Source organism: Lunatimonas sp. (assembly GCF_020832325.1).
GTDB lineage: Bacteria > Bacteroidota > Bacteroidia > Cytophagales > Cyclobacteriaceae > Lunatimonas.
Genome location: NZ_JAFIEU010000050.1, coordinates 1 through 227,941, shown reverse-complemented (window position 1 = coordinate 227,941; position 227,941 = coordinate 1). Strand labels below are relative to the sequence as shown.

General features: G+C 46.4%; 177 protein-coding genes. 86 read left to right on the top strand and 91 right to left on the bottom strand.

Going from position 1 to position 227,941, the window contains the following annotated elements; all coding sequences use genetic code 11:
- The first annotated feature begins 142 nt into the window (after positions 1-142).
- Together JJU34_RS20115 and mnmE are read left to right on the top strand one after the other, a co-directional pair.
- Positions 143-589 carry a thioredoxin fold domain-containing protein gene (locus JJU34_RS20115; protein ID WP_228694218.1) on the top strand — a complete coding sequence of 149 codons (447 nt, stop codon included), beginning with the start codon at positions 143-145 and terminating at the stop codon, positions 587-589.
- Positions 589-1,971, top strand: coding sequence for a tRNA uridine-5-carboxymethylaminomethyl(34) synthesis GTPase MnmE (gene mnmE / locus JJU34_RS20110; RefSeq protein WP_228694217.1), 1,383 nt, complete (start codon positions 589-591; stop codon positions 1,969-1,971). Before JJU34_RS20115 ends, mnmE begins: the two co-directional genes overlap by 1 nt.
- Positions 1,972-2,450: 479 nt before the next feature.
- Here the strand turns inward: mnmE and JJU34_RS20105 are convergent, their stop codons facing one another.
- Positions 2,451-3,485 carry a hypothetical protein gene (locus JJU34_RS20105; protein WP_228694216.1) on the bottom strand — a complete coding sequence of 345 codons (1,035 nt, stop codon included), beginning with the start codon at positions 3,483-3,485 and terminating at the stop codon, positions 2,451-2,453.
- Between the two features lie 268 nt (positions 3,486-3,753).
- On the opposite strand from JJU34_RS20105, the gene JJU34_RS20100 reads away from it, so the two are divergent.
- Together JJU34_RS20100 and JJU34_RS20095 are read left to right on the top strand one after the other, a co-directional pair.
- Entirely contained in the window at positions 3,754-7,809 is a 4,056-nt protein-coding gene (locus JJU34_RS20100) for a TaqI-like C-terminal specificity domain-containing protein (RefSeq protein ID WP_228694215.1), read from the top strand.
- Positions 7,810-7,986: 177 nt separating this feature from the next.
- Positions 7,987-8,706: a hypothetical protein gene (locus JJU34_RS20095; RefSeq protein ID WP_228694214.1), complete on the top strand. Its 720-nt coding sequence runs from the start codon at positions 7,987-7,989 to the stop codon at positions 8,704-8,706.
- Between the two features lie 343 nt (positions 8,707-9,049).
- Here the strand turns inward: JJU34_RS20095 and JJU34_RS20090 are convergent, their stop codons facing one another.
- Positions 9,050-9,568: a hypothetical protein gene (locus tag JJU34_RS20090; RefSeq protein WP_228694213.1), complete on the bottom strand. Its 519-nt coding sequence runs from the start codon at positions 9,566-9,568 to the stop codon at positions 9,050-9,052.
- Between the two features lie 381 nt (positions 9,569-9,949).
- Between JJU34_RS20090 and JJU34_RS20085 the strand changes: the two genes are divergently transcribed.
- Together JJU34_RS20085 and JJU34_RS20080 are read left to right on the top strand one after the other, a co-directional pair.
- Positions 9,950-11,122 carry an MFS transporter gene (locus JJU34_RS20085; protein ID WP_228694212.1) on the top strand — a complete coding sequence of 391 codons (1,173 nt, stop codon included), beginning with the start codon at positions 9,950-9,952 and terminating at the stop codon, positions 11,120-11,122.
- An 83-nt stretch (positions 11,123-11,205) separates the two neighbouring features.
- Positions 11,206-11,838 carry a nucleotidyltransferase family protein gene (locus JJU34_RS20080; RefSeq protein WP_228694211.1) on the top strand — a complete coding sequence of 211 codons (633 nt, stop codon included), beginning with the start codon at positions 11,206-11,208 and terminating at the stop codon, positions 11,836-11,838.
- Positions 11,839-11,991: 153 nt separating this feature from the next.
- On the opposite strand, the gene JJU34_RS20075 is transcribed toward JJU34_RS20080, so the two are convergent.
- Positions 11,992-13,281: a DUF445 domain-containing protein gene (locus JJU34_RS20075; RefSeq protein WP_228694210.1), complete on the bottom strand. Its 1,290-nt coding sequence runs from the start codon at positions 13,279-13,281 to the stop codon at positions 11,992-11,994.
- 308 nt (positions 13,282-13,589) lie between these two features.
- Between JJU34_RS20075 and JJU34_RS20070 the strand changes: the two genes are divergently transcribed.
- From JJU34_RS20070 to JJU34_RS20055, 4 genes are all read left to right on the top strand, one after another.
- On the top strand, positions 13,590-17,717 hold the full coding sequence (locus JJU34_RS20070; protein WP_228694209.1) for a SprB repeat-containing protein: 4,128 nt from the start codon (positions 13,590-13,592) through the stop codon (positions 17,715-17,717).
- A gap of 60 nt (positions 17,718-17,777) precedes the next feature.
- Positions 17,778-19,319 (top strand): PKD domain-containing protein, encoded by a 1,542-nt coding sequence (locus JJU34_RS20065; RefSeq protein WP_228694208.1) that lies wholly within the window; start codon positions 17,778-17,780, stop codon positions 19,317-19,319.
- Complete coding sequence (locus JJU34_RS20060) at positions 19,316-20,332, top strand: PorP/SprF family type IX secretion system membrane protein (protein ID WP_228694207.1); 1,017 nt, start codon at positions 19,316-19,318, stop codon at positions 20,330-20,332. The genes JJU34_RS20065 and JJU34_RS20060 overlap by 4 nt, the downstream gene beginning before the upstream one ends.
- Before the next feature lie 132 nt (positions 20,333-20,464).
- Positions 20,465-21,340, top strand: coding sequence for an HAEPLYID family protein (locus JJU34_RS20055; RefSeq protein ID WP_228694206.1), 876 nt, complete (start codon positions 20,465-20,467; stop codon positions 21,338-21,340).
- A gap of 85 nt (positions 21,341-21,425) precedes the next feature.
- On the opposite strand, the gene JJU34_RS20050 is transcribed toward JJU34_RS20055, so the two are convergent.
- Positions 21,426-22,790 (bottom strand): glutamine synthetase, encoded by a 1,365-nt coding sequence (locus JJU34_RS20050; protein WP_228694205.1) that lies wholly within the window; start codon positions 22,788-22,790, stop codon positions 21,426-21,428.
- Positions 22,783-24,129, bottom strand: a complete 1,347-nt coding sequence (eat, locus tag JJU34_RS20045) for an ethanolamine permease (protein WP_228694204.1) — start codon at positions 24,127-24,129, stop codon at positions 22,783-22,785. The genes JJU34_RS20050 and eat overlap by 8 nt, the downstream gene beginning before the upstream one ends.
- A gap of 413 nt (positions 24,130-24,542) precedes the next feature.
- On the opposite strand from eat, the gene JJU34_RS20040 reads away from it, so the two are divergent.
- Positions 24,543-25,433, top strand: a complete 891-nt coding sequence (locus tag JJU34_RS20040; RefSeq protein WP_228694203.1) for a 3-hydroxybutyryl-CoA dehydrogenase — start codon at positions 24,543-24,545, stop codon at positions 25,431-25,433.
- Between the two features lie 6 nt (positions 25,434-25,439).
- Positions 25,440-26,057 (top strand): deoxynucleoside kinase, encoded by a 618-nt coding sequence (locus JJU34_RS20035; protein WP_228694202.1) that lies wholly within the window; start codon positions 25,440-25,442, stop codon positions 26,055-26,057.
- A 21-nt stretch (positions 26,058-26,078) separates the two neighbouring features.
- Here JJU34_RS20035 and JJU34_RS20030 read toward each other — a convergent pair whose 3' ends face one another.
- Positions 26,079-26,723, bottom strand: a complete 645-nt coding sequence (locus tag JJU34_RS20030) for a hypothetical protein (RefSeq protein WP_228694201.1) — start codon at positions 26,721-26,723, stop codon at positions 26,079-26,081.
- Between the two features lie 457 nt (positions 26,724-27,180).
- On the opposite strand from JJU34_RS20030, the gene JJU34_RS20025 reads away from it, so the two are divergent.
- The 3 genes from JJU34_RS20025 (at position 27,181) to JJU34_RS20015 (ending at position 31,302) form a co-directional block, all read left to right on the top strand.
- Positions 27,181-27,519: a hypothetical protein gene (locus JJU34_RS20025; RefSeq protein WP_228694200.1), complete on the top strand. Its 339-nt coding sequence runs from the start codon at positions 27,181-27,183 to the stop codon at positions 27,517-27,519.
- Positions 27,520-27,705: 186 nt separating this feature from the next.
- Positions 27,706-29,406, top strand: a complete 1,701-nt coding sequence (gene ggt / locus JJU34_RS20020) for a gamma-glutamyltransferase (RefSeq protein WP_228694199.1) — start codon at positions 27,706-27,708, stop codon at positions 29,404-29,406.
- A gap of 147 nt (positions 29,407-29,553) precedes the next feature.
- Complete coding sequence (locus JJU34_RS20015) at positions 29,554-31,302, top strand: ABC transporter ATP-binding protein (RefSeq protein WP_228694198.1); 1,749 nt, start codon at positions 29,554-29,556, stop codon at positions 31,300-31,302.
- Positions 31,303-31,606: 304 nt separating this feature from the next.
- Here the strand turns inward: JJU34_RS20015 and JJU34_RS20010 are convergent, their stop codons facing one another.
- The 4 genes from JJU34_RS20010 to JJU34_RS19995 all read right to left on the bottom strand — a co-directional run bounded on the left by JJU34_RS20010 (position 31,607) and on the right by JJU34_RS19995 (position 34,420).
- Complete coding sequence (locus tag JJU34_RS20010) at positions 31,607-32,551, bottom strand: DUF4097 family beta strand repeat-containing protein (protein ID WP_228694197.1); 945 nt, start codon at positions 32,549-32,551, stop codon at positions 31,607-31,609.
- Entirely contained in the window at positions 32,544-32,927 is a 384-nt protein-coding gene (locus tag JJU34_RS20005; RefSeq protein ID WP_228694196.1) for a TM2 domain-containing protein, read from the bottom strand. Before JJU34_RS20005 ends, JJU34_RS20010 begins: the two co-directional genes overlap by 8 nt.
- Complete coding sequence (locus JJU34_RS20000; RefSeq protein ID WP_228694195.1) at positions 32,920-33,201, bottom strand: DUF2752 domain-containing protein; 282 nt, start codon at positions 33,199-33,201, stop codon at positions 32,920-32,922. Before JJU34_RS20000 ends, JJU34_RS20005 begins: the two co-directional genes overlap by 8 nt.
- Before the next feature lie 133 nt (positions 33,202-33,334).
- Positions 33,335-34,420 carry an oxygenase MpaB family protein gene (locus tag JJU34_RS19995; RefSeq protein WP_228694194.1) on the bottom strand — a complete coding sequence of 362 codons (1,086 nt, stop codon included), beginning with the start codon at positions 34,418-34,420 and terminating at the stop codon, positions 33,335-33,337.
- Between the two features lie 53 nt (positions 34,421-34,473).
- On the opposite strand from JJU34_RS19995, the gene JJU34_RS19990 reads away from it, so the two are divergent.
- Both JJU34_RS19990 and JJU34_RS19985 read left to right on the top strand, forming a co-directional pair.
- Positions 34,474-35,445: a hypothetical protein gene (locus JJU34_RS19990; protein ID WP_228694193.1), complete on the top strand. Its 972-nt coding sequence runs from the start codon at positions 34,474-34,476 to the stop codon at positions 35,443-35,445.
- A gap of 98 nt (positions 35,446-35,543) precedes the next feature.
- Positions 35,544-36,512, top strand: a complete 969-nt coding sequence (locus JJU34_RS19985; protein ID WP_228694192.1) for a nucleoside hydrolase — start codon at positions 35,544-35,546, stop codon at positions 36,510-36,512.
- On the opposite strand, the gene JJU34_RS19980 is transcribed toward JJU34_RS19985, so the two are convergent.
- The 4 genes from JJU34_RS19980 to JJU34_RS19965 all read right to left on the bottom strand — a co-directional run bounded on the left by JJU34_RS19980 (position 36,509) and on the right by JJU34_RS19965 (position 39,497).
- Entirely contained in the window at positions 36,509-36,901 is a 393-nt protein-coding gene (locus tag JJU34_RS19980; protein WP_228694191.1) for a VOC family protein, read from the bottom strand. The genes JJU34_RS19985 and JJU34_RS19980 overlap by 4 nt on opposite strands.
- A gap of 101 nt (positions 36,902-37,002) precedes the next feature.
- A complete protein-coding gene (locus tag JJU34_RS19975; RefSeq protein WP_228694190.1) occupies positions 37,003-37,992 on the bottom strand; it encodes an MlaD family protein in 990 nt (329 codons plus the stop codon).
- A gap of 2 nt (positions 37,993-37,994) precedes the next feature.
- Positions 37,995-38,732, bottom strand: coding sequence for an ATP-binding cassette domain-containing protein (locus tag JJU34_RS19970; RefSeq protein ID WP_228694189.1), 738 nt, complete (start codon positions 38,730-38,732; stop codon positions 37,995-37,997).
- A gap of 6 nt (positions 38,733-38,738) precedes the next feature.
- On the bottom strand, positions 38,739-39,497 hold the full coding sequence (locus JJU34_RS19965) for an ABC transporter permease (protein WP_228694188.1): 759 nt from the start codon (positions 39,495-39,497) through the stop codon (positions 38,739-38,741).
- 449 nt (positions 39,498-39,946) lie between these two features.
- Here JJU34_RS19965 and JJU34_RS19960 point away from each other — a divergent pair, with 449 nt between their 5' ends.
- Complete coding sequence (locus JJU34_RS19960; RefSeq protein WP_228694187.1) at positions 39,947-40,591, top strand: SatD family protein; 645 nt, start codon at positions 39,947-39,949, stop codon at positions 40,589-40,591.
- On the top strand, positions 40,588-41,310 hold the full coding sequence (locus tag JJU34_RS19955) for a DUF3307 domain-containing protein (RefSeq protein ID WP_228694186.1): 723 nt from the start codon (positions 40,588-40,590) through the stop codon (positions 41,308-41,310). Before JJU34_RS19960 ends, JJU34_RS19955 begins: the two co-directional genes overlap by 4 nt.
- A gap of 14 nt (positions 41,311-41,324) precedes the next feature.
- On the opposite strand, the gene JJU34_RS19950 is transcribed toward JJU34_RS19955, so the two are convergent.
- The 12 genes from JJU34_RS19950 to JJU34_RS19895 all read right to left on the bottom strand — a co-directional run bounded on the left by JJU34_RS19950 (position 41,325) and on the right by JJU34_RS19895 (position 61,771).
- Positions 41,325-43,598 carry a DPP IV N-terminal domain-containing protein gene (locus JJU34_RS19950; RefSeq protein WP_228694185.1) on the bottom strand — a complete coding sequence of 758 codons (2,274 nt, stop codon included), beginning with the start codon at positions 43,596-43,598 and terminating at the stop codon, positions 41,325-41,327.
- Positions 43,599-43,719: 121 nt separating this feature from the next.
- On the bottom strand, positions 43,720-44,556 hold the full coding sequence (locus JJU34_RS19945) for a fumarylacetoacetate hydrolase family protein (protein WP_228694184.1): 837 nt from the start codon (positions 44,554-44,556) through the stop codon (positions 43,720-43,722).
- 20 nt (positions 44,557-44,576) lie between these two features.
- On the bottom strand, positions 44,577-45,938 hold the full coding sequence (locus JJU34_RS19940; RefSeq protein ID WP_228694183.1) for a gluconate:H+ symporter: 1,362 nt from the start codon (positions 45,936-45,938) through the stop codon (positions 44,577-44,579).
- Positions 45,939-45,975: 37 nt separating this feature from the next.
- Positions 45,976-46,620 carry a bifunctional 4-hydroxy-2-oxoglutarate aldolase/2-dehydro-3-deoxy-phosphogluconate aldolase gene (locus tag JJU34_RS19935; protein WP_228694182.1) on the bottom strand — a complete coding sequence of 215 codons (645 nt, stop codon included), beginning with the start codon at positions 46,618-46,620 and terminating at the stop codon, positions 45,976-45,978.
- Positions 46,589-47,593 (bottom strand): 2-dehydro-3-deoxygalactonokinase, encoded by a 1,005-nt coding sequence (locus JJU34_RS19930; protein ID WP_228694181.1) that lies wholly within the window; start codon positions 47,591-47,593, stop codon positions 46,589-46,591. Before JJU34_RS19930 ends, JJU34_RS19935 begins: the two co-directional genes overlap by 32 nt.
- Positions 47,594-47,860: 267 nt before the next feature.
- Entirely contained in the window at positions 47,861-50,410 is a 2,550-nt protein-coding gene (locus tag JJU34_RS19925; RefSeq protein WP_228694180.1) for a phosphocholine-specific phospholipase C, read from the bottom strand.
- Positions 50,411-50,548: 138 nt separating this feature from the next.
- Positions 50,549-52,099, bottom strand: coding sequence for a SusD/RagB family nutrient-binding outer membrane lipoprotein (locus JJU34_RS19920; protein WP_228694179.1), 1,551 nt, complete (start codon positions 52,097-52,099; stop codon positions 50,549-50,551).
- A 19-nt stretch (positions 52,100-52,118) separates the two neighbouring features.
- On the bottom strand, positions 52,119-55,376 hold the full coding sequence (locus tag JJU34_RS19915; protein WP_228694178.1) for a SusC/RagA family TonB-linked outer membrane protein: 3,258 nt from the start codon (positions 55,374-55,376) through the stop codon (positions 52,119-52,121).
- Positions 55,377-55,783: 407 nt separating this feature from the next.
- Positions 55,784-57,148, bottom strand: coding sequence for an aldehyde dehydrogenase family protein (locus tag JJU34_RS19910; RefSeq protein WP_228694177.1), 1,365 nt, complete (start codon positions 57,146-57,148; stop codon positions 55,784-55,786).
- Positions 57,135-57,902, bottom strand: a complete 768-nt coding sequence (locus tag JJU34_RS19905; RefSeq protein ID WP_228694176.1) for a gamma-glutamyl-gamma-aminobutyrate hydrolase family protein — start codon at positions 57,900-57,902, stop codon at positions 57,135-57,137. The genes JJU34_RS19910 and JJU34_RS19905 overlap by 14 nt, the downstream gene beginning before the upstream one ends.
- Positions 57,899-59,047: an iron-containing alcohol dehydrogenase gene (locus JJU34_RS19900; protein ID WP_228694175.1), complete on the bottom strand. Its 1,149-nt coding sequence runs from the start codon at positions 59,045-59,047 to the stop codon at positions 57,899-57,901. The genes JJU34_RS19905 and JJU34_RS19900 overlap by 4 nt, the downstream gene beginning before the upstream one ends.
- Before the next feature lie 174 nt (positions 59,048-59,221).
- Entirely contained in the window at positions 59,222-61,771 is a 2,550-nt protein-coding gene (locus tag JJU34_RS19895; protein ID WP_228694174.1) for a phosphoenolpyruvate carboxylase, read from the bottom strand.
- A gap of 242 nt (positions 61,772-62,013) precedes the next feature.
- Between JJU34_RS19895 and JJU34_RS19890 the strand changes: the two genes are divergently transcribed.
- The 10 genes from JJU34_RS19890 to JJU34_RS19845 all read left to right on the top strand — a co-directional run bounded on the left by JJU34_RS19890 (position 62,014) and on the right by JJU34_RS19845 (position 70,346).
- Positions 62,014-64,317, top strand: a complete 2,304-nt coding sequence (locus JJU34_RS19890; protein ID WP_228694173.1) for a putative monovalent cation/H+ antiporter subunit A — start codon at positions 62,014-62,016, stop codon at positions 64,315-64,317.
- A gap of 5 nt (positions 64,318-64,322) precedes the next feature.
- Positions 64,323-64,733, top strand: a complete 411-nt coding sequence (locus JJU34_RS19885) for a Na+/H+ antiporter subunit B (RefSeq protein WP_228694172.1) — start codon at positions 64,323-64,325, stop codon at positions 64,731-64,733.
- 3 nt (positions 64,734-64,736) lie between these two features.
- The gene (locus JJU34_RS19880) at positions 64,737-65,090 is read left to right on the top strand and encodes a Na+/H+ antiporter subunit C (protein WP_228694171.1); all 354 of its coding nucleotides are present in this window, start codon (positions 64,737-64,739) and stop codon (positions 65,088-65,090) included.
- A complete protein-coding gene (locus tag JJU34_RS19875) occupies positions 65,087-66,601 on the top strand; it encodes a proton-conducting transporter membrane subunit (protein WP_228694170.1) in 1,515 nt (504 codons plus the stop codon). Before JJU34_RS19880 ends, JJU34_RS19875 begins: the two co-directional genes overlap by 4 nt.
- 10 nt (positions 66,602-66,611) lie before the next feature.
- The gene (locus JJU34_RS19870; RefSeq protein ID WP_228694169.1) at positions 66,612-67,091 is read left to right on the top strand and encodes a Na+/H+ antiporter subunit E; all 480 of its coding nucleotides are present in this window, start codon (positions 66,612-66,614) and stop codon (positions 67,089-67,091) included.
- Positions 67,088-67,363 (top strand): cation:proton antiporter, encoded by a 276-nt coding sequence (locus tag JJU34_RS19865; RefSeq protein ID WP_228694168.1) that lies wholly within the window; start codon positions 67,088-67,090, stop codon positions 67,361-67,363. Before JJU34_RS19870 ends, JJU34_RS19865 begins: the two co-directional genes overlap by 4 nt.
- Positions 67,356-67,736, top strand: a complete 381-nt coding sequence (mnhG, locus tag JJU34_RS19860; protein WP_228694167.1) for a monovalent cation/H(+) antiporter subunit G — start codon at positions 67,356-67,358, stop codon at positions 67,734-67,736. The genes JJU34_RS19865 and mnhG overlap by 8 nt, the downstream gene beginning before the upstream one ends.
- Entirely contained in the window at positions 67,733-68,875 is a 1,143-nt protein-coding gene (locus JJU34_RS19855) for a lactonase family protein (protein WP_228694166.1), read from the top strand. The genes mnhG and JJU34_RS19855 overlap by 4 nt, the downstream gene beginning before the upstream one ends.
- Positions 68,876-68,977: 102 nt before the next feature.
- Positions 68,978-70,012, top strand: a complete 1,035-nt coding sequence (gene asnA / locus JJU34_RS19850; RefSeq protein WP_228694165.1) for an aspartate--ammonia ligase — start codon at positions 68,978-68,980, stop codon at positions 70,010-70,012.
- Positions 70,013-70,151: 139 nt separating this feature from the next.
- On the top strand, positions 70,152-70,346 hold the full coding sequence (locus tag JJU34_RS19845) for a cold-shock protein (RefSeq protein WP_010852279.1): 195 nt from the start codon (positions 70,152-70,154) through the stop codon (positions 70,344-70,346).
- Between the two features lie 60 nt (positions 70,347-70,406).
- On the opposite strand, the gene JJU34_RS19840 is transcribed toward JJU34_RS19845, so the two are convergent.
- Positions 70,407-71,597, bottom strand: a complete 1,191-nt coding sequence (locus tag JJU34_RS19840; RefSeq protein WP_228694164.1) for a glycoside hydrolase family 18 protein — start codon at positions 71,595-71,597, stop codon at positions 70,407-70,409.
- 531 nt (positions 71,598-72,128) lie between these two features.
- Here JJU34_RS19840 and JJU34_RS19835 point away from each other — a divergent pair.
- The 4 genes from JJU34_RS19835 to JJU34_RS19820 all read left to right on the top strand — a co-directional run bounded on the left by JJU34_RS19835 (position 72,129) and on the right by JJU34_RS19820 (position 76,025).
- Positions 72,129-73,154, top strand: coding sequence for a sugar kinase (locus tag JJU34_RS19835; protein WP_228694163.1), 1,026 nt, complete (start codon positions 72,129-72,131; stop codon positions 73,152-73,154).
- A 47-nt stretch (positions 73,155-73,201) separates the two neighbouring features.
- Complete coding sequence (locus tag JJU34_RS19830; RefSeq protein WP_228694162.1) at positions 73,202-73,657, top strand: YhcH/YjgK/YiaL family protein; 456 nt, start codon at positions 73,202-73,204, stop codon at positions 73,655-73,657.
- A gap of 75 nt (positions 73,658-73,732) precedes the next feature.
- Complete coding sequence (eda, locus tag JJU34_RS19825; RefSeq protein WP_228694161.1) at positions 73,733-74,395, top strand: bifunctional 4-hydroxy-2-oxoglutarate aldolase/2-dehydro-3-deoxy-phosphogluconate aldolase; 663 nt, start codon at positions 73,733-73,735, stop codon at positions 74,393-74,395.
- 256 nt (positions 74,396-74,651) lie between these two features.
- The gene (locus JJU34_RS19820; RefSeq protein ID WP_228694160.1) at positions 74,652-76,025 is read left to right on the top strand and encodes a Gfo/Idh/MocA family oxidoreductase; all 1,374 of its coding nucleotides are present in this window, start codon (positions 74,652-74,654) and stop codon (positions 76,023-76,025) included.
- A 95-nt stretch (positions 76,026-76,120) separates the two neighbouring features.
- Here the strand turns inward: JJU34_RS19820 and JJU34_RS19815 are convergent, their stop codons facing one another.
- The 7 genes from JJU34_RS19815 to JJU34_RS19785 all read right to left on the bottom strand — a co-directional run bounded on the left by JJU34_RS19815 (position 76,121) and on the right by JJU34_RS19785 (position 84,198).
- A complete protein-coding gene (locus JJU34_RS19815) occupies positions 76,121-77,473 on the bottom strand; it encodes a D-arabinono-1,4-lactone oxidase (RefSeq protein ID WP_228694159.1) in 1,353 nt (450 codons plus the stop codon).
- A 12-nt stretch (positions 77,474-77,485) separates the two neighbouring features.
- Positions 77,486-78,907, bottom strand: a complete 1,422-nt coding sequence (locus JJU34_RS19810) for a Glu/Leu/Phe/Val dehydrogenase (protein WP_228694158.1) — start codon at positions 78,905-78,907, stop codon at positions 77,486-77,488.
- Between the two features lie 95 nt (positions 78,908-79,002).
- Positions 79,003-79,959: an aldo/keto reductase gene (locus tag JJU34_RS19805; RefSeq protein ID WP_228694157.1), complete on the bottom strand. Its 957-nt coding sequence runs from the start codon at positions 79,957-79,959 to the stop codon at positions 79,003-79,005.
- A 295-nt stretch (positions 79,960-80,254) separates the two neighbouring features.
- Complete coding sequence (locus JJU34_RS19800) at positions 80,255-81,550, bottom strand: TRAP transporter large permease subunit (protein ID WP_228694156.1); 1,296 nt, start codon at positions 81,548-81,550, stop codon at positions 80,255-80,257.
- 5 nt (positions 81,551-81,555) lie between these two features.
- The gene (locus JJU34_RS19795; protein WP_228694155.1) at positions 81,556-82,044 is read right to left on the bottom strand and encodes a TRAP transporter small permease; all 489 of its coding nucleotides are present in this window, start codon (positions 82,042-82,044) and stop codon (positions 81,556-81,558) included.
- Positions 82,045-82,049: 5 nt separating this feature from the next.
- Positions 82,050-83,060 carry a TRAP transporter substrate-binding protein gene (locus tag JJU34_RS19790; protein WP_228694154.1) on the bottom strand — a complete coding sequence of 337 codons (1,011 nt, stop codon included), beginning with the start codon at positions 83,058-83,060 and terminating at the stop codon, positions 82,050-82,052.
- Between the two features lie 142 nt (positions 83,061-83,202).
- Positions 83,203-84,198, bottom strand: coding sequence for a sugar kinase (locus JJU34_RS19785; RefSeq protein ID WP_228694153.1), 996 nt, complete (start codon positions 84,196-84,198; stop codon positions 83,203-83,205).
- Positions 84,199-84,325: 127 nt separating this feature from the next.
- On the opposite strand from JJU34_RS19785, the gene JJU34_RS19780 reads away from it, so the two are divergent.
- The 8 genes from JJU34_RS19780 to JJU34_RS19745 all read left to right on the top strand — a co-directional run bounded on the left by JJU34_RS19780 (position 84,326) and on the right by JJU34_RS19745 (position 94,720).
- Positions 84,326-85,972 carry an altronate dehydratase family protein gene (locus JJU34_RS19780; protein ID WP_228694152.1) on the top strand — a complete coding sequence of 549 codons (1,647 nt, stop codon included), beginning with the start codon at positions 84,326-84,328 and terminating at the stop codon, positions 85,970-85,972.
- 42 nt (positions 85,973-86,014) lie between these two features.
- Positions 86,015-86,830, top strand: a complete 816-nt coding sequence (locus tag JJU34_RS19775; protein WP_228694151.1) for an SDR family oxidoreductase — start codon at positions 86,015-86,017, stop codon at positions 86,828-86,830.
- Positions 86,827-88,020, top strand: a complete 1,194-nt coding sequence (gene uxuA, locus JJU34_RS19770; protein WP_228694150.1) for a mannonate dehydratase — start codon at positions 86,827-86,829, stop codon at positions 88,018-88,020. Before JJU34_RS19775 ends, uxuA begins: the two co-directional genes overlap by 4 nt.
- Before the next feature lie 25 nt (positions 88,021-88,045).
- On the top strand, positions 88,046-89,407 hold the full coding sequence (locus JJU34_RS19765; protein WP_228694149.1) for a Gfo/Idh/MocA family oxidoreductase: 1,362 nt from the start codon (positions 88,046-88,048) through the stop codon (positions 89,405-89,407).
- 180 nt (positions 89,408-89,587) lie between these two features.
- Positions 89,588-90,661, top strand: a complete 1,074-nt coding sequence (locus JJU34_RS19760) for a PmoA family protein (protein ID WP_366512731.1) — start codon at positions 89,588-89,590, stop codon at positions 90,659-90,661.
- A gap of 92 nt (positions 90,662-90,753) precedes the next feature.
- Positions 90,754-91,797 (top strand): Gfo/Idh/MocA family oxidoreductase, encoded by a 1,044-nt coding sequence (locus JJU34_RS19755; protein WP_228694148.1) that lies wholly within the window; start codon positions 90,754-90,756, stop codon positions 91,795-91,797.
- A 23-nt stretch (positions 91,798-91,820) separates the two neighbouring features.
- Complete coding sequence (locus tag JJU34_RS19750; protein WP_228694147.1) at positions 91,821-93,164, top strand: Gfo/Idh/MocA family oxidoreductase; 1,344 nt, start codon at positions 91,821-91,823, stop codon at positions 93,162-93,164.
- Positions 93,165-93,250: 86 nt separating this feature from the next.
- The gene (locus JJU34_RS19745) at positions 93,251-94,720 is read left to right on the top strand and encodes a sodium:solute symporter family protein (protein WP_228694146.1); all 1,470 of its coding nucleotides are present in this window, start codon (positions 93,251-93,253) and stop codon (positions 94,718-94,720) included.
- A 1-nt stretch (position 94,721) separates the two neighbouring features.
- On the opposite strand, the gene JJU34_RS19740 is transcribed toward JJU34_RS19745, so the two are convergent.
- From JJU34_RS19740 to JJU34_RS19725, 4 genes are all read right to left on the bottom strand, one after another.
- Positions 94,722-95,582: a biotin-dependent carboxyltransferase family protein gene (locus tag JJU34_RS19740; RefSeq protein ID WP_228694145.1), complete on the bottom strand. Its 861-nt coding sequence runs from the start codon at positions 95,580-95,582 to the stop codon at positions 94,722-94,724.
- A complete protein-coding gene (locus JJU34_RS19735; protein ID WP_228694224.1) occupies positions 95,572-96,270 on the bottom strand; it encodes an allophanate hydrolase subunit 1 in 699 nt (232 codons plus the stop codon). The genes JJU34_RS19740 and JJU34_RS19735 overlap by 11 nt, the downstream gene beginning before the upstream one ends.
- Complete coding sequence (locus JJU34_RS19730; RefSeq protein WP_228694144.1) at positions 96,270-97,007, bottom strand: LamB/YcsF family protein; 738 nt, start codon at positions 97,005-97,007, stop codon at positions 96,270-96,272. The genes JJU34_RS19735 and JJU34_RS19730 overlap by 1 nt, the downstream gene beginning before the upstream one ends.
- A 64-nt stretch (positions 97,008-97,071) precedes the next feature.
- Positions 97,072-97,779, bottom strand: coding sequence for a DUF2490 domain-containing protein (locus JJU34_RS19725; protein ID WP_228694143.1), 708 nt, complete (start codon positions 97,777-97,779; stop codon positions 97,072-97,074).
- A gap of 228 nt (positions 97,780-98,007) precedes the next feature.
- Between JJU34_RS19725 and JJU34_RS19720 the strand changes: the two genes are divergently transcribed.
- Complete coding sequence (locus tag JJU34_RS19720) at positions 98,008-98,580, top strand: DUF4136 domain-containing protein (RefSeq protein ID WP_228694142.1); 573 nt, start codon at positions 98,008-98,010, stop codon at positions 98,578-98,580.
- 46 nt (positions 98,581-98,626) lie between these two features.
- Here the strand turns inward: JJU34_RS19720 and JJU34_RS19715 are convergent, their stop codons facing one another.
- Positions 98,627-100,837, bottom strand: a complete 2,211-nt coding sequence (locus JJU34_RS19715; RefSeq protein ID WP_228694141.1) for a DUF5916 domain-containing protein — start codon at positions 100,835-100,837, stop codon at positions 98,627-98,629.
- Positions 100,838-101,278: 441 nt separating this feature from the next.
- On the opposite strand from JJU34_RS19715, the gene JJU34_RS19710 reads away from it, so the two are divergent.
- Complete coding sequence (locus JJU34_RS19710; protein ID WP_228694140.1) at positions 101,279-102,955, top strand: ribulokinase; 1,677 nt, start codon at positions 101,279-101,281, stop codon at positions 102,953-102,955.
- A gap of 334 nt (positions 102,956-103,289) precedes the next feature.
- A complete protein-coding gene (locus JJU34_RS19705; RefSeq protein WP_228694139.1) occupies positions 103,290-103,871 on the top strand; it encodes a DUF4136 domain-containing protein in 582 nt (193 codons plus the stop codon).
- A 114-nt stretch (positions 103,872-103,985) separates the two neighbouring features.
- On the opposite strand, the gene JJU34_RS19700 is transcribed toward JJU34_RS19705, so the two are convergent.
- On the bottom strand, positions 103,986-104,720 hold the full coding sequence (locus JJU34_RS19700) for an NYN domain-containing protein (protein WP_228694223.1): 735 nt from the start codon (positions 104,718-104,720) through the stop codon (positions 103,986-103,988).
- Positions 104,721-105,026: 306 nt separating this feature from the next.
- Here JJU34_RS19700 and JJU34_RS19695 point away from each other — a divergent pair, with 306 nt between their 5' ends.
- On the top strand, positions 105,027-107,543 hold the full coding sequence (locus JJU34_RS19695) for an ATP-binding protein (protein ID WP_228694138.1): 2,517 nt from the start codon (positions 105,027-105,029) through the stop codon (positions 107,541-107,543).
- Here JJU34_RS19695 and JJU34_RS19690 read toward each other — a convergent pair.
- The 5 genes from JJU34_RS19690 to JJU34_RS19670 form a co-directional block, all read right to left on the bottom strand.
- Positions 107,534-107,737 carry a hypothetical protein gene (locus JJU34_RS19690; protein ID WP_228694137.1) on the bottom strand — a complete coding sequence of 68 codons (204 nt, stop codon included), beginning with the start codon at positions 107,735-107,737 and terminating at the stop codon, positions 107,534-107,536. The genes JJU34_RS19695 and JJU34_RS19690 overlap by 10 nt on opposite strands.
- A 374-nt stretch (positions 107,738-108,111) precedes the next feature.
- A complete protein-coding gene (locus JJU34_RS19685) occupies positions 108,112-108,474 on the bottom strand; it encodes a response regulator (RefSeq protein WP_228694136.1) in 363 nt (120 codons plus the stop codon).
- Between the two features lies 1 nt (position 108,475).
- Positions 108,476-109,864 carry a hypothetical protein gene (locus JJU34_RS19680; protein WP_228694135.1) on the bottom strand — a complete coding sequence of 463 codons (1,389 nt, stop codon included), beginning with the start codon at positions 109,862-109,864 and terminating at the stop codon, positions 108,476-108,478.
- A 17-nt stretch (positions 109,865-109,881) separates the two neighbouring features.
- Complete coding sequence (locus JJU34_RS19675) at positions 109,882-110,634, bottom strand: sulfite exporter TauE/SafE family protein (RefSeq protein WP_228694134.1); 753 nt, start codon at positions 110,632-110,634, stop codon at positions 109,882-109,884.
- A gap of 451 nt (positions 110,635-111,085) precedes the next feature.
- Positions 111,086-112,738: a hypothetical protein gene (locus JJU34_RS19670; RefSeq protein WP_228694133.1), complete on the bottom strand. Its 1,653-nt coding sequence runs from the start codon at positions 112,736-112,738 to the stop codon at positions 111,086-111,088.
- Positions 112,739-112,867: 129 nt separating this feature from the next.
- On the opposite strand from JJU34_RS19670, the gene JJU34_RS19665 reads away from it, so the two are divergent.
- Complete coding sequence (locus JJU34_RS19665; protein WP_228694132.1) at positions 112,868-113,896, top strand: prolyl oligopeptidase family serine peptidase; 1,029 nt, start codon at positions 112,868-112,870, stop codon at positions 113,894-113,896.
- 103 nt (positions 113,897-113,999) lie between these two features.
- Positions 114,000-114,173: a DoxX family protein gene (locus JJU34_RS19660; protein ID WP_366512730.1), complete on the top strand. Its 174-nt coding sequence runs from the start codon at positions 114,000-114,002 to the stop codon at positions 114,171-114,173.
- Positions 114,174-114,271: 98 nt separating this feature from the next.
- On the opposite strand, the gene nhaA is transcribed toward JJU34_RS19660, so the two are convergent.
- The 6 genes from nhaA to lpxK form a co-directional block, all read right to left on the bottom strand.
- Positions 114,272-115,609 (bottom strand): Na+/H+ antiporter NhaA, encoded by a 1,338-nt coding sequence (gene nhaA, locus JJU34_RS19655; RefSeq protein WP_228694131.1) that lies wholly within the window; start codon positions 115,607-115,609, stop codon positions 114,272-114,274.
- A gap of 268 nt (positions 115,610-115,877) precedes the next feature.
- Complete coding sequence (locus JJU34_RS19650; RefSeq protein ID WP_228694130.1) at positions 115,878-117,566, bottom strand: GMC family oxidoreductase; 1,689 nt, start codon at positions 117,564-117,566, stop codon at positions 115,878-115,880.
- Positions 117,567-117,576: 10 nt separating this feature from the next.
- Positions 117,577-118,821, bottom strand: a complete 1,245-nt coding sequence (locus JJU34_RS19645; RefSeq protein ID WP_228694129.1) for an ABC transporter permease — start codon at positions 118,819-118,821, stop codon at positions 117,577-117,579.
- A gap of 75 nt (positions 118,822-118,896) precedes the next feature.
- The gene (locus JJU34_RS19640) at positions 118,897-119,508 is read right to left on the bottom strand and encodes a tRNA-(ms[2]io[6]A)-hydroxylase (RefSeq protein WP_228694128.1); all 612 of its coding nucleotides are present in this window, start codon (positions 119,506-119,508) and stop codon (positions 118,897-118,899) included.
- Positions 119,509-119,512: 4 nt separating this feature from the next.
- Positions 119,513-121,462, bottom strand: a complete 1,950-nt coding sequence (locus tag JJU34_RS19635) for a putative porin (RefSeq protein ID WP_366512728.1) — start codon at positions 121,460-121,462, stop codon at positions 119,513-119,515.
- Positions 121,455-122,519, bottom strand: coding sequence for a tetraacyldisaccharide 4'-kinase (gene lpxK, locus JJU34_RS19630; protein WP_228694127.1), 1,065 nt, complete (start codon positions 122,517-122,519; stop codon positions 121,455-121,457). Before lpxK ends, JJU34_RS19635 begins: the two co-directional genes overlap by 8 nt.
- A gap of 44 nt (positions 122,520-122,563) precedes the next feature.
- Between lpxK and JJU34_RS19625 the strand changes: the two genes are divergently transcribed.
- The 3 genes from JJU34_RS19625 (at position 122,564) to JJU34_RS19615 (ending at position 124,957) form a co-directional block, all read left to right on the top strand.
- Entirely contained in the window at positions 122,564-123,664 is a 1,101-nt protein-coding gene (locus JJU34_RS19625; protein WP_228694126.1) for a Nif3-like dinuclear metal center hexameric protein, read from the top strand.
- Between the two features lie 3 nt (positions 123,665-123,667).
- Positions 123,668-124,435: a C4-type zinc ribbon domain-containing protein gene (locus JJU34_RS19620; protein WP_228694125.1), complete on the top strand. Its 768-nt coding sequence runs from the start codon at positions 123,668-123,670 to the stop codon at positions 124,433-124,435.
- Between the two features lie 105 nt (positions 124,436-124,540).
- Positions 124,541-124,957, top strand: coding sequence for a hypothetical protein (locus tag JJU34_RS19615; RefSeq protein WP_228694124.1), 417 nt, complete (start codon positions 124,541-124,543; stop codon positions 124,955-124,957).
- Here the strand turns inward: JJU34_RS19615 and JJU34_RS19610 are convergent.
- On the bottom strand, positions 124,954-125,562 hold the full coding sequence (locus JJU34_RS19610; protein ID WP_228694123.1) for a histidine phosphatase family protein: 609 nt from the start codon (positions 125,560-125,562) through the stop codon (positions 124,954-124,956). The two genes, JJU34_RS19615 and JJU34_RS19610, sit on opposite strands and share 4 nt — an antisense overlap.
- A gap of 54 nt (positions 125,563-125,616) precedes the next feature.
- On the opposite strand from JJU34_RS19610, the gene JJU34_RS19605 reads away from it, so the two are divergent.
- The 9 genes from JJU34_RS19605 to JJU34_RS19565 all read left to right on the top strand — a co-directional run bounded on the left by JJU34_RS19605 (position 125,617) and on the right by JJU34_RS19565 (position 138,186).
- On the top strand, positions 125,617-126,039 hold the full coding sequence (locus JJU34_RS19605) for a hotdog fold thioesterase (protein ID WP_228694122.1): 423 nt from the start codon (positions 125,617-125,619) through the stop codon (positions 126,037-126,039).
- Between the two features lies 1 nt (position 126,040).
- Positions 126,041-127,258, top strand: a complete 1,218-nt coding sequence (locus JJU34_RS19600) for a chorismate-binding protein (protein WP_228694121.1) — start codon at positions 126,041-126,043, stop codon at positions 127,256-127,258.
- The gene (menD, locus tag JJU34_RS19595) at positions 127,255-128,931 is read left to right on the top strand and encodes a 2-succinyl-5-enolpyruvyl-6-hydroxy-3-cyclohexene-1-carboxylic-acid synthase (protein ID WP_228694120.1); all 1,677 of its coding nucleotides are present in this window, start codon (positions 127,255-127,257) and stop codon (positions 128,929-128,931) included. The genes JJU34_RS19600 and menD overlap by 4 nt, the downstream gene beginning before the upstream one ends.
- 142 nt (positions 128,932-129,073) lie before the next feature.
- Positions 129,074-129,955, top strand: coding sequence for an inositol oxygenase (locus JJU34_RS19590; protein WP_228694119.1), 882 nt, complete (start codon positions 129,074-129,076; stop codon positions 129,953-129,955).
- A 118-nt stretch (positions 129,956-130,073) separates the two neighbouring features.
- Entirely contained in the window at positions 130,074-131,648 is a 1,575-nt protein-coding gene (locus JJU34_RS19585; RefSeq protein ID WP_228694118.1) for a solute:sodium symporter family transporter, read from the top strand.
- Between the two features lie 100 nt (positions 131,649-131,748).
- Positions 131,749-132,108 carry a hypothetical protein gene (locus JJU34_RS19580; protein WP_228694117.1) on the top strand — a complete coding sequence of 120 codons (360 nt, stop codon included), beginning with the start codon at positions 131,749-131,751 and terminating at the stop codon, positions 132,106-132,108.
- A gap of 217 nt (positions 132,109-132,325) precedes the next feature.
- A complete protein-coding gene (locus JJU34_RS19575) occupies positions 132,326-133,507 on the top strand; it encodes an efflux RND transporter periplasmic adaptor subunit (protein ID WP_228694221.1) in 1,182 nt (393 codons plus the stop codon).
- A 22-nt stretch (positions 133,508-133,529) separates the two neighbouring features.
- On the top strand, positions 133,530-136,691 hold the full coding sequence (locus JJU34_RS19570; protein WP_228694116.1) for an efflux RND transporter permease subunit: 3,162 nt from the start codon (positions 133,530-133,532) through the stop codon (positions 136,689-136,691).
- A gap of 52 nt (positions 136,692-136,743) precedes the next feature.
- Positions 136,744-138,186, top strand: coding sequence for an efflux transporter outer membrane subunit (locus tag JJU34_RS19565; protein ID WP_228694115.1), 1,443 nt, complete (start codon positions 136,744-136,746; stop codon positions 138,184-138,186).
- Positions 138,187-138,493: 307 nt separating this feature from the next.
- On the opposite strand, the gene JJU34_RS19560 is transcribed toward JJU34_RS19565, so the two are convergent.
- Positions 138,494-138,805 (bottom strand): Dabb family protein, encoded by a 312-nt coding sequence (locus JJU34_RS19560; RefSeq protein ID WP_228694220.1) that lies wholly within the window; start codon positions 138,803-138,805, stop codon positions 138,494-138,496.
- 412 nt (positions 138,806-139,217) lie between these two features.
- On the opposite strand from JJU34_RS19560, the gene JJU34_RS19555 reads away from it, so the two are divergent.
- Positions 139,218-139,616: a response regulator gene (locus JJU34_RS19555; RefSeq protein WP_228694114.1), complete on the top strand. Its 399-nt coding sequence runs from the start codon at positions 139,218-139,220 to the stop codon at positions 139,614-139,616.
- Here the strand turns inward: JJU34_RS19555 and JJU34_RS19550 are convergent.
- Positions 139,613-142,639, bottom strand: coding sequence for a glycoside hydrolase family 3 N-terminal domain-containing protein (locus JJU34_RS19550; protein WP_228694113.1), 3,027 nt, complete (start codon positions 142,637-142,639; stop codon positions 139,613-139,615). The genes JJU34_RS19555 and JJU34_RS19550 overlap by 4 nt on opposite strands.
- A 173-nt stretch (positions 142,640-142,812) precedes the next feature.
- Here JJU34_RS19550 and JJU34_RS19545 point away from each other — a divergent pair, with 173 nt between their 5' ends.
- Complete coding sequence (locus JJU34_RS19545) at positions 142,813-144,249, top strand: sodium:solute symporter (RefSeq protein ID WP_228694112.1); 1,437 nt, start codon at positions 142,813-142,815, stop codon at positions 144,247-144,249.
- A 5-nt stretch (positions 144,250-144,254) separates the two neighbouring features.
- Here JJU34_RS19545 and JJU34_RS19540 read toward each other — a convergent pair whose 3' ends face one another.
- From JJU34_RS19540 to JJU34_RS19490, 11 genes are all read right to left on the bottom strand, one after another.
- Complete coding sequence (locus tag JJU34_RS19540) at positions 144,255-144,449, bottom strand: hypothetical protein (RefSeq protein ID WP_228694111.1); 195 nt, start codon at positions 144,447-144,449, stop codon at positions 144,255-144,257.
- 162 nt (positions 144,450-144,611) lie between these two features.
- Positions 144,612-147,263 (bottom strand): HEAT repeat domain-containing protein, encoded by a 2,652-nt coding sequence (locus JJU34_RS19535; RefSeq protein ID WP_228694110.1) that lies wholly within the window; start codon positions 147,261-147,263, stop codon positions 144,612-144,614.
- A gap of 268 nt (positions 147,264-147,531) precedes the next feature.
- Positions 147,532-148,974, bottom strand: a complete 1,443-nt coding sequence (locus tag JJU34_RS19530) for a SusD/RagB family nutrient-binding outer membrane lipoprotein (protein ID WP_228694109.1) — start codon at positions 148,972-148,974, stop codon at positions 147,532-147,534.
- 104 nt (positions 148,975-149,078) lie between these two features.
- Positions 149,079-152,276 (bottom strand): SusC/RagA family TonB-linked outer membrane protein, encoded by a 3,198-nt coding sequence (locus JJU34_RS19525; RefSeq protein ID WP_228694108.1) that lies wholly within the window; start codon positions 152,274-152,276, stop codon positions 149,079-149,081.
- A gap of 538 nt (positions 152,277-152,814) precedes the next feature.
- Positions 152,815-153,507 (bottom strand): phosphoadenylyl-sulfate reductase, encoded by a 693-nt coding sequence (locus tag JJU34_RS19520; protein WP_228694107.1) that lies wholly within the window; start codon positions 153,505-153,507, stop codon positions 152,815-152,817.
- 277 nt (positions 153,508-153,784) lie between these two features.
- Positions 153,785-155,122, bottom strand: a complete 1,338-nt coding sequence (locus tag JJU34_RS19515; RefSeq protein ID WP_228694106.1) for a sulfatase — start codon at positions 155,120-155,122, stop codon at positions 153,785-153,787.
- A 28-nt stretch (positions 155,123-155,150) separates the two neighbouring features.
- Complete coding sequence (locus tag JJU34_RS19510) at positions 155,151-156,629, bottom strand: RagB/SusD family nutrient uptake outer membrane protein (protein WP_228694105.1); 1,479 nt, start codon at positions 156,627-156,629, stop codon at positions 155,151-155,153.
- 33 nt (positions 156,630-156,662) lie between these two features.
- Positions 156,663-160,115 carry a TonB-dependent receptor gene (locus JJU34_RS19505; protein WP_228694104.1) on the bottom strand — a complete coding sequence of 1,151 codons (3,453 nt, stop codon included), beginning with the start codon at positions 160,113-160,115 and terminating at the stop codon, positions 156,663-156,665.
- A gap of 166 nt (positions 160,116-160,281) precedes the next feature.
- A complete protein-coding gene (locus JJU34_RS19500; protein ID WP_228694103.1) occupies positions 160,282-161,250 on the bottom strand; it encodes a FecR family protein in 969 nt (322 codons plus the stop codon).
- Positions 161,251-161,539: 289 nt separating this feature from the next.
- Entirely contained in the window at positions 161,540-162,097 is a 558-nt protein-coding gene (locus JJU34_RS19495) for an RNA polymerase sigma-70 factor (protein WP_228694102.1), read from the bottom strand.
- A gap of 86 nt (positions 162,098-162,183) precedes the next feature.
- On the bottom strand, positions 162,184-162,990 hold the full coding sequence (locus JJU34_RS19490; RefSeq protein ID WP_228694101.1) for a glycerophosphodiester phosphodiesterase family protein: 807 nt from the start codon (positions 162,988-162,990) through the stop codon (positions 162,184-162,186).
- 189 nt (positions 162,991-163,179) lie between these two features.
- Between JJU34_RS19490 and JJU34_RS19485 the strand changes: the two genes are divergently transcribed.
- The 6 genes from JJU34_RS19485 to JJU34_RS19460 all read left to right on the top strand — a co-directional run bounded on the left by JJU34_RS19485 (position 163,180) and on the right by JJU34_RS19460 (position 172,618).
- On the top strand, positions 163,180-165,024 hold the full coding sequence (locus JJU34_RS19485; protein ID WP_228694100.1) for a sugar-binding domain-containing protein: 1,845 nt from the start codon (positions 163,180-163,182) through the stop codon (positions 165,022-165,024).
- Complete coding sequence (locus JJU34_RS19480) at positions 165,021-166,190, top strand: aldose epimerase family protein (protein ID WP_228694099.1); 1,170 nt, start codon at positions 165,021-165,023, stop codon at positions 166,188-166,190. Before JJU34_RS19485 ends, JJU34_RS19480 begins: the two co-directional genes overlap by 4 nt.
- Positions 166,191-166,201: 11 nt before the next feature.
- The gene (locus tag JJU34_RS19475) at positions 166,202-167,242 is read left to right on the top strand and encodes an SMP-30/gluconolactonase/LRE family protein (RefSeq protein ID WP_228694098.1); all 1,041 of its coding nucleotides are present in this window, start codon (positions 166,202-166,204) and stop codon (positions 167,240-167,242) included.
- Between the two features lie 318 nt (positions 167,243-167,560).
- Positions 167,561-167,902, top strand: a complete 342-nt coding sequence (gene gldC / locus JJU34_RS19470; RefSeq protein ID WP_228694097.1) for a gliding motility protein GldC — start codon at positions 167,561-167,563, stop codon at positions 167,900-167,902.
- Positions 167,903-168,255: 353 nt separating this feature from the next.
- Entirely contained in the window at positions 168,256-171,138 is a 2,883-nt protein-coding gene (locus JJU34_RS19465) for a carboxypeptidase-like regulatory domain-containing protein (RefSeq protein ID WP_228694096.1), read from the top strand.
- A 13-nt stretch (positions 171,139-171,151) separates the two neighbouring features.
- Positions 171,152-172,618 (top strand): hypothetical protein, encoded by a 1,467-nt coding sequence (locus tag JJU34_RS19460; protein WP_228694095.1) that lies wholly within the window; start codon positions 171,152-171,154, stop codon positions 172,616-172,618.
- A gap of 151 nt (positions 172,619-172,769) precedes the next feature.
- Here JJU34_RS19460 and JJU34_RS19455 read toward each other — a convergent pair whose 3' ends face one another.
- Entirely contained in the window at positions 172,770-173,129 is a 360-nt protein-coding gene (locus tag JJU34_RS19455; protein WP_228694094.1) for a hypothetical protein, read from the bottom strand.
- Positions 173,130-173,280: 151 nt separating this feature from the next.
- Here JJU34_RS19455 and JJU34_RS19450 point away from each other — a divergent pair, with 151 nt between their 5' ends.
- A complete protein-coding gene (locus JJU34_RS19450) occupies positions 173,281-173,469 on the top strand; it encodes a PspC domain-containing protein (RefSeq protein WP_228694093.1) in 189 nt (62 codons plus the stop codon).
- A gap of 52 nt (positions 173,470-173,521) precedes the next feature.
- Positions 173,522-174,616 (top strand): peptide-methionine (R)-S-oxide reductase MsrB, encoded by a 1,095-nt coding sequence (gene msrB / locus JJU34_RS19445; RefSeq protein WP_228694092.1) that lies wholly within the window; start codon positions 173,522-173,524, stop codon positions 174,614-174,616.
- Positions 174,617-174,665: 49 nt separating this feature from the next.
- Here msrB (JJU34_RS19445) and JJU34_RS19440 read toward each other — a convergent pair whose 3' ends face one another.
- The 6 genes from JJU34_RS19440 to JJU34_RS19415 form a co-directional block, all read right to left on the bottom strand.
- On the bottom strand, positions 174,666-175,535 hold the full coding sequence (locus tag JJU34_RS19440) for an arylamine N-acetyltransferase (RefSeq protein WP_228694091.1): 870 nt from the start codon (positions 175,533-175,535) through the stop codon (positions 174,666-174,668).
- The gene (locus tag JJU34_RS19435) at positions 175,522-175,887 is read right to left on the bottom strand and encodes a HepT-like ribonuclease domain-containing protein (protein ID WP_228694090.1); all 366 of its coding nucleotides are present in this window, start codon (positions 175,885-175,887) and stop codon (positions 175,522-175,524) included. Before JJU34_RS19435 ends, JJU34_RS19440 begins: the two co-directional genes overlap by 14 nt.
- Positions 175,874-176,503: a helix-turn-helix domain-containing protein gene (locus JJU34_RS19430; RefSeq protein WP_228694089.1), complete on the bottom strand. Its 630-nt coding sequence runs from the start codon at positions 176,501-176,503 to the stop codon at positions 175,874-175,876. Before JJU34_RS19430 ends, JJU34_RS19435 begins: the two co-directional genes overlap by 14 nt.
- A 287-nt stretch (positions 176,504-176,790) precedes the next feature.
- Positions 176,791-178,134, bottom strand: coding sequence for a Gfo/Idh/MocA family oxidoreductase (locus JJU34_RS19425; protein ID WP_228694088.1), 1,344 nt, complete (start codon positions 178,132-178,134; stop codon positions 176,791-176,793).
- A 36-nt stretch (positions 178,135-178,170) separates the two neighbouring features.
- On the bottom strand, positions 178,171-178,935 hold the full coding sequence (locus JJU34_RS19420) for a DUF1080 domain-containing protein (protein ID WP_228694087.1): 765 nt from the start codon (positions 178,933-178,935) through the stop codon (positions 178,171-178,173).
- A gap of 214 nt (positions 178,936-179,149) precedes the next feature.
- Positions 179,150-180,418 (bottom strand): fasciclin domain-containing protein, encoded by a 1,269-nt coding sequence (locus JJU34_RS19415; RefSeq protein WP_228694086.1) that lies wholly within the window; start codon positions 180,416-180,418, stop codon positions 179,150-179,152.
- A 169-nt stretch (positions 180,419-180,587) separates the two neighbouring features.
- Here JJU34_RS19415 and JJU34_RS19410 point away from each other — a divergent pair, with 169 nt between their 5' ends.
- The 5 genes from JJU34_RS19410 (at position 180,588) to JJU34_RS19390 (ending at position 184,405) form a co-directional block, all read left to right on the top strand.
- The gene (locus JJU34_RS19410) at positions 180,588-181,490 is read left to right on the top strand and encodes a class I SAM-dependent methyltransferase (protein WP_228694085.1); all 903 of its coding nucleotides are present in this window, start codon (positions 180,588-180,590) and stop codon (positions 181,488-181,490) included.
- Positions 181,491-181,529: 39 nt separating this feature from the next.
- A complete protein-coding gene (locus tag JJU34_RS19405) occupies positions 181,530-182,714 on the top strand; it encodes an aspartate aminotransferase family protein (protein ID WP_228694084.1) in 1,185 nt (394 codons plus the stop codon).
- 28 nt (positions 182,715-182,742) lie between these two features.
- Positions 182,743-183,162 carry a peptide-methionine (R)-S-oxide reductase MsrB gene (gene msrB / locus JJU34_RS19400; RefSeq protein ID WP_228694083.1) on the top strand — a complete coding sequence of 140 codons (420 nt, stop codon included), beginning with the start codon at positions 182,743-182,745 and terminating at the stop codon, positions 183,160-183,162.
- A 114-nt stretch (positions 183,163-183,276) separates the two neighbouring features.
- Entirely contained in the window at positions 183,277-183,873 is a 597-nt protein-coding gene (locus JJU34_RS19395) for a hypothetical protein (protein WP_228694082.1), read from the top strand.
- 1 nt (position 183,874) lies between these two features.
- The gene (locus tag JJU34_RS19390) at positions 183,875-184,405 is read left to right on the top strand and encodes a 5'(3')-deoxyribonucleotidase (RefSeq protein WP_228694081.1); all 531 of its coding nucleotides are present in this window, start codon (positions 183,875-183,877) and stop codon (positions 184,403-184,405) included.
- A 64-nt stretch (positions 184,406-184,469) separates the two neighbouring features.
- Here JJU34_RS19390 and JJU34_RS19385 read toward each other — a convergent pair whose 3' ends face one another.
- From JJU34_RS19385 to JJU34_RS19355, 7 genes are all read right to left on the bottom strand, one after another.
- The gene (locus tag JJU34_RS19385; protein ID WP_228694080.1) at positions 184,470-185,723 is read right to left on the bottom strand and encodes an MFS transporter; all 1,254 of its coding nucleotides are present in this window, start codon (positions 185,721-185,723) and stop codon (positions 184,470-184,472) included.
- 168 nt (positions 185,724-185,891) lie between these two features.
- Positions 185,892-186,662 carry a 3-ketoacyl-ACP reductase gene (locus JJU34_RS19380; RefSeq protein ID WP_228694079.1) on the bottom strand — a complete coding sequence of 257 codons (771 nt, stop codon included), beginning with the start codon at positions 186,660-186,662 and terminating at the stop codon, positions 185,892-185,894.
- Positions 186,663-186,691: 29 nt separating this feature from the next.
- The gene (locus tag JJU34_RS19375) at positions 186,692-187,837 is read right to left on the bottom strand and encodes a Gfo/Idh/MocA family oxidoreductase (RefSeq protein WP_228694078.1); all 1,146 of its coding nucleotides are present in this window, start codon (positions 187,835-187,837) and stop codon (positions 186,692-186,694) included.
- 45 nt (positions 187,838-187,882) lie between these two features.
- A complete protein-coding gene (locus tag JJU34_RS19370; RefSeq protein ID WP_228694077.1) occupies positions 187,883-188,713 on the bottom strand; it encodes a sugar phosphate isomerase/epimerase family protein in 831 nt (276 codons plus the stop codon).
- On the bottom strand, positions 188,710-190,092 hold the full coding sequence (locus JJU34_RS19365) for a glycosyl hydrolase (protein ID WP_228694076.1): 1,383 nt from the start codon (positions 190,090-190,092) through the stop codon (positions 188,710-188,712). Before JJU34_RS19365 ends, JJU34_RS19370 begins: the two co-directional genes overlap by 4 nt.
- Positions 190,093-190,245: 153 nt before the next feature.
- Positions 190,246-191,142, bottom strand: coding sequence for an AraC family transcriptional regulator (locus JJU34_RS19360; RefSeq protein ID WP_228694075.1), 897 nt, complete (start codon positions 191,140-191,142; stop codon positions 190,246-190,248).
- A gap of 86 nt (positions 191,143-191,228) precedes the next feature.
- A complete protein-coding gene (locus JJU34_RS19355) occupies positions 191,229-194,915 on the bottom strand; it encodes a two-component regulator propeller domain-containing protein (RefSeq protein WP_228694074.1) in 3,687 nt (1,228 codons plus the stop codon).
- Positions 194,916-195,290: 375 nt separating this feature from the next.
- Between JJU34_RS19355 and JJU34_RS19350 the strand changes: the two genes are divergently transcribed.
- Together JJU34_RS19350 and JJU34_RS19345 are read left to right on the top strand one after the other, a co-directional pair.
- Positions 195,291-195,569 (top strand): YtxH domain-containing protein, encoded by a 279-nt coding sequence (locus JJU34_RS19350; protein ID WP_228694073.1) that lies wholly within the window; start codon positions 195,291-195,293, stop codon positions 195,567-195,569.
- A gap of 81 nt (positions 195,570-195,650) precedes the next feature.
- Positions 195,651-196,370, top strand: a complete 720-nt coding sequence (locus JJU34_RS19345; protein WP_228694072.1) for an SDR family oxidoreductase — start codon at positions 195,651-195,653, stop codon at positions 196,368-196,370.
- A gap of 81 nt (positions 196,371-196,451) precedes the next feature.
- On the opposite strand, the gene JJU34_RS19340 is transcribed toward JJU34_RS19345, so the two are convergent.
- The gene (locus JJU34_RS19340; RefSeq protein WP_228694071.1) at positions 196,452-197,630 is read right to left on the bottom strand and encodes a sialidase family protein; all 1,179 of its coding nucleotides are present in this window, start codon (positions 197,628-197,630) and stop codon (positions 196,452-196,454) included.
- The gene (locus tag JJU34_RS19335) at positions 197,623-200,460 is read right to left on the bottom strand and encodes an insulinase family protein (RefSeq protein WP_228694070.1); all 2,838 of its coding nucleotides are present in this window, start codon (positions 200,458-200,460) and stop codon (positions 197,623-197,625) included. The genes JJU34_RS19340 and JJU34_RS19335 overlap by 8 nt, the downstream gene beginning before the upstream one ends.
- 167 nt (positions 200,461-200,627) lie before the next feature.
- Here JJU34_RS19335 and JJU34_RS19330 point away from each other — a divergent pair, with 167 nt between their 5' ends.
- Positions 200,628-201,824 (top strand): PmoA family protein, encoded by a 1,197-nt coding sequence (locus tag JJU34_RS19330; RefSeq protein WP_228694069.1) that lies wholly within the window; start codon positions 200,628-200,630, stop codon positions 201,822-201,824.
- On the opposite strand, the gene JJU34_RS19325 is transcribed toward JJU34_RS19330, so the two are convergent.
- On the bottom strand, positions 201,821-202,699 hold the full coding sequence (locus JJU34_RS19325) for a LamG domain-containing protein (RefSeq protein ID WP_228694068.1): 879 nt from the start codon (positions 202,697-202,699) through the stop codon (positions 201,821-201,823). The genes JJU34_RS19330 and JJU34_RS19325 overlap by 4 nt on opposite strands.
- A 201-nt stretch (positions 202,700-202,900) precedes the next feature.
- On the opposite strand from JJU34_RS19325, the gene JJU34_RS19320 reads away from it, so the two are divergent.
- The 5 genes from JJU34_RS19320 (at position 202,901) to JJU34_RS19300 (ending at position 208,588) form a co-directional block, all read left to right on the top strand.
- Positions 202,901-203,689, top strand: a complete 789-nt coding sequence (locus JJU34_RS19320) for a glycerophosphodiester phosphodiesterase family protein (protein ID WP_228694067.1) — start codon at positions 202,901-202,903, stop codon at positions 203,687-203,689.
- 10 nt (positions 203,690-203,699) lie between these two features.
- Positions 203,700-205,292, top strand: coding sequence for an alkaline phosphatase family protein (locus JJU34_RS19315; RefSeq protein WP_228694066.1), 1,593 nt, complete (start codon positions 203,700-203,702; stop codon positions 205,290-205,292).
- Between the two features lie 23 nt (positions 205,293-205,315).
- The gene (locus tag JJU34_RS19310; RefSeq protein ID WP_228694065.1) at positions 205,316-205,606 is read left to right on the top strand and encodes a DUF1330 domain-containing protein; all 291 of its coding nucleotides are present in this window, start codon (positions 205,316-205,318) and stop codon (positions 205,604-205,606) included.
- Positions 205,607-205,708: 102 nt separating this feature from the next.
- Positions 205,709-206,854, top strand: a complete 1,146-nt coding sequence (locus JJU34_RS19305; RefSeq protein ID WP_228694064.1) for a M14 family zinc carboxypeptidase — start codon at positions 205,709-205,711, stop codon at positions 206,852-206,854.
- A gap of 267 nt (positions 206,855-207,121) precedes the next feature.
- Positions 207,122-208,588 (top strand): Gfo/Idh/MocA family oxidoreductase, encoded by a 1,467-nt coding sequence (locus tag JJU34_RS19300; protein WP_228694063.1) that lies wholly within the window; start codon positions 207,122-207,124, stop codon positions 208,586-208,588.
- 308 nt (positions 208,589-208,896) lie between these two features.
- On the opposite strand, the gene JJU34_RS19295 is transcribed toward JJU34_RS19300, so the two are convergent.
- The 4 genes from JJU34_RS19295 to JJU34_RS19280 form a co-directional block, all read right to left on the bottom strand.
- Positions 208,897-209,421, bottom strand: coding sequence for a DUF4221 family protein (locus JJU34_RS19295; protein ID WP_228694219.1), 525 nt, complete (start codon positions 209,419-209,421; stop codon positions 208,897-208,899).
- Positions 209,310-210,035: a hypothetical protein gene (locus JJU34_RS19290; protein ID WP_228694062.1), complete on the bottom strand. Its 726-nt coding sequence runs from the start codon at positions 210,033-210,035 to the stop codon at positions 209,310-209,312. Before JJU34_RS19290 ends, JJU34_RS19295 begins: the two co-directional genes overlap by 112 nt.
- Before the next feature lie 207 nt (positions 210,036-210,242).
- Positions 210,243-211,391 carry a DUF4221 family protein gene (locus tag JJU34_RS19285; RefSeq protein WP_228694061.1) on the bottom strand — a complete coding sequence of 383 codons (1,149 nt, stop codon included), beginning with the start codon at positions 211,389-211,391 and terminating at the stop codon, positions 210,243-210,245.
- A gap of 78 nt (positions 211,392-211,469) precedes the next feature.
- Entirely contained in the window at positions 211,470-211,859 is a 390-nt protein-coding gene (locus tag JJU34_RS19280) for a hypothetical protein (protein WP_228694060.1), read from the bottom strand.
- Between the two features lie 211 nt (positions 211,860-212,070).
- On the opposite strand from JJU34_RS19280, the gene JJU34_RS19275 reads away from it, so the two are divergent.
- Positions 212,071-212,616, top strand: a complete 546-nt coding sequence (locus JJU34_RS19275) for a transposase (protein ID WP_228694059.1) — start codon at positions 212,071-212,073, stop codon at positions 212,614-212,616.
- A gap of 507 nt (positions 212,617-213,123) precedes the next feature.
- Here the strand turns inward: JJU34_RS19275 and JJU34_RS19270 are convergent.
- Positions 213,124-214,455, bottom strand: a complete 1,332-nt coding sequence (locus JJU34_RS19270; protein ID WP_228694058.1) for a glucose/galactose MFS transporter — start codon at positions 214,453-214,455, stop codon at positions 213,124-213,126.
- Positions 214,456-214,481: 26 nt separating this feature from the next.
- Positions 214,482-215,216: a glucosamine-6-phosphate deaminase gene (locus tag JJU34_RS19265; RefSeq protein WP_228694057.1), complete on the bottom strand. Its 735-nt coding sequence runs from the start codon at positions 215,214-215,216 to the stop codon at positions 214,482-214,484.
- A 596-nt stretch (positions 215,217-215,812) separates the two neighbouring features.
- On the opposite strand from JJU34_RS19265, the gene JJU34_RS19260 reads away from it, so the two are divergent.
- Complete coding sequence (locus tag JJU34_RS19260) at positions 215,813-216,982, top strand: DUF5009 domain-containing protein (protein WP_228694056.1); 1,170 nt, start codon at positions 215,813-215,815, stop codon at positions 216,980-216,982.
- Between the two features lie 48 nt (positions 216,983-217,030).
- Here JJU34_RS19260 and JJU34_RS19255 read toward each other — a convergent pair whose 3' ends face one another.
- A complete protein-coding gene (locus tag JJU34_RS19255; protein ID WP_228694055.1) occupies positions 217,031-218,422 on the bottom strand; it encodes an FAD-binding oxidoreductase in 1,392 nt (463 codons plus the stop codon).
- Between the two features lie 123 nt (positions 218,423-218,545).
- Between JJU34_RS19255 and JJU34_RS19250 the strand changes: the two genes are divergently transcribed.
- Positions 218,546-219,412: a pirin family protein gene (locus tag JJU34_RS19250; protein ID WP_228694054.1), complete on the top strand. Its 867-nt coding sequence runs from the start codon at positions 218,546-218,548 to the stop codon at positions 219,410-219,412.
- A 147-nt stretch (positions 219,413-219,559) separates the two neighbouring features.
- On the opposite strand, the gene JJU34_RS19245 is transcribed toward JJU34_RS19250, so the two are convergent.
- Both JJU34_RS19245 and JJU34_RS19240 read right to left on the bottom strand, forming a co-directional pair.
- Positions 219,560-223,153 (bottom strand): BspA family leucine-rich repeat surface protein, encoded by a 3,594-nt coding sequence (locus tag JJU34_RS19245; protein WP_228694053.1) that lies wholly within the window; start codon positions 223,151-223,153, stop codon positions 219,560-219,562.
- 178 nt (positions 223,154-223,331) lie between these two features.
- Positions 223,332-227,441: a hybrid sensor histidine kinase/response regulator transcription factor gene (locus tag JJU34_RS19240; RefSeq protein ID WP_228694052.1), complete on the bottom strand. Its 4,110-nt coding sequence runs from the start codon at positions 227,439-227,441 to the stop codon at positions 223,332-223,334.
- A 141-nt stretch (positions 227,442-227,582) separates the two neighbouring features.
- Here JJU34_RS19240 and JJU34_RS19235 point away from each other — a divergent pair, with 141 nt between their 5' ends.
- Positions 227,583-227,717 (top strand): DUF4372 domain-containing protein, encoded by a 135-nt coding sequence (locus tag JJU34_RS19235; protein WP_228694051.1) that lies wholly within the window; start codon positions 227,583-227,585, stop codon positions 227,715-227,717.
- The last annotated feature ends 224 nt before the right edge of the window (positions 227,718-227,941 follow it).

Here is a 227,941-nt window from a genome sequence, read left to right as displayed (position 1 = left end):
GCCAAAGAGCGAAGAAAGGCCTTTAAGATAGGCTCACCGATGCAACTGAGTAAAAAGAACCTTTCCAAAACCAATATCGTTACATGGGAAGCAATAAATACCATTATATTTGTAACTGATCGTTCCCAAAAAATACCCCGAAATGAAACAATTACTGATCATGGGATTCCTGTTGTTTACTGTGCAACAGACCATGGCACAAGATAAGATCAAGTGGTATTCCTTCGAAGAAGTAATCCAACTATCTCAGGAAACTCCAAAAATGATCCTGGTTGATGTGTACACAGACTGGTGTGGATGGTGTAAGAAAATGGACAAAGAGACTTTTACAGACAAAGCAGTTATCGCCTATGTCAACGAAAACTTCTATGCTGTCAAACTAAATGCAGAGGACAAAAAGACCAAGTTTACGTTCCGAGGCAAAGAATACAGTGAGGAGAATATGGCAAGGGCGATGCAGGTCCGTTCCTACCCTAATTTTGTGATTATGGATGCAGCGATGGAAAATATCACCCAACTGCCGGGCTACCGGGAGGCAAGTCCCTTTGTATCGGCGCTTACATCGCTGTTGGAAAACTTTAACCATTGATGGATAGCTCCTTTGGTGCCACATCCGATACAATTGTCGCACTAGCGACGCCGCAGGGTGTGGGTGCAATAGCTGTGGTGCGTCTTTCCGGACCGCTTGCCATCTCCTTGGCCAATGCTGTTTTTCACGGCAAAGATTTAGAAAAGCAGAAATCACATACCATACACTTCGGTACTATCCGTGATGGAGATCAGGTAATCGACGAGGTGTTGGTATCCCTTTTTCTTGCTCCGACCTCCTTTACCAAAGAAAATGTTGTGGAGATTTCCACCCATGGCTCCTCCTACATCGTCAATCGACTGATCAAGCTAATGATCCGACAGGGTGCCCGCCCAGCAAAACCCGGTGAGTTTACGCTGCGGGCGTTTCTCAATGGTCAATTTGACCTCGCTCAGGCTGAGGCCGTTGCAGACCTGATTCACTCCGACTCGGAAGCCTCCCACCAAGCGGCTCTCCATCAAATGCGCGGGGGATTCAGTGGGGAGATCAAGCTGCTCAGAGAGCAACTGATTCACTTTGCATCCATGATCGAACTCGAACTGGACTTTACAGAGGAGGACGTGGAATTTGCGAGTAGGCAGGATCTCCGTCTACTAGTGGAAAAGCTCCTTCGGGTAGTGGAACAACTGATTTCCAGTTTCGACCTCGGCAACGTGATCAAAAATGGGGTACCCACCGTCATCGCTGGAAAGCCAAACGCGGGCAAATCTACCCTGCTAAACGCCTTGCTCAATGAAGAGAAAGCGATCGTATCCGATATTGCAGGTACCACCCGAGATTTTATCGAGGACGAAATCAACATAGGCGGGGTCATTTTCCGCTTTATCGACACGGCGGGCCTTCGGGAGACCACCGACACCATCGAGGCCATTGGTGTAAGCCGTACCCAGGAAAAAATGAAGTCCGCTTCCCTCATCCTTTACCTCTTTGATCTGGGTGATACGGACATGTTGGAAATCAACCGCGACATCAACAAGCTGGAAAATCAAGGTGTGCCCTTCCTTAAAGTGGCAAATAAGGTCGATAAGGCTAATCCACAATTTATCAGCGAATTAAAGAACTCACATCCCGATACCATTTTTATATCTGCCGGGAAGAAACAGCACCTGGACGAATTGCGAAACCGAATACTGGAGCTCGTCAACCTGGATAAATTCCGGACTGGCAATACAGTGGTTACCAATATCCGGCACTACGATTCCTTGGTAAGAACACGTCAGTCCTTATTGGATGTCTTGGAAGGCTTGGATAACGAAGTCACCAATGATTTCCTGGCCATGGACATTCGCCGATCGCTCCACTACCTCGGAGAAATCACCGGAGAGATCACCACGGATGATCTGTTGGCGAATATTTTTAGCAAGTTTTGTATTGGGAAGTAGAAGGCTTAAACAAATGCCCGCCAAACGGACTATTTGAATGTGAAGGAAACTAGCGTTTTCATGCAAATCAGTTGGAATACCCTATGGCGTTTAATCATGAATAACTCATAAGGAATAGAGAGTATCGGAAGAAAGAAAGATTTCCAAAAAATCGGATCTTTAGACATTTTTGAGCCAATAGCCTACCGAACCATGAAACCGATAAAAGTAACCCTGCGAAAGCCTCCGTAAGAGAAAAACAGCATCAATTTCTGCGCATCGACTTGGGCTTTCAATACCTCTTGAGAAAAATATACTAGCCAAACCCTTCCGTTCATCATCATTTAATGCCAGGAGAATAGGCGCTCCTGGTCAAGTGGCTCATTATAAACCTTTTAAAGGTCCACCATCATTCGGGAAACACCTGTTTCTTTGGGACCAGGCCTTCTTCCACCAGTCTGTAGTCCCAGCTGACCGCGGATGGATCCACTGGTTCCGCATTAATTCGGTTGTCCAGCAACCAACCGAAAGGTATACAGGGTATGAAAATCCTCCTCTACTCCTGCCCTTTCCTGGTCTTTTAACGCCAGAATTTGCCCTTTGCTGTCCACCAGTGCTGAATAGGGATTCATGCTTTTGGGAATAGGCTGATCAACGGTCAGTTTATTAAAATCTGAGTCAAAAACGGCCATTTCCATAGGAAAGGAGTAAACCAGCTCCATTCGCTGGGCCGGGTCTGATACGTCATAAGCCGCCTTTGTTTCCGGAGAAACACCCTTACTATAAAAGACCAAAAAGTGATCTTCTAGCGGCAAAAACCGGTGTATTTGCGGTATACGGTAGACCAATCCGTTTTTCTCGAAAAAGGTATCCATCTGCTCCAGCGGGACAGGTTGGTCCGGGAACGCATTTTTAGCCGAAATTTTCACCGTTTTCTCAAAGATCAGCTGTTGCTGCTTTTCATCATACACGTGAAACTCCAGCGCATTCGTGACCGAAAGGAACCAGAGGGAACCCCCATTTTGGATAAGGGGCGTGGGGTACCCGTAAAAAAGCCCTAGCTCAAAAGCATCTGTCTCCGGAAAATGCATAGTACCAAAATAGTCCCCACTCAACGTATCCAAGACCTCCATCATAGCCCCACCATCCAGCATGCGCTGATAGGCTGCCTGCCGGTCTTGCCCTTCTACCGCCGATTCAGGTTTATAATAGAGCAGTTTGTCCCCAAAGGAAAAGGCGGCAATACGTCCTCCTCCTACGATCCAGAAATAGGGATAGGGAATATCTGTGCGGTTCAAGACATTTCCCGATCGGCTCAGCGTATAGATTTTATCGCCAAAGATACAGATACCATTTTCGGAAAACGTGGGGTTTAGTCCAAAGCCATGGATTGCCTCAGGCCCTTCACTCGGCAGGGTAAATAACTCCTGGATATTCCCTGAGGAGTCAAAAATCAGGATTTCTCTTTTTTGGTGGTTATATGCCAGATACTGATTGGTTGCCGGGTCGTAATCCTTTAAGTCCAGATTGCCCATATAGGCTATTTGTACCGAGTCTATTAACTCAAAGGAATAACTAGAGGCGGTTACCGTTTCCTTTTCGGATCGAGCGCATGACAGTAAGCACACTACACAAAGGAATATTAGTGCTAGACGAAGATTCGACATCACTAAATGTAAAACTAACGACTTAAAATTCCAAGAAACGTCGCACTTCATGAAATCATCAGCCCTTTTTTGTTGCAAATCCCAGCAAAAACAAGCAAATTGGTTCACGGAATTTTTCGAGATCTAATCCAGTGTAATGTATCAAAAGATTTTCAAACCTAGGCAGGCATTAAACAAGGCATTTTTGAAGGTAAAGCCTGTAAGAGCCCAGATCGAGGTCTTTAAGCATCACCTCATTCGTCTGCTTAATCAAATCAATGAGAGTGAATCCGAGGAGTATCATAAGAATCTCGTATCGGATTTCCTAAAGAAAACCTATTACGAGCCTGACTTCTCCATCAACACAAAGGGACGAAACGACTTGGTCATCCACAATGGAAAGGACGGTAAAAGCCCCGTGGGCGTGATCTTGGAAACCAAGAAGCCCGCCAATAAAAGTGAGATGATTGGGTTTAACACCCTCATGCCCCGGCCTCCTCTCCCCACCGGAGCGGAGGAGGCTTCCCTCCCTCCGTCGGCGATAAGTGATGTAGGGACGAGAGTAAATCTCAACGTCAAATCCTTTCAGGAACTGATTCTGTACTTCCTGAGGGAGCGGATCACCTATGGCAACCTATCGGTTAAACACCTGATTATTAGCAATATATACGAGTGGTTTGTGTTTGATTCAGCCGTTTTTGAAAAAGCATTTGCGCAAAACAGGGCGTTGGTAAAAGATTTTAAAGCATTTGAAGAAGGAAGGCTTTCCGGTACGACAACTGATTTTTTCTATAAGGAGATCGCGGCCAAGGCGATTGACAAAATGGAGGGCGAGATAGCATTTACCTATTTTGACCTACGAAATTATGAAAAGCCTCTCCGCAATGCTGATAAAAAGGACGATGTACAGCTTATCGCGCTGTTCAAGCTTTTATCGCCGGAGCATTTACTTAAACTCCCGTTTTCCAATGACAGCAACAGCCTTGACAAGCGCTTCTACAGTGAACTCTTACATATCATTGGACTGAGCGAAACCAAGGCAGCCGGAAAAAAGCTGATAGGTAGAAACCAAGTGGGTGAAAGGAATGCAGGTTCCATCTTAGAGAGTGCCATCACCGAACTGGACAGCTTGGATAAAGTCAGCCGACTGGAAAAACCGAGTCAATTTGGCGACACACCCGAGGAGCGACTTTTCAATGTGGGGCTGGAACTCAGCATTACGTGGATCAATCGGATTCTGTTTCTAAAACTTTTGGAAGCCCAGCTGATCCAATATCACAAGGGAGACCGCTCCTATTCCTTCCTGAATCTGGAAAAGATCAGAAATTACGACGACCTGAACAGCCTTTTTTTCAAGGTACTGGCCAGAAAACACCAAGATAGGTCTGCCGAAATCATCCAAGCATTTGGTAATGTCCCCTACCTGAACAGCTCGCTGTTTGAACCGACGGATATGGAACACGATACCTTATTCATATCCAACCTTCGCGATGAAAAGAAAATCCCCCTCATTTCTTCCACTGTCTTAAAAGACGATCAGGGTAAAAGGCGGACTGGAAGCCTTTCCACATTGGAATACCTCTTTGAATTTCTCAATGCCTACGATTTCAGTTCGGAGGGATCAGAGGATATTCAGGAGGAAAATAAGACCTTGATCAATGCTTCCGTCCTGGGTCTTATCTTCGAGAAAATCAATGGGTACAAAGATGGGTCTGTTTTTACACCCGGCTTCATTACCATGTACATGTGTAAGAAGACGATTCGGAAAGCCATCGTGCAAAAATTCAATCAAGCAAAAGGTTGGAATTGCCGGACATTTGAAGAACTAAAGGAAGATTTACAGGAAGAGATCCGATCAGGCAATAGAAAAGAGGTTAGAAAACTTGCCAATGAAATCATAAACAGCCTGAAAATCGTGGATCCGGCCGTTGGGTCAGGGCACTTTTTGGTTTCTGCATTGAATGAACTGATCGCCATCAAGAGCGAATTAAAAATCTTGGTAGACTTAAATTTTGATCCAATCAGTAGTCATACCGTAGAAGTGGTAAATGATGAGTTGGTGATCGTTGACCTGGATGGCAGTTTATTTGAATACAATTATCTACAAACAGATAGCCAACGAATTCAGGAAACCCTTTTCCACGAGAAACAGACTCTAATCGAAAATTGTCTTTTCGGAGTGGATATCAATCCCAATTCGGTCAAAATATGCCGGTTGCGACTGTGGATAGAATTGCTAAAAAGTGCCTATTACAAAGATGTGGAGATCCCAAAAGGCAACAGTTCTCCCGTTTGCTATGCAGAGAGTGAGGAATTGAGGGACGAATACAAAGACCTGCGAGGTTCTGAAAACCTCAAAGGTCAGCGCGAACTGGAAACCCTTCCCAACATCGATATCAACATCAAATGTGGCAATTCACTGGTAAGCCGCTTTCACATCGATTCGGACCTAAGCGAAGCGTTGAAAAAAAGTAAGTACTCCATAGACGGCTATCGTCTTGCGGTGGCCACCTACCGCAATGCGCAAAATAAGGACGAAAAGCGGGAAATGAAGCGATTGATCGCTGAGATCAAGTCAGATTTCCGATCGGAAATTGCCAAAAATGATCCCAAGATCAAACGCAAAGCCAAGCTCGGCGGAGACCTGTATAACCTGACCATGCAAACCGGACTTTTTACAGAATCGGCCAAGGAGAAGAAAGATCGAAGTAAGAAGATAGAAAAGATTGAAAATGAGCTCAATAAACTGAATTCGGAGATCGAAGAAATCAAAAACAACAAGATCTATGAAAATGCCTTTGAATGGAGATTTGAGTTTCCCGAGGTGCTGAATGAATCAGGAAACTTTGTGGGCTTTGATGTGGTGATAGGCAATCCGCCCTACATCCGGCAGGAGGAGTTTTCCCATCTAAAGCCCTACTTGAAAGACAGGTTCCAAACCTTTGCGGGTACGGCAGACCTCTATGTCTATTTTGTGGAACTAGGCATGAAACTACTGAAAGACGCCGGCGATTTTATCTTTATCATCCCCAATAAATGGATGCGGGCCGGATATGGCAAAGCCATGCGGAGTTATGTCAAAAGCTTCGCCATCCTTGAACTCCTCGATTTTGGGGACTTGCCCGTCTTTGAGGAGGCGACCACCTATCCCTTGATCATCGCCTTGTCCAAAACCGCCGGTGGGGAAAATTTCCATGCGGCAAACCTCCAAACGCTGGATTTTCCGGCAGGTATGGAATACTACCTAAGGAGGAACCGCATGGAAGTCTCGCCTGAGGGCCTGGGCGAGGAAGGCTGGACCCTGACCGACAGTCGGTCTCAGGCACTGCTGATCAAACTAAAATCCCAGGGCGTTCCCTTATCGGAGTATGTAGAAGGAAAAATATTTTACGGTATCAAAACCGGCTTAAACGAGGCCTTTGTCATTGATTTGGAGACCAAAGAGCGGTTGATTGCCGAAGACCCCCGAAGTGCGGAAGTGATCAAACCCTTTTTGGCAGGCAGGGATATCAAGCGGTACCAACAGCCAAAGAGTGATAAGTTTTTGATTCTGTTTCCCAAAGGATTCACGATCAAACGAAATCTTCCCGATGGAAACCCCAACAAGATTTTCGAGGTACATGAGCCGCCGAGGTATGGATATATGGATTACGATCCGGCTTGGGAATGGCTAAAAAATAAGTACCCCGCCATAGCAAGGCATCTGAAACCATATGAGGCTGCTGCGAAAAAACGCACGGATAAAGGCGATTTTTGGTGGGAACTGAGGGCTTGCGATTATTATGGGGAATTTGAGAAGGAGAAGATTTTGTATCAGGAAATTGCTACCTATCAGTCCTTTACATTGGATACGGAAGGATATTACTCAAACAATAAGTTATTTCTGATATCGGGAGCAACTAAAGAGCTGCTTGGATTTTTAAATTCAAAATTGGTTTGGTTCTACCTTAATAATACCACATCCAAACTCAGAGGAGATGCCCTTGCAATGCAATCCCCTTATATCCTATCAATTCCCACTTTAGGTAGCGTAGTAAACAATTTAGCCTTGGAGCAAAAAGTGGATTTGATTTTAAATCTAACCGATTTAACTCACATAAAGAGACTGGAATCGGAAATTAATCAATTGGTTTATGAGCTGTATGGATTGAGTGAGGAGGAGATTGGGATTGTTGAGGATAGTTTAGCTACCGATCAAATAAAAGATACCTGATCCTTGAAAACAAAGAATAGTGGACAACCTATCATTTGAACCCTAACTATCTACCAGAAGTCCATCCTGAAGGTGATGAAGCTCGAAGGTTGGCAGTTTAAGAGAAACATCAACCAGAAAGCCTCTCTAACCTCCGGTTTATTTTCTAGACTGTAAAGACTAAACCCCATGAATCGCATGCTACCCATATCTCTTATCGTACTTGGCGGAATCTTGCTGGTTTCCGGCATACTCCTTCTGATCAAATTGAAGCCGGAAAGGAACGAATCCCTGACTCAGGTTATCGCCGCCGTAAAAGCAGATGGAATCCTCACACCCAAAGAGGAAAAACTGGTCCGGGAAGTGGCACAGACCGAAGGAAAAGACGGGGATTTGATCGTTGCCCTTATCAGAGAAGAACTCGAAGCGTCGGAGGAAGACAGCGAAACCGAACTCATCGATGTGAACGCAAAAGCAGGATACGACTTTGAGAAGTTTGTGGTGCGGAAATTCGATAAAAAGTACTTCGATATCCGAAACTGGGCCGGGGATAAATTTGTGGAAGGACGATTCGCCGACACCACCACCCAGCCGGATATCCAACTATCCCTAACCCTTCGCGGCGACTCCTACCCTTTTGCCGTAGAATGCAAGTGGAGATCCGAACCCTCCGGTGACTTTGTTCGCTTTGCCAACGATGGCCAACTGGAGCGGTATAAAGCCTTCGCCAAGCAGGAAAATTACCCCGTCTTCATTGTGTTGGGCATTGGCGGAAAGCCTGCCGACCCGGCGGAGCTCTACATTTTACCTGTTCACGAACTGAATAAGCCAGTCCTCCACAAAGCAGGCCTGGCAAAGTACAGAAAGAAAGTGGATTCGGATTTCTTTTATGACCAGAAGTCCCAAGAGTTGAGCTGAAAAGTGATCAAGCAATGAAGCATTTTCCTGAATTATCGAAAAAAATACCCAGTTTTGAGTATGCCATACCTATCAGCTGAAGAACTAACTCGATACCTTTCCTCCAAGAGTCCCATCTTTCAAACATCAAACGGCCTCTTTATTTACGTAAACGAAAACGCTATTTACCCAAGGTGATTTAGAAAAACTGAGCTACAATAACCTCCCACCCTATCTGAAGCTATAAAGCTGCGTATGCGTGAACGTGGCTTAATCAAAAAGCCCTTTCTCAATATTTAGGGGTAAGCAGCTCAAGAATCGGTGAACATCGAAACGGAAAAAGCGAACCCACTCTCAAATTGGTCTAAAATAGGATTTTTACCGAAACCCTGGCCCCACGTAGAGCAGGTAGCTCAATCCCTTTGTTTGAATTTATTTCCAAATTTGCAGGCGCCCCATCAATCAAAACCTCCCCCACTGTATAATCCTTCGCCTCTATCGGCAACGGATGCAAAACATCTCCCTCACGGGCTTCCGTTATCCGAAAGTATAACTTTACGGGCTCCTTTGCCACCCAAGCACTGAGGTACAAGTAATTCAACAACCCATGCTCTACATCCCCTAATGAAATGAGGCAGAGATCCATCATCAGCCCATAGGCCTGTATCCACCAATACGAAAAATCGCTGTACAGCTCCGGTCGGGACCGGGAAATACCCGCATACCATATACCAGATTCAGCATTAAATCCACACCTGTGGATACTGTCTGACAAGGCCAGAGCGGATGTTTTATAGGCATTATTTCCGTTCAGCAAATAGGCCCTCACCAGCATCCAGGCCAGCTCGCCAACGTTCGTCCAAGGTGGTGTAAAAAGAACCATTCACTGAATCGATTATGCTTTCTGTCCAATAGGGCAACACATCCTCTAAAACCTGCTTTTTCCAGAATTCCGGAGAAACAAACTCGTGATTACCCACCTCCTTTTGCGGCGGATTTTGGCAGGAAATGGTGAAAAAAAACAGCAGGAAGGCTAATGCGTAGCAGAAGGTCGAAATTCGTGGGCTTTTCATGATGCAGGAAGGCAGCTTTTAACTGCCAAATATACGGGTAAAAACAAATCACTCCGATTTACACCCTCTCCATGTAAGGGATTTTGGCTGCCTTCACCTATTTTTGCCAGCGACCAATAATAACCCGATTGGAGAGCGTCCTCCAAGCCTGGGCTTTTTGGATATACATTTTAGCTGCAAACGCCTGCCTATTGAAAAAGCGATTTCTCCTGCTCGTCATCTATTTGGCCTTTATCAGCCTTGGACTTCCAGATTCCCTTTTGGGGGCTGCGTGGCCGGCCATGTTTGAGGATCTGAATGTACCGGTGGATTACGCCGGGTTTATCTCGATGATCGTAGCCGCGGGTACGGTCGTTTCCAGTCTCCTCAGCGGCAAGGTAATTCGCCGTTTCGGTGTTCCAATGGTAACTACCTTCAGCGTGGCGATGACTGCGTTGGCCCTGATGGGGTTTTCCCTTTCCGGGGATTTCATGTATCTATGTCTTCTGGCCATTCCGCTGGGCCTAGGTGCAGGAAGCGTAGATGCCGCCCTTAACAATTACGTGGCCCTGCATTACCGAGCCCGGCACATGAATTGGCTGCATAGCTTTTGGGGAGTGGGTGCGGCGCTTGGTCCCATGATTATGGCAGGACATCTGGCAAGGGGCGATTCTTGGTCCAGTGGCTACGACACCGTAGCCTGGATTCAATTGGGGCTCGTATGCCTGTTGGTACTTTCATTGCCTCTTTGGGTCAAGCAACGACAAACCGAAGATATTGCAGCCGATCACGAGCACCGGGCCCAAGGCACCGGGTTGCTGGCCCTGCCTGGCCTGAAACAGGCGTTGGTGGTGTTCTTTTGCTATTGCACGATAGAAGCGAACTTTGGACTCTGGGGGGCAAGCTATCTGGTCTTTGAAAGAGGATACGAAGTGGATCAGGCAGCGCGACTTACGTCCCTGTATTTTGTAGGCATTACCGTAGGCAGGCTTTTGTCCGGCTTTCTAACGGCATATTTAACCAATCGTCAGTTGGTATATTTCGGACAGGGAGTCATCGGGGTCGGTTTGGGATTGCTTTTTCTGCCCTTTTCTTATGCCGTGGTTCCCGGTTTCCTATTGGTGGGGTTAGGTTGCGCGCCGATTTTCCCCAGCCTGCTCCACGAAACCCCCGTCAACTTTGGCGAAAAGAACTCCCAGATCATCATGGGATACCAAATGGCGAGTGCCTACGTAGGTATCACGCTGATGCCGTTTGCTTTCGGTAAGATCGCCGCGTTTACCGGTTACTACTTTTTGTTGGGATTTTTGGCCATTTTTCTGGTTCTGATTTACTGGATGACTAGGTGGATGAACCAAACGCTAAGTGACCGGACCACCGAGTAAAACTCATCCAGGCAAGCTGGCTTTTATAGGGGATTTCCACTTCTATACATGAACGAATAGCAGAAAAATTGCTAGTTTTGATAATGGGCGTAGGCATCACCAATCCAACAACGGGGTTAATTATTTTGGCTGCGGGCAACTCCTCCAGGTTGGGAAGGCCCAAGCAGCTTATCACAGCGGGACGCACACACTTGATGGGCCACGTACTGGAGGAAGCAGAAAAAGTAACCTTCCACAAAAAGGTGCTGGTACTCGGTGCTTATAGCGACGATTTAATAAATGAGATTTATTCAACCAGTTTTGAAGTAGTTATAAATGAAAAATGGCAACAAGGTATGTCTTCGAGTATTCATGCCGGTTTGGCCCATTTGTTGGCTGATTCATCCATTGATCAGGTTATGATATTGCTTTGTGATCAACCTTTTTTGGACAGCGATGTGCTGTTACGGTTATTAGACCGCAGCGAGGAAAGCGAGAAAGGGATTATAGCCAGCTCCTATGGCGAATCTTTGGGTGTTCCGGTCATCTTCAAAAAGCCTTATTTTCCCTATTTGCTGGAAATGAAAGGTCAGGGCGGAGCGAAGCAGTTAGTTCGACAGTTTAAGGATGATGTGGATACTGTGCCATTTCCCAACGGCCATATTGACATTGACACCGAAGAAGATTACGATGCTTTCTTAAAAAATGATTTTGCCTACTTTTCGAATAAGAAGTAATTTCGCTCCGAATAGGCAAGGGAACGACGTTCGGATTTATTGACTTTGATATCTTTTCCAAGTAAAGATTGACTAACATGTGAACGTATCAGATCATGAGTTAATTTGCTATTAAACCAAATGCGCCATTTTTAACTCCAAAAAATCCGATTTTCAGGCCATCCATGCCCAGCGTACCAGCGCAATGATCAAACCGACCAATCCACCGACCACTGCGCCGTTCAGCCGGATATACTGTAGGTCATTGCCTACTTTATCCCGAATTTGTTCCATCAGGCCTTGGTTGTCCAGTTTTTCTAGACTCTCCCGTACAATGTTTCCGATTTCCGGGTGATAGGTATTCAGCAGATTGGATAGGGTGCCCTTCAGCCAGCCATCCAAGGCCTCCATACTCTGACGGTCTTCCAAAAGCGACTGGATATACTGCTGTATCTTTTCGAACAGGAAACGCATCAAGGCAGTTTCTGTGCTGGAAAGATGTAATTGTATGCCATCCTGCACACCTTTTAATGCTTGCCGGATAACCGATTGCATCCCTTTATGTAGAATCAAATTGCGTTTGAGATTTTGGATAAACTCACGACTAGGGGCTTCGTTTTTTTGCAGGCTGTCGGCAAATTCCAAAACGGCGTCATCCAATTTCCCGCGCAGAGGATGGTTGCGGTCTTTCTGCATTTCCTCGGCGAGTACCAACGCAATATCGACTAACCTATCTGCCAAAAGGTCTACATCTATTCCTCCCGTTCGCTTTCCGATCCAGACGGTGGTACCCTTCACCCAATCCTGTCGGCTGTATTCGTCCAGGGCTTTTCTTAGTTTCTTATAAACCACCTCCCGAGTCTCCGGTTTACGGATTGATTTGGCGACCTCCTCCAACATAATAGCTACCAACTGATGGTGTTTTCCACTTTTGATGACATCCGCTAGCCATTGGCCCAGAGGCTGCTCAATATCCAGCTTGTCCGCCTGATTTTTAAGGACCCGCTGCAACCAAAGCGCCAGCTTGGGGCTGTCCAACTGATCGGTCAGGCTGAGAATAATTCTTCTCAGTACATCCAAAAGGCGTAGCAGCGTTTCTTCGCTATTCAGTTCCTCCACCAAGCTTTTACCCAGATTGACCCCCTCTAGTTTTTCGCGAATGCTATCTGGGGATAGCCATTTGTTGGTAACCATATCCACGATCCCTTCTGTTAGTTTCTGGCGGTTTTTCACGATGATATTCGTGTGCCGACGGACGATTGGAATAGGTATCTCATAAAAAAGCGCGCTCACGGCAAACCAATCGGCAATGGCCCCGATGGTAGCCGCCTCAAATCCGGAAGCTAGGATACGCCAAAGCGGCCCACTTAGCACTCCAGCATACATAAAAATCTCCAACAAGAGGAAGCCAAGGATGGCAACAATCAGAGAAATTTTTCCAACACTACTTTTTGGCAAATGCATAGAACAAGGGTTGAAATTGAGAAAATCTGTTGATAAAGCATCAAAAATCATTCTAAATTTTGATGTATGATACCAACTTCGCTGTCTCAGGCGCACGGTGACAAATCTTCGCGATGTTTCTCGAAAAACCATCCTGCCACAACCCGCTGACCGAATAAATCATTCGAAAAAATATATGTAGACGCCCATGCAATTTTCTGGGAAAATATAAATATAATTGTATCCGTGTTTTCATTTTTCGGCGTACCTGAAAGATGATCTATCAAGCTTCGCCAACCCTTATTCGATAAAGTGCAAATATTTTTAGAATGGATTTTCGGTTTTTAACACATGATCCCTTTTTTAAACGGCTGTCTACTTGGCTTTCAGGTTTGGCTATTTGCATTATTGCCTTGTTCCATACGGTAGGAAATGTAGAGTTTAACTTTGAAAGTATTGAGATCACCGGACAAGCTCCTGGCCTTCAAATGCTATACCGGGAAACATTAACGGTAAATGTGGATTTTTTGGAATACATCTATGCAGGTAACGATAATAATCTCAGCGTAAAAATCCTGCCAGGAGAGGGCTACAATGTGATTGCTGATAATCAGTTTGTTCCGACGATTACCTATATCCCCAGTTGGCCCTCCCAGGGTGTTCGTATCAATGTAAACGTACAATTATCGGACGGAACGGATCAGAGTAATATCTTTCCGATGAGTGTTTTGGTATTACCGCCTATTTTGGCTGTTAATTACAACGAAAGTAGTTGCCAGGGTACGATAAGCATTACGGCCTCTGCATACAAACCTACTAGTACCAGCGTGCTTTCTTTTCCGTTTTTATTTCAGCTTTTCGACAGTGATGGCAATTTGTTTGACGAGCGGGAAGTACTTAACGCCTCCCCTTTCGACCAAAACGCAACAGCAACCTTTGGAACTGCTGCAAACCCTATTGACCGTGAAGAAGATTACAGGTTGGTGGTAACCGATAGACTTGGCAGGGTATATGAACGTGCATCAGGCCCCTTAGGGCAAGCGTATTCACTGGACATTGCCATGAACTTTTCTGGACTGATCTGCCCGGAAGATAATACGGGAGTTGCAGAATTTGTTATCAACAATGCATCACTACCCCTGTTGGAGTTTTTTGTTTATGACGAAAATGGAAATGTGGTTACTTCTGAGTTTTCGATTCAATCTGAGGAAGGCGGATTAATTGTTGTTCAGGTTGGAAACCTGTTTCCCGGGAGGTATTTTGTGGAGATTCGTGACCGGTTTACTTGCGAGGGAACAACTGCCTTTGAACTGGTGATTCCCAATCCCATAACCTATCAGTCTGAAATTACGCCCATCACCTGCCCTGAAAATTTTGATGGGTCTATCCGGCTGGATATTACCGGAGGCTGGTCTCAGCCTTTCCCAGGCAACCTACGGGAAAATTGGGCCATGTATGGCGTTCTTTGGTATAATCAAGCCGGGCAGATTGTGGGAGATTCGGAAAGCGAATTCATTTTGGGAGGCGGTGGAACAATCACGGGTGTCCGAAACCAAATCAATGGCCTGACATCCGGAAGCTACTATGCGGAAATCTATGATAGGGGAAGAATATTTGAATTTACGGATTCCGAGCCCCTCGTTTGCATCGTGCGTACCCCACTTTTTGTGATCGAAGGACCACCACCATTGCAGCTAAATAGTGTGGAGGAAGATATTTCCTGTTTTGGACAAGTCGATGGCAGGATTGAGATCGCACCAACGGGCGGCATAGAACCGTACCAAATCACTTGGTACCGTGGCAATTTCTCAGACCTCTCCGCACCAGATCTTGCGGAGGTAACCGCATTTCCTCCTCCAGCCGGATCGGTGCCGCAGTTACGTCCAAACCTTGTAGCTGGCACTTATTCCGTATTGCTGCGAGACGCCAACGGGTGTTTCATAGCTGAAAACTTTGATATCGAAGAGCCAGACGAGCTGGCCATCAGTGAGGATCCCAATGAACGAGTGAACATTCGTTGTTTTGGCGAAACATCGGGGTCATTTACCCTGTCTATTGATCAAGGTTCTACCGCCCCATTTTTGGTACAAGTTCATCAGACCGGGGAGGAACCCGGTTCAGTACAAGCCTTTTCCAGAAGCGAAGAAGGACCGATTGTGGTATCCAACCTTGCAGCAGGGAATTACTCAGTGATCGTAACGGATGCCCGTGGGTGTGCCGAAGAAGTAACGGGTATTCAACTGACCCAACCGGCCGAAGGGCTAACCATCGAAGGTTTGACAATATCGGATTTCAATGGTTTTCAAATAAGTTGTGCCGGTACAAATGATGGGGCTATCTCCTTGCAGGTGATCGGGGGCGTGGGAGACCTCACCTTCTCCTGGACCGGTCCCAATGGATTCACCGCTGACACAGAAGAAATCTCCGGACTGGCAGCTGGAACCTACGAGTTTATAGTCACCGATGAAAATGACTGCTCCGCTACCACCGGGCAATTAACGCTAGAGGAACCGGCCCCACTTACGGTAGCTTCGGAGGTATCTGAGTTCAACGGCTTCCAAATAAGCTGCCATGGTGCAAACGACGGCTTTATCCGGAATGTTATTCAAGGAGGCACAGGCACCTATAACGTGCAGTGGACGGGCCCTGACGACTTTATGTCCAATGAAGCGGATATCGCTGGACTGGCGCCTGGGACTTACGAACTCACGATTTCGGATGAAAATGGTTGTGCCCTACCGCCAGAGATTTTCGAGATACGTGAGCCAGATCCGTTGGAAATCGCCGAAGATGAGGGCTTACGGGAAAATGTGGGTTGTTTCGGGCAGTCTACAGGTCTTATCCACATTGACTTCATTTCCAATTCTATAGGTCCTTACCAAATCGAATTAGTCGAAAGCGAATCACCGGATCCCGTTCGGTCGATACCGGGTTTTACAGGGGACAGCTATACCTTTGAAAACCTACCCGCAGGCGTATACTCGATACGGGTAACCGACGCAAATGGCTGCTTAGAATCCATCGAAAATATTGCGATCACCCAACCGGCAGAAGGCCTTGAACTTACCAACCTCGAGATATCTGATTTTAACGGATTCAATATTTCCTGCCACGGTGCCGAGGATGGCAGTATATTTTTTGAATTGACAGGAAGTCAGGGAAATGTAACGTATACTTGGCAAGGCCCTGGGAGCTTTTCGTTCGACGGTCCCACCCCTACCAATTTGGGTCCTGGCACCTATAATCTGTTGGTGGAGGACGAGAGTGGTTGTACCTTAGAAGAGTCGTTTGAACTGACGGAACCGGAGCCGTTTGTGCTTTCCGACGAGGTATCCGACTACAATGGCTTCCAAATACAATGCAACGGCGCTTCAGACGGTTATATCCTATTGTTTCCAACTGGAGGGACCCCGAATTACCAATACATATGGACGGACGAAAACGGCTTTGTAAGCGATGAAAGCCGCTTGGAAAACATCCCTGCGGGGACCTATACCGTCACTATAACGGACCTAAACGGATGCGAAATCACCGAAACCTACGTAATCAGAGAGCCAGAAAGTCTAGAAATAACCGAATATGCCGATCGGCGCGAGGATGTAAGATGTTTTGGGGAAAGCACCGGGGAGATCCACGTGGAAATCACCAGACCTTCTGCGGGTCCTTACAATTTTTATATACAACCTATAGGTGATGTGTTGGGCAGTGCCGGATCAGCGGAAAATATAGCGGGAACCACCTGGGTATTTGAAAATCTTCCTGCCGGTATCTATGAAGTGACCGTTGTAGACGTGAACGGCTGTATCCAATCAATTGATGGGCTGGAAATTACCCAGCCAGAAGCTGGAATATCCATATCTGACATCCAAGTGGATGACTTCAACGGTTTTCAGATTTCCTGTTTTGGCGCATCAGACGGCAGAATCCAAGTGCTGCTTGAAGGGGGCACGGGCGATTATACCTATAGCTGGAGCGGACCTAACGGGTTCAGTGCCTCTACTCCCGAGATTTCAACCCTAGCGCCCGGCACCTACGAGCTGACGATTACCGACGACAACGGCTGCGCGGTAGTAACAGGCCCCATCGACATCGTAGAGCCTACGCCTCTCGAATTAAATGACACGGTGTCTGATTATAACGGATTTTCGATTAGTTGCTTCGGGGGAAATGATGGGTTTATTGCCTTGAATCTGGTAGGCGGCACGAATAACTACCGTATCGTTTGGACTGGTCCCAATGAGTTTACATCCGAAGAGCAGCGGATAGAAAATCTACCTGCAGGAGACTACACCGTGTTGGTTACCGATGAAAATGGGTGTATGATTGAGGAGTTTTATACATTGACTGAGCCGCCTTTGTTGGAGGCCTCGGTTACAGGTACGGTAGACGTGCTTTGCCATGGAGAAAACACAGGTGCCATTACGCTAGCGGTTTCTGGAGGCGTTTCTTCAAACTAAACCTTTGCATGGTTTAGAAATGGAGATCTTACCAATGTAATCGGTCAAAACCCGACCAATTTGTTTGCTGGAAACTACACGGTAATGGTATCGGATGAAAACGGCTGCCAGGTTACCTTGGAAAACATCCTGATCCTTGAACCACCTACCCCACTGACTATTGCGCTTTCGGCAACCGAAGTTAGCTGCTACAATTCAAACGATGGAAGTATTTCCTCTGAAATTGCCGGAGGCGTGGCCCCCTACCAAATCAGTTGGAATTTTGGCTCGATCCAGCCAAATCTGAGCGGATTAGGTCCGGGTTTTTACGAGCTAACCGTGACCGACGCAAACGGCTGTACAACGGTAGAAGCTGTAACCATTCCGGAGGTACCCGTATTTGATGTGAACCCCGAGGTGGGCCACGTTACCTGCTTTGGCGAAAACGACGGTTATATCAACCTAAACCTGGTAGGCGGGCAGCGACCAGTTCGTGCCATTTGGGATCATGGTCCGGAGGGTGCAGCTCTCTTCAATTTACCGCCTGGTGACTATGGGGTCAGCATTACTGAAAACGACGGCTGTGTGATCCGAAGAGAATTTTCTATTACAGAGCCTGATATCCTGATCGTTACGGGAATCGTTGAAGATGCCCTTGTATGCGACAACGGGCAAAGCGGCAGCATCAACCTAGTTGTATCCGGTGGGCGCCCTCCATTTCAATTTAGGTGGAGCAATGGTGCAGAAACGCAAAATATTCAAAACCTTTCCTCAGGGCAATATTCCGTAGAAGTATTGGACAGTGCTGGATGTTTTGCTACGCAGCGGTTTCAGGTACGTAGACCCCGGCCTATTGCAGTATCTACCATTACTTACCAAGAAGCCCAATGCGAGCCGAGGGAAATTAACACGGTGTTTGAGCTAAATATCGATGGCGGGGTGGCCCCCTATTCGATTCAATGGAGCAGCGGGCTGGTTTCAAACAATGGCTACCGGATGGAAACGGATGAACCGGGACTGTATACCCTAAACGTCACCGATGCCGAAGGATGTCAATTCGTAGAGTCCTATGATGTGGCTAATAGCCGTGTAATACTAGCAGGTGAATACCGATCCCAGTCGTTTTTACAGTATCAAGCACACTTGGTAAATTTCGATATAGAGTTTATCAACCAAAGTAGCGGTGATATATTGACCTTCTATTGGGACTTTGGGGATGGCAATGGGAGCTTGGAGGCAAATCCTGTCCACCGGTACCATACAGAAGGCACATACGAGATCTCTCTGCAGGCGGTCGATATCTTTGGCTGCGAACACCTGCATACCATGGAGATCACCGTACTCGACCACTTTATGGTGGTACCGAATATCTTCAGTCCCAATGCAGATGGTATAAACGATTATTTCTTTCCCAAATTTCTACAAGTCGCAAGTATCGACTTTAGAATTATGAATAAATGGGGAGAGATTGTTTTTCACACCGATGAACTGCAGTCTGTCGGTTGGGATGGGCGACTGAACGGCGAAGACGCAGTACCGGGAAATTATGTGTATCAGGTAAAATATAGCACGATGGATGGTAGGCCTTTTACCAAAACCGGAGTATTTTTATTGGTAAGATGATGAAGAAGATCACCCTGATATCGCTCCTTTTCATAGCCTTAGGTACTCAGCTTCGGGGGCAAGACTTTCAGTTTTCCCAGTTTTACGCTGCTCCCTTGTATTTGAGCCCTGCTTTCGCCGGATCCACGGAGCTTTCTAGAGTAGGTGTAAACTACCGGAAGCAATGGCCTGGCCTTGGCTATGATTTCAACTCTTATTCCGCCTACATCGATCATTATATTTTTGATTACAATAGCGGCGTTGGATTCGCCATCAATAGCTTTGAAGAGACACACATGAAATTGAAATTTACCGATGTGAGCCTTCATTATGCTTACAATCTACAGCTCGACGATTTCAGTTCTTTGAGGTTTGGTGGGCAGTTATCTTACGTCATGCGGAATGCGGCACTGGACCATCTGGTATTTGGGGATCAAATCAATTTGTTTGACCGGACGGTGAACCCCACCAGCTTAGATGCACTGGCCCTTCAGGAACCCGTGAATTACCTGGATTATTCCTTCGGAGCCCTATTTATGAACCATCGGTTTTGGCTGGGAACCAGTGCCCATCACGTTTCCAGACCGAGCTACACTTTTTTTATCGATGATAACGACCATCGACTCCCAGTAAAATGGAGCGTTCATAGTGGCTATATGATCGATGTAAACGCGCGTGATCTTCGAAACGGCATTCCTGATAACTATATCATCCTCTCCGCCAATTACAAAGAACAGGGGCCATTTAAACAACTAGATTTGAACATACAACAGCAATACGGCATGTTCGTGGGTGGATTGGGATATCGGGGATTGGTCAGTTCCGAAGACCTACCTTATCAAGCCACATTGGTTGGTCTACTTGGTGTAACATTAGAAACAGGTGTATCTATCGGGTACAGTTACGACTATATGTTGTCCGCGTTTGGACGCAGCACTGCTGGCGCACACGAAATCTCTGTGCGCTATGCCTGGCTAGCCGGAGACCCAAGAAGGCGTAACCAGCGAAGAACCATTCTATCTTGCCCTTTTTGATAAACCTCGAGGATTTTTTAGATCCTTCAGATATTTACCAAACTACCAAGTGGTCTCATGTTTATGCCTTAAATTTTCTACCTTTGCAGCCGAATTTGAATTAATCGCAGCGTGAATATAGCCGTAACGGAAATGAAAAAGTACCTGGTATTAGTTGGCATATTGATTTCCTTTTTTGCCCAGGCCCAAACCACCGACCGAGACAGTATCCGGTTAGAAAACATCTACCTCGACAGCGTATTCATTTTTGAAATCGAAAATGTACCCGGTGAAAAACCAAAAGTACTCCACGCAGAGCCTCTTTACATCGATCTTATCCGAGACTTGGGAGCTCGTAAAGGAGAAAAAGAATGGAACTATGGGTTTGGGATGAAAGCAGACCGAAACTACGATGAATACGAGGCACTCGTTGAATACGAATGGGCACCCATCGACCGTCTGGGATTGGAGATAGAAGTCCCACTAACCTTCTATGGTACTTCCGCAGGGAACACAGCACCATCCAACCGCATTGAAAGCCTGAAATTGGCCGCACAATGGTCGTTTATGGTATCCGAAAAGTACAATACCACCTTAGCGCTGGGATATATCCATGAATTTGAGTTTACGGACCTCAATAAAATTTCAGAGGAAGGTCTCTATAAGGGAAATAGTTTCAACCCCTTCTTTGTGGCCGCCAAACGTTGGGGACTAAACTACCACACCTTGATCTATACAGGTCCTCGATTGATCCGGGAATTTGCCCATAGCCATACCGAACACATTTACGAGATCAATACCAACTTTCACTACATGATCTCCGGCACCCGGAATTTTATCGGGGTAGAAGTCAACAAAGAATTGATCAATGGGAACCTTATCACCACCGTTCGTCCCCAAATGCGTGTGGGACTCTCTGAAAACCTGATGATAGGTATTGTAAGCGGTATCCCATTAAATAGGGAGAACCGAGGCCTCAGTTCTTTTGCCCGCCTCATCTACGAGCCCGGTTTCAAGTCTATGCATTGAGGCATCCATTTGGCAAAAAATAGCGGCTCACTGTTTTATTTCAACCAATGGGCCACTTTGCCGGCAACGGGTTCACGCATGCCATTTAGATAATCTCAAAGTAACGCTTGCGCTCCCAATCGGTGACTGTAGAAGCAAATTCCCTGCACTCCCATTCTCTTGTGGCGCAAAAATGGTCCACAAATGCTTCCCCAAAGAGCTCTCTTGCCACTGTAGAGGTCTTCATCGCCGCTGTGGCCTCGCCCAGCGATGCAGGAATGGTACCGTTACTAAAGTCGCGGTAACCGTTTCCCAAAGTCGCAGGCTGTTCTAAGGGAATTTTGTGTCTAATACCGTATAATCCCGCCGCCAAACAGGCAGACATGGCCAAATAAGGGTTGACATCGGAACCTACTACTCGGGTTTCTAAGCGAGTGGAAGATTTGCTTCTGGAAAGCACACGCAGCGCGGTAGTACGATTGTCAAAGGCCCAGGTGAGCGTTGTAGGAGCCCAAGCCCCCTCTACCAGGCGCTTGTAGCTATTGATGGTCGGCGCGACCAAGGGCAACATATGAGGAAGGCAGTGTAGCTGTCCGGCCACATAGTGCTTCATGGTCTCACTCATGTGGTAGCGGTCAGAGGGATTGTAAAAAAGATTCGTCTTTTTTTCCAAATCCCATAGGCTTTGGTGTACATGTCCCCCATTTCCCGGCAACTTTTCAGACCACTTTGCCATGAACGTCGCCATCAAACCGTGTCGATAGGCCACTTCCTTTACGGTAGTTTTGAACAGCGTGGCGCGGTCGGCGGCTTCCAGCACATCACCGTATTGAATGGCTGCTTCGTAGACCCCCGGTCCAGTTTCCGTGTGTAGCCCTTCCAGCGGAATACCAAATCCGGTACAGGAGTCAAATAGATCGTGGAAGAAAGCGGATTTTTGGGACGACTTCAATATAGAATATCCAAACATACCCGGTGTCAACGGCTTTGCTTTACCGGGTTCGGTAGCGTGAAATGTATCGGGCGTTGTTTCAAAGTTAAACCACTCGAACTCCTCTGAGAATAAAGGAGTGAACCCTTCGGCCAAAGCTTGTTTTCGGATACGCTTTAAGAGGGTTCGTGGACATACATCCAGCCCTACACCCGAAGAATCGCTGAAATCAGCCAGAAAGAAAGGAATATTGCCCTCGGAGACGATATGACGCATGGTATCCACATCAACCATAGCGTCAAAATCCGGATAGCCGTTATGCCAGCCGGTCACCTTCACATTGTCATAAGATTTGTCGTCCATGTCCCATCCAAACACTACGGCACAAAAACCCATCCCTCCATCAAGGATGGATTGAAATTTATCCGCAGAGACGATTTTGCCACGAAGGATACCGTCTATGTCCACGATCGCAAGTTTTACCTTGGTAAATTCATTATCTTGCAGATAGGCCTTAATTTCCTCTATCGTCTTATGCATGTCCGTTTTCTTTTTCCAAGTGTTTGTAAATAAATAATCGGAAGAAAATGTAGGCACCGATCAGCATCGCAAAAAATATCAGGGCCAGTAGAAAATTATAGATGATCATGGCTACCAATGAAATAATTGCAATCACCAATGCGGTGGCTGGAAACAGCGGATAAAGCGGTACCTTAAAGGGACGCACCATATCCGGTTCCTTTCTACGTAATGCAAAAAAAGATACCATGGAAAGTATATACAGCACCAACGCACCGAAGACAGCAATGGTAATGATCTCTCCGGTTTTACCTGTAAGCAAGGCAATGATTCCGATAGCCATGTTGAAAAGGAGCGCATTGGCCGGAGTCTTGAACCTTGAATTTACCCTACCAAACGAACGCGGTGCATAGCCTACCCTGCCAAACTCAAAGGTTGATCGGCCAGCCGCCAGAATGATCCCATTGAAGGAAGCCACCAGGCCAAACAGGGCGATAAAGGTGAGCAACTGATACAAAATATGGTCGCTCCCCACAATCAATGCCATCGCCATGGGCAACGGGCTGTCTGAAGGTTCCGTACTGCCCTCTGGGAATACAACCGCCTCCCAGCCCGCCACACCGGCCGCTGAGGTAAAGGTTAGCACACATAAAACAATCAGGGTAAGCAATGCGGTACCAAATCCGATAAGGATATTCTTTTGCGGATTGATGGTTTCTTCGGCTACGTTGGCGACACCCTCAATGGCCAAAAAAAACCAAATGGCAAATGGAATCGCTGCGACCACCCCCATATACCCGTTGGGCAAGGCGTTTTGGTGCAGGTTTTTGAGTTCTACCTCCGGAAGTGCCACTGTGGCAAACAAAATCAAGCCGCCCACTGCCACGATGGTGATAAATAACTCAAAGGAGGCCGCCACCTGAAGGCCGGATATGTTGAGGGCTGTGAATATAAAATAGGCAAATATCCCAATCCAAATCACGTCCAGTTGCGGGAAAAAGATGGAAAAGTAAGCACCAATACCTGCGGCTATTGCGGGAGGAGCAAAAATAAACTCGATGTTTTGAGCCATTCCAGTAAGAAACCCCAAATGCCGTCCCAAGCCTCTTTCTGCATAGGCAAAAGCTCCTCCAGCCTTGGGAATAGCGCAGGCCATCTCGGTATAGCTGAAAGTAAACGTGATATACATGACAATTATAAAGGCTACGGCGATCGCCAAACCCCAGGTGCCTCCTTCGGCTAAACCTAGGTTCCATCCGAAATAATTCCCAGAAATAACGTACCCCACGCCCAGACCCCATAGCATAAAGGGACCTAGCGTTTTTTTAAGTTGCTCATTGCTTGTAGTTTGTTGACTCATAGATTGGCTGTGGTGATTGGTGGTTGCGAATTGGTGTAAGCGTAGCGATGGAATTGACTTTCATGCAAATGCATTAGATCAAAAGTTTCTTTGTTGAATTTTTAAATATATCAAAGAAAAGCGTATTTGTACACGCAATTAAGGAAGAAAATCAGAAAATTCACCCTTCAGATGGCTACCCCGGAGTAAGCAGTTTGGACTATCGTTCGTCCGTTTTATTTACAGATTTGAATAAACGGATCGGAGCACCGTTCCTCTCAAAGGGAACCTCGAAAGTAAAAACCCTCCTCCCCGCATTGCAACTGCTTCTTAACCGCTTACCTGGTGCTTGATTGAATAGACCATAAGAAACTGGTTTATTCGGGCTAAGGCCCCTACCTTTGCATTGCATTCAACCAATAGTTCCTATACGGATGAAACATATAAGCGTCATAGGTGCCGGCACCATGGGCAACGGAATTGCCCATGTATTTGCCCAATACGGCTTTCAGGTTTCCCTAGTGGATCTATCCGAGGACCGGCTTGAACGGGCCCTTAGGTCCATTTCTTCCAATTTGGATAGAAAGGTAAAGAAGGATCAGATCGAGGAAACTGAAAAGCAGGCCACGATGGCCAGAATCCACACTTTTTTGGATATGCAACCTGGCGTAGCCCAAGCAGATCTAGTGGTCGAAGCTGCTACGGAGGAGGCTGCGCTAAAAAAAGAGCTCTTTAAAAAACTTGACGAACTGAGTCCATCCACAGCCATTTTGGCCTCTAATACCTCATCCATTTCCATCACCGCTCTAGGAGCTAGCACCAGAAGGCCTGATAGAGTCATTGGTATGCATTTTATGAATCCAGTGCCGATCATGAAGTTGGTGGAAGTGATACGGGGATTCGGCACCTCTGACGAAGTTTGTGGCACCATCATGGAGTTAAGTCGGCAGATTCAAAAAGATCCCGTAGAAGTGCAGGATTACCCGGGCTTTGTCGCAAACCGAATCTTGATGCCCATGATAAACGAAGCCATCTATACGCTGCATGAAGGCGTATCCGGAGTAGAGCAAATTGATACCGTGATGCGAACTGGAATGGCACACCCCATGGGTCCGCTTCAATTGGCCGATTTCATCGGATTGGACGTATGTCTGTCCATCTTAAGGGTACTATATCAGGGCTTCGGTAATCCCAAATATGCCCCCTGCCCTTTGTTGGTAAATATGGTAGAGGCAGGATATACCGGAGTCAAGTCCGGAGAAGGCTTTTATGCCTACAAGAATGGGTACAAAGATTTTGACGTTTCACCCCGATTTAAATCCTAAGAAGCCATGCATATCGCAATTGCTGGAAATATCGGGTGCGGAAAAACCACCCTAACCAACCGCCTTGCCAAACACTACGGGTGGAAAGCTGAGTTTGAACCGGTCGAAAACAACCCCTACCTGGCCGATTTTTACGAGGACATGCCCAAATGGGCCTTTCACCTGCAAGTGTTTTTTCTGCATAGCCGGTTTCAGCAGATGAGTCGCATCATGCAGGATTCCGTTAGCACCGTACAGGACCGAACCATCTACGAAGATGCGCATATCTTTGCGGCAAACCTCTATGAAAACAATATCTTATCCCCCAGAGACTACGAAAACTACCGGGGTTTGTATGATTCGATGATCAAATTCATTTCGCCGCCAGATTTGCTTATATACCTCAGATCAGACATAGGGACTCTGGTTGCCCAGATCGAAAAACGGGGCAGGGATTTTGAGAAAAGTATCCGTATAGACTACCTGAAGAGCCTCAATCAACAATATGAACGGTGGATCTCTAGCTACCAATACAGCAAGTTGTTGATCGTGGACGTTTCTAAGCTGGATTTTGTGGGCCGACAGGAAGATTTCGCAGGGATCGTTGAAAACATAGACCGAGAACTCTACGGGTTATTTCGCTGATCTAACCTACTTTAGTGGAAATTATTCCGTTTTTCTTAAAAGCCAATTCGCTAATAACCCAAGCGTCTTTTCATCAGGCCGCAACAAAAGTTGGTCTACTTTCTTCAGACTACCCCCTACCATCAGGTTTTCATACCCGGATAGCCGTATCAACTTGTAGCCGTGAAGCCGGGAGATTAAATCGTATTGAAGGTCGTTGTAAGCATTTAGCTTCCATCCTGCTGACCCATTACCGGCAAGATCTCCAGGCTCCTCCGATTCACCAAAGCACTTGGCTGCTAAGGGTGGACCATACCAAATACGCTGCTGCATGCCGGACTGCATACACTGTTTCTCCTGCTGACGACAAAGCCGCAAATAGGCTCCATGCCACGGAAAATAAAACGCCGAGTAGAGCTCACTCCGTAGCGTTTCCAACCGATAGCGATTGAAATGAACCTCGTCATCAAACACAAATAGGCAGCGATCCAACTGAAAGTCAAATGTAAGATTTTTCAGCCTAGGAGCTGCGCCTACCCCATCCAATGCCTGGTATCCTTGCATCAGGAATCCATTCGCTTTGTCGTCCAACAAGGAATCCTTCGCTTCTAACAGGCGCTCTGGGAGTACTGCTTGTCCGGCAAGGTCCAAGGCTTGGATAAGGTAAGATACTTTTAGATGATGCAATGGAAGGGGGATTTGTTGATGAATGCTAAAGACAAAATAAAACCTGGAACGAATGTAAAACCATCGGTTCAAGTTGGTACTATCGTACAGGTTCGTCGGAAGAGGGTACCATACGCTCCTTCAAATTGCCTTTAGAGCCCGGAAACGTAGTTCTAGTAGCAATATCCCAACTTATATACATCATGATAAGCAAAAATACGATCCCTAGTATTAGAAAAACCAATTTGTTCTTGTTCATGGGTTCATCACTGTTTTAATAGGTCAAATGGAAAAACCATCCTTTCGTTCAAAACATACCCATGCATAAAAAGTTCACGGGTCGGTTTGGCTTCGACTACCGGCATTTGCTATTTTTTTAACCCAATGGTTATTTTCCGTGCAAACTTACGTAATTTTACCCTAGCTTTTCCGGTCTCCAACACATTGGATGCACCCTGAAAAACCACAACTTAGCGCCATGTTCAACTACCTAGATAAGGAAAAAATATTTCACTTTTTCGAAGACGAGGAAATGGTTTCGGAGATGTTGGGACTTATCCTTGCTACCAATATCAAGGAACTCAAAAATCTGGCTTCCATTTTCGAATCCGGGGATTACGATAAACTGCGCAAGACCTGCCACAAATCGAAACCTACCATGCTGTATTTGGGGTCCTCCTTTATGCGGGACGAACTGGAACAACTGGAAAAAAATATTCCGGATCAATTTGAAACGTTGTACCCTCCCTTCTTGGAAAAAATCCTGGAGCTGGAAAATGAGATCGGCAATTTTCTTCGAGAAATGTCCAGCGAATAACTTGATTGGACTACCTACTATTTCAGCTCATCTGATGGTAACAGCGTACTGAAATCAAAGGTATTCGAAAGTTTTTTTTCTAAATTCAAAAATACTGGTTAAAATTACGTTGCCTTTTGATTGTTTTGGTGGCAACACCCGCTTAAACCACACGAAAGGCTTCATAACCACTAACCCCCAACGTATATGAATGCACGATTTTTCCTCCGAAAATTTCCCTTATTACTTCTTGTAGCAATTTGGTCTGCCTGTTCTTCACCTCAAGAAGAGGTAATCACTGGCTTGATTACAGACAAAGCCATGGTGGTGTCGGCCCATCCATTGGCCTCCGAGGTGGGTAAATCCATCTTGGAAAAAGGCGGCAATGCGGTGGATGCTGCGATCGCTGTTCACTTCGCCCTAGCCGTCGTATATCCCGAAGCGGGAAATATTGGCGGCGGTGGCTTCTTTGTAATCCGGCAGCAGGAAGGCAGTTACCATAGCCTCGATTTTAGAGAGCGCGGACCGCTACGTGCCCATCCCGACATGTACTTGGATGAAAACGGCGAAGTCATAGACCGCCTTAGTCTCAAAGGACACCTGGCTTCCGGAGTACCCGGAGCTGTGGACGGTATGGTCAAGGCGTACGAAAAATTCGGCAGTTTGCCTTGGGCAGATTTGGTACAGCCCGCGGTAGATCTAGCCGGAAACGGATTTGTACTAACTGAAGATGAGGCCAACAAATTCAACCGCGCCAAGGAAAACTTTCAGCAATACTCTACCGTTGATCCGGTTCAGTTTACAGGCAAGGATTGGGTTAAAGACGACTTGTTGACTCAGCCCCAGCTGGCTGAAACCCTTACACGAATCCGAGATCTCGGACGTGAAGGATTCTACGCCGGTCCGGTTGCCGATTATATCGTGGCCGAGATGGAACGTGGCGGTGGTATCATCAGCTTGGAAGATCTGGAAACGTACGAGAGCACTTGGAGAGAACCACTTATAGGCAACTACAAAGACTACAAAGTAATCACAATGGGACCACCTAGCAGTGGTGGATTGATCATTTTACAGATGCTGGGTACCATGAAGGACTACGAGGTTTCTAATAAGGGGGATCGTTATGCAGAATACCTGCACCTCAAAACGGAGATGGAACGACGTGTTTACGCCGACAGGGCGGCTTACATGGCCGATTCGGATTACTACCCTGTGCCCATCGAATCACTTTTGGACGAGGGTTACTTAAGGAGCCGGTTCCTAAGTTTTAATCCGGAAAAAGCAACCCCCTCTGCCGAAATCCAAGAGGGCCAATTGCTTAGCATGAGTGAAGAAACCACGCATTTTTCGGTAGTAGATCCTATGGGTAACGCGGTATCCTGTACCACTACCCTAAATGGTGGCATGGGTTCCTCCGTGGTCGTAGATGGTGCGGGTTTTATACTCAACAACGAAATGGACGATTTTTCCATCAAACCCGGCCATCCAAATATGTTTGGCGTATTAGGAGGCGAAGCCAACAAAGTAGAGCCCGGCAAGCGCATGCTTAGTTCTATGACGCCAACCATCCTGGAAAAAAACGGTGAGCTTTTTATGGTGGTCGGTACGCCCGGAGGATCCACAATTCCTACCTCTGTATTTCAGACCATTGTCAACGTGATTCAGTTTGGCATGGGCATGCAGGAGGCTGTAAACGAAAAACGATTTCACAGCCAATGGCAACCTGAGGTGGTCTTCTATGAAAAGGGAGCATTGGTGGGAAATTTACAGGAGGTATTGGAAGCAAAGGGACATGTTTTGTCAGAAAGAAGTGGCATTGGCAGAGTGGATGCTATTCTCCGCTTACCAGACGGCAGATTAGAGGGCGGAGCCGATCCTCGAGGCATGGATGCAGCAGCAGGCTTCTAGCCTAAAACCCTCTCCGCCTGCCTTGGTTTCAATGGTAATCGTATGGTTCCCTCCTGGGGCCATTGTACGTCAATAAAAACAAGCCAAATGAACCAAAGTAGGCGGATTTGCATTTAGTAAAGGTCGTAAAAGCGATCCTACACCAACATGGCCAAGAAAAAGCTCCCTAACCGCGTGACCATTTCCAAAGTGTTTAAAACCATCATATGGCCACGGAGGAAACAAGTATTTATTGGTCTGTCCCTTATCGTCGTCAGCAGGTTGTCCGGTTTGGTGCTGCCTTGGGCATCCAAATACCTAATGGATGACGTCATACCTTCTGCCAATTTTGATTTTTTGAAATGGCTCATCGCAGCAGTTGCGGGGGCGGTTATCATACAGTCCGTTAGTTCCTATGCACTTACCCAGATCCTGAGTGTCGAAGCACAGCATTTAATTTCCAAACTTCGGGCACAGGTTCAGGCCCATATCATTCGCTTGCCAATCAGGTTTTTTGATACCGCAAAGACCGGCGAATTGGTTTCCCGTGTGATGACCGACGTAGAAGGGGTCCGTAATCTGGTAGGAACAGGCTTGGCTCAGATGGTTGGAGGCGTACTAACGTCCATTATATGCCTGGTGTTGTTGATTGTAATCAGCCCCACGCTCACCCTGTTTGTGTTGATTCCCGTAGGAGTATTCGGTCTTATCTCGATGAAGGCTTTTGGTAAAATCAGGCCCATTTTTCGGGAACGAGGAAAGATAAACGCAGAAGTGACCGGGAGGCTCACAGAAACGCTGGGTGGAATACGGGTCATCAAAGGCTTCAACGCGGAAAACCAGGAAATCAACACGTTTGAAGGAGGAGTAAATCGCCTATTCCTGAACGTTAAGAGCAGTCTAACCACCACCAGCTTTGTAACGAGTGCGGCAACCCTCCTGTTGGGCTTGGCATCTGCGGGGATCATGGGCATAGGTGGGTACATGATCATGACCGAAACCCTCACTTTTGGCGACTTTCTAGCATTTACCCTATTACTAGGGTTTATGATAGCTCCCATTTTGCAAATGAGCAATATCGGCAGCCAACTTACGGAAGCCTTTGCCGGTTTAGATCGAACGGAAGAGTTAATGAATCAGCCTTTGGAGACCGCCGATGGTATGCGCACCCTCGCGGTACCAGAACTAAAAGGAGATGTTCGGTTCGAAAACGTTTTTTTCGCTTACGAGGAAGGCAAACCGGTGGTCAAAGACATCAGCTTCCATGCGCCCGCAGGGTCGGTGACCGCACTGGTAGGTAGTTCTGGTTCTGGAAAGACTACCCTATCCGGCTTGGTAGCTTCTTTTTTAAACCCAACTTCCGGAACGATCACCGTAGACGGCTATAACCTGAGACAACTACAACTGGACAGCTACCGAAACCAACTCGGGGTGGTTTTACAGGATGATTTTTTATTCGAGGGAACCATACGCCAAAACATCCTTTTTCCCCGTCCAAATGCTGGGGAAGATCGCCTGATACAAGCTGTAAACGCAGCCTACGTGAACGAATTTACGGACCGCTTTGAAGATGGATTGGACACCCTTATCGGTGAAAGGGGGGTTAAACTATCCGGTGGCCAGCGGCAACGAATCGCCATTGCAAGGGCTATATTGGCAGACCCAAAGATCCTGATTTTGGATGAGGCAACCAGCAATTTAGATGCGGAAAGCGAGCAATATATCCAAGCCAGCCTAAAGGATCTGATGAAAGGCAGAACGACCTTCGTTATTGCCCACCGCTTGAGTACCATCCGGCAGGCAGATCAAATTCTCGTAATCGAAAAAGGGCAAATCGTAGAACGAGGACGGCACGAGGAGCTATTGGCAATGACAGGTCGGTATTTTCAATTATATACTTACCAAGCAAAAATTTAAGCGTATTCCTCCTTTTTTCGGACAAAATACAGGTAGCGAAGTTAGGGCATTTTAGATACTTTAGGGTATGAGGAAGTTCCATATCTTAGTCCTATTCGTAGTATCTGTAGCGACTATAACCCCGTCTAAACCTGCCTATAGCCAAAGTTCTGGATTGATGCCCCGATCCAAAACAGAGAGAAATAAGCAACTACGACCCAGCGATAGGGATTTCTCCCCGACTAAAGTCAAAAATAACCCTACCAGCAAGTTAAAAAGCGCTTCATCCTTTGCTCAATCGATCAAACAGAATCCACCAAACGGTTTAAGGTGCATCCAGTTCCAACTTTCCCGATTGTACATTACCTTTTATAGTATAGCTTGATCCGTTGTCAATACGTACATCTTTAGAACCGCTCTGTTCACCAATCGACAAATACCCGCTTCCAACCGTAAAATCATAATTGTAGTTGGAAAGCGAATGGTTGATACTCACTTTCATCATTCCCGAAGCAACGGAAAGGTGGGTTTCCGAACCCAAACTAACATCCGCCAACCGCATATATCCGGAAGAAACACTGAGATTTCCGATTTCCTGTACCTTATCCACCGTGGCTTTGCCAGAGCTCATCACACCACTTACCCTTCCGGAGACTTCCTTGATGCTTACACTCCCGCTAGATCCCTTAAAGTACACATCTCCCTCTACGTTTTTTAGCACGGCCAATCCAGAGGACAAACGGAGATCCACGTTGCCATTAATTTTAGAAGCTTCCAATTTTCCCGACGAACAGGCTATCTTCAAGGTTTCACAGGTCACATCTGTCAGCTCCATTCTACCCGAACTGATACTGAAATCGAAGGAATCGCCGCGAATATGGGCTACGTCCAATACCCCCGAGGATCCTTTCAGGTCCAGCTTGATATCTTTGGGTCCGGTCAAGTGTACGTATCCTTTGGTCCTGCCTGTCCAAAACGAAAACGGACTATCGGTAACCGGCAAAAATACCTCAAGCCTATCTCCTTTTCGTTTGAAGACAATTCCGTCCGAGACCGGATCGTTGGATTCCAGATACGCACTTAAAGTAACCTGAGTAGTACTTTCAGCGCCCACATAGCTCACTTCCAAGGTTCCACCCTGTACGGATATTTCAGAGATTCCGTCGAATGTCTCTTCTTCATCTGTGATAACTTCTACCGGCCCAAAGTTGCAGGCAACTAGTAATAGCCCACAAAACGGAACTGCAAGGACAGATGCAACTCTATTCATCGCCAACACCTTTAATTTTTACATCGAAACCATTGGCCATCAAAGAGAGGGTTTCATGGGCGATCTTAATATTGTATTCATAGGCCAGGCTTTTGTAATTGACCAAATCTACGATCGTTCCAATAAAGCACAAGCCAACCGTCAACAGGTATAGGATACCCAATCCAATCTGTCCCAAAATAAAGCGGTGCAAGCCGGCAAAACCAAAGAATCCCAGCAGAGTAAGAATTAAGATCATTTGACTGTCCTTTCGTCTGGCACGATACACCTGAGCAAAAAGGTTTGCCTGCTCGTCATCCATGTTTTTAAGGACACCCTGAATATACCCCAATTCCATACCCTCCAACTCCGGAAGGTGCTTTAATACATTAGCCATAATTTTTTATAGTTTTGATATGCTTGATAATTTCAACCAGCCGAATTCCTATTACCAGGAAAGCGAACCCGCCCAACGGATGCATCTCCCAGCTACGCTGCCAATCTCCTACCATTAGATATTTCATGGACCTACCCAATCCACACCCCGGACACCAAGAAAATCCTAGGTTGTGTATAGGGCAAATACTCAGGTGTGCCTCCACGTCTAGTGGAATCAGGGCAATACCAATTAGTGCCGCCAGCCAGATGAATAAGTCGAAAGGGATACGCATATGTTCGGTTCGAACATTCCTACACTAATAGAATGCCAAGTCGAAAATACGCGAAAAAACACCAGAAAAGCCCTATGGACCAAAATAAGGGAAGAAATAACGAACACTTTTTGTCCGATATCGAACATTCACGCTATGAACGCTTATTTGGAACCGGTATGTGTAAAAGCAGAGGTTCTCCATACTTGGTTGTGAGCTGCTGTTCAAAAAAACGACGAATCCTGGGGTAACTATCCAAGCTGCCTGTTGGGGTAAAGAAGCCGGTATTCACTAAAAATCGATAAGCCGTATCAGGGACGAGCTTGCTTTTGGAGAGTGAGAGCACATCCGCCATCCCTGCACCCAGAAAATGTCCGATCAACCCCTCCAGCAGCTGAATAGGGACACTCGTAGGCAATGTCTCCTGATAAAACTGCAGCAACTTGCCAATAAGCAATGTGCCTGCATCACTTTTACGCACATGCCGCTCCCTGATACGCTTTTCAAGCCAATAGGCTTCCTTTGCAGTGTCCGGCCAATACCGCACATCTACCCCATTCGCATACCCAATCCATTTCCAATAATGCAACATGGCTTCTATATCCACTTGGCTACAGGATATGCCCGCTTTACCAAACCCTCTCATCACGATAAGGCTAAAGGATAAGTTGGTTCCCAGTAGGTCTTCCTGATTGATGGGCTGACCCCAGGCAGGATCCCAATCTCTGACATATGCTTGGATAAAATGTCTGGAATATGCATGAATCAAACGGACTTTCGCCAAGGTAAGCAGGCTCTGTTCATTTCCCAAAAATGTACCTGGTCGGAAAGCCTCCAGAACAAAATAAAGCGTTTCATCCAACCTCCTACCCGTATTTTCTAAAATCCGCTTGGATCGAACCAAAACCTGAGCGCCATCTGCAAAGGCATAGGTATAAGGAAGTGAATAAAATCCCAACAGGCTAAGGTATACCGTGGCATGCTTTTCGAAAAAATTCTGGGCACGGGAAATTTTTTCAGCGTCCGGATTCCATGTAGCACCTCGGTAAAAAGCCAAAAAACCCGCCAAGTCCCTAGGCATTCCGGGATCCGGACGCTCGGGTAAATTTTCCCATTCGTTGATCCGAATAGCCCATTCTGGCGCTGCAAGCAGTGCCTGAACGGCGTTATCCGCCAGTGGATCTTGCTTACTCCTGAGCCGCTGAAGACCTTGTACCGTATATAAATCTAGTTTCTCCACCAGATTTCAACCAGTATTTTGTACTTTAGTTCGAAAATTCTAACCCGAAACACATGTTTCTGCGTCTAAATCATTCACGCCCAACCAATCCCAACGAATGCTGGATATCACGATCCCTCATCCACAAACTAGCTGCTTGCCAGTTGCTTTTTTTTACCATTACTTGTCTGCGGCCTGTGTTGGCACAGGAGGCTTTTGACCTTATTCTGCTAGATACCAAATCCAGTGCGGTAGGCTTGCAGGTGGTCCCGGGAAGCGCCCAGCAGATTACTAACCGGGACGGGTACGACAACCAACCCTACTTTATCAACAATCAGCAGCTGGTGTTCACCTCTAGAGCAAAAAATGGAAGCAGCGATATCATTCTTTACAACTTTGAAACAAAAAAATTCACCAACATGACGCGTACTGACAAAGTGAGTGAATACTCTCCTGCACTTACTGCCTGTGGGACCTACATTTCGGCGGTGCGCGTGGAAGAAGACGGCAGGCAACGTCTGTGGCTTTATCCGATAAATTTCGGAGAGCCGGAGCTACTTTACGATGACATCAGTCCCGTGGGGTACTATGGCTGGGCCGGTGAGGTAGCCGCCCTTTCTGTCGTAGGTGATGAAGTCAACAAGTTGGTTTTTCCCTACAGCAAAGCAGATATACAGCCGATTGCGTTTGACGTAGGCCGCTGCGTGCAGCCAAGACCCAACCAAAGAAGCATTGGTTTCATAGACCACAGCCAGTCCACGTCCACTGCCGAAGGAATTACCTATACGCTGAAGGCGTATGACCCGAAAACCCGTACCATTGAAAATCTAGGTCCTACCCTCCCGGGATCCGAAGACTTTTTGTGGCTTGACAAAAACCGCGTGATCATGGCGAGGGGAAAGGATCTCTATTTCCGTCATGTGAAAAAAAAAGAGGGATGGGTGCGGTTTGCAATTGTTTCGGTGCCGGGGTATGGTGGTATCAGTCGGATGGCGCTTAGTCCTCGTAAGGATAAACTCATTTTGGTCATGGACCGACTTAAGTAATACGCTTTCCAAAATAATCTCCATGGCATTTGGTTGTCTTTCGCCACTGAGCTGATCAGCAAACCCTGTGAAATATCCAACCAAAAATAGTTAGAAAAATGAAATTCCTTTTACCTGTATTTCTTGGATGGATACTGTTAACTCCATCCCTTTCAGCCCAAGAGCTGCGTATCCTATTTGATACCGACATGGACTCGGACGTGGATGACGTAGGCGCTTTGGCTATGCTGCACACCTTGGCCGACCACGAAAGGTTGACCTTACTCGGTATCATTGTGACGAGCGACGATCCGTACGCCCCTGCTTGCACGGATGCACTAAATCACTACTTCGGTAGGCCAGAAATACCTATCGGTGTGGAAAAGGGAATCCCTTTAAATCCAATTTCTAAGTATACCCGAGCAATCAGCGAAGAATTTCCCAGTCGAATCAAAGACTACGAAGACGGAGAAGACGCCGTTTGGCTGTACCGAAAACTTTTGACAGAGTCACCGGATACCAGCGTAGTCATTATTACTGTCGGACATTTGACTAATTTCGCTTCATTTTTGCGTTCAGAACCAGATAGTTTAAGTCCCCTAAGCGGCAAGGAATTGGCCCTACAGAAGGTAAAGGTTTGGTCCTGCATGGGTGGTATGTATCCTAGCGGAAAAGAGGCAAACTTCTACCGTCCCGACCCCGCTTCTACGGTATATTCGGTAGAAAATTGGCCCGGAAAGGTGGTATTTTCGGGTTGGGAACTGGGAAACGATATCATCACCGGTGGACGTTTTCTTGAAAGCTACTTGGACAGATCCAGCCCTGTTTGGCGTGCTTACCAATTGTACAACGGGTTTGCAGGTCGCCAAAGCTGGGATCAAACCTCCATTTTATACGCAGTATCCGCCGATAAAGCGTACTGGGATCTCGTTACAGGAGGGCGCTGCGTGGTGGCAGCAGACGGCAGTAACCATTGGGATACGCAAGGCACCTCTTCCCATGCCTACTTGGTTCCTAAAACCGCTCCCGGAGAAGTAGCGAAAATCATCGACGCATTGATGGTAGGCATTTACCGAGACGAATTTTAGGGATTCGGCAGCAAGTCCTTAGCGCGTTTGACCAACTGGAGGGCCAACCCCCAAGGATCTCGAAGCATCACCAGGCGGGTACCATCCGGGAGGGTGTCGTCGCTTACCTCGGTAGCCCCAGCTCGCTTTAAGCGCTGGGCGTCTACGCCCGGATCTGTCGATACAAAAGCCAGGTGAAGCTTGAGTGGATCAAGCGATCGAAAATCCAACACACTCGCTTTGGGATTTTGATAAATTTCGATCATTATTTTACCGCTGTCATCCGCCAAAAAAATCATAAAAGGCGATTCATGCATTTTCTTTACCGCAACGAGGCCGAGGTGTTCTTCATACCATGCTGCCATTGCCAAGGGATCGGCCACATTGAGTGCTAAATGTTCTATTTTCATTGTTCTATCATTTGTGTCACCGAATATACACTCTCTGTACCAAAAGTCCAATGGGACATGGGACTACCACCAACGAGCTATGTGTTCTAGAACATAGATTACTAAAGACCCTCCTTTTCTTCAGACTTTCGCTCCTGCCTTGCTTGACGTCGAAAATACCTTCGAAATAAAAAATTCTCCTTTAATGCTTCCATATTCAGGTTGAAATTCTCTGTGCTCTTTTCGATATTCCAAAGTGTATTGGCAAGACTTTCCCTTGCCGTGCTATCTGTTAGCAGCATCCCCGCGGCTCCTTCGCCAGCATCCAATCTTTGTAGGACCTGATTGATTTCCTCCATGAGGCCTACCGCCTGTTGACTGCCTTCCTGCAAATTCTCCAGCGTGATCTCCACGTTGTCAACCATCACGGTATCGGTAAAAAAACGCTTGACCAAGCCATCTCCCGCTTCCAGATTTTGGACAAGAGATCTTCCTGCCCGGGCCATTTCGCGGGACTGACGTCCAACCTCCCGGATAGAGGCTACGGCCTCCCTGATGTCTACGGTGATAGCGGTATCAGCCAACAACTCCCACAACCCGTTGCTTTCTGCCAAGCGATCGCTGATTGCGGCTAGATTTAAAAGCGTATGGTTCAGGTAATCGCTACTTTGATCCAACTTTTCAATCATCCTATCCATATCGGTCCCGGGTTTTCCATAGAGGGTATCGCCTTCTTCAATAAATGTAGATTCTCCTTCCATGGGAATAATCATCAAGAGCTTATTTCCCATCAATCCATCGGTAGAAATGCTCGTATAGGATTTTTTTTGGACAAAAGGCTTCATCCTCCGCTGTATGTAAGCCGTCACATGAATGTTGCCGTCGTCGGCCATTTCTACGGATTTTACGGTACCCACATTCATTCCTTTGTATCGGACATTGTTTCCCGGCATCAGCCCGGAAACGTCCTTTACTACCGAAACAACCTGGATGGAAGCACCAAAAATATTTTGGTTTTTGCCAATCATGTAGAGGGTCAATACCAGAAACAACAGCCCAGCTATCACCAATGCTCCAAGTTTTGCGTTTGATATTTTATAGTTTGTGCTCATGGCTATTCAAAGAATGTTCGGATTTTTGGGTCAGTAGACCGCGTTAAGTTTTCGTACGTGTCCTCCGCATAACACTTTCCTTCCAGCAGCATAACCACCCGGTTGGCGGTAAGACGTATACAGCTCAAATCGTGAGAAATGATGACTGATGCCGCCTGGTACTTGTGTTGCACTTTCACAATCAACTCACTGATCTCGCGTGAAGTGATGGGATCCAGTCCGGTAGTCGGCTCGTCGTAGAGAATTACCTTGGGACGCAGTATCAGTGTTCGGGCCAGTGCGATCCGCTTTTTCATCCCCCCGGACAGTTCCGAGGGCATCATATGCAAGGTGTGGGCCAAGCCCACATCTTCCAATGCATCCAGCACCGCCTGCTCTGCATGTTCATCACGCTGTTTGCGGGTCCAATGCCGCCGTAGTGGAAACAGCAAATTTTGGCGGACCGTCATGGAGTCATACAGTGCGTTGCTTTGAAAGAGAAAACCCACATCCGCACGGAGCCGATCCAGCTCATCCTGATCCAGTAAGCTGATATCCTGCCCCAACACGACTATTTGCCCCGTATCGGGCCGTATTAAGTTTATAATGCACTTAATCAGTACAGACTTACCAGAGCCTGACTTTCCCAGTACTACCAGATTTTCACCCTCGTACACCTGTAGGTTAAAGTTCTTTAGCACATGGTTATCTCCAAAGGATTTGTACAGATTGGAAACCGCTATGACTGCCTTTCTTTCCATCACACCTTACGTTAATCCCAGTAAATCGGTGATCTGCACCGCTATCAAATCTACGATAAAGACCAATAAAGAAGCTACTATTACCGCTGTAGTGGCCGATCGTCCCACGCCTTCTGTTCCCCGCTGAGAATAATACCCTTTGTAGCAACCCACAATACCAATGACAAAACCAAAGAAGAAGGTCTTCACCAAAGAAGGCAGCACATCACCAAAGCTTAGCGCATTAAATACCTGCGTCCAATACAGGTCCCAACTCACCTGCCCACGGATATTGACCCCTAAATAGCCCCCGTATAGTGAGATTGCATTTGCCACACTGGAAAGCACTGGAACCATCAAGGTAGCCGCCATCACCCGCGTAACCACCAGGTACTTGAAGGGGTTGGTACCGGACACTTCCATGGCGTCAATCTGTTCGGTTACACGCATCGAACCCAGCTCGGCTCCTATTCCTGATCCGATTTTGCCTGCACAGATCAGGGCCGTAATCACTGGCGCAATTTCCCGTATCAACGAAACAGACACCATTGCTGGCAGCATGGCCTCAGCGCCAAACTCAACCAAGGTCGGGCGGGACTGAATCGTCAATACCAACCCCATGATAAACGCCGTGATGCCTACCAACGTAAGCGACTTGTAACCGATCCAAAAACACTGATTGATAAACTCAATGTATTCCTGCTTTGGCTTGAAGAGCTCACGAAAAAACCGACCGGTAAACCGGGCAATTTCGCCTACTTCGTTTAAAAAGCTGGACTGCTTCATCTCTTGTTTCTGGTTTTAAAGGTCTTACGCTATATGGTGCTAAAGTCAAAACGGACTGGTTATGACAGATTGATGATCATAACTGACTAGAATACCTACCTTCTATTCGTCTTCCTCCCAGCAGATATTCTTGCCCGCTTGCTGAATGGACGAATATCGCTATTTATACATTGGGGAACCTTGCCGAATATCCTTACAAAACATGATAAAAGTCAGTTATTTTCAAAATATCAGTGGTTTGAGACGGTTTGACGAAGAAAGCAGGATTCATTCTATTGAAACTGATACGGTTTACGCCAAATATTCGAAATTTGGGATGTACGAGACGGTATTCAACTGCTACCTAATTGGGGCGTTTATTTATTTATCGTTAATATAAGCGATATTTCAAATAATCGTATATTTCAACGATATTTGGTATAATCGTAAAATTCAACGATATTAGCACTATGATCGCAGTCATAAAAGGAGACATTGTCGCTTCAAGAGATTTGATAGACCAAGAGAAATGGCTATCCCCACTCAAGCAACTATTGACTAGCTGGGGAAAAACGCCCGGTACGTGGGAGGTAGTTTGGGGCGATTTTTTTCAATTGGAAATCCCCAATCCAGAAGAGGCACTCCTCAGCGCCTTAAAGATCAAGGCATTGATCAAACGAATAGAGCCCATTGATCAGCGAAGGAAAATCAGCACCATAGATGTGCGCATGGCCATCGGGATAGGGGAAAAAACCTACACTGGATCGAAAATTTCTGAAAGCAATGGTCCGGCTTTTGTCTTTGCGGGGAATCAGTTTGACTCACTTAAAAAAAACCATATAAACCTCGCCATTCAAAGCCCTTGGCACGCCTTTGATGAGGAAATAAACCTGTATCTGAAGCTTGCAGGAAATTTGATGGACAAATGGTCGGTTTCGTCCGCAGAATTAGTCGAAATTGTACTTAATTCCCCGGATATTACCCAAATGGAGATCGGAAAACAATTGGGAATAAAGCAGAATTCGGTCAGTGGTCGATGGAGTAGGTCCTATGCGCAAGATCTGCTGGCCGTAGAACAAATGTTCCGAAAAAAACTAATGCTACTAACACGATGATCCTCCTCATCAAACTAATATTAGCTCATTTAATCGGTGATTTTTTACTTCAACCTAAATCTTGGGTGGAGGAAAAGGAACGGAAAAAGGCCCTTTCCATAAAGCTATACCTACACCTCCTCATCCACGGCAGTCTGGTGTGGATACTGCTCTGGGATTACAAGTATTGGCTTATGGCTGCTTTGGTGTTGACGTCCCATGGTATCATCGATGTAATCAAATTGTATGGACAAAAGGAACATAACAAACCAACCTGGTTTTTATTAGACCAAGCTCTCCACCTAGTGACCCTATTGATTTTATGGATCACCATGTCAGAAGAGCCCATCAATCTAACCGAATGGGCTGAATGGGTTAACCAACCTTCGTTTTGGATTTATACAACTGCACTCCTATTTCTAACCAGCGTGAGTGGCATAGCGATCCAAATAACGCTTTCAAATTGGTCGAAATCATTGGATGACACAAACGAAGCATCCTTGAAAGAGGCCGGAAAATACATTGGCATATTGGAACGACTATTCGTCTTCACCTTTGTAGTAACCGGAAACTGGCAGGCAATTGGTTTTCTGTTAGCTGCAAAGTCCGTCTTCCGCTTCGGTGATTTACGGGAATCCAAGGACCGTAAATTAACCGAATACATTTTGATCGGTACACTTTTAAGCTTTGGAGTTGCCGTGGCAGCTGGGTTGACGGTGTTGACACTGTTGGAGCCATAACGCCAATCTGGGGTTCACTTTTCCAATTTATAGTGCAGGAGGGGCTTCTCCCCCATCAGGTGCTCGATGAAGTAGTCCCACCGCTTTTTGGTGAAATAATCGCCATCGGTTCGGCCAAAGCTGTGGTTTCGGCTCGGCCAAATAAATAAATCGAAGTCTTTACCCGCAGAGATCAATGCCTCGATAAATTTGTAGGTTCCCGAAGGATTTACGTTTTCGTCCATGCCTCCATGCGCTAGAAGTAGTTTTCCTTTTAGGTTAGCTGCATGAGTGATATTGGATTGTTCCTCGTAAAAGTCCCCTACGGGATAACCCATGTACATTTCCGGCCACCAGGCTTTTTCCATTCGTTGATCGTGGTTACCTGCCGACGACACCCCCACCTTATAAAAATCAGGATGTAGCAACATGGCCCTAGCTGCATCGTACCCACCGGCAGAATGTCCAAATATACCTACCCGATCCAAATCAATGAAAGCATGTTGGGAGGCAAGTTGTCGGATAGCCAGCACGTGGTCCGTGGTACCATCTCCCAAATTCCGGTAGGAAACATCCTGAAAAGCTTTCGAGCGACCGGAAGTCCCCAACCCATCTACTGTGACCACCAAAAAACCAAGCTCTGCTAATGGCTGTTGTAAACCCAGTACGGCTGCTTTGTAGGTCTTTGGTGTCACAGCCGTATGGGGTCCGGTGTAGGTATAATCAATTACTGGATAATGCCGGTTTGGATCAAAATCAGAAGGCACGTAATAAATTCCATAAATTTCGGTTTTCCCATCCTTGGCAATGGCAGAAAACATCCGGGGAGACTGATATCCCCGCTGTTTTAGGTTGGTATCATCCGCCTCGGAAATATTCATCACCAACTTGCCATCGGCTAGCGAACGAAGCACCGATTGGGTCGGCTGAATAACCGTGGAAAAATTATCGACGAAATACTGCTTATCCGAAGATAGGCTGACTTGATGGTAGGCATCTTCGGGTGTCAGCAACATCAACCCCGTGCCGTCCCAATTTACTCGATACAAATGCGGGTAATAAACGTTCCTACCAGGTTCCTTTCCAGAACCCATAAAATAAATCTGCTCACGATCTTCATCCACATGCACCAAGTCGGTGATCACATATTCTCCCTTTGTTACCGCGCCCAGCGATTTTCCACTTTGCCAGTCATGAAGGTAAAGATGCCTCCATCCACTTCGCTCCGAAGCCAGCAAAAACTTATCGTCCCCTAGTCTTCGAAAGAAATTATCGTAGTCGATATGCGTTTCAGAAGTATCCCGGTATATTTTGCGGATATCACCAGAGTCTGCATCTACCTCTATCACCTCCAATGTCTTGAAGCCACGGGGATAATATACACCATATAGATGTTTCCCATCTTCTGTCCACCGCAAAGCCTTCGGCATAAAATGGGCTGTTTTTAGGTCATTTAAAAGGAGTCGCTTGCCTTCTTCCACATCAAAGACCACCGGAATTTCATATACCACAGTAGTATCCCCCGGCGAACCGCGGTAATAGCCATACAATTCCGGACGAAAACGCTCCGGCTTGCTGTAATCTAGCAAATACATTTTCTCTGCTAGGCGAAGATCTTGAATTCCAGTCAATAGTTTTTTTGAATCCGGAGACCAAACCACATGAAAATTCGAGGGGCGCTCTCCTCCTTCTCCTTGCATCAAGTCACTCCAACCATATCGGTTCGCATATTCAAATCCCTTGCGTCCATCGGTACTTAGTTGGCGCTCTCGCCCAGTCCGAAGATTTTTTATATATAGGTTGTTTCCCTTACGAAAAGCCTCCCACTGCCCATCCGGCGACGTACTACGTTCCCGGTCATTGCCAGAGTCGGCAATACCCTTGGATTCCAGCAAATTTTGCGCCGGTCGAAAGGTCCACGATTGTCCATTCCAATTAAACCCAATCGCACCGTCTCTCTCCATGCGAATCCGCGAGAAGGGCAAAGTCTTCGAATCCACCCCTTCGCCGCTTTCCTTTTCCAAGGCTACTGCGAGCGCATCGTGGTCAAAGGCTAAACGGGTATCCCTCGAGGGGATGTGGGTCACAAAGAAACGCTTGCCCTCACGGGTATTGGTGACATGCCAAAAACCAGAGGAATCAGCAAGCCAGTTGGGAATCACCTCCAAATGATACACTTCCTCTTGGATATTGCCACTTAGAAAATAGGTTGCTTTTTGATACGTTGCCTCCGTCACCTGTGCAAAAACGGGGGCAGTATGCAGCAATAAGGAGACCAGCGCAGCGGCCAAGAATCGGGAGTAAATCATTATGCAATAAATAGATAGATTCGAATTCAGTAGTCAGTAGAAGCCCTTTGCCAAAGGCAGGAAAACAGTACGCATCGAGGGCTTCTACTAAACCTACCGGCCTGTAGAGGTTCTAAGTGTTTTATGCCACTTCATTGGTCAGGGTTCCAATACCTTCGATCGCAATGCTGATTTCATCACCACTTGCGAGGGTAAAGCTACTGTCCGGTACGATGCCCGTACCTGTCATCAGCAAAGCACCATGTGGAAAGGTATATTCCAAAAAGAGGTACCTAACCAGGTCCTCAAATTTGCGCTTAATCTGTGAAATGGCAATGGTATCTTCAAAGGCAATCTGGCCTCCCCGCCGGATGGTGAGACTAATTTGAGTGTTAGGCGATAATGGATTTTCGGTAACGAGAATACAGGGGCCCACCGCAGCAGATCCGTCGTAAATTTTGGCCTGTGGCAAATAAAGTGGGTTTTCGCCCTCAATACTACGAGAGCTCATGTCATTTCCCACGGTATAACCCACGATTTTCCCAGAAGAAGTTATCACGAGTGTAAGCTCAGGTTCGGGCACATCCCAGGTAGAATCTTTACGGATACGAACCTTGTCGCCATGACCAACAGCGCGATGGCCAGAAGCTTTCATAAACAATTCCGGTCGGTCTGCGTGGTACACCAACTCATAAAAGGTAGCTCCACCACTGTCTTTACTTTCTTCCTGCCGACCCAATTTGCTACGGAAATAGGTGACTCCACTGGCCCAGATTTCCTGGCTTTGAACAGGGGGGAGTATCGCATTGTGTATGGATGCCTCGGCATCGGCAGAGGGTTCCCTATCTCCCAGCAGTTTATTTAGCTTGTCAAAGAGTGCGTCATCATTGATAAAAGTGTCCCAGTTTTCCTCGTAAAGGGGGTAAAATTTTGCAGCCTTTTCAGCAACGATTCCGTTTTCTGTTCTGTAGAGTTTCATAGGTTTGGGTTTTTATAAATTTACGAAATAAAGAAAGATAGCAACAACACGATAAGAAAACCACTGAGAGAGATGATGGTTTCCATCACGGTCCAGGTCTGCAGCGTTTGCTTTTCGGAAATATCTAGGTATTTTTTGACCAACCAAAACCCACTGTCATTCACATGGGAAAGGATGCATGAACCTGCAGCGATCGCTATCCCGATCAGCGCTTTCATAGGTTCTGAATACTCCAAGCCCATGATGACTGGAGCAATCATCCCTGCAGCTGTAACCATCGCCACCGTGGCGGATCCCTGAATGACCCGAATCACCACTGCTATCACATAGGCCATCACGATGGGAGCGACATTGTATTCGATAAAAACCTGCGCAAGTGCCTCTCCCGCCCCACTTTCTACCAAGATCTGCTTGAACATGCCACCAGCTCCGGTGATCACGATGATCAAACCCGCAGGAGCCAAAGCTTTATCGGAAAACTCCAGCAACTGCTTTGCTTTAAAGCCCTTTTTAAATCCCAGAAAATAGGATGCGATCAATGTAGCTACGGTAAGCGCCATAAACGGATGTCCAATAAACTGGGCTAGCCCCACCAAGAAATGTTCTCCATCCAAGTACCCGAGACCCACCAACATTCCACTCGTAGTAGCCAGCAAGATAAGCAGTAGTGGCAATGTTATGACAAATGCGATCATGTAAAAATCACTTTTCAGCGGCGTTTCCGCATCTGCTTTAAATTCAATGTGAGATGGAACCGGCACAAAGATTTTCTTGGATATGTACCTGCCGAAAATGGGTCCAGCTATAATGGAACAGGGCAATCCTACCACCACGCCAAAGATGATCATCCAGCCCAGGTTGGCGTTGATGATTTCTGCAACCGCAACTGGGCCGGGTGTTGGAGGAATAAACGCATGGGTAACAGCCATCCCTGCAAGCAGAGGAATTGCATAGTGCAACATGGAAAGTCCCGACTTTTTCGTGAGTGCATAAATCAGCGGAATCAGAATGATAAACCCAACATCCAAAAACACCGGTATGGACACAATGAAGCCTGTTAACATAAGTGCCCAAGTCGTCCGTTTTTCGCCAAAACCTTTGATGATAAAATGGGCCAAAGTCTGTGCTCCGCCCGACACCTCTAGCAACTTGCCCAAAATCGCACCCAAACCCACCACAATGGTGATGAAACCCAAAATATCCCCCATCCCTTTCTGAAGATTGGTGATGAGGTCCATAAAGGGCATTCCAGAGGCCAAACCCACAAAGGTACTTGCCAAAAGGAGCGAAATAAAAGCGTGTACTTTCAACTTCATCACCAAAACCAGTAACAATAGAATGGAGAGGGAGGTGATGATAAAAAGATAAATCGTTTGATCCATGGGTATTTTGGGTTTTTCGGATTACCGACTGAGCTGCTTAGAGGGTGCTTTTGTTATACATTCGAACAAAGTTAGACATCAATTTCTCTAAACCCTTCCAGTCCTTTGCCTTGACCAGATCCTTGGGAACCAAGCCCCCTCCTAGGCCTACACCGGATGCTCCTGCTTTGAAAAAGTCTCCTAGATTCTCCAGCGTAACTCCACCGGTAGGCATCAGCTTTATTTCATTTAAAGGAGCCAATACATCTTTGATATAGCCTGGTCCCAAATCGTTGGCAGGAAACACTTTAACCATCGTCGCCCCCATCTGCCACGATCTATAAATCTCCGTTGGGGTAAACGCGCCTGGAAAAACCGGTATTTTGTGGATGACGCAAAAATTGATCACGTCCTCATCTGAGATGGGCATCACGATAAACTGTGCACCCGCATCCAACGCTTGATGCATCTCGGTCAGCGTACAAATGGTTCCGGCACCGATATTCAACTTATCACCGAATTTATCGACCATCTCCCGGATGGACTGTAAGGCACCTGGGGTGTTGAAGGTGATTTCCATGGTGGATATCCCCGCCTTGATCATACATTTGGCTATTTCCTCCAGGGTTTCGGGAGGCATATTTCGCAAAATGCCCACCAAGGGCATCTTATTAAAAGCTTCCCAAGAAAATGCTTCGTTCATGGTTTAAGTTTTGATTGAAAATTTTATACTGGCCGGAAACCACGGACTTTTCTACCATTTCTTTGGAAATGGTCACTGCAAGAAGTTCTAACGTTTCAAAAGCAAGTTGATAGGGATAAAACACACCTGAGGTGCCGCAGAGGTACGTTGGAAACCCAGAGTCCTTTGCGAGGTTTTTCAATTCACTCCCTATCAATATTCCACTCAGGTAGTGGTAATTTTGCTCAGGTGTATAGGTGTTGAACAACTCCTGCGTGCGAACTTTAAATAGCGTGGATAACAAAGGCTCGCTATATCCCTCACGTACCCCCTTGCGAAAAGCCGCCAAATGATCCGCTACCGAAAGATCCGAATTGGCTGAAATGCTGTTTCTTAAAATGCTGTGCTGTCCCACCACCTCAAACATTTCACCGGTCATGTAGGTGGTAAAATCCACCACGTGTCCATCGATAACCGTAATGTGTTTGGAGTGGGTCCCTGGGAAAATGAACACTCCATCTCCTCCAAATGATTTATAATCCTGGATAATACCGATTAGTTGGGTTTCCTCACCCCTCATTACATCGCAATCGCTCTTTAGACCTGAGAGAAGGATCAGTGAATTGGGGAAGGCATCTGTAACTCCTATGAAATCCATGTTTAAGTCTCTCCCAGACACATTGAAAGGAATCGGCGTGAAAGCCAACTCGCGCAACCCTATACTGGAGGATGCCATGCCTGAACAAATGATCATGAGTCCCGACAAGTCCTCACCCGACGCCTGTTGAAGTTCATTTAGGCCTTTTGCCAGTGTTTCTTTGAAAAAATCCTCCCGTGAAGGGCCTTTACCAACCAAGGAATCTAAAAACATCCGATTTACCTTAGCCACTCCCATTTCATTGGAAATCTCCGACAGCACCTTGAGGTCGGCAGTGTCCACCAACTTCAACCGAAAGGATGTCGTTCCCCAATCACAACTGATAAACCTCACCATATGAACCTTTTAGCACCCACCACTACTACTTGTTACTGATACGCTTTAATTTTGTGATTCACTCAAACGCTGTCATCACGACCACGCGGCATATTTTGCAGGCAAAAAACCAAACAAAAATTAAATATAGAAATAATAGGTCGGTTAAAGGAACCGCTTGGGCCAAAAATATAAAAAAATCCGTCGTCTCAATTCCTTGAGATGACGGATTTTTGATTTGTGGATCTAGTGGTAGCGGAATGACGCCTTGCCTGAGACTAGGTCCAATCAACCTAATGGCAGCGAAGTCTCTCCACCCATGTAGGGGTCAGTTCGGGAAGGGCCACCAAATTCCGCTCTACCCGCATACTGACGCTTGTACATTGTATACCCTTCGCAAGTAATGGAAAAATCGTACCATCCATAGCTTTTGGAGGCATCGAAAGACACTACCTCGGTTTTTCCAGCGGAAAGATTCAGCCTCTTTCCTCCTTCTTGGTAGACGTTGTCCTTAATCAGAAGCGAGATCCTGGAGTCACCTTGATTGGTTAGATGAATTTTCACCCGACCCTCGGTACTAAAACGGTTGGCTTTCTCGTATGCAGCCCGGACACTGAGTCTCGGGTCATTGGCTTCACCAGTCATGTGGCGGTAGAATCCATTAGGCCCCAGTACTTCAATCTCATAGGCGCCCTGTCTAAATTCCTCCAACGCCCATGAGTAGGCAAAGCTATCTCCAGCCTTCACAGCAAAAGACCAAACCGATAGAGGCTCAAATCCTCTGTCTATACCATAGTTCCGTACATAAGCTTGGAATGGAGCTCCGAGCGCACGTTTACCGAACAGGTTGTCTAAAGCCGCAAAACGTACGATTACTTCCTTCGCTCGGCTATCCAGTCCACCGTCCACTTCCAACTCGTAGGCCAGCGCATTCGATGGCTTTGTCCCTGTCTCCTGCTTAGGCAACCAGGGTGACATTCGGGGGTTAAGGTTCGCTTGATTGATTTCAGCGGCACTTAACGACTTAAAGTTGTCCGGTATATCTTTAAAGCTTGCATTATAGATCGCCTTAACGTGTTCCTCCCTATTGACTAGATCCGGTATGTCGAACGTTTCGCCATCGTATGGTCTGAAAACCGAGGTTAGGTCTCCGCATACCGCTCTGCGCCATTCACTTATATTGGTTTCCTTGATCACATGTCCTGTTTTTTTCGACAGAATTACTTCCATCAACTGGATTACAGAAGTGATGTCACACACTTCGGAGTTGACCCAACCGCCACGGGACCATGGGGAGGCCACTACCAGCGGCACCCGATATCCCAATCCCACAGGGCTTTCCCGGGCATTCTCGGGCTTCATCCCGGGGGTCTCCAATTCCTGCTGAAGGGTTACGTATTCACCCGTCGCATCCAATCCATCGGACATCTTTCCAGTTTTGGGATCTCCGGGTTTAGGTGGTACAAAAGGTGGAATATGGTCAAAGTACCCGTCATTTTCATCGTAGTTAAGGATAAAAATGGTTTTCTTCCAAACCTCCGGATCCTGAGTAAGTATATCCAATGCCTCAGACACATACCACGCCCCATACCAAGGTGCACTGGGATGATCTGAAAACTTTTGAGGAGCTACCAGCCAAGAAACCGTAGGCAATGTACCGGCGGCCACATCTTTGCGGAACTCATGGAAAATATCTCCCTTAGGAATCTTCACCTCTCTGGTTTCGCCATTATCTTTGTATGAAAGTGTTTCTGTAGAGTGGTAGTCCGGATCGTCTGTATTAACAGAAAACGCCCGCTGATGCAACGACTTATCCCGCTCAGAAAGCTTTTCAAAGTTCTCTGGATTCCATATTCTTAGAGATTCCAAAACCTCATCCAACAGCTGCTTCTTCTTTGCAAGCTCCTTTTCCAGTTCTACTCTGCTGCTTCCCTGTGCTTCCTGGAGCTTGCGCTCGGTGGATTGAATGTCAGCGGGCAGCTCCTGTTCCATTCTCTTTAGGAATGCATAGTGCCCTGGCGTAAAACGCACCTTAAACTGGGAAAACCATTCCAGGTTATTATCGGTAAAATTGGCCAGTAACGACTCATCTTCTCCCGATAAATCAGTGGTTAGGCTCACCTCGTTTTGATACACTTTCCAAGAAATCCCATGGTCCTCCAATCGCTCCGGAAAGGTATTCCAGTTCACTTCCTTGGAATACCCGATGTCTGAATTCCGAACCTTGGGTTTGTCACCTGGGGCTCCGTGCGTTTTACCTGTCCAATGATAATTCCGGTTGGTAGTGGTACCTGTAAGTGAAGAACAGAAATGTTGATCGCAAACGGTAAATGCATCGGCAAAGGCATAGTAAAAGGGAATGTCCTCGCGCTCGTAAAAGCCCATAGTCATTGGAACATGCGCAAACTCCTTTCTTCCAGACCGCTTGGCTTCTATCCATCCGTCGTATTTGCCTTCGTTTCGAGCGTCTACCTGGTTTTCCCATGAGTGCGGAATATCCTTCATCCACGTGGCCTTGGTGTCCTTCATGTTAAAGCGAAATGGAGCAAAGGTATTCCCCTGCTTATCACTCTGAAGCCATACTAGATTCTGGTTGGGCAGGCGAATTGCGCGGGGATCGTTGAAACCCCTCACCCCCTTCAATTTTCCAAAACAATGATCAAAGGACCTGTTTTCCTGCATGAGAACCACGATGTGCTCTGCATCCATAAACGTGGAACCTTTTTCAGGATTGATGGCCATTGCCTTCTGTATCGAGGCGGGGAAGGACGACCACAAACTGGCTCCACCTGTAAATACTGCCGCCTTTTTGAGAAAATCTCTTCTTGAGTCTTTCATAAGTTTATCAACTGTTAACCAAGTTAACTATCTAAATATAACGCAGTGAAGCAAGTACTTCAAAACCGTTTATGTAAGAGAGGTCACGGGCAAATGGCCCATGACCTCTCTTACAAGATAATCTTCAACGCTTACGCTCTATTGCGCATCCCACCATACCCGCGTGGTGATTACGTCAGCACCCTGACGGGCAACAGCTTCTTGGTAGTTGTCGCGGTTAAGTGCTTGTACACCTGTCGGATACATAAACCTTCTGGGAACAGAATCGAAGAACGCTGCCGGACCCGGACTGATTGCCGGAATCCCAGTTCGACGCCAATCGTACCAACCTTCCATTCCATTGAAAAAGAGAGCTAGCCACTTTTGGGTTCCTATCTTCACCAGTTTCTCTTGCTGCGATCCGGAATAGGCGACCGCTGCTTGTTGGTAATACGATGACTCAGGTTGGGTCACGTTGGCTATGGGAGTAAGGTTAGCTGCCCGCAGTCTGGCTTCGTAGTAGTCAAATGAAGCACGAATCCCGTTGAGGTAATAGGTCTCCGCATCGCCCGTAGTGATATAGCCTTTTTCCCTGGCTTCGGCCAAAATAAACTGCACCTCTGAATAACTCATCAACATGGTTTGAAATCCGGTCGGCGAGGCAAAGGGAGAGCATTGCAGGCAGGAGAAAAGCATTCCAATGTTAGAAATGTAGTTTGATCCGCCCTTATTGGGATCTCCCGTCGGAGAGTATCCGTACGCATCTTCATCTGCAAGACCATTCGGTACACCGGCATAATCTTCCGGATCCCCTACCAAACCTGCGCCCGACTCCGTTGTTGGCTGTGCATATACAAACAGCCTAGGGTCGTTATAGTCTTTCAATACACGTTCCATCGTGGTACTCAGCCGGTATTCGTCAAACGACCCGGAACGGGTAGTGAACAGGTAGTGTTGATTAGGCACGTCCGGTAGGTGCTGTAAAGCGGCATTGTCTTCATTTCCTTGAATGATCGGGCTTCCGGTCGGATCTCCCACGATGGCCTGCATGGCTGAAGAGGGATCTACCCGCTTGGACAGCCTCATCAACGCCCTTAGGCGGAGCGAGTTCGCCAGCTTTTTCCATTTGGTTACATTTCCCCCAAAAAGGATGTCGCCTTCCATGGTTCCACCAGAAGCTCCCAGCAGTTGGTTGGCACGTGCCAAGTCATTCAAAATACCCTGATAGATGACCTCCTGCCGGTCAAATTTCGGGTAATTGATGTCTTCTTTGGCTTTAGTCGCCTCCGTAAAAGGTAAATCTCCGTAAGCATCCGTCATAAATGCGTACATCAGGGATTTCATCACCAAGGCAGCTCCCACGTAGTTGGTCTGCCCAGAAGCCTCCCCTAAGATAATTACATTGTTCACATCCCTCATGGCATTGTAAAACACGCTATAAGGGTTTCCTTGAGGTCCCCAATTATACCGATCCTCGTTGGTAAATTGAATCTTGGCGGAATACTGCACTACCACATTTCCCAAACCCCAAGATTTTCCTACAATCTCATTGCTGGCAACCCGGATAATATGGGGAAGCAGCAAAGCAGGAGAAACTACCTCCGGGTTGTTTGGATTACGGTTTACTTCTTCGAAATCCTGATCACAGCCTGTGGAAACCAACAGAACCATCGCGGTCAGGATACAGCTTATTTTTGTTAGTATCTTCATGATTTTCAATGTTCAGAGGTTAAAACTTAAGGTTAAGGTTAAACCCTATGCTTCTGGTAGATGGAAATGCCATGTCCTCTACGCCTGGAATAAGGGTGCCTCCAGACATGGACATGGTTTCCGGATCGAAGTGAGGGTTTTCAGTCCATAAAAACAGGTTTCTGCCGACCAAAGAAAGCCTAGCCTCCTGAAAAGGCAGCCTGCCCATTGCAGCCGCAGGAATATTCACTCCCAAGGTTACTTCCCTTAACTTAACAAAGGAGGCATCGTATAGGGCTGCCTCTACGTTACTTCGTTCATAATACCGGTTATGCCAGTCCCTTGAACTGATTTTTCGATCGTTGGGAATAAAGGACCCATCAGCGGTACGAATCACGCCCGGGCTGATGATGCCATTTCCTTCTTGGGTGAGATCGTAACCGTTTTCTCTACCCAAAAGGGTCTCCGCCAACTGGCCGGAAGTAGACCCGATGGTTTTGGTCCGGGATACCACGATACCACCGTACCGGATATCAAACAAAAATCCTAGGTAAAAACGCTTGTAATTCAACGTATTTTGAATGCCTAGCATCCAGTCAGGGTTGTAGTTACCCCATTTCTTTACGGCAGCACCGGTTAGTGGCGTCCCGCTGGTGTTGTGGATGATCTGACCAAAGTAGGGGCTATTGGGATCCTCGACCCGCTCAAACCCTCTTCCATAGATATTTCCCATTCGTTCGCCTACACGGGCCTGAATGTTTGCACCGTTTCGACCCACCATAGAGTAGATATCCAAGCCCTCAGTGAGTTCCAAAACCCTGCTGCGATTTCTGGTAAAGTTGGCAGATACGTTCCAGCTTATACCATTCGCTTTTTGTATGGGCGTTCCGTTTACCATGACTTCCAAGCCGTGGTTTTGGATCTCCCCAGCATTGATAATCCTGCTGGCATAACCGGTAGAGATATCCAGCTCAATGGGTATGATCTGGTTTCGGGTGCGGTTGTCGTAATAGGTCACATCCAATCCTAACCTACCTTTCAGAAAACGGATATCCGTACCAAACTCATAGGATGCAGTCCGTTCCGGCTTCAGGTTCGCATTGGTAAGGCGGTTAGATTCTGATTTAATCTGTACAGACCCCCAGGCAATCTCAGGATTAAACACATTGGTGAGACTATAGGGGTCTGTGTCGTTACCGACCTCGGCAAATGCTCCCCTTAGTTTGAAAAAGGAAAACGCCGCCGGCATTTCAATCATGTCGGAAATTACGGCACTCATTGTAACCGACGGGTAAAAATAGCTGTTACTATTTACTGGAAGCGTACTAGACCAGTCATTCCTTCCCGTTACATCTAAAAACAGTACATTCTTATACCCAATCTGGCCAAACCCATACAGGGAGTTGATGCGTTTTTCAGAACGAAATTGATTGACCTGCAGGTTAACAGCGGTATTTGTGAAATTGTAAATGTTTGGAATAAGCAACTGTGGAGCTACGGTTTGTTGAAACCGATTTTCCTGAACCATCTGGTTGCCACCCAATGAAACGGTATAGGTCCAATTGGATTTACCGGTTTCGGAGTAGGTCAGTAAGAAGTCTGAATTCCGCTCGCTAAAGTAGACCATGTCCTCGCGATAAGCCCCCCTTGGAAACCGCTGGGTACTAAACGCCCGCTTTCTATCCCTCAAGTCATTAAATAAATCCAAACCTGTTCGCACCATCAGGCTCAGCTTATCGGTAAATTGGTAATTCGCCATGACGTTGCCGAATACACGGTCCTTGCTTTGCCCATTGGTATTTTCGTATACCGTAAAATAGGGGTTATCGTGGTAGTTATAGTTGTAATTAAACTGTTGAACACCCTCCATACCCGGCATCCAGTAGTCTCGTAGACTTCGGGTGTTCACTTGACGACCATACCAAATCCAGAGGTACATCAAACTCTCCGTACCGTAACTGATACTGGGCCGATTGCCGCTGATTGAGTTTTGGTAATTGATGGCAGTATTTAGCGTCAGCTTATCGGTGATTTGAGTCATCCCGTTCATTGCGATGGTATTTCGCTTTAAATCGGTATTGGGTACGATTCCGGTTTGATCTAGGTTTGTCCATGAAAACCGGAAGTTGGATTTGTCGCTGCCCGCCGCAATGGCCACGTTGTTGGACAGCGTAACACCCGTTTGGAAAAAATCATTGATATTGTTCGGCTGTGCTACCCAGGGGGTTGGATTAATGGTACTGCCAGCCGGCGCATTTAGGTCCCCACCGCGGAAGCCTGCCACGTTTCTTGGAGAGTCAAATTGCGGAATCATTAGCCCGGCATCCATAGCGGGACCCCAGCTTTCGTCCACGCCGTCTGCAAGTCCTCCCCCACGTCCATTGACAAAGGAGAATAACCCATTGTTTCCCTGACCGTATTTATCCTGCCATTGCGGCATGGTCAGCGGGGATTCGAAGGTAGTATTGGAATTGATCGTCACCCCCAGGCCTTTCTTGTTTTTTCCAGACTTTGTGGTGATCAAAATAGCTCCGTTAGCGGCTCTTGATCCATACAAGGCCGCAGCAGCAGGGCCTTTCAGCACCGATACAGAGGCGATGTCATCCGGGTTGATTTCACCAGCGGCGTTACCATAGTCCACCTCCAAGGTCCCTGAACCCGAAGCTCCTACTATACTGTTGCTAATAGGCACACCATCTACCACAAAAAGGGGCTGATTGGCATTGATATTTAAGGAGGATTCTCCCCGAATGGTTACCCTAGCAGATCCACCGATACCGCTGGAGGAATTGGTAACCTGCACGCCGGCGACCCTTCCACTAAGCGAATTGACTACGTTAGTCTCCCTGGCTTCCGTAAAACGATCACCATCCACTGCTTGCACGGAATATCCCAGTGCTTTCGTTTCCCGTTCTACACCCAATGCTGTCACAACGACTTCACTCAAATCCTCTGAGGAATACTGAAGCGAAACATTGATAAGGTTTTGATTTCCCACGGTGATTTCCTGAGTGGAGAATCCGATATACGAAATAACCAGTACAGCATCCGTACCCGGAACCTCTAACTCGTAATTCCCATCCATATTGGATACTGTTCCTCGGGTGGTGCCTTTGATCAGAACCGAAGCGCCTAGTACCGGATCGCCGGAGCCGCTTTCAGTAATTTTACCACCCACCATTCGGCTTTGGGCGTGAAGGCCAGCATGGGCCATGAGTGTAAACAGCAAGCCTAGCAGGAAAATCCTGCACAGGCTACAAATGGGCTTTTTACCCTCTTTGTGTAATACATGTTTCATAGTAAATGGGTAGATGTATAATGATAAATGGTGTAAAATAGGGATAAATAGGCTGGGATTGAGATTTGTGGTATGTCCGGAAATCTCCTTTAACCCTTGCTCGTTAATGGGTGGTTTTCCTAAAAAATCAGCCGGCAATATCTAGCAGCTGAATCAGAAACCTCCCGGAAGAAACGTACCATACTCACGGTATAAATTTAAGAATTTTTCCGGTTTACCAAACGATTGATATAGTCAAATGCGAATTTTTTAGAATAATATTATTTAGTGTTTTCGTCACACGACAAAGTTCAAAACAAAAAAGTGATTCACCTACTGGGCTAAGTTATGAAAAAGTGAAGCTTTAAAACACGGATATAACGTTTTGGTAAAAGGGTGGATAAGTATATAGTATCCACCCTCTCACGTTAATCTCTGAGATGATAGGCTTTAGGCTGGACAAACGCCCTAATGCCCTGATAGGAAAGTGTTGAGCCCAATCCGGAATTCTTTCTACCAGACCATGGAACATTCGGACTAACCCGGTCGCAGCAGTTCCAATACACTGTACCAACCGGAAGCTGCTTCAGTAGTTGCATAGCCCTGCCTTTGTCGGTCGCAAAAACGGCCGCCGTCAAGCCATACGAGGTATCCTTCATCAGTTTGAGGGCTTCTTCGTCATTTGCTACTTTTTGAATACCGATTATCGGGCCAAAAGATTCCTCTTTCATCAGGTCCATCCCGTGGTTTACCGAAGTCAATACAGTAGGTGTAAAGTAGTAACCCTCTCCTTCTGGAGAAAAACCACCATGTTTCAGTTCAGCGCCTTTCAACAGGGCATCTTGAACTTGATCCAATAGAACCTGAACCTGTGGCTCTCGGGTGAGAGGCCCAATAAAGGTGGATTTATCCATCGGGTCTCCCATCTTATAGGATTTAACCTCCTCAATGAAATGTTCCACGAATTGGTCGTAAATGCCTTCCTGCACATAAATGCGCTCCACCGCGCAACAGCTTTGGCCATTATTGTAGAACGCGCCTTCTGCGGCATTGATGGCGGCTTGCCGTACGTCGATTACATCATCCATGACATAAAGGGGATCTTTCCCCCCTAACTCCAACTGCATCGGTACCAGTTTCGGAGCTACTTGAGTTGCGATATACCTCCCTGTGGCGTAGGATCCTGTGAAAAAATACCCGTCTAAATCCGCTTCAAGTAGCATTTGACCAACCTCTCCCGTTCCAATCACGCACTCAAAGGCATACTCCGGCACCCCCGCTTTCCAAAGCAATTCGCGAAACTTCAATCCCGTCATGGATGCAAATTCGGAGGGCTTGTAGACTACCGAATTCCCCGCAACCAAGGCATACAGGAACACATTATACCCTACATTATAAGGAAAATTCCAAGCTGAGATATTCGCCACAACGCCCAAAGGTTCGTAGGAAATCTGTTCTTTGGTTGCTCCTTCAGAGACCATCACTTCTTCGGCCAGCCATTTTGTTGCATTTGCTTCCAAATGAACCAATCGGTTATTGGCCCCCTTGATCTCATTGATCGATTGCTGTAGCGGCTTACCGGTTTCCTGGGTTAATACGAACGCTAACTCTTCCACCGAATCGGCTACAAGCTCTCCAAAACGAAGCAAAATAGCCAATCGCTCCTCCACCGGTACGTCGGCCCATAGTGGCTGCCCCTTTCGTAGTTTTTCAATTTTTGACAATACATGCTCCTTTGTATCAGAGGGTATTTCGTTGATTAGGGCACCAGTGGCCGGATTAATGACTTGCATGAATTTCTTCTTTGACGTGAGATAAAAACAGTTCGATGATTTTGGAGGAATCCAGCGTTCCGTCCTTTTTCCCGTATGAAAACTCCGGATGCCATTGAACACCCAGCACTTTACCCGGCGCTGCCTGTGTATACCCTACGGCTTCAATGATCCCATCCTCCCGGCTATTGGCCAAAACCTCCAGATCCTTCCCTAGGTCCTTGATACCCTGATGATGCACAGAGTTAACTTGACAATCCCCAACTTTCCCGTAGAGCTGGGCCAACAAGCGATCGGGTACGAGCGTAACCTCGTGCTTTAGGTTATCGTAGGCTTCCGCATCTCTATGAAGGATTGCGTCGAGGCGTTGGGTAGCAATATCCTGATACAGCGTACCACCTAGAAATACGTTCAATAGTTGAAATCCTCTGCATATGGCCAATAGAGGCTTGTCCTTTTTGAAAGCGAATTCCATCAGTTTTAGTTCGTAAGAATCCCTAACCGGATCACCAAGCCATTTGCCGGGGATAATAGGTTGCTCTCCATAACTGCTTGGAGAAAGGTCCGTTCCTCCCTGAAACAAAAACCCATCCATTTGCTCTAAGATTGGATACAGATACCGGTCGTCTACCGAGGGAATGAGTACAGGCAGCACGCCTTCTTGGCACACAAACGTAGCCATATCCTGCTCCAAATAATTCAATGTCTTTGGTCCAAATACCAACCTGTTTGGGTCTGGATACATCAAACAGGCACTGATCCCGATTTTTATCATAATGCCTCTAGGTATAGCTTTCTAAAATCGTCTCTTGTCACGGGCTTCGGATTATTTGGATGACAAAAATCCGCATATGCCAAGTCCGCCAAGGTTTCAATATGCCCATCTTCCACGCCGATATCGGAAAGTCTAATGGGTAGGTTCAACTCTTGGTTTAGGTCAAAAAGGTAATCCACGAATCTACTCCCTGCTTTGGGTCCAAGGCCCATCATATACGCCATCTGATCGAATTGTTCTTCAAAACCCGCAAAATTATACCTCATTCCAAACGGAAGATTAACCGCATTGGCCAAACCGTGGTGCGTATCCAGCAAGCTAGAAAGCGGGTGCGCTAGACTATGCACCACCCCCAATCCCTTTTGAAAGGCTACTGCACCCATCATGGATGCCATGAGCATCTTTGCCCGTGATTCCAAATCCGACTTATGGGTTGCCTGCACAATGGACTCGCTGATCAACTTCATGCCTTCCATTGCGATACCACTGCAAAGTGGTTGAAAATTCTTTGCCAAAAATGCCTCCAAATTATGGGTGAGGGCATCCATACCGGTAGCAGCCGTTACGAACGGTGGGAGGTCCATGGTCAATACAGGATCTGCAAAAACCATTTTGGCCATCAAGCTAGGAGCAAACAAAATACGCTTTTTCTTGGTATCGTCTTCGGCAATGATAGCGCTACGGCCCACTTCACTACCGGTACCTGAAGTAGTCGGAACCGTAACTAAATGAGGAATTGGTTCGGTCACGTATTGATCCCCTCCAATCAAATCATCGTAATCAAAAAGATCCCTGTGGTGATTAATACTCAACGCTATGGCCCTGGCTACATCCAAGGGAACGCCACCACCTATCCCGACAATGGAATCCCTCCCTGTTGTTCCATAGAAATCCTTACCTTTGAGCACGTCTGATTTGACGGGATTTTTGTGCATCTCTGAAAAAACCTCCACCGAAATACCTGCTTGCTTCAACGCCTTAACGATGAGCTTAAAAAAATCAAGCTCTCTGACTAAGGGGTCTGTGACCAGAAGCGGATGGGCTAGACCCTGGGCCTTGAGGTAGTAGGCCAGCTCATCGATCACACCGGCACCAAACCGGATTGCTGTTGGAAAATTTAGCGAATATCTGCTCTTTACGTCCATTTTTTACTGTTCATTTGAGGGTTAAGGGGCATTGCCCAAAGGAGTGTAATAGTAGTTAAATATTACCGATTTTCTATTTATAAGACCACGGAATTTTAAGCTGTAATGGTAAAAAAAAGCAAAAAAAAGCCTCTCCGACGAAACGAAGAGGCTGAATAGATAAGTCTGAATAATTTAAGCTGCGTTACGGGCGGCATTGATAATGCCAAACATCGTTCGCAAAATAAGCTTCTGAAGTGCCGCATCTTCGATCCCTTCTTCCAACATCTTTTGAATGCCATATTGCTGGATCGTAATCAGCGGCAGTACGATCTTTTCGCGGATGCCAATGGACTCCCTGCTTAGCTGACTGTCTTCAAGTAGCTTTTCCATATCCGATACACGCAGGATATTTTTCAACGACCGCTGATATTCCTCGAACAGTATATTCCAAAAACCACCGTATGTAGGACTATCTTTTAGATAGGCGGTAGCAGGATAGAAAGACTTGGCAAGGGACTGCATGGAGTTGCCCAGAAGCGACCTGAAAAACAAGCTTTCCTTATATAACTTGCGAACTTGGTCGAGTTTACCACGCTTTTCCATTTCCTCGATAGATCGGCCCACGCCAAAAAATCCAGGGATATTTTGCTTCATCTGCGCCCAGGCCCCAACAAAAGGAATTGCCCGCAAGTCTTCAAATTTCATCCCTCCGCCTTTGCTTCTTTTCACCGGTCTGGACCCGATATTGGTCATACCGAAGAACTTAAGTGGAGTAACGTGCTCCAAATAGCTTACAAACTGTGGATGACTTTTTAGATCCTTGTAGGCCTCGTAGCTATAACCGGCCATTTCCTCTATCAGGTCCTTTTGATCCTGCGTCAGACTGTTTTCTGAGCTTGGGTACAGATGACTTTCCAACCCAGCACTCAAAAGTTGCTCCAAATTATAGGTACAGCTTACTTGCTTGCCATAATTTGAAGAGATAGTTTGCCCTTGAATTGTCAACTGGATTTCTTTATTCTCCACATTCGGTCCCAGCGAAGCATAGAAATTGTGGGTGTTTCCTCCCCCTCTAGCAGGAGGTCCTCCCCGACCATCAAAAAACACCAAGTCTATTCCTTTTTCCCTAGCTGCGATTGTAAGCGCCTCTTTTGCCATCAAGATAGACCAATTGGCACGAATGTACCCACCGTCCTTGGTGCCATCGGAAAAGCCCACCATGATGGTTTGTTTGTTATTTCGGGCCTTTAGGTGTGCCTGGTAGCTTGGGTTGTTATACAACTGGTCCATGATCGCCGGTGCAGCGGCCAAATCATCGATAGTCTCAAAGAGGGGTACTATGTCCAAATGGAGCCCTTTTGGGTCACCAACCAACAGTTTGGCGAGCTGAAAAACCTCCAACATGTGCTTGGCCGATTGATTATTTGAAATAATATATCGGTGGCAGCCCATGGGGCCATTGTTTTTCTGAATGTATTTAATGACCTGGAAGCTGCTGATCATTTCTCTATGGAAATCGTCTGGCAACGCCTCTTTGGCGGGCAATTGTTGATACCCTTGGATCTTGGCTATTTGCTCATCCTCGGAGGACGCGAGGAAGCCTTCTACAGCCTTTTGCCCTTCTGTCTGCCGGATGATTCCCTCCCAGAGGTCATCGTGTTTGCGGCTGTCCTGTCGGACGTCCATACTGGCAAAATGAAACCCAAATACCCTTACTTTAAAGATAAAGGCATCCAGAATATCCAGAAATAATCCGTCGTGGTGCTCTATGATTCCCTTTCGGGCCTCGTACAACAGGCCAATCAGGTCATCTTTTGACTTAAATCGTTGATCGCCGCCAAAAAGCGAATCGTAAATGCCCTTCTCTGCCTGTATCAGGTAAGGCTCCACATGATGAAAAGTCAACCTTCTCCTCACCTTACGGATATCCCGATAATAACATTTTAATATAGAGTTCTGAAGCTTGTCCGCGACCTTGGTGGTGATATCGTGGGTGACATAGGGATTACCGTCCCTATCCCCTCCGGGCCAAAAACCAACTTTCAGCAAGTTTGGATTTTCCCAATCGTGAACCGGAATGTCCAGCCGCTCGAGCATCCGGATCAGGACATCCGAAATACTGGGATAAAAAACATTTTCCAGAAACCAGCACAAGCTGACCGCCTCGTCATAGGGCGAAGGCTTTTCCTTGTTGATGAAACCTGTTTTACCTAGCTGCTGCAAAAGCATATTGATCATCCCCAGGTCATTGGCGCGAATGGCTGCTTCCAAATCCGTGATAATGGCAAGCACATTGCCCGGGTAAAACTGCGTAGGGTGAGCGGTCAAAGTTAATCTTACGGAAAAGGTTTTCAACTTTTCAATTAAGTCTGCCTTTTTGTGGTCATTTTCTGCACGGGCAATTAGGGCGGTCATGGTACCCTTACCCTTCAAGTCGTTTACTTTCTCAAAAGCGGCATCCTCTATAGAATCAAAAAGAACCACCTGTCTCTCGATGTACTGGACCATTTTAAACAATAGATCATGCCGCTCCTGGTCCGTCTTATCCGACAGCAACTCATCAAAAAACCGGTGGATGATCTCCTTGGGCGTTTTGTTTTTCTCGAATCCCGATTGACAGATACTCGTCAGAATCGGCAGTAGCGTGCCGGTGCGGTAAATATTGTCAAAGGGAAGATCTAAAAAAAGACTGTTGTATATTGTAAAACGCTTGGCGACTTCCGTCTCGTATGCATTTGACATCGTAATATTGGGTTTGGTTTGAGATACAAATTATTCAAAAATGGTCATTTTTTCAATCCAAACATACTTTCGGCGATACAATTTTGAGTTTCGCAAAAATATATCGGTCTACCCTCTTAAAAATCAGTCCATTATTTCAGTCGATACCAAACTAACCTCAATTACATTTCAACCCTTTTCCGGTCAATCGAAATATTTTTGTATTTTTAGCAACTTAAAACCAACCTTTTAACCAAATCAGCATGCTGCTAGTGGTGTTTTCCGGGTTTATCATGGCCATCTGTATGCCGTTTATCCTCAAACTCTTGAGTGGCAAAAGCTCGGCGTGGATATCCCTATTTCCGTTTGCTTTGTTCAGTTATTTCAGTAGCTATTTGCCGCTCGTAAGCGCGGGGGACACCGTGAAAACCCACGTAGAATGGGTTCCCAGTCTTGGCGTTGGGTTGGATTTCCACTTTGACGGGTTGTCTCTTCTATTTACGCTGCTTATTACCGGTATAGGTACGCTTGTTTTCCTATATACTTCGTCCTATTTAAAAGGCCACGTGTATTTGGATAGGTTTTACGCCTACCTGTCATTGTTTATGGCCTCTATGCTCGGGGTCGTATTGGCAGACAACGTGATTACCTTGTTTGTATTCTGGGAACTTACCAGCATCAGTTCCTTTTTTCTGATTGGATTTAACAACGAGAGCGAAGCAAGCAGAAAGTCTGCATTAACGGCGCTTACTATAACCGGTATGGGTGGGCTGTTTTTGCTGGCAGGCATGGTCGCGATCGGATACATCAGTGGAGAATACCAAATCTCTGCGCTCGCATCCATGAAACCGGAAATCCAAGGCAGTGAATGGTATCTGCTGATTATGATCTTGGTTTTTTTGGGCGCATTTACCAAATCTGCCCAATTTCCCTTCCATTTCTGGCTTCCGGGAGCGATGAAGGCCCCCACTCCGGTGTCCACATACCTGCACTCCGCTACCATGGTAAAGGCGGGGATCTACCTGTTAGCTCGTTTCACTCCGATTTTGGGAGGAGATTCCACTTGGAACAGTACCCTGATTATTGTAGGTGGCATCACTATGGTATATGCGGCTATTCACGCCCTGTTCCGTCTGGATTTGAAGGGCATCCTGGCGTACTCCACGATCTCTGCGCTAGGCATCTTGGTGTTTTTAATCGGTATTGGTACCGAGGAGGCGCTGCTGGCTGCGGGAGTTTTTATTTTGGTGCACGCTTTATATAAAGCCACGCTGTTTTTGGTTACCGGCATCGTAGACCACGAAACCGGTACGCGCGACATTTCCAAACTTTCCGGGCTAAACCAGGTGATGAAGCCGGTGGCACTTGCCGCCCTACTCGCAGCCCTATCCAATGCAGGAATTCCACTTACCTTTGGTTTTATCGGAAAAGACCTGATTTATGAGGCCACCCTGCACGCAGGGACCGCAGGAATGGTATTGACAGTGCTGGCATTGGTTACAAATACAGCTTTATTGGTTGCTGGATTCATGGCTGGAATCAAGCCATTTTGGGGTAAATTACCTAGCGCTTTCGAAAAAGTTCACCTCCCGCATTGGACGATGTGGGTACCTCCATTGGTACTGGGTTCTCTTGGCTTGCTATTTGGCTTGCTCCCTGCGCTAGCAGAACCCCTAATTAATCCCGTATTCACCTCACTTACCCTGGAAGCCCCAACGTTTCATCTAAAGATCTGGCATGGGTTCAATACAGTCCTTATGCTAAGCCTTGCCACGTTGGGCATGGGTGCTGGGCTTTTCTTTCTGATAAAACCCTCCGAATCGCTATTGGCAAAGGCTACCCGGTTTGAACGGATATCTCCACAGCATATCCTGACAGGCTTAGCTCATGGATTCTATACGTTCTCGGAGAAATGGACCGGTTTTTTTCAAAACGGATACCTTCGGTATTACCTTATCACCATCTTAAGCTTTCTAACCATACTTCTTGGATACCGATTGTTTTTGGGGGTAGAGCTCTACGTGAATACAGCGATCCTGTCCGAAGTCACACTCTATGAAGCGATCATCGTGATCATCATGGCCTCGGCCATCCTTTTCACGGTGTTTTCCAAGTCTAGGTTAACGGCGGTAGCTTCTTTGGGTGTTGTAGGGTATTGTTTTTGCCTTATCTTCCTTTTTTACTCTGCGCCGGATTTGGCGATGACGCAGTTTTCCATCGACACACTTACTGTGATCCTGTTCGTTTTAGTACTGTATAACCTACCTAAGTACCTGAAGCTTTCTGAAACCAAAGACCGCATCCGTGACGGTATACTATCCCTGGCTTTTGGTGCACTTATCAGCATTTTAACCCTAGAAGTGCTGAATGAAACCGTGAACAAGGATATTTCCACCTACTATGCTGAAAACGCCTATATCCTAGGCAAAGGTAAAAACGTCGTCAATGTAATCCTGGTGGACTTTAGAGGTTTCGATACCATGGTGGAAATCACCGTGTTGGCAATCGCGGCGCTCGGAGTGTTCTCCCTGTTGAAATTACGATTAAAGAGTATTGAAAAAGAATAACACGTATGAAAACCATCATATTCCGGACTGCATCCAATTACCTGTTGCCGCTGCTTTTGTTGTTTGCGGTGTTTATCTTGCTCAGGGGCCACTACCTCCCGGGTGGAGGCTTCGTGGGGGGATTGATTGCTTCCATTGCCTTTGTGATCCATTCCTTTGCAAACGGACTGGACAAGACCAAAAGCATTATCAAGTTTCACCCCGGCTTTCTCATGCCAATAGGCTTGTCCTTGGCATTACTCGCGGGTGCATCTCCATGGTTAATCGGCCAACCGTTTATGACCGGTCTTTGGTTTGAGGAACCCACTCCGGTCATCGGATTGGTTGGGTCTGCGCTTTTTTTTGATACGGGAGTATTTTTGGTGGTTATAGGTGTTACGCTGACCATCATTTTCACCATTTCTGAAGGACTCTGACATATGGAGATATTATTGGTGATCTTAATAGGTTTGTTGTATGCGGCGGGGATCTACATGATCCTGCGAAGGAGCCTTGTTAAATTAATTATTGGCCTTATTCTACTGGGAAATGGTGCCAATATGTTGATATTTCTTTTGGGAAAGGTAGTAAAGGGAAGTCCTCCAATCATTGACGCTTCGGAAAAGATGCTATCTGGACTGTACGCAGACCCACTACCACAGGCCCTGATTCTTACCGCAATCGTCATCAGTTTTGGCTTGCAATCCTTTGCCATCATTCTGGTAAAGCGGGCCTACAAGGTGGTTAAGACCGACGATCTAGATGAAATGAACGCAACCGACGAAGACCTATGAGTAATCCATACATTGTTTTACCGATCATTTTCCAGCTTTTTCTGGCAGTTCTGCTCATGTTTTGTTGGAACCAGAAAAACCTTCAGAAACTCATCAGTGTGGTGGGGTCGGTAATTTCGCTGGCCATTGCCGGCGTACTATTTTCATCTGTCTTGAACAACGGCATATTGACCACCCAGGCAGGTGATTGGGTGGCCCCATTTGGAATTACCTTCGTGGCAGACTCCCTAAGCGCCCTAATGGTGCTCTTAACGGCCATTTCGGGATTGGGTGTGTCGGTGTTTTCCGTCGGCAGCGTCCGCAATGCCCGCGTCAGATTCGGATATTTTGCCATATTTCATTTCCTATTGATGGGCCTAAACGGCGCCTTTCTCGCCGGGGATATCTTCAACCTGTACGTTTGGTTTGAAATCATCATCATTTCCTCTTTTGTGCTGATAACACTTGGCGGAGAAAAAGCGCAGCTAGAAGGTGCAATCAAATATGTAACCATGAACCTCCTTGCCTCTGTGGTGTTTTTGACGGCCATTGCGATCCTGTATGGACTCACAGGTAGTCTGAACATGGCAGACCTTTCCGCTAAGGTGGCAGCTATCGAAAACCGCGGGTTGGTAAATGTCACTGCGGTACTCTTTTTGGTTGGTTTCGGTATTAAATCCGCTATTTTTCCGTTGTATTTCTGGCTGCCTGCTTCCTATCATACTCCTCCTCCCGCTATATCGGCGATTTTTGGTGGGTTACTTACCAAAGTAGGTATCTATGCGCTGCTGCGTGTATTCACGTTGATTTTCATACCCGACGAATTCTTGATTACCGTCATCAGCATCATTGCTGCCCTGACCATTCTTTCGGGCGGCATAGGCGCTTTGATTCAAAACAATATTCGGAAAATATTTAGCTACCTAATCATATGCCACATCGGATTTATGATGGCAGGGTTGGGAATCTATACCGAGGTGGCTATTCTGGGGGTGGTGTTTTACCTTACCCACGATATCATCGTCAAGACAAACCTCTTTATGGTAAGTGGGATTATCTTTAAGATCAAGGGCACCTACAGTTTGCGACTGCTGGGAGATTTCTACAAGCAGTACCCAAAACTCTCGTTACTCATGGCTATTCCCTTGTTTTCCCTGGTGGGCATCCCGCCCCTTTCCGGTTTTTGGGCAAAAGTATATCTAATCCAAGGAGGGATAGCGCAAAATAGCCTCCTACTTGTAGGGTTTATCCTACTCGGAAGTCTGCTCACTTTGATAATCATTGCGAAGGTTTGGGCAGGAGTATTCTGGAAGGAAGGTGTAGAACTACCCAAAAAGAGGGAAGTGAAATACTACCATGAGTTAAAGCCGATAAAGAAAACGGCCATGGTGTCCTCCGTTGTTTTCCTGAGTGCCGTATCCCTATTCATAGGTCTTGGGGCGGAGTATATTATTCAGGTGGCCGCAGCTGTCGCTGAATCGCTGATGAATCCGCAACCGTATATTCATGCAGTTTTAGGTAAAAACGCTTAAATTTATTCCCATGATCAAAACCCGTTTTTTGAGTAACCTTCTTCTTTCCTTCATTTGGCTAGCGGTAACGGGTACCTTTACCTTTCAGAATTTTGTATTTGGCTTTCTGCTGAGCTTTGTGATCATGTGGTTGATCAGTACCAACCGCCGAGAAGAATCCTATTTCAAACGAGGTCCAAAAACCGTAGGATTTATTTTCTTTTTTCTATATGAATTAATAAAGGCTAATATCCAAGTGGCCTATGAGGTCATCACACCGAGTCACCTGATGTCTCCGGGGATCATCAAGATACCCCTGTCTGCAAAAACAGATTTGGAAATCACCCTGTTGGCCAACTTGATCTCGCTAACGCCCGGCACCCTAAGTCTCGATGTTTCGGATGACAGGAAAGTACTGTATGTGCATGCCATGCATGTAAAGGACAGGGATAAATTTATTGAGGACATTAAAAATGGCTTTGAAAGAAGGCTGCTGGAAATACTGCGATGACTATATACGACTACTTATATTATATAATCCTCCCTTGTTTGGCGATTTGCACCGTGATCATCTTTATACGGTTTCTCAAGGGGCCCACGCTTTCTGATCGGGTAGTGGCCTTGGATTTGCTACTGACTACAGGCATAGGTATCATGGCTGTTTATAGCATTCTTACTGACCAACCTACCTTTTTGGACATTGCCATGATTCTTGCGTTAATTGCCTTTTTGGGCACCGTGGCCTTTTCCTACTACTTAGAAAAACGAGAAAAAAATGAATGAGATTTTCATCTATATATTGAGTACTACCGGTGCCTTATTTATCCTACTCGCAGCCATAGGAGTGGTCAAAATGCCCGACCTTTACCTGAGGATATCCGTTACCACCAAGGCGGCAACCTTGGGGATCGGATTGATTTTAGGTGCAGCAGCACTTTATTTCGGCGACACCGCCATCACTTCCAGGGTAATGGCAATCATTCTGTTTATGCTACTGACCGCCCCGGTGGGCGCGCACATGATCGGACGGGCATCGTATTTTACAGGTGTAAAGCTTTGGCTTGACTCAAAATACGATGACTTGGAAGGAAAATACGATGCAAGGACACACAAGCTTTCCAGCGAGGACAAACCAAATCAACCCAAGACAAAATGAAACCATACATCCCAATAGTGGGCTTGTTGCTGTTAGCAGCGGCCTGCGGTAGTCCAACCCAAGAAAACACCTCCGAAACCATGAGTATATCCTATCGCTTTCTGTTGGGTTCATACACCAACGCTCCCGAACACGGTATTTACCTCGTATCCTTCCACCCGGAGGAAGATTCGCTGGCCATCGAAAACGTCGCCTCAGAGCCGGAGAATCCATCTTTTGTAATAATCAACAAGGCTAAAAACCGGGTATACAGTGTAGAAGAAACCGGAGGTGAATCCGGGGGCAAAGTAAGCGCCTTTTCACTGGAACAGGGTAAACTGACCAAGCTAAATACCGTTTCAGCAGGCGGTAACGGACCATGCTACGTCACGCTGGATCCCAGCGAACGTTTTGTGATAGTAGGCAATTATTCGGCCGGAAATTTTTCGGTAATCCCCGTACAAACCGACGGCAGCTTGGCCGATCCGGTTCAGACCATCGACCATAGTGGCAGCAGCGTAAATCCGCGCAGGCAAACGAAGCCTTATGTCCATTCTGCCGTATTCCACCCGAGTGAGAATAGAGTATTAATTGCTGATTTGGGAACCGATGAAGTAGTCGTTTATGATTTTGATGCCACAAACGAGGCTCCCCTACAGGAGTCTGCGGTATCGCGCCTTCGCGTGGAGCCAGGCGCAGGACCTAGACACATGGTATTCAACCAGTCAGGTGATCGGTTGTACCTCGTACATGAGATCACCGCCGCCATAGGCGTCTACGCCTATCAGGATGGTCAACTGAGTCATTTGGAAACCCATTCCCTGTTAAGGGAGGGATTTGAAGGAAATGTAGGCGCTGCGGAAGTCCGCCTTTCTCCTGACGGTGCGTTCCTATATGCTTCCAATCGTGGAGATGCAAATGAGCTAATCGTATTTTCAATAGGCACGGAGGGAAAACTTACTCACGTTCAAACGATCAGCTCCGGAGGTATAGCCCCAAGAAACTTCAATATTACTCCTGACGGAAACTACTTGCTTGCCGGTAACCAAAACAGCAATACGCTGTTGGTGTTCATAAGGGATCCCCAAACCGGAAAAATCACCCCTACGGATACCAAACTGGAGGTCAATAAGCCGGTTTACATCACCTTTGTCGATTAAACCATCGGAATAATCCGTATTGGTAATCAACTATCTTTTACTTATTATTGGGATCTGAAAGCCCTAAGGGGCTTTTCCATTTAGATACCAATTCTAACATTCATGACTTCATTGAGCGAGTTAACCTACAAAAGCATCCTTAACAGAAGGGAAACAGAAAAAGCCATCGATCTGATAAAGACCAAGTTTCCGGTTATTTTAGCTGAAAAACTGAACTTGTTTAAGATTTCCTGTCCACTCGTCATCATGGACGGGACTGGAATTAACGATGACCTGAACGGAACAGAGCGCCCGGTGCGATTCCCCATAAAAAATCAGCAAGATGCATCCGGCGTGGTGGTTCAGTCCCTGGCCAAATGGAAAAGGTGGCAGTTAGCCGAGCTTGAAGTTGAAAACGAAGAGGGAATAATTACCGATATGCGTGCTCTTAGGCCGGATGAGGACTATTCCCCCATCCATTCCTTGTATGTAGATCAGTGGGATTGGGAAAAGCGCATCGATCCATCTATGCGCAAACTGGATTACCTAAAAGCAACTGTAAAGACCATATACCAGTCATTTTTGGATATGGAGTCGATCCTATTTGGGGAATTCGCAGATTTAACCCCTTGCTTACCCAAAGAAATTGCCTTTATTGAAGCGGAAACGCTCCTTCAGAAGTACCCCTCTCTCACCCCAAAAGAACGGGAAGATCAGATTGCACGGGAGCTTGGCGCTGTTTTCATACTTGGTATTGGAGGAAAGCTTAGTAACGGTGAACCCCATGATGGGCGTGCACCAGACTACGATGACTGGAGCAGCGAAAACGAAGAGGGTTACCAAGGACTTAACGGAGACCTTCTCGTATGGAACCCCGTACTGGAAAAATCCTTCGAACTTTCGTCCATGGGTATCCGCGTGGATGCTGATGCACTTACCCGCCAACTAGGTATGGTAGGAGCCTTGGACAGGACCCGTCTGTTTTTTCATCAAAAACTACTGAACAGAGAGCTTCCCCAAAGCATTGGTGGCGGCATTGGCCAATCACGAACTTGTATGTTTCTACTGAGAAAACGGCATATTGGCGAGGTTCAATCCGGCATTTGGCCGGTAGAGGAACAAAAGAAGTGCAAAGAGGCCGGAATATCTCTCATGTAATTGAATCCTTTGAAAGCCATATCCTAGCAATATTTGGGAGATTTGGTTTTTTTTGAAAAATTAATCTCATAATGTATTTCATTTATAAAAAGAATCCTTACCTTTATCACAATTAATACAATCAATTTATATTACTATTATGAACACAGGAAAAGTTAAATTTTTTAATGAGTCTAAAGGATTCGGTTTTATTATTGATGACGAGTCATCAAAAGAGTACTTTGTGCATGTCTCCGGTTTGATCGATGAAATCAGAGAAGACGACGATGTTACTTTCGACCTCAAAGAAGGAAGAAAAGGTCTGAATGCTGTGAATGTGAAAGTGGTTAGCTAATCATATCATTGACAATCAGTTTAAAAAAAGCGGCTCAAAAGCCGCTTTTTTTATTTTTACTCACTTTTTAGATTTTTCCCGATAGATCGCGTCTACCAATCCATCCTCCTTTGCATCGCTACCCAATTGCCAGAACATAATTCCACCTAAGCCCTCATCCATCGCAAAGCGGGTTTTTAGACGGATGGAAACGGTGTCCTCGTAGGTAATAAATACACTGTCTATCGGATGATACAGGTAGGGCGCCAGCGCTTTTTCATCCCAATACCGGTCAAAACCACCCTTACCTTCCATCGTTTCTCGAATGGCCTCATAACTACCCCTCCCTGCCCATGGCCCACGGTTTCCTTGAAAGAGCCCGTTGTTGATGGGCGGCACCCCTATCCAGCCCTTGCCATAGAATGCCGCTCCAATTACCAATTGGCCAGGGTCAATTCCTTTGTCGGTACAGTACTGAATGATTTTCTGAGCCGAATAGGGTCTGCTTGGATCTCCCCTTTCTTTCAGATACTCTCCAGCAGGAGTTCCCTCCAGATCCTCCATGGTTAAGTTTCCCAAGTTTGTATGGTGCATTGTGTACCTGTCCCCCCCTCCAGCGAGGTCGTAGGTCATTAGATTCATATAATCCACATGGCGCATTACCTCTTCCAATTCGATGTGATCAAAGAAACGCTCCCATCCAGCCGCAGCAAATGTCAATAATTGGGGTTGCTCTAGCCCTTTTAAAGCCTCCCGAAGCTCAGCCATCAATAACGTAAAATTCTCTTTATCCTCTGGAATAAAGGGGTTTCCTATCCCGGGTAGTCCAGGATATTCCCAATCGATATCCAAGCCATCCAGCTTATACTCCCGCTGGAAATCCACTACCGATGATACAAAACGCTTTCGCTTCTCAGGATCTCTAGCCATATCGGAAAAGCCTCCAGAACCACCCCATCCCCCACAGGCTATCATCACGCGTAAATTTGGATAAACAGACTTCTTTTCGACCAGCTTTTTAAGAACCAAGGCCGAGGAGTCGTTTTTAAACTTCATTTCATCATCGATCACTTCGGTAAAGGAGTAGATGATATGCGTCAACTTATCATACGGCAGTTCATCCACCTCCGCATTTCGCCAACTGGCGTAATAATAGGCCATCACCATTATCCCGGAATCGGTAGGTCTCTCCACCACTCCATCCTTCGTTCCGCAGGATGCAGCGAGTAGAATCACGAAGACGAACACTAAAAACTGAGCACCTGTATTCATATGTCTATAATTGTTTTTCAAAGGTCATAACTTGTCCCGGTTTATCGGGATGGAATCTCGCACGGTTTCCTCGATAGCGATCGGGGCATCCCTCTGTGTGTCGCAGCGTCGTGCTCGATTTCATCAGCAAGAATATATTTTATGGCTGAATGTACAAAAATTTGCGCATAAGTGGAGAGTACTCTCTCTGGTCCAAGGGATAAATTTCTTTCTCTTGAGGTAAGAAAGTGCATGTACCTGCCTCGAATCAAAATGAGTTGTCTCTAAAAATCTGATTCTAAAACACATACACTAGGGAGCTTAGGGATATTTGGTTTTTTGGAAATAAAACCGTAGTCTTGTCTTAAAAAACTGGGGTTTTGGAGGTATATATTTTTAAAAATCCCTGCCCTAGGCCACTAACAATACCTAAGCCCATGCACTCTCAAAAGATAAGACTCTTGTCTTTTACCAACAAATCTTCTTGAGATAGTGTGGGTAGTCGACATATCTAACGCTAAAACTATTTTCAATTAAACTAACTAAACAATCATGTCAAAGAAAGTCGTAACGCTTGGTGAAATCATGCTCCGTCTATCAACCCCTGACTTCAAAAGATTTGTACAAGCAGATACGTTTGATGTAACTTACGGTGGTGGAGAGGCTAATGTAGCCGCTGCTCTTTGTAATTATGGCCTGCAAGGCACGTTCGTGTCCAAGGTTCCGGATAATCCAATTGGACAGTCAGCGATCAATCACCTTAGAAGGTTTGGTGTGGACACCCAGTTTGTGGCAAGGGGAGGAAAAAGGCTTGGTATATACTTTTTGGAAACCGGCGCTTCTATGAGGGCCTCACAGGTTGTCTATGATCGTGCTGATGCCTCCATTGCTGACATGGATATCAGTGAATTTGACTTTGACAAGATATTTGAAGGAGCGGTTTGGTTTCACACAACCGGAATTACCCCTGCATTGAGTGATAAAGCAGCAGCAATTACCGAAGCAGCACTGAAGGCCGCAAAAGCAAAAGGCGTAACGACTTCCATAGATCTGAATTATCGAAAAAAGCTGTGGAGCAAAGAAAAAGCCCGCGAAGTTATGACCAAGCTTTGCCAGTACGTGGACGTGTGTATCGGTAACGAAGAAGACGCTGAAACGACCCTTGGGTTTCACAGCAATGAAACCGACGTCACAAAAGGAGAACTGAACCTGGATGGCTACAAAGATGTATTCAAACAGATGAAAGAGAAGTTTAACTTCAAATACATTGCGTCTACCCTTCGCGAAAGCTACAGTGCATCGGATAACGGATGGAGCGCTCTTGTATACGATGGATCAGAATTTTACCATTCCAAAAAATACGATATCCGAATCGTGGACCGAGTAGGTGGCGGAGATTCCTTTGCTAGCGGTTTGATTTATGGATTGGTTTCCGGTATGAAGATGAGCGATGCGACGGAATTTGCCGTGGCGGCTTCTGCTTTGAAACACACCTTCCCAGGCGACATGAACCACGCTACCCTGAGCGAAGTAAAAGTACTCATGGAAGGGGATGCCAGCGGACGGGTACAGCGATAAGTGCTTTCAGCAATCAACCATTTATTCACTGCAATCGCCTTTCTCCTATGATCATTGATTCATTGTCCAATGCTTCCCGCTACTACGCGGTGCATCCTCTATTCAAACAGGCGTTTGAATACATCTTTTCCCAAGACCTGAACAACCTGACTCCGGGCAAATCGGACATCTCTGGGGACAGCTTAAAAGCTATCACATTCGTGGATGCTCCGCTGAAAACGGAATCGGAATCCTTGGCGAAATTTGAATGCCATGACAAAAACATTGATATACAGCTGTGTGTCATGGGATCAGAAACCATTGGCTGGAAGCCAAGGCAGGCCTGTGTTTCGTTGAAAGGCGAGTACAATCCTGAGAAAGATGTCAGTTATTACAACGACCAGCCTGATATGTATTTTCAGCTCGGCGAGGGGCAATTTGCTATTCTTTTTCCAGAGGACGTGCATGCCCCGATGATTGGAGAGGGTACGGTGAGTAAGTTGGTAATTAAAGTTAAACAGTAGCCTTAAGGGCTATAGAAACCTAGTCGGTTCGTCATTTGCCCTGCTTTCATGGCGGAGGCGCAAAAACCTTATATTATGGCACTAAAAGAAGACCTGTTAAAAATGCTGCCTGAGCAAGGCATCCTGCCGCTGTACTTCGACAAAGACCCAGAAGTGAGTCTGGAAGTCCTAAAGGCGCTGTACGCATCCGGTATACGTATGGTGGAATACACCAATCGGGGACCAGCAGCATTAGAGAATTTTAAGAAAATGAAGGAACTCCGTGATCGGGAAATGAAGGGTTTATATCTCGGTATTGGAACCATCAAAAACGCGCAGCAAGCGAAGACCTACATCGAGGCTGGAGCAGATTACATCATCTGTCCTGGTACCATACCGGAAGTAGCGAAGGTAGTGGATGACCATGGAATGCTTTGGGTTCCTGGCTGTATGACTCCCTCCGAGATCATTGCTGCTGAAAATTTAGGAGCAAAGCTGATCAAGCTATTTCCTGGAGATCTCTTAGGGCCAGGATTTCTGTCATCTATCAAGGCACTATTCCCTGACCTGCTATTTATGCCCACTGGCGGGGTATCCTTGGACAGAGATAACCTGGAGTCTTGGTTTAAAGCTGGCGTATGCGCGGTAGGTATGGGCAGTAAGCTGATAAGCAAACCACTTTTGGAAGCAAAAAACTATGCCAAAATCCAAGAGATGACCAAACAAGCCATTGAAACCATCAAAGAAATAAAAGGCTAAATTGTCCAAGACGTTTGTCAATACAGAAAAGAGGTCCTAAGCGGGACCTCTTTTTGTATTTCAGCGCTTAGAAAGCATCAAGAAGAACAGACTCTAAATGGGGTGATTGAAAAACTACAAGTACTGAACACCTCGTATTCGCTTCTTCTCAACTACAGATTGGGTAGAAATGCGCTTTTTTAGAATCATCCATGGGCTACTTTTGAGAGAAAATAAGTACATTGGATGTTCAAAAACTACTCAATTCCATACACATATGAACCCAACCACCCCTCGTAGGACTTTTGTCAAGCAATTGGGAATGCTAACAGCCAGTGCATTGGCAATACCCACCATCATTCCCGGTTCCGCACTGGGAAAGAATGGATTTGTAGCACCATCTGACCGGATTAACCTGGCCTTTATCGGAGCTGGAAACCAAGCTGGAAACGATGTTCGCGGCTTTTTGGACGATCCACGGGTGCAGATTACCAGTATCTGCGACATCAATAAGGAAAGTTCCGGATATTGGAACGGTAGGGTAGCGGGTAGGGAATTTATCATGAAAATGGTAGATGATTACTACAGCGAAAAACACGGTAAAAAATTCCGATCAGCGAAGGGTTTTCTGGACTTCCGAGAAATTGTGGAAGCCAAAAATATCGATGCAGTAGAAGTGGTGACCCCCGACCACTGGCATGCCATACCCGTATTGATGGCAGCGGCAAATAAAAAAGACATCTACTGCCAAAAACCTCTGACACTTACCATAGGAGAAGGCAGAGCGATGTCGGATGCGGTCAAAAAATACGGTGTTATCTTTCAAACGGGAAGTCAGCAACGCTCCGGCAAGGAATTCCGGCGGGTATGTGAACTGGTCAGAAATGGCCGCATTGGAAAGCTTCAAACTGTCATCTGTGGTTTGCCAGGCGGTACTCCCGACTTTGGTAAGACCGGCCATCTAACCGAGACTGTTCCCGTTCCCAAAGACTTTGATTACGATACCTGGCTTGGACCGGCACCAGAAGCTCCTTACTCTCCTGCCAGAACCCACGTCAACTACCGATGGGTACTTGATTACTCGGGCGGAATGGTGACTGATTGGGGTGGTCATCATCCGGACATTGCCCAGTGGGGCCTGGGAATGGACCATACCGGGCCTGTAAAGATTCAGAACCCATCTTCTGTATGGTCAGATCATCCCGTTTGGAATACGGCGACGGAGTTTTACTTTGAATGCCTCTATGAAAACGGTGTCAAACTCATTGTTTCCAATGAAGCCGAACAAGGGGTAACGTTTGTCGGTTCGGAAGGCAAGGCTTGGGTAACGAGGGGAAATTATAAAGTCACTCCGGAGAAAATCGACGAAACTATCATTGGCCCGGAAGAAATCAATCTTTACAAAAGCGAAAATCATTATCGAAACTTTATCGATTGTGTCATTTCTAGAAAAGAAACCATAGCACCCTGTGAGGTAGGCCATCGGTCCATTACCATTTCACACTTAGGGAATATCGCCATGATGCTGAACCAAGACCTGGATTGGGATCCGGTGGCGGAGCGCTTTCCGAACAATTTTGCCGCCAATCAATTTTTACATCGGCAGATGAGGGAGCCTTGGGGCGCACTTTACCGAAAGTATCTGGTATGAGGGAAGCATCCCGTTTAAAAACCAAAGGGTTGGCACATAACGTACCAACCCTTTTTTCTTTTAGCAAGCGATCTTAGCATCCTGCCAATGCTTCTCTATATAGACAAATGGTTGGCTATAAAGTCGTTTTTGAACTTACCCTTTGGATCATACTCCCGTATAAGGTCCCGAAAATCACCTATCCGTTCGTATTGGGCTTCCAAATCCGATGCCTGGAGAGTAAAGAGCTTCCCCCAATGAGGGCGCACCCCAAAGGGCTTCAACCTACTTTCAATTTTCGGCAAAAGCTTTTGAACACTCGCCCAATCCGGCTTCCAAGTAAAATGTAACGCAATGCTGTCTCTCCCGTAAGAAGGACTCATCCAGAGTTGATCCGCGGCAATGGATCTGACTTCAGAAATCAGGAGATGCGGATATATTTCGGCACCCATTTCATATAGTGCATGAATGGCTTCCACTGCCCGTTCCCTAGGGACAAAATACTCGGACTGCAACTCCGCACCGCTTGATGGAGTAAACTCCATTTTAAAATGTGGAAGGCGCAGGTGCCAAGGCCCAGGAAGTCCCATCTGTTCGGTGCAGTTTACCGGAGAAATTTCGCGGATAGGGTGTAGATGATTTTGAGCGAGCGTTGCACCATAAAAGTCTTCCGCTACCCGTGGGATCTGCATACCATGAATCCGCATTTTTAACCAAAGTTGATTGATCCGGTGTCCTTGCCAATCGGTAAATAAACTCACACTATACCCACTCGAAAAAATCTCTTCAAAGTGGTCGCTGAGAGAATGCAAGGGTAAATCTTCGTACACAAACTGACACACATCGAAAGTCGGTTCAATCTTCAATGTCACACGGTGAACCACACCTAGCGCTCCCAGATGCACAACCATTCCGTGAAAACGGTCACCATCCCTTTCTTCGGAAACCTGTACTACATCACCGTTGGCGGTAATCAGATCCATCCCAACGACTACAGAAGGCAGGTTCCCATTTTTATCACCCGACCCGTGGGTTCCGGTTGCACAAGCACCCGCCACAGAAATATGAGGCAGGGATGCCAAATTGTGCAGTGCAAAACCCGCCTCATGAAGTGTAGAGGCCAACACCCCATATTGAGTGGATCCATTTACAGATACCGTCCTATCAGCCGCTGAAATCTCGATGAGATCATCCATCGCATCCAGAGAAATCTGACGGTGCGGGGTGTCCGCTATGGTGTTAAAGGAATGCCTAGTTCCCAATACACGAAGATGGTTCTGTTTACTGAGCACTTTTCGAACTTCGGAAACGCCGCCCGGTCTTTCCAGCCCAGAGGCAGAGTAAACGAGGTTTCCCGCCCAATTTTCCCTGGAAACTTGGTGTTTCCCACCGCTACAAGACACCATCGGAAGAAAGCTGTTTCCGGCCAACAGTAGGCCGGAGGTTTTCAAGAAAGCTCTTTTCTTCATCCATCATCGCTTTTAGGGGAAAATACCCAAATCCATGTAACTGACGGCAATTCGCTCAAGCGCAAGAATAAATCCTGCTGTTCGGAGACTTTGTATATTTTTCTCTTTGCGGGTTTTATTCATCTCATGATAGGCGGTCACCATGGTCTCTTCCAAGCCGGAAACCACTAAGTCCCGTTCACTGGCGCCTTTTACGATAATGTCTCTTTGACCCTGCGTAAACCGATCACCAGTCGCATTTTCAATGCTGTCCAAGAGCGCGTCATATTTCTTCATGTCATACCGCTTTTCCAATTTCCCGAAAGAAACCCTAGAAAGGTTCTTCAGCCACTCAAAATAGGAAACTGTCACACCTCCAGCATTTAGGTACATATCTGGGATAATCATCACCTGCTTTTCTGCCAATATCTTCTCAGCTTCCTGGGTCACCGGCCCATTGGCTGCCTCACCAATGATTTTCGCTTTGATTTCGCTGGCATTTTCTCCGGTGATCTGATTTTCCAGTGCTGCTGGAACCAAGATGTCACAGGGATAGGTTAAAAGGGACTTGGCATCTGCAATGAATTCTCCTTTGGTATACCCTTTAAAGCCTTTATTTTCCAGTTGGTAGGCTTTAAGTGCTTCCACGTCAATTCCATCCTCGTCGTAGATACCACCATTGTATTCCGCTACTCCGGTAATCAATGCTCCTGCCTCAGACAGGTACTTGGCAGAATGGTAACCCACATTTCCCAATCCCTGGACAATTACCTTTTTACCCTTCAGACCTGTCGTCAGTCCGAGTGCATCCATATCCTCTTTTACGCTGACTGCCTCCCTGATGCCAAAGAATACACCCATACCTGTTGCCTCCGTGCGCCCATCGATTCCATGCTGGGAGAGCGGCTTACCAGTTACGCAGCCCTTTGCATTGATTACATTCGGGTTAAATGCCTCAAAGGTATCCACGATCCAGGACATCTCTCTGGCACCCGTTCCATAATCCGGGGCAGGCACATCAATGGCCGGACCAATAAAATTTTTTTTGATCAATTCCGAAGTATACCGTCGCGTGATTCGCTCAAGCTGACTAACGTTGTATTTGGTAGGGTCGATGCTTACACCACCCTTTGCACCTCCGAAGGGAATATTTACCAGTGCACATTTATAGGTCATCAAGGCAGCTAGCCCTTTTACTTCCTCTTCATTTACATAACTGCTGTACCGTATCCCTCCTTTGACCGGGAGCTTGTGATGGGAATGCTGTATGCGATAGCCTTTCAAGACCTGGTAGGTACCGTCGTCGTTTCGAATGGGAAAACTGAATTTAAAGATAGCGTTGCAGGCCTTTATCTGCTCTAGCAGTCCGGGGTGAATATCCATGTGCGCAGCAGCACTGTCCACGGCCATGCACACATCGTCGAATAAACTGTACGCTTCATTTGCTTCTGACATAGTTGGTATTGTTTGAGTGAAAGAGTGATTTTATTATCCATTAAAAGAGTGAAAAGCCAAAAGGAGAATGCTTGAAATAGCATCCAAAAAGGGCTTTACTGTTCCCAAAGGTCGGACTGTGCGTAAGGGCTACCTGGAACTTCGGTAAAAAAGGTGCCATCCACGAACCTAAACTGCACAGATAGGCTGTTTAGTTGCCTCAGTTCCTCTGCATCAAGTATAACCTCCTGCGCCGCAAAGTTCTGCGTAATCCGCGCCTGATTTACAGATTTGGGGATCACTGCCATACCCCGGTGAAGCGCGTACGCAATCAATACTTGGGCCGGGCTTACACCGTGGTTCCTGGCAATCTCGGCAACTGCTTGATCCTCTAACAGAACCGGGTCGTCTTCTCTCCTCCTCGCCTTTGGGCGGTCTGCTGAACCCAACGGTGAATACGCCGTAAGTAGGATGCCACGCTCCTTGCAAAAACTCACCAGTTCGTCCTGGCGCAGATAGGGGTGCGATTCGATTTGGTTCATTTCGGGCCTAACATCTGAAGAATCCAGTATTTCTGTCAGTTTGGCGATATTAAAATTAGACACCCCTATATGGCGTGCGCGCCCGGAGATCTTTTGATTTACCATTCCTTTCCATGTGCCGGAAAGAGACGCTTCTTCATAGGAAAGATAATCATCGCCCTGCTTGGGAAACAAAACGTGAGATTTGAGGGCCACGGGCCAGTGAATCAGATATAAATCCACGTAGTCTAACTGGAGATCAGCCAATGTGCGGTCCAATCCACCGGCTACTTCGCCCTCTAAATGAGCATTATTCCACAATTTTGACGTGATAAAGATTTCTTCTCGCCTTACGATGCCATCGGCAAAGGCCTTCGTCAGCGCATCTCCCACCTCTTTTTCGTTTTGATACACGGCCGCACAGTCTAAATGGCGGTATCCTGCCTGCAATGCCCAAAGTACTGCCTGGAATACTTCACCAGGTGCAGATTTCCACGTACCCAGGCCTATAGCTGGCATTGTATCCCCATTCGAAAAGGTCAATTGATTCATAAATGTGTTGGTGTAATTGGTTGGTGTATGTTTAGATGTAATGTTATAGCAGAAAATACCCGAACGATCCGATCCGAGATGCAAACCTATTTTTAACGAACGTAAAAAGGAGCCCATGGTTTTAGGTCAACACCTCCAACCGACTGGTAGTAGGCTCTTTTTTGGTTTTATGAAGATACGAAAAAAGGCGCAAAAGAAATAGAATCTTTCGCCGTTTACATCGCTATTCTATTTAAAACTAAAAAATCCTGCTATGTACAGGATTTTTTAAAATGAAATAAATACTATCTGATCGCTAGAGACCAAACAAGCGGGGCAACCAAAGCGTAAGCTGTGGAAACAGCGTGATGATCAATAGCCCTACTATCATTGTGATAAAAAACGGCAGCAAGGGCAAAAACACCTTTGCAATACTGGTCTTAGCCACACCCACACCAACAAAGAGTACAGAACCTACTGGCGGCGTACAAACTCCGATACATAGGTTGAGCACCATCATAATGCCAAAATGCACTGGATCTATGCCCAAGGAAACAACGGCAGGTAAAAAGATGGGGGTAAAAATCAATACTGCGGGCGTCATATCCATAAAGGTCCCGACAAACAACAGGATTAAATTGATAATAATCAATATCACAAACTTATTCTCGCTGAGAGCCAACAAACTGGCACTAATGGACTGGGGAATATTTTCACTGGACATGGCCCAAGACATACTCATAGAGGTGGCGATCAGCAGCATCACGATCGAGGTAGTCTCCGAAGATTTCAACAAAATTTTGGGGAGATCCTTTAGGCTGATTTCTCTATAGATAAACGATAGGATGATGGTATAGACCACAGCGATGGCAGAAGCCTCAGTAGCAGTAAATACTCCCACCACAATACCACCGATTACTACCACAAGCAAAAACAAACTAGGCAGGGCATCCAAAAACTTCTTCACCAGCTCTTTGAGGGGAGTCACTTCGCCGTGCTTGAGGTTGTGCTTCTTGATAAAAACAGCCGCAGTACCCATCAACAGCAAACCGATCAAAATACCGGGAATGTAACCTGCCACAAACAGGGCCGCAATGGAAACTCCGCCGCTAGCCAATGAGTAAACGATCAACACATTGGATGGAGGAATGATCAAACCTGTGGTGGAGGAGGTGATGTTTACCGCTGCCCCCAACTCCCGAGGATAGCCCTCTTTTTCCATGCGGGGCCCCAAAATACCGCCAATCGCAGAAGCCGCTGCTACTGCAGAACCCGCAATGGCACCAAAAAGCATAGAGGCAATCACATTTACATACAAAAGACCACCCGGAAGACGCCCCGTAATCGCTTTCGCCAAATCAATCAAGCGATTCGCAATACCTCCCTTGTTCATAATTTCTCCGGCAAGAATAAAAAACGGAATGGCCAACAGCGAAAAACTGTCCAATCCCGTACCCATACGCTGAGCGATGGTGGTGGCAGAAGGAACCGTGGCAATGGTCACGGTCAACGTAAGAAAACTGGAAAGGCCCAAGCTCCATGCTACCGGCACCCCCAAAGCCATCAAAGTGATAAAGCTTAAGACAAGTATGACAACACTGATATATTCCATGAAATTTAGCTATTTTGGGTAATGGGGTGAATAAGGATTTTTCGAATTTCCACGATTTGGTAAAACAGCACCAACAAACCACTGATGGGTATGATCACATACACGTAGGCCAATGGAAGACCCAAAGTTGCTGATTTCTGCTGGAGTGTATAGGTGATATACACCAGATTTCCCCCACCTAAAATCATCACGGGAACTACAAAGGCTACTATAACCAGGTGAATAAAAACCATCAAACGCTGCTTTGCAACACCGTGTAATTTTTGTGGATAGATATCGATGGCCAAGTGTTCGTTTTTACCCGCGACATAGGCAGCCCCCAACATGCCTAGCCATACTAGCAGGTACCTTGATAGCTCATCGGTGTAGGAACTAGGAGACTGAAACACATAGCGCGAAAGCACCTGCCAGGTCACATTGAATACCATAACCCCCATGATGACGATCAGCATCACAGATACGACTCGGTCGATATTGCTTTTTAACTTTTCCATACGATTCAATAACTTCGGATTTTTTCTACCAGCTCATACATCTCGGGGTCATTCACCTTCAACGCCTCGTATACACTTTCAACCGCCTTGCGGAAAGGTTCTTTGTCAGGATAGGAAACCTCAACACCCGCTTCTTGGAGGATGCGCATAGATTCTTCCACCGACTCCGCCCAAAGCTTGTACTGGTAGGTGGCCGATTCGTCGGCAGCTTCCTGAAGCCACTGCTTTTCCTGATCACTCAGCCTTTCCCAAACTTTGGTGCTGACAATCATCATGTCCGGAACGGCAGTATGTTCGTTGAGGCTATAGAATTTACACACTTCGTAATGCCGGGAGGTCAGCAAACTGGGCGGATTGTTTTCAGCACCATCCACGATACCCTGCTGAAGCGCTGTATACAGTTCCCCAAATGACACCGGTGTAGGTGAACCACCAAAGCTTTGAATCAACCGGACAGCCGTTGGGCTTTCCATTACTCTAATCTTCAGGCCTTTGATATCCTCTGGATTTTCTACCGGCTTGGCCTTGGTATAAAAACTCCGCTTACCAGCATCGTAAAAGCAAAGACCTTTAAACCAATATTTTTCTCCTGCGGCCAGCAGATCCTTGCCAATCGGCCCTTGCAATACCTTCAACTGATGCTCGTCGTCCCGGAATAGGTAGGGTTGACTTAGCACTTTGATTTCCGGCGCAAACCCTTCCATGGCCGCTGTGGAAACCTTCGTCATGGCCAAGCTGCCTATCTGCAGGAGCTCTACGAGTTCCCGCTCAGAACCCAATTGCTGATTGGGGTAGACCTGTATTTTGACTGCCCCGTCGGACTTTTCTTCCACCCGTTCGGCCATAAAAATCATGGCGGCATGAACGGGGTGGCTGGTATCGAGGCCATGGCCTAATTTAAGGATGCGGACTCCTCCTGGCTTGGAGCAGGATCCCAACAGAAAGACCAGCCCAAGGCTAAGCCCGACCAAGATGCGAGGTATTCGGGGTAAATTGTTAAAAGAACGCTTTGTCATGTTTGGGTAAACTTAATTTCCGCTTATTTATTTGGGTGAAATACAAATCAATAAAATTACTGCCTAAATTCATGTCTAAATAGCATTTTTTTACAGGATCGGAACCAAGATTTACTCATAAAATAAGCTATTTCTTTGAAGGTCAACGCAGTAACTTGCCCACATTTTCTCCTTTCACCAGATGTTCCACTTCTTCGACGGTCACAAAATTGGCATCGCCGGGAATAGAATGCTTGAGTACTGACGCAGCCACGGCATAGTTCAATGCTTCTGCATCGTCCTTATAAAGCAGCCCGTAGATCAATCCGGCCATAAATGCGTCTCCTCCCCCCACTCTATCCACTATACTTGGCATATCAAAGGATCTACTGCTGACCAACTCCCGACCGTTCCACAATACACCGGACAGGATATTATGGGAAGAACCGAGTGACTCCCGCTGAGTAGTAGAAATGTATTGTATCGTCGGGTACTGTCGCTGTGCTTCCACACAGGCCTGCACATAATCTGTCTCCTGTATACCCAGGCAGTTTTCCAGATCGGTTAAACCAGCGATAATCACATCGGTATGTCTGATCAGTTCAGGCATCACGTCGAGGGGAGACTTGCCATATTGCCAGAGATTTCGGCGGTAATTGATATCACCACTGATCTTGACATCGTATTGCCGGGCGGCCTGCACTGCACTGAGGCAAAGCTTGGCCGTTGCGGCGGAGATAGCTGGCGTTATGCCAGTCCAATGGAACCAATCTGCCCCGTCAAACACACTCGCCCAGTCCACCTCCGCTCCATCGAACAACGAAAACGCAGAATAGAATCTATCATAAATTATTTTGGAAGAGCGGTGCATTGAGCCGTTTTCAAAAAAATACAGGCCCATTCTGCCTTCACGGAGAAATACAAATGAGGTGTCGATGCCCGCCGAACGAAGGTAGCGTATGCCCGCCTTGCCGATGTCGTGGTTTGGAAATGCGCATACATGGGCAACGGACTGATCCCAGTAGGCCAGCGAGGCAGCCACGTTTGCTTCTGCGCCTCCGTATTGAACCTCATAATCATGCGTTTGGATAAAGCGCTCGTGTCCCGGCGTAGAAAGCCGCATCATGACTTCTCCGAGCGTGATGATTCGTTTGGTCATCTGTACCATCTGGTTAGGGTATTAATCGGGCCAACCCGGTCGAAAAAAAAGCCTTCAGGAAACCTTATTTCTACGAATTATTCCTAAATTGTGCAATCGATTGCTCAATATAACACAAAAAAACGAAATGAAACATAAAGTGCTTAAAATACATCCTGCAGATAATGTACTGGTAGCTTTGGCGGATTTGAGAAAGGGAGACACGGTGCAGTTTGAAAACCAAGCCTATACCTTACACACTGATGTCAACGCAAAGCACAAGTTTGCCATACAGGGCTTTCAGCCTGGGGATCATATCTATATGTACGGGATCATCGTCGGAAAAGCGCTACACCCGATTGCTGCCGGCGAAGCCATCACCACACAGAATGTAGCACATGCCACTTCAACATTTACCGGTAGACGGGATTCGGCTACCTGGCAAGTGCCTGATGTAAGCAAGTGGAAAAGCAGAACCTTTGATGGCTATCACCGCGCCGACGGAAAAGTAGGCACCGCAAATTATTGGTTGGTCGTTCCCTTGGTTTTTTGTGAAAACCGAAACATCGAGATACTAAAACAGGCTTTTGTTGAAGAGCTCGGATTTGTTAAACCAAATCCCTACACCAGCATCGTTCGGCAAATGAAGAATCAGTATCTGAGCAATGGATCTACCAACTCGGGAGAGATGATGCTAGACACTGTAGAAGCGTCCGAAAACGATAGAGTTTTCAAGAACGTGGATGGTATTAAATTTCTTACCCATCAGGGAGGTTGCGGAGGGATCCGCCAAGATTCCGAGGCGCTTTGTGCCTTGATTGCCGGCTACATCGCCAATCCCAATGTAGCAGGGGCAACAGTCCTCAGTTTGGGTTGTCAGAATGCACAACCCGCTATCCTTCGGGAAAAGCTGGCAGCCTTATCCCCCAAACCCGAAAAGCCAGTAATCATATTGGAGCAGCAGCGGGAGGGAACAGAATCCACCTTGCTCCAACGGGCCATACAGGAAACGTTTCTTGGATTGGTCGACGCAGACAAAGTAGAACGTCAACCCGCTCCCCTATCCCAACTCACCATCGGCTTGGAATGCGGTGGGTCGGACGGATTTTCTGGCATATCGGCAAATCCCGTCCTCGGGCATGTTTCCGATATCCTAGCGGCCCTTGGGGGGAAAAGCATCCTTTCTGAATTCCCCGAACTCTGCGGAGTTGAGCAGGAATTGATCAATCGCTGCACCACGGACGAAGCCGCGGAAAAATTTGTCCACCTGATGCGGGCCTATGCAGCCCGAGCGGAAGCTGTGGGTTCTGGGTTTGACATGAACCCATCTCCAGGCAATATCAAAGATGGCTTAATTACCGACGCCATCAAATCTGCTGGGGCCGCCAAAAAAGGAGGTACCTCTCCTATCGTAGACGTGCTAGACTACACCGAACAAGCTGTAACGCCGGGGTTGAACCTACTATGTTCGCCAGGTAACGACGTTGAAAGTACGACAGCGATGGCCGGATCCGGAGCCAACATTATTCTTTTTACAACAGGATTGGGCACTCCTACAGGTAACCCGATTACACCAGTAATCAAAGTATCTTCCAACCACAAGCTGGCGGAAAAAATGGCCGATATCATTGACGTAGATACGGGGTATGTGGTGTCTGGCGAAAGGACCATTGAAGAGGTCGGCGACGACATGATGGAATTTATCATTCAGGTGGCAAGTGGAAAAATCAAACCCAAAGCCGTGCAGTTAAACCAAGATGATTTTATCCCTTGGAAAAGAGGCGTATCTTTGTAATTCACCCAAGAAGTTTTTACAAACCAACCAAAATCCCAATCTATGTCTAACTTATTTTCAGTAAAGAACAAAATAATCATGGTCAGCGGGGCCACGGGTATTTTGGGCAAAGCAATCGCCAAACACCTGGCCGCTGAAGGCGCACAGGTTATTATTTTAGGCAGAAACCCTGAAAAAGTCAACGCACTTGTCCAAGAAATCAAAGATGAGGGCGGATTTGCCCACCCCGCCGTTGCTGATGTAACCCAAGAGCAGCAACTGCAAACGCTTTTTGGTGAACTAAGCCAGGAGTTTGAACAGCTGGATGTCCTGATCAATGCTGCAGGAGGCAATATGCCAGGTGCAGTGGTGATGCCAAACCAGTTTTTGACCGATCTTTCAGGCGAAGATGTACGCAAAATCATGGATTTGAACTACATGGGAACCTTCCTGCCCACTAAGATTTTCTTGCCCATGATGACAGGAACCAAAGTGGGCAGTGTTATCAATATCTCATCGATGGCAGCTAGTAGGCCGATGACGCGTGTGATGGGATATGCCTCCGCAAAGGCAGCAATTGATAACCTGACCAAGTGGCTCGCCACGGAGTTTGCCAAGAAATATGGTGAAGGCATGCGGGTCAACGCAGTAGCACCTGGATTCTTTTTGACCGAACAGAACCGTACGCTTTTAACTAACCCAGACGGCAGCCTCACCGAAAGAGGCACCTTAATCATCCAAAACACACCCATGGCACGATTTGGAAGTCCCGACGAATTGTTCGGGGCCATTCAGTTTCTATGTAGCGATGCCTCCAAGTTTGTTACTGGAACGATAATTGAAGTAGATGGAGGATTCAATGCATTTTCAGGAGTATGAGCAATAAACCCGTATTAATGGAGCAGACCATGAGATGGTATGGCCCCAACGATCCCGTAAGCCTAACAGATATCCGACAATCAGGTGCCACCGGGATAGTGACCGCATTACACAATCTACCCAACGGAACCGTTTGGCCAAGAGAAGCCATCCGCGAACGGAAGGAATTGATTGAAAGAGCAGGCTTGACGTGGTCGGTCGTAGAGAGTGTCCCGGTTCACGAAAACATCAAAACCAGAAGTGGTAATTTTCAGACCTACATTCAAAACTACCAGCAAACCATTCGTAACCTTGGCGCAGAGGGCATCCATGTGGTGTGTTACAACTTTATGCCGATATTGGATTGGACCCGAACAGATCTAGGCTATACCCTGGACAACGGAGCGAAAGCACTCCGATTTGACATGACGCATCTCGCTGCATTTGACGTCCACATATTGAAGCGCACAAATGCGGAAAAGGACTATACCGCGTCTATTCTGCAAAAAGCTAAAACCTACGTGGAGAACATCAGCGAAGAGGAAAGAGAACGATTGGTTAACACCATCATTGCAGGCCTACCCGGTGCGGAGGAAGGCTATACCGTGGAGGACTTCCAGTCGGCGTTGGATACCTATTCGAATATAGATGCCGAAAAACTGGCTCTTCATCTACAGCTCTTTCTGGACGAAATAATACCCATTGCCGAGGAAAGCGGCGTCTTTATCTGTGTTCACCCCGATGATCCTCCATTTCCGATCTTTGGATTGCCTAGGGTGGTGAGTACTGCAAACGATTACGACAGAATCCTCGCGGGCAACGACAGCCCACACAATGGATTTACCTTCTGCACGGGTTCCTTAGGGGTAAGAGCAGACAATAACCTACCCGAGATGGTGAAAAAATACGGTGACTACTTCCACTTTGTCCACCTGCGCAGTACCCAGCGCGACGAAGAGGGCAATTTTTACGAAGCCAATCACTTGGAGGGTGATGTACCCATGGTGGCGGTCGTAAAGGAACTCGTTCTGCTGCAACAGCGTACAGGAAAAGCACTTCCCATGCGACCCGACCACGGGCATCAGATGCTGGATGATCTAAGCAAAGTTACTAACCCCGGCTATTCAGCTATTGGCCGACTAAAAGGATTGGCAGAACTTCGAGGCGTAGAACAGGCCTTGGTTCACAGAATGAAACAAAAAGAAATATAAACGACTAAAGTAACCTAAACTAATCATGAAGAATAACAACCAAGCGAGGAGAAAATTCCTAAAGAAAACCGCCATGACCACCGCAGGTATTTCTGCATTGGGTGCGTTTGGATTTTCCGCAAAAAGCTATGGGAAAATCATTGGAGCCAATGAGCGCATCAACGTCGCCATCGCAGGATTAGGTCGTAGATTGGGCGCCTTTTACCAGCCCATAGGACTGAAATCCAGCAACGTAAATTTGGTATACCTTTGCGATGTAATGGAGTCCCAACGAGAAAAGGCTCTACAAAATTTCCAAAAGGTGATTGATTACAAGCCCAAGTTGGAAAACAGTATCCTGAAAGTCATAGAGGATAAAGAGGTGGATGCACTTATCAACGCAACCCCAGACCACTGGCATGCACCAGGTACCTGGTTGGCATTGGAAGCTGGCAAGCACGTATACGTGGAAAAACCCTGTAGTCACAACCCCTACGAGGGAGAACTGCTGGTAGCCTATCAGAAAAAATACAACAAAGTAGTGCAAATGGGTAACCAACAGCGTTCCGCACCCGAATCTATTGAGATCATAAACGAAATCCATAACGGGGTAATCGGAAACGTGTTTAAAGCAACTGCGTTTTACAATTCTGCCCGAGGGGAAGTGCCTGTACCCCAAAAAGCAGCACCACCCCAAGGATTGGATTGGGAATTGTTTCAGGGCCCTGCCCCTAGGAGGGAATACAAACACGATACGTGGAACTACAACTGGCACTGGTACGGGTGGGATTACGGTACGGCCGAATCCGGAAACAATGCAACCCACGAACTGGATGTTGCCCACTGGGCACTGAAGGTTGACTTTCCATCCAGGGTAATCGTGGATTCCGGTAAATACCACTGGCCAAACGATGGTTGGACCATGTACGACACCATGGACGCGGTTTTTAAATTTGACGGAAACCGCACCATACAATGGGACGGGAAAAGTCGAAATGGATACAACACCTTTGGCCCTACCGGCAGAGGTACCATTATCTACGGATCAGATGGAACGGTGTTCGTGGATCGAGGAGGATACAAGCTGTATGATAGGGCCGGCAAGCTTGTGAAGGAAAATGCATCCGGCAGTGACGAAGGCGGCACACAACTTGGAGGCGGCGGTGGCATGTCTACGCGGCACGTCGTCAACTTCTTTGAGGCAATTCGCGGAAAGGAAGCTCAGCGGGCCCCGATCGACGAGGGCGCAAAAAGTGTTCTACTTTGCCACCTGGCTAACATTGCCTCCCGTACCGGCGAAATCTTGGACGTGGATCCAAAAAACGGCCACATCAAGAATAGCAAAAAAGCGATGGCGCTTTGGAAAAGGGAATACGAAAAGGGTTGGGAGCCTAAATTGAAGGCCTAGTAGTATTAGGTAATTTCATCTATAAAAAGTAGCCTTAAATCTAGAATAAAGGTAATACGGGTGGATTCGTTCGGATCCACCCCTCATTTACAGGTAATCAAAAGCCACAATCCTTTCCAGTGAAACCAACAGATCTTACAGTATCACGTACACATCAACTTTCCCAAAACCCAGATAATCATGAGAAACAAAAATCTAGTAATCCTAATCCTTATCATTTTTTTCTTGCCATTGCTGCCTACGATTGCTGCAAATGATGGATTAACCCCACACTTTATGGAGGATAACGAGCGAATTCAACTCATCCAAAACGACGCAGAACGCAGAGTGGATGTCATCATTGACGGCAAGCATTTTACTTCCTATATTTACCCAGAAAACATCGCCAAGCCAGTCCTTTATCCCATAAAAACCGCAAGTGAGACTTTTATCACCCGTGGGTATCCTATCGCCAACCGACCAGGAGAACGCGTAGACCACCCACACCACATTGGCCTATGGCTGAACTACGGCGATGTCAATGGTTTGGATTTCTGGAATAACTCCGAGGCAATTTCACCGGAAAGGAAAGATCGATACGGCACTATCCTCCACAAGAGCATTGTCAAAGCAGTTAGCGGGTCCAAGGAAGGGACATTGGAAGTAACCATGGACTGGGTTGACAGCAAAGGCAACGTGCTATTAACCGAAAATACCACGTTTATTTTTGCCGGAAAGGGAGATAAACGTACCATTGATCGAATCACCAAGCTGACTGCTCGCACCGACGTGTCCTTTACCGATAACAAAGAGGGCATGCTTGGACTCCGAATGGCAAGAGAACTGGAGCACCCTTCGGATAAACCGGAGAAGTTTACCGACGCACAGGGCAATCCAACCGACGTTCCCTCCATGAATAATGAAGGTGTAACCGGAAAATACCGCAGCAGCGAAGGACTGGAGGGGGATGACGTATGGGGAACCCGTGGAAAATGGATGAATCTAAGCGGAACAATTCAAGGTGAAAACATCTCAGTTGCCATACTAGACCACCCACTAAATGTAGGTTTCCCAACATACTGGCATGCAAGAGGATATGGCCTGTACGCGGCAAACCCATTGGGCCAAAAAGCCATGAGCAGTGGAAAGGATGAGCTAAACCATAGCTTGAAAAACGGAGAGTCCACGACCTTCAGGCACCGCATTGTCGTCTACTCTGGCAAAGCCGTTGGAGATAAAGACGTTGAAAAGGACTATAAGGCATTTACAAAATAAGCCCTTCTTTTTATGAAATTTAGTATTAAATTGGCCTTCGAAGTCGTAGGTGTATAACCCACCGTTAACGTTAACTTTAATCGTATAAGCATATGACGCCCCCCATTGACAGAAGGAAATTTATCGGAAAAGCCATGTTGGCCGGTGCCGGACTAAGCATGAGTCAGCACTTTGAAGCATTCACGAAGCCTTACAGCCAGAAGAACGAAAAGCGAGTCGGAATTATCGGCTTAGATACCTCACATAGCATCGCATTTACCAAGGCGTTTAATGCTTCGGATGCTGCGGCCGATTTGGGGGGATACAAGGTTGTTGCTGCCTATCCACAGGGCAGCAAAGACATCAAGTCATCGGTAGACCGCATTCCGGGATACATCAAGGAAATTCAGGAATTGGGTGTAGAAGTGGTCGATTCCATACAGGCGCTTTTGGACAAAGTTGATTTTGTCCTTCTGGAAACAAACGATGGACGACTCCATTTGGAACAGGCCTTGGAAGTGTTTAAAGCTGGAAAGCGAATGTTTATCGACAAACCCATCTCCGCATCTCTGGTGGATGCAATTGCCATATTCAAAGCCTCAGAGAAGTATGGACTACCTACGTTTTCCTCGTCCTCACTCCGGTATATGGAAAATGTGATCGCGGTAAATAAGGGAAAGATAGGTAAAGTCTTGGGAGCGGATGCGTATAGTCCCGCCACGCTTGAACCCACTCACCCGGATCTGTTCTGGTATGGTATTCATGGCGTTGAAACACTCTACGCGGTGATGGGCAAAGGCTGCAAAACCGTGCAGCGTACCTTCCATCCCGATTCAGAAGTGGTTGTCGGCACCTGGGAAGACGGTCGGATCGGCACCTTCAGAGGTCTACGCTCCGGTAAGACTGGCTATGGAGGTACTGCATTTGGATCCGAAGGAATCATCGACTTGGGGCCGTACGGAGGCTACAGACCTCTGTTGGTAGAGATTGCTCAATTTTTCAATACAGGTAAACCTCCCATTGATCCGCAAGAAACCATTGAATTATTTGCCTTTATGGAGGCTGCCAGTGAAAGTCGACGTAAAAAGGGACAGGCAATTGCTATTGCCGATGTGATGACAAAAGCCCAAAAAGCGGCAGATAAAATCAGCCTCTGACGTTGAGAAACAACTATAGACATATGAAAAATTCTAGAAGAACCTTTGTAAAGAAAGCAGCCGCAGGTGCTGCTTTGGCATCTGTAGGTGGCATTCTCCCCGGAATATCTGCGAAAAGCTATGCCAGAATCCTGGGGGCAAACGAGCGCATTCAGGTCGCCTGTATGGGGGTGGTCAGCCGTGGAATGGCCGTAGGGAGCAACTTTGCCGGACAGGATAATTGCGAGGTAATTTACAGTTGTGACGTCGATTCCAACGCTTCGTCCAAATTTACTGCCGCTATCCAAGAAATTCAGGGAACAAAACCCAAGGAACAAAAGGACGTCAGAAAAGTCCTCGAAGATAAGGACGTAGACGCCCTTGTAGTGACCGCACCGGACCATTGGCATGCACCTGCGGCCCTGATGGCCGTACAGGCTGGAAAACACGTCTACTTGGAGAAACCCTGTAGCCACAACCCCAAAGAAGGGGAAATGCTGATCGCTGCGCAGCGGAAATACCAAAAAGTAATTCAAGTGGGCAATCAGAGGCGTTCATGGCCCAATGTAGTTGCTGGTATCAAAGAGGTTCATAATGGTGCCATCGGCAAACCGTATATGGCAAAAACCTGGTATGCCAACAACCGCGGACCAATCGGACAGGGAAAGAAAGTCGCCGTACCTGATTGGTTGGATTTCGACCTATGGCAAGGCCCTGCCCCACGGGAAGACTATCGGGATAACCTCATCCATTACAACTGGCACTGGTTCTGGAATTGGGGAACAGGCGAAGCGTTAAATAATGGTACGCATATGGTAGACTTGGCGCGATGGGGTCTACAGGTAGATTACCCAACCATGGTGAATTCAGCCGGCGGACGCTACCACTATCAGGATGACTGGGAAACACCAGACACCCAGATCATCAACATGGAGTTTGGCGATAAAGGAGTGATTACCTGGGAAGGAAGGAGCTGCAACGGCAAACACATTGAAGGAGGCTCCGTTGGGGTGCTTTTCTATGGAGAAACCGGCAGTGTACTGATCGAAGGCGGAAATTCCTACAAGATCTTTAACCTTAAGAACGAGATCGTCAAAGACGTGAAGAACGACATGCCCATCGATCCCCAAAATCGGGTCAGTCCCGCTCAGGCTTTGGATGCCATTCACATTCAGAACTTTTTTGATGGCATCAAAAAGGGTGTGGAGGTAAGATCTGAGATCGTAGGTGCACACCAAAGCACCCTGTTGGTACAACTTGGAAACATCTCCCAACGTGTAGGCCGCTCCCTACAAATCGATCCATCAAACGGACGCATTAAAAACGATAAGAAAGCCATGGCCCTATGGAGCCGTGACTATCAAAAAGGCTGGGAACCCAAGGTTTAACTCAACCCTTACCTTACCCTACCTCTCCAACTACCCTGCCGGCACAATCCGGCAGGGTTTAATCTATACACTTACCACCTTCTTTTATGGAACTTAGCCTACTCGACCTGGTTGTTATAGCCCTGTTTTTCCTGCTTATGCTGGGTATTGGTATTTGGTCTTATTTCAAAAACACAAACTCGGAAGATTATTTTGTCGCGGGAGGGAAATTGCCCTGGTGGCTTTCGGGGATTTCCCATCACGTTTCCGGATATAGTGGGGCGGTATTTGTGGCCTATGCCGGACTGGCTTATACCCATGGGTTTTCCCTCTATATTTGGTGGGCGCTGACCATTGGTCTTACCATCGTCGTGAGCGCAAGAGTATTCCCGGTCTTTTGGGTTAGGCTCCGTAAACGCTATCAGATACAGTCGCCATTGGAGTTTTTGACAGTTCGGTACAACCTCTTCACCCAACAGTTAATGGCTTGGAGCGGCGTTACTCTAAAGCTCTTTGATATTGGGGCAAAGTGGGCAGCCATTGCCGTACTCCTCAACGTTTTTACCGGCGTGTCGCTGCCGGTAGGTATCTTGGTTTCTGGAGGCATATCCTTATTATACATAACCTTTGGCGGACTTTGGGCAGTGATTATCACGGATTTTGCCCAATTTATTGTGCAGATCATCGCTGGTGTTATCATGTTTGTGGTAGTTGTTGCCAAGCTAGGTGGTATAGGCTCGGTTTTTACCATGTGGGAACAACTTCCCGCAGAGAACAGTCAGCTCTTTCACGAACCTTACACCGTCGGTTTCGCGCTGGCATTTCTATTTATCAACTTCCTTTCCTATAACGGTGGACAGTGGAATCTGGCCACCCGCTACATCTCATCCCCCTCTGAACAACAAGCATCCAAGGCTGCCCGCCTTTCCGGAATCCTATACCTCGTATGGCCGCTTATCTTGTTTTTCCCTATGTGGGCCGCACCGATATTACTCCCGGAGATGGAAGATCCTACCCAATCCTACGGTATATTGACGATGCAACTCTTGCCAATCGGACTGGTTGGTTTGGTGGTAGCATCCTTATTTGCGAACACCATGTCCATGACTTCTTCGGACATCAACACAATAAGTGCCGTAATTACCCGAGATATACTTCCAGCCTTAAATGCCAAGTTTAAAGACGGAAAAAATTCGCTTGGTATCGCTCGGGTAACCACCTTTCTGTTTACACTAGCTACGATCGTCATCGCCTTTCAATTTGAAAGGTTTGGAGGTGTTTTAGGGTTGATTATCAGTTGGTTTGGCGCTTTGGTAGGACCGATAGCCGTCCCTATGCTGTTTGGTGTCATCCCATGGTTTAAGAATTGTGGGCCCGCCGCTGCCATTTCCTCCATTCTAATGGGATTGACTGCTTTTATCTTCACCAAATCCTACGACTTGGGAAGTTTGGCCCTGTCCGTCAGTCTACCGGTGGTGGTTTCCACGATTACTTACATCGTGGTTGGAAAGCTGGGCAAGCAGGAGCCCCCCAAAAAGGTACAACAGATGCTGGATGACCTAGCCGTAGAGCGGTAACTTAGGCTAGCTGAAAGGATACATACTCCCCTGGCCGCTTCTGGGAAAATGCAGCCAAACTCCTGGGGGTTAGTTGAAGTACCCGTGGATAGCCTCCCGTCACCTGTGCATCCCGCATGAGTACGATCAACCTTCCCGACGGCGTAAGCTGCACTGTTCCGGGATAAACCGGTGCACTTAGTATTTCAGGGAGAGCATGTGAAATCGACCCTTCCAATTGGTAGCCCATGCGGTTGATTGACGTGGTCACCTGAAATGAAGACCCCAATAGTTGCTCTTGGCCCCTTAGATCTAGGAGCTCAAAATCAGGGCCTGGATAAGCCGATATTACCGTAGGATGCCAAAAAGACGAAGGCTTGACGTAGGCGTTTTTTGAAGTAATGCGCTCCCTTTTAGGAAAAAACGCTATTTCATCCCCTACCCGAAATCCTGATCTTCCGCTGATTGGCTGATAAAAGCTTTTACTTCCAAAGTAAGTTGGCTGATCCCAATCACCGGCCAAGGCCATGTAAAGCCAGTTTCCCGATCGGGACACCGAAACTTCGATGGTATCACCTCCTTGCAACGTGATCACTTGTTGCATTTGGTAAGGAAGGGTATTTACACTGATTTGAGCAGGCGCACCTGAGAAAGCCACTTGACAGGCACGAGTAAACTCCATGGTAGCCATGCCTTGGTAAAACTCCAAACAGGCCTTTCCTACAGGATTTCCCAACAGCAAATTGGCTCGATTCGCCGAAACAGCATCCATAAATCCCGACTCTGGAATGCCATATGCAGCGTACCCTACGCGCCCAGCATCCTGAAGGCTAACCTGAACGCCGAGCTGTCGAAAATAAAGAAGACCGGACTTACTTCTCATATTCCAAAGTCCTGACCGAGGAACCTAGCCGTTGTTCGTATTCGGTACGAGCGATGGAAAAAAATTGAATAACGTCTCCCGGGGTGAATGGAGGTAGCTGACCACTCACCGGATCAAATAACGTTAGCGGTGTCTTTCCCACCACATGCCATCCGCCCGGACTTTCTACCGGATAGATGCCCGTTTGGGAACCTCCGATGGCAACGGATCCTTTTTCCACTTTTCGCTCAGGAAAGTTCTTCCTACGGCAGTGAAGCGCAGGCACCAAGCCTCCCAGGTACATAAATCCCGGAAGGAAGCCATAAAAATGCAGTAAATAGCCTACTCCCGTATGTAGTCTGATCAACTCATCGAGACCAAGTCCTGTGCTCTTCAGAAAGGGACTCAGATCCTTTGCCAGAGAGGGATCATAGCACACCGGGATTTGCCATCGCTTTGACGACACCTGTCTCTGCCCGGTACTTAAGTCTTCTAACAAAGTCCTTAGTTCGCTTATCTGACAAGTACCTGCCCGAATGGCTACGGACAAACGATGATAGCCCAGTCGAATATCCTTCAGACGATCGCCCAAGTGTTCGGCCAACGAAGACCGTAATTGCAACATCTCGGCTGCGATTTCCTTCGATATTAGTGCAGGCCAACTAATCTCGATAATTTCCGGCGATATTTGTCGAATCGTTTTTTCCATTACCTTGTAACCATTCCGTGATGCTGTATCCATTGGTTTAGGTTTCTGGCAGTATGCAACGCTTCCGGATGGTCGCCATGCAAGCAGAGCGTATCTACCCATATAGCCTTCCAACTACCGTCTGAGGTCCTTACTCGCTGCCGAAGCAACAGTTCTTCCACCTGTTCGCGGATTTCCACCCACGACTTCAGTACAGCACCCTCTTCCGATCGCTTTACCAAGGTCAGGTCAGGGTGGTACCTTCGATCCACAAAGCCTTCATACCACACCTCCACCCCCACTGAACCTGCCGCAGCGGCCATCTCAGAGGCGTACGGAGCATAAAGCTTAGCTCCAGGAAATTCCGACCGCAGGAGTGAGACAAGCAGTTGAGCCAGTACAGAATCCACACAAGCTTCATTATACAATGCACCGTGAAACTTTACATGATGCAGGGGCACCCCCATTCTGTTTAGTTGACCGGTCACTAGCTGAATTTGAGCCTTTACGCTATTTTCCAGGGCGGATGGAAGTATCTCCATCTTAATCCTTCCAAAATTCTCCGGGTCAGGATAAGACGGGTGTGCACCGATTCGAAGGCCATAGGACTGTGCTTGCATCACCGCCTCCCGGATAGTGTCAGGATTTCCGGCGTGACCTCCACAGGCGATGCTACAACTGCTTATAAAGCGCATGATTGCTGCATCGAAACCCATCTCCTCACCCAGGTCTGCATTTACATCTATCCGCTTTACCATTGTCTCAATTTCTATCTGCGACCTATAAAAATATCGTCCAAAGGCCTAATAACCAAACGGCAGCCTATTTCTTACTATGCAGCACATTGGCGAATACTCCCAATTGCAAGTAGCCCTTCGTTTTACCACTAAAATTCTGCGCCAACCATCCAGTTTGAACATTTACACCCCTCGTAAACTGATACCCCAAGGCTATGTACAACCGATTCCGGTCATAGGGGGAATCTTCGAAATGAAAAAACACTTCGTCGTATACACTGGCAAACACGGTCTTAGGTCCCATTCGTTCTTTATTTATAGGCACATTTACCAGCAACCGATACCTAAGCCGATCTCGGTACCGATCCCCTACAAACCGCTGTTCCAGTCGACCTCGGTGTTCAATAAACAAGCGGCCTAGGGTGTGGAAATGCAGCACCTGCTGCCATATACGATGCTCGATAACCGTGGGCGAACTGATTCCTTCTGGCGGATAGCTTTCTATATAGCCATATCCCGCCGTAAGCCACAGCCGAGGTTTCAGGTGATAATTGAGGCCACCCCTCAGCAGCAATTGCTCTTCCTTATGACTAATGTCGTAAGACCGATCCTGAATTTCGGTATGCAGGCTCCACTTCTCCGTAATTTCTGTCCGATTAAAAAACATCAACCACATTCCCTGCCCCTCGCGAAATACCGATTGGCCTTGTCCTATCAAGGGAACAACGAAAACTACCACCAAAATAACTAATCCTCGAACCATCGCCTGACCATGCCTTACATTTACTTGCAAAGTTCGGGAAAATACCTGCAATAAACCCATACATTCGGCTAAAGTGCATCCTAGTCATTTTAGCGGTAAATCCTCCCGTTCTTACCCGTAAAACCACACCTGATACAGGAAATACATAAATATATTTTCAAGGGAAGCATCGAACAAAATCAAAAAAAACTAATTTTCGCACTGAATTCCATACAACAATTCCACAAGCTAATTCGTCTTACAGGTAAAAACAGAAAAATGACCAAATACAGTATCATCGTTTTGTTGGTGTTATCCGGTGTGGCAGGTGGCTGTAGTCCGGTAAAGGTGTACATGGAAAAAAATGAGATGGCTCAACCGGAGGCATTCCAGACCTTTTATGTAATCAGCGAATACTACGATGCACAGGCATTCAATTCACCTGTACTGGAAGAAAACTTACAGAAACGGCTAACCGAAGGCATGGAGAAATTTGGTTACCAGCTAGATGCACAAAAGCCGGATCTAATTGTTCGGTACAATACCATTCTCACAGACCGAAAGAAAGAGATAAACAATGCGCCTATGGGACCTTGGGGATGGGGTATGAATCCTTGGATGTGGGGCAACCCCTGGATGATGGGCCCCGGTATGGGAGGTGGCTTTAGGGTAGAGAAGTACGATATGGGAGAGGTAGTGGTTGATTTTATAGACACCCGCCAAGATAAAGTGGTGATGCGGATCTCAGCCGTCGGAGAAATCAACAAACCGGATCAGCGGTCTAAAAACCTAAAAGCATCGGTGGATAAGATTCTGAAAGAATTTGCCCGTACTATTTCCGCAAGAAGTTAGGAACTTTCACCTAGTAGGCGCTCAAGCGTTTTTAAACTTAATGACCCTACAGATTTAACCAATAGTTTAATTTCATCACCAACGCACGCTGCTTTGAAGCAAAGGTGCCTGGAAAATAATTGTCAGTATACACCATAAACAGATCGGATACCGGTGCGTATCGCCATTGCAAACGAGTATTGACATTGATGTTGTCAATTTGATTGTTGTATTGGACAAAAGTGGTCCAGAATAGGTTTCGGGTAAAAGTCAGATCCACCCTAGGTCCCAACAATAACAAGTCTGCATCTTCCTGCGGTTCAGGTAATCGGATACGGCTGTAGCTTACGTTCATCGAGATATTGGCGAGATACCCAAGTCTCCATTGTAAGGTCCCTGAAAAACTCCCCATATTTCCATTGTAATACTGTCCTATTTGGCCGATTCCCCGCAGCGAAAACGCGTTGATTGGATTGGTTCTGATGTCAAAACCCAGGAAATTTGTCCGGTAAGCCGTTCCTTCGGCTAAGGGTTCTCCGCCCATCCGTGTGGGATCAAAGGGAAAGAATAAGTAGGTATATTGGTTATTTAGGGTGAAGGTCATTTCTGCATGGGAATGGAAACGAATCAAATACAGGAAAGAATGTAGCTCGTCTGTTACCCCTAGCCGCTCGTTCCAAAGAGTCTCGGATTTAAAGCCCGGTCCGTGGCGGTTAACGTTACCGGTGTTAGGAAAGAAAAGATAGGCCACTTCCGGTGCAATGCGCTGATAGTCGACCCTAGGTGTATAACCCACCACAGGATTATAACTCTCGCCGACGTACGAATAGGAAAGTCCCGCCGCAAAATGGGTATCCATAAAGGTTAAACTCGCATGACCGGTGCCGGTATCCTGATGGTCACCGTCTTCAAACGTTTTATGGTAGAAAAACTTTCCGCTCCATCGGTTGTCTGCAGAAAATAGGTTGTAATCCAATCCCAGCAGTCGATTATGGGCACCGTTTTTCATGGCCAATCCCCCTTTCTCCGTATCCATGGACTCCCGATTAACCACCATGAGACCGACATTAGATCGGTTAAATATTTTTCGTTGCAAGGCTGCCACGGCGAAGTTCTTTCCCTCAATGCCCCTCAATGGGTCATTGGCTGTTTGCATGTTCATGGTGCCGATTCGCCAATCATCCGTGAGCTTTCCACTAAGTCTCGCACCGTACAAAATCTGGTTTTGCACATTCTGACCTGTGTTTTCATCTCGGTCCACCCCTATTCTGCGGGAAAAAAATGGTCGAATGCGATCGGTGCCGAAATCCGCAAAGAGGTCTGCGTTTTCCAGGAAAAACTGCCTTCGCTCCGGGAAAAATATCTCAAACCGATCTAGGTTGGTTACCTGCTCATCCACCTCTACCTGCGAAAAATCGGGGTTAAAGGTAAGGTCTAGGTTCAAGGCCGGTCCTACCCCAATCTTGGCATCGCCGCCCACGGTTGGCCGCAGCGGGTCGGAAATGCCCTCCAACGTGTTTTGAGATGCCCCAAGGGCTGTATAGGGAATTAAGGAAACATTCGCTCCGGCTTTAGGCAGGGGTTCTGGAAACAGAAGCTTACGCGTAAACGCCACATGGGTCACATTGAAATTCTTGGGAATAGGAGTCCAAGTACTCTTCTCTGCGTACTCACTGTCTATGCGATAGAAATTGACGTTCCAGTTGGTAGAACCTTCCTTGTAACGAAGTGTAGAAAAGGGGATGGCAATCTCTGCCACCCATCGGTCATCGTGTATTTTCGCGGCTGATAGCCATTTATTATCCCATGCTAAATTTAAATCGGCACTTTGCAGCCCGCCATTTCCCAGCATTGCCTCCCGCTGCACACCATAGGGGTTAATACCGAAAAGATAAGCATTGGTACGGTCATTGAAAGTATCCAACATGATACTAAGCCCGTCGTTTTGATTTCCTCTAAAGTCCCTGCGTAGCGAGGTACTCACGTAGTATTCCCTAGGACCCCGATTGTACATGACAGCTCCGATGTAGAGAAACTTGGCATCATAAGCCACCCGAATAAAGGTTTTGACCGTAGATAAGGATGTGTCACTGGGAAAAAACTGGACGAAGTCCATGGCCCACCCTTCATCGTCTAACCAAACGGCTTCATCCAACTCTCCGTCAATCGTAATGGGATAGTCAACCTTTGCCGCTTCCAGTCCCGGAAGGCTTTGCCCACCTACATGGAAGCATGCAAAAAACACCATCACCGCTACAAAAACCAAATGCCTTTTCATGCCGAAAACTAAATTCCCCGTGAAAATAAATGATTCGACCGAAAACAAACCAAAGTTTTACACCATTGGCATAGAAAAAAATTTTATTCAATGCAAAATTGCTTCCATCAATCAATGTACCCTTAAAACAGAAAAATTTCCGTAAGAAGTTTCTATCATTGGGATAGCGCAGCAAATAGACCTAAATTGCGGCGTAACAGTATAACCCTTGCCCTGTTTGAAGCTACTAGGTAAGTGGCTGCAAAAACAAATTAATAGACACATGAAATCGAGCACGACGCAAGCGACACACGGAGGAACGATTGTAATACGTGCGAGATTCCATCTGACCTTTGAAAAACAAATTATTATCAGATGAAATGCCCATGAGAAAAGTTCTCACACAGAAGAATGATTATAATAGGGCATTCCATGTGACCGCTGAAAAACAATTATAAACACATGAAACATTATGTAATCGGAGTCGATTTTGGAACAGATTCGGTGCGATCGGTATTGGTAGATACCGCAGACGGAAAAACCTTAGCCAGCGAAGTCTTTGCTTATCCCCGGTGGCGGGATGGGAAGTTTTGCAAGCCAGCCTCCAACCAATTTAGGCAACATCCACTGGATCATTTGGAGGGGATTACACATACAATAAGAAAAGTGGTGGAAATCAGTGGTGCAGACCCTGCAACGATCAAAGGAATCTGTATAGATACCACCGGTTCCTCTCCCCTACCGGTAACTGAAACTGGAGAAGCTTTAGCGCTTCTGCCGGAATTTTCTTCCAATGCAGATGCCATGATGATCCTATGGAAGGACCATACAGCCATTGCCGAAGCGGAAGCGGTAAACCAGCTAGCCCGTTCTTGGGGCGGTGAGGATTACACCAAATACGAAGGAGGAATCTATTCTTCAGAATGGTTTTGGGCAAAGATTGCCCATATCTACAAACAGTCACCGGAAGTGGCAAAAGCGGCTTATTCATGGATGGAGCACTGCGACTACCTAACGGCTACACTGACAGGGGTGACTGATCCGATGAAAGCCATGCGCAGCCGCTGTGCTGCGGGTCATAAGGCATTGTGGCACGAAAGCTGGGGTGGATTACCTGACAAAACATTTTTAGCACAACTACATCCAGATCTTGCCACGCTAAGAGATCGGCTGTACACAGATACCCACACCTCGGACCAAGCAGCAGGAACCCTTTCTTCTGAATGGGCAAGCAAACTTGGCTTATTGGAGAGCACGGTGGTCGCGGTCGGTACTTTTGACGCACATGCAGGAGCGGTGGGCGGACAGGTAGCTGCAAATACCTTGGTTAAAGTGATGGGAACTTCTACCTGTGATATCATGATCACCTCCTACGATTCGCTGGGTGATAAGTTGGTAAAGGGCATTTGCGGGCAAGTAGACGGATCTGTGGTACCCGGCACCATTGGATTAGAGGCTGGTCAGTCGGGTTTTGGCGATGTATTGGCTTGGTTCAAAAATCTCATCGCTGACCCCATAACCCAAATCATCAAACACAGCAAACTGTTGGATAGTACCTTAAAAAGCCAATTAATCGAAGAGATTGAAGAAAAGTTAATGGCTGAACTGACCGTGGAAGCAATGAAAATAGCGCCGGAGGAAAGCAGCGTTTTAGCCCTAGACTGGATAAACGGAAGAAGAACCCCCGATGCCAATCAGCAGCTCAAGGGAGCCATTTTGGGGTTGACGATGGGTTCTGATGCAGCCAAAGTTTTCAAGGCACTGGTGGACGCCATCTGCTTCGGTTCAAAACGTATTGTGGAACGTTTCCGGGAAGAAGGAATCACCATTGATACTGTAGTAGGTTTAGGAGGGGTTGCCAAGAAATCACCTTTGGTGATGCAAACAATGGCTGATGTGCTGAACATGCCCATAAAAGTGGCTACCTCTGAACAAGCACCGGCAGTTGGCGCCGCGATGTATGCATCCGTAGCGAGCGGCATATACCCTACCCTACAGGACGCCATCGACCGAATGGGAAACGGCTTTGATAAGACCTATTACCCAAATCCATCCCAAGCAGCTGCCTATCAGAAAACGTATGAAAACTACCTGAGATTTGGTGAATTTATCGAATCAATGACCTATCAACGGGGATAAAAGGAAAAGAATCAACCTTCAAGCCGAAGCCAACCTGGTTTCGGCTTTTTTTATGGCTAACTACCTAACCACCAGCAAATACACCTAAAAATAAAGGTACAAATACCGTCAATCCACCCTTCGGAAATATTAAATATATTTTTACTTGCATTATGGTTTGGAAATCACTAACATTATCCTACATAAGAATCCCATACAATCTGAAAACAAAAAAGGATATAGGATGTTAACACAAAGTTACCTGTTATAAATGCCTATTTTCCGGAAGCGACCAAATAATAAATGGTTATAATCTTTGAAATCCGTTAACAACACTATCTTAATGACAACTTGTATGAAACACATTAACTACTTCATCCTTGTTTTGCTGATTGTCTGTTCAGCCTGTCTCTCCCAGCGTGATTTTGTGGCTGAGTACGATTACAACTACCGTGGTGCATTTAAGAAATATAAGACCTTCGGTTTTGTAGAAGAAGAAACCAAAGGCGACAATGCGTTTGGTGAAGTAATCGAAAAGACAATCTCCTCCCGACTGGGATCACAGGGATTTCGGATAAAAGACAACAACCCTGACCTATTGGTTATCTATAAGTTATATCAAAGCGAGGTAAGGTACCGGGGATATAACCAACCTGACTTCGACTTCTGGCTTAAAAAGCAGGGCATTGAGTTGCTCGAAGATGAACCAGACAGCGTGGCACGGGAAAAAATGAGAGAAAACTACAATGCGGTTAAATATACCCAAAACGACGGTATGTTGGTGATTTTGGTAATTGACCACAAGAAAGGAAATACGGTTTGGCAAGGATATACCAACGCCTTCTTCGATTACGAATCTCCCAACATAAACATCGATCTGACCAGAGCTACCTACAAAGTGATGGATCAATTTAAAATTCTAACTACACAAAATTAACTCAAACATAGTCGGTCATCAAATTCAAACAGGGTGTCGTATCTACCTACGGCACCCTGTTTTTTTTGACACATCATCTCGTGTACCCCTAGCGGTAAGTGTTCGCCTCTTCGCTTATTTCGAAGGCTTGTTGCGTACGTAAATCAGCTTGTTGTTACTTTTGGGATGTACCCGCTCTTTTATTTCAAATTTTGGAATAGAATTGATAAAAGGAGTAAGCTTCTGAAACCCGTAGTTTCTGGAATCAAAGTTGGGTTGTTTTTTCTGAATGAGGTTTCCGACATCCCCCAGGAAAGCCCAGCCGTCGTCGTCGGCCAAATCCGAGATGGTGGAAGAAATCAAGCGTAGCATGGTGGGTGTAATCTGCTCGAATTGCTTCGGCCCTTTTTCCTTTCCTTTCACATCCTCCGTCTCCTGCTGTAAGATTTCCAAATAAATAAATTTGTCACAGGCAACGATAAAAGGATCTGGTGTTTTCTTTTCACCCAAGCCGATCACCATCATGCCTGCCTCCCTCAGGCGAGTGGCAAGCTTGGTAAAATCGCTGTCACTCGACACTAGACAGAATCCGTTGACTTTTTCGGAATAAAGGATGTCCATTGCATCTATGATCATCGCCGAATCCGTGGCATTTTTACCCGACGTATAGCTGTACTGTTGTATGGGATTGATGGCGTTTTCCAGCAGGACTGCTTTCCATTTCCCCAGTTGGGGCTTTGTCCAGTCCCCATAGATTCGTTTGATAGTAGGGTTTCCGTATTTGGTGATTTCCTCCATCATTTCCTTTACCTGTCCCGAGGGAACGTTATCGGCGTCTATTAATACGGCGAGCTTGATGTCTTGGTGCATACCTTGAATGTAAAAAGATGATTGTGCCGCAAAGGTAGGCATATTTACGTTTTTCATCGATACCGCTCAGCGCATTCATCTTTGGCCTCGACCACCCCAAACTGTTTCCAATTCGGCTGGTATAGTATTTGATCTCGCTAGACCGGAATACATATTGATCAAATCAAACCTGTATAAGGAGAGCTGGATTTACTGCTATCGTCACACATAGGTGTGCTTGTACGATATGCGACCTCTGTACACCCACCGTCAGGCATTCCGATAAACCGGGATAAGTTGTGACAGTTGAAAAACAATTATTAACATATGAAACTACACACCACCGTCAAGGTTTTTGCAGGGTTCAGTTTAGCAATCGCACTCATCATTGGAGTGAGCGTAATCACTTACGTGAGCGTGAAAAACCTATTGGAGTCCGTCGAGACTTTGTCTAAGCCTAACGAACGCCTGATCGCCTACAACCAACTTCTGTCTGAAGTGTACAAGCTTGACCAAAGTATTCAAGAAATTGCTACTGACTCAGCCGGTACATCCCCCCTGCTTCTGATTAAAGAAAAGCTTGCTCAACTGGAAAAACGGTCCAATGATCCCATTGAAATCTATAAATTGAATGGCATTTGGTACAATGTAGAAGAGCTGTTGGAAGTGCAAAACAACCTACACGAAGTAAAACTACGGGTAGAAAACCGGGATTTCAGCAAAGAAGCGCTGGATAATATTGAACGAAAAATCCGCAGGCAAGAAGAGAAGCGAAGTTTGGAGAACCTTGATCGATTAAGGTCCCGACTCAGTCCTGCCCGGTCACTTACGAACCCATCTGAAAATCAATCGGCTTCGGGAACCGAAAATCTACCCATCGATGAACCTACCATTGAAGACACTGAAATGGATCGAGTCATGGATTTTTTGGAATCTACCCTTGGAGTGGACGATTCTCCTAACGCTAAACAAAGCTCACAGACCGACTCCATCTTAGTGGCATTGCGGAGTTACATGCAGGAACTTACCGGCGAGGAGCGCTTTCTGCGAGCCAGGCTGACCAACCTTCAGCAGCAGCTAACCCGAAAGAACCGCGAATTGGTCCTGTACATTCAGGAAATCATTGCTTCACTTCAATACGAGGCTATAAGAGAAGGCAGGTCAGAAAACGAGAACGCGTATACGCTCACCTATCGGCTTTCTCTTTTCTTGGCCGGTTTAATCATTTTGGGTGTAGTCGGTTCCGCAGCATTCATCTTCACTATAACCCGAGAAATCCGAAAATCTGAGAAATACAACAAAACCCTTCAAGAGGCAAAGCTGAAGTCTGAAAACCTCGCCCGTGCCAAACAGGAATTTTTAGCCAATATGAGTCATGAGATACGCAATCCACTGCATGTGATTCAAGGGTATCAGGAAGCATTGGCAAAAACCGATCTCACGGCCAAACAAAGAGAGTATTTAACCATGTCTGGATTTGCCTCTGAAACGCTCATCGGTGTAGTCAACGATATCCTGGATTTTTCAAAATTAGAGGCCGGAAAAATCGCCATCGAAGAAAGGCCTTTCGATCCTCACACAATTTTTAGCCAAGCCATTGAATTATTTGAGAAAAGCGCAAATGACAAAGGGCTGAAACTGGAGCTCATGCTGGACTTTCCAAAAGAATGCTGGTTAATGGGAGACAGCCTTCGCATCAATCAAATCCTGAACAACTTATTGTCCAATGCCATAAAATTCACCGAATCGGGAAGCATTCAGGTATCCGCCAAGTATTTGGATACTGAAGGATTGATCTTCAGCGTAGCAGATACCGGATTAGGTATGACTCCTTCTACCAAAGAGAAGGTTTTCTCCGCATTTGACCAAGGAGACACAGCAATTACGAGGAGGTTTGGAGGGACAGGACTGGGTATGTCAATCGTTCGAAAATTACTGGTATTGATGGGAGGCCAAATCAATCTGGAATCGGAGGTAGGTGAAGGAAGCACCTTTACCGTCACGATCCCTTCCAAGCAAACTGCTCCTGTGAAAGTATCTAATGTGGAGGAAAGCCCGGCAAACCTCCGGCTCGATGGGATCAATATTTTGCTGGTTGATGACGATAAAACTGTCAGGAAATTTACCGAGTTGCTTTTGAAGAGTCTGGGAGCCGAGGTGAGCGCCTATGATGGTGGTATTGATTTTCGGGACCACTACCAACAAGCGTACTTCGACATAGCTTTAATTGATATCCAAATGCCTTTTTTTAGCGGTTACGATGTGCTAAAAGTATTGAGAAGCCACACAGCAACGAAACAAAAACCGCTGCTGGCACTCACTGCCAATGTCTTTGCCAAGGAGCAAAACACCTTGGTGGAACAAGGATTTGACGGAGTCATCCTGAAACCTTTCAAAGAATCTGAGTTGTTGGCTCAGCTAGCAAACTACATAACACTGAAATACCAAAGCGAAGCTTTCCCAAATGAGGCCCAGGTATCAAAACCTACAAAACTATACGATCTGGATAGTATTCGTAAGTTCTCCATGGGAGACGATGACATGGTCACTGAATTGGTGGGAGACTTCTATGTACAAACAGAAGCTGACCTGAAAGAACTGGAAAATAGCCTATCAAAAAACGACTTTGCCCGTTTACGGGAGTTGACTCATCAACTTTCCAGCAGGTTGGGGCAATTTGGAATTCAGTCCGGTAAGTTGGCAAAGCGCATAGAGATTGATCTCAAATATGGTGAGCGAACTCAAACAGCCAAATTGATTCAGGACTTGCAGCATGAAATCAAAAAAGTGTTGGAGCAGGTAGCGGATGATTTTCAACTCCCGCAAACACAAGGTTACCGGTAACTTAGTGCTTCGTAGTCTTCCATACCTTCAGCTTCACGGGTAGATATGCCTTCTATTCCCTCAGAAGCATCCAAGGAGCTACCGTGACTTAGCGAACCCACCTCCAGCATGATCTGCGAAAACCTTCCCCAAGACATCGAAACGGTGACCAAAAACCCTACGGTTAATACGAGTAATACCAGAAACTTCTTCATACGTTAGTCATTTGGCTTGAAATGTTCCAGGCTATTTCCGATCCAATGATTCGACTAAATAGCCTGTGCAGCGTTCGTCGCTTGTTTGTGTAGTCCAGAAAGGATGCCAGTTACAAAAGCAGCAAATTGAGGTAGGTTTTGCGGATAGAATGGGGAAAAGTTGTGGAGTGACTCCACAATATGTAGACCGCCCCAACAGGATGGGTAGTACAACGGCAGCCGCGGCATATTGCCATAAAAAAATAAAAAACCACCGAAGACCCCTCCGACATTCCAACCAAATCCACTTAGATCAGATTGTCGACAAAAGTTCTCCGATGGCTTCCTTGGAACAGCATAGAGTCTGTTCCATTTAGAGCTGCAATTAGCCCAATTTATAGCGACCTAATTTGTACCAATAGTTCGTTTGGATCCAACGGCTTACCTATGTACCCGTCTATTCCCGCATTGTCTGCTTCGTCTTTCAGGCGTACATCTGAAAACTTGGTGATCAGAATAGCTTTGGCATCTGGCTGGTCTGATTTGATGGTTTTATAAATCTCCAATCCATTTGCATCCGGCAGTCGATAGTCCAATATGGCTAGATCAATCTGCTGATCTTTTAGAAGTTGGTAAGCCGTAGCGGCATTTTGCGCATCAAACACCTGATACCCATTCTTGGACAAAAAACGAGTGAGCATCTTGCAAAAAACCACATCATCTTCGACGATTAATATTTTGTTGATGGATGTTCCCATGTCAGTTGTTCAGTTTAGGTTCAAATAAGTTAATAGCTTGCTGATCTATGGCATATACGGCCATTACGCTTTGCATAAAGCCTTGGATTAATTCATCAATGCCTAGGCCTAACAGCCCAAAATTCCGGATATCAAACAACATAAGACGCTCATCGGCATACGTCCAACCATCCTCACCTTTGATTGAAAGATTGGTACCATAAACATCCCAAGAATTCATTCCCTCCGGGATTGGTTGGTTCAAGGGCAGATTGGCTCTTCTCGAATAGGCGGCGAGAGGCCTCATCCCTTCATCGGTAGCATGCATCATCATCCGAATGTCAAATGCATAGCTTCTGCCCTTGTTGTCAGGGACGGTGCCAACATGGTACCAGTTCTTTGAGGAGTCAGCTCCTTCCACGTAGTTGCTGGCGATCAACTGCTGGACAATGTACGTGTCATCGGGGTTTTTCGCAAGCGCTTCCTGTGCTTTGTTCAGCTCCTGCTGACTAACGATGGTGTATACTCCCTGGCCTGCATTGCTGTCAGGAACCTTGATGACCATCGTTCCACCCAATTCCTGAAAGTAATTCGGAAGCCTCTCCAGCGTGACATCCCGGTAGGTTTTTGGAGTAAAGATACCTATGCCAAACTCCGCATACACTTCATTGAACGCATCATAGGCCACACTTGCTGCCTTTTTGTTTCTACCCCCCGCCAGACAGGCCTCGATTGGATTCAGAAGTAGGGTTTTGCTCTTTTTGGGAAGCCTATTCCATGGAAGCTGTGTCACATACCGAAAGGCGGCACGTACGGCTACCCATTTATCGTCTTCCGATCGGACATACATTTTTCCGTCATCAAACTTGACCGGAGCATCCTGATCACCGGTTTCAAACTTAGCGAGATACACCGTTTCACCAAAGATGTCGGCGATGGTGGCGGCATAGCCCACGTTTTCCATTGGATTTTTATCGTACATGACCGCCAAAACCCCTGACTCATGGTGCCTGTCAACCATGGGCTTAAATGTCTGCTCAATGAGCCTTTTGTATCCGCCTTTTTCCGCATTCATCTCTAAAAGCGGCATCGATTTTTGACCGGATGGACAACTGTTTGTTTCAATAACAGTCAACTTTCGATTGCCTTCATGGTTGGTGACATGCATAAGGTCTGTTCCAGACCAGCGAAAAAACCGTGGTTGATAGGCCAGCAAACCTCCCACAGCCTCACTGTCTGCTCCTGGATTGAGCCTACAATACCGCTCCTTGATCTGTTCGTTGCTGAGATTCAGAAAATAGGAAACCAACGGGTGGATATTCGAATTTAGTACCCTGGGATACCAATGGTCCGTAGGCTCAAAATCACCCGGTTCTACCAAGTGGACATTTTTCGAAATCGATAATTTCATCGTATTTTCAGTTTATGTTAAATTCGTTCAACTAGCTGGGTAATAAAATCAGCATTCTGCCAAAGCATCAACACGCCGCTAAACACCATGGTCACCACCACAATTTTGCGAAATAACCCCATGGACATCCTGCCCAAGATGAGTTTGCCCACGTATACAGCCGCCATGGAGCTGAGTCCTATCATTAAGCCATACTTTAGCACCTCTGCATTGACAAAGCCGAGGTAGGCATAGCTGACAATTTTGGTAAGATGCAGCAGTATGGCGTTGGCCGAACGGGTTCCCAACAGCGCTTCCTTAGACATTCCATAGCTGAGGTAGGCCGAATTCATCAGGGGTCCCACCCCACCAATAAGGCCCGACAGAAAAGAAACGACCAACCCCATCGGGGCAAAGTGCCAGGCTTTGATTTGAAATCGCGAGGGACGCTCCTTTCTGTTGAACTGAAAAACTGTGGATATCAACAGCAACCCAATGAGCAATTGCAGGTATTCGGTAGACAGTACAGCGAAGAGATTTGCCCCTAAGATAGACCCGATGATCGTGGAGGGAAATAGCCAGGCAAATAGCTTCCAGTCAATATTCCTCCAAAAAAGTAGCACCTTTGCAGTACTACTCAATCCAATGCTGATGGTCATCACCGGTGCCACAGCCCGGACGCCTACCACCACCGCAACCAAGGGCATCAGCAACAAACTCGCCCCTCCTCCGCTCAAAGTGCTCAAGATAAAGACTAAAAAAGCTCCCAATAAAACAAGAAATACAGTCATAACTACGGTACTTAGATGGATATGATTTGGTAAATGGTGCTGAAATTATGCCATTTGATAGAGAGTAGCCATAAAAATGGGTAGGTGCAGATCCTGAATCTGTTTAGGTATAGAATTGTATTCAGGAAAATACACAATCTAAACAATGGATAAACGCTACCTACTTCTAACTGAGCTTAAGTGAGGGACAGATGTTGAAGCCAGAAACCTGCAAAAAGTAAGAAAATGGACAATAGTACTGCTAGTACGAGCGAAACAATTACTTTTCTGAGATGGATTAGTTCTTTCATCGACACTGGATATTTTTAAAACATCCAGTTCAATTCATATACCATTCCCTAATTTCTGAAAAAATCAAGGTTTTATATCCGAATTAATTCCACAAAGTGAGGACTAAGTCCCCACTTTGTGGAAACGTTCCACTTGCAAAGGGCACACGATAAAAAGGTACTTACTCGGAGGAAATCCGCACATTCCGGAACATAAACGGATTATCACTGACGCGTAGGTCGTTTCCGCTGTAAACCTCCACATTTTCCAGCACCACTTCTTTGGTCAGGATGTAGGGATACGCTTCCTTGTACCCCTCGTCGACCATTTGGGGATTAAAGTTTCCGAAAATTGCAGGACCCTGATAATCCTCTGGATGGTTATAATCTTCTATACGCAGATTCTCAATCCGAATTCGTTCGGGCATATAACAGATGTATCCAAAGTCATGCTGACCGGAATTGGATCCACTAATCAAACTGGCCCTTACATTTCTTCCAGCAGCTGGCACAAAGACGGTATTCCGGATGATCAATTCTCCTTCCCAGGTACTACCGTAATCGGACCGTAGATTGATCAGGTTTCTGCCATATACCGTGGAGTTTTCCAACAGAAACGTCCCGCTACCAATCGCATTGATACCCTGATGTCCCAGGATCGAATTCTTGACAGTAGCATTGGCTACTCCCATGTGTGCATCAAACCTCGAGAACACACACCGATCTAAAATGAGGTTTTTGCAGTAATTGGAACCCATAAGGCCCCAATACTGCGTGTCGTTTATGTCGTTTGTTTGGCTACAATTCACAAAAGATACATTCAGTGCCCGCCCAAGGGAGATATCATAGGTACCCATGGAAACCGAAACTCCTGCGGAACCTATGGTTTGGTAGGTCTTATGTCCGGTTAACAACGAATTTTGAACGGTTACATAGGCACATTCGCTCACATTAATAAACCCACCATAGGGCGCTCCATGGTCTCCCTCTCCGGTCACTCGGTGCTCTAGACCATCCACTAGCACATTCGAACGCTTGATGCCTATGCCTCTGCTGTAATACGTATACTTGGACTCTGCCTGATTGGCGATGGTGGTGAACTTCCCTCCACGGATAGTGAGGGTTGCCTCGTCCATCGGTAATGCGGTGATATCGGTGATCTGATCAAAGTCCCAAATGATCGGCGCGTCCATATCTACGTTACCTGACTTATCTACGATAAAAATATCTGTCTGAGGTGCGCCGTTATTTTGATTTGGTCCAAAGCGGATATACCGTCTCACGCTAGCGTCATTGACGGTAATTAAACTGGTAGCTGGTAGCGTGACATCTAGCTTCGCTTGATTGCGTTTTAACGAGGAAATACCCTCCAGTTTATACGGACGCAGCGTAGAACTAACCATAAAAACTTGTGCTGTGCGATCTTCCACATCCCTATCGTCAATAATAAATATCGCCTTGCCAAAATCGGTATCTGTCTGTATGATTGCCGTTCGTTTTTTTCCACTCAGGTAGTATATAGCGTCGTCGTTCGCCTTTACAGAAAGCCCTTGGCGATTGGCATAGGCATGGGTCGCTACGATTACGTCAAAATCATCCGCTACACCATCTCCTCTCGCTCCCAAATCGTCATAGCCGACCCAACCCCTTGACTGAAACATCTGTGCATCTTTCGGCGCTACGTTGACCGATAGATTCCCTCGTGAACTCATGCGAACTTCTGTTTTCCGCCCTTTCGAGGTGATGGATACATCTTCTTGCATGTTCGTAGATTGACCAAAGCCCAAACCAGTAAGGCTTACGATGATTCCTAACAAAAGGAGGATTGATTTCATTGTTCGTTTATTTGTATCCCAATTACCCATTTTGGGGTATCAGGATGGTTATTTAGGTGAGTTTATTGTTAAAGATGCGCATAAAGCGTAAATTTTCACTCCCGATCATGTAAAACTTTTGATCACTCTATGCAAAAGATTCGCTATTTCTCTATCGTTTTATCGTTCCATTTGGCGCTCGCAGTTCATCATCAGGGGAATGGTAGACAACAACCCATTTTGAACGATACGAATGGAAAAGACGGAGCAACCATCCCTATTCGATTTGATGATACCTCGGATAGCCATTGGGCTTCAGATTTCGAGCTGATAGATATCCCCTCAAGTAGAGACGGTTCGGTGCAAAAAGCCTATTTCTACAAGGCAAAATCGACGGACCTAAGACCGCTCGTTGTTAGCCTGCATACTTGGAGCGGAACCTATGAACAAAAAGACGACCTAGCACTTCTCTGTCAGCAAAAAAACGTAAATTATATCCACCCTGACTTCCGGGGTGCTAATCGAAGCATCGATGCCTGTTGCAGTGAACTTGCAATGAATGATATCGACGATGCCATTCGCTATGCCATGGAAAACGCTCCTGTGGACACATCGCAACTATTCGTGATCGGGGTGAGTGGAGGCGGATATGCCACGCTGAGTACCTTTATGAAGTCAACTCACCCCATAAAGAAGTTTTCCGCTTGGGCCTCCATTTCTGACTTAGCTGCTTGGCACCACGAAAGCCAAATCCGAAAAAATCGCTATGCGAACGATATCCTTGCTTGTACGGGATCGGATACAACACTCGACACGCTAAGTGCAAGGGATAGGTCTCCTCTCTTTTGGAACACTCCTATCGAAAAACTGGACAACACCGAGCTGCATATTTATGCGGGAATTTACGATGGTATTCAAGGGAGTGTACCATTTACCCACTCCATCAATTTCTACAACAAACTTCTTTCCGATCAGGGAATTACCGATGCAGGGAGCTACGTATCTGATGCTGAAAAACTAATGCTGCTGGAACGACGTCAGCCATTGGGAGATTTTGGCTCCATAGACAGGAGACGTATCTGCTTAGTCAAGGAATCCGGCAACCTTCGAATCACAGTATTCGAAGGAAACCACGAAATGTTGACGGAATTTGCGTTGGAAGAATTGCTAGGCAAATAAACCCTTTGATTACTTGCGATAGCTGTCTGCCTGCTCTGAAGTATTCCACTCAACAGGTCTAGAAAACCGGCATTGAATTCGAAATCCAAACTCCATATATCCATTGATCAAAGAATGGGCTTACGCAGGCTTTTTCTTTTTGATGAGCGGTGCGGTTTTCTCCCATTTGGCCAATCAAGACCCTTGGAGCGATTATTTTGGACCCGTATTGCTGCTTGTATTGATCTCCGTTTCCTGGTCTTTTCGACCCGATGATCGAAAACTAGTAGCCTCCTAATACGTCCCCAAACCAATTGGTGCAATCGCGGGCAGCTACTGATTTCCATGATAGAACTGTAGCTGCACCGCGGTTGACTGTTTTTTCAGGCAGTTTTGCTAGGCTTTCGTGCTGCCTTTGATTGCCTTTTTAAGAATCAGGTAGCCCGCAAAACCAGAAACCAGGGAAGCCATCAAAATCCCCATCTTAGCTTGACCGATCATGGTAGGATCGTCAAAGGCCAAGGAATTGATAAACAGGGACATGGTAAAACCAATGGCAGCAAGCAGAGAAATCCCCAACATCATCAAGGTATTGATCCCTTTCGGCTTTTTAAACCAGCCTAGTTTGATACCCAGCATTGATAGACCGAAGATTCCCGTTAATTTCCCAACCACCAATCCGAGCCCAACGCCTAAAGCCACTTGGCTGCTGATCATTTCCAGCCAATCACTCTCAATGACGACACCCGCATTCGCCAAGGCGAAAATAGGCATCACTACAAAAACCACCAAGCCATGCATGCTTCTCTCTAAGCGTTGAAGCGGTGAAATAGAGGCCTTGGACAACCTCTTGATCTCGCCGATGATGTTTTCCTCGTCGGGGGAAAGAAGGTATTTATCGTTTTTGGCCTTGTTGGCAATTTTGAACTTCTCTGTGAGATCAGAGATCGCATCTAGGTAGCGGGCCTTGTCTACTCTTCTATCAGCTGGAATAATCGAAGCCACCAAAACAGCTGCGACAGTCGCGTGAACCCCTGATAGCAGGGTAGCCAGCCACACACCACCGATCCCCAAAACCGCATATAACAGGACATTTCGGACGCCGAGAAGATTTAATACAATCATCAGTACAAAAAGCGAAGCACCATAACTCAAATTCACCAGAGAGATTTCCGAAGTATAAAACAATGCTACAATTAGTACCGCACCCAAGTCGTCTATGATCGCTAGGGCTGTTAGGAAGACCTTTAGCTGTATGGGAACTTTTGGGCCCAATAGGTACAATACTCCGAGCGCAAAGGCAATGTCCGTAGCCATCGGAATCCCCCAGCCACTCATGGATGCCGGATTCCCCCCGCTATTCATGGCAACATAAATCAATGCCGGAAAAACCATGCCGCCAATGGCAGCCACAATGGGCAACAGTACATTTTTTGGGTTAGACAGTTCCCCAGCGATAATTTCCCGCTTCAGTTCCAGCCCTACCACAAAGAAGAAAATCGACATCAGCCCATCGTTAATCCAAAGCAACAGCGATTTGTATACACTGAAATCCCCAATGGTAAAGCCTATTCGTTGGCTAAGCAACCATTGAATAGACTCATTTGCTGGGGAGTTTGCCAGAATCAACGCCAATAAGGCGGAGAAGAAAAGCAAAAAGGAGCTGAAGGTGCTCTTTTGGATAAATTGCACCAAGGGACTAAGCGTGTTAAATACAAGTTTTTGAGCAGTCATACAATCTTTCTATAAACTTGAAACATCATACGGATTTAGTCAAAGAATACTTATGGGTTCCATAAATATTTTTGATAATACCGTAATACCCAAATAAACTAAGGATTTGACTTTCTTATACGGAGAAGCGTTGTAAAAGATTGTTTTACTTACAAAAAAATATTTTTCCACACTATGAAAAAGGTATACTCTAAAGTAGTGGCATAAACATTCCTTTCAGGCAAGCTTTGCCCAAGCAAATGCTATATGGAAATTTCCTGCTTAACTACTATAACTCCCCTTTCTTCAATTCAGTAGCCGCATAATCTACTGCCCTAGCGGTAAGCGCCATGTAGGTAATGGAGGGGTTTTGGGTGCCGGTAGAGGTCATGCAGGCTCCATCGGTGACAAATACGTTTTTACACAAGTGCATCTGATTCCAGCCGTTCAGCAATGAGGTTTTCGGATCCCTACCCATGCGTACGCCACCCATCTCGTGGATATCCAATCCAGGGGCCTGTTTGCTATCTCGCGTAGAAATCCCATAGCAGCCTGCCGTCTCCAACATGGCTACTCCCTGTTCCAAAAAGTCCTTTAGGGATTTCTCGTCGTTGTCGTCATAGCCCACGTCTACCCGTAAGAGGGGCATGCCCCATCGATCCGTTTGATCAGCATCTAAATAGACTCGACTTTCCTCCTTGGGTATGGTCTCTCCCTGCATCATCATATACACAGACCAATCGCCTAGTTCCGAGTTTGCCTCTTTGAAGCCAGGACCAAAAGGCTCGTTCCTTGCTCCACCCCAACCTTTTCTGCTGGCAGAATAAAACGTCATGTAGCCACGAAGAAAATCCATCTCCTGTTTTTTGACATTCCTAAAATTGGGCAGCATGACTGCGGTAGGTCGTCTACCGTAGTAATAGGAGTCTAAATGCCGGTCCGCACTGGCAGAAATGCTTCCCCGATAATTATGAAACGCCACATATTTACCTAACAACCCATTGTCGTTTCCAAGCCCGTTGGGGAAACGGTTGGAAATAGAATTCAACAAAATGAGGTTGGAGTTCAATGCAGAAGCATTGACAAAGATAACCTTGGCAAAAAACTCCGTGGTTTCTAGGGTTTCGGAATCGATGACACGAACACCGGTAACTTTTTCCTTTTGATCGTCATAAATCAGGGAATGCACCACAGAGTGAGGTCGCATGGTCAGGTTGCCTGTCAATGCCGCTGCCGGCAATGTGGCGGCGTTGGAACTAAAATAGGCACCAAAGGGACAGCCTCTTTGACACAGGCTACGGGCCATGCACTGACCCCTTCCCAAGCGGGTATGGTGTTCTGCTGGTTCTGTTAGGTGGGCACAGCGGCCGATGACAAACTTCCGGTCAGGATAGGCCGCTACGATGCGCTGCTGAATGTCTCGTTCCAGTTTATTCATTTCCCATGCGGGCAAAAACTCTCCATCCGGCAGTGTGTCTAATCCGTCCTTATTTCCACTGACGCCAACAAACCGCTCAACGTAGCTGTACCAAGGAGCCAAGTCATCGTAACGGATAGGCCAATCTACCGCAAATCCGTCTCTTCCTGGCCCTTCAAAGTCGTATTTACTCCATCGCTGCACCTGTCTAGCCCAAAGTAGGGATTTTCCGCCCACCTGATAGCCTCTGATCCAGTCAAAGGGTTGGTCCTGTACATAAGGATGCTCTTTATCTTTTACAAAGAAATGATCCGCATCATCCCGAAAAGCATAACACCGGGAAACCACGGGGTTTTCCTTTCTGACAGATAGCGGAAGGGCGCCCCTTAGTGGAAATTCCCAAGGGTGCGTATGCATGGTCGGGTAGTCCTCCCGGTGAACTACATCTCTTCCCCGCTCTAATACAAGGGTTTTCAGTCCTTTTTCACATAGTTCCTTCGCAGCCCAGCCTCCGCTAATTCCGGAACCAACCACAATGGCGTCGTACGTATGGTCATTCATGGTATCAATATTACTCGTATCGCAATGATTCTATGGGATCCAATCGGCTTGCTTTGTAGGCGGGGATATAGCCAGAAAGCAAGCCCACCAAGACACAGATACAAAAGGCTACTATAATCCAAAGCCAAGGTATGAGAAAACCTCCCGGTCCCACCAAATTACCAACCACATTGCCGATAGAAATCCCCATGATTACCCCTAAGATACCACCCAATATGCAGATGACAATGGCTTCAATTAAAAACTGCTGCCGTATACGAAGAGGTGTAGCGCCCAGCGCCTTGCGAATCCCGATTTCGCGGGTACGCTCCGTAACCGAAACCAACATGATGTTCATCAGGCCAATGGCTGCGCCCAGTAGCGTTATAAATCCTATACCAAACCCTCCGATACGAAGAAAGCCTGCTATCTCTTCCAAACGCTCACCGATCGTCTGAGACTTTACCACTTCGAAGGACTCTTCCATTCCCACACCATCTCCCCGCACGCTGCGCATCATACCAGTAGCCTGTCCCATTTCATATTCCATTTTTAACGGATCAGAAGTAGTGACGGTAACTGTGTAGCGAAAAGTGCCGCGCTTATCTAGGTTTTTGGCATTTAGCAACGGAATGATAATAGCTCTGTCCGCTCCGGTATCGCCACCCACTCCTCCTTGCTCCTCCATTACACCCACAATCGTATACCTTCTGCCAAAGAAAGAAATGTAATCATTTATAGGATCCTCGTCGTTTGAAAACAGCGTCTTGGCAATCTCTGTCCCAATCACACACACGTTGTTCCCGTACTGCTGCTCTACGTTGCTGAAGTTCCTGCCCTTTTCCACCTTAATACCATTGACTAAAAAATAGTGCTCATCTCCACCGGTAATTCGGCTATTGGGATTGGTTTTTTTGGATTTACGCTTCACTTCTACCGAGCCACCCACAAAGGTTGTAACCGTTGAAATCCCCCGTTGATTATACTTTTGCTGAAAAGCAACTGCCTCCCGGTACGTAATGGGTGCATAATTCTTCTCGACAACACCGGCAGTAGTTGCCCGCCCACCCGAAATCCCTCTAGAGCGCAGGGTAAAATTATTGGAACCAAATCCGGAAAGACTTTCTTCTATTTGGGCTTTCATGGCGTCTATGGCAGTAAGCATGCCTACCAACGAGGTGATGCCTACCGCTATGATCAAACCCGTCAATATGGTTCTCAAAAGATTAGCCTGTACAGATCGCAGGGCTTCTCGCACATTTTCGAACAAATTCATCAGTCGTTCAATTTAGGACATTTCTCACTTCATTTCGAACATTGCCAGCCTAATATTACGCATTTATGGAAATTATCAATGCATGCGATCACCTCTTATTTCCAGATTCTTCATGACTTCCTTTTCATAAGCCAGCCATTCACTCCAGCGCTTTTCTACTTTTTCGATTGGATAATACGTTTTAGCCAAATCGATAAAGTTCACATAATGCCCTGCCTCAGAGACCATCAACTCGTAATAAAAGGCTTTGAGTTCTTCGTCTTCGAGGTTTTTCCACAGCAGTTTAAAACGCTCACAGCTCCTCGCTTCGATCAGAGCGTTCATAAGGAGATGTTCTGTCAAATGCTCCATACGGCTGCCTCCCTTGACGATAAACTGTTGCAACTTGGCCACGTACTCATCCTTTCTAGGCTTGCCAAAGGGCAGCCGACGCTTTTTTAGCTGCTTCATGACGCGTTCAAAATGCTCCCATTCCTCTGCCACTACAGGAGTCAATACTTCCACCAGTTTTTCCAGCTCGGGAAACCGGACGATGAGCGAAATGCAGGAAGAAGCTGCCTTCTGCTCGCAATATGCATGGTCCACCAGAATATCCGCCAAGCTCATCTTGGCCACATCCACCCAGCGTGGGTCTGTGGGCAATTGCAGGTGCAACATCTTTTGCTTCGTGGTGTCTTGCCAATTCATCTTACTAATCAAAGAAAGCCCATGTGATACCCAAATCCAAACTTTGTTTCAAACCAGTGAAATAGGGAGTCACAAAATATCCGTTTTGTGCCATCATGCCGGCGTTTAGGTGGTTGTACCGGAAAAGTACCCGAGTTCGGTTGATACGAAAATTTAAGAAGACATCGACCACGGGATAGGCAAACACATTAAAGTGATCCTGTAGGTAAAACTGTTGGGTAGCAGGCATATAAGCGTCCGCAAAGTTATCGCTTCTGTACCTACCCTCCAGCCCTAGCTGCACATACACGTTGTCGTTGAACAATGGCCCGTCGAAAAAGAAACGGGTATTGGCAAAAAGATCGGGGATTCGGAAAGCATCTGCCGCTCCGCCCGTGATCGCAGTATATACCAATTCGGTCTGCCAGTGAAATTTTCCGGAAAAAATGAGGTGGTAGTTTACACCGGGCATCACCATGAATGCCTCCCCGGTGGCCTGCGTAGGCAGCGCCTCTTGATTGTAGAAGATGTAATTGTTGATTCGGTTGATGGTCAGGTTGGGTCTAAGGCGGAAATTGGGAAGATCCACTTTGATCACCCCTTTTGCTTGGTCTACACCAATACTGGAAAAAGAATGGTCCCAACGGAAGTGGTTACCTCTATACCGCTCCTGGGCCAGCATGGGTCGATACAGTGCCTTGGTATAACTCAAATCTAAGAAGGGGGACACGAAAAGCCCCTGAACTCGGTAGCCATCCGGTAGCAGGTATTCACCTTCTGCTTCAAACGACCATTTTTCGTTGATTTCACCGCGGAGAGAGCCACCAAGAAACAGTTCCGTAAAGGAATTATTGCTGTCAAAAAAGATACTTGCCATCCTTCCTGTCCGCAGCTTCAGGTAGGCATTGTAATAGACCGGACCAAAATCCCCCTTAAATCCCACCTCGTTTTTCCACTCCGAAAAATGATGTTGGTTATTCGTGGTATCTCTGCGGCTGTGCAAAAGTGTGGTATCGGAAGAATGAAATCGATTTGAATTAAAAAATAGAGAATCACTGGTAGCCAAACGGGAAAAGAATGTCACTTCCTGTTTCTTCTTATCAAACACATGATAGACTTGCCATCCTTTCAGAATTTCGTATTGGTGATAAATCTTATATTCTTGTCTCAGGTCGGTTGCCCGGGAGTTGCGAAGCCAAACCTTTGAATCTTCGTAGGTAAAATACAGCGAGGTATTGTCTATTTCCGGCGGTATGATGCCTCCTTGTTCATTTACCCGGTGTTTCATACGCGTGAAGGCAGCCAAGAGGAAGTACTTGTCGTTATCCGATCGGTAATTGGTGTGAAATGAATACGAATCGTTCACCACCATGTTGTCATCCCGACGAGTAGGGTTTAGCATTTTTCGGGCCCGAATGGTACCGAAGTTTATACCTACATTCCACTTGGGCGTAATATTTCTTGTAAATGCAATATCTAGCTTATTCCTGTTTCCCCCTCCAAAAAACGCATTGAGCTGGGTATAGGGAGATTTGGTATTGAAATATTGGACACTATCCGCAGAATTATGATATAGATCGTAGGCATGAAATCCGGAGGTCCGGCCGATCTGCCGAGGGACCTCATAGAACACCGGCTTCGCAGCACTACCTAGATTTCCCAAATCCTGGTATTTGTACCACGTATTGGCCACCGGTTCGTAATTGTGAAAACCCGTCAGCGAGGTATCCACTTCTACTTGTTCAAACCGGTTGTATCTCAAAAACTTTTCGTAATAAAACAGGGAGGTCTTGGGGCCATAAACCATCTGGGTGGAGTCATCCAACAGTCCCCTCCTTGGAGCGTCTCCGTCCTCGGTTCCTTGCGGCGGCCTTTGCTGCCCCTGTTGCTGGCCTTGGGGTATTTGCTGGCCATATGCAGAGAGGGCACCCCAGACCAGCATCCACAAAAAAAATAAGAGCTGCTTGTTATTCACCCCGATAGTTCTTTTTTTTCACAGTATCCAAAACCATAGTCGTTATTATCCGTCGATCCGTTTCGGACAAATCCATCTCCATAGGTAACGCAAAAATGGGAATTTCTGACCAAAAAGGAAGAAATTGAGGCACGTTTAATTTAACAGCGTCTTTCTCTGTGGTTAGAATGGACGGCTGCTTGGAGATATGTTTACGATACAACACCTCTAAATCCTTGATGTCAGCAACGCTGTATCGATGGTGATCCGGGTAATCCCGTATTTCCAGTACTTCATACCTTTTTCGCACCTCCTCCAGAAAATCACGGTTAGAAGCAATGCCTGTCACCACAATAACAGCCTTGCCTATAATTTGAGTACCTTTGGAAATCGGAATGGGTTCGCTGTAGCGAATGCCGGCGAAAATAATGGGGGCACCCTCTCTCGCGTACGCGATAATCTCCTGGTGAAAAGCGGCCTTTTTTGCGTCGTTAAGGGTGTTGGGACACTTCGTCACGACCACCGCATTAGCCCGAACCGCACCCCTGCGGCTTTCCCGTAGAGTTCCCAAAGGCAATATCCTATCCTCAAAAAACGGCTTATGAAACGTCGTTAGCAAGACTGCTAGATCGGGTACTACATACCGGTGCTGAAAAGCATCATCTAGGAGAATAACTTCTGTTTCCGGACGTTCGGCCAAGACCTGAGGAATGGCCAACGCGCGAGACTCCCCTACCGCTACGGCTACCTTTTCACCAAATTTTTGAAAAACTTGAAACGGTTCATCACCGATGTCATCGGGGCCCATCTCGGAAGTGGCCAGTAGAAACCCAGAGGTTTTTCGCTTGTATCCCCTGCTGATCACGGCAAGGCGATACCTATCCTGAAATTGTCTAATCAAATATTCTATGGCGGGCGTCTTTCCGGTGCCTCCGACCGAAAGGTTCCCTACCACGATCACCGGGACATTGAAGGACGTACTTTTCTTAGATCCGATTTCAAAAAGATGATTTCTCCATCTGGTAGCCAGGGAATACAGGGCAGCAAATGGATAAAGAAATGGATCATAAAAGCGCATTGGAAGAATTTTGCTAGCTTTGATTGGAAAATAACGGCAAATATATGGTTTATTTTATAAGCGATGTGCTATCCTTTCTGGAATCCTGGGCACCCCCCGCCTACCAAGAAGGTTACGATAATGCGCAACTCATTGTGGGAAACCCAAGCACCAAAGTCACCGGCATCCTGTGCACGCTGGATGCCACGGAAGAAGTGGTAGCTGAGGCCGCCGAAAAAGGCTGCAACCTGATTATTGCCCATCACCCCATTGTATTTAAGGGCCTCAAAAGTCTTACCGGCAAGACCTATGTGGAGCGAACGGTTATCAAAGCCATTAAAGAGGACATCGCAATCTATGCCATTCACACCAATTTGGACCATGTAATGGGGGGCGTAAACAGCAAAATAGCCGAGAAACTGGGATTGACAAATACCCGAATTCTTTCTCCTAAGGCAGGCATTTTGGCCAAGCTGGTAACCTTCATCCCGGTATCGGATACTGCTCACGTACTTCAGGGACTCTTTGCAGCGGGGGCCGGGGAGATTGGAGCGTATAGAAACTGTAGCTTCCGTGTAAACGGCATCGGTACATTTTTGCCTACCGAAAAAGCCAATCCTACCCTCGGTATACGGGGCGTTTTGGAAGAAGTGGCTGAGGATCGCGTCGAGATTCTATTTCCCAAACATCTCAGCACACAGATTGTCTCCAAATTACGGCAAATTCACCCGTATGAGGAAGTAGCTTATTACCTACAGTCGCTGGAAAACGAAAACCAGGAAGTGGGCGCTGGTATGATTGGAGAGCTTGAAGCGGAAATGGACGAATTGGCATTTTTGACGTTTTTGAAATCGGCCATGAACTTGTCGATTATCCGCCATACCAAGCTGCTGGGCCGAAAAATCCGGCGCGTAGCAGTATGCGGCGGAGCGGGCATTTTCTTACTAGGCGCAGCCAAACGGGCAGGTGCAGACCTATTTATCACGGCTGATGTGAAGTACCATGAATTTTTCGATGCTGATAACCAACTAATTATAGTAGACATTGGTCACTATGAAAGTGAATTTTTTACAAAAGAACTATTAAAAGACAAATTGTCAGAGAAATTTGCTAATATTGCACTCTATTTGTCGAATGCAGTCACAAATCCCATAAGCTACTTATAATTGATGGAAAGTACCGTTGCACAGAAACTAGAAGCCATTCTCAACCTTCAAAACATAGATTCCAGATTAGACGCGATTTTTAAAGTCAGAGGTGCCCTCCCCGAAGAAGTTCAAGATTTAGAAGACGAAATTGCCGGTTACGAAACCCGGTTGTCGAAATTCGAATCGGACATTGCGGGTTTGGGTGAGGAAGTCAAAAAACACAAAGACGCTATCAAGGAATCAGAGAAGCTGATCAAAAAATACCAAGAGCAGCAAATGAACGTCCGAAACAACCGGGAGTACGACGCCATCACCAAGGAACTGGAACTGCAAGATCTGGAAATACAGGTTTCCAAAAAGAAGATCGGGGAAGCCCAACTTCGCATAGAGGAAAAAGAAAAGGACATTGAGGAAGTCAAAGAAGTTCTCAAAGACCGAAAGCACGATCTAGACCAAAAGAAAAGCGAACTGGATGTCATCGTGTCGGAAAGCGAATCTGAAGAAAATAAACTAAAGACAGACCGGGAAAAAGCATCTAAGAAAGTGGATGAACGGCTGTTTAAAAGTTACCAGAAAATTCGACAGAATGCTAAAAACGGCCTGGCAGTTGTCCTAGTGAAGCGTGGGGCATGCGGTGGCTGTTTCAATGTAGTACCACCGCAACGTCAAGCTGAAATCAGAGAGAAGAAGAAACTGATTGTTTGCGAGCATTGCGGACGTATTTTTGCCGGTGTGGAAGAGGAGGTAGAGGAAGATACCGGAACCAAAAGAAAGCGAAGCAGAGCCTAGACATATTCTAATGAAAGCCCGATCAACATCGGGCTTTTTTTTATATTTATCTCAAATTCTGAAACTTTTCTTGTGGGAATTGGTAATAATACATAAATTGGAACCATGAGAAAGACGTTGCTGATTTTGTTATTTTTGGGAATAGCTTTCGTGTCTGACGCAAAGGACAAGAAAGAGAAGACGTTTTTGGTTATTTTTGACAAGGAGGAACTTCGCCTTCACAGTACTAGCAGCACCAAAATTGAGTTAAATTTTCTGGATAATTTTCAGACCAAATCCTACGCAGGAAATTCCGATGCGGCCTTGCTTATTACTGTTCCTTTCGAAGAATGGGACGCGTGCGATATAGGTAAGGCCCTGGTAATCGTTGGGAATGATCGCTTGGTAAAACTTGAAGAGGTCGCGTTCAGAATTATCGACTTAAAGCAAACCGACAATACCTACGCACAGCTTCTCTCCAAATCCACGGAAGAGGCTAAAAACAGTAAAAAGAAGGTAGCTACTGTGAAACTAACTCTCTAAATCGGAGAACCCGTATATCCCACCAATTCATACCCTTTCTCCAGGTGGTAGTCCAGTTCGTAGCAACAAAGATTTTGATGCTTAAACTGATCCATCTCCTGCAAAGGTTTATCCAACAAAAGACACATCAAAATTCGTATCGCACGTCCGTGCATGCAAACCAAAAGATTTTCACCCCCATTGCCCGTAATATGGTCAATCGCCTTCGAAAGCCGGTTTGCTACCTGAAGCGGTGATTCACCACCTTCAATCCGATAGTCCAGTTGTCCCTCTGCCCATCGGCTTAGCATGTCCTGATAATGGTGGTGACCGTTTTCATCCATGGGTATTCCTTCATATTTGCCCCAACTGATTTCGTTTAGATCCGGAAGTGACTTGCTTGGAATACCCAATTCAAGGAACGGTTCGATTGACTGACGGGTTCGAATTAGCCCGGAGTAATAGATGTAGTCAATAGGTAGATGCTTGTTCTGCTCGAAAAAAGCCGCTGCTTGTTTTCTCCCAGTGTCATTCAGGGGCGCATCGATGCCGCTGCCTTGCACTACTCCTCTTAGGTTAAAATCGGTTTGTCCGTGTCGGACTACATAAATTTTTTTACTGCTCAAGATTTACTTATTTTTGAATGCAGGTTCAAAGAAAAAGCTTTTATCGGACAAAACATGCTATTTACGTCAAAACCCGACCTCGATTTTTTAAATAAAATGGGTCGAAACACCATGGTCGAGCATTTAGGCATTACGTTCACCGGTTACGGTGAAGACTACCTGGAGGCGGTCATGCCCGTCACGGATAAAACCAAACAACCGTTGGGTTTGTTACATGGGGGAGCAAACGTGGTGCTAGCAGAAACGCTCGGAAGCGTAGCAGGTATGCTGATGATCAATCCAGAAACTCACTATTGCGTAGGTTTGGAAATCAATGCCAATCACCTAAAGTCCGTGAAAGAAGGAACGGTCAAAGGCATCGTAAAGCCTATTCACATTGGACAAAAGACGCAAGTTTGGGAAATAAGAATTGTCACTCCGGAAGGCAAGCTTTCCTGCATAAGCCGAATCACGCTAGCCGTACTGGAAAAGAAATAATATGAATACAGTAGCAGCGACGAATACCTTTACTGCCACCGAATACCTCGAAAATGTGTGTTTAACGTCCTTAAATGGCCAATTTCAGGTTGCCATTTGGCGGAAACCCCATGCATCCAAGGTAGAGATTGTGTTAGATAGTAGTGGTGACATCCTACAGGTGTCTACTGAAATTGAAAAATTACCGGCAGGGTTTATCCTGCATCCCTTTTCCGGATTGGAAAACGAGAAGGCTTTTTTTATACCTGCTGAAACCTACCTTAGTTTCGACTTGGACCAAAATACGTACACCGAGCTCCCGGAACAACTGGTGCAGGCGACTAGCAAGGCCGGTGGATCACTGAGAGAGAAGATTTGGAAGGCGATAAAACGCGAAACAGCAGCGGAAAAGCCCACGATCGGACTTTCCACTACCAAGGAATCCTTTGTGACGATGGTGGAAAAAGCCAGGCGCGAGATTTCAGACAAAACCATGTTCAAAGTGGTGGCTGCAAAGACCAAACATCTGCCCCTAACGGAGGAATTTGATCTCGTTGGGACGTTCTTGGCACTTTGCCGGGCCTACCCCAATTCTTTTGTCAACTTCTTTCACATTCCCGGAATAGGAACGTGGATCGGTGCTACCCCCGAGGTACTGATTCAGACCAAAGGTACTACTTTTCATACGATGGCCTTGGCGGGCACCCAACGAGGGGTTGGAGAGAATCCTCTTAAAACGGCTGCGTGGACCCAAAAGGAAATTGAAGAACAGGCTTTGGTGAGCAGATACATCGTCAGTTGCTTTAAAAAAATACGCTTACGGGAATACGATGAAATCGGTCCAAAGACAAGCATGGCTGGAAATCTCCTTCACCTAAAATCCGACTTTTACGTGGATATGGAAGCTACCGGTTTTCCTCAATTGGGATCCGTCATGCTCAATTTACTGCATCCAACTTCCGCGGTATGTGGGATGCCCAAAGACACCGCCAATGCCTTCATTCAATCAAATGAAGGATTTGACAGAAGCTTTTTTGCCGGCTACCTAGGCCCAATAAACATCCAAGAGGAAACGCAGGTTTATGTCAACCTCCGTTGCGGTAGGATTTTGGAAAATGGTGCCCTCCTGTATGCCGGAGCCGGTATCACAGAAGACTCTGACCCAGAAAAGGAATGGGAAGAGACGGAAATGAAATGTGAAATCATCCGAAAATACCTCATTAACCCCGAAAGAACTTGATAGTACCCGCAATAACTGATCTGGTGAGTATATGTGCACAGCACGGCATCAAGGAAGCTGTTTTGTCCCCAGGTTCGCGGTGTGCGCCGATTTCATTGGCATTTATCCGCCATCCGAACATACACTGCCGCACCATTTCGGATGAGCGATCTGCGGCATTCGTTGCCCTTGGCATGGCCCAACAGTCTGAGATGCCAGTAGCTATGGTATGCACCAGCGGGTCCGCAGGCTACAACTATGCCCCGGCGATTGCCGAAGCGTTTTTCCAGCAGATACCCTTACTGGTGATCACAGCCGACAGGCCTCCGGAATGGATCGACCAATGGGACGGTCAAACGATCCGGCAGACGGGAATCTTCGGGAATCACGTAAAAAAAAGTTTGGTACTCCCCGATTCCTTTTCATCCGAAGACCATCTCTGGCACCTTCACCGGCTGATCAACGAGGCAATCCTAGAGGCGACGAGTTTTCCCCAAGGCCCCGTTCATATCAATGTACCATTGCGAGAGCCTTTCTATCCTGCTCCTGGAGAATCATTCGACTTTTCCAGATCCGTACCGGTTACCCAACCACTTCGTGGAACCCCAACACTCTCCCAAGAGCAGCTGATTCGGTTAAAAGAAAACATAAAAAAGTACCGCAGAATTCTCTTTGTGCCGGGACAACAAAAAAAAGACGACCGGCTAAAGGGCATGCTCGAACACATTCATAAAATCGGCACGGGGGTGGTGGTTACCGAACTGATCTCCAACCTCCAAAACGGGGATGCTATCACCCACCCAGATTTTCTACTGCAAAACACTACGGAAAAAGAACGCCTAGTGCCTGATCTGATTATCACCTTTGGAAAGAGCATCCTATCCAAATCCCTCAAGCAGTTTCTCCGTAGTACCCCTGCAAATCACTGGCACATTCAGACGCAAGGCTACGTACCAGATCCCTTTCAAAGGCTTACCAAGGTGATTCACGCAGCGCCCTCGGACTTCTTAGACTGGTTTATCTCTCAGGAACTGCAGGTTGACAAAAGCTACACCGCAGGGTGGGTGGAGGCGGAAAGCCGCATTCGACAGAAATTACCTCTAGCAATGGAAAACGCGACCTTTGGTGAATTTAAGGCGATTTACCATTGCTTAAAACATCTTCCCTACCCCTCCAAACTACACCTGGCTAACAGCATGGCCGTCCGCTATGCCAGCTTTCTTGGGATGAAAGAAAAACGGATCGAAATCCTAGCTAACCGCGGAACCAGCGGTATAGATGGGTCGAATTCCACGGCAGTGGGATGTGCCCTCACCACCAAGGAAACCGTAACCCTGATCACCGGTGACATGGCTTTCTTTTACGACCGAAATGCATTCTGGCACAATTACGACCTGCCCAATCTACGAGTCGTGGTTTTAAATAACCACGCCGGAGGAATTTTCAGACTCATCGAGGGACCAAATGCACTCCCGGAATTGGAGGAATTCTTTGAAACACGGCAGGCTCTCACCGCCAAATCACTGGCCAACGAGTTTTCTTTTGAGTACAACGCAGTTTACCATGAGTCTGAATTGCTTTCGGTCCTTCCCAATTTCTTCGAAAAATCCCTAAAACCCAAGATCCTAGAGGTCTTCTCCGATTCTGTTTCAAATGCAAAAACACTTAAAGAAATTAAGGCGGCTCTGAGATAACTTTGCCATCCTATGTCCGTAATATAAAAGTAGTAGGATTAAAAATATTCGGGCAAAATTCCAGAAACATGATTTTTTTTTTGGTAATTTTCGAAACCGATTAGGAAACTCGTATCGAATACCCTAAAAACACCTTAGTTCCATGCAATCAACGTACAACGAAAACGAAAAAACGCCTCTTAACAGCATCGAAGACTGGGAAGATGATTTGTTGGTCAGGTACCCTGAACCCAAAGATAAGCAGGCGAAAGCCAAAGAAGATTACCGCAACTACCACGATTCAGAGCGGGTAGACACGGTACGTGAATTCTATCGGTTGAACCACAAGTATCAAACGTATGATTTTGTGGTGGAAAAGGAAAAGGAGTTTCTAAAATTCGAAAAGAAAGAGATGCCATTCTGGGATGCTGTAGCTTACCTGAATACATTGGTAGATGACTCCGACCCAGATATTAACCTAGACCAGTTGCAGCACCTACTACAGACCTCAGAGGCTATACGGGCGGACGGCCACCCTGATTGGTTTGTATTAACTGGCTTTATTCACGATTTGGGAAAAGTACTCTGCTTGTTTGACGAGCCCCAATGGGCAGTTGTAGGCGATACTTTTCCTGTGGGATGCAAACACACCGATGCGATCGTGTATCCGGAGTTTTTTGCCGACAATCCAGATTCCACTGATGAGCGATACAATTCAAAATACGGGGTCTATGAGCCAAACTGCGGCTTGGATCAGGTGAAAATGTCTTGGGGACACGATGAATACCTGTATCAGATGATGAAAGACTACCTTCCGGAACCGGCTCTTTACATGATCCGATACCATTCCTTTTACGCACAGCACCGGGAAAATTCCTACGACCACTTGCTCAACGACCACGACCGAGAGATGTTCAAGTGGGTTGAGAAATTTAACCCCTACGATTTGTATTCCAAGGTGCCCGTGCCGCCGGATGCGAAAGCCCTCCGACCTTACTACGAGGATTTGGTGGCTAAATACCTTCCAGCAACCCTTAAATTTTAAGGAACGCGACTGGTATACCCGTACACCTGTATCAACACGTATCTACCAATAAACCATCCCCAAAGCTACAGCAACCTGCGGCTTTGGGGAATTTTATAACCTAACCACCTACCGGCACATGCTCACTGTTATTTCCTTCGTAGGATTTACCCTGTTTGTTGCTTTTTTATCTTGGTACAAATTACGGAAAGATGATATTCATTCCCGTGACGGATACTTTTTAGGCGGTAGAACGCTCACCGGGGGAGTTATCGCAGGTTCGATGATCCTCACGAATATTTCCACCGAACATCTTATCGGCATGAACGGGTCCGCTTACAAAAACGGTATGATCATCATCGCCTGGGAAGTTACCTCAGCCATTGCCTTGGTAATCGCCGCTTTGTACTTTTTACCCATCTACCTTAGAATGGGATTGACCACGATTCCCCAATACTTGGAAAACCGGTACGACGGAACGACTAAAGCTATTGTTGCCTTTCTGCTGATGCTGTCTTTTGTGGTAACCTTGTTGCCCATTGTCCTGTATACAGGTGCCATCAACCTGGAAAGCATCTTTAATGTGTCGGAAGTCTTAGAGGTCAGCAAGGGAGAGGGAATTTGGATTACCGTAATCGTCATTGGTGTAGTAGGATCTATCTATGCCATTTTTGGCGGGTTAAAGGCCGTGGCATTCTCTGACTCCATCAATGCCATTGGACTGGTTATTGGGGGTCTCATGGTGCCGGTATTTGCCTTATGGGATATCGGTGACGGAAGTGTCATGGAGGGGATTAAAAAAGTATACGATGCAGCACCCGAAAAATTCAATGTGATCGGTACAGAAGATTCTGTACTTCCGTTCAGTACGCTTTTTACCGGACTGATGATCAATCAGATTTATTTTTGGGGCATGAATCAGACCATCATACAGCGGGCACTAGGTGCAAAAAATATGGCTGAGGCGCAAAAAGGTCTTCTATTTACGGGCATTTTTAAAATCCTAATTCCTTTGATCATTGTATTGCCGGGTATAATTGCATTTTATTACTACGGCGAACAGTACTACGAAGATCAGGACTTTATCTACCCGGTTTTATTGATGAAGGTACTGCCTTTGAGTTTGATTGGTTTTTTTGCGGCTGTGGTCTTAGGAGCTATACTAAGCACATTCAATAGCGTCCTGAATTCGGCCGCTACGATTTTCAGCTTAGATATTTTCAAAAAATTCATCTCTCCAACTGCTACGGATAAGACATTGGTACGGGTGGGCAGAATCAGCTCCATTGTATTGGCGGCAACGGCCATTCTGGTGGCCCCGCTGGTAGGAAATGCTCCGGAAGGCTTGTACCAACTGATGCAACAGTTAAATGGGATTTTCTTTATTCCCATCGCCTCCATTCTGATTGCAGGCTTTTTTATTCCGAAAATTTCCGCGGAAGGTGCCAAAGTGGGATTGATTCTTGGCCTCTCCTTTTACCTCCTTACCACCTTTATTCTAGAATTGAACATCCATTTTATTCATATTTGGGGCATTGAGTTTGTCATTAACATGGTAGCCATGTATTTGGTCAGTATAAAATACCCCGCGAAGGTCCGCCCCGTTCATATAAATACATCTGGCCTAGACTTAAAGGAATGGAAGTATGCAAAACCCCTGGCCCTCATTTTGGTTATCTGCGTTGTATTGATCTACGTATGGTTAGCACAATAAATTTTTCCACTTTAGGAAACTTTATCTTCAAAAAAACTATTTAGGAGATGAATGCGTTAATTTTAGATAATCTCATTAATTTTGCGGTTTAATTAAAAAGATGAATCGTTTCTTGCAATTTTTATTAAAGAATGTCCTCACCAATTTTTTGGCTGTTTTTTTGGTGTGCCTATCTGTTGCAGACGGGGACGACGCGGATCACGAATTTATCCACCAAGATGTCCAAATTGCAGAGATTGATTACGATTTTGTAGATTTTCCCACATCGCTCATTCGAAACAATACCGTTAGCTTCTCGAGCCTTCAGCGGATTGCCGATGTATCTCCCTTTACCATTGATTTTAGCAAGAAAATTTCCTTTCCCTTATCTGACGCGCAGTTAAACCAGATAAGTCACACACTGCTACACCCTCTAATGTCCAACCTCGTAAAGGTGGTCATTTGTAAGAACGCTCCTTGATTTTTTTATTTCCAGTTAGTTTTCAGCGAGTCCGTTTTTAGGATCTCTGCTGCCCGAACAACTCCTCAAGCTTTATTGAACAAACGTAAATCTCGGCTTGAGTGTGTTCTATCATGCTATTTTTAAAAAAACTAATACCTTCTTACTTATACTATCCATGGAACATTCCTTTTCCTTTTCAGGGGCTTTGGCCGCTAATCGCTACCTGCCCACCAGTATGTTGATCGTCCTTGTAGTGTTGATCAGTTCGTGTAGTTCTGGAAACAGTAAAGACAACCAAGCAAATAAATTATTGGAAATCCCAGTGCTCTCACTGGAACAAATGACCATCGAAATACCCCAAACGTATGTAGCTGACATTCAAGCGCGGCAGTTTGTGGAGGTACGATCAAAAATTCAGGGCTTCGTAGAAAAAATATACGTAGACGAAGGCGAGATTGTCCGAAAAGATCAGCCCTTGTTTCAGCTATCCTCAACGGAGTACAACGAGCTGGTAAACTCTGCCACCGCTAAGCTCATGCAGTCAAAAGCGGAAGAAAAAGGGGCTTCTTTGGAGGTTGAACGGCTGAAAATACTGGTAGATAAAAACATCTTTTCATCTTCGGAATTAGAGCTTGCCCAATCTAGGTTAGATATGGCCCGGTCCGCCATCATGGAATCCGAGGCCATGCTTAAAAATGCCCGATTAGGACTATCCTACACAACCATACGAGCCCCCTTTGATGGCATGGTGGACCGAATCCCCTACAAAACGGGAAGCTTGATCAATAGCGGCGACTTACTTACCAATATCACGGATATCGATGAAATCTTTGCGTACTACAAAATCACAGAGAACGAGTACTTGGAATACATGCGAGGCCGGATCGATCGGGAAAACTTCAAAAAAGAGTCTACAGAGGGACTTAGGCACGCGCTAGAGGCAACCTTAGAAGAAGAAAAGGAAGAAATTACGCTAATTCTTTCCGACGGTCAGCTATACCAACACGTCGGAAAAGTGGAGACCATGGAGGCAGATTTTGAAAAAGGAACGGGATCTATTGCGCTCAGGGTGCGATTTCCGAACCCAGATGGCCTGCTGAAGCACGGTGCCAGTGGCAAGGTTCAAATGACCAAACCGCTGGAGAACATCTTCCTGATTCCGCAAAAAGCGACTTTTGAAATACAGGATTACACATATATCTATTTGGTTGATGCCGACAACAAAGCACAAATCAGAAGCTTCCGACCCAAAGGTAGATATGGCTTATTTTACATCGCTGACGACTTCCAAGAGGGCGACCGGATCATATTGGAGGGTATACAGCTACTGAAAGACGGAGTGGCAGTAAATCCCCAAGAAACCAGCCCCAACGATGTATACGAGACGTTGGAAACCATTGCCCAAGCTACTTTATAACATTCCTTAAAGGCAACTTAAGATGTTTGATATATTTATCAAAAGGCCGATCCTATCCACCGTAATATCTGTATTGATTACGCTGCTAGGATTGTTGGCATTGGTGTCCCTACCGGTAACCCAATTTCCAGAAATTGTGCCTCCCTCGGTCACGGTAACGGCTAAATATACCGGAGCTAATGCAGATGTATTGACGAAAGCGGTGGCCACACCGCTAGAACGTGCCATCAACGGTGTCCCGAACATGACCTATATGACCTCGGTAAACACAAACGATGGTGTTTCATTGATCACGGTGTACTTCCAAGTGGGGACCGACCCGGACCTGGCTGCGGTTAATGTGCAAAACCGGGTTTCGACAGTGTTGGATGAGCTTCCAGAAGAAGTCATCCGAGCTGGAGTTCAGACAGAAAAGGAAGTCAACTCCATGCTGCTCTACCTAAACCTGATGACCACGGACACCACGCAGGACGAGCGGTTTGTATACAACTTTGCGGACATCAACATTCTGCCCGAACTAAAACGGATCGACGGGGTGGGTTTTGCGCAGATCATGGGATTCAGGGACTATTCGATGAGGATATGGCTGAAACCTGACCGACTGGTTTCCTATGGGCTGACACCGCTGGATGTTAATCAAGCGATCCGAAAGCAAAACGTGGAAGCTGCTCCCGGTAAATCCGGCATCAGTTCAGATCGGGAGCCGCAGGCACTACAATATGTGTTAAAGTACACCGGCAAATTCAATACGGAGGAGGAGTACGAAAACATCACCTTGAAGGCACTTCCGGATGGCTCTCTGCTAAAACTCAAAGATGTAGCCGAAGTGGAATTTGGATCGCAGGAATACAGCATGGTCTCAACGACCGACGGAAGGCCTTCCGCTTCGATCATGATCAAGCAGCGCCCCGGCTCGAATGCCCGAGAGGTAATTCAAAACATAAAGGACAAAATGGAGGAATTGGAGGGTACCTCGTTTCCTCCCGGCATGGAATATAACGTTTCCTACGACGTATCTCGATTTTTGGATGCGTCCATCTTCGAGGTGGTTAAAACGTTGATAGAGGCCTTTTTGCTCGTATCTCTAGTGGTTTTTATCTTTCTCCAAGACTTCCGATCTACCCTGATTCCGGCAATTGCGGTTCCGGTATCGTTGATAGGTACCTTCTTTTTCATGAACCTATTCGGCTTTTCGCTGAACCTACTGACCCTGTTTGCGATGGTGTTGGCCATCGGAATCGTGGTTGACAATGCCATTGTGGTGGTCGAAGCCGTTCACGTGAAAATGCACAAAGACGGCTTGAATGCGAAAGATGCCACCTTTGCTGCCATGAAGGAAATTGGGGGAGCTATTATAGCGATCACACTCGTAATGTCCGCCGTGTTTGTTCCGGCAGGCTTTATGAGCGGACCGGTGGGCATCTTTTACCGGCAATTTTCATTGACCTTGGCGATCGCCATTGTCATTTCCGGTATCAACGCGCTCACCCTGTCTCCGGCACTTTGCAGCCTGCTTTTGAAACCCGTACATCATGAAGACAAAAAGGGATGGTTAAGCAGGTTCTTTACCAGCTTCAACGAAAAATACGATCGCTTTTCAGAAAAATATGGTCGATTTATCGGCGGTACTGCGGGAAGAAAATCTGTGACCTTTGGGATTTTGGTTCTGTTTTTCTTGCTGACTTTCGGTGTGGCAAGCATCCTGCCCACCGGGTTTATTCCCAATGAAGACCAAGGGATGGTTTACGTCAGCGTGACCACGCCTCCGGGATCTACCGTAGAACGTACGCAACAGGTCATGGATGACATCCAAGCGGCGCTATTGCCATTTGAGGAAGTAGAAACCGTATCCACCTTGGCCGGATACAGTCTACTGACTGAAACAGCAGGTGCCTCCTTTGGCATGGGAATGATTAATTTGGTGGATTGGGGAGATCGAGAACAGGGCGTAAACGAACTGATCTCCAAATACCAAGAAAGAACAGCCCACATCACAGGAGCTGAAATCCAGTTTTTTGCTCCGCCACCGGTACCAGGCTTTGGTAATGCATCCGGATTTGAGCTGAGGATACAAGATAAAACGGGTGGTTCATTGGACCGAACAGCAGAGACCATCGATGATTTTCTGGAGGAACTAAACACCCGACCGGAGCTAAAAGAAGTTTTTACCAACTTTGACCCTAGCTTTCCACAATACCTCCTTCGCGTAGATCATGACAAAGCGGCCAAGCTTGGGGTGTCGGTAGATGAATCCATGGACATTCTGCAAAGCTATATAGGTAGCTTTTACTCATCCAACTTTATTCGCTACGGCATGATGTACAAGGTGATGATACAAGCCCTGCCCGAATATCGGACCAACCCCGAATCCCTGTTGCGGATGTATACCAAAAACAATCAGGGGGAAATGGTACCCTATTCCAATTTTGTCACCATGGAGCGTGTATATGGTCCGGAACAGATCAGCAGGTACAACATGTTCTTGTCTGCGATGATCAATGGAGATGCGGCAGAGGGATACTCCAGTGGAGATGCAATCAAAGCAGTGGAGGAAACCGCCTTGGCTATTTTACCCAGAGGATTTGACATTGATTGGTCTGGAATTACCCGGGAACAGATCGACTCGGGCAATCAGGCAATTTACATTTTCCTGATTTGCTTGGTATTCGTATACCTGTTGTTGGCTGCCCAATACGAGAGTTACCTCCTACCCTTCCCGGTTATCCTTTCCTTGCCTGCGGGGGTTTTTGGATCCTTTCTATTGTTAAAATTGACGGGATTGGAAAACAACATTTATGCGCAGGTGTCACTGATTATGCTCATCGGTCTACTGGGTAAAAATGCCATCCTGATCATCGAGATTGCCGTGCAGTCACGCCAAAAGGGAATGGGAATCCTAGAATCCGCCGTTAACGGTGCGGTTGAAAGGCTGAGGCCCATATTGATGACCTCCTTCGCTTTCATTAGCGGACTGATTCCACTGACTATTGCATCCGGGGCTGGCGCCATAGGCAATCGAACCATCGGTACTGCGGCTGCGGGCGGCATGCTGATTGGAACCTTGGTGGGAATCGTACTGATCCCAGGCCTATACTATGTATTTGAATCGTGGGCCACTGCACTGAAGAAATCAGAAAAGCCGATGCCTGCGGAAGAATTTGTTGCGGAATTAAAGAACATCTGATACATACCATGGCGGAGAAACGATTGCTTTCTCCGCCTAGAATTATAAAAAAATGAAAATTGCAAAGTATTCGATATACAGTATTGTGGTGCTTATACCACTCCTGATTGGATGTGCACCGAGCAGAGAACCCCTCCTTACCGCTACACTACCAGATGAATTTGCGCTTGGCGCCGAGGCGGACACTAATAGCTGGGCCTTGGTTCATTGGCGGGAGTTTTTCAAAGACCCCCAATTGCAAGCGCTGATTCAGGAAGGCTTGGAAAACAACCAAGATGTACTAAAAACGTTCTACGCTATTCAACGTGCTCAAGCCAACCTGCGACAAGCCAAACTCGGACAGCTTCCCGAAGTGAATGCCTACGTTGGCACGGGAATCAGGAGGTTTGGAGAATATACCATGGATGGGGTTGGCAACGCCGATTCCAATCAGTCGCCAACGGTGCCCGAGGATAAAAAAATCCCTGACCCGTATAGGGACTTCACGTTAGGCTTGGACTTCAATTGGGAGATTGATATTTGGGGCAAACTTAGCATGCAGAAAAAGCAGGCATTAGCTCGTTACATGGAATCGGAAGAAATCTATTCCTTGGCGAAGACAAACCTCATTGCCTCGATCGCTGAGACCTACTACTTGGCAGCTGGCCTATCTGAGGAAATCCGTATCCTGGAGGAAAACATTGCTATACAGGAACGACAGTTTGAATTGGGTAAAAGTCTCAAAGAAACCGGACAGGACAGTCAGTTGTCCCTCGACCAATTTGAAGCATTATTGCTCAACTCCAGAGGTATGTTGCTCGATAAAAGAAAATTGCTACAGCATGCCAACCTCACGTTGATGCAACTGACCGCATCAGCCGATGCGGATGTGAACGTCCGACTTTTAAAGCAGACCGACAGTGTGCCAGAGGTATTGAAATTAGGGATTCCCGCCGATCTGCTGAGATTGAGACCGGATGTACGCGCGGCAGAGCGGAACCTCGAGGCACAAAACCTTCAGACCAACATCGCACGCACGGCCTTTTTCCCAACTTTCAATATAGCGGGATTGGCAGGCTTTAATGCATTTGATTTTGGCAGGCTTTTCCAGACCCCAGCATCCGCCGTATACCAAGTCGGCGGAGGACTAGTGGCCCCTGTATTCAACCGAAACAGAATTCAGGCATACTATCAGACTGCAAAGGCGGATCAACGCATCGCTTTGCTGGATTATGAACAGACAGCACTTATCAGCTACTTGGAAATACTTCGATTGGTCAATGATTTTCAATTCCTGGGAGAACAACTCGCATTGAAGTCCGAAGAAGTGAATATCCAAAAACGTTCGATCGACAACGCCATTACCATGTTCCGAATCGGATATGCGGACTACTTAGACGTAATCAACTCCCAGAGCCGCTCGCTGGAATCCGAGCTTGCCTATGTGCAGCTTCGGGTAGATAAACTACAGAACTACAGTCAACTGTACCGAGCTTTGGGAGGTGGCTGGCAATAAGCAATCATTTAAATAATCCTGTATTATGACTAGAAAAAACAATCAAATCCGAATGATCCGTCAATTGATTGACCTCTTTTCCAGCTATGGCATTCAACTTACCGGAAGAAAGAAATTCAACCATTTCCATGAGCAGTTATAAATGGACCAAATATTTGTGAATGGATTGATTTTTGAGGTCGAATACCTGCTACAGAAGCAAATAGACTGCAATTGGAACGAACTGAACAGTCCCAGCGATGTTATAAAAAAAGTTCTGGTGGAAAACTGAAAAAAGTTGCGGTGGATTAAACCCCACCGCAACTTTCTACTTTGCCCAATAATCCACTACAGTCACGTCATCCAAATGTGGCATCAGTACCTCAACGAACGCTTTATGCGCAGGATGCGGTAGGTAATCGTCGCGGTCTTTTTCTGTTTCAAAGGAAACGAAGAAACAGTGTGTCAAGCCTTTGTTCAGACCTTCTGGGCTATTGTTTGTTCCCCACTCAAAATCCTTGATCAGGCTGATTTCATCCTTCAATGCAATGAAAGCCTGCTCTACTTTTTTGATATCTTCCGCGGAGGATTCGTCTTTGAATTTCAACAAAACCACGTGTCTTAATAAGGGTTTTTCCATGTTTACTTGTTGGGTTGTAGTTTGACCTTCCTGTTCGTTTTTGCCTTCGTTGGCAGGGCTACATGCCCACAGCAATGCAACCATAAAAAGACTGCCGAGAATAGGGATATAGATTTTCTTCATTGTTTTTGGTTTATAGATTGATTTGGATGGAAAATTAACCAAAATTCGCCAATCATACCCCCATCAACTACATAAAATTGAAAAATCACGGGAGAATCCAATAAGGTAGCGAATCTGACTTACTTAAAATGATTACGATATTAAATAGAACAAAACATCACTTCATTGATTGAGACCATTTTTTTTTATACATTTCCTAAAATTTTCAAAAAACAACCGTGCGCTTTATAGACATTCGTTCACGCAACTTTCCAGTTACAAAATTGTAGTAATCAACTCCGTAATTTTTATGTCAAAAATTAAACTAGCATGTGTCATTGATGACGATCCACTCTATAATTTCGGCATTAAAAAGCTGTTTGAGTTTACCCATTTTTCGGAAAACAGCCTTTTTTACAAGAACGGTCAGGAAGCGATCGAAGGTTTGATGGCCATATCAGAAGGTGAAAATTTTCCGGAAGTTTTGCTGGTAGATATTAATATGCCCATCATGAATGGCTGGCAGTTTCTGGAAGAGTATGAGAAACGAAACCTAAAAAGGGAAGTAAAAATATACGTGGTCTCCTCTTCCATAAACCAGGAAGAAATTGACCGGGCAAATGCCTACCCGTTTGTGAGCGGTTACATTTTCAAACCCCTCACGCTAGAAAAGGTCAAAGAATTGAAGGAAACGGTAGAAAAAGGTTAAGGATTTTCACCAGCAGATCGGTATTGTCCGTTTGCCCGCAACGCCTCATAAACCACTTCCAAAATACCCGTGCGAATGTTCAATTGGTACAGTTTTCGGTTTTCTCTTGTGGGATTTACCCTATTGGATAAGAAGATATACACCAGTTCATTCTCCGGATCAATCCAAGTATACGTACCGGTAAAGCCAGAGTGGCCAAAGCTAGACGCGGGAGCACTTGCTGCGGCATTGCCATTGGGGTCACCGGGCCGGTTTGGTCGGTCAAAACCCATCCCTCGATAGTTATTGCCCCGATCGCAGTAAACGCATTTGGAAAATTCGTGCACCACGCCGTTTCGGATCAACTCTTCATTTCCATAATTTCCATTGTAAAGGTACAGGTGCATCAGCTTAGAAAGCTCATTTGCCGATCCAAATAGTCCAGCATGACCACTTACACCTCCTAGCATAGCCGCTCCCTCATCGTGGACAGTGCCATGGAGTTGCTGTCTACGAAACAGTGAGTCATATTCCGTCGGAACCACCTTGGCAAGGGGATACCTGGCGTAGGGGTTAAAACTCAACCCCTCTGCCCCTAGAGGAGCGTAAAGGTTTTGTCTGAGGTAAGATACAAAATCGGTCCCTGAAATGTGTTCTACGACTTTCGGAGCCAAAATAAAGGAAAGGTCACTATAGACATAACCCTGATCCGGTTTCACGCCAGAATCCATAATCTCCCGGTATATTTTGTTGCCGTAATTGCGGTGGATGTATAGTCGGTCTGCCACTTTGTTGGGAAATCTCCGGGAGGAATCCTGCTTAAAGGTGAACCATCTGAAGCTTCCATTCTTTCGCTGCGTGGCCTGCCAAAAGGAAATCCAAGCCGTAAGCCCAGCTTGGTGGGTAAGTATATCCTTGTAAACCAAATCCTCCTTATTGGTTCCTTTCGCCATAGGCAAATACTGTCCTAGCCGCTTATTTTCATCAAATTTCCCTTCCCCCTTCAGATGCATAAAGGCTGCCAATGCCGTACTGATTTTAGTGATGGAGGCCAAATCATACACATCTTCCAAAGAAACCGGCTGGAGCGAATCAAAACTATGGTATCCATAGGCTTTATGAAAGAATACTTTCCCTCCTTTAGCCACCAATACCTGTGCCCCTGGAGTGGCTCCCTCTCGTATCGCCAAATGCACCAAGGAATCAATGCCTGCTAGCTGCTGTGAGCGGATGCCCACACTTTCCGGCAGTCCATACGCTATTCTGCTACCACCCTCCAGGTTCAATCCCGCTCCCAAGGGAAACGTTGCTGACAGCTGTACAGGAAGCGTGCCGCTTGCTCCAATTCCGCCAAATACCAATTGGGAAACCAAATCCTGCGTATCCTCCGTTTCCTGATAGGCCGCAATCACTGCCGATACCTGCGGTAGGTCCACTAGCTCATTCAACGCATAGATATTGCCAAACACAGAAACAACTACCTGCTTGTTCCTATTCAGTTGCTTTAGCAGCAGGTTCATTTCCGGTGTAATCCCAAATCGATCACTTCCCGCTCTCAGGGAAACTCCATGCACGCCCACGATGATGCGATCGTAAGCTGAAAGGGACTCAATCAATCGGTTGACCTCGTTCAAACTACCAGACTTGGGCAGGAAATAATGATCTAAGGACGTGTATCGGTCCAAGCCGCGTTGAAAAGCGGTTTCACTGGAAACCCCTAGTGCGAGACTGGCCGTTCGATTTCGGTCCAAGCCTGTTAATGGAAGGATATTTTTCTCATTTTTTAACAAGGTCAACGATTTCTCCACCAATTTCCTACTTAAGTTATGGGCATCGGGAGTGTTCAGGTCTGCGATGAGCGTAGTAGTCTCTATAGGTTGCCAGTTAGATAATCCCAACCATGCTTTGGCACGAAGCACTTTCTTTACCCGCTCATTGATTTCATCCGGTGTGATTTCGCCGGTTTCGAGTGCCTTCTTAACCTCTCGTATAGTAGCTGGTACATTCATCGTATTCAGCAGCATATCGTTGCCGGCTAGCAGTGCCTTTACGTCTACCACTCCCGGCTCATAATATTTGGCCACCCCCTGCATGTTCAGTGCATCCGTGAATACCAGGCCCTTGTAGTCCATGTCTCCTTTCAGCAGATCGCTCACCACCGCCCTGCTCAGCGTAGAGGCTAGGTTTGGCGTGTCATCCAATGCCGGGATGTGCATATGGGCCACCATAACGCTACCTAGCCCTGCCTGCATCAACTGCCTGAAAGGGTACAACTCCAACTCTTCAAGCCGCTGTTTGGAAAAATGGATTACAGGCAGGCCGTAGTGAGAGTCCACATTGGTGTCTCCATGCCCTGGAAAATGCTTGGCCGAAGCCAAAACCCGTTCATCCTGCATACCCCTCATATAGGCTAAGGCTTTTTGGGTTACCCGCTCTTTATCCTCTCCAAATGATCGAAAACCGATTACCGGATTTCCGGGGTTGTTGTTGATATCTACCACAGGGGCGAAGTTCACGTGCAAGCCAGCTCTCCTGGTATGTTTTGCAATCTCCCTTCCCATTTCATAGATTAGCGAGTCGTCTTTGACTGCGCCCAAAGCCATTTGATAGGGAAATCTCAGGGTACTGTCCAAACGCATGGCTAGCCCCCACTCCCCATCTATACTGATCATCAGCGGCACCTTGGATTCACGCTGATAGCGATTGATCATCTGCGCCTGCCGTACCGGTCCGCCTTGAAAGAATATCATACCGCCCACCTTGTACTGCTTAACCAAGTTACTGATCGAATCAATATGCACCTCGTCCTTATTAGAATACACGGGAATCATGATCAGTTGGGAAATTCGCTCCTCCAAATCCAGGGATTGAAAGGTTTCTTCCACCCAGTCTTCCAAACCTTGATCCAAGGTCAAATATGGAACCGGGATGCTTTGAGAAACCGCTTCAGGTATGCTACCTGCTAGCACGCAGATAATAAAAAAACCAACGAAAAACTTCCGGCTATGAAACTGAAAGAAAGGAGAAAAACAGGGAAACGGCATATGGATGGAAGATTTACTCGAACTAAAACGTAGCAGGTGATCTGTGTCTAACACCTGATTTTTCGGAAATATACGGCATTTTCCGTCGCAAGGTAAACTGCCTTAATGGAAAATCTCTATCTTGGCCAAAATTGTGGACAGCATTTCAAAACGTCTAAACCTTTGCACTACCTATGAGTCCGGTATTGGTTTTTGGAGTAATTTCCGGCTACTTTCTGTTACTTATCCTCATCAGCTACCTAACGTCCAGAAAGTCCGATAGCATGACGTTTTATACTGGCAACCGGGAATCTCCCTGGTTTTTGGTAGCCTTTGGGATGGTAGGCGCATCTCTATCCGGGGTAACGTTTATCTCGGTGCCAGGGGAAGTAGGTAACACCAATTGGAACTACCTCCAATTGGTAATGGGCAATATGGTGGGTTATGCAGTTATTGCACTGGTTCTGATACCGCTTTTTTACAAGCTGAACTTAATCTCCATTTACGAATACCTGAAAACCCGATTCGGTGGGAAAGCCTATATTTCCGGGGCAACCATCTTTCTCATATCGCAGACCATAGGAGCGTCCTTTCGACTTTTTTTAGCTGCCACGGTACTCCAGTTGGCCTTTTTCGAAGGTTTTGGGGTCCCTTTTTACGGATCGGTATTCGCCACCATGGTGTTGATCTGGCTTTATACATTCAAAAGTGGCATCAAGACCATCGTGTGGACCGATACATTACAAACTACCTTTCTATTAGCCGCCGTAGTTATCAGTATTCTGGTAATCGCCAGCCATCTGAATAAAGGAGGCGTTGAACTGCTGGAATTAATCGGCAAAAACGAAAAATCAACCATTTGGGTTTGGGATGGCAATTCGGGGCAAAATTTCTTCAAGATGTTTGCCGCAGGCATTTTCATAACCATCGCAATGAATGGTTTGGACCAGAATGTAATGCAGAAAAATCTTACCTGCCGAAACAAGGGGGAAGCACAGAAAAACGTGTTTTGGTTCTCGCTGTCTTTCTTTTTCTCCAATATCCTGTTTTTGGCACTAGGTGTGCTGCTGTATTACTATGCACAGGTAAACAATATTGCGCTACCAAGCGCAACCGATGAACTTTTCCCTTCATTGGCTTTGAATGAGTTTGGCACCTTGGCTGGCATTGTTTTCTTGCTTGGCATTACAGCTGCGGCATTTTCCAGTGCCGATTCGGCCCTCACCGCTTTGACCACTTCTTTTTGCATAGACATCATCAACCTACCTGAAAAAAAGCACCTGAACCAAGACCGAACCCGGCTCCTCATCCACATTGGCTTCACCTTTCTGGTGTTTCTGACCATCGTGGTCTTCAACGAATTGAACGATCGGAGTGTAGTCAGTGCCGTATTTAAAGCAGCAGGATTTACCTATGGTCCATTACTGGGTCTTTTCGTGTTTGGTCTTACGAACAACGTCCGCATTACAGATCGCTTAGTCCCCTTCGTTTGTATCCTAAGCCCTATCCTATCTTTTATCCTTGATAGAAACTCCGAAGCCTGGTTTAGCGGGTACCAATTTGGCTTCGAAATCCTGCTGGTAAATGGTGCACTTACGTATTCGGGACTTTGGGCACTTGCCAGAAAATAAGATCGCTACTTCAGCAAGCTGAACGGGAACAAAAAGATGGCCAATATCATGGATAGCGTGAGTGTCACACCAAATCCCAGTAAGCGAAACGGCAGCAGAATTAGCCAAATCAACGGATATAGAATCAATAGCAGTACCGCTATGGGCCAGCAAAGTACAAATAAAATAGCCCAAAGCACCAAACTCATAAACAGTCTCATAGGGATTCGAAATGGAAGGGATTGATAGGTTTCAACCCTTCCTTACCAATGCTGTGCCAATCGCTCTGATGGCGCCTATAGCGGAGTTTTGTAAAAATAATGCCCACAAACGGACATCAAGTTGTCCGTTTGTGGGCATAAGAAGAAGCTTTTAAAGAAAATTTACTTTTGCTCTGAAAGGAAAGTAATCAGGGAAGCAAATTCTTCGTAAGAAAGCGCATTTGCCAAGCCCTCTGGCATCATGGAGTTTTCCATCTCTTTGCGCTCAACCACATCTGACACAGGCAAGGTATACGCCTGGCCGACGATGTTTCTAATGACGATCTTCTCCGCGCTTTCCTCGGTGACAAATCCCATGTAGGATTTATCGTCTTTCGTCTTTATCAGCACCGTAGCAAACCCTTGGGAAATGGACGCATCGGGTTTTAATATTGACTCTGCTATTTGATCTCTTGTCATGATACTGCCTATTTGCCCCATAAAAGGACCCTTCATCGCCTCACCCACCTCTAAGCTATGGCATGCCCTACAGCCTTGCTGTTCAAATATGGTTTTTCCCAGTACGGCGTCGCCAGGCAATTCCTGTACCGCCAATAAGATATCCTCGATGGACGAAGAACCCACTTGGCCTTTTGTATTCTTTATCTTTTCCAAATCTACATCCGGTTCCTCGAGCATCTCTGCAACGGTAAAATCACCTCCAAACTCGGTGATCCCCATACGGTTTTTCTCGTTTAGCATGCCGATATATGCCTTGTTTTCGGTACCTCCCTGACTCCATACCTCCATAAATAAGTCCTTGATAGCAGCAGAAGATCTCCATAGAACAGACTTATAGTAAGGTCCATGAGTGTCGGGGCGGGTGCCCCACCACCAAGATCCATCATAAGGTGCTTCACGAGTATATAGTCTGGCCAACACATTCAAAATTTCCACGCGAAGGGTTTCATCTTCACTGCCTTTGTATTTTTCGATCAGGCGGTTCACTACACCCGCATCGTGCATGTAGCGCAAGGCCCAAAGAGCTATAGTCTGATTAGAGGTGCCGATGGCATCTATGCATGCATCTCCGGCCTTTAATTCCACCAAAGCCCGCACCGCGAGGTGGGCCTCTACGATGGAGGCATTCGGATCGGCATGTGGCCCCTCTTCCTTCCACGCAGGCGCGACAAAGGAAGCTGGTACCGAGGTACCCATCAAAGCTGGAATGGCCTTTGGATCTTTTATCCGCCCCAACGCAACGATTGAAGCTCTCCGTACCGTTGGAGATGCATCTCCCAAGCTTTGCATAATTCGATCTACCGGTGCCGCAGCCAACATCTCCCGGCGATCCGTAAATGCCCGGATGACATGTTCCCGCAATTCGTCGGATTGGTACAGCTCTTCAAACTTATCCATTCCATTCACTCCATTTAGCTGTGTAAAGGCGTACAATGCAGCAACACGGGTAGCAAGTGTCTGGCCCTGATCTTTTATTGCTTTTAAGACTTCGGCTGAAGCCTTTTTTGGAGGTCTGCTAAGTAGTTCCTGTTGTGCATAGAGTCGGGTAACAGCACTTCCACTGCCGAGGTGTTTTACCAACTCCTTAAGGGATGCCTTCCTTAGATTTGGTGCTGCCTCATAGGTCCAGTCCGTTGGCACTGCTCTTACTACGAAGCCTTTCGAGGGATTGCCGCGATAACCGGCACCGTCCCAAGCGGCCATATACATTCTACCTGTACCGTCCACATCCAGATCGGTGATTTGTGGGAGTTTGATAAACGGTACCTCTTCCTGGATATAAGAAGGGCCATCTGCTTTTACCCGGTGGATATACAACTGGTTTCTTCCCCAGTCTGCCATCATGGGCACTTGATTGAACTTCTCGGGCCAACGGTGATCATCCATAAAAAGAGCTCCCGTGCCGGAGCCACCTCCCACGTCAACCAACGCGGGAATAATCTCCTCCGTAAAGTGCTTAAACAGCACCGGATAGCCATATTCCGCAGATTGTATTTGATGGCTAAACCGAATATTCCAACCGCCTCCGTCGTTGGTATTATCCCGGGTAAACATGTTCATGTAAGGATCAATGGCCACATCGTAGATATTGCGCAACCCATGGGTATATACTTCCATTTCCGTACCGTCTGGGCGTACCCGGACAACACCACCACCCAGCATGGTCAACGTAGTACCGTCCCGGTCTACGGCACCATGGAAACCAAAGTCTCCAACTGCGATGTATATCCAACCGTCAATCCCCAGCCGGATACCATTTGTAGCATGGTCGGTTCCCCGTCCCTGCAGGAATTTTGGTGAACTGATGTGTTCGATCAATGGCTGGGAGGGGCCATCTGCTACACCATCCCCATCTTTGTCTTCAAACACCACCAAATTCATCCCTGTGGCGATTTCATCGTCCCCAAACACCGTGTGAAGCACATACACTTTATCCTTTAGCGCAATAATTCCGCGGGGATTGTCCACATCGGCAAAAATGGTATAACTGTCGACAATACCGTCCTGATTGCAGTCTACAAGCTTGACAATTTGCCCCTTTCCGGGTTCCTTGCCCAAAGAGCCCATCATATCCACTCCCACAAATAGATCCCCTTCGTGCGAAACCGCCAAGCAGGCGGGGCTGGGTGTGATATCTGGACCGGAAAAAGGGGTAATCGACAACTCCGACGGCCACTCCAAGGCAGCAGCCAAAGAATCCAGCGAAGGCAAGGCCGCTGTTTCAGGAGCCGGTTCACAAATTACTTCAGGCTCCTTCTCAGCACAAGAAAAACCGGAGATCAGGAGCGCAAAAACGAGTATTTTCTTTATCATAGTCTTTTGGATTATCAACAAAAATAAGCCCTTAACCCACTTAAACCAATTAAATTTGGAAATTGTACCGATCTTCGGCGAGTCCCTTCCTACTAAAATACGGTAACCTGGAAGAAAATCAAATGGCTGTAGTTTTATCATTCAGATTAAATAAACTCAAAAATGCAGCTTTACACCTCTCACTCTAACTACCCATCCTCGTACGACAAAAAAAATCACTTCCTGAGCAGGAAGTGATTTTTTATATACAGAATTTGCTTACAAAATTCTATTCAACATCCCACCAAGGTTTGATGTCCATTTCGTTTTCATAGCCAGCATTCGCTACAGCACTGGGGTTATTTCCCAGTTCAACTGCAGGATACAATGCCCGCACTGGAATAGATGTACGAACGGCAGCAGCGGGAAGTTCCAACTGAGGTACGTCAAGTCTTCTCCACTCTGACCATGCCTCTACGCCATTCCCGTATAGGGCAATCCACTTTTGCATACCAATGGAGTTTTTCCAGTTGTCAGCATCATAGGCATTTATAGGTAGTGCCAAATAAGCATTTACAGCCGCTTGATCTGTGATACCCCACTGCATCATAGAAGCAGCTACGGCGGCATTGTATGCTGCAGCAGCATCACCCGTGATAAAGCCTCTTTCAATTGCCTCAGCCTCGAAAAACTTCATCTCAGCATGGGTCATCAAATAGGCTGGCGCGGTAGCCGAACGCAACCGGGTGCTAGGCCGAGAGGCGGTACCTTGTAAAGCAAATGTCTCTCCGTCTGTAAGACCAAATGGTAAACCAACAAAATTACCAGCTACATTGGGATTGGCAAAAGCAGCGACACGTGGATCATTTCGCTCTTCGAGCGCATCTACCAAGACATCGGAAAGCGTGAAATCATCACGGTTGTTAATGGAATTGTCTACGAAGAAAGGGTTGGCAATACGTTGGTCGCTTTGGAAAGGAAAGTGAAAGCCTTCATCATACGAACTAATCACACCTGCAGCAAACGCCTCCGAAACCAACCGGCTTGCAGTGGTAGGTTCCACGTCCGCAATCCGCATACCAATACGAACTTTGAGGGAGTTACCAAAACGCTGCCATTTGGCCATATCACCACCGTAGTAGATATCGCCAGAAGTAAATCCAGATGCGCTAACGGAAATTTTGCTAAGTGCTGCATCGATTTCGCCAACTAGGCCAGCATATATATCCTGCTGTCTATCGTATTGAGGATTGGGGAACTCTGACGGATTAAATGTTTGCGAATAGGGTACGTTTACCCAAGTGTCAGTCACATTCTGGAAAGACCATATTCGAAGGAGCTCCAATATAGCAATCCTGTTGTTCCTCTGAGCATCGGTAAGGTTCTCATTCGCCTCCGTAATACGCATCGCTGCTTGCAGATCATTCATACCATTCGCATAGAACGTGTTCCAAATAGCATCAAAGTTAGACGGATTTTGATTGTAGCGAGACCTTTCGGCATACTCGCTTTGTGAGAAATGCTGTACCATTAGCATCCCAAACTCAAAATTTAACCCACGGCTCCACATGAGGTTGGAAAGGGAAAACTCAGCCTGTGTAAGCAGATTCTCAGCAGGAACCGCTGTAGGATTATTTGGATCGACATTCATCTCCTCAAAGCCCTCTGTGCAACTTGTAACCCCTACACTAAAGAGGAACAAGATCAATAGATATTTTGCTATATGTTTCATGATTTGTTGAAATTTTAAATGTTCGTTCGAACAAGGAATTATGGGCAGGCAGGTGGAGACCGACCGGCAGTTCCACCTGCCTGCTAAAATGGCTATGTACTAGACTAGAATTTAAAGCTGATGTCAAAGCCGATAGAGCGGGTGGTTGGCACCTGTGCATTTTCTAATCCTTGAACGTTACCAGCACCGTTTACACCTTGGGGATCAAGATAAGGAAGGTTGCTGTGTAGGATGGCCAAGTTACGGCCAAACAAACGGGCTCTTACGTCACGCACAGGCAGCCTAGAAATCAAGCTGTTTGGCAAGGCGTATGCAAGGGACAGTTCTCTAAGCTTGATAAAAGATGCATCAAACACATTGGGTGATGCTATCGACCAGATTGTCTGGTAATATGCCTGAGGAGAAACGCTTACTGTGTTAGGCTCTCCAGACTCAGTGACACCGGGTACAATTAGACCGGTTTCGCGAACGTTATTTTCAACAGTCACCGGATCCATACCAGAATATTTGGACCATTGCAAAGATGTTGAATGAATAATTCCTCCACCTTGGTAGTCTACCAACGCACTTAACTCCAAACCTTTATACCTAAAACTGTTTCGGATACCACCCGCAAAATCTGCGATGGTACTACCCAAAAACTCTCGGTTACTGTTTGCTAATGGAAAACCGTTGGATCCAACGATGATTTGACCTGCCTCGTTACGTCGGAAGTCCTGGCCAAACAAAGACATGTAAGGAAAACCTTCCTGAACCCGAACATCTGCTGCCCAAGTTGATCCAGCAATAATATTTTCAACACCTGGGGCCAATTCCACTACCTCGTTATTGAATGTAGCAAAGTTAACCATCAAGTCCCATGAAAAATCTCCTCTTACCAGCGGTTGCGCGTTCACCAATACCTCGATTCCGTGGTTACGCATGGAGCCAGCATTTAGTACCCTGGAAGTGAAACCTGTAGAAGCAGATGAAGGGACGTCGAAAATTTGATCTACCGTGGTACGGTCGTAATAAGAAACATCGAATGAAAGGCGGTTATTTAGAACTGCAAACTCGATTCCTACTTCGATCTCGTTGGTACGCTCCGGCTTAAGGTTCGCATTGGGGCTACCCAAAGGCACTGTATAACGGGGGAAGCTGCCAAAGTTAGGGACCACATTGCTATACACATTTTGCAACTGGTAAGGAGCTGCGTCGTTCGCAGCTTGGCCGTAGCCAACTCGCACTTTACCGAAAGAAAGGAACGAATTTCGTAAAGCTTCAAGCTCGGTAAATATAAAACTAGAAGACACGGAAGGATACCAGTAATTGTTGTTTTCCGCAGGCAAGGTAGAAGACCAGTCACCACGTAACGCCAAATCGAGATATATCATATCCAAGACGCCCACAGAAGTAGTAGCAAACACACTGTTGATGGCTCTCTCCTGCTCATTGGTAACTACCTGAGGGGAATTTACTGAATTTGCTATGTTGAAGAAACCATCCAAGGCCAATCCACCTACTGTATTGATCGTGTTACGGGTATTGGCCTGATTCATCAGGTTACCACCGAGCATGGCATTCAAAGAGATTTTATCAGAAAGCCGCGTATCATATAAGAACTTGGCCTCCAAATTGGTTTCCGCAAATGTGCGTAATTCTTCACGATACCTTGACTGAGTTATACCTCCTTGGGGGATACCTTCACGAGAGCGAAAAGTAAATCCATCGCGCATCGCTCTGACATTGAAGCTCAAATCATCTGTAATCTTATAGTTAAGGTTGAAGTTGCCAAAGAAACGATCGCGTGTGTCTTCTTGCAAGTAGTTTCTTCTTACCCAATACGGGTTGTCAAAGAAACGGGGACGGTGGTCAAATGAAAGTAACTGTCCGGTCGCAGGATCGATAACTGGACCGACAGGATTCCAAGTTTGCTGACGTCCGTCTAGAAAACGGTCGTTTTTCAAACGCTCCACATCCAATTGGGTTTGCCACCATTGGGTAAAACCCTGCATGGGGTTCGCGTTATCGTAGCCCGTAGCGTTCCGACCATCTGCACTCTGCAGTACCAAGCTACCCGCCGCGGATGCAGTCAGGCGATTGGATACCTTGTAGGTAGTATTGAAACTAACCGTGTTTCGTGTTAGGTTAGAATTTGGAATGACACCTGACTGGTCCAGATTGGTATAGCTTAAACGAAAGCTACCGGCATCATTGGAACCCGTTACCGCAAAGCTATTTTGCTTGGTAACACCCGTGTCAAAAAATCTTTCATAAGGATTGGCTGGAGCCACCCAAGGACGGGTTTCACCATAATTAGGTGAATCGCGGTCCCAAGAATCCCAGTGACGAACCATTACATTTGGATCGTATCGAGGTCCCCATGCACCATCTTTTGCGTAAATAGGAGCCAAAAACTGTTGGCCATTTTCAATAAATTCAACAAACCCAGATGCTGTATCGGAAATGTCACCTCCACCATATAATTGCTGATGCGGCATAAGTGCGATAGGGGTTTCAAACGTGGTTGTAGAATTTACTTCCACACCAATACCTCTTTTCGTACCACCACTTTTGGTTGTGATAAGGATTACGCCATTAGAACCCCGAGTACCATAGAGGGCTGTAGCTGCGGCTCCTTTCAACACCTCCATAGAAGCAATATCTGCAGGGTTGATGTCGGAGGCGGCATTACCATAATCATAGGCACCGCCACCGAAGCCCTCTTGCTGGGCTCGTGTAGCGTAGTTATCGTTATTGATAGGCATACCATCTACCACAAAAAGAGGCTGATTCTCACCCAAAAAGGAATTTGCACCCCGAATGGTGATTCGGGAAGAACCACCGATAGCGCCCGGAGATCCCTGGATCTGAACACCCGCAATCTGCCCTTGAAGGGCATTGACAATGTTTGTCTCACGGGTATCTGCCAATCGGTCGCCATCTACTGACTGTACAGCATAACCTAGTGAAGCCTTTTCACGCGAAACGCCCAAAGCAGTTACCACCACCTCAGTGAGGGAGCTTACTTCAGGTTCCATTGTTACGTTAATCACTGAACGCCCTCCAATCTCAATTTCTTGCGAAGCAAGACCAATGAAGGAGAAAACCAACACATTATTGCCGGAAGGAACATTGATTGTATAATTACCATCCATATCGGATACAGATCCGACGGTGGTACCCTTTACCAAGACACTAGCTCCGGGAATGGGCTCATTGCCCTCCGAAGAAATAATTGTGCCTCTTACCTCTGCGGTCTGTGCAAAAGATAATTGCAGCATCAGACTGAGAAACAGTGTAAATAGTAAATTTTTCTTCATATTGTTTAAATTAGTTTATGACCAAATGTATAGCTTGAAGCGGAAAAAGTAACAATTATTTAAAATAAATCTCGATTGGGATAGTTTGAAAATTTATATTTAATTGTATATCAGGTATTTAAATGATAATTTAGCCAGATAAAAAAAATTGAATTTACGACCTTACAAAATCAATTTTTGCAAGAAATAGTAAAATACTAATAAATAGATTATTTAAATTAAATTTTGTACTAATAGAAAAGTTCGATGAAAATGGGATAAGCAATGTTAAAAAATACGAAGATTAACCTTCAAAGTGTCGTTTTGACGATATTTAAAAAGGGAGAGAATCGCTGGTGTCAATGTGTCCGGTATTTTCAAATTCGGACAAAAATAAAATATGGCCGAAATCGAAAAACTCAAAATTTGTTAAAAACAGTTGGTGTTGCGAATTCTTCAATACGAAACACCAACCATTTCCAAAAACTCTATTAAAAGCCTAGTTAACTGAAAACAACTTACTAGTCTAAACATTCTTTGATCGTTTTACTAACGGTATTTATAGGTGAAGCCCGCATTCTGTTTTGGGACTATTGTTCCAACGACCCGTTCGGTCATTGCCTGGCACCGTACAATGCTTGCACCCGATAGAATGGTACCCTTTAGCGATAAGCGGGTGGAATGGGTAATCATGTTCCTGAATATATTTATCTCTTTCTTCTGGACTCACGTCCAACAAAGGATAGAATTTCAGGATGCCACCACGCTCTTCAAAAATATCCAAAGATGCCCGATGGTCACTCTGCCACCACATCAGACCGCTTACCCAAACATTAAACCTCTTTTTGATCAATTCTAGCGGCTTCACCTTATTGATCGAGCAGCACAGTTCGGGGTCTGATTTCCAAGTCTGATTTTCGGAAGTAAACCGGTGGTCTTCCTCAGAAGCACTCACCGAAACCACATCCAATCCATATAATTCAGAAAGCTGCTGTTTGTACTCCAGTGTCTCGTCAAAATGGTACCCGGTATCTATAAAGTATATTTTTTGCGTGGGCTTAATACCGGCAAATATGCTCAAAAGGAGCGCTGAAGTGGCCGCAAAAGAACTGGTAAGCATGACTTCGTTTTCGGAAAAATCCTCGTACAATTGCCTCACCCGATCCTCAACAGATAGCAGGTGATATTTCTTGTTCAATAACCTTAATTCTTCTTTTGAGTAGGTTTTTTTAGAGACCACAGAGTCGGACATATTTCTTGGCTTTTTTAAAAACAAGGAGGGAATTGGGCTTGGCCTGACAACCGAAAAGCCTCCCAACACACTTTTTATATTTCCTACAAAAATGATAGGTTTTATCTAGTTTACCAAGTAATCGCTCGAATAATTTTCGAGGGGGATATATACCAATTGGTAGTATCCTCCCAAAAATAGCCACGATCGAAGGATTTTCCCATACCGATCTTATAGCTGGGAAAAAGCATTTGCTACGCTTTTTTCCCAGCTTTAAACACATGTGCTAGAAATCCATCTATGGGTTCCACCACATAGCGATCTCATTTTTGAGTCTTTTCACTACCTTAGGGTATTGCGACGCAACATTCTTCTCCTCCATTGGATCGTTCAGGATATCATACAACAACACTTCCTGATTTTGTGTATTTGCTTCACCTGGAACAATTATTTTCCAAGGAGTAGTAATTACCATCGTACTCTCTAGAGATTTTTCAGGGTGATCTACATGAACCATATCATGGGTGAAATCAAGACTGAAAATCGATTTACGCTTCTTAACTGCCTTTTTATCCATCACGTTGATCCCTTGCATGGTAGACAAAGGCTCCAAACCAACTGCCGCCATCGTAGTGGTTACGATATCGATACTGCTAGCAACATGCTGTGTATCCATTTTAGGCGTGATTCTTCTGGGCCACTTATAAATGATCGGGGTACGGATGCCCATATCCTGCGGATCTTGCTTGGATCCTGGGGCATAGACGTTTGGCTTATCGGGATCCTGAATCCATCCATTATCCGTGACAAAAACAACCAATGTGTTTTCGGTGAGCCCCTCAGCTTCCACCTTGTCGAGTAGTTGCCCAACAGTGATATCCAACCACTCACACATGGCCCAATAGGCCGCAACCGCTTTAGTAGGCGCTTTCGGAAGATACTTTTGAAGTAAAGAATCTGGAGGAGTATGAGGTGAATGTGGTAGGAATGGCGCATACCACACAAAGAAGGGCTTCTCCTTTTCGATAGCTTCATCCATAAAATCAAATATGGGATTCATTCCTTCCCTCCCAATTTTCAAACCCTCGTCACCGTGTCTTCCACCTCTAGACGGATCTCCATGGGTCATACCATGTGTAAACCCTCCTTCTTTCCAATGGCCCCCCCACCACTTTCCAGCCTGAAAGGACATATAACCTAACTTTTGGAGTAACATGGGAACGGTTGGGTGCTTTTGAAATTCATCCAAATAATCTCTATATAACCGGGACCTCGCGGCCATCCAATCTTTTTGATAGCGTGGGCCATCAAAGGAAAAAGTTGGATCATTGCCAGTGATCTTATGTTGTTGCGGGTAGAGACCTGTGATGATGGTCGCCAAAGATGGACTGCAAAGTGGTGCCGTAACATACCCCCTTGTAAAGGTTAACCCATCTGCTGCTAATTTATCTATATTTGGAGTCTCAATGTGGGGATGTCCAGTAAATCCGTAGTCATTCCATGATTGATCATCCGAAAGGATATAGATGATATTTGGCAAGTCCGATTGGGCATAACCAGCATTGACCATCAGAAACGCTCCCCAAATAAGTATGCTTCTTGTCAGGTGATGATATATTCTTTTCTTTATTTTCATTATTCCGTGTTTACATACAACGTTTAAATCAATACCCAGGATTCTGTGCAATCCGATTGATAAGAATCTGTTCCGCTGGAATTGGGGCAAGCAACTTGTTAGGCGTAATATTGAACGACGTAGCAAACAAGAATGGTTTCTGGGCCTTTTCCCTAATACCGTGTTCCCTCATCGTTTCCACCGCGGTACCTGTTCGTTTCAGATCGTACCACCTTTGGTTTTCAAAACAAAATTCTACCTGCCGTTCCTTTGCGATCAATGCTGCCAGTTCTCCAGCGTTTAATCCATCTATTGGATTCATCAACCCTGCTCGTTCTCTGACCATCCTTACAAAACCTGTAGCTTCTACGGTACGCCCCAAGTTATTCAGTGCCTCTGCATACATTAAGAGTACATCAGAATATCGGATTATGGGTAAATTATCCCCACACCTGTCGTCCGGAGCAGACACCGGCGGCTTATACTTTCCGCAGTAGGCTATCTCGCGGATTTCACCATCCCAGTCTTCTCCGGTCCACATTTTGATGGAGGTGCTCTTCCGAAGATCCCCCTCTTCGAATGCATCAATCAGGTCCTTTGTTGGCATATTCCAGCCTGCAGAAATCATATTTATGTTTGGCCGATTGGTGATCTGACCTGCTGAGCTCCAAGGAGCAAACATGAAAATAAACCTGTTTGACAGCTCTCTGTTGTTTTCTGAGTATTGGATAGCAAACAGGGTTTCTTTAAAATCTGGTACAGATGGGTTAAAGAGGTCTGCATAATTTGGCAATAATGAATAGGCATTTGCGTCGATAACGGCTTTCAAATTAGTGGCTGCTTCGTTATCATTTCCAATGGTAAGGTGAACCTTTCCCAACAAAGCCCTAGCTGCATGCTCATTTGCCCGTCCGTTTTCCTTCACGCCAGTAGCGCTTGTGAAATGAGAAATGGCTTGATTTAAGTCACTTATGATGCTTCCATATACTTCTTGTTCGGTTGATCTACCTATGTTAACAGCCTCCTGTGCAGTGATGGGTGCCAAGACCAGTGGTACTCCGCCAAACTGACGAACCAAATTAAAATAGTATAGCGCTCTCAAGAAATAGGCCTCCCCCGCCGATCTATCTTTATAAGCTATATTTTGCCAAGTAACGCCAGGACGATCTATTTCATTCAACAGTTTGTTACACCTAGTTACTCCGTTGTAAGAAAGATTCCAAAAACTTGCGTAGCCTCTATTATCTGCTGTAATTATAAACTGATCGATCACTCCCCGAACCGCTTCACCGGTTCTGATATTGTATTGAAAACTCGTGTTGTCAGAAATCAACTCAGCCAATACCCAATGAAGATCTTTCTCATAGTCCCTCATGGGCACATAACACCCATTGGCCAATAATATGAACTCCTCTTGAGATTTGTAAAAATTCCCTTCGTTCAATGTGGTTTCTGGATAGATTTCAAGAAATCCATCCGAACAAGAACTTAGTACCACCAGCCATATAATTATAATAAATCTTTTCATGTTTTCTAATTTTAGATGTTGCGGTTGATTCACTTAAAAATTGAAGTTTACACCCAAGGACGTCGTTCTAGACAACGGATAGGAAGTCATGTCAAAACCAGGAACTAACGTATTGTTTTGATTGGCCGCCTGTCCCTCGGGATTCGCCCCGGTATAATTGGTGAACATCGCTAAATTCTGTATTGTCAAATAAAACCGGGTATTGTTAACCACTTTCAATTTTTCCATCATCTTTCGCGGCAAGGTATATCCCAGTGTTAGATTGGCGATACGAAGATAGGAGGCATCTTCCACCCACAAAGTAGAAACTCTGTGCCCCCAACTTGGCCTTACCTGTGGAATTCCGGATCGAATGCCGTCCCCAGGGTTTTCCCTACTTCTCCATCGATTTTCCCAGGCCCTGTCCACATTGAAAAAGCCTTGAAGATTGTCTGTGGTTTGCCGTAGTCCATTCATAACTTGACCCCCGTATTGACCGTTGATAATGATCCCTAAGTCAAAGCCTTTGTATCCAAAATTATTGGTTAGTCCAAAGATGAAATCGGGATGTGGATTTCCAATAATTGTATAATCAAGCACATCATTAATCAGCCCATCACCGTCGATATCCCGGTATTTTACGTTCCCTTCATACACCTGCGGGGTGATGACAATGTCCGGGCTTTCGAGATCCTCCAAGGTATATACCCCCTCCAGCACAAATCCATAAAATTGGCCAATAGGCTTACCCACAACGGAGATATGCGTTGGATTGCCATCGTTATTGCCCGCCAAAATCCTAACCGTATTGTCGTTTAACGCAATCACCTTGTTTCGATTAAATGCAATGTTCGCATTGATATCCCAAGTAAATTCTCCAGTAACCGGCGACCCACCAAGGGCAACCTCCAATCCTGTGTTTCTCACATTTCCCTGATTAATCGTCTGAGAATTGAATCCTGTGATGGCTGGAATGACGTCATTTAGCAACATGTTATTGCTTTCCCGTCTATACACGTCAATCAATAAGGATAGTCTATTCTGCAAAAACTGAAAATCAAGCCCCAAATCCACTTGATTGGACTCCTCCCAAGTCAGAAAAGGATTAGAAATGCCAACGCTTGAAGCGGTTACTTGATTATTGCCGAATATATAGGAGCCTGCACTAATGGAGGCCAAATGTGCGTAGTTTCCAATGTTGTTATTCCCACTTTTTCCATAGCTTGCCCTAATTTTAAACTCATCGAGCCAATTTACATTATCAAAAAACGCCTCTTCAGAAACCCTCCAGGCCGCAGCCAATGATGGGAATAAGGCAAATCGATTTTCACTGCCAAATCTGGAAGAACCGTCGGATCGGAAAGTCGCAGTAAACAAATATTTATCATTCAGCGCATAATTAACCCTTCCCAAGTAGGATATCATACTCCACTCATTGACTCCTTCTCCCCATGACTCAATCGCTTGGGCAGCATTGATGGTGGTGATTAAATCATTTGGAAATGGACTTGCGTTGAGATTTATGCTATTGGATCTAAATTTTTGGGTCGTATATCCGGCCAAGGCATTGATTCGATGCTTGCCAAATGTCAAATCATAAGTCAACGTATTCTCTATCAACCAATCAAAGCTATCCGACCGGTTATTCGAAGATCTTCCAGTTCCTGGCACAGGAGGTCTATTCGATCCGCCAATGGTACTAGGTGTATATTGATAGAATTTTGAAGCCTGTAATATCGTGTTTAACGAAGATTTAAACACTAAATTGGGGAGTAGGGACCACTCCGCAAACGCAATACCTAAGTTTTGAAAGGTATTCTGCTTTTGGGTCATTTCCTGCAAAGAATAAAGCGGGTTTGCAAAGCTCCAGGCTGAGTGAAACCGGCTTTGGGGTGCCCGGATATAAGGTACTAGATTTCCGTTTTCATCGTAGGGCGTGGATATAGGGTTAGCCCAAATACTGACCCCCAAAATATCCTCTCGATTTAAATTTGTGTTTGCCCTATTCTGTTCTATAAACGTTGGCTGGAGAGAAACCCCTACTTTAAATTTGTCGCTTAGGTTTGAATCTATTCCCAAATTGGCACTGTAGCGTTCAACTCCGGTATTTATCAAAACCCCTTCCTGTTTGAAGTATCCAAAATTTAGGTTAATTCGTGAATCTTGCGTACCCTTCTGAATATTGACACTGTGGTCCTGAATCTGCGCCGTTTGTAGAATCAAATCATACCAGTCTGTACCTTTACCAGTAAGTGCATCTAAGTCACGATATTCCACCGGATAGTCCTCCAAAACTGCAGCCCTGTTTTCGGTCTGTCTCACGGCAATATCGATCCTATCTCTCTGAAATTGCGCAAACTCCCTTTGATTTAATAAATTTGGACGGCCTTGCTGTGGAACCTGCTGTACACCGTACATCGAGGAAACACTTACGTTGGTTTGTTCAAAAGCCCCTTTTTTAGTGGTAATCATAATTACCCCATTGGCTCCCCGTGACCCATAAATAGCTGTTGATGAAGCATCTTTCAACACAGTAATTGACTCAATGATATTGGGATCGATGAACATCAGTGGATTTAAGGTTTGATTCATCCCAGCAGAATATGGCATTCCATCTACGACATACAGTGGCTCATTTCCTGCACCCAAGGATCCACTTCCCCTAATCTTAACGGAGGTACCTGCACCGGGAGCACCTGAGACTTGTTGGATTTGTACTCCCGCAACTTGGCCTACCATTTTTTGATCTAAGGTAGATACAGGTAGGTTTTTTATGGCATCTTGATTAACCGTTGCCACCGATCCGGTAACATCTTCCCTTCGCTGCGTACCATACCCCACAACAACCACTTCTTGAAGCGAGGATTGGTCTTCTTTTAAAACTACATTTATCACAGACTGATTGGAGACGGTCACCGTGGCAGCCGCATAGCCGATAAAGGAAATCCGCAATACTGCCCCCTCTCCCACATTCAGCACAAATTCCCCATCTATATCCGTTACGGTGCCAATAGTCGTGCCTTCTACAATTACCGTGGCCCCCGGAATGGGTTGCCCGGATTCATCGGTGACCTTGCCCCGAAGATCGATTTCCCGCCGCTCAAAGTTTACTTCCTCTTCCACCTCCATTTGAGCGATCTTTACTCCAGCGGCTTCGCTTTTAGTAACGTAGATGTTTTCATTGACCCGCTTAAAATCGTAATCAACCTGTTCGGTGATTGCCTTCAAAATGGTCTTGAGGTCGCTCGATAGGTCAATCGTTATCCGTGACCGGTCTCGGGCTACATCTTGGTTGTAGGCAAACACAAAATCTGTCTGCTTCTCCAATTCATCCAGCACCTGCACCAGCCGCTGATTGGTTGCCCGGAGGCTAACCTGATAATCCTCCATCCCCTGTGAAGAGGAAGGCTCCGCAAACACTACCTGCATCACAAGCAACTGTAGCAGAAAATACTTGAGGGTTTGTTTTGAATAAAGCACAATTAGCCTTAGTAAATTAATTTTCATAATTTTGAGTGTTTATTGTTAAACTTGATGGGCCTTGACCCGTTGAAATTCCACCCGGGACTGTTGCAGCAGTCCCGGATTTCTTTAAAGCGATGGTTACTGTTTCATAGGCAATCTCTAAGTGTCTTTTTATAGTTTTGAAGCGTTTTTGCGATAGTTTATTGTCTTAATTTTTACATCCTCTGTAGCGGATCACCAAATTGCCGTCAGCCTTTTGCTCATAGTCAAAATCCGCCAAATTTTTCAATCCATAAAGGATCGTAAAGAGACTTCTATTTTCATAGGAGGCTCTTATCAAGCATTCACGGGAATCCATTCCCTCAATTTCTATCTTCACATTGTAGACCCGCTCCAAGCGTGACATCACGTCCCCGAATGGTACCAAATCAAAGGTGATGGTCTCCGAGCGCCAAGTAAGGTAATCGTCGACGTTTACTGCTGAAACCACCACGCTCCGATTTTCCGGATCTACTACTGCCAACTGATTGGGGCTTAGCACCAACTGTCGCTCTTCGTCGCTACGTCCTTGAAAAACCCCCACGCTCCCCGTCTTGACCATCACTTCCACCTCGTTTTTGTTTGCTGCCTTCACGTTGAAGCTAGTCCCCAACACACGGGTTTTGACTCCGCGACTCGCTACGACAAATGGCCTTTTACCATCCGGCACCACCTCAAAAAAGGCTTCACCCTCTAGCTCAATTTCACGGGAATCGGAAGCAAATTCCTCCGGAAAGCGGATTTTTGAATTTACATTCAAATAGACCAACGACCCATCCCTGAGGGTAATTACCGCTTTTTGGCGAGGCCCGGTGATTCGCTCTGCCATTGGTACCGGTGGCATTTGGGTGGTCTGATTAAAAAGGACGAAGGCCAATCCCAATACGATAAAAATCGCCGCAGCATACCTCAGAAAGGAAATATCGATAACTCTCTCTTTCTTAGTGTCCCCCAATCGGGCATCCACCCGGCGTTTGATGCGGGTCTTAATCGCTGCTTCTTCCCGTTCGTTCATATCCCAAGACAGCGAACGCTGCTGCATTGCGTCAAATACATCTGAAATCAGTCGATTTTCCTCCGGGCTACTTAAGCCCTTTGCTTGTTTATCCAACAGGCTAAAAAAATGATCTTTGTCCATTTTTCATGTGTCTATAATTGATTTTTCAAAGGTCACAACCTGTCCCGGTTTATCGGGATGGAATCTCGCATGGTTACCCCGATAGCTATTGGGGCATACCAGTGTGTGACGGCTACGTCATGCTCGATTTCATCGGTCTGAAACAGCTAGTACCGTGAATCAAAAAAACTACTTACCTCAAATCAAAAAATAATTTGTAATTTTGAAAAAAACACCCAATACTTATGAATGCAAAAATAATAATTCAAAATTAATTATTAATATAAATACCTATAACAAAATAAATTTGCTATAAAAAACTCAAGATAAACCCGATTCCAATATTTATTTTGTTGAGGCTTTTTTTCAGTATTTTCATTGCCTTATACAAGTGGGCTTCCACCGTCCTAACGGAGATATGGAGTTTTTGAGCAATTTCCTTATTAGAGAGCGCTTCTTCCCTACTCATCAAAAAGATCTCTTGGCATTTTTCTGGCAAGGTCTTTACACTTCGACTGATGAGTTCCGAGGTTTCTTGTTCATCATAAATCAGATCTACCGCTAGCGCCACCGGAAGATGGGGCAAAATATTTTCGTAAGAAGTTGTTCGCTTCAAGTCCCGTATGGCATTTAACACCTGATATTTGGTGGCCCTAAGCAAATAGTTTTCCAACTCTTCGATCTTCACCTGTGTCGCACGCTCCCACAAACGGACAAAAACTTCCTGGACAATATCTTCACAGATCAGTTGGTCCTCAAAAATCTTATATGCATACACAAATAGGCGCTTCCAATACCTCTCATAGAGGATATCAAAAGCCTTTTTATCTCCAGAATGGAGTAAAGCGCAAAGTTGTTGGTCGGTCATTTTGGGATTGAGTCGTGCTAGTTGACCCCAAGTTAGTATATTTCTTCCTTCGAAAATACCCGCTTAAAAAAATAATCCTTTGAAATTTACCGTCTAAGCCCGCTGATATCGTTGACTAAGGGAAAGTCAATACCCATGTCCCAAAGCCTGCACACCACCTCGGGATCATCGGTGCCGAAATAGTTGACCCTCACACTGTGGTCCTTTAGTTTTGCGGCATATTCTGCAAATATCGGATCGACATCGCCCCGTAGCTGAATAAAATCCGCACCCATCTCAATCGTGCTATTCACATAGTCCCATCCCCCGGATTGCCGCTCCATATTGCAGATCAAAATATCGGGAAGGACCTGCTTGGCACCTCTTCGTGCCGCAGATTCCACTGCCAACACCGATTGATGGACACGATCCGTCGCGATTACTAGCTCAGCCACCCTTCGGCCTACCTCCTCACCACCTTTAATATGTACATTCAACCAGATATCCCGCGGCATAATATCCAACACTTCCTCCAAAACCGGTACCTGAAGACCTGCAAACTCCGGCCCTTTCCAACTTCCGGCATCCAACCTCCGAATCTGATCCAATGTAAGATCAGCAACCTGGCCACTTCCATTGGTGGTCCGATCAACTGCCGCATCGTGTATAATGATCAAAGCTCCGTCTTTACTAAGCTGCACATCAAATTCAATCATCTCAGCCCCAAGCCGAATTGCTTCTTGGAAGGCCGGCAGGGTGTTTTCCGGATAGGTACTCATCGCTCCCCGGTGGGCACACAAACCCTGTGAGGGCAGAAGCATTTCTTGTGCCGCCAAAGGCATGCCGCCAAATACCCCAACGGTACCTACCAAACAAACGAGCAGTAGCCGAAGCTGAAATTGTTGAATCATCATAGCTAAGTAGTCAAATCTAGGCTGGGGTGGTAACCCTTCACCTATAATCATTGGAACGCCACCGTTCTTTGGGGGGAATAGATTACGAAAGATACCGGGTGCCTATGGTTCCAAAAATAGGCAAAAAAAAGAGGCCAAAGCAAGGAGGTACGCATTATTAAAACTAAATTTGCTTCAAACCCAAAGCGTATGTTGAAACGAATACTCGTAGTTGTTTTGTTTTTTTGCATGCCATTTTTACTCTTTGCGCAAGCTAATGAATGGCAAATTGTAGCAGGAAAAATCCGCAGCACTTGGGCAGATCAGGTAGATCCCGGCAATCCACTACCCGAATATCCACGTCCACAAATGGAGCGGGCAAATTGGCAAACATTAAACGGTTTGTGGTCCTATGCCATATTGGCGAAAGGTTCCCCCCGGCCAGCGACTCATGAAGGCAACATATTGGTTCCCTTTGCGGTCGAGTCTGCACTATCCGGGGTGGGCAGGGAAGTAGGTACGGAACAGGAACTTTGGTATAGAAAAATCGTGCAAACTGCCAAGCCCAGAAGAAATGAACGCCTTCTGCTTCATTTCGGGGCCGTGGATTGGGAGACGGAGGTATTCGTCAATGGAACATCCGTTGGCCTGCATCAAGGCGGTTTTGATCCCTTTTATTTCGATATCACCGACTACCTGACTTCTGGACGAAGTCAGACCATCGATGTACGGGTGTGGGATCCCACCGATGATGGACCTCAGCCTCGGGGCAAGCAGGTCAAATCCCCCCATGGAATCTGGTACACACCGGTCACTGGGATTTGGCAATCTGTATGGTTGGAAACCGTACCCGAATCACATATCACGGACCTGAGGAACACGGCCATTGTAGATCAAAACGCTTTTTCCATTCGGCCCTTTGTTCAATCGGCAAAACCTGGACAACGTATCCGGGTCCGGGTATTAGAGGCAGGAAAGCTAGTGGGAGAACGGGAAGTATCTCCCGGAAATGAAGCCGTAGTACCCGTTGCCAATCCAAAACTTTGGTCACCCGATACACCTGTACTATACGATGTAGAAGTAATCCTGATGGAAGGACGTCGGGTGGTTGATCAGGTAAAAAGCTACGCGGCTATGCGGAAAATCAGCATGGCGACAGACAAAAACGGCATTCAGCGGATGATGCTAAACGACGAGTTTCTATTTCAGTACGGCCCGCTGGATCAGGGTTGGTGGCCCGACGGGCTTTACACCGCACCTACGGAAGAAGCCCTACTATTTGACATCGTAAAAACCCAAGAAATGGGATTTAACATGATCCGAAAGCACGTGAAAGTGGAGCCTGCCCGCTGGTACTATCACTGTGACAGGCTGGGCATGTTGGTGTGGCAGGATATGCCCAGTGGCGATATGGGCAACCGCTGGGAATCCAGACCAGGCGTCCTTGGCAAAGGAACGGAAAAAGTGCGAACAACGGAGTCTGAGTCTATTTTCCGCAAGGAGTGGAAAGCCATCATGGATGCCAATTACCATTTCCCCTCTATCGTAGTATGGGTTCCTTTCAACGAAGCTTGGGGCCAGTTCAAAACAGAAGAGATTGTGGACTGGACGGTCCAGTACGACCCCACCCGACTCGTCAACGGGGCAAGCGGCGGCAATTACACCCTATCGGGCCAAATCATGGATATGCACAACTATCCGGACCCAGTCATGCCAGACCCTCAGATCTGGGGACGGCAGCAAATTATCGTATTGGGCGAATACGGGGGCCTGGGCCTGCCGGTAGAGGGCCACACCTGGCAGGAAAAAGACAACTGGGGCTACCAAAGTTTTAAAGACAAGACCGAACTCAGCAACCGCTATCATCAACTTATCAATGATCTGAAGCCTTTGATTCCGATGGGCCTTTCTGCTGCCATCTATACACAAACCACCGATGTAGAGGTAGAAGTCAATGGTCTGATGACCTACGACCGAAAAATTTTGAAATTTGATCCCGATATGCTAAAAGCCCTTCACCAATCCTTATACGACATCAACCTAAGCGAAAAATGAAAACCCTAGTCAACTTTATGGGAATGGCACTGCTTGCGTTCGCATGCGGCACCTCCTCAGAAAATACCAAACAACAAACCAACGAAAAATCCGAACAAATGCATAGCAAACTTGATCCTAAGAAATTTGAGCGTACCCTACCGGAGGGAGATGTCCGATTTTTTCTGTTAAAAAATAAGAACAGATTGGAAATGACGGTCACCAACTACGGCGGGCGCATATTGGAGCTTTTTACCCCTGACAAAGATGGAAACTTTGAAGACATCAATTTAGGCTTTGACAACCTCGACGATTACATGGAAGCCGGAGGCGGCTACTTTGGGGCACCGATTGGAAGGTACGGCAATCGGATAGCCAATGCACAGTTTACACTGGACGGCAAAACCTACCAATTGGAGGCAAACAACGGACCCAACAACCTGCATGGGTGGCCTGGTGGATATCACGCCGTTGTCTGGGAGGTATTGGAGTCGTCTGATCAACTGTTGAAATTAAAGTACATTTCTGCCGATGGGCAAGCGGGATTTCCAGGAAACCTAACGGTGATTATGACTTATGAGCTCACCGACGACAATGAATTCAAAATTGGCTACGAAGCGGAGACCGATCAAAAAACCATTGTAAACTTAACCCACCATGGTTTTTATAACCTTAACGGGCATGGCAATGGCAACGTCCACAACCACCTGCTAACCCTGAACGCAGACTACTTCACCCCAGTAAACGAGGTGCTGATACCAACAGGTGAAATCGCTCCCGTGGCAGGTACTCCTATGGATTTCCGTACTCCTCACCTAGTGGGCGATCGGATCGACGATGACTATCCTCAACTAAAAATAGCCGGCGGCTACGATCACAACTGGGTGCTGAACAAAAAAGATACTGGAAATAAGCCAGAACTAGCCGCGACGGTGGTGGTGCCCGAAAACGGCAGAAAAATGGAAGTTTTTACGTCACAGCCGGGCGTTCAGATCTACACCGGCAACTTTATGAACGGGCAATCTAAGTCCAAGGAAGGAAAAATCTACGAAAAGCGGGGTGCCATATGCCTTGAAACACAGCATTTTCCCGATTCTCCAAACCAGCCCAACTTCCCTTCGGTAGTGTTGAATCCGGGAGAAACATATCAGCATGTCTGCATCTACAAGTTTTCCGTTGAACCTTAAGTGAATAAACCATGAAAGGGTACCTTCTTCGCCTATTCCAGCTAGCAGCACTTGCCCTGTTCGCCTGTGGTCCGCAGACACGCTCTGAAAAATCCGATGCCCCTCCTCTCACCTTGGAGATCGAAAGGAATCACGAACTGATGGATATTCTCTTTCCGGAAGGTACCGAAGTGGAGATTCTCGGCCAAGGCTTCGAATGGACGGAGGGGCCACTCTGGGTGGAAAAAGAACAGATGCTGCTTTTTTCTGAAATCCCTACCAATACCGTACACCGTTGGAGGCAAGGTGAGGGAGTTAGACCCTACCTGCAGCCCTCCGGGTACACCGGCACAGCCGACCGGGGAGGCGAAGTCGGTTCCAATGGGCTATTGCTAAATCCCGAGGGCAGGTTGGTCTTATGCCAACACGGAGACCGGCAGATGGCCTTGATGGATGCACCACTTGCCAACCCAAAACCCATCTACCAGTCCATTGCAGACAACTATGAAGGAAAACGCTTCAATAGCCCCAACGATGCAGTGTTCGACAGTCAAGGTAATTTATATTTCACGGATCCTCCGTATGGCTTGGAAAAGAACATCAATGACCCGCTCAAAGAGCTTCCTTTTCAGGGAGTATACCGATATAGTCCCGTAGACGAAACCATCACCTTGCTGGTGGATAGCCTTAGCCGACCAAACGGCATTCACTTTCTACCGGGAGAGCATTCACTGCTGATTGCCAACTCCGATCCACAAAAACCATATTGGTACGTGTACCGGGTACTGGACCAAGGCAAATCGCTAGATGAAGGACAGATCTTTTACGATGCATCTGTTGCATTGCAGCAGGATAAGGGCCTACCCGACGGGCTAAAGGTTTCTGCAAAGGGAATCATCTATGCCACCGGGCCGGGGGGAGTCTGGATCTTTGACGCACAAGGGATGCTGCTTGGAAAACTGAAAGTTGGCCAACTCACCTCCAATGTGGCACTGGATAACGCGGAAAGATACCTGTATGTAACGGCCGACAGTTACGTGATTCGTGTACCCATACAACAGATTGCCAAGTAGTAACTAGCTACTTGTTTTTTTTGGAAATGGGTGCTTTCTTCGTGCCAGTCAACGATTTGGTCCTATTTGATGCTATCCCTTTTGATTTTATATGGGATGAAATCCTGATCCAGTCGTAATCTTTCTTATTTTTGCGGCGCGCTTGACAGAAAACACTCGGAAGATTTCCCTGATCATTCTTTTACCGCAAACCAAAATCTAGTATTGCACACTGCAACTCTAAACGGATGAAATCGAGCATGACGCAGCCGTCACACACTGGGATGACTATCAACCATGCGAGATTCCATGTGACCGCTGAAAAACAATTATAGACACATGAAAAAATCAGACATCAATTTCACCATCTCCCTAGACGAAAAAAATCTACCCAAATCCATTGAGTGGAATGCCACCGATAAGGAAAGTGAAGGAATGGAGTCTACCCGAAGCATCAGCCTGAACGTGTGGGATAACCTCAACCATAGCACACTTCGCATTGACCTGTGGACAGACGACATGTCGGTGGCGGAGATGAAGCGCTTTTATATTGATATTCTCGGAGGTATGGCCCAAACGATCCTCAATGCTACTGGTGACGAATACTATGCCGAGGAGTTAAAAGAACTCTGTGATCGCTTGGTAAAACACGTAAATGAAGAAAATAAAAATCAAGGATAAGCAAGTCCTTAATTCCATTTTTTTTGCCTAAAAGGGGGCAAAAATTCATTTTTTCAATTTCCCTTTTTGCAGTATTCCATAATGTGTTGTAAACCATCGCTAATTTTTGAAAAATACATGTATTACAGGGATCATTATTTAAAATAATAGTGCAGTTTTCCTTTTTTTCAGGGATCCCGAATGATATTTTACAAAAAATAATGATGTAAAACGTTGCCTATTTCTTCAGGAATACGTTAATATGCATACGAATAGCCAACCCACATGACTTGAAATAACCAATCTGTCCGTGGCCAGAAGTGTAACCAACTGATTGCCTTTTAGAGAAATTTTAACAATAAGCCAAAACTCCTATGTTACACAACTACGCAAACTTATCAAAGATTTTATCGTTGCTGTTGATCGGTTTTTTTTGGGTTCAGCATAGCTTCGCCCAGCAAACTTCCATCAGCGGGAAAGTAACAGAAGCAGATACCAAAGACCCCCTCATAGGTGTAAACATTCTTGTAAAAGGTAGGGTCATGGGAACGGTGACCGACATGGAGGGCAACTTCCGCCTAAGCGTAAATCAAGCCCCACCGCTGACCTTGGTTTTTTCCATGGTGGGCTTTGCCACGCAAGAAGTGGAGATCACCCAAGAAAACGTAAGCGGTCTTTCCATCGCCCTAGCCGAGCAATCCTTCCTGGGCCAAGAGGTGGTTGTATCGGCCTCCCGCGTAGAGGAAAGCATCCTGCAATCCCCCGTAACTGTAGAAAAAATGGATATCCTGGCCATACGGGAAACGGCCTCGGACTCCTACTACAAGGCAATCGCAAACCTCAAGGGCGTGGATGTCACCTCCTCCTCCATCAATTTCCAGATTCTCAACGCCCGGGGATTTAACTCCACCGGCAACACCCGTTTCGTTCAATTAACGGATGGAATGGACACACAGGCCCCCGCACTCAATTTCCCCATAGGAAACCTCAACGGACCCTCGGAACTGGATGTTGAAAGCGTGGAGTTTATTCCTGGAGCAGCCTCCGCGCTGTACGGACCCAATGCGTTTAACGGAATTTTATTAGTAAACAGTAAAAGCCCTTTTGATTACCAAGGTTTAAGCGCCTTCTATAAACAGGGCTTCAACCACTTCAACGGTAGACCAGGTGAACCTAGCGCTCCTCAACCTATGTACGAAGGAGCCATCCGTTATGCCCATGCCTTCAATAATAAGTTAGCTTTTAAAATCAGCGCTTCTTTCCTTGAAGCCACCGACTGGCACGGTACCGATGCCACTGACCTAAATCGGGAGGCACAGGGAAGTCTTCCCTTTAACCCAGGAGAAAACCAAGTACATGTATTCGGAGACGAAGTATCCAATAATATAGGACTCTTACGAAACGTGGCTGCCATACAGACTCAGGCCAACGCACTGGGGTTGGGTGGATATATCAGCAGCATACCGGACCAAGTAGTTTCGCGTACCGGCTACGAAGAGCGATACCTAGTAGACTATGGTGCCAAAAACTACAAATTCAATGGAGCACTTCACTACCGAATCAACGATCGGTCTGAACTTTCCTACACCATCAACTACGGAGCAGGAACCTCGGTTTATACCGGCGCACAGCGCTACTCGCTAAACAATTTCAACATTACCCAGCACAAATTGGAACTAAAGGGAGATAACTACTTCCTCCGTGCCTATACAACCCGCGAAAACTCGGGAGACTCTTATATTGCAGACCTGCTGGGAGTAAACATCAATGACAGCTGGAAAAACAACTCTGCTTGGTTTGGCGAGTATACGCTCAACTACATGGGCGCTTTGGCACAGCAGCAGGTAGCCCCTGGCGCTATGGGCAATCCTGCCCAGCAGGCCATGGCCCATCAGTTTGCGCGCCAACAGGCAGATGTGGGCAGGTATTTGCCAGGATCACAGCAATTCGAACAGGCTACCTCCCAGATCAGAAGCCAGGTGATTCCACAGGGGGCCCTTTTCAATGACCAATCCCAGATGAATATGGTAGAGGGTCAGTATAACTTCAAAAACGAAATCCAGTTCATGGACCTATTGGCCGGCGGTTCATACCGCATCTACGACCTACGGTCCAATGGGACCATCTTTGCCGATGTGGAAGGCAACGATATCACCATCCAGGAAATAGGTGCCTTCGTGCAGGGAGCTAAGCGGGTGGTCAACGATAAACTGAAGATCACTGGATCCTTACGATATGACAAAAACGAAAACTTCGAAGGTCAGTTTAGCCCAAGAATCTCCGGAGTATGGACTGAAGGAAACAGCAACTTCCGGGCTTCCTTCCAAACGGGGTTCAGAATGCCTACTACACAGGGACAACACATAGACCTGAACGTGGTGTCTGCCAGGCTGATTGGAGGCTTGCCTTTCTACCGGGAGAAGTACAATATCTTCGAAAACTCCTTCAGTTTAGCCTCCGTGCAACGCTATGCAGCGGCAGTAGGAGCAGGAGCCAGCCCAGTCGATCCCGCCGCCACGGCACTACTACAGCGGGTAGAATCTCTGCCTGACCTGCGACCCGAGCAAGTACGGTCCACCGAAGTGGGATACAAAGGATTGCTCAACAATAACCGCCTATTGATCGATATGGCCTACTATTACAATGTGTACAACGACTTTATCACACAGACAGCCGTTCGCAAAGCTCCCGGTCCGGTATTCCCAGGGGCTGCATTGAATACCGATCAGGGCGCTATCAACGCCGTCAATGCTCCCACCTTACTGACACCGGTTACCATTCCTGGCCAAGAAAACACCTTCCAGACCTACACCAACATTGTTGACCGGGAGGTCAGAGCACATGGTGCAGTGATAGGCCTTACGTATAATCTGCCCAAGAACTATACCATAAGTGGAAACTATAATTTCAATCGCTTAATCACGGAGTTCGAGGAAGGCTTTATCTCCGACTTCAACACGCCCGAGCACAAAACCAACATCATGTTTGGCAATCGGAAGTTGACTCAAAAACTCGGATTTAACGTTGCCTACAGATATCAGACAGGGTTCCGTTGGGAATCGTCTTTTGCACAGGGAGATGTGCCTGAATTCCACAATGTGGATGCCCAGGTTAGCTACCGGCTCAAAAACATCAAGAGCATCGTCAAACTTGGCGGTTCGAATATTTTCAATAACCGGTACATCCTAAACTTTGGAGGACCTACTATTGGAGCCATTTATTACCTCTCCATCACGTTTGACGAATTGTTAAACTAAACCAGCCTACGCCATGAAACCCACCGCAAAATACCTACTAATTGCCCTTTTAGCAGTTGCTGGCGCCTGTAACTACGATTTCCCTGAGTCCCCTGCACCCGAACCCAGTTCGGGACAGGCGGATTTTACCAAAATGGTCAGCATTGGCTCCTCCATTACTGCAGGCGTGATGGACGGTGCTTTGTATAACCGGTCCCAACAAAACAGCTTTTCGGTTATTTTGGCCCGACAAATGGAACAGGTAGGCGGAGGCCCCTTTCGTGTTCCTGACATCAATGCCGAGGTAGGCTTCTTCAGCCCTGGACCGGGGGGTATCAGCCTGGGCAGATTGATCCTGCGGACTAACCCCAACACAGGTGTTACCCTACCGGATCCTATCATACCAGGAAACCCCATTACACCATTTACTGGCAATAAATCCGAACTGAATAATTTTGGCGTCAACCGAATCAGTTTGGGTACCGCACTGATCCCAGAGACCGGTGATATCAGTCAACCCAACCATCCGGCATTCAATCCAGAGTATGCCCGATTTGCGAGTAGTCCAGGCAGCTCGACGCTTGTTGGGGATGCTGCAGCGGCATTAGCCAATGGAGGAACCTTTTTCACGTTCTGGCTAGGTAAAAACGATGTACTTGGCTATGCACTTACCGGAGGATCAAATCCAGGATTACTGACCTCCGATGCAGACTTTGCCAATCGGTATGCCCTCGCTCTCGGAGCGATGCTTCAGGCCAACCCCAATGCGAAAGGAGCAGTAGCCAACATCCCCAATCTAAATGCACTCCCCTACTTCACGCTGATTCCCTGGAATGCAGTACCTCTTACCTCTGTACAAGTAAGTCTTGCAAATAATGCCTATCAGGGCTATAATCAGGGATTGGACCAGGCACTTGCTGGAAACCTCATTACAGCCGAGGAGAGAAACTTAAGGAGAATAAACTTTCAGGTGGGAGCCAATGGCTTCGTAATGACAGACGAAACACTTACCGATCTGTCGGATAGAGGACTACCGTCTATTCGGCAATCCAATGCCAACGACCGAGCAACCCTTACCCTCTCCCAGGTGCTGGGTACCTCGATCGGCGGAAATCCACTTAATATTGTAGGGCTTACTGTTCCTGTGGGCGATGAATATGTGCTTATACCCTCGGAAATCGACGAAATAGCCCAAAAGATCACTACGTTCAACGGCATCATTGCAAACGCCGTCCAAGCGCAAGCCGACAGACTGGTCTTGGTAGACATCAACCAAATGTTTAACGAGGTCTTGCAGGGGCAGATCAGCGCAGGAGGAGTCGCCCTATCACCCGGCATCGCACCGCCAAACGGTGCTTTTTCAGTGGATGGTGTACACCCCAACGGCCGTGCCAGCGCCTTCATTGCCAACCGGTTTATCGAGGTCATCAACCAAAAATGGGGCTCGAATATCCCAACCGTCAATCCCAATGAGTTTATAGGAAACGATCTACCAAGGTAAGTGTGGATTTTTGATGGAGGGCTTCCGATTGATTAACGCAGACCGGGAAAGTGATTGCAGGTATCCATATCAACACATGGAAATCCTAGAATCACTTTCCCAAATGCCTACCCCACTCCTCCAACGTGGTACCTGAATCAAACCCTACCATTCAAAAACCATCCGGTTCCCTCTCCGGCCAAAAGGGACCGGTAAGTACCAACTCCCGTTGGGAAGGCAATGCCTCGTAACGAAGCTCCATAGACTCCTTCCCCTGTTCGTGTATATTCAGGCATGCATTGAAATGGACCAAGTCAAAGCGAACGGCTAGGGTGCCGTTAGTTGCTGTTTCTGACTGCCGTGATTGTAGGGAAACATTTTCAACCACTGCGCCTTCTGATCGGAAATAATAGGATAAAAAAATTCCCAATTCTGTTTTTCTCTCAACAAACACCTGCTCTATCCAGTGAGCCGAATCCAGCGCTTCGTCGGTCTCCAATGACATATCTCTAAATCTCCAAGATTCCTGCATGGCGGACTTTTTTGACAAATATAACCTAAGTGCCGGATTTTATTTTCGAAAAAGATTGTATTATTGCTTAGATGGTTCAGGTCTGGTGCGAAAGAGTAAATCACACCCCTGAATCAAAAATAAGCATTGAAAACCAATAAAGATCGCTGCCATGGAAAAAAAGCTAACCCGAATACGCTCAAACAAAATGATCGCAGGCGTCTGCTCCGGCTTGGCAAAATACCTAGGATGGGATGCCGATAAGCTGAGGATTGTCTATGTTTTGGTTTCCTTATTAAGCGCTGCGTTTCCAGGTATTCTGGTGTACCTAATCCTATGGTTTGTAATGCCAGAGGAGTGAGTTTTTAAACATCTACCGCACCTTGTTGGTTAATCGTAAAAGTTTGATACCTATGCAAAGAGTAAATTTCTTCTGGTCTGTAATCTTCTTGTACCTTGCCACAGTGGCTTGTTCGGCGGGTGGACCGACAGAGCGTGAATTATCAGAGACAGAAACTCAGCCCGTCACCTATGCTGGAAAAAAGGAACTAGCTACCTTCGCCGGTGGCTGTTTTTGGTGCATCGAGGCTCCCTTTGAAGGGATAGATGGGATTATCTCGGTCGTTTCTGGATATGCTGGCGGGAAGGAGAAAAACCCGACCTACTCGGACGTCTCTGGAGGCCGCACCTCCCACAAGGAAGCGGTACAGGTCACGTTTGATCCAGATGTAATCAGCTATGCAGAGATTATTGATATTTTCTGGCAGCAGTTTGATCCAACGGACGAGGGTGGCTCGTTTTACGATCGAGGTAGCCAATACGAGTCTGCAATATTTTTCCATGATAATCGACAGAAGCAGGTTGCCGAGGCTTCCAAAGAGCGACTTGGTCGTTCCGGAATATTTGAAAAGCCGATCGTAACACCAATCGTTAAGTTTACCAACTTCTACAAGGCGGAGGCCTATCACCAAGACTACTACAAGAAAAGCCCGCGCGAATACAAAAGTTACCGCACAGGTTCCGGTAGGGATCGTTTCATACAGGCCCATTGGGAGGTTCCTTCTGCGGAGCGTTACAAAAAGCCCGCGCAAGCAGAGTTGAAAGCCAAGTTAACTTCGCTGCAATACCAGGTTACCATGGAGGAAGCTACGGAAAGAGCCTTTGACAACGCCTACAATGACAACAAAGAAGCCGGAATATACGTGTGCATCGTATCAGGAGCACCACTATTCAGTTCTGCCGATAAATACGAATCGGGCTCGGGATGGCCGAGTTTTACAAAGCCCATTGATGCCCGATATCTGGAAAAGGTAATGGATAAGAGCCACGGTATGACGCGCGTAGAAGTTAGAAGCAAATACGGAGACTCCCATGTGGGGCACGTATTCAATGATGGACCAGTTCCTACCGGCCTGCGCTACTGCATGAACTCGGCAGCCATGCGGTTTATTCCAAAGGCAGAAATGGAAAAAAATGGGTACGGAAGCTATCTGTGGTTAGTGAATTAGGGTACACCGAAACCACGTAGTACAAACTCCGCAATCTATCCACATTGCTTTAGTCAAAGGAATTAATGCAGTCATTCAATCGTTCCTTCAGCTTTGCACTGTTGGGAAGGTGAATTTTAAATTCCTCTGTCAGGACCTGTTCCAACTCATCGGTAGATCCCAGAATGGTCTTTTCGGTCTTTCCGTCCAGTCGATGCCTGGAAAATTGGTTGTCCTTGAGCGTAATTCTACCCATTGGAAGGGTGCGTGCGGCCATCAGGTGATTGACAAAAAGGGATTCGGGATGGTTACATAGGTACCAGCTGATCACCTCATAATCAGGAAGTAGAAACTCTGTCGTTCCAAATTCATGCATCTCCTCCCAGCGTCCATGAATGTCAATGGATAGCACATACAGATCTTTCCGTTTTTGGATGCGAAAAGGCTCATGGGATGTGATCTGAATCCCCGTTTCTTTCAGACGCAACGGCTCGGTGACGGTGTTTCCACCCCATCCTACATCTACAAGCCATTCCACTCCCTCCAGCGACACGAGCAATACCATGTGATCCCGTGGCATGATTTTGCCAGGAGGCAGTTGCCAAAGCACCCTTGCCGCAAGGCTTTTCACTTGAAAGCCAATTTTCCGAAGAACCGCTCCAAAAAGTAGGTTGTGCTCGAAACAGTAGCCTCCGCGCCCATCATAGACGAGCTTTCTCCAAAGCGAATCCGTATCTAGGCTAATGGGAATTCCTAAAAATGGATTCAGGTTCTCAAAAGGAATGGACTGAGGATGTAGATAATGTAAACGTTTTAGGCAATCCATGGACGGGCTAGCGTCTTCCTGATAGCCTATGCGCACGAGATAGTCTACCAACTCCTTTGTAGATATTTCCCGGAAAAAAGGGGAAAAGGAACTGTAAGCGCTACTTTCTACCATCTGAAAATTCTCTTTGCTGCATCGCTTCCAAGGTTTTTCTCAAATCCGGAAGATCTTTTTCTACCATCAACCACACCGCTTCCAAGTGAATATTAAACTTTTCATTCAGCATCAATTTCCTGAAGGTCTTAAGCTGATACCAAGGATAATCGTACCTATCTAAGAAAAATCGATCAATTTCCTGCACTTTCTCTGAAATAATGGATAATTGGAAGTAAACGGCATCTTGAAGCGTAGCATTCACTCTGAAATCATCCAGGTTTACATTTTTTATATGCTGAGAAATCCGATCTATTGCATGCAATAAAGCAGCTACTGCAATCGAACTCCTTTTGTCGTCAAACTTTTTCATAGATCAAGATGAGCTCGTCTTTCATGGTGCTCCAAATGGGTTCCTTAAAGTTATCCACCCAACCGATATCAACCGGACGTCCGAGTCGGTTTTCTAGTTTATTGTGAATCTCTGCAAGGTCAAAATAAGAAAAGGCGCCTACTGTTCGCAACGCAATGTTCACATCACTCTCCGCATTCACTCGACGTTTGGCAAAGGATCCATACACCCAAGCCTGCTTCACCTGGCTAAATCTAGCAATGACATCAACCAAATCCAGGTAGTTCTTCCTGAGATTAAAAGGGTCGTAATTGCGAAATGCCACCACCTGATTGGCCAATTGAAAGGCCTCTCCAGCGATATGGGATTCCTCACCAACGGACTGCGCAACCCGATCAGCTAACCACGGCACCATCAATACCTCCGGAGACACCTCAAACACTTCTGCAAGCACTAACACCTGTTGTTTCGTTAAATTCCTAAGCCCTCTTTCTGCTTTGCTTACGATGGCTTGGTCAATACCTAGGTGGATAGACACTTGAGCTAGTGTCCACCGCCGTTTTTTCCGAAACGCTCTTATCTTTGTTCCAAAGGCATTGATCATAACTGAATCTTTGTCAGACATTGGCAGCTTCATGGCTGCATCCTAGACTGGTTAAACGTGCTTATTTGGTATGGTTGATAAAAAACAATTTAACACATACGAGTACCAAGAAGTGAAATATAACCAAAAAAAGCAAGGGGTTACCTTGCTTTTTAAACCATGAATACTAAATGCTACAGGCAGAAGATATCCTAGTACACCCTAATAGCCCTTCCTAAAATAACCTTCAAAGCACCTGATTGATTCGAATCATGATTGTCAGTAGTATACCGACCTCCTACCAACGTAAGTACGATGCGGCATCTTCTTAGGAAGGGCATCTATACTTGAGGAAGCTTCCAGCCGTTTTGATAATTAGCCTGGGTCAGTAAATTGGCATCTGACTCGGTAAAAGCGCCCTTCTGTGCATCCCAGTAAATTTTGCGGCCTAGCTTGTACGCGACATTGCCCATGTGGGCATTGATCGCGGCTACCGAACCGGTCTTAATCCCACAATTTAACTTACTTGCATCATTGGATTTGATCGCATCTACAAAGTTTTTGCAGTGGATCTGCTGCGCGTTTCCGGAAGGTCTTACCAGTTCCATGGCCTCGATTTTTTCCTTGCGTTGACCATCCACATTTTCAGTTTCAGCGATCACCTTCCAACCGCCTCTGTTCACGACCAAGGTACCGTTGTTGCCAATAAAAGCAATGCCCTCGGTGGTGCCGTAGTTACCTCCATCGATACCCGTGGCGTGCTCCCAAAGCATGTTGAACCCGTCGTATTCGTACACCGTCTGCAGCGTATCGGGCGTTTCGGAAGCATCGTCCGGATAGGCCAATTTTCCTCCTGAGGCCATCACCGACTTTGGAGCACTCACGCCCATCGCATACAGTGCAATGTCTATTTCATGCACTCCCCAATCGGTCATCAACCCACCGGCATAGTCCCAAAACCAACGGAAATTAAAGTGGAACCTATTTTCATTAAAAGGCCTTTCGGGTGCCGGCCCAAGCCACATCTTGTAGTCTACGCCCTGCGGGGGCTGTCCATTTGGCTTCACCGGCACGGGCTTCATCCACCCCTGATAGGCCCAGGTTTTAACCAATCTAATATTCCCCAATTTACCGGACTTGACAAAGTCAATAGCCTGCGCATATTGCGAACCGCTTCGCTGCCATTGCCCCACCTGAACCAACTTACCATACCGGTCGGCAGCCTTAACCATTAGGTTGCACTCCTCAATAGAGTTTGCCAATGGCTTTTCCACGTAGGCATGCTTTCCTGCTGACAAACTGTCAATCAGGTTCAGACAATGCCAATGATCCGGCGTACCGATGATCACCGCATCAATATCTTTGTCTTCCAGCATCTTGCGATAATCCGTGTATTGTTTGGGCTTTTTACCTCGCAGCTCCTGCACATTGGCACTGCGTTGGTCCAATACACTTTGGTCCACATCGGCCAAGGCCACACAATTTACCTCCGGCAGCAACAGATGGCTGTTCATGTTGGACCAGCCCATCCCTTTGCATCCAATAAGGCCTATATTCAATTGGTCATTCGCCCCCACGCGCTTTTTGAGAGCTGCCAAATGCTCGGCAGACACTACGTTGGGCAATACTGCCGCACCGGCAGACGCCAACAAAGACTTCTGTATAAATTTTCTTCTCGAATTCATCGTAAGTAGGATTAGTCTGGGAAAGGTATGAAGATGTTAATCTAGCTTTCTCACCCAAATATTTCGAAACTTAACTTCATCTCCGTGATCTTGGATATGAAAGGGCAACGCCGCGTCGTGCGCTTCGTAGTTGGGAATGCCAATATACATCGTGGGTCCTTTTAGCTCAACGTTGTTTTGAACCAGCACGCCGTTGTGAATTACGGTTATACGCGCCGGAGAGACCAACATGCCATTGGAATCAAACCTAGGTGCTTTGAAAATTGCATCGTAGGTGTTCCACTCACCAGGTGCCCGCATGGCATTGGCCAAAGGAGGATGCTGCTTGTAAATACTAGCGGCCATTCCGTTTGTATAGGTCTCATTATCGTAGGAATCCAAAATCTGTAATTCATATTTTCCCATAAAGAAAAAACCGGAGTTTCCTCTACCCTGACCGGTGCCTTTTACCACGGTAGGAGCGCTCCATTCTATATGAACCTGCACATCGCCAAAAGACTCCTTGGATCGGATGCCTCCGGTTCGAGGGACCACGGTAAATGTACCGTTTTCCACTTTCCAAGGTGCCGGCGCACTTCCCGGCTTGTCGCTTACCCACGCATTCAAGTTACTGCCGTCAAATAATACGATGGCATCAGCCGGAGGCAAATGGTTTTCCTTACCAGGTGTTACTTTTTTTACTTCGGGTTTATAAAATTCAGTTGCTTGAGGAGGTAGTTTCACCTCCTCTTGCTGAGCAATAGCAGAAGATGCGACAAAAAAACCTACCGCTATCGCAGAAGACAATACATAAAATCTCATGTGTTTTTTTAGTTTATGGTTAATCAATAAACCAAATTAAATGATTTGCCGCTAAAATTCCTCATTTGGATAGAAATTAAAAATTCTATGGATGTAGTTCCCAAACCGTTCTGCATTATCCACGGGCGAAAAAGTACTCAACCCAAAAACACACATAAGCCTGCTCCCAACCGTGGAGAACAGGCTTATGGTGTTATTTTTAACTTAAACTCAACTAGTCACCCGCCGCCACCAATGCAGGTGTGGTTCTGTTGACTATTGGCCATACTCCGGGAGACGGTACGCTTACCCCTTTGGTCTCACCCCTTGCCATATCTTGGCCGAAGTAGTAAAGCGGATTTCCTCTATAAGCAATTTGACCATCTGCAATCACCCCAAAATCATCCACACTTAACAGGGATGGTACCACATTTACCTCGGTAGTAAATTTTGGCCAATTTGCTGCATTTCCTCCAAAATTGCTCTGATTAGCCACATCATTCACGAAGCGGTATAATGTTCTTCCAGAAAAATCAGTAAAGTAGACGGTATTTCCTGTTCCTAATTCTATGACACCTTCGGCCGTCATGATGTAGCTTTCCCCGTTATTTCCTACTAACTGATCATTTGCTAACATTACATCGTAATCAGGCTTGGCGACATACCAATTACCTCCTCCCGCTCCTTCGCCATTAAAGTCTCCTGCAGCAGCGTCATTGACGAAGTAGTAAAGCGGCCATCCATTATAGGTTGTTTGCATTTCCCCGTTTACATCAATCTCTCCAACAAGATCGGCATCGAATGCATCGCCAGTGATCGCAACAGATGTTGCATGGAATTTGGGCCAGTTGGTTGCACAGCCTCCCACACAGTTATTGTTTCCGGCTACATCTCTGGCAAAATAATACAGCGTCTTGCCCATCCCGTCGGTGAACACGTATCCAAATTCCTCGCTGTTCACCCAACGCAGCGTCTTAGTGACTGCTTCAACGATGGTTGGTGGAAGCAACACCGCATCTATCACGTGTACAATCCCGTTTCGTGCCTCCACATTTCCTGTAGCGACATTGGCTGTGCCGTTGAAGGATATGTTCGTGCCAACCTCTGTAACAGTCACTACTTCACCATTGAGGGAAGTGAGTTCTTGGTTTGCACTTAGATCGTTGGAAGTCACACTACCTGAAAAAACATGATACAGCAATACCGATTCCAGCACCTCTTCATCGATATCCGAGATCGAATTCCAGTCTGCCTGTGAATCGAGCAGTGTTTGGAAGGCCTGATTAGTAGGAGCCAATACCGTAAACGGTCCGGCTGCCGACAGGCTTTCTACCAACCCAGCGCGGGTCACCGCCTCCACCAACATGGAAAGATCCGGAGTGTCTACCGCTAGTTCAACAATAGTAGGTTCCAATTCAGGCATCTCCGGAATTGGATCCTCCTCATTACAGGAGGCTAGCACAGCTAGCATTCCAAAAAAAGCAACTGGTTTAAAGTAATTCATGGCAGTTTCATTTAGTTTCGAAGGGTAAACTGCTCTTGCTAATGTATTGTTTGGGTATCAAGACAATATACATGAAATAATTCTTCGATATCGGCCATACATGTGCGCTATGGTCCTAAAATACACCTGCCCGTATGCCAAAGACGCTCAAAATCCGTACTTTTGCCTCATGCAGTCAACCATTTTATCGCTCAGCCCAGAATATTGGGTGGATTACGAACTTATTGATACGGGGGGATTTGAAAAACTGGAACGTTTTGGTCCATACATCCTAAGCCGTCCTGAGCCACAGGCAATCTGGGACAAAAGTATGGATGAATCCGAATGGATGAAGCTGGCCCATGCACATTTTGCCAAAGAAAAAGGAAATCCCGAAAAGGGAAATTGGCAGATCCGCCAAAAGATGCCCCAAAATTGGCAGATCAATTACCGAAACCCCCTTGGGCTAAATCTGGCGTTAAACCTTTCGCTCACCTCCTTCAAGCACATTGGATTGTTTCCTGAGCAGGCAGTAAACTGGGACTTTATTTCAGAATCTCTACAGCGTATCGAAGCGGGATCGGCTAAGGTGCTAAACCTATTTGCATATACCGGCGCCGCCAGTGTTGCCGCACGGGCACATGGAGCAGAGGTTACCCACTTGGATGCCGTACGCCAGGTTATTACCTGGTCCAAGTTCAATATGGAAGCCTCCGGTCAATCCGATATCCGGTGGATAGTAGATGACGCATTAAAGTACGTACAGCGAGAAGTCAGGAGAGGCAGCCTATACCAGGGTATCATATTGGACCCTCCGGCCTATGGAAGAGGCCCCAAGGGTGAGAAATGGGTGTTGGAAGAAAACATCAATGAGCTGCTGAAACTTTGCGGTCAACTGTTGGATCCCGACCGGAACTTCTTTATTTTAAATATGTATTCGCTCAGTTTCTCTTCCTTGATTGCGGAAAATCTGGTTAAAGGAAGTTTCAAGAAAATCGACAACCCTACTCACGGAGAGTTATTTTTAGAAGATTCCTTCAAAAAGAAGCTTCCCTTGGGAATTTTTTACCGTTTTCGTAGTTCCCTTATGTAGGAGCCCCGGTAATGAAACAATCCAATCGATCGCATTTAGATGAACAATAGGCAGCTTTTCTTGCAGCACCTGGCACAAACGACTGACTTTCCGCTAGCGATAGAAATCGAAAAAGCAGAAGGAATCTACTTGTATGGCCCCGAAGGACAGAAGTACATCGATCTGATTTCCGGTATTGGTGTGAGCAATGTGGGCCATCGCCACCCGAAAGTGATTCAGGCAATACAGGCCCAGTTGGACAAATACCTACACCTGATGGTCTACGGCGAATACATTCAAAGCCCGCAGACACTGCTGGCCGAAGCACTTTGTAAAACCCTCCCTAGCCACTTGGACAATGTGTATTTGGTAAACAGCGGATCCGAAGCTGTGGAAGGTGCGCTAAAACTCGCCAAAAGATTCACCAACCGAAGAGAGATCATATCCTGCATAGACGCCTACCACGGGTCTTCCCATGGATCCCTCTCCGTTGGTGGAAACGAACGCTTCAAACGGGCTTACCGACCACTTCTTCCGGCAATGCGACATATTCCCTTTGCAGAGGAGCAATACCTCGATTGCATCACCACCGAGACCGCCGCAATTATTGTAGAGACCATTCAGGGTGAGGCGGGTGTACGGATTCCCGACCAATCCTACCTTCAAGCACTAAGAAGGCGATGCGACGAAACCGGTACCTTGTTGATCTTGGATGAGATACAAGCCGGCTTTGGCAGGACCGGAACTTTTTGGGCATTCGAGCAATACGGTATCAGCCCGGACATCCTGGTTTGTGCCAAAGGTATGGGCGGCGGGATGCCCATAGGAGCCTTCATCGCCAGCAAAGAAGTGATGGGATCGTTTAAAAACAACCCGCTGCTAGGACACATTACTACCTTCGGTGGACATCCTGTATCTGCGGCAGCATCTTTGGCTACCATTGAGATCATGCACCAAGAGAAACTTCCCGAACAGGTTCCTGAAAAGGCTGCCTTATTTAAGCAGCTTTTGGTTCACCCACGCATCAAGTCCTTTAGAAACAAGGGATTGATGATGGCTTTGGAATTTGAATCGTTTGAGATCCTTAAACCAATCATAGATCAGGCCATTCTCGGCGGGGTCATCACAGACTGGTTTTTATTTTGTGACGACTCCATGCGGATTGCGCCCCCACTTACCATCACCGCTACCGAAATCGAAGATGCTTGCTCCATCCTGCTAGAGGCCATCGAACACTACGATTAGTTTTATTGTTTTACGTGAAAAAGACCCTATGGAACATCACAAACCAAATACCTATCCAAATCAATTGTCAGAGTCCGAATGGCGAGAAAAGCTGGATCCCGACACCTACCATGTATTACGGGAAAAAGGGACAGAGCGCCCCTATACCGGCGTCTATTATCTAAATAAGGAAACCGGTATCTACCAATGTGCAGGCTGTGGAAACGAAATCTTTCACAGCGAAAACAAATACGATAGTGGATGCGGTTGGCCTAGCTTTACGAAGGCGGTATCTCCTAAAGCTATAGAGGTGAAAATGGATTATTCCCATGGTATGGTGCGGGAAGAAATCCTCTGTGCCTCCTGTGGTGGTCATTTGGGACATCGTTTTCCGGATGGCCCGAAAGATCTGGGTGGCATTCGTTATTGCATCAACTCTATATCCATGAAATTTAAATCCGGTGAATAATCCCAAGAAGGCTTTTTGGGGCATTAATCTTGCTTTAGAATGGCAGAAATCAAATTTCATTGGCTATTTTTGCAGAAAATACCCGATTGTTTACCAAATTTTACTTTCTAAGCTATGAATCTAACTTATCGAGCGCTATTCTTTATCGTTGTTTTCACGTTGGTCTTCGCCATTCCCATGGAAAGTCTGATGGCACAGGAGGAGGGGCTTGACAAGGGTACCATCAGCAGTCAATTTGAGTACATCAAGAACGTTTCCACAAACTACCAAGATTACAAGGTGGTAAAGCGCTCCCATTTGGACCGATTGGAAGCAAACATCAATGATACTATTTCGACCTTCCATCGGCAACTTTCCGAGCTGAAGTCGCAAATAAACGAGCAAAAAGCATCCATTGAGCGTTTAAATCAAGAAATCGTGGTCACCAACGAGCAGCTTACCGACGCATTGGAGCAGCGGGACAGTTTCTCGATCTTTGGGATGTATATTCACAAAAACGTGTATAACAACCTCATGTGGGGTGGTATCATCCTCTTGGCGCTGATTTTAGTCGTTTCCTATTTCAGGTTTAGGCGTAGCCACCTCGTAACTGCTGAAACGAAGAAGCGACTTGACGAAATACAGGAAGAATACGAACAGCACCGTAAAAACACTTTGGAGCGGGAACGGAAACTGAACCGGCAGTTGGTAGACGCTCTTAACAAACGATAAATTGGCCAAACTAGCATCAATAGCAGTGGACATGGATGGAGTCCTAGCGGATGTCTATGCGCAGTTTCTTGAGATGCACCTCAAGGAAACAGGGGAAAGAATTCCCGAAAAGTCCCTGTTGGGTGTTCCGGAACACATTGCCTTTCCATTGATCGAAAAACACGTTCGGTCCAAAGGATTTTTTCGGACCGTAAAAGTCATGCCTTCTGCAATCCCTGTGCTCGAAGAGCTAAATAGAGCTTATGAAGTTTATATTGTCTCCGCAGCCATGGAATACCCAAATAGCCTGCTGGAAAAGTACGAATGGCTGCAGGAACACTTTCCATTTATTAGCTGGAAGCAGATCATCTTATGTGGATCAAAATACCCCATTCACACCGATATCATGATAGACGATCACTTCAAAAACCTAAACGTATTTCAGGGTAACAGATCATTTCTATACACCCAGCCACATAATGAACTGGCAGATACAGGCAAGCATCAGCGAGTGAGGAACTGGCAGGATCTAGCCGACCTGCTATTGGCATAAAAAAAAACAGTCTGTGGCTTTGCCTAGACTGTTTTTTTTCGATTCGATTAAATGTTGGTATTTGCTATTCGCCACTTTCCACGATACCCTCCAATCCCTTGTTTTGATTAGGTTTGGGCAGAAAGGAAATAAATACCGCTCCTAGCAAAGCTACTGCGATAAGTATGGAAAATCCCAAGGCATAGCTTTGGGTTTCTTCATTGTACAGCCATCCCAAAATCACCGGAAAAACCGATTCTGCTACCCCATCTGCAACCAGAATGATACCCATGGTCCTGCCCAATGCTTTCAAACCAAACAGGTCCCCTGCCATCAGTGGTATGATCATGTAATCTCCTCCTAGTCCGATGCCAAATATTACCGCGAAAATATAGATCCGTCCGGTGAATTCGGGCATCAACAGCAGGGGTATGGCCAAAGCTACGATCAAATAGATCATCAGCATCACGTACTTCCTATTAATGATATCTGCCAGCCAGCCCATCAATACCCGACCCATCAAACTGGAAAGCAATACGAAGGACATGACATTGGCTGCTTCAGCCTGAGAATAGTTTAGGTCACTGAGGTATAGTTTGATATGCTGACCAATGCCGCCGACCACACCAATGGAACACATACTCCCCAATGCTAACAGGTAAAAGTTTCGGTTTCGCAAAATCTCCTTGATGGGTGTGCCCTTGGCTTGCGCCTTTTGTTCGATGCGCTTAGAGGGGGAGTCTTTGATAAAAAAGGAAATGGGAAAAATGATCAAAAAGGCCAATATCCCCAAAGAGGCCAACGCTATATGCCAATCAAAAATGCTCTCCAGCTTAGCTGCGATCAGAGGCACCACCGCACCTCCTGCACCGATTCCCAAGTAGGCGATGCCCATTGCCTTACCGCGATTTTTATCAAACCACCTGGAAATCAATACCTGACAAGGCAGTGGGCCACCAAATACGTATCCCAATGCATTGAATACATAAAAGATGTAAAACATCTCGAGCGAGCTGGAAAACGCCAAACCCACAAATGCCGTGGCAAGCATAAACGCCCCAGTCATCATTAGCCTACGTGGGCCGTATTTGTCAATCATCCAACCCGCCAGAAATCCAAACAGGGGCGCAACGATCAGCTTTCCAACGGCATTTCCGGAGGTGACGGTCGCACGGGACCACCCCCTTTCTTCCATGATAAAATCAAAAAAGAACGGTAGCCCGTAATAACCAAATCCAACAATGGCAAAAAGAGCCAAAAAGGCAGTAACAATGATGTACGTCTTCGAACTTTGGGGTGCCGCACTTTCTATTTCGGAGGTTTGTGAGATTGAATTCATGCTTTTGGGTTGATTGAAAAACGTTTCGGATTGGTAAGTATATGGCTTTTCGGGTAATTAATGACGGTTAGCAAGGCATTTTTTTTTGAATACTCCAGGCTGATATCGGGCGCTTAGCCCTCCAAGAAAAAACCTGTCGGCAAATTACCGACAGGTTCTTTAATACATCTACAGGCGGGCCAGACTCAGTCCACCGTCCACCATGATCACCTGACCGGTAGAATAGGGGAAATTACCCGTGGCCAAGGAAGCTACTGCCAATCCCACATCCTCAGGTAAGCCCCATCGGGACTGCACGCATAAACCACCCGCAAGAAGCTTGTCGTATTTTTCTTTTACACCGGATGTCATATCCGTGGCGATAATGCCCGGCCTAACTTCATACACTGGAATATTGAATTCTCCCAGCCGTACGGCGAATAGCTGCGTGGCCATACTCATCCCCGCTTTTGCAATGCAATACTCCCCACGATTAACAGAAGCAATCGTAGCAGAAATGGAAGATACGTTGATCAAACATCCCTGAAAATCCGGGTCTTCAGCCTTCTGCTCGATCATCCAGTTAGCCGCTCCCTGAGAAAGAAAGTAGGCAGAGTTGAGGTTGGTTTTTAGTACGTAGTCAAAACTTTCCTCGGATGCCTCCAAGATATCCTTCCGCTCCTTTGGTGCAACACCCGCATTGTTTACCAACACGTTTAATCGCCCAAAATGTGTTCGTATTTTTCCAAGAATATCGGCCCGTTGCGTTTGATCGCCTACGTCCCCTCTACAATACAGCACGTCGGCACCGAGTTCCCTCAATGCATTCAGCGAGTCCTTGGTATCCTCCTCTGCCCGCATTCCATTGATGGCTAAGTCAAAACCGTCCTTTGCCAAACACTTGGCAATCCCGAGGCCTATGCCCCGGGAACCACCGGTAACCAATGCTACTTTCTTCATATGTCTATACGTGTTTTACCGGTCCAATACTAGAGTTCTGGAATATCCACCCAACATCTTTTTTCCCAGCTTTCGATGCCTTTCTCTGCCAGTTGAATACCTTTTGCACCCTCCTTCATGTTCCACGGAAATGGCTCATCCAGCACCACATGTTTCAAGAAAAGCTCCCACTGAACCTTAAAGGCATTATCAAAGGGCTCTTGCTCAGGCACCTTGGACCAGCCACCGTAAAAATCTATGGGTTGCACGATATCGGGATTCCACACCGGTTTGGGAGTATTTCCATAATGCTGTATATAGCATTCCCGCAGGCCTGCTACCGCCGAACCCTTTGTACCGTCTACCTGTAGGGTCAGTAGGTCGTCTCTCCGAACCCGTACCGTCCAGGAAGAGTTAAAATGAGCTACCACATCTCCCTCCAATTCAAAGGTAGCATAAGCTGCGTCATCCGCGGTGCAGGTATAGGGTTTTCCTGCCTCATCGATACGTTCCTTGATATGCGTAGCGCCAAGACAAGAAACAGCCTTCACCTTGCCAAAAATATTATCCAACACATAACGCCAGTGGCAAAGCATATCTACGATAATTCCACCATCGTCTTCCTTACGGTAGTTCCAAGATGGCCGTTGTGCAGGAACGGTGTGCCCTTCAAATACCCAGTAGCCAAATTCTCCCCTTACGGACAGGATGTCGCCAAAGAAGCCATTTTCAATCAGGCGCTTCAACTTGCGGAGACCGGGAAGCCACAATTTATCTTGGACTACGCCGTGCTTCACACCTGCCTGTTCACAAAGCTCATAGAGTTCCAAGGCCGTTTTAGTGTCTACCGAAACGGGTTTTTCGCAATACACGTGCTTGCCTGCCTTCACAGCCTGCTTGACCGCATCGGCTCGTCTACCGGTGGTTTGCGCATCGAAATATACCGTGTAATAAGGGTCATTCATGACCGAGTCCAGATCAGTCGTGGTCTTCCCCACTCCCGACATTTTACTCAACTCATCCAACTTGGCCTGATTCCTGCCCACCAATACGGGATCCGGCATGATCCTATCTCCATTGGGTAATTTTACCCCACCCTGCTGAATGATAGCTACAATACTTCTCATCAAATGTTGATTGGTGCCCATTCTACCGGTCACCCCGTTCATGATGATGCCTATTTTTTTATGTTCCATTTTCTTTTCGTTTTTAGGTTTATTTTATTTCTTAACAACTGCCTGCTAGCAGTTTCGGTAGCTATCCACAATTTTTTGGAGAAAGGCATCCTGATCGCTGGCCCAATGACGGTCAGAGAAGATCTCGACTTCGTTGAATCCCTGAAAACCAGATTCTTCCACCCATCCCCTGATTTTTTGAATGGGAATACATCCCTCTCCCATCAGCCCACGATCATTCAACATATCTACTGTTGGACTTATCCAATCGCAGATATGAAATGCCAGTAAGTTTCCATTTGCACCACATCGTTTGATTTCCGCCTCCAAATGAGGGTCCCACCACAGGTGGTACACATCGGCAGCAATGCCGACAAAATCAGAACCTATTGCCTCCGCCATGTCGTTGGCCTGCTCCAACGTATTCACAGCTGAGCGGGTATCGGCATACATGGGGTGTAAAGGTTCTATAGCAAGCTTCACATTGTTTTTCTGCGCATAGGGAAGCACCCGCTCAATCCCCTCTTGGATTTGGGATCTGGATACCTCCAAGGATTGACCAGGGTCAGCACCGCATACCAACACGATCATCTCCGCGCCCAGCTCGGCAGCTTCATCTACGGCTTTCAGGTTGTCTTCGATGGCTTTCTCCCGTTGTGCGGATGAGGTAGAAGGGAAGAATCCACCCCTCACCAACGAGACAATCTCTAAGCCATGACCTCTAAGGAGCTCACCGGCCTGCGTAATATTCCTACCCTCTAAGTATTGCCTCCACACCGATATCCCCTTCACACCGGCCGCTTCATACCGCTCCGCAGCCTCTTCCAAACTCCAGGATTTGGTCGTAATCGTGTGGATGCAGAGCTTGCTAAGATCTTCTATGGGCTTTGTACTCATGACAGGCAATTGAAAAAAGTGTAGTAATTTTCCTCACCAATGATACGGGTCACGTATAGCGCCAACTCACGCGCGTGGTAATCTCCCCACATACTAGACTCCTCACAAGCTATCTTCCTTCCCGCAGGTACATTGTCCCAGCCATTCGGTTGATGGTATATGGAATGAAGCAAAATACCCTGATGGGCTGTATTGGTAGAAAGATAGGGCTCCTGCAATAAGGTCTTCAACACGGTCAGCCCTGCTTGCCAATACTTGGCGCCTTTTTCGCTTTCACCCTTTTTATTAAGGTAATGCCCCAGTCTTAAAAGACCCTGTGCACCTATAGCCGCAGCAGAACTGTCAACCGGCTCAAAATCATTGTAGGGGTCAGCTTCGCGGGACAGATAATCACCCAATTTGTGAAGGTTAGGTGCACCGGTATCCCAGTAGGGAATCCCATCCACTGGAGTATGGTCGATGTAAAAATCACAGGTGGCCTGGGCTGCCTTCAGCATAAAGGCCTCTATATCTTTTCGGGAACCATAGGCTGCCAAATCTTTATCGGAAAGCGTATCTAGGTATTCCAGCTCCTCTGCAAACCCACACATCGCCCAAGCCAATCCTCGGGTCCAAGTAGAGAAGCCCGTGTACCCTTGCTGCGCATTTGGACAACGGAAATTTCCATCATTGGTATTGAAAACACTTTCATGTGCAGTTCTGCCCCAAATATCGTAGCTGTCCCTACCCTCTCCGTAAAATACGGAATAGTCAGCCGTGGCTTTGGCATGTTGCAATCCCCTTACCAGAAGGTTTACCCGCACATCGTTTTCCTGCTGAAGCACATGTCCCAGGCTATGGCTGAGCATCAAGATACGTACTGTACGTATGGTATCTACAAAAAGCGAATGTGGACCGTTAAAAGAATAAATGTAGCCACCTTCTTTGATGGTTGTCCAACGGCTGGCCTGCACGGCACCGGATATCTTCAATGCCAACTCGTAGAAATTCTTTTCCCATTCGTTGTGGGGGATCTTTCCTTCCACCATCAACCGAAGTAGATTGCCATAGGTGCTGGCATTATTGAATCCGTGATCGTGGACACCCGTGTGACTTATATGAGGAGCCATCAGCTTGAGGGTCTTTTCCTTTCCGGAAGCCAGAAAGCGATCCTCTCCAGTAGCATCAAACTGTAAAATGGATGACCCAAACTGAAATCCCTGCGTCCACTCGGTCCAACCGCGGGTTGCGTACTTTCCATTCACCGTAAATACCGGCGATCCTTTATCCTGTGGATATTCGCGCTCAATGGCCTCTATCTTCTCTCCGGATAGTTGCCAAAACCTGTCTAATGCACCTTTTAGGTCTTTGGGTTTAAGATCAAAATCTATTTTTATCATCTTATGTTGGAAGTATGTTTTCTTTTACAAATAAGTCTCAAGAATCCGAAAAACCAAATTATCAATCGAACTCAATCTAAACCGAAACATGCACTTTTCGATTCTGTGTTAAAGGTACCATTCATTCTATCCAAAATAAAGGCATTTTCTAACCTAATTCTGGTACTTTTCGTTCTCGGCCTTTCTAAAGTCGGATGGACTAAAACCCGTCTTCTTCTTGAAAATCCGGCTAAAATACGAAGGATCCTCGTAGTTGAGCTGATAGGCTATTTCCTTGTTTGCCAGGTCTGTGTAGATAAGGTACCGCTTGGCCTGCAACATGAGGCGCTCAATAATCAAATCTCCGGCTGTGGAACCAGTGATACGCTTCACATGCCTATTCAACAGTGCAGGTGAAACGCTAAGCTGATCCGCATAGTACTGAACCAGGTGATGGTTTCGAAACTGCTGCTCTAGCAAGGTATTAAACTGCTGAACCAACGCATAGTGCGGATCGAGCATTTTCTGCTTTTCTGCAAAAAAATCTATGTAATACTGCTTGCACTTCAATAGGAAAACCTGCAAATAACTGCGTAGAATATCATTTCCATACACCCCCTTGCCCAAAAGCTCCCTTTTCATCATCGCTATCAATTCCAACATTTCTCCAAACCTATCCTGTGGCAGATTGAGAATGGGCACACTGTGGGGGTTATTAAAGAAAGGAAGCTGAAACAGAAGGTCCTCGTGAAACGTGTCCAGTGAGTAAAATTCCTTCGAAAAGACCATCAGGTATCCATGGTAGTCTTCTTCCCGGGAAATCAAGTGTACCTGACCAGGCGACAAAAAATGGATACTATGTGACTGAATCCGGTGGGAGTTGAAATCAATTTCATGGCGTCCGGCGCCATTCACGAAGACACATACCTCGTAATACCGGTGCCTATGTGGGCGGTCTGTCTCGTGGGGATAATGGGTATTTGCAATGGTTTTTCCCTGTACTTCGTACAATTGAAATGCCTGCTTTTCCGGCGTTAGGGGCATTTCGTAGGTTTTTATGGGTTCCATCATCTTATCCGGTTAGGCGACTAGCTTGCAACACTAGCATGTCGGTACTCAAAAGTATAAAAACCGGCATGAACAATCATCAACCTGCGCTAAACAAATGACCGTGGCGAGGCTCCGTAGTGCTTTTTAAATAGCTTGCTAAAATATTTAGGGTCATTAAATCCACATTCAAACCCCACCTCTGAGACATTCATTTGCTTTTTATGAAGTAGCTGTTCGGCTTTTTGGAGTCTCATCTTAATGATCAGGTCTGAGGGAGATGTATCCAACACATCCTTGAACAGTCGGTAACACTTCATTTTCGAAATCCCCAATTTGGAACTCAGGATTTCAACCCGAAAATTGGGATCGGCATACTGTTCCATAATAATCCGCATGGCCTGCCGGATCAATCGCTCATTAGGGGTCAGGCGATCATCGGGAAGTTGCTTTTCTGAAAGTGGAAGTAGGGCATGCTGACGCTTTTCTTCCAGATAGAGTCTGCGGTTATTGATAAGGCCGTAGAGCTTTTTATTGATAAACTCCGAACTACAGGGCAATTCGATAAAGGTATCTACCCCGATGTCGATCAGCTTTTCCCGTAGGCCGTATTCCATCAGCTCGTAAAAATAAACCACCGGTAGGGCCACCTTGTTTTCCGGATTCTCGCTGATCGTCTGCATCAGATCCAACAGCGGCCTACTGATCTTCGCATTGTAAATCACCAACGCGTCGACCGCAGACTGTTGCATCAGGGATATCAGTTTTAAGGGATTCTCCTCCTCAATCAGGTTTACTTGGTGGTGATTAAGCAATTTCACCACCCCGTCTGTTTCAAACCTGCTTCCCAAAATAACGACATTGTACCGCTCGGCATCCACCCGGTCCTCCATATCCAAAAATTCCCAGTTTAGGCTTCCATGGGGATGCTCGGCCAATACAAAGGGAATGCAAATGGTTAAACAAACACCCTGATCAACTTCAAAATCCATTTCTCCTCCCAAATCGGCTAAAATGCGCTGAGCACTGCGTATATAGGGGCTTCCCTCCATAATCTGTTGAAAATTCCCACTGAGGACATTGCTATTAGACCGGGTCCGAATGTACACGGAATGACCACTTACCCATGATTCAACACTGATCTGAGAACGGCTTTCCATAAATTTTATAAGTTCACGGTAAATGCAATGGAAAAATATCTTCATCCTCAACACGTCTAAGCGAACCCAATCCTCCTCTAACTGAAAATCATAGGAAAGCACAATGTGACGTGTTTTTAATTGGGCTCTAAGTTCGTGCGTTAGGCTCTCAAACAAGCGCGCCAATACCGTCATGGAAGGCTTGGACTCCTCTAGGTGATCTAGCACAGACAGCTTCTCCCAATCCCGCAACTCACGGATAAGGCTATTCACCTGACCAGAAATCTCCTTTTGGACGGCTTCGTGAACTACCTCACCCAGTTCCAACGCATGCTTGATCTTGGCCAAAGGAGGATTGAACTGACTCAATACAAATTTCTTGAATTTCTCTATTTCAAAATCCGGATTCTTCTGCTGATTATGCAATTCCAACAGTTGCGCCTTTTGTTCACTGATCTCTCGGTTCTTACGGTCCAGAGACGCATTGATTTCCAGCAATTTTTCCTTTTGCTCCTCGATGGTCTTGGTTCGCTCATCGATCAACTGCTGCAACTTTTGCCGCTGATGTATATTGTGCTGATGCCTCCAATGGATAAACAATAAAAATACTGAACCCACCGAAAAAACCAAGAACCACGGTGCTTTCCAAAACGGCATGGGAATATCTATATGCAAGGAAGCTACTGCCACGTCCGACAGGTCGGAATGATTCTTGGCCAGCAACGTATAGGCTCCCGGAGGCAGGTTTTCGTAGCGAATTTTCAAACTCGGATCCAGGATTTTCCAGTCCTTCTCTAAAGGCTCCAACCTATACACAACCTGATTGTAGGGGTTGGCTGTGAATTGAACCGGAAGCACATTGGCCTGGATTTGATTCGGGTAGCGGCTATTTTTGAACGAATCGTCCAAAGATGCCCTCAGCTGAATCTTCGGTAGGTCAAACTTCAATTCCAGTGCTTTTGGGTGGAAGTAGTTTAACCCCTTGACACCAGCAAAAAATAAGGTGCCCCGTTCGTTTTTGTAATAAGCCCCTTCGGAAAACTCACCTGACTGCCAGCCTTCTTCGGGTGGCAATCCCGTAACCTGAAAGTTTGCCCGGTCGATCGCCGCGATACCCTTGGTAGTGCTGACCCAAACATGATCTTCTCCAGGTAGCAACCCGTAAACCAACTGGCTGAAAAGGCCGTTCTTTTCGGTGATCTGACGGACAATCCCGATCCCGGGGCGATATACACTGATACCTCCCAAGGTCCCTATCCACAAATCCCCACTGTGACTATCTGGCAACAAGGAATATACACTGTTGTCCAACAAGCCATGCTCATAAGATAAAAATTCGATACTGCCGCCATCAAACCGGATCACACCGTGATTTTCCGTTGCCAGCCAAAGGGATCCGTGGCTCTTTACAATTTTCCTGACATGATAATCTTTGAGCTTTTCTTGTCCTTCAAATGGAACAAAACGTTGCAACTCATGGCTAAACTTGGAAAGGCCTCCCCAGCAAGCCACCCAAAGGCAATTTTCTTCGGAATCCTCAAAGATATCGTAGTTCCTTCCACTTGTTAAATAGGGTGTATCCCTACCAGGGTAATACTGCAAAGCTCCATTTTCACGAAGACGGATCAGACCCGCATAGGTCCCTATCCAAACAGATCCATGGCTGTCCTTATTGATACTTCGGATTCGCTTCCAGTCAGAGTTTCCTTTGGCTGCTTGCAGCTCCAATTCAACAAACCTTCCTTGCGTTTTGTCAAACCGAAACACCCCGGAATTGTAAAAGCCGAGAAGCAAGTTGCCTCGCTGGTCTTGATGAATGGCGCGGATAGTCTCCAAGGGCAACTCGCTATAGCGCTTGGAATGAGGGGATATCGAATTGATGCTGCGCGAGTTTTTGTGCGCCATGCTGAGACCACCATCCTTCAGACCAAGCCAAATATTGCCAAACACATCTTCATGCAGTGAATATACCTCATTACTACGCAGGCTATATGGGTCGGAGGCATCCACCGTATAGTTATGAAAGCTTTCCGGCCCGTTGTCATCCTCATTATACGGTAGGATAAACAAACCGGTGGTCGTCGTGGCAAACCAGATATTCCCCTGTTTATCCCGAAAGTGATCCTTCAACTGAAGGTCTGGAAAATGCTTCAATATCACCTTTTCGTAGGAAGTCTCTGGTACAAGCAACTGTTCCGAATCAGACATAGGCAAGAAGCGGCCCTCCGAGTATTTGTAGCGTTGATCGCCAACACGAAAGGTAAGGTTTTGGTCCCTATCCGGGCCAAAATCATTTACTTCCTCCTCGAAGTAGTAATTTTCAAATACGCCAAAACTAATTTGCTTGCTGACACTAGTCAGCGAGGATTGAACCCAAAGTGTACCCGTATCGTCCATGTACAGGTTGTATATATAGTTTCCCGCCAACGAGTTGGGATTTTGGGGATCGTGTTTAAAAACCAGAAATTCCCTGCCATCGAAAAAATTCAATCCATCCCAAGTGGCCACCCAAAGAGCTCCAGAGGGATCATTCGCTAACTCCGTTATGGAATTATTGGATAGGCCGTGCTCAACGGTATAGGTCTTGAACTTTATGTTCTGGGCACTGGCAAGCATCCCGACAAAACAGCAAAAGAGAGATAACAGTGAACGTTTCATGGTAGGTTTGTACAGCGACAGCATTCTCAGACAAATATACAAGGTGGCAGTATGGCTAATATTACCCAAATGTTACCATTTAGGGCCTAACCGATGCTTGATTTTTTCGGATACGCCCGAAAATTGGAAAAAAAGATAGCACAATATTTTCTGGAAAGAAAGGATTATCTGAAAAACCTATGGGAGATAAAACCTACAACATTCCAAGTAAAAACAGGTAATTTCCCTGCCTTTCCTGAATTTTTCAGGCTGAAAGTATGTTACCTATTTATCCAAAGGCAACTTGGTATGGTCCTTGTACTGAGTTTATGCAGACAGACCAATTGTCTAGTCCGTTTTTATTATTTATTTAAAACCTTAAAAATTTAAGATCTTATGAAATCAGCGAAAATATTGTTCGGAGCACTCGCAGGCGTAGCAGTTGGCATTCAGATCGGACTTTTGATCGCACCCGAAAAAGGGGTGGATACACGTAAAAAACTTTCAAAAAAGGGAGAGGAATATCTCACCGATTTTAACAAACAGTTGGACGGTCTGTTAAAGGGATTCTCTGACAAATTTGACAAGTTCAACAAAGAAATCAGCAAAGTAGCGGAGGAAACCAAATCCAAAAGCAATGAGTTACTCGCTCAAGCGAAGGAAAAAGTGAAGTAATCAGCTAATGCTACTTTATCAATGGTCAACGGAGGCATTCCGTTGACCATTTTTTGTACAATCAAACTAAAACCATTGAATATGTCACTTATAAACAAAACCGCATTAATCACAGGTGGAAATACGGGAATAGGATACGGCATTGCGCTGGCGCTAGCCAAAGAAGGCGTCAATGTAGCCATCAGTAGCCGTTCGCTGGAACGGGCACAGGATGCCGCCAAGCAGATAGAAGCCGAAGGAGTACCAGGTCAAGTACTGCCACTGGAGATAGACGTTCGGGATATGAACGCACAAAAAGCAGCGGTAGCCAACGTACTAAAGGAATGGGGTAAGCTTGATTTCTTCGTAGCGAATGCCGGTGTTGGGCACTTTGCCCCGATACAGGACCTTAGTGAAGAGCAGTGGCACGAGACCATAGATACTAACCTCACGGGCGTATTTTATGGCATAAAGGCCAGCGTAGATGCACTGAAAGCTACCAAAGGCTTCTTCTTGACCATTTCGAGTCTCGCGGGCACCAACTTTTTTGCAGGCGGATCGGCCTATAATGCAAGCAAGTTCGGTTTGACGGGATTTTCGCAAGCCATCATGCTGGACCTTCGCCAAGACGGCGTGCGGGTAAGCACCATCATGCCAGGTTCCGTAGCCACCGGTTTCAACAACCACGAGGTGAATGAAAAGGATGCCTGGAAAATCCAAATTGAAGACATTGGCGAGATGGTGGTAAGTCTATTCAAGCTGGATCCCCGAACACTTCCCAGCAAAATCGAAGTACGTCCTAGCCAGCCGCCTACCAAGTAACCGGAGCAGTACCGGTGCAATGCAACTAAATGCCCGAGACCAACCTACTTCTGGTCTCGGGCGTTATTTTTTAGCTGTGCGTCATTCGGGTACGGCTGAAAGTTTAACCAAACGTATGCGCTCATAAGGATTGTTTACGCCTTTTTCATACAGGCACAGTACCTCACCGGAAGGTAATACGGCTAGTGCGGAATAGGCCGCCGGCCCATCATACAAACGAACCCAAGTCTTCCAGGATCGTCCATCGTCCTTACTGACCTTGATCTCCATTTGTTCCCTTTTCGTACTGGCTGGATTGGAAAAAAGCAGAACCTCTCCGTTGGGAGCTGACTTTAAAGGATAGCGAATGATAGCGGCCTGACAGACGGGTTCCACCAAATCTACGGCTTCCACCGCATCAGTCCACGATAGTCCTCCATCATCGCTAAGTGCCTGGGCCCTGCGGTTTTTACCATAATAGGATCGCATATTGATGAGCAACGTGCCGCTGCCACCGCCCAGTTCGACAAGCTGACTTTCATTCATCTTGGGCTGAATCAGGCCGCCCATCTGCCAGGTTTTCCCATGGTCGTCACTGAAAATACTATGCGCCCCGTACTCGAAACCTCCACCGGCTATCTTCCCATCGCTATCTGTGTAGCTGTGGTTCGCCGGAATGACCAGCCTACCCCGATGGGGACCATGCTGTAGCTGTACTCCCATCCCCGGACCAGTAGCATACCAGCCCCAAGAAGGGTCCTTGGTAGCGGCTGTCACGTCCGTTGGGGTAGCCCAAGTGAGTCCATCGTCCCCACTATGGGTAATAAATACCCTACGTGTATCTTTCGATTGCCCTCTGATAATATCCCGTTCATGGTCATCTCCCCGGTTCCAGGTAAGCAGTAGCCAAATCAATCCGGTTTCCAAATCCACCACTGCGGTAGGATTTCCACACACATTATCTCCATCGTCCCAAATAACTGTCAAGGGCCCCCAAGTCTCCCCCCCATCGGTAGATCGTCGCATCACCAAGTCGATATCTCCGGTATCGGATTGGTCATTCTTTCGCCCCTCCGCAAATGCTATCACGGATCCCTGGCGGGTGACAATTAGCGACGGAATCCGAAACGTATGGTAACCGTAGGTTCCGTTTACAAATAGATCCCGCTCCCATTCGATCGGTCCCTCAGATGAAAAGGCCAATAGGGTTCCCGTGCCGCATAGCAGCAACAGGCCCAAGAAGAGTTGAAAGGTTTTCGTCACCATAGGTTGCTTATTCATTCTTATTGGAAATAGGAAACCTCGTTATTTCCAACAGGTGTTCCTTTTGTAAAAACGCGTTGGCTACTGCTTTCACTTCATCCGCAGTGACACCAAGAATACGATCTCGCGCTCCCAAGATGGTCTCCAGCGGCATTTCCGCTGAAATGGCAGCTTGCAATTGGCCATGCCAAAAGCCGTTTCGCTTCATGTTTTCTTCTAGATTGATCCGCTTGGATTCGCGTACCTTCAATAGATCCTGCTCCTCTGGACCATTTTGCTGAATCTTTCGTACCTCCTCCCAAACCAGCTCGGTGAGCATCTCAACGTTGTCAGGACTGCAAGGGAAGGAGATCGAAAAACTAAATGATTCCTCAGGGAGGCGGGCTAATCCACCTCTGGCCCCCACCCCATACACACCTCCGGTTTCTTCTCGGAGCGACTCAATCAAACGGATCGTCAGAATCTCTCCCAAATAGGATACCTGTTGTGATTTATCCAAATCATAATCGGTAGGACCACTAAAGTATAGGATCACCTGACTCTTGTCGTCTCTACCCACCTCAATGCGCTCACTCAATCCCCTTGGAATACGTATACCCAAATCACGCGGGGTATCCCTGGCCGTTGGATCACCCGGTAAGCTCCCCAAATACAGGGATACCAACGGGATTACCTCTTCTAAGTCAAGGTTGCCCGTAAACAAAAACTCAAAATTACCCGCATTGGCAAACCGCTCCCGGTATATCTCCATTCCCCTGTCCAGATCAATGAGGTCCAGTTGATCCGGATCAAAAATCCCCATCCCGCGGATGTTTCCTTGATTGACAATTTGATTGAGACGCTTATTAAACTGGAAATCGGGATTTGCCTGCGCGGTTTCCAATTGGTTTCGTTGGTTTTCGAGGTATACCTCAAACAGCTCTCGATCCGTTCGCGGTGAAGTGAAATATAAATGCATCAACTGAAGCGCCAGTTCCAAATCTCGAGGCGAGGTGCTACCGGAAATAGTTTCCCCATAGGTGGAAATATTTGGCGTGACGGACACGTTCTTTCCTGCCAATACCTTGCGCAAAGCCGTGGGGCTGAAATCCCCGATCCCCATCACATTGACCATCACACTGGCATAGCTGGCCGCATAGTGGTCTTCATCCGGATACAGCGATGCGCCTCCCTTACTGGAACCGGTAAAAATGATTTCGTCGTTCTTATAATCCGTTGGCTTGAAAAATACACGCATTCCATTTTGTAGCGTGATGGCGGTCACTTCTACTTGATCATAGACTTCCGTATCCAATACCCTACCCGGCTGTGGCATCATCGAAAGAAGTACCTCAGGCACCTCTTCTTCTTGATAGGGTTCCAAGTCCATGTGTTTGACCTGCTCAAATAAACTCCTCAACGCCTCTTCCGAGGGCAAATCCTCTTTATCGCTGTCGGAAGCAGTCACTATTAATACCCGGTTTTGATCGCGCAGCAGGCGCTTGGCCATTTGATTCACGTCCTCTACCGTAATAGCCGGCAATAATTCGCTGTACAGTCGATACCTATTTGCCTCCCCTTCTGCAAAGGCACCGGTCAGGTAATTCGACACGTATCGACCTACAATGCTTCTGGATTCCATCTTATCCATTTCCTGAAAGGCCCTTTCAGAACTATTACTCAAAGAACGTTTTACCCGATCCAATTCCGATTCGGTAAAGCCATGCCGCAACACACGTTCATTTTCCATTAAAAAAGACTCCACCCCCCGCAACGTATTCCCGCTGGTAACCGCACCTGTCGTGGTAAAAAAATCCAAATCCCGTACGAAGGACCCGTACCTCGCTCCTGCGTAGACAAAAGGGGCTTGCGGTCGCTGACGGATTTCATCGAGTCGCTGGGTCAACATGCCGCCCAACATCAATCGGACCATGCGATCTTTATAGTCCTGAACCGTGAGCGACGAGCTGGGCTTGTGCTTGTAGAAAAGTTGTAGCTGAATTCCGGGAGCCTCTTCGTCGGTAAGCACCGTGATCAAGGTCTCCACGTGCTCCGGTACTTCAAATGCCATGCGTTCGGGCGCATCTGGCCGATTTTCCAAATCTCCAAAATACTCCCTGATCAACTCTAGCACCTCATCGGGATCCACATCTCCTACTGCTACGACCGCCATGTTGTCGGGCCTGTACCAATCGCGGTAAAACCTCCTCAAATCCTCGTAGGGAGCATTCCTGATAATATCCATATCGCCTATCGGCAACCGATCTGCATACATACTTCCCTGTAGCAAAACAGGAAGGTACTGGTCCCGCAGCCGTTGATCCACCCCCTGACCGGTACGCCACTCCTCTACGATAATGCTGCGTTCGGCGTCTATATCCTCCTCAGTCAGTAACAGTCCACCTGCCCAATCCCGTAATACGGCAAATCCATTGAGCAATTTTTCCGGGTCGTCCGTAGGAATCGGGAGGATGTAAACGGTTTCATCAAAACTGGTATAGGCATTTAGGTCTGCCCCAAACGATACACCTATAGATTGCAAATAGCTAATCAGCTCATTTTTCTCAAAATGCTCCGATCCGTTAAATGCCATATGCTCTACAAAATGGGCCAAACCCAACTGACGCTCGTCTTCGAGCACCGACCCCGCATTTACCACCAACCGAAGCTCCAATTTCGCCTCTGGTTTTGGATTTTGCTGAATGTAGTAGGTTAAGCCATTTTCCAGACTACCCCGAATAACCCGCTGATCTACAGGTACGGTATCCTGCAACGAAAACTGGCCAAACACACTAAATGCTCCAAAAAGAGCCGGCAGCACGCCTAAAACCTTAATCCAAAAACCGGGAACTACTTTTTCTATGCGCATCCTTATTGAACGTGATAACTTATCAGAAACTGTCATTTTGATCGGGTTAAAGTAACCTATTTTCATAGAATACTGGCCACGTTTTAGCACCAATTTTAACAAATCGGGTTATATTTCGGATTGTTGGCCGTCTGCCAAACATTTTCCAGCTGCAAAACAACTTTCAAATGCGAAACTACCTGACTTACCTAGTCGTCGTGCTCCTTGGATTTTCCTGTGGACAAAAGCCTCTTGGCCAGCTGCATATCGAGGTTTCCCAGCACGATCGGTACCAAGTCCCTATCTCCGTTCATCTTGGGGAAATAGCCGGCCCCGGATCTACGGTACATTTGGAAGATCCGAAAAGCGGAGAAGTCTTCGCCGCTGAGGTAGACAGTGAAGGAATGCTGTTCGCAGTGATCCCTCAGCTGCCCATAGGAAACCACCAATTTAACCTGATGCAAGGGAAGGTAGCAGCAAAGCAGGTCATTTCCATACATACAACCAATGAGGGCATTGAGGTAAAAAATGGAGAAAAGCCGGTATTTTTTTATCAAACCGCCATGGCCTTCCCTCCGGAAGGATTGCCGGATTATTACAAACGAAATGGCATGATCCACCCGCTGTTTAGTCCCGGAGGTCAGGTGATAACGGATGATTTTCCGGCAGGCCATGTGCATCAGCATGCCATCTTCAATGCCTGGGTCAATACCCTATTTAAAGGCGAGAAAGTTGACTTTTGGAATCACCACCAAGGAACAGGTACCGTGGAACACAAGGAGGTGGTGGCTGTAGACGAGGGAGCATTGAAAGGTTCCTTTACCGTAAAACAAAGTCATATCAGCCACCTGCACGGCGAGGTTTTGGAAGAAACCTGGCAGCTCGTAAGTTATCCTACAGATGGGTTTTATGTATTTGACCTATATTCAGAACAAGTGAACACTAGTCAAGACACCCTGCATATCGTAGAATATCACTATGGAGGCATGGGATTTAGGGGAAGCAAAGAATGGAACACGGTGGATACCGTGCACTATAGCAACGAATGGAACATACTCACCAGTGAAGGCCACGACAAGGAAACGGCCAATCACACCAAAGCGAAATGGGTAAGTGCCTATGGGGATGTATCAGGTGAAACGGTCGGCGTAACCGTATTTGGACACCCGGATAATTTTAGATATCCTCAGATTGTGAGAGTTCATCCTACGATGCCCTATTGGGTATACTCGCCGATGTTTGAGGGAGCGTTTTACATAGCTCCAGGACAACGATTCAAAAGTAAATTCAGGTTTTACGTTCATCAGGGCGCAGCGGATACGAGAATACTAGCAGGTATCCAAGCAGACATGACCCACCCGATTACAGTTAAAGTAACGAATTAGTTAAAAACTGTTAACCTATTGATTTTTAGTATCTCATCATCACTCAATGACCGATCAAATACAGCCAGACCGCCAATCTTTCCTTTGAAAAAATTACCCATCCCTCTGCTTAGCACCACCGCGCCTACCGTAAAGTCCGACCCATTGTCACCCATGCCATCTGGAAAGTGATAGGGGTTTTTGGACTGAACGAGTCCCTCGGGCAATCCTTCAAACCCGGACGTATTGTGTATCAATTCAGGTTCACGCGCTTCAAACAGGCCATCCAAATAGGAACGAATGTAGGTGCCATCGTAGGTAAAAGCAATAAAATGCCAGGCTCCTTTCGCTAGCGTCTGTTTACTGGCCGAGTAATCGGAACTGTACGGAAAAGGTGGCGTGGGTTTTCCGGTATATGAAATATGTCCGCAGACCTGATCGGCACCATTGTAATGTGGCAAATGCACAAATAAACCGTATTGGCGTCGACCTCCATCCGTGTATTCGTTCCACATGCCACCCACAAAGCCGGTATTTCCCTCCCAATTGACCCAAGCCATCACGGTCACTCCCTGTCCTCTCCCATGAATATTCAGCCGACCCGTTTCGGCATGCGGCAGGCTGAAAAACGCGGAATCCTGCAGGTAGGCAGCATAGCCGGAAATAGGCCCCTCCTGTACCCGTTCTATCAGCCTTCCCATTTCTCTCAAGGAAAAGGGGGCCACCCCTTGAGCTATACGTGGGTTACCTGCCGCTTCGGAGAAATCCCACAAAGCAATCAAGCCCTCCATTTGAAGGAGATGATTTCGCAGCCGGTTGGAAGGTGATGCGCAGCCGAGGAACAGACTAAACACTACCAAAAAAGCTATACATGCAATCGATTTGGTCCTTTTCATATACGTTCCCGTTTAGGTAGTAACTTTTGGTCTTTCGTGACGATGGATAGCCCTGACCCGGCTTCCTATTCCTTCTTAGATAGCAAAGATCATCCCTGATTTCATTGCTTGATGTGTACTTAACATTAAAATAAAATAATTACTTTGCGAAAATAAACAGATTAGCCGAACATTGTACGTTTTACAAAGCTATCCACATCCATGAAATTTCTTTCTATTCCAACGCTATTCACGCTTTTATTTCTTATGTCCTGCCAAAGCGAACAAAACACCTTCCTTGACAACAAAGTGATTGCCCACCGGGGGGCATGGAAAGCAAAAGGCCTGCCTCAAAACTCCATCGCTTCCCTACAGGAGGCTTTTAACCTGGGCTGCATGGGTTCTGAATTTGACGTTTGGATGACCAAAGATGGCGTCTTGGTCCTAAACCACGATGCAGATTATGAAGGGATGGTCATCGAAGAAGCGACCTACGACGAGGTTCAGACGTTGCGTCTTCCAAACGGAGAGCGCTTACCTACTGTGGAGGAGTACCTCCGAAAGGGCATGACGCAAAATAAAACCAAGCTCATCATGGAAGTAAAGCCTACACGCCTAGGCGACGAGCGGGGAAAAGAAATTGCGGCCAAAGTTGTAGAGACTGTCAAACAGATGGGGGCAGAAAAATGGGTGGATTATATCACCTTTGACAAAAACATAGGCAGTGAACTTATTAGACTGGATCCCGATGCAAACGTCGCCTATTTGACCGGAGAAAAAACCCCACAGGAGCTAAAATCTGAAGGGTATTTTGGTTTTGACTACAATTTGAAGGTAGTCAAGGAAAACCCCCATTGGATCCAAGAGGCCCATGCCCTCGGCCTAACTGTCAATGTTTGGACCGTGAACAAAGAAGAAGACATGCGGTGGCTATTGGAACAGCAAGTGGATTTCATCACGACGGATGAACCCGAATTATTACTTACGCTGGTCGGCAACATCAACTCATAACCTCCCCGCCATGTACCAACGCCTCACCGCCCTGCTGTTTTTCGGTATCGGATTATTGGCTCAAACCTATCCGAGCTATGGTCAGTCCAATACACCGAAAGCCAAACACGTTATCCTCATTGGTTTAGATGCTTTTAGTTCCCGAGGGCTACAAAAAGCAGCTACTCCCACCATGGACAAAATGATCGCCGGAGGTGCACTGGCACCCTATGCCCGTTGTGTGCTGCCTACGGTGAGTACCCCCAACTGGACCTCCATGCTTACTGGAGTAGATCCTGTGCAGCATGGCATCTATGATAATAGTTGGGAACGGGATAGCCGCCATTGGGATCCTATCCAAACAGGGGCAGAGGATGTGTATCCAAGCCTATTGTCTTGGATGAGAGAACAACGACCTGAGTCACGCATCCACTTTTTTTACGAATGGAGTGGCTTGTCTCGGATGTTTGAGATGAGTGTGGTTGACAAGCATTTCCGATCAAAGAACGGGACGGAAGTTTTTGATACCGCCGTAGAGCACTTCTTTGAAGAATTGCCGGACTTTCTCTTTTTGGGCATAGATGAAACGGATGGCGCAGGCCACGAACATGGGCACGACACCCATGGCTATTACGACATGATCAGCTACTACGATCAAAGAATTGGCGCCTTCATCGATCGACTGGAAAAGGAAGGGCTGATGGATGAAACGGTCATCTTAATCACCGGAGACCATGGAGGCATCAACTTTGGACACGGAGGCAGAACCCTCTATGAACTCGAAATCCCCATCCTCCTGTACGGCAAAGGAGTAACAGCCGGCAAGGTCCTCGAAGAACCCTATTACATCTACGACGTTGCTCCTACCCTCGCCTATTTTCTGGGAGTAACACCACCCGCCGGCACCATCGGGCGCGTGATGGCCGAGGCAATGACCCCTGTAACGGGAAAAAAAGCCTTTGTGGCCATCCCCCACATAGAACCCAAAGGCGGCTTTATCAACGCCCAAGAGGTAGCTGTTAACCTGCTTCTGCGTCAATCCAATGGTAGCCTATACTACACACTGGACGGATCGGACCCGGATAGTAACTCGATTCCCTATCAAGCACCTATCCAACTAAAGCAAAATGCCGCATTGAAGGTAGTAAACATCGTCAACGGACAGAAAAGCCGCATCGAATCTACCGAATACCGACTGGCCACTGGAAACACCAAGGTATCTTGGAAGTACTATGAGGGAACCTTTACCGCACTGCCAGCGCTCGATACGATGACGCCGATTAAGTCGGGAAAAAGTCATGAAATCAGTCTGGATGAAATCAGCCACCGAGAGGATCAGTTTGCCTTGGTTTTCACTGCCACGCTGAACCTTCCGCAGGACGGAGAATACGTCTTCTACGCAAATTCAGACGATGGAAGTTTCCTGTTTATCAATGGTGAAAAATTGATCGACAACGACGGTTCCCATGGATTGACAGAGGTTAGCGGAAAAATCAACCTCTCCGCAGGGTCGCATCAACTGGAAGTGTGGTACTTCGATGATTTTGGTGGACAGGACTTGAATGTCAGTATCCAAGGGCCCGGTATTCCCAAGCAAATTCTGACCGAAAAATACTTGAAATAAGCTAACCTATCTACCCAACAGCTATGCCAGCCTATGTGATTGTCGAAGTCAGCATCCATGATCCGGAAAGATACGATGCTTACAAAGCCCTAACCCCCTCGAGCTTGGAGCCCTTTGGTGGCCGGTTTGTCGTCCGTGGAGGTGCATCCGAACCACTGGAGGGGGACTGGAAGCCGGAACGCATCATTTTACTGGAATTTCCCTCTTCGGATCAGGCACGTGCTTGGTGGCATTCCGAAGCGTATACAGCGGCACGAAAAATCCGCCAAGAAGCTGCTCATACCAAGATGCTACTGGTGGAGGGGATTGGATAGCCCTACCTCGTACAGGCTCAGCGATGGCTTGGGAAAGCAGTTCGTACCTCATTCCAGCATTGAATTTTGGTCAATTTGATTAACCGAACAACCAATAAACCCATGCAATACCTTATTTTTAAATTACTTGCTGTCTGCCTAATTCTCTTTATCCATTGCCAGGTTGCCTTTGCTCAGCTATTGCTACAGCCTGGGGATCCGCCAAAGCAAACCGATATCCCTGCATTTTACAAAGGAACACTGATGGATATCGAACAAGCGATCGCCAAACTTCAAAGGGGCAAGGTGGCACAAATTGCCACTTCTCCCGGTGGATTGCCGGTATATGCCGTTTATTATGGTGAAAAAGAGGACTTCAAGGGCCAGGCCAACTATAACTCCGCCGTTGCTGCTCAGAATCTCGCTTTTTATGCCCAGAAAGCAGTGGATACGAAACCGGTGGTTTACTTCATCGGTCCAGTGCATGGCCAAGAAGCAGAGGGTATAGTGGGTTTGGTTAACCTGCTGGAGATCGCTGAAACCGGCAAAGACCTACGGGGAACGGCATGGCCGGAACTTGCGGAGTTCTTTCACAAAAGCAGGGTGATCATCCTTCCCACAGGCAATCCCGACGGAAGGAAAAGAGTGCCCTACGACACCTTTGTAGGCCTGCCCGAAGAGACCATGACCAAGTATGGACAGGGAACCAAAAAGGATGGCACGCTCTGGCGTTGGCCCCATGCCAAGGCGTTGCACCCCATGCAGGGTGATGTGGGAATTTTAGGCGCCTACTTCAACGATGACGGCATCAATATCATGCACGATGAGTTCTTTGCGCCGATGGCAGACGAAACCAAAGCCATTATGAAGATCGCTTTGGAGGAAGTACCGGATATCACCGTATCGCTGCATTCTTGTTCCTGCACCCCGTTCGTCATCCAAAATGCGCATGCACCTCATTTTGTGAAAAGGCGGATCGATGATTTTGCCCGGCAGCTGAACAACCGGTTTATCTCCCAGGGACTTCCTAACCGGGGTCCAAATTGGTCACTGAAAGTAGCCCCTGAAGACGAACAGTTTCCCCCACGCAGCTCCTTTAACCTAGTGAGTGCTTTACACCACGCCTCCGGGACGATGGCGTTCACCTTTGAAAGCCCGCACGGCACGATTGAAGACGGTACGAGCTATGAACAGATTCTGGACATACAGCTTACACTTTACCAAGAGATTTTCCGATATATCTTCGCAGAACGCTTAGTATGGGAGTGATTGCGCAGGTTTATGGGAACACAAATGGCCCAAATAATACGGGGTTGGGTATACCATTCAGCAAGGAAATGAAACTACCAATACCTTTTTATTAGGTTAAAAACAGTTTATTGTTTTCTTTAGCTAACAGAAACATGTTGAATGTGTCAATTAACAGGAGATCGTGTAGGACAAAGCCGTCGCACGGAGACGGATAGAAACCATTCACGATTCCCCCATAGGAACTTCCTAGGGAAAAGTAACCTTTAAAAATCAAATCATATCCAAATGAAAAAACCAAAAAACGAGACTTTGGAAAGCTCCCGGCGCAATTTTATCAAAAACGCCGCCATCGCTTCCTCCATTCTGATTGTCCCACGACATGTGCTTGGCGGAGTCGGGTACACGGCCCCTAGTGACCAGCTAAACCTAGCTGCCATCGGTGCCGGAGGAAAGGGTTCCAGCGATATTCGCAATGCTTCCGTCAACGGCAGGGAACGTGTGGTTGCCCTCTGCGACGTGGATTTTTCAGGTTCTGCCAAGCGCACTGTGGAGGCCTTCCCCAAAGCAAAACTGTATGCCGATTACCGGGAAATGCTGGACAAAGAAAAAGACATCGATGCGGTGACTATTTCTACACCTGACCACGTACACGGTCCTGCGGCAGCTTATGCCATGGAAAGAGGCGTTCACGTCTATGTACAAAAACCCATGACCCACAATATCCGGGAAGCTCGATTGCTGACCGAAATGGCACGCAAAAACAAGATTGTAACCCAAATGGGCAATCAGGGCGGATCCAACCCCTTGCTGAATATGGTGCAGGGATGGATCGACTCCGACAAAATCGGCAAAGTATCCAAGGTACAAGTATGGACCAATCGCCCCGTATGGCCACAGGGAGGACCTATGCCCAAGCCGGATGCTAGTCAAAAACCCAATGACCTGGACTGGAACCTTTGGTTAGGCCCCGCAGAGTACAAGCCTTATACGCCTAACATGCATCCTTTCAACTGGAGAGGCTGGTGGGATTACGGCACGGGCGCATTGGGCGACGTAGGCTGTCACCTGATCGATATTCCCTTCCGAACGCTGGGCTTGATGTATCCTACAGATGCAGAATGTAGCGTAGGGGCCGTTTACTCCGGCATGTGGAACGCCGACTTTAATCCGGAAGGTGCTCCTGCTACCTCCTTTATCACACTCCACTTCAATGCTACCCAAAAATCAAAATCTCCCATTGAGATGACCTGGATGGATGGTGGCATACGACCGGCACATCCGGACATCATCCCTGCCGACCACGATATAGGAGGCGGCAACAGTGCAAACGGAGTGCTGATCATTGGCGAAAAAGGAATCATCAGTACCAATATCAACGACAGTTCACCGCTCATGCCAAAACTGTATCTCAACGACGGTACCCAGGAATTTGGCCCCGAGGTGGAGGAAATGGACGAGCCCGAATACGGCCACCAACGCAAGTGGGTGGATGCCTGCAAGGCCGGATTTAACAGCAAAGAACACAAGGAACTTACCTCCTCCTTTGACTACGCCGGACCTATGACCGAGACGGTATTGATGGGCAACCTGGCCATCCGCAGCTACCTGCTCAGGAGAGAAAACAGCAAAGGCCAGATGGAATTCTTCGCCCGTAAGAAGTTGCTTTGGGACGGTGAAAACATGCGGATCACCAACCAGGAAGAAGCCAATCAGTTCGTTGGCCGTACGTACAGAGAAGGATTTAAAGTATAATTTCATGTGTCTATAATTGTTTTTCAGCGGTCACATGGAATCTCGCACGTATTACAATCGTTCCTCCGTGTGTCGCTTGCGTCGTGCTCGATTTCAATTATAGGGTCTGTTGAGAAACATAAGCGACCAGTTTGTGTACAACCAGCTCAGAATCTATTCTGAGCTGGTTTTTTGGCTTTTAACGTCACAAAAACCGTTTGAATGAGAGATAGCTATCATTCGCAAGGTTTGCACAACTTGATAGCCAACTTAAAACTAAAATTGGAACAAGAATCAATCTACTACTGACGTCGCCCCTCCTATCAAGATCATTCCGGCATGTTAAACTGTACCACTAAATACCTTAAGATCTCCTCATTGAAATCTGGACTGTTTTCGTTATTCAGAGATAGGTATAATCCCTTTTTTCCGACAAACATATTAGATCCTGCGTGAATCTGAAACTTCTCAAAAACATACTCTCCCAGTACATTTAAATCTCTGTCCAAAACCATTAGCCCCGTAACTGGACGTGAACGGTAAATTTTCCACAAAACTTCAGTCGAATAGGCATTTTCGTCACTGTAACCGGGATTATAAAAGCGGTAAAAGCAATCCCTATATTTATCGTAGAGTAAAATTCCATATTGGTCACTTCCAATGCTCGCTAGCAAGGCTTCCTCATGAGATCCAGGAGGAATATTGACATAGTTAAACCGATTTATATTTTCCGATTTTACTATCACACGGTCGACGACGGATTCAGAATCCATATCAAACACCTGAATTTCGTGATGATACCAAGGTGAAATATATAGCTTATTCTCCCTCCTCGCCCAAGAAAAATTTGAAATCTTCTTCCCTTGATCCCAATAGTCATCAGGATAATATACATCATACCACTAAATAGATCTAACTCTACATCATAGCTATAAACAAGGGGATGGTTTCGGATATCCTTTTTGTCCATAGCATGATGAGACATAAAGGACGGCTGCATTCCGAAAATCTTACTTTGATACCGATACAGCGATTGATGGAAGTTCGAGGCCAAGTTGGTTAAAGGGATAGGACTATTGTCAATGACCCGCTTAAAAATGACCTCACTGGAGAAATTTACACACCCAATAGAACTGGGTGAAAATGTAACCCAAATACTATCGCCTTCCAACAGACCCACTCCCGTGCGATTGCGCATACTGTTTGGGCCATCATTATGATGGATGATTTCCTTGACTAATTCTCCGCTTTCAAAATCTATAAACTGAGGATTTCTGGAAATATGGTTGATAAAAAAGAAATACTGGCCTGAGTCAGATTCAACGAAACGAATATGCGCCGGATTCGTGGACATAAGCACTTTTGGAGTAATCAAGACTTCCTCCGATGATTTTAGGGTCAGTGACGGCTTACCTGATTCTTTGCATGCAGCAAATAAAATACTTAATAAAACAACTCGTATAGACATAGTTAAATACATTCAAACGATTCAATAAAAATAAGTCAGCCATACATATAAAACGTGGTCTAGCCCCCTCGAGGCAACAGTTTGTGGATCTATCATGCCCGCAAAGATCCAAACCCTTTACCGGAAAAAACGGATGGGGATGTAGGTTTGCTTACGTTACAGTAACAAGTAGACAAAAATATAGTCCGGGTAATCTGCCTCCCCTACTCATTCTTCTATATCAAACCGCACCAGCCTATACCTGAAATGATTTTCGTCATAGTCGGGGTGGTTTTCGTTGTTGAGGGATAGATATAGACCTCTCTCTCCAACGAACATATTTGTTGAAGTATGTATTTCAAACTTATCAAATATATGCTCACCAAGAACGTTCAACTCGCTATCCAAAACCATTATTCCGGCATATGGTCGAGACCTGACAAAAAACCGCAGTTCCTCTGATGATAGCTCACTATCCGACTTGTAACTGGGTATAAATACACGATAAAATAGATCCCTAAAGCGATCGTAAACAAAAGGACCATATTGGTCGCTTTCTAAAATGTTTCTATTGGCTTCTTCAAAACCGGATGGAATATTATCCACAAAATTGAAACGGTTAACATAAAGAGATTTAACCTCATTTCTTTTCACCACCCTCTTGGTGGCACTATCGAAAATCTGAATTTGATGATCATAATATGGGGCAATATAAATTTTTCCATCTCTCTCATCCCATGAATAATCCGTAAGCTTCTTGCCATTATCCCAGTAAGTGCTTGAGTAAAAAACCTCATGCCACGATGTAGTTTCGGTACCGAAGGAATAGCTAAAAACCAATTGGTGTTTGGCAATCTGTTCCTTGTCCATTTCGTGATGACCCATAAAATAAGGTTGGGGGCCATAAATTTCCGCCCCTATTTGTATAATTGGCTTGTAAAATGTAGTTATTAAGGCAGTAACAGAAACCCTATCATTGGGTATTTGTCTTTTTAACAGAAGTTCTCCCTTAAAATTGATTAGTCCAATTGCAGGTGGAGAAAAGGTAAGCCATATCGAATCCGGACCTGTAAGAGTTGCTCCAAGAAGTCCCTTAACACTATTTGGCCCCTCAAAGGTTAGAGGAATTTTATGATTCACTTTCCCATTTGAAAAATCAATGAATTGGTAATTTTTCTCTACATGATTATAGGCAAATAAAAATGTACCTGAGTCAGTTTCAATAAACTTTGTGTTTCCAGGATTTACAGAGATAAGATCATTTGTCTTTATGGAAATTTCTTCTATTGTTTCCATTTTAAACTGCCTTTTTTGAGTTTTCTTATTACAACCAAAAGATAACAAACTCAAAAATACAATAAATACGATCTTTTTCATAATTTATAAAAATTAATAGTAAATAGAATATAGATAACAAACTTGCTATCTATATTCATATTTTGATAATTACTGATTTTAGCACCCTTCGCATATGCAAGGAAGATTAAAAACCAAAATCACGCACCCGTCATGGGGTTCGTCAGGTGCATCAAACCACTGACACCACTCAACACCACTTTGTGCCTTTACATCTGCATGCTGGTCTGAGACAAATCCAAATCCGACCACCGCTGCCAACGATCCCAATAAAAGAACTGCCCCGTATCTCTCCCCGGGCGTTTCCCGGGTGGTGTGGTGGATCTTGGTGTCATCGTAATCCATGTACCATTTTACCCCTTTCCACAGCTCAAAGCCATCCTCGCATGGGTTCAGGTAAACGTAGTCATATTTGATGGACCGACAGAACCGCTCGATGTAGATATTGTCCAGCGCCCTTCCTTTCCCCCGACTGGGTGTAGTATCCACTACACCCTACTATTTCTAATCTATTTGGAGTACGTAATCCATTTCCTGCCATTTGAAATGGCGTACGAAAGAATTTATTAGTAAACACATACCAGACATTTTGAAGACTTTCTGACTGAGATTTGAAGACGGCTCCGAAAAAAACCATTCCTTCTATTTATAGACTTCTATATTCATTTGTAATTTCCGTGCGGATAAGCTATTTTCAGCTATGGGAGAGGCTTACCAAATACGAGATCAGGAAATGCCCTACTTTTTAACTTTCCAAGTGGTTGGATGGGCAGATGTGTTTTCAAGAAAGCTTTATAGGGACTGTATCTTGGAAAATCTGGCTTATTGTAGAAAGGAGAAGGGACTTTTCCTCTTTGGTTATGTTATCATGACCAATCACCTTCACTTGGTTGTTCAACAAAAAGACGGAAAATTGTCAGGTTGGGTACGGGATTTTAAGAAGTTTACAAGCAAGAAATTGCTTAAAATGATACTGGAGAATCCACAGGAAAGCAGAAAGGAATGGTTGAAGATGATTTTTGCTTATCATGCTAAATTAAATAAAAGAGCCGGTGAAATGCAATTTTGGACACACGAAAACCATGCTATTGAACTTTATCGAACTGAAATGATCGAAAGTAGAATGAATTATATTCATAAGAATCCGGTAAGGGCAGGAATCGTGGAAAAACCTGAAGACTATATGTGTTCGAGCGCAAGGAATTATGCTGGGTTAGAAGGCTTAATAGAGGTCGATTATTGGTAATTCCGTCCATTTCCAATTGCAAATTGGAATTAATAGAAGGGTGTAGTTGCAAACTACACCCAGCCCGGGGAATCGGTATCACCTCCTATTTTTGACTTGCTTCTAAGTTGTTTCCTTTCATACCATTTAGACTGGCTTCGATAATAGCTTTTTGGAACCCGCTGATATTTGAATAGAAGTACAACTAGATAAATTCCAGCTGCAAACAGATCGGGAAGGAAGCAGCCGAAATACCTAAATATCGGCCCGATGACGATAACAGAAACCGGATAGGTGGGTATTTATCCCGCGGTGAACCTGTCCCACTCGGCCGACAGTTTTTTAGACCTGCCGGTAGGGAACAAGCTACACTCAGGGGCGTAGCCCTGCAATCTTGGTAGCAGAAATCATGTATTTGGTCGAGGATTGAGGCGTATAATCTTCAATAAAAACAAAAGCCACCCCAACAAGTAAGTTTAGAGGTGGCTTTTTCAAGGTTTTCATTTCATAGGATCGCTTAGTCTAACCTCACCGTTTCCCTCTTTGCCAGTACCGTATTCTGTGACCATAAAACGCGTAATACATAAGGTACAGATAGCAAGGAACCAATACCCAGTAAGCTTCTCTCAAGCCCACTGCGTCGGCATAATGTCCATAAACCATCGGTAGAATGGCATTTCCACACAACCCCATGATCAAAATGGACGCACCAAGTTTGGTAAACTTTCCCAGCCCATCCAACGCCAAGGGCCAGATTCCCGCCCAAACCAGCGAATTGGCAAAGCCGAGCAGCACCACAAACCAGATAGACACGTCTACATCCAGCCCCAGCAGGCTAACCTCACCTCTCAAAAACAGAATCCCAAAGGTAAACAATAGCCCCATGGTAGTGAATGCCCTGAGCACGTTAACCTGTTGGATAAACCTGGGAATGGTAATAATGCCAAAAATGTACCCGGCAATCATTCCTGCCAAGGTGTAAGAAGGGAAAACCTTGGCATCCAACATGGATATGCCCATCGACATGGCATAACTCATGATGGTATCGATGGCAATCACCTGAGTACCCACGTGAAGGAAAATGGCAACCGCTCCCAGGATCAAATGCGGAAACTGGAAGATATGGGTTTTATGGGCATTGGTAATGGCCACCTCGGCCGTTTCCTGTTCGGTGTTGATTTCGGGCAACGGAGACAAACGCACCAACACCCCCAAAACTACCAACGAAATACCAACCAATGTATAAGGCAATATCACCCTTCCGATCAGCTCGTCCAAATACTGATCTTTGGTGGACACATCCAAGGTGTCCAGTTGGGAGATCATGGCGTCGTCGGTGACCCGCAGCACCACTGCAGCAAACACCAACGGAGCGAGGATACCGGCCCCCTTGTTCAGTATACCCATGATGCTGATGCGTTGGGCGGCCGACTCCTTGGGACCCAAAATGGTGATATAGGGGTTCGCCGCGGTCTGAAGGACCGCCAAACCGGCACCAATCAGGAATAGGCCTAGGAGAAAAATCTCGTAGGTCCGGCCCATCGCAGCAGGAATAAAAACGAACGCACCAACCGCCATGACCCAAAAACCCACACTCATCCCCTTTTTGAATCCGACAGCCTTCAGCAAATAAGAAGCTGGAACCGAGAATACAAAATAGGAAATATAAAAGGCAAAAGCGACCAGGTAGGACTGAAAGTTGTTGAGCTCGCAGGCCACCTTAAAATAGGGTATCAGGATGGCATTTACCCATGACACAAAGCCAAAGATAAAAAACAGTCCACCGATGATGCCGATCGAAATATAGGTCTGTCGCTGCGTGAGCGCGCCTACTTCTACAGTTTGGGTTTTGGACGCCACAGGTTTGGTTATTTTGGTTGGTAGGGTTATTTTAACAGAGAGGCAGAAGCCTTGTCCAAATACAGCGTGCATTGCGGATGCTGTTGCAGAATGGAAGCAGGAAAAAGATTGCTTACTTCGTTTTCGACGCATTCCTGCACCGCCTTTGCCTTTCGCTCATCGGGCACCGAACAGATGATCGCGGCAGATTTCATGATATGTCTGATGGACATGCTGATGGCTTGCTTCGGAACGGAGTCGAAATCCGGAAACCAGCCTTCGCCCAATTGCTGCTTGCGGCACGCTTCATCCAGGTCTACCACCAAATAGGGCTTCTCCGTATCAAAATCAGCAGGTGGATCGTTAAATGCCAAATGCCCGTTTTCTCCAATGCCAACCAACGCCACATCGATGGGCTTTGAGGCAATCAGATGCCCCAGCCTCTCGGTTTCTTCTACTGGATCTGCCTCACCATCTATCAGGTAATAGGCCGCCAGCTGACCAACCTTATCCAAAAAACGCTCCTTTAAGTACTTGCGAAAGCTCGCCGGATGGGTAATCGGCAATCCCAAATATTCGTCGAGGTGAAACATGGTTACCTTGTCCCATGCGATCCCTTTTTCTTCCAGCAGTTGATTGATAGTTTCAAACTGGCTCGTTCCCGTAGCCAAAATGATAGTTGCCTCACCCCTTTCGGCGATTGCCTTTCGGATGAGTTCTCCCGCAGCACTACCGCCTTTTTGACCCAACTCCTTGGGATCGGCGGATACGATTATTTCCATGTTCACTAATTATAGGATTGGTAAAAACTAAACTTAATGGTGATCCAATGAAATCAAGCCATCCAAAGGCGGACAGGCATGACAACATCGTCTCCCAGTTGGGTGACCATAAACCATGCTACTTACCTGAAGGAAGGCATCCCGACCGTCGGTGCGGGACAGATTCTGACCACTCAAAAACAAATGGCATACACTTGAAATTTCCGGCTAAGTTAGCCAAAATTTTAGGTGTCAAGAAGCTTTGGCAGACAAAATCCTGCTAGGTACACCTCAGACCAATGCCTATTTTATCAAGTAGTCGGTTGTCTGATTCATGGGCTGTCCTCTCAATACATTTGGCATCAACTAGCCTGTCACAAATTACGCACACCCCTAGTCAGCGGAACGCAAAGCAACTGTATTTCCAGGTGAATAATCCGGTTACGTACCAAATATCAGATAAACAAAGGTAGCCATTGGTAATTAATTTAGAGCACGCCCGATAAAAATACTTTTATAATCCAATTAATAGAAATAAATTGACTGCAAATCATCCACAAATAGTATAAATCATCATTCTTGCCTTATAAACGGAGAAAGCAACCAATCAACCCAAAATGAAAAACTCGCCCCAGCCAAATCTTGACGTCAGTTCGGAGGACTTTTCGAGCACCACGCATCAATCCCCTGGCAGCAGTAAAAGACTGCTGTCTCTAGATGCCCTAAGAGGTTTTGACATGCTACTGATATCCGGAGGAGGAACCTTCCTGGTACTCCTTAAGGGAAAAACCGGATTGGCAGCCGTGGATTGGATAGCCGATCAGCTCACCCACCCCGCTTGGAATGGATTTACTTTCTACGACTTTATCTTTCCCCTGTTTCTGTTTATGGCAGGGGTATCGTTGGTATTTTCTTTAAATAAAGGTATGGCCCTGGGTTTAGGGAAACAGCTTTTATATAAAAAGGCTTTTAAGCGGATGCTTATTCTGATCTGCTTGGGCATCCTGTTTAAAAACGCCCCTATTCCCTTTTTCGAACCTTCGCAGATACGCCTAGGTTCCGTGTTGGGCCGCATAGGTCTTGCATCCTTTGTTTCTACGGTTCTATTCCTCAACTTTAACAGCCTGCAACGGCTGGGCTGGGCATTGGGCATACTACTCTCCTACTATGCGGCACTTTTCTTGATCCCGGTACCTGGCTACGGGGCCGGAGATCTAAGTTTTGAAGGGAACTTGGTCGGTTGGTTTGACCGAACATTTCTACCAGGAAGGTTGCTGCAGGGCACCTACGATGAGTTGGGTCTGCTCACCCAGTTTCCTGCCATGTGCCTGACCATTCTGGGTAGCTTAGCAGGGGAAATACTCGCCAAAAACACCTCGGAAACCGAAAAAATCAAGTGGCTGAGCCTCGCAGGGATAGTAGGCATCGGCGTTGGATTGGTTTGGGGCTTGCATTTCCCCATCAACAAGCACCTTTGGAGCAGCTCCTTCGTACTACTCACAGCCGGTATGGCCTTTCTATTTCTGATGGCTTTTTATACCGTCATCGATGTTTGGAAAGTACGTAAATGGGCCTTCTTTTTCCAAGTGATTGGATTAAACTCCCTGACCATCTATTTTGGCTATAGCTTTATCAACTTTGGTTATACCTCCCGAAAGTTGTTCTATGGACTCTATAGCCCCCTACCGGAGGAATGGCATCGCGTATTTGAAGCGTTCGGTGCGTTACTACTGGTTTGGCTATTTTTGTATATCCTCTACCGCAAAAAGATATTCATCAAGGTCTAACAACTGGCCTATGCTCCGAAGAAGCCTACTGAAGGCCTCTTCGGAGCTTTATAGTATTTTCCCTGGGTTCAAAATACCTTTTGGATCCAGCGCATTTTTTAGCGTACGCATAAGCTGCATTTCCTCCGGATTTCGGCAATAGCTCAGATAGGGCTTTTTATGCAATCCGATGCCGTGTTCAGCCGAAATCGACCCTCCATAGTCCCGAAGTGGGGTGTATACGATATGGTTTACCCGTTCCTTTAACTCCTCCGAACCAACTGTCTTACTTACCACCAAATGCATATTCCCATCGGCCATATGCCCATAGACAAAATACTTGTCAACTTCCAAAACCCGATCCAACGCAGCGCTAACCCGATCCACATAGGCTCCAATATCCGCCACTGGTAGGCTCACATCGAAATGTTGATCGTGCGTGCATTGGGAAACGATATGGTCCACGTCTTCTCGAATCCGCCAAAATAAAGCCTGCTCCGTGTCAGAACCAGCCACCACAGCATCCAACACTTCTCCACGCAAAAGGGATTTCTCCAATAGCTTCTCTAGTCTGCCCGCACCACAGGCAGATGCGTCTCCAGACGTCTCCAGCAGCACATACAGGGGATACCCAAAGGCAAGCGGAATACCCCCACCCTTCAAAATACCGCACATACTTTGGTAGGTGTCCTTCCATATGATCTCAAATGCTGTGAGGGATGGTCCCAACACCTGCTCCATTGATTTCAAAAACCGGACGACGGCTGAATAATCCAACAATGCCACAAAAGCAGTGCTCCGATGGGAAGGTGGATGACACAGCCGCAACACAGCCCTCGTCACTACTCCCAATGTGCCCTCTGAGCCGATAAAAAGTTGCTTCAAATCCGGGCCGGAATTGTCCTTGACCAGTTTTTTCATCGACGAAATCACCGTACCATTCGCCAGTACGGCTTCTAGTCCCAATACCCATTGCCGGGTCATTCCGTATCGGAAAACCCGCAATCCACCGGCATTGGTGGCGATCATTCCGCCAACCTGGGCGGAGCCTTTTGCACCGTACGTGATCGGAAACATCAAGTCAACCTCCTGAACAGCCCGATGTAGGTCTTCCAATATCACACCTGCCTCTACCGTTACGGTCTTGCTATCCGAGTCGATTTCCAAGATCCGGTTTAGCTTTTCCATGGAAATCACCAATTCAGACCCATCTGTCTCGGTGCTGCCGACCATATTGGTCCGTCCTCCATGCACCACCACGGACACTTCGTGCTGATTGCACAGCGTCAATATACGAGACACCTGCTCTATACGGGTAGGCAATGCCACTGCGGTCGCCCGCAAAGGAATGTGTGTCTGCCAAATATGGGCAAATCGATCCGACAACTCATCGCCCACCAGCACGTTATCCGCTCCCACAATGGCCACGATGCCCTGCAGTAGTCTATCGGCGGTATCCATCACGTATTTTGTATAATAAAAACCCGTTAATCATATCTAAAGATTGAAACAATGATTTACTAAAATACCATTAATTTTAACCTGGAAGCAAAACAGGTTGTATATTCATAAAAATATCGTGTTATGTCAAACATTCAACTAATTATCGAGGAACGGGAAAGGTCTATAGGTAGCTTCATGGTTGGACGGCTGCTTCCCTTTCGGAAAAAGCGAATGGTAGGACCATTTTCTTTTATAGATCACATGGGACCGGTATCTCTGTCGGAATCGGAAAACTTTGATGTGCCACCGCATCCACATATTGGACTCTCTACCCTTACCTTTCTTTTTGAAGGAAGTATTATGCATCGGGATTCGGTTGGCTCAAACGTAGAAATCAAACCTGGAGCAGTTAATTGGATGACCGCTGGAAAAGGAGTGGTACATTCGGAACGTACCCCGGAATACCTTCGCGGAAAAGTGAAAAGCCTGCATGGCTTACAGATTTGGGTGGCTTTGCCAAAGGACAAGGAGAACATCGAACCCAGCTTTGTGCACGTAGCGTCAGAAGATATCCCGCATTGGGAAGATGAAGGTGTTCAGTTTAAGTTAATCGCGGGAGAGGCATTTGGCCGAAAGTCCCCCGTTCCGGTGTATAGCCCTCTGTACATGGTGGAAATTAAATCCACCGAAGGCAGCGTTTTGGATATCGGTGACGAGTTATTTGGAGAAAGCGGCCTGTACATACTCGAAGGAGAAATCAAGGCAGAAGGAAGCACCTTTGGTCCGAGGCAGATTTTGATTGCAGAGAACGCCAAACTGTGTTCCTTTGAGATCGGTGCAAACACGACCATTTACCTATTTGGGGGTGACCCCTTTCCTGAAGAGCGGTACATTTATTGGAACTTTGTGCATTCTGACAAGGAAGTTATCGAACAGGCCAAAGCGCAATGGAAGGAGCAGAAATTTCCCAATATAGAGGGGGAATCCGATTTTGTGCCTTTGCCTTAGGACCAGTTAATGGGCACTTTGGCTATCCTCTACTTCGACTAATGAACAAATCCAAGGGTTGCATGCAGAGACCCAAATTAATGAAAAGCCTCCAAAATCAACGATTGATTTTGGAGGCCACCCTTTTTTGGAATGCAGCTTTGCAGCTTACTTTTTCAGAAACTTAAATACCTGCGCTTGTCCTTTTGTTCTTACCAATAATACAAACACTCCCGGTTTCATTCGTAAACTTGAAATATCTAATACGATCTTTTCATTTTCTGATTCAGACACAATGGCCAACAACTTTTCCCCTTTCATATCATAGATACTTACTTCCACCTCATCTTCTTCCGTTCGTCCAAATTCGAGAACAATCTGATCTGAAACGGGGTTGGGGTACATTCTGGTCACCCTTGGAAAATCTCCCATTTGAGGACTATTTTCCATTTGAAGGCTATTTTCCATAATTGGAGCACTTTCTTCAAGTTCGCTGGTAACCTCCCTTTTATTTTTTCCTTTTGGGTCATGGATCATGATGTTACCGCCGCCAAGTGCTGTAGAAGCATCTGCGTTGTCGGCCGCTCCTAATTGGTTATCATACACTATACCTAAGTCGTTCCATATTTTTATGCGGAACTGATCGGGGGCTGATCCTCCGTTCCATTGGCCATCCAAAGCGGTAAGTGTAAATCTGTATCCTGGTTCATCATTTACAGTTCCTTCTCCACGATAGGTGGCCTTCCGTCCACTAATCACAAGGGATCCGTTTTCATGGAGGTTACTCTTGAAGGAGAGATTGCCGGCGCTGAATTGGAAATCGGTGGTTCCTTCTACCTGATTATTTCCTTTTTTATATTTAGCGACAAAACCGAAATTGGCTTTACCGGTAACATCGGGTTGTGCTGGCATCGCACCCTCGGGCGAGGTAAACCATCCTCCGCCGGTGACAAAGCTGCCGCTCGCATCGTACACAGGCAGGTAAGCTACCGAAGTCCCACAATCAGCCGTAGCGTTCACTTGGTAAACACCCAAAGTCAAACCTGTCACAGTAGCAGTAGCTGTTCCATTTTCAAGGGTGGTTGCCTGCAGGTAGTGGGTAGTTATTCCTGCTTCATTTATTAATGCAAATTGAACTGTAATACCCTGTAAAGCCGGGAACATTGTCGCGCTAAGGGTAGCTGGGCTACCCGCTGGAACCGGCTGACTGCTGGCAGATGCATCTAAAGAGTTGCAGTTACTGCTGCAACCTTCATCAATCTGTCCATTACAATTGTTGTCCAAGCCATCACATACCTCTGTTGCACCGGGGTTAATGGCGGGGTCATTATCATTGCAATCACTTCCGCCTTTCAGTCCTTCAAACCGGTAACCTTCTCCAGGGCTTTCACACTGCGTGATTCCCGAACCTGTGTAATAGCCATCGTTATCTGCATCAAGGTACCACACAGTATTGGGGTTCAGATCGGCATCATTATCATCGCAATCTGTATTGTTGCTTACGTAACCCACAGGAGCGGAGCAGTCCTGAATGCTGACAGAAGGATCGCCAAAACCATCTCCATCTGAATCGAGGTAGAAGGTGAGCGAAGTGATGGTGACCTCAACAGTTGCCTCACTGCTACAGCCCGCTTCATTTGTAACGGTGACAGTGTAGACTCCTGAACTGGTAAAGGTATTTTCGGCTTGGGTGGGCGTACTACCGCCATTCCACTGATACGTAGTACCACCACTTGCTATCAGCGATACGCTACCGCAACCAGTAGGGGTACCGGAAATGGATGCCGTAGGAAGTGTTTCAACGGTTATGGTGGCGCTACCGACAAGGTCAGCTGTACAACCATTCCCATCGGTTACAGAGACCAGGGTATAGGTGGTTGTAGTTGCAGGGCTTAGGGTAATGGCCTCTCCACTTTGATAATTATTTACCGTAATGTTAGTAGTGCCCCCATCCGGTGAATAAATCAGGGTATAGGGTGATACTCCTCCTGTAATGGCCGCTGAGATATTGGCATCTGCACCAGAGCAAACATCCGAGGTGCCGCTGATCTCGGCAGTGATGGTTTCGCAGGCCTGGCAAAGGGTACCTGAAGCCACATCGCCACTGATAGTCCATCCTTTTGCCAGTAGGGTATTTCGGGCCGCTACAGCATTGGTGCCATACTGTCTGCCTGAGGCGCCAAGGTTACGTCCATCTGGTGTGGCTGGGTTAGCTGCCCAGCCCTGCAGCGTAGCCGAATAATTGAGACAGTCCATGCCACTACTGTCAAGGAAAGAGGAAAGGTCTACGCTGCTGTTCAGTGTCCATGTGCCTAAGTTTTGGTTGAACGCACTGGCTCCTGAGAACATGAGACTCATATTGGTCACGTTACTTACATTCCAGTTGCCGATCGGCTGGTTAAATGCTCTGGCGGCCTGAAACATGCTGAACATATCACCCACATTACCTACATCCCAGTTTCCAATAGGTTGATTGAATGCCAAAGCAAAAGTAAACATGTTCCTCATGTTGGTTACATTGCTAACATCCCAATTGCTTATAGGTTGGTTAAAGTCCCTGGCACCGTCAAACATCGACTCCATATCAGTCATTTTCCCTACATTCCAGTTACCAATTGGTTGGTTAAATACCGTAGCAACGGAGAACATAGCCCTCATATTGGTCACGTTGCCAACATTCCAATTGCCTATCTCTTGGTTAAAAGCTCTGGCGTTTGAAAACATGCCGTTCATTGTGGTTACCTTTTCTACATTCCAGTCTCCAATGGGCTGATTAAATGCAGTAGCTTGGGCGAACATGAACGTCATATCGACCACATTGCTTACATTCCAGTCTCCAATAGGCTGATTAAAGGCTGTTGCACCAGAGAATATACGATTCATAGTGGTCACATTGCTTACATTCCAATTACCTATCGGCTGATTGAAAGCCCTTGCACTTGATAACATAGATGACATATTATTCACGTTAGTAACATCCCAGTCGTCGATAGGCTGGTTAAAGGCTGTTGCACCAGAGAACATAGTCCTCATATTATTCACATTGCTTACATCCCAGCTGCCGATGGGCTGGTTAAAGGATGTTGCGCCAGAGAATGTGGAAATCATATTGGTCACGTTACTTACATCCCAATTACTAATTGGCTGATTGAAAGCAGTGGCAAAAAAGAACATTCCTTGCAAACTTGTCACGTTACTTATATCCCAATTTCCAATGGCACCGTTGAATTGGGCACATCTTGCAAACATAAAAAACAGTGAGGTTACATTGGAGAGGTCTGGAATATCGGTGGCATTGTAAGTCATATTTTCGCAGCCATAAAAGGCACCTCCCATATTACTCCAGGCGATACTGCCCCACTGATCAATACTGAGCAATTTGAGACGGTCGCCGCCATTGTTAAATGCGATCTGGTGAAAGGTGCCGGCGCCCGGCGAGATACTCACCTGATAGGTGCCTGCTGATGGAAAGGTGAGGGTGGTGGCGCGATTGCCGGTTACATTGCCCTGATTGGCAGGGTTGCCCACTTCTTCCCAGTGAATGGCGTAGTTGCTGCCCTCGCCGGGAATCGTGATCTGATTGCTGGAAGAAGTGCCGGCATTGTCGGTTTTCCAGGTGGTGATAAAGGGCTGTTGTGCCGAGGCGCTTATGCTTGATCCGAGGGCAAGGGCCATCATCAACAAGCAAACGCTTAGGGTTCTCATTCTTGAACCAAAAGAGAACATGGCGCGGATGCGGAAAAGTGAAACTTTGTCTTTCATAATGTAGGGTATTATTACGCTGGATTTTAAAGGCTTCGGTGAATGGATCACTTACCTTTCTTTTGTCGGGTATAAAAGTGAAAGTAAAATGCCCGATAGGCTTTCAATCATGGTTCAAATGCTTTTAACCATGTTGCAAAAGCTTTATTTTAGGAATAAAAAGTTTCTGGAATGCGTATTAAGATGCGTTTTTGACCTGCAAACGCCACTCGCTGGGGGAAGAGCCATATTCTTCGAGAAAGGCAGTGGAAAAATAGGCCGGGGTAGAAAAACCAACTTCATATGCAACTTCGGCAATGCTCAGATCTGATTTGCGCAGTAAAATTTGGGCTTCTTGTAGACGGATGGACCTGACCAGAAGGCTTGGTGAAGTGCCGGTCAAGGCTTTTATTTTTCTGAATAGTTGACTTCGGCTCATACCCATGGCCTTGCTAAGCTCTGGAATCTCGATAGACCCATTCCTTAAATCCTGCTTTATCACTTCCCTGATTTTTAGAATAAAAGCATCCTCTAGCTCAAGGTCTGGATCGGTAGATGGTATTTGTGGGAGCTCTTCCACTGAAGTATACCGCTTTTGTAATTGTCTGCGCAGGCGTATCAGATTTTCCACATGCACCAATAGTTCCGCCGGTTCGAAGGGTTTTGCCAGGTAGGCATCAGCACCCCGTTTCAACCCCGCAATTCGCGATGCTGCATCAGCCCGCGCCGTAAGCAATATGATGGGTACATGGCTGGTAAGTTCATCTGCTTTCAGGACTTTGCACAATTCGAACCCGTCTTTTATGGGCATCATCACATCGCTGATGATCAGGTCAGGCACTATTTCCCTGGCTTTTTCGATTCCCTCAGCCCCATTTACCGCCATGGTAATCCTGTACTGTTCTTTCAGGGTTTCGTAAATATATAATCGAACATCCCGGTTATCTTCTACAATCAATAAAACCGGGAGCTTGTCTTCCGAAGCCTCCGCCTCAATACCTTGTGCTTCTTCAATCCTAACCTCCATGTCTTTTGCCGGTTCAGGAGCCTGATGGTTCCATTCAGCACTTACGGCGGTAAAAGGGAGGCTGATGCTGAAGCTTGTTCCCAGGTCGGGTTGGCTAGCTACCGATATAGAACCATTCATCAGCTTTACCAATTCCTGCACAAGTGCAAGTCCCACGCCGGTACCGCTATCCTTTCTGGTAGAGGAGCTGTCCACTTGGTAAAAGCGGTCAAATATACTGCCCAGGTCTTCTTGGGCAATACCGATACCGGTGTCCATCACCGTAATGATGACCTCTTTGGGATCTGTTTCCGGTAAAAAAGGGACCGTTTTCAGTTCCACGGAAACCTTACCCGCTTCGGGCGTAAACTTCAATGCGTTTGAGATCAGGTTTACCAATATCCCTTGCATTTTATTATAGTCGAGGGCCATTTCGAGTCTTGTCCTGTCGCTTTGAAAGCTGAGGTCTATTCCACGCGAGTGGGCATAAGAGCGAAATGATTCTACCTGGTATTGGATAAAGGAAACGAGGTTGCCATTGGCGGGCGAAAGCTGAAGTTTTCCAGATTCGAGCCTTGCAAGGTCAAGCAATTGATTCACCAAGTTCAGCAGGTGACGGCTGTTTCTTTTTATCATTTCCGAATGTTCTTCGGCTTCTTTTGATTTGCCTTCCATGGCGGTTGTTTTCAAAAGGTCGATCATTCCGAGGATCACGGTAAGCGGGGTTCTGAACTCGTGGCTGATATTGGTAAAGAAACGGGTTTTGAAGTCATCTAGCTGTTGTAAGCGACTTGCTTCTTTTTTGGCAAAAGTACGGCTAAGCTGAAACCGGTAAAAATAAATGCCGGCGGCTGCCAATAAAAGGGTATATAATGCCAAGGCCCACCAACTCTTGTACCAAAATTCCTGAACGTCTAGCCTTAATGTAATTTCGTCGCTGCTCCAGTTGCCATGTATGTCTGCGCCTTTTATGCGCAGGATGTGCTTACCTGTCGGCGGGTAATCAATTCGGAGGTCGCGGCCTTGTCCGAGATAATTCCAATCATTGCCGGCCCCGTCCAGCATATAGGCAAACTGATTGCCGGAATTGTTACCGAAGTTCAACAGCGATAGTTTTAATCGGAGAAAGCGGCTGCCTGGCGCCATGGTGATTGTAGTCCCGTCAAGGATTCCCTCCTGTTGCCCGGTCGTTTTTCCCTTCAGGTCTGTCACCCACATTTCGGATATGAGCAGGGTCGCATTTTGGGCTATGGCGCTTATAGTTTCTTCCTTAAAGGAGTTGACCCCGTACATACCTCCGAAATAAAAACGGCTTTCGTCAGCGTCAAAGAAAAAGGCGTGACGGTTAAATTCGTTGTGCGATAAGCCGTTGGCAGTTGTAAAGTTCCGAAAGGACTTCTGCTGGGTGTCAAGGTAGGAAAGGCCACTGAATGTACTTACCCAAAAATTTCCTTTGCTGTCGGGTAAAATGCCTACCACACTATTGTTTCTTAGACCATTTGTACGGTCATACAGCGCCAACACTTTTTCTTTCCTAGGGTCAAAAAGGTGAAGTCCGCTTTCCATGGTTCCCACCCAAAGCATCCCTTCCTCATCTTCATAAATACAATTAATATGGTTGCTTGTAATACCGGAAGGATCTTTGGCCTCGGCTGAATAGTTTTTGGACAATCCCTGTGAAGGGTCAATCCTAAATAGCCCTGAGAGGGAAGTGCCTGCCCAAAGGCTACCGTCTTTGGCACTGATGAGGAAGCTAGGCTGTGTACCTGAAAGGGGTTGTCGCCCATCTTTGTCTTTATATGTTTCGAATTCCTCTTTTCCGGGTTTCAGGACTAACAGCCTGCCATCACGGGACACTACCCAATATTGGCCGTCCTTATCCCTGGCAATACCCCAGGTTTCCTGATCGCCTGTGATGACGGGTCCATCATAGGTTGCATAAAACCGGAGTTTCGATGCATTATAATTGTATTTGATGACCCCTGCCAAACCGGTAATCCATAGAACGCTATCTCCCTCTGCGAGGATATTGCGGGTAAACGTTAGGGTATTCAACTCTTCCAAGGATTGCATTCGGTCGCCCGGTCTGCTAAGGGTTTGGTTTTCTAGGTCCAGTTCATATAGCCCTTCTATTTCTGTAGCAATAAACAATTTATTTGGGCCCAGTTTTGCCATACCTCTAATGCTTGTTCCATAGGCAGTTTTACCCAAGTTTGGGGTAGAGAGATGGGTCTGAAATAGATTGGGCCTAATTTGAAAACTGTTGAATCCATCGCCGGTGCCTGCCAGAAAACCTTGTCTAAAATCATCACTGAATACCTTTCGTATTTCCGATTGGTGATCTATGACCCAAGCATAATTTTCTACCTGTCCGTCTGCGGTGAGTAATACACAATCGTGAGCGGCTTGGGCAGGATTGGGGTGGTAAGCCAAGACGTTAGCTTTTGCATCTTTTACAAACTCATATTGGGTTCCTTTGAGCTGGGGATGGATGTCAAAAGGAGGTTTTCGGGTTTGGGGGATCAGCCATACGCCGATTTTTTCCGCATAAAGCAAGATATCACCAGACCCGGTTTCTGCCAGTTTGATCTCCCTGGGGGAATTAAAAGCTGCACCGATAAAGTTATCCATTCCAAACCTGGCCATTTGTCTGCCCGAGGAATCAAATTGGATTAAGGTGAAGTCATTGCCAACTGCTGTAACATCGGCGATCCAAAATGTCCCATCCGAAGCAGCTAAAAAGTCTTTTTTGTTGCTCGGGGCCAGGGCAATTTCAAATTGCTTGACGAAATCCTTTTGTTTCTCCTCAAACCGGAAAATCGTCCTTTTGTATGGTGTTTGATTGACAAAGTAAATTGCCCCGTCTTTTCCATGTTTCACATCTATGAATTTCCCTTGGAACTCGCTGGAAGCATCAAACCTGAAAACTTCGCTTTTTCCTGTTTGTGGATCCAATAGGCCCATCACGCCCGAAAGCAGGAAATCATAGATCAATAGAAGGTTGCCTTCACGGTCAGTATGTATAGCATGGATTTTGTTTTGCCAGATCCTTTGGGGATTGGATGGTCGGGTATCGTAGGTCAAAAAATCATATCCGTCAAATCGATTGAGTCCTTTGTCAGTGGCTACCCAAATAAATCCCTGTTTATCTTTAGCAAAACTGTTTACATAACGGTCTGATAATCCCTGTTCGATAGAGAAACTTTCTGCCTGCACCAAATGCGATGGGTTCGATTGACCATAAGCAAGGGGTAAAACAAGGTAAGCAAATTGAAACCAAAATAGAAAGGGCAGAAACTTCATAGAAATCAGGATCAGACAAAGATAACATTGGGATAAGTCGAAAAAAAGCTTTCACCATTGCATCACCTAGGAGTATATTTTTAGCTAATTGGTAAAAAAAAATTTACTATCGTCCGAGATCAAAGATGTAAGCATAATTTTTTGTCCGGACATCCTATTACAGCCCAACTTATGTTCCTGATCCCCAAGGAGATTTTCGATGATGTGGTCGAACAGCAAGGTGCTGACCGCTACTACAAGAAACTCAACGTGAAGGATCATTTCATGTGTCTATAATTGTTTTTCAGCGGTCACATGGAATCTCGCATGGTTGATAGTCATCCAGTGTGTGACGGCTGCGTCATGCTCGATTTCATCTGTCTATATTTGTTTTTTAATGGTCAGATGGAATCTCGCATGGAGGATAGTCATCCCAGTGTGTGTCGCTTGCGTCGTGCTCGATTTCATCTGCATGTTTTATGCAGTGCTGACTATAAACGGCAGTCTTAAGGAGTTGTGTA

Bases quoted from the DNA above. Each gene is read 5' to 3' on its own strand.
- lpxK (WP_228694127.1), bottom strand. From the start codon at position 122,519: ATGCGCTTTTATGATCCATTTCTTTATCCATTTGCTGCCCTGTATTCC.
- gldC (WP_228694097.1), top strand. From the start codon at position 167,561: ATGAAAAAATCAGACATCAATTTCACCATCTCCCTAGACGAAAAAAAT.
- JJU34_RS19535 (WP_228694110.1), bottom strand. From the start codon at position 147,263: ATGATAAAGAAAATACTCGTTTTTGCGCTCCTGATCTCCGGTTTTTCT.
- JJU34_RS19975 (WP_228694190.1), bottom strand. From the start codon at position 37,992: ATGAGCACAAACTATAAAATATCAAACGCAAAACTTGGAGCATTGGTG.
- JJU34_RS19525 (WP_228694108.1), bottom strand. From the start codon at position 152,276: ATGAAGAAAAATTTACTATTTACACTGTTTCTCAGTCTGATGCTGCAA.
- JJU34_RS20080 (WP_228694211.1), top strand. From the start codon at position 11,206: ATGGGCGTAGGCATCACCAATCCAACAACGGGGTTAATTATTTTGGCT.
- JJU34_RS19310 (WP_228694065.1), top strand. From the start codon at position 205,316: ATGCCAGCCTATGTGATTGTCGAAGTCAGCATCCATGATCCGGAAAGA.
- JJU34_RS20010 (WP_228694197.1), bottom strand. From the start codon at position 32,551: ATGAATAGAGTTGCATCTGTCCTTGCAGTTCCGTTTTGTGGGCTATTA.
- JJU34_RS19900 (WP_228694175.1), bottom strand. From the start codon at position 59,047: ATGGACGTAAAGAGCAGATATTCGCTAAATTTTCCAACAGCAATCCGG.
- JJU34_RS19865 (WP_228694168.1), top strand. From the start codon at position 67,088: ATGACTATATACGACTACTTATATTATATAATCCTCCCTTGTTTGGCG.
- JJU34_RS19570 (WP_228694116.1), top strand. From the start codon at position 133,530: ATGTTTGATATATTTATCAAAAGGCCGATCCTATCCACCGTAATATCT.
- JJU34_RS19405 (WP_228694084.1), top strand. From the start codon at position 181,530: ATGAACAATAGGCAGCTTTTCTTGCAGCACCTGGCACAAACGACTGAC.
- JJU34_RS19730 (WP_228694144.1), bottom strand. From the start codon at position 97,007: ATGGTAAAGCGGATAGATGTAAATGCAGACCTGGGTGAGGAGATGGGT.
- JJU34_RS19715 (WP_228694141.1), bottom strand. From the start codon at position 100,837: ATGAAAAGGCATTTGGTTTTTGTAGCGGTGATGGTGTTTTTTGCATGC.
- mnmE (WP_228694217.1), top strand. From the start codon at position 589: ATGGATAGCTCCTTTGGTGCCACATCCGATACAATTGTCGCACTAGCG.
- JJU34_RS20095 (WP_228694214.1), top strand. From the start codon at position 7,987: ATGCTACCCATATCTCTTATCGTACTTGGCGGAATCTTGCTGGTTTCC.
- JJU34_RS19320 (WP_228694067.1), top strand. From the start codon at position 202,901: ATGAAATTTCTTTCTATTCCAACGCTATTCACGCTTTTATTTCTTATG.
- JJU34_RS19810 (WP_228694158.1), bottom strand. From the start codon at position 78,907: ATGTCAGAAGCAAATGAAGCGTACAGTTTATTCGACGATGTGTGCATG.
- JJU34_RS19465 (WP_228694096.1), top strand. From the start codon at position 168,256: ATGTTACACAACTACGCAAACTTATCAAAGATTTTATCGTTGCTGTTG.
- JJU34_RS19330 (WP_228694069.1), top strand. From the start codon at position 200,628: ATGCGAAACTACCTGACTTACCTAGTCGTCGTGCTCCTTGGATTTTCC.
- JJU34_RS19490 (WP_228694101.1), bottom strand. From the start codon at position 162,990: ATGATGATTCAACAATTTCAGCTTCGGCTACTGCTCGTTTGTTTGGTA.
- JJU34_RS19265 (WP_228694057.1), bottom strand. From the start codon at position 215,216: ATGGAAATAATCGTATCCGCCGATCCCAAGGAGTTGGGTCAAAAAGGC.
- ggt (WP_228694199.1), top strand. From the start codon at position 27,706: ATGAATGCACGATTTTTCCTCCGAAAATTTCCCTTATTACTTCTTGTA.
- JJU34_RS20025 (WP_228694200.1), top strand. From the start codon at position 27,181: ATGTTCAACTACCTAGATAAGGAAAAAATATTTCACTTTTTCGAAGAC.
- JJU34_RS19455 (WP_228694094.1), bottom strand. From the start codon at position 173,129: ATGCAGGAATCTTGGAGATTTAGAGATATGTCATTGGAGACCGACGAA.
- JJU34_RS19430 (WP_228694089.1), bottom strand. From the start codon at position 176,503: ATGAAGCTGCCAATGTCTGACAAAGATTCAGTTATGATCAATGCCTTT.
- JJU34_RS19440 (WP_228694091.1), bottom strand. From the start codon at position 175,535: ATGGTAGAAAGTAGCGCTTACAGTTCCTTTTCCCCTTTTTTCCGGGAA.
- JJU34_RS20105 (WP_228694216.1), bottom strand. From the start codon at position 3,485: ATGGGCAATCTGGACTTAAAGGATTACGACCCGGCAACCAATCAGTAT.
- JJU34_RS19840 (WP_228694164.1), bottom strand. From the start codon at position 71,597: ATGAATACAGGTGCTCAGTTTTTAGTGTTCGTCTTCGTGATTCTACTC.
- JJU34_RS19940 (WP_228694183.1), bottom strand. From the start codon at position 45,938: ATGGATCAAACGATTTATCTTTTTATCATCACCTCCCTCTCCATTCTA.
- JJU34_RS19930 (WP_228694181.1), bottom strand. From the start codon at position 47,593: ATGGTGAGGTTTATCAGTTGTGATTGGGGAACGACATCCTTTCGGTTG.
- JJU34_RS19620 (WP_228694125.1), top strand. From the start codon at position 123,668: ATGGAAAGTACCGTTGCACAGAAACTAGAAGCCATTCTCAACCTTCAA.
- JJU34_RS19410 (WP_228694085.1), top strand. From the start codon at position 180,588: ATGCAGTCAACCATTTTATCGCTCAGCCCAGAATATTGGGTGGATTAC.
- JJU34_RS19615 (WP_228694124.1), top strand. From the start codon at position 124,541: ATGAGAAAGACGTTGCTGATTTTGTTATTTTTGGGAATAGCTTTCGTG.
- uxuA (WP_228694150.1), top strand. From the start codon at position 86,827: ATGAGCAATAAACCCGTATTAATGGAGCAGACCATGAGATGGTATGGC.
- JJU34_RS19530 (WP_228694109.1), bottom strand. From the start codon at position 148,974: ATGAAACATATAGCAAAATATCTATTGATCTTGTTCCTCTTTAGTGTA.
- JJU34_RS19775 (WP_228694151.1), top strand. From the start codon at position 86,015: ATGTCTAACTTATTTTCAGTAAAGAACAAAATAATCATGGTCAGCGGG.
- JJU34_RS19955 (WP_228694186.1), top strand. From the start codon at position 40,588: ATGATCCTCCTCATCAAACTAATATTAGCTCATTTAATCGGTGATTTT.
- JJU34_RS19680 (WP_228694135.1), bottom strand. From the start codon at position 109,864: ATGAAATTATCGATTTCGAAAAATGTCCACTTGGTAGAACCGGGTGAT.
- JJU34_RS19695 (WP_228694138.1), top strand. From the start codon at position 105,027: ATGAAACTACACACCACCGTCAAGGTTTTTGCAGGGTTCAGTTTAGCA.
- JJU34_RS20055 (WP_228694206.1), top strand. From the start codon at position 20,465: ATGAAAAAGTACCTGGTATTAGTTGGCATATTGATTTCCTTTTTTGCC.
- JJU34_RS19720 (WP_228694142.1), top strand. From the start codon at position 98,008: ATGACCAAATACAGTATCATCGTTTTGTTGGTGTTATCCGGTGTGGCA.
- JJU34_RS19585 (WP_228694118.1), top strand. From the start codon at position 130,074: ATGCTCACTGTTATTTCCTTCGTAGGATTTACCCTGTTTGTTGCTTTT.
- JJU34_RS19245 (WP_228694053.1), bottom strand. From the start codon at position 223,153: ATGAAAGACAAAGTTTCACTTTTCCGCATCCGCGCCATGTTCTCTTTT.
- JJU34_RS19370 (WP_228694077.1), bottom strand. From the start codon at position 188,713: ATGAGTACAAAGCCCATAGAAGATCTTAGCAAGCTCTGCATCCACACG.
- JJU34_RS19250 (WP_228694054.1), top strand. From the start codon at position 218,546: ATGTCAAACATTCAACTAATTATCGAGGAACGGGAAAGGTCTATAGGT.
- JJU34_RS20005 (WP_228694196.1), bottom strand. From the start codon at position 32,927: ATGGCTAATGTATTAAAGCACCTTCCGGAGTTGGAGGGTATGGAATTG.
- JJU34_RS19895 (WP_228694174.1), bottom strand. From the start codon at position 61,771: ATGTCAAATGCATACGAGACGGAAGTCGCCAAGCGTTTTACAATATAC.
- JJU34_RS19315 (WP_228694066.1), top strand. From the start codon at position 203,700: ATGTACCAACGCCTCACCGCCCTGCTGTTTTTCGGTATCGGATTATTG.
- JJU34_RS19890 (WP_228694173.1), top strand. From the start codon at position 62,014: ATGCTGCTAGTGGTGTTTTCCGGGTTTATCATGGCCATCTGTATGCCG.
- JJU34_RS19240 (WP_228694052.1), bottom strand. From the start codon at position 227,441: ATGAAGTTTCTGCCCTTTCTATTTTGGTTTCAATTTGCTTACCTTGTT.
- JJU34_RS19255 (WP_228694055.1), bottom strand. From the start codon at position 218,422: ATGGATACCGCCGATAGACTACTGCAGGGCATCGTGGCCATTGTGGGA.
- JJU34_RS19395 (WP_228694082.1), top strand. From the start codon at position 183,277: ATGAATCTAACTTATCGAGCGCTATTCTTTATCGTTGTTTTCACGTTG.
- JJU34_RS19765 (WP_228694149.1), top strand. From the start codon at position 88,046: ATGAAGAATAACAACCAAGCGAGGAGAAAATTCCTAAAGAAAACCGCC.
- JJU34_RS20075 (WP_228694210.1), bottom strand. From the start codon at position 13,281: ATGCATTTGCCAAAAAGTAGTGTTGGAAAAATTTCTCTGATTGTTGCC.
- JJU34_RS20090 (WP_228694213.1), bottom strand. From the start codon at position 9,568: ATGGTTCTTTTTACACCACCTTGGACGAACGTTGGCGAGCTGGCCTGG.
- JJU34_RS19600 (WP_228694121.1), top strand. From the start codon at position 126,041: ATGAATACAGTAGCAGCGACGAATACCTTTACTGCCACCGAATACCTC.
- JJU34_RS19560 (WP_228694220.1), bottom strand. From the start codon at position 138,805: ATGGAAAAACCCTTATTAAGACACGTGGTTTTGTTGAAATTCAAAGAC.
- JJU34_RS19495 (WP_228694102.1), bottom strand. From the start codon at position 162,097: ATGACCGACCAACAACTTTGCGCTTTACTCCATTCTGGAGATAAAAAG.
- JJU34_RS19990 (WP_228694193.1), top strand. From the start codon at position 34,474: ATGTTTCTGCGTCTAAATCATTCACGCCCAACCAATCCCAACGAATGC.
- JJU34_RS19380 (WP_228694079.1), bottom strand. From the start codon at position 186,662: ATGAAGAAAGTAGCATTGGTTACCGGTGGTTCCCGGGGCATAGGCCTC.
- msrB (WP_228694083.1), top strand. From the start codon at position 182,743: ATGGAACATCACAAACCAAATACCTATCCAAATCAATTGTCAGAGTCC.
- JJU34_RS19515 (WP_228694106.1), bottom strand. From the start codon at position 155,122: ATGAAAATAAAGAAAAGAATATATCATCACCTGACAAGAAGCATACTT.
- JJU34_RS19590 (WP_228694119.1), top strand. From the start codon at position 129,074: ATGCAATCAACGTACAACGAAAACGAAAAAACGCCTCTTAACAGCATC.
- JJU34_RS19360 (WP_228694075.1), bottom strand. From the start codon at position 191,142: ATGATGGAACCCATAAAAACCTACGAAATGCCCCTAACGCCGGAAAAG.
- JJU34_RS20035 (WP_228694202.1), top strand. From the start codon at position 25,440: ATGCATATCGCAATTGCTGGAAATATCGGGTGCGGAAAAACCACCCTA.
- JJU34_RS19305 (WP_228694064.1), top strand. From the start codon at position 205,709: ATGCAATACCTTATTTTTAAATTACTTGCTGTCTGCCTAATTCTCTTT.
- JJU34_RS19705 (WP_228694139.1), top strand. From the start codon at position 103,290: ATGAAACACATTAACTACTTCATCCTTGTTTTGCTGATTGTCTGTTCA.
- JJU34_RS19350 (WP_228694073.1), top strand. From the start codon at position 195,291: ATGAAATCAGCGAAAATATTGTTCGGAGCACTCGCAGGCGTAGCAGTT.
- JJU34_RS19285 (WP_228694061.1), bottom strand. From the start codon at position 211,391: ATGAAAAAGATCGTATTTATTGTATTTTTGAGTTTGTTATCTTTTGGT.
- JJU34_RS19375 (WP_228694078.1), bottom strand. From the start codon at position 187,837: ATGGAACATAAAAAAATAGGCATCATCATGAACGGGGTGACCGGTAGA.
- JJU34_RS19565 (WP_228694115.1), top strand. From the start codon at position 136,744: ATGAAAATTGCAAAGTATTCGATATACAGTATTGTGGTGCTTATACCA.
- JJU34_RS19745 (WP_228694146.1), top strand. From the start codon at position 93,251: ATGGAACTTAGCCTACTCGACCTGGTTGTTATAGCCCTGTTTTTCCTG.
- JJU34_RS19750 (WP_228694147.1), top strand. From the start codon at position 91,821: ATGAAAAATTCTAGAAGAACCTTTGTAAAGAAAGCAGCCGCAGGTGCT.
- JJU34_RS19800 (WP_228694156.1), bottom strand. From the start codon at position 81,550: ATGGAATATATCAGTGTTGTCATACTTGTCTTAAGCTTTATCACTTTG.
- JJU34_RS19690 (WP_228694137.1), bottom strand. From the start codon at position 107,737: ATGAAGAAGTTTCTGGTATTACTCGTATTAACCGTAGGGTTTTTGGTC.
- JJU34_RS19970 (WP_228694189.1), bottom strand. From the start codon at position 38,732: ATGGAAAGAAAGGCAGTCATAGCGGTTTCCAATCTGTACAAATCCTTT.
- JJU34_RS19325 (WP_228694068.1), bottom strand. From the start codon at position 202,699: ATGAAAAGGACCAAATCGATTGCATGTATAGCTTTTTTGGTAGTGTTT.
- JJU34_RS19475 (WP_228694098.1), top strand. From the start codon at position 166,202: ATGAAAGGGTACCTTCTTCGCCTATTCCAGCTAGCAGCACTTGCCCTG.
- JJU34_RS19520 (WP_228694107.1), bottom strand. From the start codon at position 153,507: ATGTCCGACTCTGTGGTCTCTAAAAAAACCTACTCAAAAGAAGAATTA.
- JJU34_RS19435 (WP_228694090.1), bottom strand. From the start codon at position 175,887: ATGAAAAAGTTTGACGACAAAAGGAGTTCGATTGCAGTAGCTGCTTTA.
- JJU34_RS19425 (WP_228694088.1), bottom strand. From the start codon at position 178,134: ATGAATTCGAGAAGAAAATTTATACAGAAGTCTTTGTTGGCGTCTGCC.
- JJU34_RS19965 (WP_228694188.1), bottom strand. From the start codon at position 39,497: ATGAAGCAGTCCAGCTTTTTAAACGAAGTAGGCGAAATTGCCCGGTTT.
- JJU34_RS19385 (WP_228694080.1), bottom strand. From the start codon at position 185,723: ATGAATTCAATCTCACAAACCTCCGAAATAGAAAGTGCGGCACCCCAA.
- JJU34_RS19485 (WP_228694100.1), top strand. From the start codon at position 163,180: ATGTTGAAACGAATACTCGTAGTTGTTTTGTTTTTTTGCATGCCATTT.
- JJU34_RS19830 (WP_228694162.1), top strand. From the start codon at position 73,202: ATGATCATTGATTCATTGTCCAATGCTTCCCGCTACTACGCGGTGCAT.
- JJU34_RS19480 (WP_228694099.1), top strand. From the start codon at position 165,021: ATGAAAACCCTAGTCAACTTTATGGGAATGGCACTGCTTGCGTTCGCA.
- JJU34_RS19500 (WP_228694103.1), bottom strand. From the start codon at position 161,250: ATGGACAAAGATCATTTTTTTAGCCTGTTGGATAAACAAGCAAAGGGC.
- JJU34_RS19670 (WP_228694133.1), bottom strand. From the start codon at position 112,738: ATGAAATCAATCCTCCTTTTGTTAGGAATCATCGTAAGCCTTACTGGT.
- JJU34_RS19935 (WP_228694182.1), bottom strand. From the start codon at position 46,620: ATGAACGAAGCATTTTCTTGGGAAGCTTTTAATAAGATGCCCTTGGTG.
- JJU34_RS20115 (WP_228694218.1), top strand. From the start codon at position 143: ATGAAACAATTACTGATCATGGGATTCCTGTTGTTTACTGTGCAACAG.
- JJU34_RS19905 (WP_228694176.1), bottom strand. From the start codon at position 57,902: ATGATAAAAATCGGGATCAGTGCCTGTTTGATGTATCCAGACCCAAAC.
- JJU34_RS19415 (WP_228694086.1), bottom strand. From the start codon at position 180,418: ATGAATTACTTTAAACCAGTTGCTTTTTTTGGAATGCTAGCTGTGCTA.
- JJU34_RS19880 (WP_228694171.1), top strand. From the start codon at position 64,737: ATGGAGATATTATTGGTGATCTTAATAGGTTTGTTGTATGCGGCGGGG.
- msrB (WP_228694092.1), top strand. From the start codon at position 173,522: ATGCAAAGAGTAAATTTCTTCTGGTCTGTAATCTTCTTGTACCTTGCC.
- JJU34_RS20040 (WP_228694203.1), top strand. From the start codon at position 24,543: ATGAAACATATAAGCGTCATAGGTGCCGGCACCATGGGCAACGGAATT.
- JJU34_RS19365 (WP_228694076.1), bottom strand. From the start codon at position 190,092: ATGATAAAAATAGATTTTGATCTTAAACCCAAAGACCTAAAAGGTGCA.
- JJU34_RS20070 (WP_228694209.1), top strand. From the start codon at position 13,590: ATGGATTTTCGGTTTTTAACACATGATCCCTTTTTTAAACGGCTGTCT.
- JJU34_RS19625 (WP_228694126.1), top strand. From the start codon at position 122,564: ATGGTTTATTTTATAAGCGATGTGCTATCCTTTCTGGAATCCTGGGCA.
- JJU34_RS19605 (WP_228694122.1), top strand. From the start codon at position 125,617: ATGCTATTTACGTCAAAACCCGACCTCGATTTTTTAAATAAAATGGGT.
- JJU34_RS19855 (WP_228694166.1), top strand. From the start codon at position 67,733: ATGAAACCATACATCCCAATAGTGGGCTTGTTGCTGTTAGCAGCGGCC.
- JJU34_RS19345 (WP_228694072.1), top strand. From the start codon at position 195,651: ATGTCACTTATAAACAAAACCGCATTAATCACAGGTGGAAATACGGGA.
- nhaA (WP_228694131.1), bottom strand. From the start codon at position 115,609: ATGACTGCTCAAAAACTTGTATTTAACACGCTTAGTCCCTTGGTGCAA.
- JJU34_RS19645 (WP_228694129.1), bottom strand. From the start codon at position 118,821: ATGAATTTGTTCGAAAATGTGCGAGAAGCCCTGCGATCTGTACAGGCT.
- JJU34_RS19980 (WP_228694191.1), bottom strand. From the start codon at position 36,901: ATGAAAATAGAACATTTAGCACTCAATGTGGCCGATCCCTTGGCAATG.
- JJU34_RS19460 (WP_228694095.1), top strand. From the start codon at position 171,152: ATGAAACCCACCGCAAAATACCTACTAATTGCCCTTTTAGCAGTTGCT.
- JJU34_RS19845 (WP_010852279.1), top strand. From the start codon at position 70,152: ATGAACACAGGAAAAGTTAAATTTTTTAATGAGTCTAAAGGATTCGGT.
- JJU34_RS19335 (WP_228694070.1), bottom strand. From the start codon at position 200,460: ATGCGCATAGAAAAAGTAGTTCCCGGTTTTTGGATTAAGGTTTTAGGC.
- JJU34_RS20000 (WP_228694195.1), bottom strand. From the start codon at position 33,201: ATGCGTATCCCTTTCGACTTATTCATCTGGCTGGCGGCACTAATTGGT.
- JJU34_RS19925 (WP_228694180.1), bottom strand. From the start codon at position 50,410: ATGAAAGACTCAAGAAGAGATTTTCTCAAAAAGGCGGCAGTATTTACA.
- JJU34_RS19545 (WP_228694112.1), top strand. From the start codon at position 142,813: ATGAGTCCGGTATTGGTTTTTGGAGTAATTTCCGGCTACTTTCTGTTA.
- JJU34_RS19735 (WP_228694224.1), bottom strand. From the start codon at position 96,270: ATGGAAAAAACGATTCGACAAATATCGCCGGAAATTATCGAGATTAGT.
- JJU34_RS19420 (WP_228694087.1), bottom strand. From the start codon at position 178,935: ATGAGATTTTATGTATTGTCTTCTGCGATAGCGGTAGGTTTTTTTGTC.
- JJU34_RS19815 (WP_228694159.1), bottom strand. From the start codon at position 77,473: ATGAAGAAAAGAGCTTTCTTGAAAACCTCCGGCCTACTGTTGGCCGGA.
- JJU34_RS19700 (WP_228694223.1), bottom strand. From the start codon at position 104,720: ATGCACCAAGACATCAAGCTCGCCGTATTAATAGACGCCGATAACGTT.
- JJU34_RS19575 (WP_228694221.1), top strand. From the start codon at position 132,326: ATGTTGATCGTCCTTGTAGTGTTGATCAGTTCGTGTAGTTCTGGAAAC.
- mnhG (WP_228694167.1), top strand. From the start codon at position 67,356: ATGAATGAGATTTTCATCTATATATTGAGTACTACCGGTGCCTTATTT.
- JJU34_RS19835 (WP_228694163.1), top strand. From the start codon at position 72,129: ATGTCAAAGAAAGTCGTAACGCTTGGTGAAATCATGCTCCGTCTATCA.
- JJU34_RS19945 (WP_228694184.1), bottom strand. From the start codon at position 44,556: ATGAAACTCTACAGAACAGAAAACGGAATCGTTGCTGAAAAGGCTGCA.
- JJU34_RS19640 (WP_228694128.1), bottom strand. From the start codon at position 119,508: ATGAATTGGCAAGACACCACGAAGCAAAAGATGTTGCACCTGCAATTG.
- JJU34_RS19710 (WP_228694140.1), top strand. From the start codon at position 101,279: ATGAAACATTATGTAATCGGAGTCGATTTTGGAACAGATTCGGTGCGA.
- JJU34_RS19820 (WP_228694160.1), top strand. From the start codon at position 74,652: ATGAACCCAACCACCCCTCGTAGGACTTTTGTCAAGCAATTGGGAATG.
- JJU34_RS19685 (WP_228694136.1), bottom strand. From the start codon at position 108,474: ATGGGAACATCCATCAACAAAATATTAATCGTCGAAGATGATGTGGTT.
- JJU34_RS19275 (WP_228694059.1), top strand. From the start codon at position 212,071: ATGGGAGAGGCTTACCAAATACGAGATCAGGAAATGCCCTACTTTTTA.
- JJU34_RS19785 (WP_228694153.1), bottom strand. From the start codon at position 84,198: ATGACCAAACGAATCATCACGCTCGGAGAAGTCATGATGCGGCTTTCT.
- JJU34_RS19960 (WP_228694187.1), top strand. From the start codon at position 39,947: ATGATCGCAGTCATAAAAGGAGACATTGTCGCTTCAAGAGATTTGATA.
- JJU34_RS19780 (WP_228694152.1), top strand. From the start codon at position 84,326: ATGAAACATAAAGTGCTTAAAATACATCCTGCAGATAATGTACTGGTA.
- JJU34_RS19550 (WP_228694113.1), bottom strand. From the start codon at position 142,639: ATGCCGTTTCCCTGTTTTTCTCCTTTCTTTCAGTTTCATAGCCGGAAG.
- JJU34_RS19260 (WP_228694056.1), top strand. From the start codon at position 215,813: ATGAAAAACTCGCCCCAGCCAAATCTTGACGTCAGTTCGGAGGACTTT.
- JJU34_RS19915 (WP_228694178.1), bottom strand. From the start codon at position 55,376: ATGAAACATGTATTACACAAAGAGGGTAAAAAGCCCATTTGTAGCCTG.
- JJU34_RS19300 (WP_228694063.1), top strand. From the start codon at position 207,122: ATGAAAAAACCAAAAAACGAGACTTTGGAAAGCTCCCGGCGCAATTTT.
- JJU34_RS19875 (WP_228694170.1), top strand. From the start codon at position 65,087: ATGAGTAATCCATACATTGTTTTACCGATCATTTTCCAGCTTTTTCTG.
- JJU34_RS19555 (WP_228694114.1), top strand. From the start codon at position 139,218: ATGTCAAAAATTAAACTAGCATGTGTCATTGATGACGATCCACTCTAT.
- JJU34_RS19340 (WP_228694071.1), bottom strand. From the start codon at position 197,630: ATGAATAAGCAACCTATGGTGACGAAAACCTTTCAACTCTTCTTGGGC.
- JJU34_RS20100 (WP_228694215.1), top strand. From the start codon at position 3,754: ATGTATCAAAAGATTTTCAAACCTAGGCAGGCATTAAACAAGGCATTT.
- JJU34_RS20060 (WP_228694207.1), top strand. From the start codon at position 19,316: ATGATGAAGAAGATCACCCTGATATCGCTCCTTTTCATAGCCTTAGGT.
- JJU34_RS19505 (WP_228694104.1), bottom strand. From the start codon at position 160,115: ATGAAAATTAATTTACTAAGGCTAATTGTGCTTTATTCAAAACAAACC.
- JJU34_RS19665 (WP_228694132.1), top strand. From the start codon at position 112,868: ATGCAAAAGATTCGCTATTTCTCTATCGTTTTATCGTTCCATTTGGCG.
- JJU34_RS19740 (WP_228694145.1), bottom strand. From the start codon at position 95,582: ATGAGAAGTAAGTCCGGTCTTCTTTATTTTCGACAGCTCGGCGTTCAG.
- eda (WP_228694161.1), top strand. From the start codon at position 73,733: ATGGCACTAAAAGAAGACCTGTTAAAAATGCTGCCTGAGCAAGGCATC.
- eat (WP_228694204.1), bottom strand. From the start codon at position 24,129: ATGAGTCAACAAACTACAAGCAATGAGCAACTTAAAAAAACGCTAGGT.
- JJU34_RS19920 (WP_228694179.1), bottom strand. From the start codon at position 52,099: ATGAAGATACTAACAAAAATAAGCTGTATCCTGACCGCGATGGTTCTG.
- asnA (WP_228694165.1), top strand. From the start codon at position 68,978: ATGACTTCATTGAGCGAGTTAACCTACAAAAGCATCCTTAACAGAAGG.
- JJU34_RS19760 (WP_366512731.1), top strand. From the start codon at position 89,588: ATGAGAAACAAAAATCTAGTAATCCTAATCCTTATCATTTTTTTCTTG.
- JJU34_RS19790 (WP_228694154.1), bottom strand. From the start codon at position 83,060: ATGACAAAGCGTTCTTTTAACAATTTACCCCGAATACCTCGCATCTTG.
- JJU34_RS19510 (WP_228694105.1), bottom strand. From the start codon at position 156,629: ATGAAAAGATTTATTATAATTATATGGCTGGTGGTACTAAGTTCTTGT.
- JJU34_RS19540 (WP_228694111.1), bottom strand. From the start codon at position 144,449: ATGAGACTGTTTATGAGTTTGGTGCTTTGGGCTATTTTATTTGTACTT.
- JJU34_RS19650 (WP_228694130.1), bottom strand. From the start codon at position 117,566: ATGAATGACCATACGTACGACGCCATTGTGGTTGGTTCCGGAATTAGC.
- JJU34_RS19675 (WP_228694134.1), bottom strand. From the start codon at position 110,634: ATGACTGTATTTCTTGTTTTATTGGGAGCTTTTTTAGTCTTTATCTTG.
- JJU34_RS19450 (WP_228694093.1), top strand. From the start codon at position 173,281: ATGGAAAAAAAGCTAACCCGAATACGCTCAAACAAAATGATCGCAGGC.
- JJU34_RS20015 (WP_228694198.1), top strand. From the start codon at position 29,554: ATGGCCAAGAAAAAGCTCCCTAACCGCGTGACCATTTCCAAAGTGTTT.
- JJU34_RS19885 (WP_228694172.1), top strand. From the start codon at position 64,323: ATGAAAACCATCATATTCCGGACTGCATCCAATTACCTGTTGCCGCTG.
- JJU34_RS19355 (WP_228694074.1), bottom strand. From the start codon at position 194,915: ATGAAACGTTCACTGTTATCTCTCTTTTGCTGTTTTGTCGGGATGCTT.
- JJU34_RS19290 (WP_228694062.1), bottom strand. From the start codon at position 210,035: ATGTCTATACGAGTTGTTTTATTAAGTATTTTATTTGCTGCATGCAAA.
- JJU34_RS19910 (WP_228694177.1), bottom strand. From the start codon at position 57,148: ATGCAAGTCATTAATCCGGCCACTGGTGCCCTAATCAACGAAATACCC.
- JJU34_RS19805 (WP_228694157.1), bottom strand. From the start codon at position 79,959: ATGAATCAATTGACCTTTTCGAATGGGGATACAATGCCAGCTATAGGC.
- JJU34_RS19795 (WP_228694155.1), bottom strand. From the start codon at position 82,044: ATGGAAAAGTTAAAAAGCAATATCGACCGAGTCGTATCTGTGATGCTG.
- JJU34_RS19580 (WP_228694117.1), top strand. From the start codon at position 131,749: ATGAATCGTTTCTTGCAATTTTTATTAAAGAATGTCCTCACCAATTTT.
- JJU34_RS19985 (WP_228694192.1), top strand. From the start codon at position 35,544: ATGAAATTCCTTTTACCTGTATTTCTTGGATGGATACTGTTAACTCCA.
- JJU34_RS20050 (WP_228694205.1), bottom strand. From the start codon at position 22,790: ATGCATAAGACGATAGAGGAAATTAAGGCCTATCTGCAAGATAATGAA.
- JJU34_RS19755 (WP_228694148.1), top strand. From the start codon at position 90,754: ATGACGCCCCCCATTGACAGAAGGAAATTTATCGGAAAAGCCATGTTG.
- JJU34_RS19950 (WP_228694185.1), bottom strand. From the start codon at position 43,598: ATGATTTACTCCCGATTCTTGGCCGCTGCGCTGGTCTCCTTATTGCTG.
- JJU34_RS19870 (WP_228694169.1), top strand. From the start codon at position 66,612: ATGATCAAAACCCGTTTTTTGAGTAACCTTCTTCTTTCCTTCATTTGG.